The organism is Polyangium spumosum, assembly GCF_009649845.1.
Classification (GTDB): domain Bacteria; phylum Myxococcota_A; class Polyangia; order Polyangiales; family Polyangiaceae; genus Polyangium; species Polyangium spumosum.
In genome coordinates this window covers 399,596-629,046 of sequence record NZ_WJIE01000001.1, presented here as the reverse complement: position 1 = coordinate 629,046, position 229,451 = coordinate 399,596, and the positions used below count along the sequence as shown (strand labels likewise).

Below are 229,451 nucleotides of genomic sequence, written 5' to 3'. Positions count from 1 at the left end.
GAGCAGTACCCGTACAAGTTCAAGCTCTCCGATCCCGCGCCCGAAGGCGTCTCGTATCCGAAGCCCGTGCTCAAGCGCGAGGACGGGAAGTTCGACGAGAAGAAGGGATCGTTCAAGGTGCCGTTCGTAGCGTCCCGGGCGGGCAAAGCGAAGATCGCCGGTACGCTCTCGATGAGCGTGTGCAGCGAGGCGAACTGCGTGATGGAGAAGCTCCCGCTCGAGGTCGACGTCGACGTGAAGTGAGCTCGCGGCTAAACTCCCGGGGTGAAAGAGTCCGACGCCCGGGCAAGCCGAAGGTCCGAGCTCGCGCTGGCCGAGCTCTCCAACCTGGTCACCTCGATGCAGCGCCGCTTTCAGCAAGGGCGGCGCCTGCTCTCCTTCCAGGAGTACCTGGAGCTCTTCGCGTCTGATCCCGCGCGCCACGGGCGTGATGCCGCCCGCTACGTGCGCGACATGTTCGACCACTTCGGGACGTACGCGGTCAAGCGCCCCTGGGGCGAGTGCACGCGCTACCGCCTCTTCGATCTGCCCTGGGAGCCCGAGCCGCCCCGCGCAGAACGCGGCGAGCGGCGAGCCCCGTACCACGGGCGCGACGCGGCGCTGATCGGACACGAGGAGCTGCAGGGCGAGATCTACCGGGCGCTTTCGAACTTCGTGCAGGAGGGGCGGGCGAATCGGCTCATCCTGATGCACGGCCCGAACGGATCGGCCAAGAGCACGATCGCCGGCTGCGTCCTGCGCGCGCTCGAGCATTACTCGACGCTCGACGAGGGCGCGATCTACCGCTTCCACTGGGTGTTCCCGAGCCGCAAGACGACACGCGGGGCGATCGGCTTCGGCGGCGAAGGGGCCGCGGCGCCGATCGTCGGCAGCTTCGCGCACCTCGAGGACACGCAGATCGACGCGCGCCTCGTGAGCGAGCTGCGGGATCATCCGCTCTTCTTGATCCCCGTGCCCGAGCGGCGCGAGCTCCTGAAGAAGCTCTACGACGAGGCCGGGCTCGCCGATGCGCCGCCCGACTGGCTCATGAGCGGGAAACTCTCGCACAAGAACCAGCAGATCGTCGAGGCGCTGCTCGTCTCGTACGAGGGCTCGCTCGCCGACGTGCTGCGGCACGTCCAGGTCGAGCGCTGGTTCATCTCGCGGCGCTACCGCACGGGCGCCGTCACCATCGGGCCCGAGCTCAGCGTCGACGCGGGCGAGCGGCAGATCACGGCCGATCGTTCGCTCGCCGCGTTGCCCACGGCGCTCCAGGCGCGGACTCTGTTCGAGGCGCACGGCGATCTCGTCGAGGCCTCGGGCGGCGTGCTCGAGTTCAGCGATCTCCTGAAGAGGCCACTCGACGCGTTCCGGTACCTGCAGCTCACGCTCGAGACGGGCGAGGTGAGCCTGCCGCAGCAGACGATCCAGACGAACGTCGTCATGATCGGCAGCGCGAACGACATCCACCTGAACGCCTTCCGCGAGCACCCCGAGTTCCCGAGCTTCCGCGGTCGCTTCGAGCTGCTCCGCGCGCCTTACCTCCGGAGCTACCTCGACGAGCAGCGCATCTACGACGCGCAGATCGCGCCGTTCGTCACCCGGCACGTAGCGCCCCACGCGACGCGTGTCGCGGCGCAGTTCGCCGTGCTCACGCGCATGCGGCAGCCGGAGGCGAAGCGTTATCCCGAGGCGCTCGCGCCGATCGTCTCGTCGCTGACGGCGGCGGAGAAGATGGAAGCGTACGCGACGGGCACGCCGCCGGAGCGGCTCGACGGCGACTCGCAGAAGATGCTGCGCGCGAACATCCGCGCGCTCTACCAGGAGACGGACGCCACCGTCGACTTCGAGGGGCGCTCGGGGGTCTCGCCGCGCGAGATCCGCTCGCTCCTGCTCGACGCGGCGCAGAGCCGCGATCACGGCTGCCTCTCGCCGTTCGCCGTCCTCCAGGAGCTCGACGAGCTCTGCAAGCGGACCTCGGAGTACGACTGGCTCAAGGAGCGCCCGCTCGCGGGCGGCTACCACGACCACAAGCTCTTCCGCGACGTCGCGCGCGCGCGGCTCTACGACACGCTCGAGGAGGAGATGCGTTCGGCGAGCGGGCTCGTCGACGAGACGCGTTACGGCGAGCTCTTCGACAGGTACGTGCAACACGTCGGCGCCTGGGTGAAGGGCGAGAAGATCCGGAACCCGCACACCGGCGACTTCGAGGGCGCGGACGAGCGCATGATGCGCGAGATCGAGGGCCTGCTCGGCGTGCGCGGCAAGCACGACGATCATCGCCGCGGGCTCATCGCGATGATCGCGGCGTGGGCGATCGATCACCCCGGGGAGAAGGTCGTCAACGCCGTCGTCTTCCCGCAGCAGATCCGCAAGCTGCGCGAGGCCGTGTTCACGGAGCGTCGCAAGGCCGTGGCGCTGCTCTGCCGCGATCTGGTGGCCATCCTGCGGGATCGGGCGAACCACAAGGCCCAGGGCCTGCGCGACGAGCCCCTCGTCGGCAGCCTGCGTGACGAGCAACGCAAGAACGCGCTCGCCGCGCTCGATCGGCTCATCGCAATGGGGTATTGCGAGAGCTGCGCCCTCGACGCGGGCAGCGCGCTCCTCCGCGCGCGGTTCTCGGAGCTCGTCACCTGACGAGCGCGTCGTTGGTCTTCAAACGATGTTGATCGACACCCACTGCCACCTCGACCCCAGCTACTTCCCCGAAGGCGAAGACGCCGTCCTCGAGCGAGCGCGTGGGGCCGGCGTCGAGGCCTTCGTCGTGATCGGGGTCGGCGAGGACCTCGGCCCCGCCCGCTTCGCCGCGGGCCTCGCCGCGAGGCGGCCCGACGTGTGGGCCTCGGTCGGCCTGCACCCGCACGACGCGCGTGTCCTCGACGGCGCGATGGAGGACGAGCTCGAGCGCCTCGCCCGAGAGCCACGCGTCAAGGCCGTCGGCGAGATCGGCCTCGACTATCACTACATGCACTCGCCGCGTGAGGCGCAAAAGGAGGTCTTCCGGCGCATGATCGCGCTCGCGCGGCGCGTCCGGAAGCCCATCGTGGTGCACACCCGCGAGGCCGCCGAGGACACGCTCTTGGTGCTCGAAGAGGAAGGCGCGCGTGAGGTCGGCGGCATCATCCACTGCTTCTCCGAGGATCGCGCCTTCGCCGAGCGGGCGCTCGCGCTCGGCTTCGACCTCTCCTTCTCGGGGATCGTGACGTTCAAGAACGCGCGCGCGATCCACGACGTCGCCGCGTGGGCGCCGCCCGATCGGATCCTCGTCGAGACGGACAGCCCGTACCTCGCGCCCATCCCGATGCGAGGCAAGCGGTGCGAGCCCGCGTATGTCGTGCACACGGCGCGCCGCGTCGCGGAGCTGCGGGGCGTGAGCTTCGACGTCCTCGCGGCGCAGACGACGGAGAACGCGCGGCGGCGGTTCGGGCTCGCCTGAAACGAGGCATACTGGAGGCGTGCGGGGCGCAGGCAGTCACCGGCTCGTCTCCGCGAGCTTCTTCTCGCTCGCTGTGCACCTCGCCCTGCTCGCGACGGGAGGCGCGCTGCTCGCGCGCGGCTCGCGCGCCGAACCAGGCCTCGCGCTTCGAGGTTTGCCCGTACCGCTGCGCGACGAGGTCGTGGAGATCGATCTGCCGACGCTGAGCGAAGGCTCGGTCGCCGGCGAGCTCGTCGAGCTGCCGGCCGTCGCCGTCCCGCGCGGGGGAGGGGAGGCCGAGCCGCGGCCCGACACGGGCGCGCGCGGGCGCGGCGGGTCGGACACCGCTCCTGCGCGCGCGACGAACCTCGCGGATCGACAGGACGATCGGTCACTCGTCACCGACGTGCCCTCGCGGATCGATCGCACGCAGGTCCCGCGCATCGACGCGGGCGCAGAGCGCGCCTCTCGCGAGGATCGACGCGCGAGCCGTGAGCCGATGGAGCTCACCTTCCTCGCGAGTGGTCGCTCCGGCAGCCGGCCCGAGCGACGCACGTACGCCGTGCACGATCCGTCCTCGGGGTGGCGCCGCGCCGGGCGCGCCACGCGGCGAGGTGGGGCGCTCGGGGTCGCGGCGCTGCCGCTGGAGGGCCTCGAGGCAACGCGGCCCGTGGGCGGCGCAGCGCAGGGCGTGGCCGTGCCTTCCGAGGGGCTCGGGGCGCGGGACGCTGCGGCGGGCAAGGACGCGCGCGCGAGCGCCGAGGTGCCTCTCGCGCGCCCGTGGGTGACGGCGGGGACGCCGTCGGTGCCCGCGGATCACGAGGGCAAGCCCAGGGACACGGTCGACAGCGAGCAGGAGGTCGCGCTCGCGCTCCAGTCGATCGTGCACGCGAGCACCGCCGGGGGCGCGCCGGGGGAGGGGGTCGGTGGGCAAAAGGGGCCCACGGCGCCGGGCGCGGGTGGCGCGGCGGGCCGAGGCTCCGTCGCCGATCCGCTCGGGACCGGGCAGGGACCGGGCCTCGATACGAGCGCGGTCGACAAGCGCCGCATGGACTACGTGCGCCGCGTGCTCGCGCGGATTCATCCGCTCTGGAAGGACGCGTTCCCGCGCTGGGCGATCGCGGAAGGGCGGGGCGGTACGGTCGTCGTGTCGTTCGTGATCCGCGCCGATGGCAGCGTCGCGAGCGCGCGCGTGGCGCGGCCGAGTGGCATCCCCGAGTTCGACGAGAACTGCCGGCAGGCCGTCCTGCGGGGCGCTCCCTTCGAGCCGCTCCCGCGCGAGCTCGGGCCCACGTTCGCCTGGTCGATGCCGTTCGTCGCGAAGAACCCTGCCGTTCGTCCTCCCGACCCTGCGCGCCCGTGATGCGTGGTGGGACCGGCGGGCCGAAGGGGCTGACCTTCGGCCTCTTCCGCACCGGCCTCCGCGTGGGTTTGCCCACGCTCATCACGAGGAAGCACCCCCGGGACGGTTTGCCTGCTTGACAGGCCCGTCTGCACTCGACATAGTGCGCGCCGCTTCCGCCGAAGTAGCTCAGCCGGCTAGAGCAGGCGTTTCATACGCGCCGGGTCGGGGGTTCGAGTCCCTCCTTCGGCACCAGCTTCAACCACCCGACGTCGCGGGGGCCGCAGCGCTCCCGCGACGCGTTTGGCTCGCTCCCGAGCGAGCTCCCGATGCGCGGGTGCGGGTCGTGGTCGTGCGGGTCCCCGCAGCCGACTTGCGCGCCGTCGTGGAGCTCTTCCGGGCGCCTCGCGCCGGGGCCGCCTTGGACGCCGTCGTGCGCTTCCCGGCGGCGGGGCGCGTCGTCTTCTTCGCGGCCGTGCGCTTCGTGGCGGCGGCCTTGCGCGTCGTCGTGCGCGTGGCCGTTTCCGTTCGTGCTCCTGCCTTGGGCGCCGCGGCCCGCTTGCCCGCGCTCTTCGCCCGCTTCGCCGCGCCCTTCGCCGTATCGGAAGCTTTACGCGTCGTCGTCGCTGTGCGCTTGGCAGCGCTCTTCGCGCGCGTGGTCGTCGTCTTGGAAGCCATGGTTCGTCCCTCTGCCACCGCGGTCTCGAGGCGCGATCCCATCGTTGGACCACGCGTTCCCCCGCCCCTCTTTTGCTCGCGAAGGTCGCGGTGACGTGCGTGCTCGTCGGCAAGGGTCGTGCCGAGCGCCGCGAACCGCGCGTGTTCTCGCGCCGGCGTGGCCGTGACGCGCGTGTTTCGCGCGGAGGAATGCGCCTTTGTCGCGACGTGTTCCGGAGAATCGAGCCACGCGGGGAGCTTCGTCGGGAGCGTCGCGCTGCCGCGCCGGGCGCCGCGAGACGCGCTGCGGCGCGCGAGCCCGGGTGTCACGGCCGGGGGCAATCGCGATCCGATCGATCCACGTGCGAGCAGGGAACGCACAGCCTGCTCGGTGGCCTGTCACGGGGTGGGACAGTCTTGCTCGACGTGAGCGCGGGCTCGGCTCGTCCGCGCGGAGCCGCCGAGGTCACGGCCGAACGACGACCGTCGTCCCTTCGCCCATCGCGTCGGTCACGCCGTGCCAACCCTCTGGCAGCTCCGGCCCGGACCAGTGGAAGAGCCGGCGCGCGTCGACGGGCGAGAGCGCGACAGCATGGAAAGTCTGCGCCTCCCCCAGCCCGTCGCCCCAGTACGTGCCCGTGAGCGCGTAACCCGGCTCGAACTCCATCACCCACGGCGCATCGTTGACGTCGAAGTCGCCGTGCACCTCGCGGCTGTCGAGCGCTGCAGTTACCAGTTTCTTTCGAACCCGGAACGTCCCGCGCGCCGTCGACGCGCTCTCCGCCGCGTCCTTCAGCACGTCGCGTCCCGACGAGATCAACGTCACGTAGACTGGCTTCTGCCCCTCGTAGGCCGTGAGCGTCTGGTTCGCCAGGCTCACGTCCATCCACTTCTGGTCGCCTTTGGCGAAATCCGGGAACTTCGTCCGGCGGACGATCACCACGAGGTCCTGCGCGCGTACCCAGTAGCCCTCGCGCGACTGCTCGAAGCGCACGCCGTTCACCGTCCGGAACTTCCCCGTCAGCGGCACGGCCGTGCGGCGCTCGAGCTCCTCCTCCTCGAGCGGCTCCGCCTCGCCCCTCTTGAGGTTCCACGCCGTCACGCCGGCCTTGTGCACGAAGGCCACGGGCAGCCCCACCTTCTCCACGTCGAGCCCGTGCCACGTCGTCCCCAGCGCTGGCCGCAGCCTGTCGATCGCGACCACGTGCCCCGACGGCGTCACCCCGAAGCGGCGGCCCTCCTCGCTCGCCTCGGGCGCGAGCGACGACGTGAACGACCCCGCCAGCGCCACGCCGCTGTTCTTGCGAAGCACCCCGCCCTCGAGGTCCGCCACGCGTGGCGCGAGCGGCGCGAGCGGCGGCACGACAGGCGAGGGGAACGCGAAGAACGAGCCCACCGTGCGCCGACCCACGTCGTTCGCGCCGAGGACCCCGGGCATGAGCACGGGTGGCCCCGTGGGCACGCCGCGTGGATCGAGCGGCACGTCGTCCGCCGCCGCGCCGAGCACCTCGTCGTCGAGCGCGCCGCGCCGCGACAGGTAACGCTTCAGATCCGGCTCCGCGTGGGCTTGCTCGGCGGGCATCGGCAGGCGCGTGTAGAGCGGCACGCCTTCGGTCCGCGCGCGGCCGTAACGATAGGGCAGGGGGCGCGAGAGATCCGGGCCGGGCGGCAGCGCGGCGGCGAGTGACGGATCCGTCGTCGCGGCCTCGCCCGCGCAGACGAAGCCGCGGGGGCGGACGACGTACCAGCCGCCTGGGCACTCCCTTCGCGTGAACGGCTCCGAGGACCGTGCGATCTGCGCCCCTGCGCGCAGCTCGCCCAGCGGCTTGCCCTTCGTGGAGGGCCGGTCGTACACCACGGTGCCGCTCTGCAGGACGACGAGCTTCGGGCCATCCGCGGGCGGCGACGGCACCTCGGGCGGGGGCTCGTCCGTGGGCTCGCCCTTCGCGAGCGCGGGGGCGCCGCCCTTGCAGCCGAGGGGCGCGAGCGCGAGCGCGGCGAGGAGGGAGAGGCCGAGGCGCGGGGACCGGATGTGCATCGAAGCGACGCTTGCCAGAGGTCGCTTCGAGGGGCCAAGTATCGGGCCGGCGCCTCTCTCGTCAGCCCTGCTCCCTGGTGGCCTCGTCGCCGAGCCAACCTGCCAGCGTGGCGAGGCCGAGCGCCACGATCGACAGCGCCATGCTCGCCGGCGGCGTCGGCCCTCCGGGGTGCGCGGCGCGCAGGACGAGGCTCACCGCGAAGGGCAGGAGCGCGCAGGCCGAGAGCCAGAGGAACAGGAAGCCGAGCTCCCGCGCGCGCGAGCCGGGCCGGTAGCCGAGGTGCAGGCGGGCGAAGAGCACCATCGACGCCGCGCCGCAGACGAGCCCCGCCGCGAGGTTCACGGCGGCCGCGACGCCCCAGACGTGCGCGCCCGAGAGCATCGCGACGACGTCGAAGGCGAGGGAGATCGCGAAGAAGACGAGCGGGAGCACGATGAGCAGCGTGTGCACGTCCCCGCGGCCAGCCTGCGCGATCGTTCTCATGGGGTCTCCGGGCGGGGGCGCTCGCGCCTCCGGGAGACTCGAAGTGAAAGGGTCGTGCCAGAGGGCGGCGCTTCGATCGCTACGCCCGTGATCTCCGTGTTCCCTGGTCTACGCGTTCCTCGGTCTACCTGTTCTCCGCGCTCCCCCGGCCTCCACGCGCCCGCACGTACGCGTCGACGAACCGGCGCTGCGCCTCCCGCAACGAAACGCGCCGCCGCGCGCCGATCCACGCGATGGCCTCGTCCACGCTCATCCCCTTGTGCAGGGCCAGGTAACACACGACGAGCGCCACGCTCCGGCCCACGCCGCTCGCGCAATGCACGTAGACCCGCTGCCCCTTCGCGACGTGCTCGGCCAGGAAACGGACCGCTCGGTCCGCGTCCTCGGGGCACGGGGCGTTCATGTCCCAGCAGGGGATCTGCAGGTACTCCATGCCCGCGGCGCGTAACGTGCCGATCGGCTCCACGAGCTCCGTCGTCGCGTTCACCACCGCGCGCACGCCCAGCCGCTCGAGCTCGGCGACGTCGCTCGGCAAGAGGAAGCCGCCGAGCAGGATCTCCGGCGTGATCCAGGTCCGCCAGCCTCGATCCGGCGAGAGCTCCGCCAGCGTCCGGCGCGCCGCGAGGAAGACGTAAAACGCGGCGCGGTAGGGGTGCAGCAGCGCGGGGTGCAGCGTCTTTGGAGGCGTCACACCTCGTTCTTGCAGCGCCGCGCGCCGCTCCGCCATGTCCCTTCAGCGTCGAGCTCGCCGGAGCAACGAGCGAACGTCGAAGAGCCCGAGCGCCGGGCAGAGCACCAGGAACGCCGCGCCGAACGTCCCGAGCGTCAACATCGCGCCGATCGCCGTGCCCGCGAGCGACGCGGGCAGCAGCGCGCGCACGGCCACGCCCGAGCCCACGGAGAGCGCGCCGAGCAACACGATCCGCCCCGCGCGCACCGCCTCGAGCCCGAGCCCGCCGAGCGCCCGCGAGAGCCGCATCCCCATCACGCACGTCTCCACCCAGCCCGCGATCACCGCGCCGAGCACCACGCCGAGCACGCCGAACGGCCGCATGAGCACGAGCGCGAGCGCCGTGCTCACCACCATCCGCAGCACCGCGAACCGCGCCGGCGTCTTCGTGTCGCCGAGCGCGTACGCCGTCGTCTGGAGCACGCGCCCCGCCGCGTTGCCGAGCAACGCGAAGCCGTACGCGGCGAGCAGCTCCTCGACCCGCGCCGTCGCCTCCCGGTCGAAGTGACCCGACTGGAGCAGCAGCGCCACGAGGTCGCCGCCGAGGAACACGAACACGAGCGTCGCCGGCACGGTCAAGACGGCGATCCGCGCGAGCGACGCGCCGAGCCGCGCGCGTACGGCCGCGTTCCTCTTCGCCACGTCCGCCTCGGCCGTGTGCCCGGACAGCTCGGGCAGCGCCGCCGCCGCCTCGCCCGTCCCGAGCACGCTCATCGGCAGGAGGTAAATCGTCTGCGCGTAGCCGAACGTCGCGGTCGCGCCCGTGCCCAGGAAGCTCACGAGCAACGTGTCGACGAGGCCCGAGATCTGGATGATCCCTCGACCCACGAGCGCGCCGGGCAACCTCGCCGCGGCCTCGCGCACGTGCGGATCCTTCGTGTCGAGCCGCGGCGTGATCCTCCCCCCGAGCAGCCTCCGCGCCGCTGGCAAGAGCACGACGAGCTGCAAGAACGCCCCCGCGAACGCGCCCCACGCGAGCGCCGTGGCGAGCGCGCCGCCGCGCTTGCCGAGCACCGCCCCTGCGACGACGAGCGCCACGATCTGCGCGACGCTCCACGCCACGGGCGCCGCGTACGGCAAGAAGAAGCGCCGGTGCGCGTTCAGCACCCCGAGCCCCCACGCCGACAGCACGAGCAGGCCCGTCATCGGGAAGACGATCCGCACGATCGTCACCGTGCCCGCGAGCTTCTCCTCCTCGAACCCGGCTGCGACGAGATACGAAAGCCACGGCGCGAACAACACGCCGAGCGCCGACGCCGCCACCACCACGACCAGCAAGAGCCCCAGCGCCGACCGCGCGAACCTCGCCGCCTCCTCGCCCTTGCCCTCGCCGCGGAGCCTCGCGTAGAGCGGGATGAACGTCGCGGACAACGTCCCTTCGCCCATCAGGTTCTGCGTGATGTTGCCGACGCGGAACGCGGCCGCGAGCATGTCCGCCCAGGCCGACGTGCCGAAGTAGTGCGCCATGACCCGCTGCCGCACGAGGCCCACGAGCCGCGACAGCACGATCCCCGCCGTCACGAGCGCCGCCGAGCGCGCGCCTCCCGTCGCCTTGGGGGCTGCTCCCTCGCCGCTTTTTGTCCCCGCCGCCAGCGACTGCTCGACGCTCTGCACGCGCCGCTTCTACCGCAAGGAGGCGCACGCTAGAATCGGCAGATGCGTGCCTCTTTCGCTTCCCGTGGGCTCCTTGCTTGCCTTCGAGCCTCCTCTGCCGGCCTTGCCCGGTCCTCCTTGGTCGGCGTGTTCGCCCTCGCCGTCACGGCTGCTTGTGGTCCGACCACGCGCACCGAGAACCCGGGCGCCGGCGGTGAAGGCGGCGAAACGTGGGGCCAGGGGCCCGGCGTGGGCGGCGCGGGCGCGGGCGGCTCGGGGCAGGGCGCCGCGGGCGGCGGCGGCGCGGGCCAGGGTGGCGCGGGCGCCGGGCCGATCGACGACTTCCAGGCCCTCACCCACATCGATCTCGGCGACGTCGAGCTGAACACCCTCGCGCCTTTCGAGGTCCCCGACCGCGCGATCGGCCTCACCGTCGTGGTCGGCGTGCCGGACTTGAACGACATCATCGGCATCAACCGGCTCCGCCCTCCCTCGGGCGAGTCGGTGATCTTCAACTACGCGCTGCCCGGCAAGACGAACCCTGTCTTCGCGAATTACGGCTGGGTCGGCGGGGCGAACCCGCAGTCCGACGCCGCGAACGCCTGGCCCATGCAGCAAGGCCAGTGGCGCATCGCGCTCGGCGACGACGACGGCTCGGTAACGAAGGCGCACGTCGACCTGTGGATTCGCCGCACGAAGGACGGCCTCTTCCATGGCGGCGTCGTCGACGTGAACGTCTTCCTCGCGCCGAACGCGAGCACGCAGAGCTACGTGAACCAGGTCCTCGCCGAGATGTTCATCGACTACGCGGGCCTCGACCTCGGCAAGGTGAACTTCTTCAGCCTCCCGTCGAGCGCGACCACCATCGGCACCTTCGAGGAGTATCGCCAGCTCCTCGCCTCCTCGGCGGGTATCGGCGACGCCCCGGCCTTGAACCTCTTCGTCACGGGCAGCTTCGGCGCCGACTTCGGCGACGCGATCGGCATCGCGGGTGGTATCCCCGGCAGCCCTGCGCGCCATGGCACCACCATGAGCGGCGTCGCGTACATGCCCTCGGGCAACCCCGAGTACGACGCCTCGGTCCTGCGCCACGAGGTCGGCCACCTCGCGGGCCTCTTCCACACGACCGAGTACTCCGTCGAGGAGACCGATCCGCTCAGCGACACGGTCGAGTGCCCCACGTCCGTCATGCAGGCGAACCCCAACAACTGCCCGGACGTCACGAACTCGATGTTCCCCATCGCCTTTGGCGCCCTCGAGCTCACCGAGGCGCAGAAGCGTGTCCTGCATGGAAGCGCGCTCTACCGCGGCATCCTCGAAGAGGGTGGTGCGCCCGCGCCCCCGCTCCCGCCGTCCGGCGGCGCGAAGGTCGCCTCGCCGCCTTCGCCGCTCGCCCCCGAGCCCCCGTTTGCCGTCGTCGCGACGCGCCGCTCGAACAAGCCTCTGCCTGCGTCGCCCACGCCGCTCGAGCGTGTGCTCGGCGCGGTCTGGTGCGCGCATGGCAAGACCGACTACGAGGGCCTCGCCATCCGCGTCGCCGGCGCCTCTGCGCCTGGCACGCTCCGCGCGCTCGTCGTCGACGACACCACCTCCGACATCCTCCGCGCCCGCGCGCTCGGCGCGTACGTGCGCGTGGCCGAGGGGGCCGAGCGCGCCCGTGCGATCACGCTCGCGGAGACCGTGGCGAAGAGGGACGACGCGAGCACCGATCTGCGCGTCGCGGCGCTCCGCTCGCTCGCTCGGTTCGCTCCTGTCGAGGCGCGCCGATCCGCTGCAACTGCAGCACAATCCGGAGATCCGGTCGTGCGAGCCGTGGCGGGGAGTCTGCGGGCAAAGTGACAGAAATGCTGTCTTTTCTGCGGTATGTCTTCGTGCTACGACAGTCGCGTTGCAGGGGGTACACGCAGAGGTCACGCGAGTGATGAGTCGTTTTGCAATCGCTGCTCTGGCAGACCTCCCCTGCCATCGCCGTCGCGCTCGAGACCGAGGAGGGCCGTGCTCGTGAGCGGAGAGCCTCGACTTCTCCCGTTGCGCATCTGCCTGGTCGACATGAACAACGGTCATGTCAACCAGGCGATGCGCTGCTTGCGTGGCATCGTGCAGACCTTCTTCGAGCGCGTGCGCCGGCACAACCCGGGCCTCGAGTGCGTGCTCGGCGAGGTCTCGCCGCGCGACACGCAGAACCCTGTCCCGCGCGACTACGACATGTACATCTCGACCGGCGGACCGGGCTCGCCCTACGACGGCGACGGCATGCCGTGGGTCACGGATTATTCGGGCTTCCTGGACCACGTGGTCGACTCGGCGATCCGCGGCGGCGAGGACCAGAGCGCGCTCTTCGCCATCTGTTACTCGTTCGAGATGGTCGTGCGCCATTTCCGCATCGCCGCGGTCGTCCCGCGGACCGAGCGCAAGTTCGGCGTCATGCCCATCTACACGACGCCGGAGGGCCAGGCGCATCCGCTGCTGCGCCCCTTCGGCGATCGCCTCTTCGCGTTCGAGCATCGGAGCTGGGAGGCTGTCGACCTCGACGAGCGCTTGCTCGAGTCCCTCGGCGGCTCGTTACTCGCGCGTGAGAGCCGCGACGGCATGTCGAAGGGCCGTGCCATCCTCGGCGTCGACGTCACGGCGGGCGTCGAGGCGGTCCAGTTCCACCCCGAGGCCGATCGTCCTGGTGTCATGAACTGGGTCTCTCGCCCCGAGCAAGCGGCCGCGTTCAAGGCGGCGTACGGCGAGGTCACCTACCAGGCGATGCTGCGCACGCTCGACGACCCGCGCCGCCTCGCCCGCACGTATGCCCTCGTGATCCCAGGCTGGATGTCCCGGCGCTTCAACATGCTCGCGCCGTGCCGCGGCTACGAGGAGCTACCTCCGCCGAGCGAAGGCCAGGCCGACATCTTCGCGTCGCCGCCGATCCAGGACAGGCCCGCTCAGGCTGCTTCTGCCTAGCTGAATCGCCTCACCCCCACCTGCCTAGCTGAATCGCCTCACCCCCAACCCCTCTCCCTCCGGGAGAGGGGAGAAGAATTCCGTTCTTACCCCCCTCTCCACGGAGTGGAGAGGGGATGGGGGTGAGGCCCGCTTTCCTTCAGGCCCGATCTCGCCTAGAGACGCGCGCGGAGGATGTGATGCACATCGACGAGTCGACAGTGAAGAGGGCCGTCCACACGATCCAGATGCTCGCGGTCGACGCCGTCGAGAAGGCGAACTCCGGCCACCCGGGCGCGCCGATGGGCCTCGCCTCGATCACGTTCGAGATCTTCACGCGGCACCTGCGTTACGACCCGAAGGACCCGAGCTGGCCGGATCGCGACCGCTTCGTCCTCTCCGCGGGCCACGCCTCGATGCTGCTCTACAGCCTGCTCCACCTCGCGGGGTACGACCTCTCCCTCGACGAGCTCAAGCGCTTCCGCCAGCTCGGCTCGCGCACGCCGGGCCACCCCGAGGTGCACCTGACGCCCGGGGTCGAGGTCACGACGGGCCCGCTCGGCCAGGGCATCTCCACCGCCGTCGGCATGGCCGCCGCGCTGAAGATGATGGAGGCGCGTTTCGCCGGGAAGGGTGACGTCGCCACGGCGCGTGTCTTCGGCATCGCCTCCGACGGCGACCTCATGGAGGGCGTCTCGGCCGAGGCCTCGAGCCTCGCGGGCCACCTCGGCCTCTCGAACCTCGTCTTTTTCTACGACGACAACCGCATCACCATCGACGGCAAGACCGACCTCGCCTTCAGCGAGGACGTGGGCAAGCGGTACGAGTCCTACGGCTGGTTCGTGCAGAGCATCGACGGCCACGACCACGCGCAGATCCGCGCCGCGCTCGACGCGGCCGTCGCCGAGCCTCGGCGACCCTCGCTCATCGTCGCGCGTACGACCATCGGCTACGGCTCGCCTGGCAAGGCGAACAGCGCCAAGGCGCACGGCGAGCCGCTCGGCGCCAAGGAGGTCGAGGCGACCAAGAAGGCCATCGGCTGGCCCACCGAGCCCACCTTCCTCGTCCCGGACGACGTCCGCGCGATCTTCACGACGCGCCAAGCCGAGGGCCAGAAGGCGCACGAGACCTGGAAGCAGGCCATGCGCGACCTCGAGCAGAAGGACGCCGAGGCCGCCGCGCTCTACCGCCGCCTCGTCGCGCGTGACGTCCCCGAGAACCTCTTCGACGAGCTCGTCAAGGCTGCGCCTCGCAAGGACGCCGCCACGCGCCAGCATGCCGGCGTCATCGAGCAACGCGCCGCGGCCCTCGTGCCCTCGCTCGTCGGCGGATCGGCCGACCTCAACCCGTCCACGAAGACCTACATCGAGGGCTCCCCGGCCATCCAGAAGGGCGCCTTCGACGGCCGCAACATCCACTTCGGCGTCCGCGAGCATGCGATGGGCGCCTTCGTCAACGGCCTCGCGCTCGCGGGTGGCTTCATCCCGTTTGGCTCGACCTTCCTCGTCTTCGCGGACTACATGCGCCCGGCGATCCGCATGGCGGCCCTCTCGGAGCTGCACAGCGTCTTCGTCTTCACGCATGATAGCGTCTTCCTCGGCGAGGACGGCCCCACGCACCAGCCCATCGAGCACCTCTGGTCGCTCCGCCTCATCCCGAACGTCGACGTCGTCCGCCCTGCGGACAGCCTCGAATGCGCGGCGGCCTGGGCGCACGCGCTCCTCCGCCGCTCGGGCCCGACCGCGCTCGCGCTCACGCGCCAGAAGGTGCCCGAGCTCCCGCGCCCCGAGGGCTTCGACCCGAAGGTGATGCTGCGGGGTGGTTACGTCCTCGCGGATTCGACGACGAACCCGCCCGCGGTGGTGATCATCGCGACGGGCTCGGAGGTGGGGCTGGCGATGGAGGCGAAGAAGATCCTGGAGGCGGAGGGCGACCGCGTGCGCGTCGTCTCGATGCCCTGCCTGGAGCAGTTCCAGCGGCAGGATCAGGCCTACCGCGAGGAGGTCCTGCCTCCGGGCACGCCACGCGTGGTGATCGAGGCGGGCGTGACGGCGCCGTGGCGCGCGCTGGTCGGCGAGCGCGGGCTGGTGATCGGCCGCGACGACTTCGGCGCTTCGGCTCCGGACAAGGACCTGGCCAAGGCGTTCGGGTTCACGGCGGACGTGGTGGCGGGGAAGATCCGGGTGATGCGGCGTGCGTGAAGGGGTCCGGACGCGCCGATACGTCTTCGCACCCGCTGCATGTCCCCTCCCGGACGTCCGGATCTCGGCTCGCACCCGCTGCATGACCCCTCCCGGACGTCCGGATCTCGGCTCGCACCCGCTGCATGTCCCCTCCCGGACGTCCGGATCCCCGTCCGCACCCGCTGCATGACCCCTCCCGGACGTCCGGATCTCCGCTTGCACCGCGTGTGAGGGGCTCCCGGGACATCCGGAAGCCCGTGCGCACCGCCTGCAAAGGGCCCTCGGCATGCGCCGAGCCCTCGGCGCACCGCCTGCAAAGGCCTCCCGGGACGCGGCGACCTCTCTTCGCACCCCCTGCAAGGGACCTCCGGGCCGTTCGGACCTCTCGTCGCACCCTTTCCAGCCTTTTTTGGTAGGATGCCTCTCCACCCGGTCCGCGTCCGGGCCAAGGAGAGCACCATGGCGGGCACCGTCCATTTCCGCACCTGCAACCTCTGCGAAGCCATGTGCGGCCTGCGCGTCACCGTGGAGGACAACCGCGTCGTCGACATTCGTGGCGATCGGGACGACGTCTTCTCGCGTGGCCATATCTGCCCCAAGGGCCCGGCCATGCGCGAGCTCCAGGAGGATCCGGATCGCCTCCGCTTCCCCATGCGCCGCACCCATTCCGGATTTGCGCGCATGAGCTGGGACGAGGCCCTCTCCGAGGCCGCCGAGCGCCTCGCCGCCCTCCAGCGCGAGCACGGCCCCGATTCCGTCGGTATGTACCTCGGCAACCCCGCCGCGCACGGGCACGGCGCCATCCTCGGCGCGAACCTCCTCGGAATGGCGCTCGGCACGAAGAGCCGATTCGACAGTAACTCCCAGGACGCCAACCCGCGCATTTATGCCGCCCTCGAGATGTACGGCGACGCCACGAGCCTGACCATCCCCGACATCGACCACACCGAGTATTTCCTCGTCTTCGGCGCGAACCCCGCGGCCTCGAACGGCAGCATCATGAGCCTCGGCGACGTGCGCGGCAGGCTCGCCGGCGTCCGCGAGCGTGGCGGGAAGTTCATCCTCTTCGACCCCCGCAAGACCGAGACCGTCGCGTACGCCGACGAGCACCATTTCATTCGCCCCGGCGCCGACGCGGCCCTGATCCTCGGGATGCTCCACGTCATCTTCGAGGAGAACCTCCACGACCCACGCGCCATTGCGGACATCGCCGACGGCCTCTCCGAGCTCCGCGCCGTGGCCGCGCGTTTCTCCCCGGAGCGGATCGCCGGCCCCACGGGCGTGCCCGCCGACGTCGTGCGCCGCATCGCCCGCGAGTTCGCCCGCGCCCCGCGCGCCGTCGCGTATGGCCGCATGGGCGTCTCCACGAGCGCCTTCGGCCCGCTCGGCAGCTTCCTCGTCGACGCCCTCAATGTCGTCACGGGCCATTTCGATCGCCCCGGCGGCGCCATGTTCACGACCCCCGCCGTGGACGTCGTGCGTGTCGCGCGGATCCTCGGCATGGGCGGCCACGGCCGCTTCCGCTCGCGGGTCCGGGGATTGCCCGAGGTCGGCGGCAACCTGCCCGCCACGACCATGGCCGAGGAAATGGAGACGCCCGGCCCGGGGCAGCTCCGCGGGCTCGTCACCGTCGCGGGCAACCCCGTCCTCTCCGTCCCGAATGGGGAGCGCATCGCAAAGGCCCTGTCCAAGCTCGATTTCATGGTCTCGGTCGACATCTACCTGAACGAGACGACCCGGAACGCCCACCTCGTCCTGCCGCCGCGGTATGCGCTCGAGCGTAGCCATTACGATCTGCTCTTCCACTCCCTCGCGGTCCGTAACACCACGAAATGGTCGGCGCCCGTGATCGAGCCCCCGCCCGACACGAAAGAGGACGCGGAGATCCTCGTTGGCCTCGCGGCGCGCCTGCTCGGCAAGCGCCTCACGCCGGGGCCACTCGGCGCCGTCGCCGAGAAGCTCGTCGGGCTCCTGAACCAGCTCGGGACCGACGGCCTGCTCGACGTTTTGCTCCGCGTCGGCCCCCATGGCGACAAATTCCTCCCGTTCTCGAAGGGGCTCAACCTCGAGAAATTGAAAAAAGCCGAACACGGCGTCGACCTCGGGCCGCTCCAGCCCATGCACCGAGCGCGCGTGCGCACGAGGACCGGAAAGGTGCGCCTCGCGCCGCCCGCGATCCTCGCCGATGTCCCGCGGCTCGAGCGATTCCTTGACGAGGCGAGCGCGGCGGGCCTCGTGCTCATCGGGCGGCGGCATTTGCGGAGCAACAACTCCTGGATGCACAACGTGCCTTCGCTCGTGAAGGGCCCGGATCGCTCGACGTTGCTCGTGCATCCGACGGACGCCGAGAGGCTCGGGCTCTCCTCGGGGGCGCGCGTGCGCGTGCGGAGCCGCGTGGGGGAGGTCGTCGTGGGCTTGACCGTGACCGAGGACGTGATGCCGGGCGTCGTGAGCCTGCCGCACGGGCACGGGCACGCGGCGGCGGCCGATACGCTGCGCGTCGCGGGCAACGTGCCGGGCGTGAACGCGAATGCGATCACGGACGATCTGCACGTCGAGCCGCTCACGGGGACGGCGATTCTGAATGGGGTGCCGGTGACGGTGGAGGCGCTCTGATCAGGGCGTCGCGCCCTTGCATTGCTCGCCCTTGAAGAGCGGATCGATCGGCCCGCAGGCCATCATGTCGCATTTCAACGACTGGCATTCGAGGGGGCTCTGGCAGGCCGAGCCCTCGACCTTCGCCTCGGTGCAGACCATCGTGGTCGCGTCGCAATAGGCGCCGAGGCCACACGAGAGATCGAGCGGGCTCGGGGTGCACGCCTCGCCGAGCTCGAGCGCCGGCTTGCACAGGCCCTTCATCGCCAGGAAATCGAAATCGCAGTAGAGCCCCTGATCGCAGAGCTCCTTCGCGTCGGCGCTGACCGCGCAGGTCGAGTCGAGCGGCAAGAACCGCGTCGCCGAGCATTTCTTCGTCGCGTCGTCACACGCGACGATCTCGCGCTTCTCGACCGACGAGGCGCATTGCGCGTCGCGCTCGCAGGTCGAGCCCTCCGGCAGCTTGCCCGCGAAGACCTTCGCGCACGGGGCGAGGTCCTCGGGCGCGGCGTAGAAGTCGGGGATCGTCAGGAAACACTTCTCGGCGTAAGGCACGAGCGCGGCGGCGCAGGCGTCGATGCTATCGCCGTCGAAGGTCATGAGGCCCATCTCGACGTCGGCCACGTTCTGCTCGCAGACGTCGATCTCGTACGCGATACACGTGGCCTCGTCGTAGCCGTCGCCCTTCTCGCAGCACGACTTGCGCACCTCGCAGAGCTGCGGCGCGATTTGCGCGCAGACGTTGTCGAGCGTGTACTTCGGCGGCGGCGGCGGCGTGCCGCCGGTATCGTCGCCACACGCGGCGAGCCCGAGGGCGAACGTCGCGGCGAGCAGGGGGAGCGTCGAGAGAAGTCGAGGAAGAGGCCGTTGAAAGATCATGGAAGCGAGGATCGCATGGCCCCTCGGCGCGGCACAAGAGCCGAGCTGGACGAAGACGCTTGGCGCGGGGCGTCGTACATGGAAGGATACGCGCCGATGATCGCGATTGTTCGCACGTTTCGCGGGTCCCGGGCCCGATGAGCACGCCGAGCCCCGGTGATGTCCTCTCGGGAAAGTTCCGCATCGAGCGGGTGCTCGGGGAGGGCGGTATGGGCGTCGTGCTCGCCGCGCACCACCTGCACCTCGGCCGCACCGTGGCCATCAAGCTCCTGCATCCGGAGGCCCTGAGGCACAAGGAGATCGTCGCTCGGTTCGCCAACGAGGCGCGGAGCGCGAGCCGCATCCAGAGCGAGCACGTGGCGCGCGTGCTCGACGTCGGCACGCTCGAATCGGGCGAGCCGTACATGGTGATGGAGTATCTCGAGGGGTCGGACCTCTCGAAGCTCGTCAAGCGAAGCGGCCCGCTCGCGATCGAGGACGCGGTCGAGTATCTGCTGCAGGCGTGCGAGGCGCTCGCGGAGGCGCACGTCGCGGGGATCGTGCACCGCGATCTCAAGCCAGCGAACCTGTATTTGACGCGGCGGGCGGACGGCTCGGCCTGCGTGAAGGTGCTCGATTTCGGCATCTCGAAGGCGGCGCTCGTCGGCTCGTCGCCCGAGGCGCAGCAGATGACGCAGACCCAGAGCGTGCTCGGCACGCCCGGGTACATGGCGCCGGAGCAGCTCCGCTCGGCGAAACACGTGGACGCGCGCACGGACATCTGGGCGCTCGGGGTCATCCTGCAGGAGCTCTTGACCGGGAAGCTCGCATTCCAGGGCTCGACGGCGCCGGAGGTGTACGCCGCGATCCTCGGCAGCCCCCCGGACCCGTTGCGAGCGCTGCGCCCGGACGCGCCGCCCGGGATCGAAGCGGTGATCCTGCGTTGCCTCGAGAAGGATCCGGCGCGTCGATTCGCGAGCGTCGGCGAGCTCGCGGCGGCGCTCGTCGCGTTCGCGCCGCAGCGGGCGCACCTGTCGGCGGAGCGGATTGGCCGGATCACGGGCGTCTCGCTTCCATCGGCGGGGGGCGCGCAGGCGCCGCGCCCGGCCATGCAGAGCGGCAGCGTCATTCCGACGGTCGCGGGGATGGGGAGCGCGACGGGCCCGACGGTGGGGCCGTCCCATGCGGGATATGGCGCGCAAGGGCCGACGCCGCCGGGGTATGGCGCGCAGGGTGCGACGCCGCAGGGATACAGTTACCCGCAGCAGCAAGGATATGGCCCGCAGGGGGCGACGCCGCCGGGGTATGGCCTGCAGGCGACGCAGCACCAGCAACCGTATGGCACGGCGTACGGCGCGCAATCGATGCAGATGTCGCAGGGGATGGCGCCGACGGATCCGAACAAGGGCAAGATGCACCCTTCGACGATCGCGCTCATCGCCATTCTGGGGTTCGTCGTCGTGACGTTCGGGGGGTGCTTGACCTGTGTCTGCGCCGCCGGTGCGAGCGAGGCGGACGGGCAAACGAATCAGAAGACGGGGAAGGCGCGCTGAGCCCTCACCCCCGACCCCTCTCCCGTCGCGGGAGAGGGGCGCGGGAGAGAATCAGGCGGTCATCGCGGCTTCGGAGAGCTTGATGACGGAGAAGGCCGCGCCGTAGGGATCCGCGACGACGGCGATGCGGCCATAAGGTGAATCGAACGGCCCGTGCATCACCTGCCCGCCGAGCGACTTGATCTTCTCGCAGGCGGCCTCGGCGTCGTCGACGGCGAAATAAGGCATCCAGTGCGGCGGGATCGAGTCCGGCCACTGGTGGTTCATCTGCAGCACGCCGGCGACCGCCTTTTCGCCCTTGTGGAGCGTGTAATAGATCGGGCTCTCCATCGGCATCTTGCGCGGCTCGACGTCGAGGACCTTCGCGTAGAACTCGGCGTCCTTCAGGCCGTCGCGCGTGTTCACCTCGCACCAGGTCATGGCCCCGTGCTCGTCGATGATCTGCGCGCCCTTGTGCGCGCGGCCCTGCCAGAAGCCAAAGACGGCGCCCGTCGGGTCCGCGCAGACGATCATGCGGCCCTGATCCCCCACGTCCATCGGCTCCATCATCATCTTGCCGCCGAACTCGCGCACGCGCGCCGCGGTGGCGTCGACGTCCCTGCTGTCGAAATAGACGGTCCACGAGGACGGGTAGGGCGCGTCCTCGGGGCGCTTGCCCATGCCAGCGGCGTTGCGGCCGTTCTTCTGGCACATCGAGTAGCCCATCATGCCCTGGAGGAAGGTCCATCCAAAGAGCTCCCCGTAAAACTTCTGCGCACCCGCGGGGTCCGACGTCATCAGATCGAACCACGTGGGTGTCCCGGCGTCGTGCTGGTCGACGTTGCTCATGTGCCTTGCTCCTCCCTATCGCGTTTTCGAATTCGAGGACGGAAGAACCCTCCTCGCGCGCATCGGAAAATGCCTTACACGAGTTCCTCGCGGGGCGTCAACGGAAAAGGGCGCGGAGAGTTTGCCCGCGGTTTGTCGGAGTCATTGCGTTGGCACAGTGCCAGTGGGCCGGCCCGCAGGACCCTCGACCCGTCCGACCCGGCTGCTAAGCTTGCGCCATGAGCTCCTCCCGCCTCGTCACGATCGACTGCGATTACCTCGGGCCCGGCGTCGCCGCCGCCTACCTGCGCGTGGAAGGGGACGAGGCCGCATTCGTCGAGACGAACACGACGCACGCGGTCCCCCGGCTGCTCGCGGCGCTCGCGCGGGAGGGGCTCGCGCCCGAGGCCGTGCGGTGGGTGATCGTCACGCACGTCCACCTCGATCACGCCGGCGGCGCCTCCGCGTTGCTCGCGGCGCTGCCGAACGCCACCGTGCTCGCCCACCCACGCGCCGCCCGCCACCTCGTCGATCCGTCGAAGCTCGTCAAGAGCGCCGAGGCCGTCTACGGCGCGGCGCGTTTCGCCGAGCTCTACGGGACGATCCAGCCGATCGACGCCTCACGCGTGCGGTCGCTCGAGGATCACGCGGTGGTCTCGCTCGGCTCGGCCACGCTCTCGTTCGTGCACACGCGCGGGCACGCGAACCACCATTTCATCGTGCTCGATCCCGCGCGGGAGGCCGTGTTCACCGGCGATACCTTCGGCCTCGTGTATCCGCGGCTCCAGCGCGGCCGGCGGCTCGCCTTCCCCTCGACGAGCCCGACCGATTTCGACGCCGAGGCGGCGCACGCGAGTATCGACGTGGTGCTGCGCTCGGGGGCGCGGCGAGCGGCGCTCACGCATTTTGGCGAAATCGAGGACCTCGACGTCGTGGCCTCCGCGCTGCATCGGTGGATCGACCTGTCCGCCGCGCTCGTCGACGCGGCCGTCGCGCTCGCGCCGGCCGAGGCCGAGCCCATGATCCGCGCGGCGCTCGAAAAGGAGATGGAGCGCGCGGCCGGGGACGCAGGGATCTCGCTCGACGCCGAGGATCTCGCGCTGCTGGAGCTCGATCTCGCGCTCAATGCGCAGGGGCTCGCCTACGTGGCCTCGAAGCGGCGGGCTTGACGTCAATCCGAGGCGGCGGGCCACGTGGCCCGCGCGTCGAGCCAGGCCTTGCAGCGGGCCTCCGGATCGGGGTGCGAGAGGACGTCCGAGATCACCGCGATCGAATCCGCGCCGGCCCTCGCCACGCCGGGGGCGCGCTCCAGCGTGATGCCCCCGATCGCGACGAGTGGCCTCTTCGTGATTCGTTTCCATTCGCCGATACGATCGAGCCCCTGCGGCGCCCACGGCATCACCTTGAGGGTCGTCGGGTAGACCGGGCCGAGGGCCACGTAATCGGGATCGGCCGCGAGCGCCGCGTCGAGCTCCTCGTGGCTGTGGGTCGAGATCCCGAGCTTCACGCCGGCCCGCCGGATCGCCACGAGGTCGGCCCCCGCGAGGTCCTCCTGGCCGAGGTGCACCCACGCCGCGCCGAGATCGATCGCGTCGCGCCAGAAATCGTTGACCACGAGCGTCGCCCCGCTCGCCCGGCACTTCTGGATCGACGCCGCGATCTCGGCCCTCCGCGCGGCCTCGTCGAGCCCCTTCACGCGGAGCTGCACGAGGCCGAGGCCCAGCGGCAAGAGGCGATCGAGCCACCGGGCGCCGTCGACGATGAGATAAAATCGATCCAGCATCGGACGCTCCTCGAATCAGCCTGCGAAGGGGGAGAACGGCGCGCCGAAGGTCGGCGTCGACGCCGTCGCGAGGTCGGTCGGCTCCATGAGCCCCGCCTCGTGGGCCCGTCGGCCCGCGCGGATCGCCTCGGCGAAGGCCTCGGCCATCGCAGGCGGATCACCCGCGGTCGCCACGGCGGTGTTGATCAGAAGGGCGTCGTAGCCCATTTCCATGGCCTGCGCCGCGTGGCTCGGCGCGCCGATGCCGGCGTCGACGACGAGCGTGATCCCCGGGAAATGCCTCCGCAAGAGCCGCAACGCATAAGGATTGTTGAGCCCCCGGCCCGTCCCGATCGGCGCGCCCCAGGGCATGAGCACGCGGCAGCCGGACTCGACGAGCTTTTCGGCGAGGCAGAGGTCGTCGGTCATGTACGGGAACACCTCGAACCCTTCGGCCACGAGCGCGCGTGTCGCCTCGACGAGCGCGAAGGGGTCGGGCTGCAGGGTGACGTCGTCGCCGATGACCTCGAGCTTGATCCACGGCGTCCCGAAGACCTCACGCGCCATCCTCGCGGTGGTCACGGCCTCTTTCACGGAATGGCAGCCGGCCGTGTTCGGCAGGACCGCGACGCCGAGTGATTTCACGATCTCCCAGAAGGCCTGGCCCCCCTTCACGCCCGCCGCGGATTCGCGCCGCAACGACACCGTGACGATCTGCGCGCCCGATCGCCGCACCGACGCGCCGATCGCCTCGGGCGAGGGATATCGCGCCGTCCCGAGGAGGAGCCGGCTCTCGAACGTTCGCCCATAAAAATCGACCATGCTCATCCTCCCTGCATGGGCCGCAGCACCTCGACGGCGTCGGCCTCGGCGATCCGCGTCTCGGCCCGGAGGGCGCGCGGCACGAACTCGCCGTTCAGCGCGGTGGCGACGACCGCGACGTCGAAGCCCCGCTCCTCGACCAGCGCGGCGAGGTCGTTCGCCATCGTCTCGATCAGTTCACCGTTGAGCCATATCCGCATGCAAAGCCTCGTTCGGGGAGGTGTCCCCGCGGAGAACGTCGACGATCCGCGCGGCGAGCGCAGGCGCGAGCAGCCAGCCGTGCCGGTACAATCCATTCACGGCGATCGTGCGCCCCGAGACCTCGATCCGCGGCGCGTTGTCGGGGAAGGCGGGCCGGAGGCCGGCCTCGAGCTCGAGTATCTCGGCCTCGGCGAACGCGGGGTGGAGCGCATACGCCTGGGTGAGGAGCTCGCCGGCCGAGCGCAACGTCACGCGCGGGGCCTCGTTCGTGTCGGTCGAATCCGATTCGATCGTGGTCGCGCCGATCATGAAGACCCCGCCCTCGCGGGGCACGACGTAAAGCGGGTGGCGATGGTGGAGCAGGCGCACGGGCCGCGTGATACCCACGTCCCGGCTGCGGACGAGGGCCATCTCGCCCTTGACCCCGCGCAGCGTGGGGAAATGGTCGCGGGCCCCGAGCCCGCGCGCGTCGACGATTCGATCGGCGAGGAGCGACCCGGGATCCCCGGAGAACCCGAATTCGATGGGCACGCCGGCCTCGCCGAGCCACGTGGTGAGCGCGAGCAACGTGCGCCGCGGGTCGAGGTGCCCCTCGCTCGGGAAAAAGAGGCCACGCCGGTACCGGCCGGCGAGGGCGGGCTCGAGCCCGGCGATGGCCTGCTCATCGAGGCTCTCGTGATTCCGGGTCAGCCGTTCGAATCGGGTGAGCACGCCCGGCTCGCGGGGCGGGGCGAGGACGAGGGTCCCGTTCGTCGCGACGCCCGGGACGAGGGAGGGCCAGAGCGCGAGCGACCGCCGGCCGAGGGCGACCACGATCGGATCGGCGATCTCGGCCTCGCAGTCGGGCGCGAGCATGCCGCCCGAGCGCCACGCCGCGCTCGCCGTGATATCGGCGGCGCGCTCGAAGACCGCGACCCTTTGCCCTGCACGCACGAGCGTGGCGGCGGCGACGAGCCCCATCACGCCGGCGCCGAGCACGGCGACGTCGATTCTTGCGCCCGTCGTCACGGCCCTCTCTTAGCCGCGAGTGTCCCCTGGTGTCAACGCCGACGGGTGCTGTAGACTCGCGCTCCCTCGCCCCCTGCGTCGGGGAAACCTCTACGGCTGGAAGGGCCCCCTCGTCCGGGGCGTTCGAGCGTCATGACCGACCTTTCGTGTTCTCTCGTCGCGCCGCTGCTCCTCCTCGCCGCAGGCTGCACGCCCGCCACGGTGGTGGCGCCGGATCCCGGCGTGCCTCGGGCGCCGCGCGGGGCCGAGACCCATTTCGCCGGCCTCGCCGGCTGCTTCACGATGGTCGAGCTCGGCACGGGCGAGACGGTCGAATACGGCGGCGACGAGTGCGACGTGCGCACGACGCCGGCCTCGACGTTCAAGATCCCGAATGCGCTCATCGCGATCGACGCGGGCGTGGTGCAGGACGAGAACACGGTCTTTCGCTGGGACGGCGAGGAGCGCTGGCGCGCGTCGTGGAACCGCGATCATTCGCTCGCCACCGCGATGTGGCATTCGACCGTGTGGTACTTCCAGCGCATCGCCGAGCAGGTCGGCGAGCCTCGGTATCGCACGTACCTGTCGGCGTTTCGTTATGGAAACGCCGACCCTTCGGGCGACGTGACGATGTTCTGGCTCAACAGCAAGCTCACGATCTCGCCCCGCGAGGAGCGGCGATTCCTCGCCGCCATGTACGAAGGCAAATTGCCCGTCTCCCCGCGCGCCACGTCCATCGTGCGGCGGATCCTCGAGCTGCGGGGCGACGCGAAGGAGCACGTGCGCGACCGCCATCCCTTCATCGACGCGATCCCCGAGGGCGTGGTCCTGAGCGGCAAGACGGGAAGCGCCTTGGCCGAGGATGGAACGCCCGCGCCGCTCGGCGCGGTGGGCTGGTTCGTCGGCGCGCTGGAGAAGGAGGGCCGCACGTGGGTCTTCGCGTGCCGCATTCGATCGAAGGACGAGAACAAGATCGGCCCCGAGGCCGCGCGGATCACCTACGAGATCCTGCGAGGCGAGGGGATGCTCTGATTCACCTGGAGAATCACCGGGCCGGGTCCCAGGCGAGCTCGAGCGATTCGAGGCGCCGGGCGGTGGCGCTCGGGAAATAGGAGAGCTTCTGGTCGGGGACGAGGCGCAGGTGCGGCAGGCGCTCGGTGAGCACCTCCAGCGCGACGCGGCCCTCGAGGCGGGCGAGCGGGGCGCCGATGCAATAGTGAATGCCGTGCCCGAACGCGAGGTGCGGGGTCGTGCGGCGAACGTCGAAGCGGAGCGGCTCCTCGAAGCGGCGCTCGTCGTGGTTTGCCGAGATGTAGGCGATCTGCAGGCGCTCGCCTTTTTTGATGTGCACGCCGCCGAGCTCCACGTCCTCCAGCGCGGTGCGATACATCGCGTGAATGGGCGAGGCCACCCGGAGCGTCTCCTCGACGATGGAGGGGAGGATGGAGGGATCCCTCTTCGCGGCGGCGAAGAGCTCGGGATCCCGCGCGAGCTCGAACGCCGCGGCCGCGATGAGGCCGGCCGTGGTCTCGTACCCCGCGAAGAGGATCTGCAGCAGCATGTTGACGAGCTCGGCCACGCCGAAGGGCGGATCGAGCGCCGCCGCGCCGGTGACGATATCGGAGAGGGCGTCGTCGCGCGGGCTCGCGCGGCGGTCCTCGATGGCCGCGGCGAGGTAATGCTGAAATGCGACGAAGCCCCTGGCGTGCTCGATGAGCTCCGGGAGCGGCTTTTGCCCGGAGAAGACCTCGGTGCTGTTCGTGGTCCAGCGATCGACCTGGTCGAGGTGCCCCCGCGGCAGGCCGAGCAGGTCGACGATGAAGTTCCCTGGCAATGCGATGGCGAATGCGTGCACGAGCTCGACCCGGCCCTTCGCGACGAAGCCGTCCACGAGCCGCGTGGCGATCTCGCGGAGGATCGGCTCGAACTCCGCGAGCCGGCGGAGCGAGAGGGCCTTGGTGACGAGGGCCCGGCCACGCGTGTGCACCGGTGGATCGCTGTCCACGAGGCTCGGCAGGAGCGGGTAGCCCTTGACGAGCTCGGCGAAGAGCTCCGGCGGGGGAGGCACGGCGCCGGGCGTGATCGAATCGAGCGACGAGAAACGCGCCGCGTCTTTGGCGACGGCGCAGACGTCCTCGTGGCGGGTCACCACCCAGAGGTTGAGGGAGTCGCTCCAGAACACGGGCTCGTCGCGGCGAGCGCGCGCATAAAAGGGGCGAGGATCGTCGAGCATGGGCGAGGCGAGCGGGAAGTGCTCCCTGCCGCAGGGGGATGCGCCCCGGCGCGTCACGCTGGATTCGGACATGAATACCTCCGTGGCGCGCGACGCGCGGCCGCGCGCGAGTCGTCGTGTGCAAAAGCACTGAACCACGAGGGGGCGACGCCCGTCCAGAAAATAGGTATGCTTCCGTAGCGTAATGCGGAAAGGCAGGGTGTAATGATGCAACGATGGATCGTGGTGGCGCTGCTCGGTGTCGGGCTCCTCGCATGTTCGTCGAATGGGACGGGCGGGAGCGGCGGCGGCGGCGGGAGCGGCGGGAGCGGCGGCGGCGGCGGGAGCGGCGGCGGCGGCGGGAGCGGCGGCGGCGGCGGGAGCGGCGGGAGCGGCGGCGGCGGCGGGAGCGGCGGGAGCGGCGGCGGGAGCGCGTGTGACCCCGCGGCGGGCACGTATTTCGTGTCGAATGCGGGCAGCGACGACGACCCCGGTACTTCGGACAAACCTTTCGCGACGCTCGCGCACGCCGTGGATCTCGCCCAGCCCGGTGATACCGTGGTCGTCCGCCAGGGTACGTACAACGAGCTCGTCGTTTTCCCGCGCTCCGGGGCGCCCGGCGCGCCGATCACGTTACGCGCGGCCTGCGGCGAGCGGCCGATCCTCGATGGAACGGGCCTCGGCGGCGGGGGCGAGCCGGCGCTCGTGTCGATCGTCGATCGGGGGCACATCGTGGTCGAGGGGTTCGAGCTCCGGAACCTCACGGGCAAAGGCGGGTTTCCCGCGGGCGTCTGGGTGCGCGGCGCCTCGCACGACGTGCTGATTCGCGACAACGTGGTTCACGACATCGTCGCCGAGGACGGCGGCGACGGCGCCGGCGCGCACGGCATCGCGGTGTACGGGACCGAGACCACGCCGAGCGAGCGCATCTCGATCGTCGGCAACGAGCTGCGCGATCTCGTCCTCGGCTGGAGCGAGGCGCTCGTGATCAACGGGAACGTGCGTGATTTCGAGGTGCGGGACAACCACGTCCATCACGTGAACAACATCGCCTTCGATTTCATCGGCTTCGAGAGCGACGTCTGCGGCGCCTGCTCCCAGGACGACGAGATCGACGCGCCCGACGTGAACCGCGTGCGAAAAGGCCTCGTGGTCGGCAACCTCGCGCACGACGTCTCGAGCTCCGGCAATCCCGCTTATGGCAACGAGAAGGCCGCCGGTTGCTTCTACGTGGACGGCGGGGCGGATCTCGTGATCGAGCGGAACACCGCGCACGACTGCGATCTCGGCGTGGAGCTCGCGAGCGAGTGGTTCGGCAAATCCACGCGGAACATCGTGGTGCGAAACAATTTCCTCCACGCGAACGACGTCACGTGTATCGCGACCGGCGGCTACAGCGCAGGCAATGGCGGCGGGGGCGGGGCCGCGAAGAACAACGTGATCCTGAACAACACGCTCTTCGATTGCTCGCGGGACGGCTGGGCGGACGCGGCGATCCTCCTGCAAAACCGCAACGAGGGCAACGTGTACCAGAATAACGTCGTGGTCGCGACGCCGGGCACGAGCGCCGTCCTCGTGGCGGGCAGCAGCAACACGGGGAACACGTTCGATCACAACGTCTATTTCGGCGGGGGCGTCGAGGGGATCCAGGGCGGCTCGAATTCGCTCGGCGAGGATCCGCTGCTCGTGAACCCCGCGGGCGGCGATCTGCACCTCTCGGCGGGGTCCCCGGCGAAAGACAAGGGCAATGGCGCGCTCGACCCGGGCGCGACGGACATCGACGGGGACGCCCGGAAAAACGGCCCCGTCGACATCGGCGCGGACGAGCTCTGATCAGCCCCAGCGCACCTCGTAATGGGCGCGCTTCTCGCCGGGTGTTTCGCCCGGCCACGTGCAAGAGGCCTCCCACGCGCCGCCTTCCTTGCGCAAAGCGCGCGTGTCCACGCGCATCCGCCCGTGATCCCGCGGGATCGTGATCAGATTGTAGAGCCGCGGCACGGACGGAGGGCGGTGATCCGCGGGCGCGCCGAAGCTGCCGGCGCCGATGACGTGGACTTTCCGCACCGGGTCGAGGTGATAGAGGAGCGCGGCGCGATCCTCGTGGACGTGGCCGTGCAGGACGGCCCGGACGTCGGCGCGGCGTAGCTGGTCGAGGAAGGCGTCCTCCACGATCTTTTCATTGCCCGTCACCGGGTGGTGGAAGACGACGAGCCGTAACACGGAGGCGTCTTCCTCGAGATCACCGCGCCTGCGCGCGTCGCCGATCTGCCGATCGGCCTCGGCGAGCGCGCGGGAGAGGGCGCCCGGGTGGATGCCCGAGCGGCCGCGGTGGTATTCGTCGACCTCGAAGGCCGAGTTCAAGCAGAGGAACTGGATCCGCTCGGCCGAAAAGAGCAGGGCGGTCCCTTGCTCCTCGGCGCTCATCGGGTATTCGCGCAGGCAGAGCGGGTGGTAGAGGTGCCGCGAAAAATTGCGGAATCGCTCGGGGTAACGCGCGTCGTCGCGAACGAGGTAGCCGCTCTCTTGCTCGACGAAGCTGCCCGAAAGGAGGCGCTTCGGATCCAGGCCGCGTTTTTTCTTGAAATCGTAGACCTCGGTGTCCCAGTCGAGGTCGTGGTTGCCGGGCACGACGATGCAGCGGTCGGCCGTGAGGCCCATCGCCTCGGCGAGGCGCGAGAGGAAATGGCGCGCGGCCTCGAGCTCGCCGGGGCTCGCGCGGCTCGAGAGGTCGCCGGAGACGACCACGAAGTCGAGCTTCTCCAGGGCGAGCCCCTCCACGCGGTCGCGCAGATCCGTGAGCAAGGGCTGGAGCAAAACCTCGGGATCGTCGCCCTCGTGGAGGTGCAGGTCGCTGAGGTGCAGGATTCGAATGGGCGCGGGGGGATTGCCTGCGGTGATTCGCGCCACGGCCATGGCCATTCGCGCGGCCTCGACGCTCTCCTCGCGCCGGCGCTCGGCCTCGCGGCGCAGGGCGAAGATGGGCGCGGCGAGCGCGTCCTCGCCCTCGGTCCGCGGCACGAGCGGGGTGCGCGTGTCGCATTCGGGACAGCCGATGTCGGAGTGGCCGCCGACGAGGCGGCTCTTGACGGTGTCCTCGGGCAGGACGTATCCGCAGACGCAGCGCACGGAGGCGCGCTCGACGAACTGGACGCCGCGCTGCTTCAGGTGATCCTCCAGAAACCCCGCGAAGAGCCGCCGGACCTCGTCGGGCGTGTCCGGCGAGAACGCGAGCTCGAGCCCCCCGCGCGCCTTGCCGGCCGGAGATCGAGAAATGGATACCCGCGACAAACCTTCGCCCGGGACACCGAAATCGGCGCGTCCGGGGCCGAGGCGCGCAGGGCCGAAGCGTCGCCCGAGGGCGAGCGCGGAGGCGACGGAGGCGTAGACCTCGGAGGCGGGGCGGCTCATTTCATAACGAATCGCTGCCGGGAGGGAAGGCGCAGCGGCGGGATCGGCCGCGTCGGGGGCCGGAAACAGGGCGGGGAAGACGAGGAGCCCCTCGTGGAGGAAACACGTCCCTTGCTCGATCAAGAGCGCGATGACGGCGTCGAGGACGCCGAGCTCCTGATCCTTGCGGAGGCGCTCGCCCGGTGGAATTCGCGGGAATCGCGCGGCGGGGCCGAAGAGCGTGGCAATGGCGAGCGCAGGGACGCCGTGGGGGTTGTCGCGGGCGAGGAGGATCAAGGATCCGGCATACCGGGCGATCTGCTCGACCTCGAGGACGAGGGCGCGGGTTCCATCGGACAAACGAATGTCGGCGACGAGGCCCTGGCGGGCGAGCTGGGAGGCGACGGCGGGGATGGCGGCTGCGAGCTCGGCGTCGGTCTCGTCTCCGGCCACGCTGGCCTCGAGCTCGAGCAGGGTGAGCACGGCGCGGCCGGCCTTGCGGGCGCGCTCGACGTGCGCGCGAATGCGCTCGAAGAGGGCGGGGCGGCTGGTGCGGCCGAGGGAGGACCAATCGATGGCGCCGAGGAGGGCGCTCTTCAGATCGACAATGCCCCGGCCCGTGCGGGCGCTCGTGGGCAGGTAGGCGAGGGCGCCGGTGCGGGCGCGGAGGCGATCGGCCGAGGCGCGATCCTCGGGGGCGCGATCGATCTCGTCGAGCTTGGTGCCGACGAGCAATCGCCGCGGTGCCCCGCCCTGCTCGTCGCGCTCGCCGAGGTGGTCGTTCCAGGCGACGATTTCATTCTCGGCGGCCTTGCCGCGGCCGGGCTCGAAGACGAGCAGGGCGAGGGAGGCGTCGCGCAAGAAGAGCGGGTGGACGAGGCGATATTCGTCCTGGCCGCCGAGATCCCAGACGACGAGCTCACGGCGATGGTTTTTCGGGACAGGCGCCTCGCGGGGCAGGCGCGCGTCCGCGATCGACCAGAATCGCATGCCGTGGGTGGAGGGTTGCTCCTCGTAACGATCCTCGGCGAGGCGGAGGGCGAGGCAGCTCTTGCCGGCGCGGCCCTCGCCGAGGAGGACGACCTTGGCGGTGGTGGTGTGGAGGGTGGTGGAGGCGGGGGAGTGGTCGTAGAGGGCGTCGATATCGACGGTGAAGAGGGCGAGGCTGCCGGTGGGCGAGGGAACGGCGAGCCAGGGCGCGTCGGGGGCGAAGACGGCGCCGGCGAGGTAATTCGTGGCGGATCGCAATCGGGCGGCCGGCTCCCAGGTATCCGTGCGCCAGAGGAGGACGAGGCCGTCGCGGGAGCGGGACGCGAGGACGCGGCCATCATGCGAGAAGGAGAGGCTCGTGACGGCGGTCGTATGGCCCTCGAGTTTGGCGAGGAACGCGCCGTCGACGAGGCTCCAGACGGCGATGGTGCCGTCGTCGGCGGCGGAGGCGACGTGGGGCGCGCGGGGCCGGAAGGAGAAATCGAGGACGGAGCCGCGGTGGAAGGGCGCGGCGCGGGTGAAGCCATTCTGCGGCAAGGTGCCGGCAGGGATCGTCGAAATGGCGACGAGCCCGTCGCCTTTGCCGCCGGAGAGGAGGAACTCGCCGTCGGAGGAGAATGTGAGGGCGAAGATGCCTTCGGGGCAGAAGCCATGATCGAGGTGGCCGAGGGGCGCGAGCCCGTCGGCGTCGAGGAAGAGGATCTTCCCGTCGGGCTGGCCGACGGCGAGGATGTTCTCGGGGGACCAGGCGAGGCTCGTGCCGGCGATTTCGTGCAGGGTGCGGAGGGGTTCGCCGTTCGAGGCATCCCAGACGGTGAGGTTTGTCCCGGCGCGCGTGGCGAGGCGGCGGCCGTCGGGGGAGAAGCAGAGGTCCATCGCGTCGGAGCCCGCGCGCGCGACCCAGCGCATCGATTGCGTGGAGGCGTCCCAGCAGTGGATCTTGCCCCAGAATGTAATGGCGGCGAGTGCGTCGCCGGCGGAGGAGAAGCGGACGCGGGCGAGGGGGCCGCGGTCGATGGGCAAGGAGCGGAGGAGGGTGAGGTGGGTCTGGCGGTTTTCGGGAGCGGAGGCGGGAGCGGGAGCGCGCGCGGGGGCGGCCGAGGGGGCGAATGCGGCGATGGGGGCGGCGCGGGATTGCGGGGGGGCCGGAGCTGGAGGCGCAGCCTCGTTTTTCGATTTGATCGGCTTGGGTGCGGGCGGCGCCATCGGTATTGCTTCGAGCGCTGGGGCAGAGTCTGCGATACTCGTCAATGCGGAGGCTTCGTCCGCCTTGGAATCGTCGGCCTCCGCCGGCCGGAGAGGGACAAAGGTGCGCTCGATGGCGCCATCCTTTAACCGCGGCCACATTGGCTCGGATCTAAACTCGTCGCGATGCGCAGTACGAACGAGTACGCGCGGCCATACTGTGATGATTCCACCTTTGCATCCCTCGTCGAGAGCAATGCGTCCGGCAGCATATCCGTGCAGGGAACGAAAATTCCCTGGACCTGCGAAAGAATGAGTCGTTAAAAATGGGGTTGCACCTCCGCCGATCAGGGGCGCGTGGGCGCTTGCGCTTCCGGTGAGATGGAAGGCAAACCGGGCCTGGGAGGCGATTGATTGGTAAAATCGCTCGCGAGCCGCAGGGGAAAACGCGTCCGGTGGATGGTGCGAAAGCAAGATGCATGCATCATGGCTCATTGCCCAGGGGTCGAGATCTCCCGCAACGACTTCGAGTTGGCGCGGATCCACGTCGTGGTCGCTGTACCCATCCACGGAAAGGTTGAGAAAGGCCGTGTTCAAGCCCGCCACGCCGTAGCGGCGCCCTTATTTTGTTATGGTGGCAACAAAATCACCAGGTAGAAGGCCCTTCCGGAGAGCGACCTCAACGTTCCCCGGTCGTTCACGGTGCCACCTCTCGATCCATTGGAGGAACGGGGTGAACGCGGCGGTTACGGCTCGCCGGAAGGGATGCTTATGGTCCTCGAAGAACACCTCGCGCTTCGTCTCCCAGGTGGCCGGTTTCGGTGCCACGCCTGCCGCGGCGCGGACGAGGTCGTGGTTGCCGGGGACCGCGAGTAGCGCCGGGCGGGGGCCCAGCCGAGCGAGGAAATCCTGGAGAGACGCGAGCACTTCCGTGACGACGCCGTACTCGGTCTCAGTTCCAGTCGCGGCGAGGTCGCCGGCAACGAGAATCACGTCAAAGGCTCCTACGCGGTCGCGGAGCCAGACGAGGTCCCGCTCGATCTCCTCCCGGTACTGAGGCCGTTGCCACAGGGTGCCGGTGGTCCCGACGTGTAGATCGCTGAGGTGCAGCCAGCCGAGTCCGGCCATCGTGGTGGGCTCCCGGGGGTGTCGACCGGCGCCCATCGTATCCCCCGGCCCTCGCGTCCGGCAACGGCGGCGGGGGTGAGGGTGGCGGTTTGTCTCGATGAACTGATGTGGGAACTACGTCAGCCGTAAATGGGATTCGTTCGCACTCATGTGTGCGCGTGTTTTAGAAGCAACATCGTGGTACCAGTCCTTTCGAGGTGGTTCGTCCCGATAAACTGATAGCAAAACTACGATCTTCGCGACAACAATTTCAGTGAGGACGGCATCGAACCGGTGTTGTCTTCAATACGTCCTGCTACCAGTACTTTTGTGCCGTTTTTTCCTTATCGGCGAGGGGCGCTTGGAGGTCCTCCGGGGCCGTTTCCGGTCTTCTGGGGGTTTTGGCGCCGTTTTTGGGCTGTCACCGCGTCATGACCGACCGGTCAGTTTTGACGCATCGTGTCTTGGTGCAATCATTATAAATATATTGTCATGTAAAACGTGTTTCATGTAAAACCTTTGAGATGTTCGGGGTCGAGTTGTTGGTTTGTCATGGAATATTTGGTTTGGTGTCGCAATGGTGCGCGCGAGCGTCGAGCGATATTCGACGCTCGAGGGCGGCGACACCGAAATGGGAATGGAATTGGCGGGGGAATCGAACGCACGAGGAGCATTGCGCTCCTCGGTTTTCGTGATCAGGCCGCGCTGGCCGCGCTGCGGCTCACGAGCACGAGCGGATCGGGGCCGGGCGCCGCTTCGAAGCCGCCGAGGCCGTCGAGCAGCTCCCACGTCGCGCAGAGGTTCGGCGTCTCCTCGGACGACGCCCAGTCCCCCGTGCGCGCGAGCGGGCCGCCGACGATCTCCGGATCGGCGTCGATTCGCTCCCGCACCACGACCTCACCCGCGTGCGCCGACACGTTCACGTGCACACGCGGATCCGAGCCGCTCCGCGACGCGAGCGCCCCGTGAAGGTCGAGCGCGAAATCGAGCGCCGCCTGGCGTTCGTCCTGCCAGCGCGCAGGATCCCGCGGCAAGAGCCGGAGGCCGAGCACCTCGGCGCTCGTGCTCGTGCAGAGCGTGTAACCCGCCGCGCGCAGCCGATCCTCCGCGGTCGCGAGGATCCGCTCGATCTCGCTGGCAAAGAGCTCGGGCGCGTCCTCGGCGTCCGCGCGCAGCCGGATCTCGATGAATACCCCCACCGCGAAGCGCGGGAGCTGGTGCGACGACGCGCGGAACGTGCCCGCCGAGGTCGCGTGGCGCAGCGCCCGCACGAGCGCGTGCACCGACTCGTAACGACGCTCGGGCCGCTTTTCGAGGCACTTCAAGACGACCGCGTCGATCTCGCGCGAGACGGGGACTCGCTCGCTCGGGCGCGGCGCAGGCTCCTCGAGGTGCTTGCGCACGAGCTCGCCAGGGAACGAGGACTCGAACGGCAAGCGCCCCGTGAGCAGCCGATAAAGGAGCGCGCCGAGCGCGTAGACGTCGGTGCGCGCGTCGACCGGCGCGCAGAGGAGCTGCTCGGGCGCCATGATCGTCAGCGTGCCGATCTGACGATTCACCGAGGTCAAACCCGCGCTCGACGTGCCCGGATCGACGAGCTTCGCGATGCCAAAATCCAGGAGCTTCACACCTCCGAGGCCGCCCGTCGCCATCACGTTGCTCGCCTTGACGTCGCGGTGGACGATGCCCGCGGCGTGCGCGGCGCCGAGCGCGGCGCAAACGGGCTCGAGGATCTCCAGCGCCTCTTCAGGGCCGAGGCGACCGCGCATCGAGAGCAAGACGTCGAGCGTGACGCCGGGGAGATACTCCATCACGAAGAAGGGAGTGCCGCAGGGGAGCGCGCCGACCTCTTTGATCTCGACGATGTTCGGGTGACGGATACGCCGGAGGAGCTCGACCTCCCGGACGAAGCGTTCGATCATCTTCGGCAGCGGCGCGAGCGTCGGGTGCAGGACCTTGATGGCCACGGGTTCGGCGCGACCCGCCGCATGCGCGCGGTACACCGAGCCGCAACCGCCACGCGCCACGAGCCTGTCGACCACGTATCCGCCCACGGACGTCCCCACGGCAAGGGGGACGTCGTGATCTTCGTTGCCGTTCATCATGCTTCCGCCGAGAAGCCCTGATCGACCCATCATGCCCTCCCCCGGTGCGATCGCGATCCCACGCCACGGGTATGACCCGAAATGCGCTGCCTCGGCAACCGATTTCCGCGCTATCCGCGCTCGTCCGAAGGCCGAATGAACGCCGCAACGCGTGATCGATTCGGGGTAAGCACGGGCCTGATGGGGGCCGCCCCGAGCCCCGGACCCTAGAGCGACATCAGGGCAATTCCCGACGGCGTTGTCGAGGGTTCCCCGTTCGCAGGACGCCCGTACTCCAAGTTCGTCGTGTCCTGTGCCGGCTCCGTGTTTCGCGCTATCGTGAGGGGAATCTCTGAGACGGGGGGGTACATGTCTCGGAAATCAATGGTCGCGTTTTTTCCGTTCGTGGTCGTGACGGTCATGCCGCTGGTCGGTTGCGTGGTGCAGCCGGGAGGAGAGAAGGTCGACGCCGAGGCCGTGGGCCAGGCGCAGTTCGAAATCAACATCCTGAACGGGCTCCGGCCCGAGGCGCTGCTCGCGGGAGGGGACCTCGCGAAGGGGCCGCTTTCGCTCGACGCGATGTCGTCGAGCGCGCGGGCAGCCATCGAGGCGCCGACGGCGGAGGGCAACCGCGCGCGGTTGTTCCTGAAGTACGCCGTCGGCTGCGCGCTCGGGCCGGGGCAAGGGCTCTCGTTCACCTGGACGGACGGCCTCGGTCGCGTCCACCAGGAGGACTACGAGGGCGAGGTGGGGCTCGCCCCGGCGTGGCAAGAGGCGCCGCTCGACGAGGCCGGTCAGCAGTGGGTGTCGGCGTGCCTCGGCGCTCGCACGAATCGGTACGGCAGGGTGGTGGACATCTCCATGCGGGGATCCGCCGAGGGGCTTGGGGCGGTGGATGACGCCGAACGCAAGGAATTCCCGTACGAGGAGGGGGCCTTCTGGGGCAATCTCTTCGCCCCGGAGCCGTATCTGCGCTCGTGTCACGACCCGGCGAACGTGGACCGGGCCCGCGACGTGGCGCGTGATTGCGCGGCCGGGCTCGCCGGCGAGGGCGACCAGGACTGCGGAATCATGGAGATCATGGGGCCCTGCGCGACGCAATGCGAAGAGCTCGGCGCGGACCTGTACCATCCAGGCTGCGCCGCACCCCAATCCGGGGTTCCTTCCGGAGGGAAAACAGAGTATGTGATCACGGTTTTTCTACCGTAGAGATGACCACACCACCGCCGCCGCCGGAGCACGACGCAAACCACCGTCACGGACGGAAGGGCTCGCGTTGTGCCTCGTGCGGGCGGCGCGTGGGGGCCTCCGGGTGTCCGGAGCATGGTCGTCCGCTCGAAGGGGACACGGCGCCCGAGCTCTCGTCCGAGCCCGAGGCGCCGCTGCCCGAGTTCCGAGGTTACCGCACCGAACGTATGCTCGGCCGCGGCGGGTTTGGCATGGTGTACGCGGCCATATCGGCGTCCGCGTCGCCCACGAGCCCGCCGCGCCGGGTGGCGATCAAGCTGGCCCGCGACGATCGGGCAGGCGCCGCCCAGAGGCTCGCCCACGAGCTCGTGGCGCTGCGCCTCGTGGGCCCGCCCCACGTGCCCGAGGTGATCGACGCGGGCGAGCTCCACCCAGGTTCGCCGTACATCGTGATGGAGCTCGTCGAGGCGAGGACACTCGCGGAGATCCTCGCCACGCGTGGCCGGTCGTTGCCTCCAGCCGAGGCCTGCGCGATCACGCGCGCCCTGCTCGGCTCGTTGCGCGCCGTGCACGAGGAGGGCCTCGTCCACCGCGACATCAAGCCCGAGAACGTCCTCGTCACGGAGCCGCCGGGCCGCGCGACGGTGCTCGATCTGGGGCTCGCCAGGCGAGGCGGCGCGATGCCGGCGCGGACGATCGCGCCGCACGAGGAAGGCGCGATGGTCGGCACCATCGAGTACATGGCGCCCGAGCAATGCGAGGGCCGCGCGGAGCTCGACGCGCGCGCCGACGTGTACGCGGTGGGCGTGATCCTGTACGAGATGCTCGCGGGCAGCCCGCCGTTCTGGGGCCCGCCGGCGGCGGTGCGAGAAGGGCACCTCTCGCGCAGGCCCGCGCGGCTCGAGGGGCGCGCAGGCACGCCGATCCCGGCGGAGCTCGAGGACATCGTGTTGCGCTGCCTGGAGAAGGATCCGGCCGCGCGATACTCGAACGCGACCGAGCTCGACCAGGCGCTCGCCGCGATCCGCCTGGGGACGGAGCCCGAGCTGCGGAAGTCCCCGGAGAGCGCCGGGGATCCGACGACGAACGGGATCGGAAAAACCCAGGCCCCGGATCGAGGCTCGTCGGAGGGCGGGCGAGCGAGGCCGTCCGACGCCTCCGCGACGGAGCGGCGAACGGTGGCCTTGCTGCACTTCACGTCGCAGCTCGATCCGATCGCGCTGCAAGGACGCATCGAGCCGATCGGCGGGCACGTGATGCGCGCCTCGGGCGGTCGGTACGTGGTGGCCTTCGGGCACGAGGCGGACGAGAACCCGGTGCGGCTGGCGATCCGCGCCGCGCAGGATCTCGTCGCGCGTGGGATCTGCGAGCGGGTGTGGATCGATCTCGCCACCGTCTCCGTGACGGCGCGGCCCGACGGATCGAAGCGGCTGCTCGCGCCGCACCTCGCGCGGATCGGGCAGGCGCCGTTGCCCGCGGGGGCCGCGCCGATCCTGCTCTCGCCGGCCGCGCGTGCGGTGCTGACGGAGGCCGATCTCTCCGAGACGCTCTCGCTCTTCGGCGCGAAGGCCGTCGAGGAGGGCGAGCTCTCCGGCGCGGAGGATCCGACGACGCGGCTCGGGCACGTGGGGCCGCCGCTCGTGGGCCGGGACGATCTCCTGGAGACGCTCACGCTCGCGGCGCTCCGTTCGGTGCGGGAGGCCGTGCCGTCGGTCTCGGTGATCGTCGGGGAGCCGGGGCACGGCAAGAGCCACCTGCGCAGGCTGCTCGTCGAGCGCCTGCGGACCCTCGTGCCGCTCGGGGCGGTGGTGGATCTGCGCGCGCCCGAGCCGATCGTCGGCGGTGGTGACAGCGTCCGGGACCTGCTCTCGGCGGCGCTTGGTCTGCCCGCGTCGATGCCGATCGAAGGGCGCAAGGCCGCGCTGCGCGAGCGGCTCGGTCCGGCGAGTAGCCCCGAGGCGGAGGCGGCGCTCGCGCTCGCCCTCGGCTGGGTGGGGCCGCCGCGTGGCGACGAGACCACGGACTTCCCGGGCCTGCGTGCCCTCGAGGCGGCGCCGTTCGCCCTCGGCGCGACCTTGCGCGTGGCCGGCGGCGAGGCGCTGCGCAGGCGCGCGGAACGGACGCCGCTCTGCGTCGTGCTCGACGACGCGCAGTTCGCGGACGAGGCGACGCTCGGCATCCTGGAGCACGCGACGCTCGCGGAGGCGCGCGCGCCGATCTTCGTGTGCGCCCTCGGCCGCCCGGTGTTCCGCGAGAACCACCCGTCCTGGGCCGAGCGCGCCGCGCATAGGGACGTATGTGATCTCGGCCCGCTCGACGAGCAGAGCGCGGCCTCGCTGGTGCGCGTGCTGCTCGCGCCGGCGGAGAACGTCCCGGAGCTCGCGGTGCGCAGGCTCGTGGAGCGGACGCAGGGGATCCCGCTCTTGCTCGTCGAGCTCGTGCGTGGGCTCAAGGGCGCCGGGATCGTGCGGCGGCACGAGGGTGGGCGTGGGTTTTACGTCGCGACGGACGAGCTCGATCGCGTGCCGGATCTCCCGCTCATCGAGTGGCTCGCGCACCGCGAGATCGACGCGCTCTCGCCGGCGGAGCGGGCGCACGCGCGCCTCGTGGCGACGGTGGGCGCCGAGGTCACGCCGGAGGAGATCTCGGGCATCCTGCGCGGCATCCTGCGGCGGCTCGATCAGAGCGGCGAGTCGAGCGAGTTCCCGCTCGACGCGCGGATCGGCATCGAGCGGCTGCTCAACACGGGCGTCCTCCGACGACAGCGCCACGGTCGCGTCAGCTTCCGGCACGCGCTCGTCCGCGAGACCATCGCCCGCGGCGTGCCCGAGGCGCTGCGCCGCAAGATTCACCTCACGTGCGCCGAGTATTACCGCGACGCGCCGGGGTTTCCGGAGGGGCCGCCCGAGGAGCAACGGCTGCCGCAGCTCGCCTACCACGCGGCGGCCGCGGGGTTACGTGACGTCGCGGAGTCGGCGTACATGGCGCTCGCCGAGGCGGCGCGGGCGAGGCACGCGTACGTCGACGCCGAACGCTTCTACACGCTGGCGCTCGAGCAGCAGGCGAGCACGGGGCAACGTCGCGGCGGGGCGTATCGAGGCCGCGGGCTCATGCGTTATCGCGTGGGCCGTTACCACGACGCGCTCGCGGATTTCGCCGAGGCGCGCGCGGCGGCGAGCGCGGCGGGGGACGAGATGGAGATCGTCGAGATCCTGCTCGACGAGGCGACGGCGCTCGACTGGATGGGCGAGCACGTGGACTCGCGCGAGAAGGTGCACGCCGCGCAGGCGCTCGTCGCGGGCCGCGCGACGCCGCTGCTCTCGGCGCGTATGCTGCTCGGCATCGGCCGCTCGCATTACCGGTTCTCGCTGAAGGAAGAGGCGCTCGACGCGCTCGCGCGCGCGGCGTCCGAGGCGGCGCGGCTCGGCGAGGGGGGCTACGAGACGCAGGTGATCGCGCTGCTCATGCTGGGCTACCTCGAGCAGGGGATCGGCCGGCACGCCTCTGCCGAGCGCGCCCTCGATCGCGCCGTCACCTTGTGTGACGCGCACGGCGACGCGCTCCACCTCGCGGCGTCGATCAACACGCGTGGCGTCTTGCGTGGCTTCCAGGGGGATCGGCAGCGGATGGTCTCGGACCTCGCGCGGGTCATCTCGCTCGGGCGTGAGCTCGGGCAGGACTACATCGAGTGGACCGGCCACTTCAACCTGGGCGAATGCCTCTACCTGATGGCCGAGCTCGACGCGGCCGAGCCCCACGTGGCCCAGGCGCGCGCCCTCTCCGAGCGCCCTCTCGGCGTCGCGCCGCGCCCGGCGAGCATCATCCTCCAGGCGCGGATGATGCTCTACCGGGGCGACATCGAGAACGCGCGCGCGCTCGCCTCGCGGGCCCGCGGCGAGACGTCCGAGCCGCTCACGGTCCCGTCCGACGACGTCCTTTGCTCGATGATCGAGCTCGCCGCGGAGGACGCGGGCGAGGAGGCGTGGGAGGCCCTCGAGGCTCGGTCGGAGCGATACTCGATCGGGCAGGAGCGTATCGAGGTGGTCGAGACGCGTGGCCTCTCGGCTTTGCGGCGGGGCAGGCGCCGGGAAGCGGCGCGTCACCTCGAGCGTGCGCTCGCCCTGTCGCGGCAGATCCCCAACGTGATCGGCAAGCGGTTGGCGCGGCACCTCGCCGAGGCGACGCGCGATTGACGGAGCTGTTTTTCCACACGGGCGCCGGGCGGTCGTAGTAGAAAAACCAAGGGGGGCGTCCTGTACGTCGCGCGCCGCCCGGGGATCTCCGCCCATGCAGCTTTGGACCGCGATCGCACTCGCCCTCGGTGTCGTCCTCGTCGGAGCCGCCGGTTTTCAGCTCGCGCGGCCGAAGGCCCTGCCCGCGGGGGGCAAAGGGGGAGGCAAAAGGGACGACGCGCCCGAACCCAGGCGCGAATCCCGCACGAGCAAGCCCGCGCCGGAGCGCGCGAGCAAGCCTGCGTCGGAGCGCACGAGCAAGCCCGCGCCGGAGCGAACGTCCTCGGACAAACTGCTCCCGAAGATCGCCGAGCCGAACGAGGACGAGGACGACAGCGAGCTCACGGTCATCACGTTGAGCCCGAAGATGCCGAGCCTCGCGAAGATCTCCGGCGACGACGATCGCGACGACGAGGAGCACCCGGACGCGCCGGCGAAGGCCATCGTCGTGGACGACGACGCGGCCGCGGACGAGCCGACGCGCGCCTCGCCCTTCATCCTCGTGAGCGCCGCGGGGCAGACGGACAAGGGGCAGAAGCGCAAGAACAACGAGGACAGCTACGTCGTCGTCGACGAGCACGGCCTCTTCGTGGTGGCCGACGGCATGGGCGGATATGCGGGCGGCGAGATCGCCAGCGCGCTCACGGTCGAGGTGATCGAGAAGGCGTTCAAGACGCAGACCTTCGAGGGGCCGGCCTACGACAACGTGCCGCGGCGCGGCAGCGAGCTCGCGCGTAGCATCCAGATGGCGAACAAGGCGGTCTTCGAGAAGGCCGGCGCGGATCCCATGCTGAAGGGCATGGGCACGACGGTGGTGGCGGCGCGCTTCTCACTGAACAAACAGCGCCTCTACCTCGGGCACGTGGGTGACAGCCGCTGCTACCGCCTGCGCGAAGGCAAGCTCGAGCAGATCACGACCGATCACACGATGGCCGCGCTTGGATTCACCGGCCCTGCTTTTGCACATCGGCTCAACCGCGCCGTGGGCACGCAGCCATCCGTGGAGATCGATCTCATCATCGGCCGACCGCGCCCGGACGACGCCTACCTGCTCTGCTCCGACGGGCTTTCGAAGATGGTGCCCGACGAGGAGCTGCGGCAAATCCTGGTCGAGACCAAGCACCCGCAGCAGGCGATCGACAAGCTCATCGCCCGCGCCAACGAGAAGGGCGGGCATGACAACATCACGGCGATCCTCGTCTGCGTGAAGTCCCCGGCCGAGTACATTCGATCGCTGCGTGAAGCCTCGACGTCCACCGAGCCGAGCTGAGACCCTCGCCCCGCGACTCGCGATCGCCGCGCTCGGCGCGCTCGTGATCGGCGTGATGTCGCTCGTGGCCTTTGGGGATCTCGCGTCACCCGCGATCAAGGGCGCGGCCCATCTGCCGCCGATGCCCTCGATCAAACCCCCCGAGCCCGCCGCCGCGCCGGAGGCGCCTCCGCCGCAGGGCGAGCGCGCCGACACGAAGCTCGACCGCGCGGGCTACACGCTCGTCTCCGCGGGCGCGCTCTTCGTGCCGCCTTCGTTCTCGTCGGCCGATGGCACGTTCGATCTGCTCATTCATTTCCACGGCAACGCCGAGCTCGTCGCGAAGAGCGTGGCCGAGGCGAAGCTCTCCGCGCTCGTGCTCGTGGTGAACATCGGCCTCGGCTCGGGCGTGTACGACACGCGGTATACACCCGCGGGAATGCTCGATTACGAGATCGGGCGGGTCGTGGACGCGGCCGCCGCGCGGGGCCTCCGTGGTCCGCGCCTCGGGCGGCTCGCGCTCGGCGCGTGGAGCGCGGGCTACGGCGCGGTCGTGCGCCTGCTCGCGCACGAGGAGCAGATGGCGCGTGTCTCGGCGGTGCTGCTCTGCGACGCGCCGCATTCGAACCTCCTCAGCATGCAGAGCCGCGAGGTCGACATGGATCGTATCGCGCCGTTCCTGCACTTCGCGAAGAAGGCCGCGGCCGGGGAAAAACTCTTCGTGCTCACGCACTCGGAGATCGGCGCGTACAGCTACGCGACCACGACGGAGACCTCGGACGCGCTCCTCCGCGCGATCGGGCTCGAGCGGTCCCGCGCGATCGGCTGGCCCGGCCGTCCGAGCTTCCCCCTCGCGCGATCCGTCATGACGACCGAGGCCTGGCTCGAGCAACGCAGCGAGGCGCGGCAGGGCGACCTCCACATCGCGGGGTATCGCGGGTTCAAGGAGGACGATCACATCGCGCACCTCGCGCAGATGTCGCAGACCGTCCTGCCGGCGCTCGTCGAATACTGGAAGCGCCGCTGATCAACCCTCGTCGCGTAGCGCCGCCTCGGCCGCGTTCCTGCCGCAGGCGCCGTGTACACCCGCGCCGGGGTGCGTGTACGACGAGCCGAGGTAGAGCGCGCGGATCGGCGTGCGATAGCGGTAGTACGGGAACATCGGCCGGAAGAAGAGCTGGTGCTGGATCTGCGCCGAGCCGCCGCCGAGGTCTCCGCCGATGAGGTTCTCGTTCATCGCCTCGAGATCCTTCGGCGTGACGATCACGCGCGCGAGGATGCGCTCCTTGAAGCCCGGCGCGAGGCTCTCGATACGCGCCTCGATACGATCGGCGAACGACTGCTTCACCTTCTCCCAGCCGCCGGGCGCGACCGAAGGCACACGCGAGTAGGCCCAGAGCGTGTGTTTCCCCGCGGGCGCGCGTGTCGGATCCGCGAGCGTCTGCTGTCCGATGACGAGGTACGGATCCCGGGGCAACGCGCCGCGCCGCACCTCGGCCGTGAAGCGCGCGAGATCGTCGAGATCGTCGCCCGTGTGTACGACGGCCGCGCGCGTGGCGTCCTCGCACGACCACGGCACGGGGCCCGAGAGCGCCCAGTCCATCTTGAACGTGCCGAAGCCGTGCTTGAAGTTGCGCATCGACTCCGCGACGGGCGTGGGCACGACGCCCGGGTCGAGCAGGCGCAGGTAAAGCGCGGGCGCGGAGGTGTCCGCGATGATCGCGCGATCGGCCGCGATCTCCTCGCCCTGTTCGGTCACGACGGCCGCGGCGCGGCCCTCGCGCACCACGATTCGCGCCACGCGCGTGCCCGTCCGCACGACGCCGCCGAGGTCGCCGAGCCGCTTCAACAACGCCCGCGTGATCGACGCCGCGCCGCCCTCCGGGATGGCGAAGCCGCCGCTCGACGCGAGCATCGCCAGCATGAAGCCCACGATCGCGCCGAAGGGATCGTCCGGGCCGACGTCCGTGTGCAACGCGAGCGCGGGCACGATGCGGCGCGCTGCCTCGGTGCGGAACGTCCGCTCCGCGAAGCCGCGCCCGCTCGACGCGGCCACGGCCGCGAGCCGCAGCAGGTTCGCCGGCCCGAACCGCGCCATCGGGCCCAGGGCGGGCAGGGTCGACAGGAGCGCGTCGAGCAGTTGATCCCGCGTCCCTGCGTGCCATCGCGCGAGCTTCTCCCAGGCGGGCCCGTCTTCGCCGAGGTTCTGCTTGCTCGCCTCGAGGTCGCGCCCGATCGCCGCGCACGTGCCGTCCTTGGCGGGGTGTGCGCTGTCGAGCGGCGCGTGTCGCCACACGAGCCCGGCGCCTTCCAGGTCGAGCGGGCGCAGGGCGGGGCTCGTCGGTCCGAACGGGAAAAACGCCGCGCCGACGTCGTGGTGGAAGCCGGGCAGGCTGCTCTCTTCGGTCCAGACGGCGCCGCCGGGCCGGGCTTGCGCTTCGAGCACGAGCACCGACCAGCCGGCCTGGGCGAGGTAATTGGCCGCCACGAGGCCGTTCGGACCAGCGCCGATCACGATGGCGTCGGGGGTCATCATGGAGACGGGTGTAGCACGGTGAGCACCCGCGCGATCGTACCGTCGTTGGCCCTTTCGGCGGGGGCACGGGCGCGACTACCCTCGACGAACGATGAGCCAAGGCCCGCTCGACCCTTACGCGCCGTCCGTCGCGCCCGCCCGCGTCTCGCCGCCCGCCGAGGACGCTGTGATACGTCGCGGGCAGTGGACCGCGTGGGTGATCACGTGGCTCTCGTACGCGACGTATTACCTCGGCCGCATGGGCATCAGCGTCGCGAAGGCGCCGATCATGGAGAGCCTCGGCAAGGACGTCCTGCGCCACGTCGAGACGGCGTACCTCGCGGCGTACATGGTCGGCCAGTACGTGAACGGCTTCCTCGGTGATCGCGTGGGCGCGCGGTGGCTCGTGGGCGCGGGGATGCTGGTCTCGGCGGGCGCGTGTTTCGTGTTCGGCGCGTCGAGTATCGGCGGCGCGTTCCTCGTCGCATTCGTGGTGAACGGCCTCGCGCAATCGTCGGGCTGGCCGGGCAACGTGAAGGCGATGGCCGAATGGACGACGCCGCAGAACCGCGGCCGCGTCATGGGCGTGTGGGCGACGTGTTATCAGGTCGGCGGCATCGTCGCGACCTGGTTCGCCACGTTCATGCTGAGCGTCTACGGCTGGCGCGCGAGCTTCTGGGGGCCGGCGATCGTGGTCGCGCTCGTCGGCGTGCTCGTGCTTCTCTTTCTGAAGCCGGGGCCGGGCGCGGAGGCACAAGCGGCAGAGCTCGCGGCGGCGGGCGCGGATGCGTCGGCGATCGAGGCCGAGCGGCGAGAGGAGCGGCGCCGCGTGCTCCGGAGCCCGACGGTATGGTTTTACGGAGCCTCTTATTTCGGGATGAAGCTCATCCGCTACAGCCTGCTCTTCTGGCTCGCATTTTATCTGAAGACGGTGCTCCATTATTCACCGGAGACCGCGGGATACATGTCGAGCTCGTTCGCGGTCGGCGGCGTCGTCGGCACGATGGGGATGGGCGCACTCTCGGATCGATATCGCGACGTCTCCCGATCGATCTTCGCGGCGGCGTGGCTCGTGCTGCTCGCCGGCGCGATCTTCCTTTATGCGCGTATCGGCGCGAGCGGGATGGTGACGAACTTCCTCGTCATGGCCCTCGTCGGCGCCCTGCTCTTCGGCCCAGACGCGCTCATCAGCGGCGCCGCCGCGCAGGACGCAGGCGGCAAATACGCAGCCGCGACCGCGGCAGGCGTCGTGAATGGAATCGGCTCGATAGGCGCAATCCTGCAGGAGTACGTCACGCGCGGCGTGAGCGAGCGTTACGGATGGGACAAGCTCTTTTACGTCTTCGTCGCGCTCGCGGTGTTCTCGGCGGTCTGCCTGGTCCCGACCTTCCGCCCGCGGAAGGCGTGACGCGAGAGGCGCGCGGACGACTGGAAAAGGGCGAGCCCCCTCGGGTATCCTCGGGCCCTGGAGGTTCCCATGAAATCCTTCTCTTCGCTTCTCGGCCCTGCTTTGGGCGCGCTCGGCGCGGCTGCCGTCCTCCTCTCGCCCGGCGAGGCGCGCGCGGACGGCGAGCATTGGGTCTCGCCCGGGCTCATGCTCTCGGTGAGCTTCGGCGACAAGACGAACTTCGGCCTCGGGCTCGACGCCCGTTATGCCTACGTGCTCCGTTATCAGAGCGTCGGCGTCGGCGCGTTCGCGCAGGCCTCCTGGCTCAACTTCTCCTCCGCGGGCCGCTTCGCTGCGGGCCTGCACGGCGGCGGCGACCTCTCGCGCGCCTTGTTCGGCCTGCAAGGCGAGGTCGGCTGGACCTATCGCACGGCCCTCGGCGAAGAGCACCCGGGTGGCCACGGGGTGCACCTCGGCCTCGGCGGTATCGGCATGAGTATCATCGACCTGGTCTTTCGCGGCACGATCCCTCTCCCCGGCGAGCCCTCGAAGCCCGAATTCACGATCGCCGCGGGCGCCCATTTCCCGCCCATGTACGGCATGGGGAGCCTCATCATCGAAGGGCGCCCCCTGCGCGTCGGCGGCCGATACATCCTGCCCGGCGTCGCGCGCAAACCCCGCCGCGGGGGCGCGCGCCCGGTGAGGCTCGACGACACGACCCGCCTGGCCCTCGCCTCCGCATGGCGAGACGACGCGCGCGGCGAATGCGCCTCGATCCCGTCCTTCCTCGCGCTTTCCCGGGACCTCGCGGCCGCAGGCGCGCCACGTGACCTCGTGCAAAGGGCCCTCGCAGCGGCGGCCGACGAGGCGCGGCACACGCGGGCTTGTGCCGCCATTGCGGGGGATCTCGCCTCGATGTCCCTCGTGCCCGAGCTCCTGCCCGCGCCGCCCCCCTCCGGTCTCGATCGAACGCGGGAGCTCTCACGTCTCTGCGTGGAGTCGTGGGAAGACGGCTGCCTCGGCGAAGGCGCCGCCGCCGAGCGCGCGCAACGTCGCGCGACGGGGGCGAAGGAAGAGGGCATGGGCGCAGCGCTCTCGATGATCGCAAAGGACGAGGCGCAGCACGCGGAGCTCGGATGGCGAATCGTGCAATGGTGCCTGTCCGAGGGAGGCCAGCCCGTGCGCGAGGCCCTGGGCGAGGCCGTGGCGGCGTCACCAGAGGGGCCCGCGCGAGAGGACCTGCCAGAGGCGGAGCCTCGCGCGTGGCGAGCACACGGGCGGCTCGGGCGGGTCGATATCGAGGCGTCGTGGGAGAAGAACCTGCAAATGGCGCGGACGACGGCGGATCGGATGCTCTCGGCCCGCGGCTGACGCGGGGCGCGGGAGATCAGGCGCGGCGCGCGGAGACAGCCTGGAGGAAGGCCCGCGCGTCGGCCTCGGTCTCGACGAAGACGAATCGAGGATGACTCGGGCGAAGCACACGCATGGCGTGGCTGAGCATCATGAGGATCGCGCGAACCTGAAAAGAAGCCCCATACGTGACGACAGCGGCGACACGCTCGACGGGCAGGTTTTTCACGAGCGCCTCGCGAGCCTCGCGTGTAGGCACCCCGGTCTGCCGAGCATCCCGCAGGATGTAAACGCGGACGCGAGGCGGGAAGCCGTCAATCACGTCGAGCAGGGCCATCACGTGCTCGACCGTGATGTCACCACGAATCTGCGTGCGAAGCACGTCAGGCGGCTCGATCCAGACGCGATGCGGGCCAATGTCCCGCGCGTCGTCGTCGGCCATGGATCCCATGACGGAGGACTGTATCCGGAGCGTGAAGGCGCGGCTACAGGGATGGGCGTCGATACGCTGCGCGTGCGCGGCGCACCCGGCAAAACGGACGACGCGGCGCGCGCGCGGCGGCGAGGCGTCCGTCAGGGCTGACGGGTGGGTCGGCGGGGCGGAGCGAGGCGTCCGTCAGGGCTGACGGGTGGATCGTGTGGTGTCGTGGATCACGTGTTCAGATCTGACGGGTGGATCATCGGGGGTGCACGATGCGTCCGTCAGGTCTGACGGGTGGATCGTGTGGTGTCGTGGATCACGTGTTCAGGTCTGACGGGTGGATCGTCGGGGGTGTGCGGGGCGTCCGTCAGGTCTGACGGGTGGATGTTTGTGGGTGTGTGGGGTGGGCTTCAGGCGTTGGGGGGCGCCGAGCCGTCGTCGTCTTCGTCGTCTTCATCGGCGACGGCCGTGCCGGCTCGGTTGAGCTCGGGATACAGGCTGTCGATGAAGGCCTGGGAGAAATGGGTACGCAGCCGGCCGTCGATCTGATCGAGCGTCTCGCGCAGGTCGAAGATTGCCTTGTTCACGGCCGACTTGAGGGGATGGCGTTGCTCTTCGAGCTGGTCGGCGGCCTTGTTGAAGGTGCGCAGGAGGTTCGCGGCTTGATCGAGGGCATCGGCGAGCGGGCCCGTGCCGGGGATCTTGGCGGGGAGGGATCGAAGCGCGCTCGCGGCGCGTTCGGCGTGCTCGACGGTCTTTTCGTGCCCGGCGCGGAGGACACGCGAGAGGGGCGTCTTGGCGAGAATGGCGCCGAACCCGCCGGGGAGAATGGCGTCAATCTCCTTGCGATGCGGGCGCATGGCGCCGTCGGCGGTTCGCTGGGCGTCGTCGCAGAGGAAATTGGCGACGCGCTGGCGCGCGCGAATGTCGAGGTGGGCGCGCTCGACGAACGCGCGATACGGAAAGACGGCTGCTTCGAGCGCCTCGACCCGCGGCTTCAGGATGGTGGCCTCGTCCGCGAGGGCATTCTTCTGGTCGCCGGTGAGGCCCGTATTGACCTCGAGATGCGCGACCATCGTCCGGTGAATCTCGCTGCTCCAGCGGTGATGGCGGCTACCGGAGGCGGCGCGGCTGAGTTTTCGCATGGGGTGGGAGGGTACGGAAGAAGGGGCGGGGAGGGCAAGGGGAAATACGGGCGATCGATGAGCGTCAGACGTCGAGGCGGCGCGAGAGCTCGTCCCGCGCGTCGGCCAGGGAGGGGACGTGGGTGGCTTCGTCGGGGTCGGGGGGCGTCCAGGCGGCGAGGGCGAGCTTGGGGGTGTACACGCCGTCCTTGATCTTGCGGGCGACGTCCCGGCCGAGGGGTTCGTCGCTCTTGTAGCGCTGGAGCTCGCTCACGGGGCGATGGCCGCAGAGCCAGGCGATCCAGGTCTCGATGCTATACGTCGGCACGAGGATGGCGACCGGATCGGACGCCGCCACCGGCGGACGGTTCGCGCTCTTCAACCGACGCGTGAGCTCGCTTCGCCGCCGCAGAACGCCCTCCTTGTCGCCATCGATCACGACGAGCAGCCCAACATTTTCGTCGTGTCGCGCGCTCCGCCATCGGTCGACGATGTTCACGTATTCTTTCAATACGTATTCCTTTGCGTCATCGATGCCTTTCGGCGGAGCATCGATGAAGAGATATTTCTCTCCGATTCTGTATCGATCTGCCAGACGCAGCACGAAGTTCATGTGCAGCTCGTCCTCACAAAGGACGTGTAGCCTAAAGCGCTGGCTCTTCTTCATACTCGTCCTCGTAGACCCAGGGTAGTGACACCCATTCGGAGACCTTCAGACCTCCCGTAGTTTTCAGCGTCACCTCCTCGGCGACGGTAGGACCGCCGTTCGGCCTTCGGAATCGAATGGTGCTGGCTGGAGCGATGTAGTCGATGACCAGGGGATGGTGTGAAATCATGATGGCCTGTCCACCGTGATCGTCGAGCGTCTTTCGCACGCGGGCGAGCCATGGCTGCATTTCGTGGGGCGAAAGACCCATCTCGGGCTCGTCGAACACCGTGAGCGCCGCCTGATCGAGCGCGCCGAGCAGGAAGCCGTAAAGCAAGACCAGGGTTCGTTGACCATCGGAGAGCTCCCTGATGGAGAGCTTGTACTCGGCACCTTGCGCACGGAATCTCAGCATGACCTCCCGGACCTCGCTGCTCATGCGCTCGAACGTGATGTCCTGGAGTCCGGGCATCGACGAATTCAAAGCGGAGAAGAGATCGTCGAGAAGCCCCCTGCGCTCGAGATTCATCCCTCGAAACCACGAGGTGAAGTTCGTCCCGTCTCTCTCCAGCCAATATGCCTCGTTCACCGTCGTCGGTTCGAGCCGTTGCGGAGCCGGGACGAGGAGCCACATGCGGGCGATGGCTTCACGGAAGGCGATCGTACGTCGGTTGTCGTGACGTCGCTCCATGTCCGGCAGGAATGAACGCTTGCGGTTGAACGGGAAGCTCGTCCGCGGCTCGTCCGATGCATCGTCACCGTGAAGGTGAACCTCACCATCGAGGTTCTCGTAGAGGACCTTCCCTCCGCTCTCGAGGCGCTCGCGGCGAATCGAGGCCAGGCGTCGCTCGGTGTTGTGGACGATTTCGAGCTCGTACCGGTAGCTTTCATTGTCGACCTCGACGTCGAGGCCGAACCGCTGGACCGGATCGTCCTTCCGCCACCGCGTGAGCGTCCTCGTGGGAAAGGCGGTCGTGACGTCCCTGCTTCGGATGATTACATCCTGAAGCCCTGCCAGGACCTCCCACAGGCTCGTCTTTCCCGAGCCGTTGCTCCCGACGAGTACACCCAGCCGCGGCAACTCCAGCTCGAAAGCGACGAAGCAGTTGTAGTTGTGGACGCTGATCCGCTTCAACATGATCGCCCGGCCCCCCTCGCTTCGCTCTACCCCACGAGCAACGCGCTCGCCATGTTCCGATTCGACGCAATCGCCTGCCCGTCCCGCGACGCCACCAGCAGCCCCACGTCCACGATCTCCGGGAACTTCGCGATCCCCCGCTGCGCCGCCCGCGCCGCCGGGATCCCCTCTTCCAGCCAGTCGTAGACCGTCTTCGCCAGAAACCGCCGCACGATCTCCTCGCCCACGCCCGTCGCGGCCACCGCGCCCGCCGGGCCCGCGTAGACGCCGCAGCCCATCAGCGGCGAGTCGCCCACGCGGCCCTTCAGCATGTACACCGTCCCGCCCGTCGACGCCGTCGCCGCGAACCTCCCCTGGCTGTCCCGCACGACCGCGCCCACCGTGTCCTGGTAGGGCGACGGATCGCCGAAGTTCCAGAGCTTCTTCCAGTTGATCGATTGCCACGGCGCCGCGTCCGCCGCGTAATCACCGTCGCCCTCGCCGCGGAGCTCCGCCATCGCGCGCGCGTATTTCTCCCGCGCCTTGTCCGTGATCGGGTCGTATTCGGGGAACGCGTGCGCGCGCGCGAACAACGTGGCGCCGTCCCCCACGAGCAGCAAATGCGGCGTCTCCGCCACCTTCGCCGCCACGAGGATGGGGTTCTTCACGTGCTGGATGCAGGCGACCGCGCCGAACCTCGCGTCGCTCGTCATCACCGACGCGTCCATTTCGATGGTCTTGCCATCGAAGCGCAGGTTCGAGCCCGTCCCCGCATTGAAACGCACGTCGTCCTCGAGCATCACCGTCGCGGCGAGCGCCGCCGCGAGCGCGTCGCCTCCGCGCTCGAGCACGCCGCGCGCCGACTCCGCGGCCTTCACGCAGCCGTCCGAATGGGCGTGCGGCGAGGCCGCGCCCCCGTGCGTCAAGATGGCGTATTTCACTTCAATCCTCGTGCGGAAGGGGAGGCAGGTGCGACGTGCGCTCCTTGCCCCAGTAGATGACCTGCTTCCAGCAGGCCGTGACGTCGTCCGCGAACACGACGACGAGATCCCCCGGCCGCGCCATCGCGAGCGCCGCGTCCACGGCCTCCTTCTCGTCGAGCTTCTTCAGGATCTGCTCCTCGGTCCTGCCCGCCTCGCGCGCGCCCTCCGCGAGCAGCGACGCGATCTCGCCCGGCTTGCGCCCACGGCGCGACGCGTCCTCCTTCGCGATGATCACGTCGAACGCCTTCGCCGCCTCGCGGCCGATCGCGCGGATGTCGTCGTCGCGCCGATCGCCCGCGGCCATGAGCACGCCGATCGAGCGCTCGCGTCGCAGGCCGAGGACGAGCTCGGCCATCTTCGACATCGCCGCCGCGTTGTGCCCGTAGTCGACGATCACGCGGAACGGGTGCTCGTCGAAGACGTTGCAGCGGCCCGGCGCCTGGAAGAACGAGGTCGTGAAGGTGCGCAGGCCCTGGCGGATGTGCTCGAGCGAGACGCCCATCGAGAAGGCGATCGCCGCGGCCGCGAGCGCGTTCTCGACGTTGAACTTCGCCTTGCCCTCGAACGTCGCCGGGACGAGGTGCGTCCACGTCACCGGGACGTGCCGGTCGCCGTCGTAGATCGTGATCATGTCGCCGTTGACGCCCTGCTCGAGCACGGCCGCGCGTCCACCCGCGCGCACGTGCTCGCGGACGGTCTCGTTCGAGGGCGAACGCGAGAACCACATGACGCGGCCACCCGCCTTGTCCGCCATCTCGCGCACGAGCGGGTCGTCGGCGTTGAGCACGCTCGTGCCGCCGTCGCGGACGACCTCGACGATGAGGCGCTTCACGAAGGCGAGGTCCTCGACCGTGTCGACGCCCGCGAGGCCGAGGTGATCGGCCGAGACGTTGAGCACGGCGCCGACGTCACAACGATCCCAGCCGAGGCCTTCCCGGAGGATGCCGCCACGCGCGGTCTCGAGCACCGCGGCCTCGACGGTCGGATCCGTGAGCACGACACGCGCGCTCCACGGGCCCGTCATGTCGCCCTTCAGGATGCGCTCGCCGTCGATGTAGATGCCGTCCGTCGTCGTGAGGCCCGTGCGCTTGCCGCTCATCTTGAGGATGTGCGCGACCATGCGGCTCGTCGTGGTCTTGCCGTTCGTGCCGGTGATCGCCGCGAGCGGGATACGCGCAGGCGCGTTGTTCGGGAAGAGCATGTCGAGCACGGGCGACGCGACGTTGCGCGGCGTGCCCACGGTCGGCGAGACGTGCATGCGGAAGCCAGGCGCGGCGTTGACCTCGACGATGACGCCGCCGTGCTCGCGGCAGCTCTTCGAGATGTCGGAGCAGATCAGATCGATGCCCGCGACGTCGAGGCCAACGACCTTCGCGGCGCGCACGGCGATGTCGATGTTGTCCGGGTGGATCACGTCGGTGCGATCGATCGCGGTGCCACCCGTGGAGAGGTTGCCCGTCGAGCGGAGCGCGAAGACCTGGTCCGCAGGCAGCACCGTCTCCAGCGTGACGCCGGCGAGGTTCATGAGGCGCTTGGCCTGATCGTCGATCTCGATCCGCGTGAGGACCTTTTCGTGACCGACGCCGCGGCGCGGGTCGCTGTTCACCTGATCGACGAGCTCTTTGATCGTGCTCTTGCCGTCGCCGACGACGTGGCCAGGGACGCGCTCGGAGACGGCGACGACCTCGCCGTTCACCACGAGCACGCGATGATCCTGGCCGGTCTGGAAGGTCTCGACGAGGACGTAACTCGAGAGGTCGTACGCCTTGGTCCACGCCTCGCGCACGGCCTCGGGCGTCATGAGGTTCAGCGCGACGCCGCGGCCATGCGAGAGGTCCATCGGCTTGACGACGACGGGGTAGCCGATGCGCTCGGCGAGCTCGACGGCCTCGTCGGCCGAGTAGGCGCGCTCCTGCCGCGGCACGGGCAAACCCGCGCGCTCGAGCAGCGAGTTGGTGAGCGCCTTGTCCTGCGCGATCTCGACGGCGATGTGCCGCGTCTCGCTGGTGACCGTGGCCTGGATGCGCTTCTGGTGCGTGCCCCAGCCGAACTGCACGAGGCTGTGCTTGTTGAGGCGCATCGTCGGGATGCCGCGGCGCTTGGCCTCGTCGACGAGGCTACGCGTGGACGGGCCGAGGGCCATACGCTCCGCGAGGCGCGCGAGGTCCTCGATCTCGGCCTTCAGATCGGCGATCGGCGGCAGGTGATCGGGGAAGGTCTCGGGCAGGAGGCCCTGCAAGTACCGCAACGCGAGCTCTCCCGCGCGCCTGCCGACCGACTCCTCTTCAAAACTGTAGACGACGTGGTAGACGCCCTCGCGGTAGGCCGTGCGCGTCTTGCCGTACGTGACGGGTGTGCCCGCGAGGCACTGGAACTCGAGCGCCATGTGCTCGGTGATGTGGCCGAACCAGGTGCCGTCCTGCAGCCTGCGGATGAAGCCGCCGGGCTCGCCGTAGGAGCAGCCGTGCTCGTGCAACGTGGGGACGTCGGCGAGCAGTTTGTCGACGAAGCCGGGGATCTTGTCGCTCGGGTACTGCTCGAGCTCCTCGAGGTCGAGGGTCAGGCGAATGACGGGGCGGTAGCCGTAGAGGTTGGGGCCGCGGTAGACGCGTGTTTCGAGGAGCTTCACGTTGCCTCTTTGCTGCGGGATGGCCACGAGGGCAGGCGGCCGTCGATGTCGTAGCCGCAGCCCTGCGTGAGGACGTGGACGGACAAACCGAGGAGCGCGGCCGATGCGTTGCGCGGGACCTCGTGGATGTCGGTGTGCTGGATCTTCGAGCCGTCGATGACGGTGACGGTGCCGCGGCCGATGACGTCCATCTTCTTGTCGGAGCGCAGGACGATCGCGGTGTCCTCGTCGATGCCGACGCCGATGAGGAAGGGGTTCATCGCGACGGCGGAGAAGAGGCGGCCGATGCGGTGGCGCTGCGCGAAGTGCTGGTCGATGACGAGCTTGCGCGTGAGGCCGAGGCCGGGGGCGAGCATGACGAGCTCGCGGCGCGGCGCGTAGCCCTTCCTGCCCTGCGCGATCATGTGATCACAGAGGACACTCGCGCCCGCGGAGGTGCCGGCGACGACGCAGCCGCTCCGGTGCGCGCGGCGGATGGTGCGCGCGAGCTCGGTGCCGCCGAGCATGGTCACGATGCGGCCTTGATCGCCGCCCGTGAAGAAGACGCCGGTCATCTCGCGGATGAGCGCGAGGGTGCGTGGATCGTCGCCGTCGGCGCGGCTCTCGATACGCACGACGTGTACGTCGGCGCCGAGCTCGCGGAAGATCGCCTCGTACGTCCCCGCGAGCTCGGTGGGGATGCTGGAGGCCGTGGGGAAGACGGCGATCCGGGCGTGCTTGGGGCCGCCGGCGTGACGGACGACTTCACGCAGGACGCTACGCGTGCCGACCTTGTCCTCCGCCCCGCCGATGGCGATGAGCGGGCCGCGGTGGAGATGGCGGTCTTTCCCGTGCGCGCCGTGCGCGCTCCCTTCGTGCTCGTCGTGGGCCAAAGCGCGCCACGGTTATCACGGTTCCGGTTTTTCGCAGAGGGGGATTCACGGACGATCACGCCCGCTTGTTCGCCCTCCCGCCGGAAAAGTGATAGAGGCGGCCGCGGAGGAAAGACCGTGGCCAAGAACGACGCCCCCAAGACCGCCATCAGCCCGACCCGCGCCGAGGACTACGCCGAGTGGTACCAGCAGGTCGTGCGCGCCGCCGATCTCGCGGAGAGCTCGCCCGTGCGCGGCTGCATGGTGATCAAGCCGTGGGGCTACGCGCTCTGGGAGAACATCCAGCGAGAGCTCGACCGGATGTTCAAGGCGACGGGCCACAAGAACGCGTACTTCCCGCTGTTCATCCCGAAGTCGTTCCTCGAGAAGGAGGCCGAGCACGTCGAGGGGTTCGCGAAGGAGTGCGCGATCGTGACGCACCACCGCCTCGTCGCCGGGCCCGAGGGCGGGCTCGTGCCGGATCCCGAGGCGAAGCTCGAGGAGCCGCTCATCGTGCGGCCGACGTCGGAGACGATCATCGGCGCGGCGTTCGCGAGCTGGGTGCAGAGCTACCGGGACCTGCCGCTGCTCATCAACCAGTGGGCGAACGTGGTGCGCTGGGAGCTTCGTACGAGGCTCTTCCTGCGGACGGCGGAGTTCCTCTGGCAGGAGGGGCACACGGCGCACGCGACCGAGGAGGAGGCGCGCGCCGAGACGATGCAGATGCTCGACGTGTACGCGACGTTCGCCGAGGACTTCATGGCGATGCCCGTGATCAAGGGGCCGAAGACGGCGAGCGAGCGGTTCCCCGGCGCGGTCGACACGTACGCGATCGAGGCGATGATGCAGGATCGCAAGGCGCTGCAGGCAGGGACGTCGCACTTCCTCGGGCAGAATTTCGCCAAGGCGAGCGGGATCAAGTTCCAGACGGCGAAGGAGACGGAGGAGTACGCGTGGACGACGTCGTGGGGCGTGTCGACGCGGCTCATCGGTGGTCTCTTGATGACGCACGCGGATGACGACGGGCTCGTCCTGCCGCCGCGGCTCGCGCCCGCGCACGTGATCATCCTGCCCGTGCTGCGCGGGGACGACACGAAGGCGAAGGTGATGGAGTACGTCGACGCGGTCGCGGCGGAGCTCCGGAGCGCGAGTTACGGAGGCCGGCCGATCGAGGTCGAGGTCGACAAGCGCGACATCCGCGGCGGCGACAAGCAGTGGGAGTGGATCAAGAAGGGCGCGCCGATCCGCGTCGAGATCGGCCCGCGTGACGTCGACGGGAACGTGATGATGGTGGCGCGGCGAGATCGCTCGCCGAAGGACAAGGTGAGCGTCACGCGGGGCGAGATCGTCTCGCACATCGTCGGCACGCTCTCCGACATCCAGAGCGGCCTGCTCGCGAAGGCGAAGCAGCACCGCGCCGCGAACACGAAGCGCATCGACGACATGAAGGACTTCGAGAAGTTCTTCACGGCGAAGAACGAGGACAAACCGGAGATCCACGGCGGCTTCGCGCTCGCGCACTGGTCGGGCGAGCCGGAGGTCGAGGCGCACCTGAAGGACAAGTTCAAGGTGACGATCCGCAACATCCCGCTCTCGGGGATCGACGGGGTCGCCGACGCGAAGGAGCTCCAGGAAGAGGGGCGCTGCATCGTGTCGGGCAAGCCGAGCCGGCAGCGCGTGGTGTTCGCGAAGTCGTACTGAGGTCGGGCAGGCCCTGATAGACTGGGGCGGCCATGTCTCAACTCGATGACGTCGTGGAGCGTGTCCGGGTCGACGCGGACGCGATCTATGCGTTCGTTCTCTCGCGTCGGGGCGAGCTCGTCACGAAGGGGGGGCCGCGGGAGATCCCCGAGGGGGCGCGGAAGACGCTCGCGTCGGCGGCGGACGTCGTCGCGGGCACCGATCGTGTCGTCCTGGTCCGGCTCGCGCACGGCGAGCTCGTGTCGCGAGCTGGATCGTTGCCGCTCGACTGTCACGTCGGGGTCGCGGCGAACCGGGCGGTGCTTTGCCTGGTCGTGCGGGGCGGCGTGGAGGCGCGGCGGGTGACGAACGCGCTGCGGATCGGGCTGCGGGCGATCGAGCCGATGATCAACCGGGCGGCGGAGAAGGCCGCGCAGGCAGGTGGGATCACGGCGCCCACGTCGAGCAAGCGGTCGCGGCGGGGTCGGGACACGTCGCCGGAGATCAGCGTGGAGCCTGCGCGCAGGCTCGGGTCGGAGACGATGGACGCGGTCGAGAAGGAGATCCAGTCCGGGCCGCACGTGCCCGTGCCGCACATCCCGCGCGACGTCCTGCGCACGACGTTGCCGTACAAGAGCAGCAAGCCGAAGCGCTGAGTCGCGCGTTACGCTGCCTTCGCCACGCGCTTCGGCCGGCTCCAGATGCCCATCGCGACGATCGCCGCGGTGGTGAGGTACCAGGGGATGTCGCCGATCGCGCTGTAGAGTGTCCACGCGCGCATGAAGCGGCCGTCGCCGATGATGGTCTCTTCCTTGAAGGTGCCGCCGTGGACGACGACGCGGCCGGTGGCATCGACGATCGCGCTGACGCCGCTGTTCGTGGCGCGCACGAGGAAGCGGCGGTGCTCGACGGCGCGTAGCTTCGCGAGGGCGAGGTGGATCCAGGGCTCGGTGGAGTCGCCGAACCAGGCGTCGTTCGTGAGGTTCACGAGCAGGTCGGGGTCGCCGTGTTTCACGAGCTTCTGCACGAACGAGGGCAGGATGTCCTCGTAGCAGATGAGCGCGCCGATCTTGTGTTCGCCCCAGGGGAGCGAGTCGAGCGACGTGCCCGGCGTGAAGCGGCCCGAGTTCGGCGACCACTTGTAGAGGACGGGGAAGACGTCGCCGAAGGGCAGGTACTCGCCGAAGGCGAGCAGGTACTGCTTGTCGTAGCGGCCGAGGATCTTGCCGTCCTCGTCGGCCATGAGCGCCGTGTTGAAGTACGTCATGCGGCCGCCCCGCTCGGCCGGCGGCGTGCGCAGGACCGAGCCCACGATCGTGGGGATGCCGAGCTGCTTCGTGAGGCCCCGCTGGATCTCTTCCTTGTAGGTCGCCTCGGTGACGGCGCGCGGGGAGGGGACGGCGCCCTCGCTCCACACGACGAGGTCGACCTCCTTGGACTTCGCGAGCTCCTTCGTGCGGCCGACGTAGACGTGATACGCGTTCTTCCGAACGAAGAGGTCCATGTTCCCCTGCACGATGCCGATCCGCACCTTCTTCGCCTCGGCCATCACCTGGCCGATCGTACGGACCCGCAGGAACCCGTAGCCGGCCGCGAGCAGCGGCACGGCGATGCCGATCGCGACGATGCGGTTGTCGGCCTTCTCGCGCCTGCGCCAGGCGAGGAGGATCTCGGCGAGGGCGAGGTTCGCGCAGACGAGCACGAGGCCGACGAGGATCGGGCCGCCGAGATCGGCGACCTGCATCAGCACGGGCGCGTTGTGCACCGAGGCGCCGTAGTACCAGGGGAAGAGCAGCGGGAAGACGAGCTCGCTCGCGGCGAAGGCGAGGGCGAAGACGAGCGGCGCGGGCCAGCCGCGCGCCTCGGCGCGGCCGTAGAGCCAGCCGGCGAGCGCGATGCGGCCGCCCTGGTAGGCGCAGAGGATCGCCATGAAGAGGATACACAGCGGCGTCGGGAAGCCGCTGAAGACCTTCAACATGTCGAGCAGCCAGTAGAAGCCGGTCATCGTCATGGTGAAGCCGGCCATCCACCCGAGGCCCGCGGCGCGGCGCACGGGCTGGCCACGCAGCGCCACGATGAGCGGCACGAGCGCGACGAGCGAGAGCGGCCAGATGTCCATGCCCGGGAAGCCGAGGAAGTAGAGCAGGCCGCTCAACGTCGCGAGCCCGTAGGCCTGCCGCGCCGGGAGCGCACCCACGGGGCTCCACGCCTTCTCCTTGGCCTCGACCTTGGGCTTCGCCTTCGCCTTGGTCTGCGCGGGCGCGGCTTCACCCGCGGCCTCGCTTTCGGGCGCCTTCGCCTCGTCGGCCGCGGCGCTCGCTGCGACCTCTTCCACGCTCGGATCCTGCGTCGCCTCCCCGTCAGACATGGTCACCTGGTCCGCTTGATGATGTGGAAGCCTTGCGGCGTCTCGACGATGTCCGAGGTCTTGCCGACCTCCATCGCGAAGGTCGCGTCCGCGAACGCCGGCGGCATCGCGTTGCGTTCGAAGTTGCCGAGCGCGCCGTTCGCGGCCTTCGAGATCTCGTCGTCGGTGTACTTCGCGACGAGCTCCTCGAAGGTTGCCTTGCCGTCCTTCACCTGCTTGAGCACCTCCTCGGCGCGCTTCTTCGCGTCTTCCTTGGAGCGCGTCACCGTCTTCGGCGCGCGCTCGGCGCCCTTCCAGGTGATGAGGATGTGCGCGGCGCCCGCGATCTGACGCTCGGCCGTGGGCGCGGGCGCGGGCGTCTCGGCCGCGGAGGGCGCCGCCGAAGCCGCGGGGGGCGCCGCCGAGGTGCTGGGCTGCGCGCTCTGGCTCGGATCGGAGCCTGCGTTGCAGCAGCCGGTTGCCACGAGGGGGACGATGATGTTCGCGAGGAGACGCAGGCGCATGGCGGGCACGTATTGCCGACGTCCGGCCGGCCGTCAACCTGCGCGTTTGCTGCGAAAGCTCGTCCGGCTCGGGGTACGATGGCCCCGAGAATGCCCCGAATCCTGCACATCGAGGACGATCCCGCGAACCGCCTGCTCGTGCGCAAGCTGCTCCAGAAGGCAGGCCACGAGGTGATCGACGCTGCCGACGGGCTCGAGGGCGTCCGGCTGGCGGTCAGCGGCCTGCCGCCCGACCTCATCCTCGTCGACCTCAACATCCCCGGGCTCGACGGCTTCGAGGTGACCTTGCGCCTGCGCGCCGAGCCGCGGCTCGGGGGCGTGCCGATCGTGGCGATCACGGCCGAGGGCGACCGCGAGACGAGCCTCGCGGTCGGCTGCGATGGCTTCTTGCAGAAGCCCATCGACGCTCGCTCGTTCCCGACCGTGATCGAGCGATACATCCAGCAGGGAACGCGCGAGAACATGCCCGTCTCGGCCGGCGCCGCGCGCCTGCGCCAGCAGAGCCAGCGCATCGTGCAGCACCTCGAGGAGAAGGTGGCCGAGCTCAGCCGCGCGAACACGCGCCTGCGTGAGCTCGATGCCGCGCGGACCGAGTTCTACCGGAACATCTCGCACGAGCTCGCCACGCCGATGACGCCGATCGTCGGGTACGTAAAGCTCCTGCTCGACGAGGAGCTCGGGCCGCTCACGCGCGCGCAAGGCAAGGCGCTGCGGGCGATGGACGACTGCGTGCGGCGGCTGCGCTCGCTCATGGACAACCTGCTCGACGTGACGGGGCTCGAGACGGGGCGCATGCGCTTCATCCACGTCGACTACGACTTCCTCGACACGACGCGGCGGGCGGTCGCGCAGGTCGCGGACAACCTCGCCGAGGCGCGGATCAACTTCGTCGAGGATCTCCCGCGGGGCCCGCTGCCCGGCTGGGGCGACGCGGGGCGGCTGCAACGCGCGATGGTGCACTTGCTCGAGAACGCCGCGAAGTTCACCCCGTCCGGCGGCACCGTGGGCGTACGCGTGGCGCGCCTCGCCTCGGGGCACTACGAGCTCTGCGTGGCCGACACGGGGCCGGGCATCCCGCCCGATCAGCAGCAACGTATCTTCGACCCGTTCTACCAGGTCGACGGATCGGTCACGCGCGAGCACGGCGGCGTGGGCGTGGGGCTCGCGATCGCGCGGCGCACGGCGCGTGGGCTCGGCGGCGAGCTGCGGCTCGTCTCGCCGTGCAACGAGATCATCGAGAGCGTGCGGCTCGGCGGCGCGGCGTTTTTCCTGACCGTCGCGCAACGCGCGCCGGGCGAGCTGCTGTCGCCGGACGCGGAGAAGGAGCGGTGAGGGTCGTCTACCTCGACTGGAACGCGACGACGCCGCCGCACCCGGACGTCGTCGCCGCGATGGTCGAGGCGGCGACGAGCGCGTGGGGCAACCCGGCGAGCGTGCACGGGCCGGGGCGGCGAGCGCGGTCGCGGGTCGAGGACGCGCGCGAGGCGGTCGCCGCGCTCGTGGGGTTCGATCCACGCGACGTCGTGCTCACCTCGGGCGGGACCGAGGCGAACAACCTCGCGCTCCACCATGCCTTCGCCGCGGCGCCGGCGACGCCCGCGCAGCCTGCGCTCGTCGTGAGCCGCATCGAGCACCCGAGCGTGCTGCGGTACGCCGAGCACCTCGCCACGCGGGGCGTGCTCGTTTCGTGGGTGGATCCCGAGCCCTCGGGGCGGATCACGCCCGAGGCGGTGGCGGCGGCGATGGACGGGGCCGCTTCGGCCGGCGCCTCGGTGCGGCTCGTGGCGCTGCAGGCGGTGAACCACGAGACGGGCGTGATCCAGCCCGTAGCGGCCGTCGCGGCGCTTTGCCGTTCGCGGGGGGCGCTGCTCCACGTCGACGTGGTGCAGGCCGTGGGCAAGCTGCCGCGTGAGGCCTTCGAAGGCGCGGATCTCGTCAGCGTGGCCGCGCACAAGATCCGGGGGCCGAAGGGCATCGGCGCGTTGCTCACGGCGCCGTCGGTGCGCCTCGCGCGGCTCCTGTACGGCGGTTCGCAGGAGCGCGGGCTCAGGCCGGGGACGCAGGATCCGGTGGCGGCGGCGGGCTTCGCCGTCGCGGCCGAGCGGGCGCGACGAACACCTGCACGGTACGCCGAGCTCGCGCCGCTGCGGGACCGGCTGGAGGCCGAGCTCGTCCGGCTGGGTCGTGAGCTCGGGCGCGAGGTCGTGCGCAACGGCGAGGCCGATCGCGCGCCACACGTGACGAACCTCTCGTTCCCTGGCTGGCGGGGCGAGGAGCTCTGCGCGGCGCTCGACCTCGAGCGTGTGGCCGTCTCCAGCGGGTCGGCTTGTAGCGCGGGCACGGCCGAGCCTTCGCCGGTGCTCGCGGCGATGGTGGGCGAGGCGCGTGCGCTCGCGGCGGTGCGGATCTCGCTGGGCGAGGAGACGACCGCCGACGACGTCGACGAGGCCCTCGCGCGGTTCGCCCGTGTCCTCGGACGCACCCGCCCCAAGCCCTGAACGTTCGTCCTGCCGACCGGCTCACGCTCGGGTGCGCCGCGCGCGTTCGTCCATCCAAACCCGATGTTGGCGACCTCTCTTCGAGCCGGTTCCCGGGAGAACCGGATCGATATCGCGCGCTTGGCGGCCGGCCGGTCTTCCTTCGTGTATCGCCTGAACTATCTCGACGAAATGCGAGGAGTTTCTCCGGGCGGCATGTCCAAGTATGCGAATTTGATCAACAATTCGGCGATCTTCCGGCGCGCGAGGGTCATTCGCTTGAAACGAACGCGCGAGGCCTTTTCCTGGCCGCTCGTTCAGTTGAATCCGGTGGTGAAGTGGCGCCTTGAAGGTTACTCGTTAAGTACTCGGAAGTAGGCTTCTATTTCTGAGCACGTGTCCTGGTACACGCATCGCTCCGCGGCGGCACCATAAGGGCCCACGCCCGGCGCGTGGACAGGCCCGTCCCCGTGCCGCCAGCCATGGAGGCGGGCGGTGGGGTCGGCTCGGAGCGGCAGCGGGAGAAACGGGTGAAGCGTGTGCGCGGCCGCGATCGCCGTGGGCACCAGGATGGCGAGCAGCATGGCAAGTCGCGCGCGCGGGGCCAAATCCTGGGCGGATCGGGCGCACGCAACGACGAGGATCAAAGCCGAAGGCGCATACCAGTTCGGCTCGGGGGGCACGGCGCGGGCGAGGGCCGAGGCGGCGACGAGGGCCGTCATCGAGAACACGACCGCCCGATCGGCAAGCGGCGAGGCGCGGAGGGCGCGGGCGCCGTGGAAGAGCGTCCACGGGGTCCAGAGCAGCGCCTGGGCGACGGCCGCCGCGACGAGGGCCCCGAGGGCGCCGAGGAGCGTGAACGCGGGCGCCTGCTGGGCATAGGCATGCCGGAGCTGGAAGGCGAGGCTCGGGGCGAGCAGCGGCGCAGCGAGGGCGAGGGGAGCAAGCGCGAGGAGGCGCTCGGGGAGGCGACGCCCGCGGGCGAGCAGCACGACGAGCGGAAAGAGCGGCAGGAGCACCACCTTGGCGAGGGCGCCCGCGGCCCCTGCGAGCCCCAAGGCGAGCGCAACGGCGAGCCTGCGTGGGGAGGACGCGGCGGCCGCATCGGGCGCCGGGTCGGCCCAGAGGAGCGCCAGCACGAGGGCGAGCAGGGCCGGCCCGTCCGGGGTCGCGACGAAGCCACCCGCGACCGGGAGCAGGGCGAAGCTCGACAGGAAGGCCACGAGGTTCCTCCCCGCGGCGCCGGCCCCACGGCGTCGCGCGAGGGCCACGGTGGCGACGGAGAGGCCGAAGGAAAAGGCGAGCGGGACGAGCCGGACGTGTAACTCGAGCGGCAAGGCCGCGAGCCGGTCGACGAGCCGAAGCAGGAGCGGGATCAGCGGCGGATGGTCGACGAGCGGCGGGAGCAGGCCCGGCGCGCGCGCCGCCGCGAGGTAGTAGGCCTCGTCGGGGGAGAGATCCGTCCCGAGCGCGAGCGCGAGCCGCAGCGGCACGGCGGCGAGGACGATGAGCATCCACGCCGGAGGGGACGCTCTCAGGCGGGCACCTGCCGCTGGCGGAGGACCTCGTAGAGCGCGAGCGCGCCCGCGACCGAGGCGTTGAGCGAGCCGATCGGCCCTGCCATCGGCAGACGCGCGATGTGCTGGCAGGCGCGGAGCACGGCCTTGCGGGCGCCCTTGTCCTCGGCGCCGATCACGATCGCCACGGGCCCGCGTAGATCGATCCCGCCGAGCGTCGTCGGCCCCTGCGCGTCGAGCGCGATCACCGCGACGCCACGATCCGCGAGGGATCGCAGGGCCTCCGGCAAGGACGAGACGCGGCAGAGCGTGGCGTGCTCGATCGCGCCCGCCGACGCGCGGAACGTCGCCGGCGAGAGCGGCGCGGAGCTGTGCTCGGGCCAGACGATCCCCGTGGCCCCGAGCGCGACGGCGCTGCGCACGATCGCCCCGAAGTTCTGCGGATCCATGATGCCGTCGAGCACGACGACGATGGAGGTGGGCTCGATCGGGAGGGCGTCCACGCGGAGGATCCGCAGATCCGGCGCGACGGCGAGCACGCCCTGGTGCCTGCCGCCGCCGGTGCGACGATCGAGCTCGGCGCGCGGCGCCGTCTCGACGCGGACGCCGCGACCCTCGGCGAAGCGCCCGACGGCCTGGATCTTGGGGTTACTGCCTTGCTCGACGACCACGCGTTCGAGGGCGTCGCCGTGCACGCGCACGGCTTCGCGGACGGGCTGGAGTCCGTAAACGAGTCGACTCATGTGTGTCGCGCGGCGAGCGCGCCCTCGATCTCGGCGACGATGGCTCGCGCGGCGGCGAGCGGATCCTTCGCGTCGCGGATCGGCCGCCCGACCACGAGCAGATCCGCTCCCGCTGCGATCGCCTGCGCCGGCGTCGTGATTCTTTTCTGATCCCCCGCGTCGCTGCCTGCCGGTCGGATCCCCGGCGTGACGAGCAGCGCCTCGGGGCCGAGCGCGCTCCTGAGGTTCGCCGCCTCCGACGCGGACGCGACGAACCCTCGCACACCCGCGTCCCACGCGAGCCGCGCGACCCGCTCGGCTTGCTCTGCGGGCGACGTCGACAAACCCAGCGAGGCGAGATCCGCGCCGTCGAGCGAGGTCAACACGGTCACCGCGAGGATCGTGAGCGGCGAGCTCGCGCGTGCGGCCTCGCTGGCTGCGCGCTCGAGCATCACGCGGCCGCCGTGCGCGTGCACGGTCAAGTACCGGACGCCGAGCGAAGCGGCGCTCTGCACGGCGCGGCCCACGGTCTCCGGGATGTCGTGCAGCTTCAGGTCGAGGAAGACCTCGCGGCCGAGATCGTGGCACGCCGCGATCGCGGCCGGCCCTTCGCGCACGAAGAGCTCGAGCCCCACCTTGAGGACGCCGACCGACGGCGCGACGACACGCGCGCCGGCGCGCGCCTCTTCGAGCGAGCCGTAGTCGAGCGGGAAGACGAGCCGCCTCGTCGCTTCGTTCATCGGGGGTGTGTCGAGGTCATCGAGGGGGGGAAGGGGGCCATCGGACGGGAGGTCCGGGGCCGTCTCGGGGGCCTTGGGCTTCATGCGTCTGCATCGAAGGGATGCAAACGGCGGCCCGCGTAGGGTGCGTGTCGTCGCGGGCCGCTCGGCTGGATCAGAGGCAGGAGCAGAGCGGATCGCCGGGGGCGCAGTTGCAGGGCTTGGCCGCGCCGCCGCCGCCCGCGGGGCGAGGACCACCGCCGCCGCCGGCCTTCTTCGCTGCGTCCTGCTTCGCCTTCTCTTCGTCGAGCTGCTTCTGCAGGGCGAGGCGCGTCGCCTCGTCCTTCGCGCTCGTGAGCTGGCTGAGCAGGCTGTCGATTTTCGCCTGCGACTCCTTGGCCTGCTGCTCGATCTTCTTCTTCTCTTCTTCCAGTTGCCGGGTCTGCTCGGCAGCCGCAAGGCGCTCTTGCTCGGCCTTCTGGCTCTGGTCGACGATGAAGTACGTCGCTGCGCCGCCGATCACGACGACCGCCGCGACCACGCCGTACAGCGTCTTGCGCAGCTTCTTCTTCGACTCGTCGTGCTGCAGCTCGGCGAGCTTGCGCTCGTGCTGCTGCTGGGCGTTCATCGCCTCGAGGCGCGCCCTCTGCTCGGCCTCGACGCGGGCCTTCTCGACCTCGGCTTGACGGATCGCCTCGAGGCGCGCGGCTTCCTCGCGAGCCTTGCGCTCCTCCATGGCCCTGCGCTCTTCCTCGGCCCGGATGCGCGCTTCTTCTTCCTCGCGCTTCCGGCGCTCCTCGTCGAGCCGGGCTCGTTCTGCGGCGGCCGCTGCGGCGGCCTTCGCATCCTCCTCCTGCTTGATACGGTCCTCCTCGAGGTTCATGAGCTCCTTGAGGGAGAACAGGACCGAGCTTTCCTTCTGTTCGGACATGCGTCGTGGCTCCTTCGAAAGCAGCGCGCTCGCCGTTCGCCCCGGGGGAGGACCGCCGTGCTTCTGCAGCACGATCGAACCTTTCCGAGGACACCCGCCAATGTGAGAGTACCGCGGCGCCTGTCGGTATCAACTCCCGAAGATGCCTGTCAATTGGGTGGAGTCGATTCTTCTCCCGCACCCCGCCCCGCCCACGAATTTCGTCCCGGAAGACGGGTGAACACCGTGCCGGAGGCCCCCAATCGGCGTTTTCTCGCTTGACTGTCGCGCCGTTTCCGGGATCAGCCGCGGCCCCGGGAGGTGGTACCCACGCAGGGCGCCGTTCGTCCTCGCTTCCCATCCAGACGGACCTCCGCTAGCGTCGCCGCCCCATGGCAAAGGTCATCAAGGCGCATATCACGGGCAACGTCTGGAAGATCGAGGTCAAGGTCGGCGACAAGGTCGAGGAAGGGACCACCGTCGCGATCCTCGAGTCGATGAAGATGGAGATGCCCGTCGAGGCCGAGGACGAGGGCACCATCACGAAGATCCTCACGGAGGAGGGCAAGGCCGTGAAGGAAGGCGAGCCGCTCTTCGAGTTCGAATGAGCCGCGGGCTGCGCCCCCGAACCCCCTACTCGCGCCAGAAGAACTTCCAGGGGTTGTGCTTGAGGTCGCGCACGAGCTCCTGGAGGTCGTCGTAGAGCTGCTCGTCCATCACGAGCGCGCCCACCGTCCCCTTGCCGCGACGCACGCTCGACGCGATCGCCTGCGCGTCCTGGGTGATGCCCTTCGTGTTCCGCGCGATCTCGGCGAGGTCGCCGATCGCCTGCCGGATCTTCGCCTGCTCGCCCTCGCCCCCGACGGTCTCGCTCACGCGCTTGACGTTGGCGAGCGTGGCCCTCGCGTCCGTGAGCAAGGGCGGCGCGTCTTGCGCGAGCGCGCCCGTCGTCTTGTCCACGTTCGCGAGGATGCGATCGATCTGCGGGTTCTCGACGTACTTCTTCTTCGCCTCTTGCACGGTGTCCTGCGTGTCCACCGTGATCTGCTCGACGTTCGCCGCGATGCGATCGAGCCGCTCGCCGTTCTTGTCGAAGAAATCGCCGGTGCCCTTCAGCGTGCGCGACAGGCCGTTCAGCGCCGTGCCGATCTCGTCCTTGTTGCCGGAGAGCGCCGTGACCGTGGTGTCGAGCAGGTCGTAGGCCTTGGCGATCAGCATGTCGAGCCGCGGCGGATCGAGGCCCCGCACGATCGCGTTCTCCGCGAGCACCGGCCGATCCCCCGAGCCCGGATCGAGCGCGAGGAACTGCTCGCCGAGCACGCTCGACGAGGTCACGTAAAAGACCGCGTTGTCCCGGATGCTCGGCTGGTAGCGCTTCTCGATCTCGGCCTTCACCCGCACGAGTGGCTCCCGTTTGCCCGTCGCCCCGGGCGCCTCGCCGCCTCGGAACTGGATCTCCGTGATCTTCCCGACCTTGACGCTGGCGATCTTCACGGGCGCGCCGCTCTGCAGGCCGCCGGGGTTGTCGAAGTCGATGAAGAGGGCATACGTGGGCTGGAAGTTGATGCCGCCCATGACGAGGATGAACCCAGCGAGGAGAACGGTGGCCGTGAGGATCAGGATGCCGACCTTGACCTCGATCGAACGCGGGCTCGCCATGCGCCCACTATGCACGATGTTCGTCAGCGAAGGCAGAGCCTCGTAACATCGGGCTTCCGGCTCAGCGCGTCATGATTTCCTTCCGCCACCTCGCCAAGTCCTTCGGGTCGAAGAAGGTCATCGAGGACGTCAGCTTCGACGTTCGAGACGGGGAGGTTTTTTTCATCATCGGCCAATCGGGCGTCGGCAAGAGCGTGATGATCAAGCACCTCGTGGGCCTGCTCTACCCGGACGCGGGGGAGATCTGGCTCGACGGCGAGGAGATCAGCCGGTTCGACGAGGAGCAGATGTACCCGGTGCGCATGAAGTGCGCGATGGTCTTCCAGCATTCGACGCTCTTCGACTCGATGACCTGCGCGGAGAACGTGGCGCTGCCCTTGCGCAAACACAAGGGGCTCAAGCCGAAGGAGGCGCTCGCGGAGGCGCGAAAGCGGCTCGATCAGGTGCACATGCGCGAGTTCGCCGATCGCTTCCCGCCCGAGCTCGGCGACGGCATGCGCAAGCGCGTGGCCATCGCGCGCGCCCTCACGCTCGACCCGCGCTACGTGCTCTTCGACGAGCCGACGACGAGCCTCGACCCGGTGAGCGCGCGGCGCGTGGACAAACTCATCCGCGAGCTCAGCGACACGCTCGGCGTGACCAGCATCGTGGTGAGCCACGACCTCGTGAGCATCTTCTCGATCGCCGATCGGATCGTGATGCTCTACAAAGGTTTCGTTCGGCTGCTGGGGACGCCCGAGGACTTCAAGGCCTCGAGCGACGAGATCATCCAGCAGTTCATCCACGGCCGCGCCGAAGGTCCGATCGAGTGAGGCGCTGGCAGCGCGGGCAGTGGGGGCTCGTGCGGCCGGCGATCGTGATCGTGGTGATGGGCTTGCCGCAGCGCGGACAGGCTTCTCCGACGCGGCCGTAGACGAGGAACGGGTTCGGCGCGTCGGTTCGATCGGAGAGGTAAACAATCTCCTCGTCACGCTCGTGCACGGCGAGCGTGTGCAGGATCGTCGCGAGGATCCCCTCGGCGAGCGCCGCGATCTCGGCGGGCGTGAGCGTGTTCGCCGGGCGCTCCGGGTGCACGCGCGCGTGGAAAAGGGCCTCCGTCACCTGGATGTTGCCGAGCCCCGCGAGCACGGTCTGATCGAGCAGCACCGTCTTGATGGGCCGACCCGAGCCGCCGATCCGCGCGGCGAGGCGCTCCGCGTCGAGGCCGTCACGCAAGGGATCGGGGCCGAGCGACGCGACGATCGCGGCAAACGAAGCACGCGGCACGATCTCGAGCCGGCCGAGCATCCGCACGTCGACGTAGTCGAGCACGCGGCCGTCCCGCAAAAAGAGCCGCGCACGTCCATGCCGCGGGCCCTCGTCCCCGGCGCGAACGCGCCACCGGCCCGTCATGCCGAGGTGCGACGCGAGCCCCGCGCCTCCGTCGAACGCGAGCAAGAGCTGCTTGCCCACGCGCTCGATCCCCTCGAACGATCGCCCCGCGAGCGCCGCCGCGAAGCTCGCCGGTGTGGTTGTTCCTTTCAGGACGGGCGTCCGGTCGGCCTCGGCGCGATCGATCGTCGCGCCTTCGAGGATCCGGCGGAGCGCGCGCGCCTGGTGTTCGACCTCGGGCAGCTCGGGCATCGGTGCGGAGCGTCGAAACGAAACCTAGGGCCCGAAGAACACGTAACCAAGCGCGGAGAGGATCAGGTCGAGCACGATCACCGCGAGCGAGGCGTTCACGACGGCCCGCGTGGTCGCCCAGCCGACGCCCTCGCTGCCGCCGTGCGTGTGGAGCCCCGAGTGCCCCGCGACGACGGGGACGGCGGCGCCGTAGGCGAGGCACTTCGCCAGGCCGACGATGAGGTCGCCCGTGTCGACGAGGTTCAGGTTGAAAAACGTCCGCGGGTTGACGTCGAACATGACGTACGCGGTGAGCATGCCCGTCAACATCGCCACGCCCGCCGCCCAGATGACGAGCACGAGCGTCATGACGAGGCTCGCGAGGAAGCGCGGCTTGATGAGGTAGTCGATCGGATCGGCCGCGCACATGCGCAACGCGTCGACCTGCTCGGTGACGACCATCGAGCCGATCTCGGCGGCGATGCCCGCGCCCACGCGCGTGGCGAGCATGAGCGCGCTGATGGTGGCCGCGAGATCCCGGATGAGCAGCTCCAGGTACGAGGCGCCGACCATGCTGAACTCGGGCAGGATGCGCTTGACCTGCAGGCCACCCTGGAGGACCAGGATCATGCCGATGAAGCCCATCACCACGGTCAAGAAGACGACCGAGCGGTTGCCGATCTCGAACATCTGCCGGACGACGGCGCCGAGGTCCGGCCGGCCGCGAACGCAGTAGTAGAGCGTCCGGATGAAGACCGCGGCGATCTCGAGCCCCATCACCACGAGCTCGATCGCCTTCGCGCCGATCACCGCGGGGATCGACGCGTCGGGCGCCTCTCGGGCCGTGTCGAGGCCGCTCTCGGGCGCGCCTTCGTCGTGGGTCTTCGCCGCGGCCACGTGCGCTCAGTCCAGCGTGAAGGAGACGAAGTAGTCGAGGACGAAGATGCCCGCGGCCGAGGCCACCACGGTCGCGTTCACGGCCCGCCCGACCCCCGGCGCGCCGCCCTTCACCCCGAGCCCGTACTGGCAGCTCGACAGGGCGATCACGACGCCGAAGACGATGCTCTTCACGAGGCCACTCGTCACGTCGGACAGGCCGAGCAGGCCACTCGTGAGGCCGTTGTAAAACGTCTTCGGCTCGACGCCGAGCAGGCCGAGGCCGCCGTACGCGGCGCCGAGCAGCGCGAGCGTGTCGGCGAAGATCGTCGACAGGAAGAGCGTCGTCACCATGGCCACGAAGCGCGGCGCGATGAGGAAGGCGATGGGATCGATCGCGAGCACGCGCAGCGCGTCGATCTGCTCGGTGACGACCATCGTGCCGAGCTCGGCGGTGTTGTTCGCGCCGACGCGGCCGTTGATCATGAGCGCCGTCAAGAGCGGGGCGATCTCGCGCAGGATGCCGAAGCCCGCGCCCCAGCCGAGCAGGCCTTGCGCGCCGAGGCGCACGACGAGCGGCGCGGCCTGGATGACCATGATCGCGCCCGTGAAGAGCGCGGTGACGATCACGATGGGGATCGACTTCACGCCCATCCGGTAGAGGTTCCGGAGCGTCTCCTGTCGATCGAAACGCAGCGTGACGAGCCGCCGGACGATCTGGTAGCCGAGCAGGCCCATGCCGCCGACGGTGGCCGCGGCGCTCATGAAACCGCCGCCGATCTCCTCCAGGAGACCCACGTCGGGCGGCGGCGTCGAGGCGGCAGACGGGGGCTTTTTCGCGGCCATGCGCGAGGTCGAGCTTAGCCCAGTCCGAAGGGCCGCGGATCACGAAGCGCGGCGCCATGCCCGCAGAAAGAGCCAGCCGGCGAGGGCCGCGGCGAGGACCACGAGCGTACCGAAGGCCACGACGAGGCGTGTTTTGCCACGAAACAGCGGGGACCGCGTGGGTTGACGCGCTGCGCGACCCGCGTCGAGCAGGGCCTCGGTTTGGCGGGGATCGAGGCGCCCGCCTTCGGGGACGAGGGCGCGCAGGGCCGCGCGTGCTGCGGAGAAGGCCGCGGCGTCCGTGGGCAGCGGCGTGTCTTCGTCGAGGTCGACCTCGTCGAGCGCGCGAGGCAAGAGGCGCGTGGTGATCACGTCGGCCTCCTCCGGATGGGCGCTGCGCGCGAGCGCGAGGTACCCCGCGTCCTGGATGCCGCGGCGCAGGAGCTTCAGGCGGATCGAGGGGAAGACGCCGTCGAAGCCGGCCGAGTGGTGCGCGAAGGGCGCGGTCTGTTTGCCCGGGTAGACGAGCACGCCGTCGCCGAGCGCGCTGTCGCCGTCGTCGTTGTGGAACGTCTCGGCGACGACGAAGGGATCGATCGGGCCGCGGCCGCCGCGGTTGCCGTCGTTCCAGAACGTGGTCTCCCAGAGGAACCAGCGGCCCGTGGGCCGCGTGGCCGCGATCCAGGCATCGGCGAGCAAGCTCGTGGCCGGCGCGTCGAGCATGAGCGGGCCCGAGTGCGGCAAGCGGCCGTTGTAGACCCAGACGTCGCGGCCCTTCTGTCGTGCGCCGAGCGCTTCGTCCTGCTGGAAGCTCTGCGAGGGCATGAGCACGAGATCCACCTTCTGCTCGCGTGGATCCTCGTGGCAGGAGTGCGCGACCCGCACGCGCGTCCGCGCCGGAGACTGCGCGATCATCGAGCGCCACGTGGGGCCACGCGGGCTCTCGCATTGCTCGTCGATCGCGTAGAGGAAGACGTCCTCCACGGCCTCCGGGATCCGCGGGACGAGCGCCTCGATCACGCGCAGCGTCTCCGGATGGGGATCACCGAGCGTGCCGTACGCGCCGAGCGCGACCGCGCTCGTCGGCGCACCTTCGCCCGGCCCCTCGTAGCCGTGTTCCTTCGTGTACCAGCCGCCCGTGAGCCCGGGGCGGAGGCGCTCGAGGTCGGCCTCGCTCCGGATCGATCCGAGCGCGTCGACGTGGTGCCGGTGCAGGAGCTGGAAGAGCTGCTTCTCCGCCGGCTCGAGCGCGCCGATACGCTGGACGAGGTTCTTCGGCTCGTAATACGCGAGGAAACTCGCGGCGCGGTAGGGCAACTCGGCGCTGCCGACGTGGAGGATCACGGGCAAACGAGAGAGCACCACGTCCGCGTGTCGCACGACGATCTCGGCCGGGTGACGTCCGCTCTCCGTGCGCGTGGGGACCTCGACGTCGATCCAGATCGCGCCGCGGGATCGCGCCTCGATCCGCATCGGGTAGGGCAGCCACGAGGGCGCGTGCTCCACGGGGACGAGCGGATCGGGCAAGGCGCCGAGCACGTCCTCGTCCGGCGGCCTCGACGTCGGCGTCCACCCGAGCGACTCGCCGGCTTCTCGATCGTTGCGCGAGCGCGCCGTGATCTCGAGGTACGACTCGACGAAACGATCGACGCGGATCGGCGCAGGCATCACCACGTCCACCCCGACACCACCAAGCGGCGCGTCGCCGGCCTCGACGATCACCTGCAGCGCCACCACCTCGCCCCGCAACGCGTGGAGCTCGATCGGCCGATCCACGCCGCCGAGTGTTTGCCCGGATCGAATCGCTCGATCGAGATCCGGCCCCTCGCGCCGCACACGCACGCCGTCGTCCACCACGACGACACGCGGCCCCTCCGCCGACGCCGCCGTCGCGAGCAGCACGAGCGCGAGACCTGACGTGAAACTCGCCGCCTTCACGCGTGCACCAACCTCGCGCGTTGCAGCGCCGCGTGCAGGGCCTCCGCGCTTCGATCCCAGCCGGGCGGCGCCGCGCGCGTGAGCTCGTCCTCCGACCATTCGCGGCTCGTCACCTGCTCGATCGCCGCGACCAGCAGGCGCGCGTCGCGCGGCGGAACGAGCAGGCCCGTGCGCTCGTGCTCGACGACATCGGGGATGCCACCCACGCGTGTCGCGACGACCGGCCTGCCCGCGGCGAGCGCCTCCAGCACCACGTTCGGCGTGCCCTCGGCCCAGCTCGGCAGGACGAGCGCGTCCGACGCCGCGAGGTAACGCGCCACGTCCTCGGCCGGACGCGCGCCCGCGACGACGAGCGGCAACCCCGCGTCACGACGCGCCTCCAGCGCCTCACGTAACGAGCCGTCTCCGACGAGCACGACCTTGAACCGACCGGGCGACCGCGCCTCGATCGACACGAGCGCGTCGCAGAGCTCGAGCAGGCCCTTCTCCTTCTCGAGCCGACCGACGTAGACGAGCACCTTCGCGCGTGTATCGAGCCCGAGCGACACGCGCGCGAGGGCGCGGTCTCGCGGCTGGAAGAGCGCGCGATCGACGCCGTTTGGCACGAGCGTGACGCGATCCCGCGGCGCGCCGAGCTCCTCGAGCGCGCCGAGCATCGGGCGGCTCACGCCGATCACCACGCCCGCGCCGCGCAGCGTGCCTCGCACGAGCGCGCGCACCGACGGCCAGCGCGCGATCACGTTCACGTCGGTGCCGTGCGCCTTCACCGCGTACGGCAAGCCGAGGGCGCGCGCGAGCTTCTGCGCCGCCCACGCGTCGGGGAAGAGCCACGCGCCGAGCACGACGTCGAAGCGGCGCCGCAGCGCGGCGAGGTGCGGCGCGAGCCCCGCGAGGTAAAGCGGCCCGTTCACCGCCGCGAGCCACGGGCCCGCGAGCGGCAGGTACGGCGCGCGCGGGTGCGAGACGGCGAGCCCGTCGATCGTGTCCTCCGCGGGCAGCCGGCTGAGCTTTCCGACCCGGGCGCGATCCCCGAGCAGCGACGCGCCCGGCACCCACGGCACGACGCCGAGGACGTTCACGTCGGCGAGGCGCGCGAGCGCGGCGAGCTGCCTGCGCTGGAAGGGGCAGGCGAGTGGCTCCACGCGGTTCGGGAAGATCCGCGTCACGGCGAGGACACGCAGGCGCTCGCCTCCACGTGAAGGAGAATGGGTCGTCCCGGGGAGCTCGCGCCGCATCACATGGATTCGAGGGCGCGACCGGGCGGCGCGTTGTCGTCCGTCCGGCCCGGCGCGCCCTGCAATCGGTCTCGGGTTTGGCCCGATTGAAAAGGTTTCACGATGTGGGAGAATGGGATCTCCGGGGGGCGCGGATGGACGATTGGGGACCCGAGTCGGGGCGCGGGGGCGTGATCTTGCGGACGCTCGCCGAACGTCCCTTCTGTTCGATCGTGATTCCTTGTTACAACGAGGAGGAGCACATCGAGCGGGTCGTGCGGGCGGCGTCCGCGCAGCGGTATCCGTCCGATCGAATGGAGATCTTCGTCGTCGACGGCCGATCCCTCGATGGGACACGCGACATCGTGCGCGCGCTCGCGGCCGAGGATCCGCGCATCGTCCTGCTCGACAACCCCCAGAGGCTCCAGGCCGCGGCCATGAACATGGCGATCAAGCGCTCGCGCGGGGACGTGATCGTGCGCATGGACGCGCACGCCGATTACGACCCCGATTACGTGGCCGCGTCCGTCGCGGCGTTACGGCGGACGGGGGCGCTCAACGTGGGCGGGGCCATGCGCCCCCGGGGGATAACGACATTTCAGCGGGCGCTCTGCGCGGCGCTCTCGAGCCCGATCGGGGTGGGCGGCGCCGCGTCGCGGGATCCCGATCGTGAGGGATACGTGGAGAGCGTGTGGTGCGGGGCGTTCCGCCGCGAGGCCTTCGAGCTCGTGGGGCTCTTCGACCCGGACGCGCGGACGAACGAAGACGCGGAGCTGAACCAGCGGATCCTGGCGCGCGGCGGGCGCATTTACCAGTCGCGCTCCATCGTGGGTCATTATTATCCACGGGACTCGTTCGGCGGCCTCTTCCGGCAATATTACAACTACGGGGCGGGGCGCGCGCGGACGATCCTCCGGCGCGGCTTGCCGCCCTCCTACCGCCCTTTGATACCGTTCGCCACGCTCGTCACCTTCACGGCGCTCGTCCTGCTCGCGGCCGTGTATACGCCGGCGAGGCCCGTCCTCGGGGCGGCCGTCAGCGTGTATGCCTTCGCCGTGCTCGCGGGGGCCACGCGCGCGGCGTGCCGCGCCGAGAAGCGCCTCGTTTTCCTGATTGCGGCGATCTTCCCGGTGATGCATTTCGCCCATGGACTCGGCTTCGCGGTCGGGCTCGCGCGGCACTGGGAGGGCGCGGCGCGGGACGCGGAGCCGGAGCGGCTGACGGCGCGATAGAAATCGTCGAGCGGGCGAGCCGCGCCGGAGCATCTGATGGGTGAATGCTGGGCTTTTTCCCCGCGGTAGGGCTCGCCGTCACGGACGCGACGGCGGCGGTCACGGTCGAACAAAGCGCGGTCACGGGTATCACGCCCGGCGGCGGATATGGCCTCGCGCTGACGAGCGTGGACGGGTCCTTGCGGCTCGTCTCGCGCGCGGCGCGCGCGGGGTTCTTGTTCGACATGACGGGGCGTTATGGACGCGCGCTCTGGGCGTCGCGTGGCGCGATGTTCCCGCAGGACATCGCGGGCACGGCGGTGACGCGCCTCGATATCGTGACCTCGCCCCGCACGCTCTTCACGTTCGGCGCCGACGGCCTGCTCGCGTCGCGGCTCGGGCTCCGGGCCACGAACGAGCTCATGGCGCGTGATCCGTTCCTCCAGGGCAGGATCATTTATTCGTTCGGCAGCCGCCTCGGCTTCACCGCGACCACGTCCCCGCGGTCCTTCGCGCGATTCGACGCGGGATACACGCAGGCCGGGGCCGTCGCCGCGGATCACCCGGAGGCCGTGGGCCTCGACAGTCACGCGGTGACCGGCAGCGCCTCGTATTCATGGCTCGCGGGCCGTCGCCTCCGCTTCGGGCCCATCGCGCGGGCGAGCTTCACCCATTTCGAGAATGCCCTGCTCGACGTGGATCTGACGCGCGGGCACGCCGACGTCGCCACCGTCACGGGCCTGGCCTCCGCGACGTACGAGGTCACCCGGCGTATTCGCGGGACCGCGGCGCTCGGGTTCACGGCTGCGAGCCCGCCGACGTTCCTCCAGAACAAATCCTCCGCCCCGGTGATCGCCCCCGACGCGCGCATCGACGCGCGTTATGCGGGACGAAATTACGGCTTCCTCGGCATGTACAGCTTCTCGTATTCCTCGCTCGGCCCGCGTATCGGGTTCGGGGCGCAACACGCGGCGGGGCTCGAGATGTGGAGCCGGCCGCGGCCGGGGCGCGATTTCCGGAGCGTGATCGCCCGCGGGATCCTGCGCTTCCGCCACGGCGAGACGCCCCTCGCGATGCAGCCGAGGCTCGGCATGCCGGCGGGCACGCCGATACCCACGGGGAAATTCGTGACGACGGCGGTGGCGGCGGGTGGCTCGCTCGGAATGCCACTCGCGACGGGCATTTTGTTCACCGGCGGGATCGATATCGAGCTCATCAGCACGCGCCTGGACCCGGACCCGACGGGCGCATCGGCGCCGATGTTCCGGACGATGGTGACGGTGGCGGTCTCGGCGATCGGGTCGACGGACCCGCTACGAAGGGTGCCGCGGGACCCGGACCTGCAGGACCAGGACGCGCAGCCGGCCGTCCTCGGCGAGGAGAAGGCGCGGGCGGCGGGGGCGCGGGCAGGAGGCGAGGTTACAGAAGGGGCCGGCGAGGACGAGGACGCGTTCTACGAGGAGTGAAGTTTGTGAGGTGGACCGCGCGACGAGGTCGATCGAGGTCGGGATCGACATCGGTGCGTGAGGCGCGCGGTGCGATCGAGACCTCGAGTGACCCGGTTGCGTGAGGCGCGAGGTGCGATCCAGGTCGGGATCGACACAGTTGCGCGAGGCGCGAGGTGCGATCCAGGTAGGGATTGACACAGTTGCGTGAGGCGCGGGGTGCGATCGAGACGTCGAGTGACCCGGTTGCGTGAGGCGCCGGGTGCGATCCAGGTGGGGATCGCACCCGGTGCGCCTGTGGAGGGCGGAGACCTCACCGCGATCCAATCCGCAGCAACACGACCTTGACCGTATCCAGCAAGATCGACAGGTCGAACCAGACCGAAAGCGTCTTGATGTAGAACAGATCGTGCTGGAGCTTCTCGAGCTGGTCCTCGGTCGTCGCGCCGTAATGGTACCGGACCTGCGCATACCCCGTCAGCCCCGGCTTGACGAAGAGCCGCTGCCGGAAAAACGGAATCTCCCGCTCGAGCTCCTCCGTGAAGCTCGGACGCTCAGGCCGCGGCCCAACGAGGCTCATGTCCCCACAAAGCACATTCCAGAGCTGCGGGAGCTCGTCGAGCCGCGCCCTGCGAATGAACCGACCCACCCGCGTCACCCGAGGATCATCCTCCGACGCCCACCGCGCCTTCCCATCCGCCTCCGCGTCCGTACGCATCGAACGAAACTTGTAAATGGTGAAAGGCCGCCCAAACACGCCCGCCCGCACCTGCGAATAAAGCACCGGCCCCGGCGAGTCGAGCTTCACCGCGATCGCCGTGAGCAACATCAAAGGCGCCCCGAGCACGAGCCCAATGGACGCACACACGACGTCGAGCAGGCGCTTGCCCAAGAGCGTCCGCTTCGCCACCCGAAAGCCATTCGCAAACACGAGCTGGCTCGGGCGCAACTCCCGGACGAAAATCTTGCCCGTGATCCGCTCGTAAAACTCCACGCCCTCCTCGATCTCGACACCCCGGAACTTGAGCTCCAGAAGCGCGTCGATGGGCAACTTGCCCCGCCGATCCGCAGCGCACACGATGATGTGCCGGACGCCATACTCCCCGGCGATCCGCGGCAACTCATCATAAACGCCGAGCACGTCGGGCGCCGCGCGCCCCGGGTCCCCCTCCTGCACGAGGCGCCCGACGAACCGCATGCCCCCCGTATCGTGCGTCCGAGCCCCGGTAATCACAGCATCCGCGAGGGGCCCCGAGCCGAGGACCAAGGTCCGCTTGCAAAAGCGATCACTCGCCACAGCCCGCGCGAGCCCCGTACGAAAGAGCGGCAAGACGAGCGCGCCCGCCACGAGCCCGAGCGCGACCGCACCAAAACGCTCGGTCGCAGCATCAGAGAAGCCCTGGAAGACCAGCCATAAGAGGAGCACCGAGACGCCCAGGGCACGCGCGACTTTCCAGGCAAGGGTGCGGAGATCACGAACGGGTGAAGGTCCGTAAAGTCCGTGGTAATAGAGCGAGGCCTGCGCCACGAGCGTGATCGCCGCAGCGTCGAAGACACGGGATACCGTGGCGACGTCACGAAAGCCCTCGATCACCGCCGCACCCGCGCAGACGAGTGATACGAGCAGGCCAGCCTCGACGAACCATACAATGGCACGGCGACGCGACCGGAACAGCTCGAGCATGTCCGTCCCCCCCCCAGCGTAACGCGAGAGACCCCAGACCAGGGGCTGTCCGCCCCTGGACCCCGACCAGGGGTTGTCCACCCCTGGACCCGGACCAGGCACGGCCTGGACCGGGGGTTTGGGGCGTAGCTCGGCTCGGCCGAGCGCAGCCCCATCGTCGAGCGCGCATCGACCGCGATGCGGTCGATGCACAGGAGAAGGTCAGCGTTACTGTGTGGCAGTGGTTACGTTAGCTCCCGGTCACGCGAGGTGCCAGGGGGGCAGGGGTGTCACTCGGCGACGCCGTTCGTCCCCTCGTGACCCGCGCCATTCGTGTCGGTCGGATCGAGGGGAGGAGGCGGGACCGTGCCCTCTTCGGCCTCGGCGAACGCCTCGATCGCGACGATTCGCTCGTCCCCGTCGACGTTCATGAGCCGCACGCCCTGGGCATTGCGGCCCGTCTCCCGAATCTCGCTGGCCTTGGTGCGCAAGGTCTGGCCACGATCCGTCACGAGCATGATCTGATCCGCCGGCGACACCATGGCGACGCCGACGACCGGGCCATTCCGCTCGCTCGCGTCGATGAGGATGACCCCCTTGCCACCACGACTCTGGAGGCGGAACTCGTCGAGCGGCGTGCGCTTGCCATAACCACGCTCGCAGACAGCGAGGACCCGATCACGACCGCCGTCCGTGACGCAGAGGCCCACGACGAAATCACCCTCGTTGAGCTCGACCCCCTTCACGCCCATGGTGGCCCGCCCCGTGGCCCGGACCTCACCCTCGGGGAAACGGATCGACATGCCCTCGCGCGTGGCAATGAGGAACTCACGCGAGCCATCGGTGATCGCCGCAGAGAGGAGCTGATCGTCCTCCTCGATACGCACGCCGATGATGCCCTTGTCGCGGAAATTCTCGTACTCCTCGAGCGCCGTCTTCTTGATCTGGCCACGCCGCGTGAGCGTGACGACGAACCAGCCCGTCTCGATACGCGGGACCGGCGTGATGGCGGCGATCTTCTCGCCCTGCTCCATCCCGACGAAGTTCACGATCGCCCGGCCCTTCGCATTCCGCGCCGCGCTCGGGATCTCGTAGACCTTCTTGACGTAAACCTTGCCCTTGTCGCTGAAGAAGAAGACGTAGCTATGCGTGGAGGCGACGAAGAGCTGGCTCACCCAGTCCTCGTCCCGCGCCTCCATGCCCACCATGCCCTTGCCACCACGACGCTGCGCCCGATACGTGGTGACCGGCGTGCGCTTGACGTAACCCAGGTGGGAGATGGTGACGACCATGTCCTCCTCCTGGATGAGGTCCTCGACCTGGATCTCAGCCTCGGTCGGGACAATCTCGGTGCGGCGAGCGTCATTGTAGCGGCTCTTGATGTCCTCGAGCTCGCCCACGATGACGTCCATGAGCTTACCCTCGTCCGCGAGGATGCCCGTGAGGCGCGTGATCTCCTCGACGAGCGCCCCATACTCGCGCGCGAGCTTCTCCCGCTCGAGGCCCGTGAGCCGAGAGAGGCGCATCTCGAGGATCGCCTTGGCCTGGCGCTCGGAGAGGAAATAATCGCCGCGGCCATCCGCCTCGACGCACTCGGGCTCGGGGCGGCCCGCGCGGCGCAAGAAGTCGCCGAGGCCGCGGAGCGCGAGCCTCTGCAGGCGATCACGCGCCTCCTCGGGATCCTGCGAGGAGCGGATCGTGGAGACGATGACGTCGACGTCAGTCGTCGCCATGCCGAGGCCCTCGACGAGCTCACGTTGCGCCTCGGCCTGGCGAAGCTCGTACCGGGTGCGCCGCGTGACGACCTCACGGCGATGCTCGACGAAGTGCGCGAGCGTCTCCTTGAGGCCCAGGACAGCCGGCCGGCCGTTGGCGATCGAGAGGTTGATGATGCCAAACGTCGATTGCAGGTCCGTCAGCCGGTAAAGCTGGTTTTGAACGACCTGCGGGAAGACGTCCTTCTTGAGCTCGACGACGACACGCATGCCCTCGCGGTCGCTCTCGTCGCGAACCTCGGAGATGCCCTCGATGCGCTTCTCCTTGATGCACTCGGCGATCTTGGCGACGAGCTTGGCCTTGTTGACCTGGTAGGGGATCTCGGTGATGACGATCTGCTCGCGATCCCCCTTCAAGGTCTTCTCGACGATGCAGCGGCCACGCATGCAGATGGTGCCGCGGCCCGTGCGGTAGGCCTGGTCGATGCCGCTCTTGCCATAGATGAGCCCACCCGTGGGGAAGTCAGGCCCCTTGACGTGCTGCATCAGTTCGTCGACGGCCGCGTCGGGGTTGCGGATGAGGAGGACCGTCGCGTCGATGATCTCGCCGAGGTTGTGCGGCGGGATGTTCGTCGCCATGCCGACGGCGATGCCGCCCGAGCCATTGACGAGGAGCTGAGGGAACTTGGCCGGAAGGACCGCAGGCTCGAGCTCGAAGCCGTCGTAGTTCGGGATGAAATCGACGGTCTCTTTTTCGATGTCGGTGAGCAGATCGGTCGCGATGCGCGCGAGGCGGCTCTCGGTGTACCGCATGGCCGCAGGCGAGTCGCCGTCGACGGAGCCGAAGTTACCCTGGCCGTCGATGAGCGGGTAACGGAGGCTGAACGGCTGCGCCATGCGGACGAGCGCGTCGTACACGGCCGTGTCGCCGTGCGGGTGGTACTTGCCGAGCACGTCACCGACGACACGCGCGCATTTCTTGTGCGCACCCGAGGGCCCGATCTTCTGCTCGTGCATCGAGTAGAGGATCCGCCGGTGCACCGGCTTGAGCCCGTCGCGCACGTCGGGGATGGCGCGACCGATGATCACGCTCATCGCGTAATCGAGGTAGCTGTTCCTGAGCTCGTCCTGGATGCTGACGGGGGTCTTCTGCTGGATGTTCGAGGTATCTTCCATACCGCCGCTCGGGCCTCGGCCCGGCGCGCGAGAGGCCGAAAATAAGGCCTCGTCCGCGCCAACCGGAGGACGCTCTCAGGTAGTACACGACCCGTGAACCTGCAATCAGGTTCGAGGGTTTTGCGCGCCCGGTCGGGGCCGTCGTTGCCCCGGCCCGGCCCGTCCGTCTCGGCCGGGAAGGACGAGGCTCAAGGCACGAGCGCGCAGGTGGCCACGCTGACCACGCCAGGGGCGATCTCCGCCGAGCAGGTGGCCGCGACGACCTCCACGCCCGCGGCGTCCCGCCCGACGAGCTTGATGGCCGCGTAGCTGCCCGGGGCGACCGGCGCGAAGCGGAGAGGTTGCGCGCAGCCGACGCCCTCGGCGAGCAAAGCCCCCGGCGCGCCGAGCTCGGCGTCGTACGTCGCGACGTTCTCCTTCGCGCACGACGTGCCCGCCGCCGCGAGCACGTCCGCGAGGGAGAGGTCGAGCGCGCCGTCCGCGCTGAGCGGGTCGCAGAGCGCGCTCACGACGAGCCCCTTGACGGCGAGGGCCGTACACGAGGCGCCCCAGGTGACCGGTCCGCCAGCCTCGGCGCGGGCCTCGACGCGGAAGGAGTAAGCCTTCCCCGGCGTGATGTTCTGCGTGTACGGCGCGGGCGCAGGGCTGCCACACGCGAGGTTCACGAACGGAGGCAAGGCCGGATCGTCCGGGCGCACGTCGAAGCTCGCGACGTCGCCCGTGATCACGGGGTTGCCCTGGGGATCGATCGAGATCTGCGTGCAGGTGAGCTCGAGGCCGGGGATCGAGCTCGTGCCGGCGAGCGTCGCGCGTGGATCGACGCGCACGCCCGTCTCGGTCTGGAGCGGGGCGAGCTCTTCACACTCGGTCGGGGTGGAGCGGACATTCTCCTGGGCCGTGAGGTCCTCGCAGAAGGTGGACCAGGCCGGCACGACGGTGCCGGCGGCCGGCGCGTCGCGGCGGACCATGCTGCGGCTGCCGGAGGAGGTGCCGCCGACGGGCGTGAGGTCCGCGGCGGGGAGGTCGTAGCCGTCGATCTGGACGCGGTAGACGTGGTCGACGAGGATCTGGCGAAAGGTGACGCTCGCCGTGCAGGTGACGGGCGGCGACGAGGGGAGCGGGAAGGGCGCGGCCGGGTCGGTGACGTCGAGGACGGTGGCCACGTAGCTCTGCATGGCGCCGGTCGCGGCGGTGCAGGGGACGTCGCCGAGGAACTGGCTCGGGTCGACGAGGATGCTGGTCGGCAAGGCCGTCACGGCGTCGAGGTCGATGTCGGTGTCGGACGTCTCGTCACACGCCGCGCTCGCGAGGGCGAGGGCGACGAGGGGCACGAGCACGAGGGTCCGGCGGCGCATGGGGCCGGCGTAGCCGATGGCGCGGCTCGATGCCAGGCAAAACACGTCCGGCGCGGCGACGGCGCCTCGGGCGGTCCGGGGTGCGGGTGGACGGCCCGCAGCAATCATGATCTGCTCGATCGCGGCAGGAGGAGCGATGGCGGTTCGGAGGAGCGCGACGAGGGGGCTCTTCGTCGTACTTGCGTGGGTGGCCGGTTGTCAGCTCGTGTCCGGGCTCCCGGACGAGCTCTCGCTGGGGACGGGCGGCGGCGGAGGTGGCGTCGAGCCGGCCGTGTGCGTGCGTGACGAGGTGCCCGCGGCGCCCGCGGTGCAAGGCGCGGGCGGCGAGGAGGAGTTCGTCGTGGCGTTACGCACGATCAGCCTCGAGGACAACCCCGACGGCGCGCTGCCGGGGATGAACCTGGACGGGCTCTGCTCGTGCGCCGAGGACGGCCCCGCGTGCAGGTCGCTCGATTCGGACAGCGGCGGAGGGACCTGCGACGACGGCGCCGGGCGCGACGCGGGGAGCAACATCGTCTTCGGCGCGCTCGGGTACCTGCTGCAGGTGGCGGACACGTCGAGCTCGTTCAGCGCGCTGGCCGAGTCCGGCGGGTGGACGTTGCTCCTGCGCGTGCGCGGCTACAGCGGGACGGCGGAGGACGACGAGGTGGAGGTGAGCTGGTACGAGAGCCCGGGCCGCGCGGCGCCGGCGTGGCAGGGCTCCGACGCGTGGCCCGTGGCGTCGGACGCCGTCACGCCGGGCCAGAGTGATCCGTACGCGGCCAAGTACAGGGATCCCGTGGCCTACGTGACCGGGGGCAAGCTCGTCGCGTTGCTCCCCGCGGCGTCGCTCCGGTTCGCCGGGGGCGACATGTCGATGCGGTTGCAGCTCGTGGACGCGCGGCTCGTGGCGAGGATCGAGGCGATCCCGGGAGGTCGCTACCGCCTGCGGGAGGGGAAAATCGGCGCGAGGATCCCGGTGCCGGAGGTCTTCGCCGCCCTGTCGAGCTTGCGCACCATGTCGGGCGCGCCGCTCTGCACGGACGCGCCGCTGTACCCGGCCACGAAGAACCTGACCTGCCGCGCCGTGGATCTGCTGCTCGGGGAGCCCGACGAGGACACGCCCTGCGAGGCGCTCTCGTTCGGCGCGAACTTCCACACGGAGCCAGCCGCGCTCGGGCCGGTCCTGCCTCTCCCCGAGGCGCCGGCGGGCTGCGCGTCGGAGGTCGATCCGATCTCCGACACGTGCGCAGAGCTCTGAGCTTCGGGGGTCCTCCTCGCTCAGCGCCCCGGCGCGGCGAGCGTGGCGGCCGCGATCGCGGGCCAGTCGATCCCCGCGGGCAAGCGGCCCTCCGCGCGCTCGGGCCGGCCGCCGCCGCGCCCGCCCGCCGCGAGGGCGGCGCGCTTCAGGAAGGCGCCGCAGTCGAAGCTGCTGCCCGGTCCACGCGCGGCGAGCACGATCGTGCCGCCGTCGGCCTCGCCCGCGAGCAGCGCGACGAGATCTCCCTCGGCCGTGATCCGCCCGGCGACCGCGCGCACGAGATCGAGCGACGCATCCTCGATGACGCCGACGACCGCGCGTTCGCCCCGCGCGAGCGTGGCCTTCACGAGCGCCTCGGCGATCGCCGAGGCCACGCGCCCTCGCACGCGCCCGAGCGCCTGGCGGGCCTCCTCGAGCTCGCGGCGCAGCTTTTCGATGCCCCCGGGCACATCCTCGAGGCCGCACGTGAACTCACGCGCGAGCGCGCGCACGACGTCGGCTTCGCGCGCGAGCTTCGTCCGCGCGCGAACGCCCGCGGAGAACGTGACGCGTATCTTGCCCTTGTACCGCTCGAGCCCGTCGATGCGGACGAAGCCGACCTGCGCGGTGTTCGTGCAGTGCGTGCCGCCACAAGGGGAGACGTCGAAGTCGCCGATCGCGACGACGCGGATGTTGTCGTGCACCTTGGGTTGCCTGCGCAGAGGTAGCGCGCGGAGCTCGTCCTCCGAAGGGAAGAAGGCGCGGATCGGGGCGTCGTCGTCGACGACGGCGTTCACGAGGGCCTCGGCCTCGGCGGCGGCGCGCTCGTCGAGGGTCGCGACGTCGAGATCGATCGTGCACGCGCTCTCGCCGAGGCGCGAGGAGACGGTCTCGGCGCGGGCGACGTCGGCGAGCGCGCGCGAGAGCATGTGCTGGCCCGTGTGCTGGGCCATGTGCACGAGGCGGCGCGGCTTGTCGATCGTGCCCTCGAGCTCGGCGCCGATCGCGGGGCGCGCGCCCTCGATCACGTGGTGGATCCGTCCCTCGTCGTCGAGCTGGACGTCGACGACGAGGGCCTCGCCGAGCCTGCCCCGATCGGCCATCTGACCGCCGGACTCGGGGTAAAACGCGGTGTGATCGAGCAGCACGCTCGGGCGCCCGGCGTGGTCTGCGTGCGCGACGACGCGGCCGCGGAACGAGAAGAGCTTGGGATCGTCGTGGTAGAGCGGCGAAGTGCGAGGGGTGGCCAATGGGCTCCTACGGGCGAGAGGAGGGCAGGACGTGATCCCGCAGGATGTCGGGCAAGAGCCGGAGCTGGCCGCAGTGCGCGTCGCCGTCCGAGCCCGCGTATCCGCGGAGGAAGAAGTGGTTCTGTTCGTGGGCGCGTGACAGGCCGAAGGGATCCTGCGGCGGCGGCACGGCGGGCACGTCGGCGCCGATCTCGCGCAGCAGGTGCGTGCCGGTCTCGAGCGTGGAGGCGTAGTCGGGCGTGGGGACGGCGGTGTGCGTGACGAAGAACAGCGGGCCGCCGTTCGCGGCCGCGCGCGCGAAGGACGAGAAGGGCGCGAGCTCCGTGGGATCGGGGATCTTCGCGCTCGGCGCGTAACTCGCGTAGAGCGAGTCGAGCAGGATGACGGCATCGACGTCGTCGCGGCCGCCCGCGAGGATACGCGAGATCGCGCCGTAACCCGCGCTCCACGAGGAGAGGACGATGCTGCGCGGGCGGGCGGCGGGGTTCTTCGTGGCGAGGGCGACCTCGCGGCTGATGGCCGAGAGCATCGCGTCGAAGGTGCCTTCGGATTCGAACGTGCTCTTGTAGCCGCTCGAGAGCGTGCCGGTGTCGAGGCCCGCGATCACGAGGCCGAGGCCGAGGGGCGCGAGCTGCTTGCGCACGGGCTCGGTGCCGTGGAAGTGCACAAGCAGGTCGAAGCCGCCGTCGGGCGGGACGGTGAGGCTCGAAGGGACGAGGATGCGGCCGAGCGGGAGAGGTCGCCAGCCGAGGTAGTCCCCGAAGCCGCTGTCGGGGAAGTCGCAGCCGCTGCGAGGCGCGGCCTCGGCGACGGCGGGCTTGCTCTGCGCTCCGCTCGGCAGCGGCGACAGGGCGAGCGTGCTTTCGGCGGCGTCCTCGGTCTGCGCGCCGCTCGCCGGCTCGTCCTCGCTGCGCGCGGCGGACGCGATCACGACGATGGACGCGCAGAGGCCGACCACCGCGAGATCGCGGAGCCAAGCGGGCAGCTTGCCCTCGCTCAGAAGCCTGGATCCGTGACCTTGGGTACCCACGTCGTGCTCGTTGGTGCGGGCTTCGTGGTCGCGGGCTTCGTGGCCGGGGGTTTCGTCGCCGCCGTGCCTTTCGACGTGCTCGCGGGTTTGTCGTCGCGCTTGATCGGGGTGTCGGGCTTCGCGTCGGCGGACGGCAGATCGTTGATGTCGAGCACCGTGCCGCCGGTCGCGCTCGTGGTGGCCGTGGGCTCCGGGATCGCGGCGGTCTGCGCGGCCACGGGCTGCGCGGTCGGCGTGGCGGTGGGCGGCGCGGGAGCCACGGCTCCTGCGGCGTTTCCGCTCGGCGCGCCGGGCGCCATCGTGGTGCGCAGGAACATGAACGTGCCGGCGAGCGAGAGCGCGGTCACGGCGCCGACGGCCACGAAGAGCCCCGCGCGGTTGCTCTTCTGGGGCGGCGTCGACGGCAGGAACGAGCCCGCCATCGCGCCGCCCGCGTACGACTCGGGTGAAGGCGGGATGATCGACGTCGTCGCGTGCTGCGGCATGCTCGTCGGGAAGCTCGTGAGCGCCGAGTTCATGCGCGTGATGGCGATGTCGGAGACGGCCTCGTGGATGTGCGGCTGCGCGGCCCCCGGGGACATCGCGATGCCCGCGGCGCGCTCGTCGGCGGCGCGCACGGCGTCCCGCAGCGCGGCGCGGCGCTTCTGGCCACGATCGCCCATCACCGAGCGCGTGAAGGCGCCGATGTCATCGTCGACGACCGACGCGCCGGACAAGGCGAGGACACGCTCGAGGGCCGCGTCGAGCTCCAGCATCGTCTGGTAGCGCTCGTTCGGATCCTTCTTCAGGCAGGTGAGTAGCACGCGCTCGAGCTCGGCGGGGAAGCTCGGGTTCTTCATGCGCGGCGGCAGGAGCGGGCGCGAGATGATGTTCTTCATCGTGGCGAGATCGTTCTCGCCGAGGAACGGGTGCAGGCCCGTCGTGAGCCGGTAGAGCACGATGCCCATCGCGAAGACGTCGGTGCGCCGATCGACCTTCTGCCCGAGGGCCTGCTCGGGCGACATGTACGGGACTTTGCCCTTGAGCTGCCCGGCCGTCGTCTCGCCGCCCGCGCGGCCGAGGGCCTTGGCCACGCCGAAATCGACGAGCTTCACGATGCCGTCGTACGAGACGAGGACGTTCTGCGGCGAGACGTCGCGGTGGACCAGGTTGAGGAGCTGATCGCTATCGTCGCGCAGCTCGTGCGCGGCGTGCAGGCCCGCGCAGGCCTGGCGCACGATGCGGAGCGCGATGCGCTGCGGGACGGGGACGTTGCTGCGCTTGGCGGTCTTCGTGAGGACGCTGAGCGCCTCGCCGTCGACCCACTCCATGACGATGTAGATCGTGTCGTCCTGCTCGCCGACGTCGAGGATCTCCGCGACGTTCGGGTGATGGATGCGCGCGGCGAGCGAGGCCTCGTCGAGGAACATCTGCTCGAACTGCGGGTCGTCCGAGAGCGACGGGAGCATCGTCTTGATGGCGACCGTCTTCTGGAACCCGCGTGATCCCTTCTGCCGCGCGGCCCAGACGGTCGCCATGCCTCCCTGTGCGATCGGCAGGAGCAGCTCGTAGCGGCCGAGCACCATCCCTGGGGAGAGCTTTTCGTGTTGGGTCATCGGAAGGCCCGGCAGGCGCCGCAGGAACGGCGCCGATGGGCCATCCTAGCATCCAGGCCGCTTTCTCCGCCACGAACGCGTGAAAAGGCCACACGCGGGCTCCGGAGAAACCAGGCTCGGCGAGGGGCAGCATCGCAACGGGCCTCGCGACGGCGAGACCCGGAGACACGAGGGGGGAGGCGAGAGCCGCTACGAAGGGGAAATCAGGAGCCGGGCGGGACGGGCATGCCGAAGAGAGCCTGGTAGATCGTGCTCAGCTTCTGGTGCGACTCGCCCGTGAGCATGTCCTTGCCGTACGGCAACGAGAAGGGCGCGACGCCGGCCGCCTTGGAGCAGGTGAACCACACGACGAGGTCGACGTTCGGCTGGCCCGGGCGAACCATCGAGACGCCCATTCCGGGGGCCGTCTGGCAATTGTTCGCGCCGGCCTGGAAGCTGTCCTCGTCGCCGAAGAGGTCGAGGAGGTCGTTCTTCATGTCCTCGTTCGTCACGGGCGTCTGGGCCACGATCGCGAGCCCGTTCCACATGGGCGGAGGCGGCTGCACGGGCGCCGGCTGCCCGGTCTGGCCGGGGAGGAGGCCCGGCGGGATGAGGCCCGGCGCCGCCTGGTTGAGGCCCTGGAGGAGCTGCTGCCCCGCCGCCTGCATCTCGGGCGGGATCGGAAGGCCCGGGATGCCCGGGAGCGCGCCCGGCGCCGCCGTCGGGGCCGCCGCAGGCGGAGGCGGCGCCGTCAGGCGCAGCACGGTGATTTGCGCCTGGTCCATCTGATCGAAGGGCGCTGTGCGAGAAGCACAACCCGCCGAGAGGGGGGCGACGAGGAGGGCAAGACCGAGAAAGGTGCGGAGACTCGAGTTCATCGTTTCTACCTCGCTTAGTAACACGGTTTGACGGACGAGAGGCAAGCCCAGTCGTCGGCAACGTGCTGAATCTCCGCGCGGCGCTCTCGACCTCGGACCCCAGCCGGCGTATGGTCTGCCGAGCGCCCACGGGCGCCCGATGATGGAACCGGAAATCGAGCTCGAACGATTCGCCGCGTTGTGCGCGGAGGTCGAGGCTGGGACGCCCCTCGAGGAGGTCTTGCGCGTGGAGGCGCTCTCCGCCGAGGTGTGGGGGGAGAGCCGCAACGTCTGGATGGAGCGCATGTCGCGCGAGCCGGAGGCGACACGTAACGCGCTGGAAGCGCGGTACAAGGCCGCCTTCGAGGCGCGCTCGCGGGCCATCGAGGCCCGAAAAGCGCGCGCCGCCGACGCAGCAGGAGGCGAGGACGAGCCGACGCCGCCGCGCGCCCACTCGGTGCCGCTCGGGCTCATGGACACCGTGCCCATGCTCCCGACGGCCGATCCGGAGCAGCTCCTCGCGAGGCTCCGCGCGCGCAGGGCCGCCGCAGCCGCCGCGCAGGCCGCCGGTGAGGGCCCGACGCCGCTCGCGCCCGCCGCGACGAGCGCAGCGCCCATCGTGAAGCCACCTCCGCCGCCCCGCGAGAGCGCGCCCGCGAGGCCGCCGTCCGACGAGCACGCGCCGCCGATGCGCGCGCGTATGGGGACGATCCCGGATCCGCTGCCGGCGCGGCAGTCGTCACCCGCGACGGCGACCCCCGCGCGGCCCGCGCTGCCGTTCCAGGCCGCGCCGCCGCCCGCGCCGTTGCCGCCGCCGAAGCCGTCGTCGCCATCCAACAAGGCCGCGGTGCTCCCGCCGCCTGCGCCGCCTCCCAAGCCGCTCGCCGCGGCGCCGCAGCCGCAGCAACCCCCCGCGGCGGGGTACCCGGCATATCCTCTCCCGCTCCCGCCCGCATCGCCGCCCGCGTCGCCGCCGGCGGCCGCGCCCGCGAGCGTCGCGGGGCCGGCGTCGAGCGTGGCGTCCGTGCCCATGCCGCCGACGGTGCCCCAACCGATGACGCTCGCCGGCTTCCCGGCGGTCGCCTCGGGCCCGCTGCTCAGCCTCGAGCGTTACGCGGCCTTCGCCGCGGAGATCGCAGTGAACCCGGCCGCGCTCGCCGAGATCCGCACGAAATACGGGCTCACGGACGCGGCGCACACCGCCGAGACCGACGCCTGGCAGCGCCGGTTCGCGGCAGATCGCGAGACGTACGTGCGGTACGCGACGCTCTACCAGCACTACCGCGACTGGTTCGCCGCGCGCGGCGGATCACGCTGACGTCACGCCGAGGGTGCTCCACAGCAGCCTGTGGGACACCCTCTCAGCGCGCCGCCACGAGCTGGCGCAGCAGCGCGCGGAGCTTCGGCAGGTCGAACGGCTTCTCGAGCTGAGGGTTCCGCACCTCTTCGAGGAACGCGCGCATCCGCGGCGTGAACGCGCCGCCCGTCACGAAGACGAGGCGCGCGGCCACGTCGGGCGCTCGCTCGCGGAGCGCCTCGTGCACGTCCACGCCCGTCACGTCGGGCATCATCAGGTCGCAGAGGATCGCGTCGAACGACGGATCCTTCTCGAGGAGCGCGAGCGCGTCGCGGCCGCTCGTCGACACCACGACGTCGTGCTCGTCGGCGAGGAACATCTTGAGGGCGTTCGCGAGCGGCGCCTCGTCGTCGATCACGAGCACGCGGCCGCGGCGCGGCTTGGTCTCGGGGGGCTTCGGCTTCATGGGCGTCTTTCCGGCGATGTTCGGCTCGTCCGCGCGGAGGGCGCGGCCGCCGTCGAGAGGTTTTCCGGCGGGGTCGCCGGGTGGGAGCGCGACGCGGAAGATCGTCTCGCCCGGCCGCGAGGAGAACTCGATCGTGCCGCCGAGGCGCGTGACGATCCCCTGGCAGATCCAGAGCCCGAGGCCCGTGCCGACGCCCGCTGGTTTCGTCGTGAAGAACGGGTCGAAGATCTTCGCCTTGACGTCGTCGGGGATGCCGGGGCCGGAGTCCATCACCTCCACGACCACGCGGCCGTCGTCGACCGCGTAGGTGCGCAGCCGGATCTGGTTCGCGGCCGCGTTCCCCTCGGGCAGCGCCTGCGCCGCGTTGACGAGCAGGTTCACGAAGACCTGACCGAGCCGCGCCTCGTTGGCGTCGACGAGCGGCACGTCGTCGTACTGCTTCACGAGGCGCGCGCGGTGGCGGATCTCGCCGAAGACCATGTTGAGCGACGTGTCGAGCACGCGGCGCACGTCGGTCGGGGCGCTCTCGCCGTCGTCCGCGCGCGAGAACGTGCGGAGGTCACGCACGATGCTGCGCATGCGCTCGGCCGCCTCGCGCGCGCTGTCGATCGCCGCTTCGAGCTCCAGGGCGCGTCGCATGGCCTCGCCGCCCGAGGCGCCCGCCGCGCGCTCGAGGGCCTCGATGTGTCGCGCGAGCGCGGGCAGCGCCTCGCCGGTCGCCACCGCGAGCTGCGTGAGCACGTAGGCGAGCGGGCTGTTGATCTCGTGCGCCACGCCCGCCGCGAGCGTGCCGACGGCGGCCATCCGCTCGGCTTGCACGAGGCGCGCTTGCATCTGCTTGCGCTCGGTCAGATCTCGCGCGATGCCGAGGATCGCCGGCGCGCCGTCGTAGTCGACGAGCAGGCTCACGCTCTCGGCGTGCACCGCCGAACCGTCGCGCCGGAGCAGCCGGTACTCCTGCGGGGACACCGGCGCGCCGCGCTCGAGCTCGGCTGCGCGTTGCTCCTGCGCGGCGCGATCGTCGGGGTGGACCGAGTCGCGCACGAGGCGACCGATCAGCTCGCCCGCCCGCTCGTAGCCGAGGTACGCGACGAGCGCCGGGTTCGCGTAGATCCATCGGCCTTGCCGTGACACGCCCACGGCGTCGGGCGCGCGCTCGATCAGCGCGCGGAACCGCGCCTCCGAGCGCTTCAGCGCCTCCTCGGCGGCCTGCTTCTCGGTCACGTCCTCGACGAGGGCTGCCACGCCGATCACCACGCCTTGCGCGTCGACGAGCGCCGCGGCGGACCACTCGCAGCAGATGATCGTCCCGTCCTTGCGACGGTTCTCGTTGCGGCTCCGCTCGACGCCCGTCTGCTGGAGCAGCCCGCCCCAGAGCTCGCGCACGAAGGGCCACGCGCACTCGGGCACGATGAAGCCCGGCTCTTGTTTGCCGAGGGCCTCCTCCTCGGTGTAGCCGAAGATCCGCGTCGCCGACGGGTTCCACTCGAGCACCTCGAAGTGCGTGTTCCACACGATCACGCCGAGCGGGCTTCGCTTGACGTAGAGCGCGTGGCGCTGCTCGCTCTCGCGCAGCGTGGCGAGCGCGCGGTTCCGCTCGGTGAGATCCTCGACCACGGCCATGCCGCCGATGACGGCGCCGCGCGCGTCCCGGAGCGGCGACAGGCGCATCGAGACCCACACGACGGCGTCGCTCGTCGTGGCCTGGTAACGGCCCTCGTACGAGGCGGGCTCGCCCGCGAGCGCGCGCTCGATCGCCGGCACCACGGAGCGGTCGCGTAACTCGCGCAGATCGAGCGCGCGTAACCTCTCGTTTGTCGTCTGCAGGATCTCGACGAAGCGCGCGTTCCAGGTGGTGAGCCGGAAGCCGCGGTCGTACAGGAACACCCCCACCGGTGCCTGTTCGAAGAGCGCGCGGTAACGCTCCTCGGATTCCCGCAGCGCCTCGCTGGTATCGCTCATCCTCGCCCCGGCCGCGCCGATGTCACGGCTCCGAGCCTTCGTGCTCGCATCGTGGTCGGGCAGCATGCCAAAGGACGGGGCTCTTTGGACGGAAAAAGGCGTCGACCCCTGCGTTGTGTGTCAGGGGGCGACGCCTTTTACCGCGTCGGGTCGAGCCGGCGAGCGCCGGAACGTCCGGTCAGGACGCCTGTTCGGCCTTCGGCGACTTCTCGGCCTTGGCCTTCTTCCGCGCCTCCGCGTCCAGCAGGCCAATACGCGCCTTCTGGCCGCGCTTGATCCGCTTCTTCTTCAGCGGCGTGGAGAGCCACTCGTGCCGCAACCGGATGTTCCACTTCGGGGTGTTCGCCATGTCTGTCCTCGGGGAGCGCGGGACGGTAGCGAATCATCCCGCAGAGTCAAGTCCTTCTTGCCGAACGAGCCCGTTCAATCCGGGATCTTCACGAGCTCCACCTCGAGGCGGATGGGCGGATCCCCCTCGCGCGCCTCGACGAGCCTGTCCCACGGGAAATATCCCGACTTCTCCACGGTGATCCGGTGCTTGCCCGGCGGCAGCGCGACGCCGCGCTTCGCCACGAAGGCGAGCGCCCCGATCTGCATGTCGTCGATCGTGACGAACGCGTCCGGGGCGTTGCCCTTCATCCGCAACGAGACCGTGGCCGGCGCGCTCGGCGCGCACGCCGCGGCGAGCAGGCATAACCCGGCGAGGGCCACAAAGCTCTTCTTCATCACTCCCACTCGATCGTGGCCGGAGGCTTCGACGACACATCGTACACGACGCGGTTCACGCCGCGGACCTCGTTGATGATCCGCGCGCTCGCCCGCGCGAGCACCTCGTGCGGGATGCGCGACCAGTCGGCCGTCATGCCGTCCTTCGAGTCCACCGCCCGCAGCGCGATCACCTCGTCGTACGTGCGCTCGTCGCCCATCACGCCGACGGTGCGCACCGGCAAGAGCACGCAGAAGCTCTGCCAGATCTTGTCGTAGAGCCCCGCCTCGCGGATCTCCTCCTCGAAGATCGCGTCGGCCTCGCGCAGCACGTTCAGCCGCTCCTCCGTGAGCGGGCCGAGGCAACGCACGGCGAGCCCCGGGCCGGGGAAGGGGTGTCGCCAGAGCAGGTGGTGCGGGATGCCCATCGTCGCGCCGACCGCGCGCACCTCGTCCTTGAAGAGCTCACGCAACGGCTCGACGAGGCCGAGCTTCATCCGCTCCGGCAGGCCGCCGACGTTGTGGTGGCTCTTGATCACCGCGCTCGGCCCCTTCGCCGAGACGCTCTCGATCACGTCCGGATACAGCGTGCCTTGCACGAGGAAGCGGCAGTCCTCGATCTTCTTCGCCTCCTCCTCGAAGACCTCGATGAAGACGCGGCCGATCGTCTTGCGCTTCTGCTCGGGATCCGTGACCCCGGAGAGCGCGTCGAGGAAACGCTTCTGCGCCTGCACGTGCACGAGCCTGAGGTGGTAGTGGTCGCCGAACATCTTCACCACCTGCTCGGCCTCGCCTTTTCGCAAGAGGCCGTTGTCGACGAAGATGCAGACGAGCCGGTCGCCGAGGGCGCGGTGGCAGAGGATCGCGGCGACCGAGGAGTCGACGCCGCCCGAGAGGCCACAGACGGCGCTCGCGTCGGGGCCGACCTTCTTGCGGATCGCCTCGACGGACGCCTCGACGAACGAGGCCGGGGTCCAGGTGGGCTCGAGGCCGCAGACGTCGAACAAGAAGGCCTCGAGCAGCTCCTTGCCGCGGCGCGTGTGCGCGACCTCGGGGTGGAACTGCAGGCCGTAGATGTGCCGCTCGTCGTCGGCGATCGCGGCGAACGGCGTCGTGTCGGTGGTGCCGAGCGTGGAGAAGCCGGGCGGCAGCCCCGTGACCTTGTCGCCGTGGCTCATCCACACGTCGAGCACGTCGCCGTCCTTGAAGCGGCCGAAGACGCCGGCCGCGCGCGTGGCGCGTACCAGCGCGGGCCCGTATTCGCCCTCGGCGCCACGCTCGACCTTGCCGCCGAGCAGGTGCGAGAGGAGCTGCATGCCGTAACAGATGCCGAGGATCGGGACGCCGATGGAGAAGAGCTCGGCCGAGATGTGCGGCGCGCCCTCGCCGTACACGCTCGACGGCCCGCCCGAGAGGATCACGCCACGCGGCGCGATCTCGCGGATGCGCTCGATCGGCAGGTCGTAGCGGTAGACCTCGCAATACACGGAGGCCTCGCGGATGCGGCGGGCGATGAGCTGCGTGTACTGCGAACCGAAATCCAGGATCAGGACGAGGTCCCGTCGGCCAGTGAGCATGGTCGCCGCGCTAGCACTTTTCGCGAGGAGGGGCGAGCCTCGCCCGCGCCTCGATGGCTAGATGGGAATGGGCGTCGGGACGAACGAGGTCATCCCGGGCGGAGCGGGGACGTCGGGGTGTTTCTCCAGGAGGGCCGCGAGGGCCTTGGCGAGCCGCTCGGCCTCGGCCGGATCACCCCTGCGCGCCGAGTAAAAGATCGCGTATTTGCCGGCGACGGCCGGCGGCGTGGGCCCGTCGTCCGCGGCGAGCGCGATCGAGAGCCGGACGACGGACCGATCTTTCTCGCAAACGAGCGTGAGCACGCCGTCCCGCACCGCGAGGATCTCGCGGACCGTGAATCCGTCGAGGCTGCTGCCGGGCGCGAGCGGCGCGACGAGGGCGAGCTCGGCCGGGCCGGCCGGGCGAGGCGGGGGCGCGGGCCGGGCGGAGAGAGCGGCGGTCGGGGAGGCGTCCGTCGAGGTCTTTTCGCCGCGGTCACAGGCGGGCAGGGCGAGGAGCAAGGCCGGGAGGACGAGCGGGGCGAGGCGGGTCACGGGGGGCGAGGGTATCATTGATCTCGGGAATCGCCCCGACTGGTAAAAACGGGGGAGAGCCGTTAGCGTGCCTTTCCCATGGGAAAGCTCACGGACAAGGTGGCGATCATCACGGGTGCTTCGGGGGGTATCGGCGGGGCGACGGCGGCGCTATTTTCCCGCGAGGGGGCCAAGCTCGTGCTGGTGGGCCGCGACGAGGCGCGGCTCCGGCAGGCCGCGGAGGGGTGTGATCCGGCGCGGACGCGCACGGTGCTCGCGGATGTGAGGAAGGCCGAGGACACGGCGCGTTTCGTGGACGCGGCCGTCGAGGCGTTCGGCGGGGTGGACGTGCTCTTCTCGAATGCGGGGCACGAGGGCACGATCGCGCCGATGGCGGAGCTCGACGTCGCGGTGCTCGACGATATGCACGCCATTCACGTGCGAGGGACGTTCCTGGCGATCCAGAAGGTCATCCCGAGCATGAAGGCGCGGGGCGGCGGGAGCATCGTGGTGACGTCGTCGCTCTCGGCGCTGGTGTCGTTTCCGGGGATCGCCGCGTATGCCGCGAGCAAGGCCGCGCTGCTCGCGCTGGCGCGGACGGCGATGATCGAGCTCGCGCCCTTGAACATCCGGGTCAATGCGCTGGTGCCGGGCGGCGTCGACAACCGCTTGATGCACGCGGTGAGCGAGCAGATGGCCCCGGGCCAGGCGGCCGCGCTGCATGCTCACTACGCGCAGATGATCCCGGCCCGGCGCATCGGCACGAACGAGGAAATGGCGAAGCTCGCGCTTTTCCTGGCGTCGGACGACTCGAGTTATTGCTACGGGGTGAACCTGGTCGCGGACGGCGGGATGTCGTGTGTGTGAGGGGGCGCGTCGGCTTGGAGGCGTGGAGCCTCGGCCCTGTGCACAGGTGTTGACCGGGGCTCCGTGCTGCATTAGCGTCGCCGCCGTTTGGCGGAGCACCACATGCAGCAAGCAGCGACGTTTCTGAAGGGGCGCCTCGCGCGACGGCAGAAGAGCCAAGACGCGTTCGTACAGTTCCTCACGGCGCTCCGTGACCTCCTCACCCGGCCTTGGATCCGGCACGCGGGTCGGGCGGTCGCGCTCCATGAATACCTCGCGAGTCGCGAGGCCGAGGGCGCGACCGACGGGGACGAGGCGCCGGTCGTCGACCAGCTCGTGCGAGATCTGCTCGGCGCGCTCGGGTACACGCAGGCCGACTATGCGTACAACCGCCCGCTCGGGACGACCAAGCGCCGGAACGTCCCTGATTTCAGCGTGTATGCGCGAGACTTCGTGGACGCGCCCGTCTTCGTCATCGAGGACAAGTCGACGAGCGTGCGTGACCTCCATGCAAGAACGGGGGGGGCGCCCGGCGACGAGTCACCCTTCGATCAGCTTCGGCGTTACGTGCGTTCGGGGGCCGTGCATGGGCGAACGGGAATGCTCTGCAATGGCTGGGTCCTGGAGGCGTGGCAGCTCGGGGCGGATGGGGACTCCCGGCTCCTTCATCTCGATTTGCGGGGCCTGTCCTTGCATTACGCGAAGAGCTCCGACCCGCACCCGCCCGAGCCCTGGAAGGGCGCGCTTTATGCCTTGTGGTCGCGCTTCTCCCGGGCCGCCTTCTCGGACGCGGACGTCGATTCGCGCGAGATGCTCCGGATGCCCCCGATGTCTCCGGCCTGGGTCGCGAAGCTCAATGAACGGTTGGCCGCGACGTGCGATCCGGCCGTGCTGCAAGACGACATCGACGCCTATCTCGAAGAGGCATGGCGTGCCGTGGCGATCGACGTGGCTGGGGCTGCCGACACCCTCGTCGACGTGATCCGCGTGCTCATCGACGACTTCGCGGAGGACGTGCGCCACCAGCTCGACGACGCGCTCGCGCGGCATGCGACGTACGTCGAAGCGTCGCGGAAGGAGTTCGCGGAGGCGAAGGTCGAGGCGCTCTGGGCGGGGATCGCCCTGAAGCGATCGAAGTTCGACATCGCAGAGGACGCCTTCGCGCGTGAAGTCCTGGAGCCGCTCTCGCTGTGGCGGGGCGCGTCTCGGTGGGGGGAGGTGCGTAAGCTAGCGGCGCAATGCCGCAAGAAGCTCTCGGCGTGCGTGCGGCCTCCCGAGGCGGGGAAGGGCTCGCAGCGGCAGATGTTCGACGAAGGCGAGCGCGCGGTCGGCGGCGTGTCGAAAGGGGCGATCGAGGCGCACCGCAAGACGGTCCTCGAGGACTTCGAGCAGGGCATTCATGCCTTCTGCAACGAGGTCATCGCCGTCGAGCGCCAGCGCGCCGACCTTGAAGAGCAGCACCGCGGGAGCATCCAGGCCGCGAACGCCTTCGGCGCCTGGCGGGAGCGTGTCTCCTCCAGCGTCATGGTGGGTGCCACGGAAGACCTCTTGCGGGCCGAGTTCTCCCGCCAGACAGCTTACGTGTACATCATCCGGCTCCTTCTCGTCCGCATCTGCGAGGACAAGGGCCTCTTCAAGCGCAAGCTCTCGGACGGCGCGCTCCTCTCCTGGCACAAGGAGTCCGCGCGGTACCTCGATTATGCCTCCGGCCGCTCGTACGATTACCTCACGCGTATGGCCTACGAGTGCGCGCAGAACGTGTACACACACTTCTACGGTGCGTCGCGCGTCTTCGATTGGTACCGGATGGATGACAAGATCCTCCTGCGGGCGCTCTGCATGCTCAACGCGTTCAACCTGGAGCGCATCGACACCGACATCATCGGCACCGTGTACGGCCGGTACCTCGTCGAGGGGAAACACGAGCAGGGCAGGTATTACACGCGGCGCTCGCTCGTGAACCTGATGCTCGACATGGTGGGCTACGAGGGGGGGAAGATCATCGGTCGTCGCATCGCCGATCTCGCCTGCGGCTCTGGCAGCTTCCTCGTCGAGGCGGCGCGACGGCTCCTCGGGCGCTACCGCGGGACGGACGGGAAGATCCCCACGGCGCACGTGGAGACGGCGCTGCGCGAGGTGCAGACGTCCATCCTGGGCATCGACGTCAATCCCTTCGCTTGTTACCTCGCCGAAACCAACCTCCTGATTCAGGTCCTCGACCTCATCCGCCAGGCGCAGGAGGAGGGGCTCTCGTTCGTCGTCGAGCGGTTCTCGATTTACTCGGCGGACGCGCTGCTCGTGAACGAGGATCTGGCGCTCGTCCCCGGCGCCGCGTTCGCGCTCGCCGATCGCGAGGAGGCCGCGGTGGAGCTCGCCAAGGCGCGGAGCGGGCCTTTTGCCCAGGGCTTCGATTTTCTGGTCGGCAACCCGCCCTACGTGCGCGCGGACGAGGAGGCGCCGATGTACCTCGCTTATCGCGCGAAGGTGCAGGAGCAGGCCTGGTTCTCGACGCGGCACCTGAAATGGGACCTCTACGTGCCTTTCGTCGAGCAATACCACCGGCTGCTCGCCGATGGCGACGACGCGCGGGCCTGCCTCGTCACGATCGAGTCGCTCGCCACGGCGCCTTATGCCTCGAAGCTCCGCGAGCTGCTCGCGCGCGAGGCGACCGTGCACGAGGTGCTCTTCGCCGAGGACCTGAAGCTCTTCGATGACGCCGCATGGCAGAACAACATCGTCTTCTCCTTCTCGCGAGGCACCCCCGAAGAGGGACACGAGGTGGCCCGCTCGACGGCGCACGCGGTGCGTAGCGGTGGCGAGATCCGCGAGATCCAGAAGGAGCCGCTCGATCGTCTGGTCCAGGCCGACGCGGATCCCGACCGTCTCTTCAACAAGCGCGCGGAGGCTCGGCTCGATCTCACGGATACCGTGCGGTGGGACGAGATTTGTTACGTGACCAAGGGCATGGTCCTTCATTCGTCCGAGAGGCTGTCCGATGGCCAGGTGATCCAGGTCCCCGCCACGTACGACCCGGCGTGCTTTCGTGAGGAGGTGGTGGAGGATCTCGGGGCGAGGGGAAAGCGCATCCGCCACCGAGCTTTCGGCCGCGACGAGCTGGTGTCCGATGTGCAAGATGTCGTCCATGCACGACGATATGTCGGCTCGCGCGAGGTGCTCCGCGGGGGTATCGGGAAGACGCGCTGGCTCGAGTACGGCGAACATACGCGTTGCCCTTCACGCGTGAGTCGACCGACGTTCCCGGAGCTCTACAACCGCACGAAGATCATGTTCGGCACGTTCACGGGCGTCGCGGTGGACGAGGGCATGGCGGACGAATATCTCGTCGTTTCCGATTCTGTACGGACAGCGGTTCGATGGTCCGAGCTAGAAGGCGTGACCAACCGGGCCCTCACCGATGCCCGCAAGGAGTTGAAAGAGGCCGGACGTTACGCCCCCGACCTCTCGCGCGACTTCTCCGCGTGGTACTTGTGCGCGCTCGCCCTCAGCGAGCCCATTCAAGCCTGGCTCAGCGCGAACAAGCGCTCCATGAAGGAGCACGTCTACCCCGAGGACATCAAGGCCATCCCCGTCAAGCACATCCCCCCCGCGGAGCAGGCGCCTTTCGTGGAGCTCGCGCGGGAACGGCATCGGCTCTGGGACGAGCTCGTGGCCCTCGAGGCGGAGGGGTATCGGCTCGGATCACGTATCGAGATCCCGGTCCATTCCTTGCTCGAACGATATCGGCGCGAGCACCCGCGGACCCGGCACCTCACGCTCCTCCGCGCCATGGCCGCGGGCCTCTTCCGGATCGACGAGGCATTCCAGCGCGAGGACCTCGTCCGCGTGAAGGCCGACGGGGACAAGCTGCGTATCGGCCGCGCCGTCGTCGGGGAGATCGGAGAGGGCGTGAAGGAAAAGGCGGCGGTGGCGGAGGTGCTCGCGCGTGTCCTCGCCTCGCTGCCGGGCCCTCTCCAGGATCGGCAAGACATCGACGCCATCCCGGCCACGGAAAAGGGCCTCCTCGACCTCGCCGCCTGGCTCGAAGCCCGCGAGAGCGATGTACGGGCGCGGCAGGATCGGATCGGCGCCATCAACGCCGAGATCGATCGGCTCGCGCGCGCCCTCTATCAGCCCGGGGGCTGAGCGCGGTGGCGCTCGCCTGGCCCCGCTTTCCTCATTTTTCTTGATCCGGCCCTTACGTTTCTTCTAGGCTCCGCCGCCATGATTGCCCCGCCCGACGCGACGGCCGAGACGATGCTGGCCGCCCTCTCCACCACGATCGGCGCGCTCGACGCCGCCGTCGAGCTCGACGTCGACCGCAGCGCGGAGGACCGTGAGTTCTTCGCGATCGAGCGGGACAACCTGAAGCCGCTCTTCGCGCTCCTCTTCGAGGCCGATCGCGAGGCGACCTCACATCTGCTCCTCGTCGTGCAGGCCCGGCAGGCGCGGGTTCAGCTCGGCGACGCCATTCTCGACCGGGGCGTCAGCCGGGCCAAGGCGCGCATGAAGGTCGAGCTCAAGGGATCGGCGATGGAGGACGGCGCCGATCATGTCTTCGGGTCCGACGTCAGTGACATCACGCAGGCCGAGCGGGCGAAGGAGCCGGGCCTGGTGCTCAAGGCCGTCGGCAAGTTCGGGCAGGTCCCGAACTTCCCGGGCAAGGCCGAGATGGAGGTCGACCTGACGGGGCGCGCGACGCGGCAGCAGCAGAACTTCACGGACCGGGACACGGCCGGCGTCGACGCGGCGACACGCGCGAGCGCGGTCAAGGTCGCGATCGCCGCTGGCTCGGACGCGCTCTACAAGCTGGAGAAGCGGCTGCTCGATCGGTTCCCCCGCCAGACGTCGTACGTGCGGGCCTTCTTCTACGACGTCGCGCCCAACCGGAAGAAGAGCGAGCCCTCGAAGAACGGCTGAGCTCCAGGATCGTCCAGAGGCCAGCCTACGGACGATCCTGCGCGGCGGAAGTCTGCCATCGGCCAGCCTACGGACGATCCTGCGCGGCAGGGAGCGGCCATCGGCCAGCGTACGGAGGATCCTGCGCGGCGGAAGTCTGCCATCGGCCAGCCTACGGACGATCCTGCGCGGCGGGGAGCGGCCATCGGCCAGCGTACGGACGATCCTGCGCGGCAGGGAGCGGCCATCGGCCAGCGTGCAGACGATCCTGCGGGCACGGCCGCGCGTCTCAGTCGACGGCGCAGGAGATATAAGCGCCCGAGCAACCCGATGGCTCGGCGGTATTGACGATGCAGGTGCTGCAGCTCGCCGATGGGTCCGCTCCCACGCAGAGGCTGCTCGTGCACGCGGACAGGCACGCGCCCCCTGCCAAGCAGCTACAAGCCCAGAGTGCATCGTAGCGAGCCTGTGCATCCATACCAGCAGACGTCGCACAGCTCGGGATCGATGACCCCTGCGTCAGCTCGGCGCAGGACTCGGTGCACCCCGAGGTGACGCACGGATCCGGCGGTGGAGGCGCCGGGATGCTGATGCCGCCGAGGAGCGCGAGCGTCATCCGGAAGGCCATGCCGATCGAAATCGCGTCACACTCGACCGCGGGGTCGTGGACCCCGCTGATCGGCATATCCGAAGCTTGACGGACCATGTTCAGGATGGCCTGCAACGTGGGGGAGAGAGGATCGCAGAACGATTCGTCGAGATACGGCGCCATCTTCGACATTTCATAGCTGTATTCTTCGCGCTCCATGACCCCGCCGAGCATGCAGGTGGCGCTCTGATAGTTCGGGGCAAAATCGATCTCGAGGCGCGCCTGACGGAGGGGAAACACCATCGACGACATATCCGTCCATGGGATCCTGAGATCGAAGCTCCCGCCCGTCACGCTCCGCAACTTCGTGCCCACGATCTCGACTTCCGGATACACGTTCATGGCGGAGACCAGGAACTCGGGGTCGAGAGGCCAGACGTCGGACCCATTGAAGTTCGGCGGAGCGCCGCGCTCGCTCGCCAGGTAGAGCTTCGCCGATGTCCTGCAGCTCTTCCCCGGCGAGAAATGGTCGATCGCGACGAGCACCGTGAACTTCCCATTCATGATGGACGCGTTGATTTGCGTCGATGCGTCCGAGGAGAGGCCGAAAAGAACCGGCAGCACGTTTTTTCCGAACGAGTTGTCGATGCCGTCGTCGCCGTCGGGATATACCCAGGCTGGCGAGCCGCCCGCCGTGGGCTTGCAGAGGTCCGTCGATACCTTCGTGGATTGCCGGCCATCGAGGTCGAACCCATATTGTTTCCACCCGGAGGTCGGGTCCGGCGTCCCGTCGAGCGTCATGTCCCCGAGGTAGAGCTCCCCGGCCGCCATCACCCAGGTCGAGCCCCCGGTACAGTAAGGTAATGCCGGGGCACCACCGCCCGCGCCGCCCGCGCCGCCCGCGCCGCCCGCGCCGCCCGCGCCGCCCGCGCCCCCAGCGCCCCCCACGCCGCCGGTGCCGCCGACGCCCTCGGGCGGTGGGTTCACCTCGAACGTGACACATCCGGCGAGCAGACACGCCGCTACGAAGGCCATGGGCCCCGCATTCCGATTCAGAAAAGCCCGCGCCATACGACTCCTCCCATCTTGGGCCCCGCGATCGGCATGATCATCGACGCGTCCTTCTGCCGCTTGTTCGACACGAGCGCGACGGAGGCCGCGACGACGCAGCCGAACCCGAGCGCCCCGAGACCCACGCCCACGCCGAGGCTGCGGTTCCAGCGATCACCCATGCTCGTCAGGCTCGCGAGGGAATCCTCTCCGAGCTCGCACGTGCGCCCCGGGCAACGCGCTTCCAGCTCACCTTGCGCGTCCGCCCAATCCACGACGAACCCGATACCCACGCCGAGCGCCGCGATCCCCACGCCTCCCACGGCCCAGGCCCACGCCGGCGCGCCCCGCCCCTCGGCTCCGCTGTTCTGCTCGCTGTTCACCGCGGCAGGCACCGGACCCGAGGGTTTCTGGGGATTCACGGGCGGGGGCTCCGCCGGGGGCGAAGGTGTGAACGCACGCGAGAGGTGCACGCCTTTCACCCGCGTTTCTTCGCCGTCCTTCATCATCACGGTGCGCCGCTCCCCCTCGAACCCTGGGGCCGTGAATTCGAGAACATGGCTCCCTGCGTCGAGCGGGAGGCTCACAGTCCCCTCCTTCGGGGTCACGAGGGCGCCATCGATACGAACCTCGAAGCCCGGCGTGGCGACCATGGACGCAGGGAGCACCACGCGCAATCGCGCGAGCCTCGGCCCCAGCGCGGCCGCGCTTCGAAGCGCCTTCCGCTCGCGTTCGCCCTGCTTCGTCGCCGCCGCGAGATCGGCGGCTCGGTTGTATTCGGCCCACGCGCTCGCGAGCCGCCCCCAGCCCTCGTAACAACTCGCGAGCGTCAGCTTGGCGCCGAGGGCCTCCGGCACGAGGCGCGTCACCGTCTCGAGCTTGGGACAGGCGCTCTCGTATCGCCCCCCGTCGAACTCCTCGAGCGCCGTATCGTAGAGCGCCTTCGCTTCACGCACCTTGTCCGAAGGCCTGGGCTGGCCGGCGGCAGGCCCCGCGACGAGGAGGGGGATCAAGAGCGATACGAAGCCGATGATTCGTTCACGCATTCGCGCCTCGACGAGGGCCCCGGGCGGGAGGGCGCTCAAAACAGGGATTCATGCCGGCTCTGCTTCGATGGGCCGCGATTCGGCGCGCTGGTCGCCGGAGGCCGCGGAGCCACGGGGCCCTTCGCGGGGGCCGCGGGGGCGGAGACGGTCGGAGGAAGGCTCGGCGGCGGCGATTCCGGCGAGACGGTCGGCTCGGGCGCGGCCGGCGCCACGGCGGAGGTCGTGGCCGGGGGCAACGGCGCCGGGTCGACGATGACCGGGGCGCTCGCCGTCGCCGCGCCGATGGACGTTGCGGCGGCGGGCGTCTCTTCGATGCTGGAAGAGCCGCGGAGGCCGAACCACGCGAGGCCGAGGAGCAACGCAATCGCCAGGGTCGCCGCCCCGGCCCACACGGGCCACCTCGCGCCTCCGGGTGTGCCTTTCGTCCCCGTCTTTTCCCACGCAGAGGTCGTCGCGTCGCTCGGCGCGCCGTGCACTACGGGAGCCGATATCGCGGGGATTCCGCTCGTGGACACCCCGCCCGGGCTCGACGGCATGACCGGACGCGCGGGCAGCGGCATGGCCCCGCCGAACCCCGCTTCGCCGGCCATGCCCAGGATGCCACGCAGCGCGACGGCGAGCTCCTCGACGCTCGTATATCGGTCCGCCGGCTGCTTGCGCAGGCAACGCCAGATCACCGCATCGACGGCCGGCGGCAGGTCCGGGCGAAGCTGCGTCGGAGGGACCGGCTCCTCCTGCAGGACACGCGTGACCACCTCCATCACGTTCGCCGCGAAGAATGGCGAACGCGCGGTCAGGAGCTCGTACAGGATGCCGCCGATGGCCCAGATGTCGGCCCGTGCATCGGCCGACTTCGCCCGGGCCATCTGCTCGGGCGACATGTACAGGGGCGACCCGAACATCTGCCCGGTCCCCGTCAGATCCACCTCTTCGGGCCCCGTCTGCTTGGAGATGCCGAAATCGAGGACCTTGACACAGGGGCTGCCATTCGCGCGCCGTGTGAGAAAGAGGTTGGCCGGCTTGAGGTCGCGGTGGACGATACCGGCGGCGTGCGCCTCCGCCATGGCGTCGCATACATGCACCATGTACGTGACGGCCTGGTCGACCGGCAAGGGCCCTCCCTCCCGCAGGACCGCCTTGAGATCGCGCCCTTCGAGGTGCTCCATCACCATGTAGGGCACGTCGCCCTCCATCCGGCCGACGTCGTGCACCCGGGCGACGTGCTCGCTGCGGAGCCGCGCGGCGGCGCGAGCCTCGCGCAAGAAGCGCTCGCGCAACACGGGATCCCCGGCCCAGTTCGGGAGGAGGAACTTGATCGCGTAGAGCTCCCCCAGCTCGACGTGTCGAGCGGCGACCACCACGCCCATCCCGCCTCGACCGAGGACACGTTCGACCCTGTACTTGCCGAGCAGGATGTCCCCCGGAGCAACCGGGACGGCCATGTCGAGACTCTCCACCGTGAACGAGGTTCGGTTGACGGAGGCGCGAGCTTCGCGCACCGGATCGGGGCCAGGTTGCCAAGGATTCCAGCCCGGGCCAAGAAAAGTATCCACGGGCAGCGCTCGCCCGCCCCTGGGGCTCCTCTCGGGGGAACGGCAGCCCGTCGAGCAGGCGTGGACGTCGAGCCTCGGACCTCGTAGCCTCCCGCCCGTCATGCTCCCGTAACGTGATCGTCACGGAGGAGCGTGGTCGAGGTGAAGGCCATGAAGATCCATCCGATGTTCCCCGACCTCACGTTCGAGCCACCCGGCCCGGGTCCCTGGGAGCTCGAGAAAGCCCATTTCACCCGCCCGAGCACGCGCTTCGCCGCCGAGGTCATGACGCGCGGCATGCCGCGCGGCTTCGCCAAGGGAATGGAGCGATATGGGCTGCTCATGGAGCGGATGAACGTCGTCTCGGTGAACGGCTTCGGGTACGCGCAGATGGTGCCGTACGGCGTGCCCGAAGGAGGAGGCAACGGAGGGCCGCCGCCGAAGGCCGCGCTCTGGTTGCTCTTCCGGCTTCACCCCGGGATCCGGGCGCGGATCCGGAAGTGCCAGGCCGCCTTCGAGGCGAAATTGTGGCGCGCGGATCTCGAGCGCTGGGACCGGAAGGACAAGCCATGGGCCATCGCGGAGAACCAGGCCTTGCAGGCGATCGATCCGGCCTCGCTCGACACAGGCGAGCTCCAGAGTCACGTGCGGCGCGCGCGCTGGCACATGATGGACATGGCGACCCTGCACCACGAATACAACCTCGCGGCCGTCCTGCCGACGGGTGATTACGTCGCCCATACGTGCGAATGGACGGGCGCGAGCTCGGGGGAGGCGCTCGCGCTCTTGCAGGGGACGTCGCCGCTCGCCCGCGGCATCGCCATCGACGAGCTCGAGGCGCTGGGCAAGGCATTACGCGCGAGCGAAGAGGGGCGCGTGGTGCTCGCCGGGAAGGGGAATCCGCAGGGCGTGCTCGATACCCTCATGGCCATGCCGGGGGAGGTCGGGGCGGCGGCGCGGGGGTACCTCGATCTCGTGCGATATCGGTCGATCGGATACGACATCGCGGACAAGACCGCGGGGGAGCTGCCGGACATGCTGGTCCGGGCGCTCCGGGCGGTGATCGAGCGAGGGCACGCGGAGAAAGAGGCGCTCGCCGCGCGGGATACGAAGGAGCGGGAGTTACGCGCGCGGGTGCCGGCCGAGCACCGGGCGCAATTCGACGAGCTGCTCGGCGAGGCGCGGCTCGTCAACCGGCTGCGCGACGAGCGAGGCATTTACGCGGATAGCTGGGGGACGGGGCTCGCGCGCAGGGCCGTGCTCGAGGTGGGGCGGCGGCTCGTGGCGGCGGGGAAGATCGCGGATCGGGAGCACGCCGTGGATCTGACGATGGAGGAGATGGTCGAGCTGCTGGCGGATCGCGAGGGGCCGTCGGCGGAGGAGCTCGCGAGGCGCGCGCTGTATCGCGCGACGATGACGCTCGAGCACGCGCCGGCGTGGCTGAACGCGCCGCCGGGCGAGCCGCCGCCGCTCGATGTCTTCCCGGCCGCGGCGCGCCGCGCGATGAAGGCGATGAACGTGCTCATGGCCGAGATGTCGCAGGAGCACGCGGGGCCGAAGCACGAGGAGGATACGGGCGTGCGCGTGGCGGGCCTGTCCATCAATGCGGGCGTGTATGAAGGGACGGCGCGTGTTGTCCTCGATCCCTCGGATTTCGAGCGTATCCAGAGGGGCGACGTGCTCGTGACCCGAACGACGTCGGCGTATTTCAACGTCGTGCTGCCGCTGCTCGGCGCGATCGTGACGGATCGGGGAGGGCAGCTCTCGCACGCGGCGATCGTCGCGCGCGAATATGGTATCCCCGGGATCGTCGGCACGAAGGAGGCGACGACGGTGATCCCCGACGGCGCGCTCGTGCGGGTGGACGGCGAAAGAGGCGAAGTGACGGTGCTCGCCGCGGCGCCCGCGCTCTCGCTGGAGGTGGCGACGTGATCGCGACGCTCGATCGAGATTTGCCGGAGGCCGAGTTCGGCGGGAAGGCGGCGCAGCTCTCGCAGGCGCATCGGATGGGGCTGCCCGTTCCGCCGGCGTTTGCGCTGTCGTCGGCGTTCGTGGAGCGCGTGGTGCTCGGGGAGGAGGCGCTGCACGGGGCGATCTTCGACGCATTCGCGACGCTCGCGGGGCCCGTGGCGGTGCGGTCGTCGGGCATCGGGGAGGACTCGAGCGCGGCGAGCTTCGCCGGGCAACACGCGACGATCTTGAACGTGCGCAGCCGGCCCGCGTTGCTCGACGCGCTGAAGGCGGTGCACGCGTCGGCGCGGGGGCCGACGGCGCTCGCGTACCGGCGCACGCTGGGCCTTTTGTCGGAGCCGCGGATGGGGATCGTCGTGCAGCGGCTGGTCCACGCCGATTGCGCGGGCGTGCTCTTCACGCGCCACCCGATGACGAACGCCGACGAGCGCGTGATCGAGGCGACGTGGGGGCTCGGAGAGGCGGTCGTCTCGGGGCTCGTCACGCCGGACCATTACCGCGTGGCGCGCGGCGGGCGGGTGCTCCAGAAGAGAGCGGGCGAGAAGGACTGCGCGATCCGGTGGAGCGAGGGAGGGGGCACGGTCGAGGTCGCCGTGCCGGCGCACGAGGTCGGCGCGTTTTGCCTCTCCGACGCGCAGCTCGTGGAGCTCGACGCGCTGGCGTCGGCGTGTGAAGCGGCGTTCGCCGGCACGCAGGATGTGGAGTGGGCCTTCGCCGCGGGGCGGCTGTATCTGCTCCAGCGAAGGGCGATCACCCGTGGCTGAAGGAGGGCCCCGGGTGCCGACGCGCCTGCTCGCCGCGATCGCGCTCTCGGCGGCGCTGGCGCCGCTCAACTCGACGATGGTGGCGGTCGCGTTGCCCGAGATGTCGCGCACGCTCGGGGCCGATTCGGGTGTCTTGCGGCAGGCGCTCGTGTCGAGTTATCTGCTCACGAACGTCGTCTTGCAGAGCCCGGGGGGCAAGCTCGGCGACAGGCTCGGATATCGGCGGGCGCTCGCGCTGGGGCAGATATTGTTCGCGCTCGGGGCGGCGCTCGCCTCGGTCTGGCCGGTGCTGCCGGGGCTGACGGCGGCGCGTATTGCCATGGCCGCGGGCGGGGCGATCCTCGCGCCGAGCGCGTTTGCGTTGCTGCGGACGGAGCTGCCGCCGGAGGTGCGAGGGCGCGCGTTTGGCGCGCTGGGGGCCATGATGGGGCTGTCGGCGGGGCTCGGGCCGAAGGTCGGGGCGCTGCTCGTGACACATTTCGGCTGGACGTCCATTTTCCTCGCGAACGTGCCGGTGCTCGTCCTCTCGGCGGCGCTCGTGCACCTCGGCGCACCCGCGCCCGCGCCGTCGAAGGAGATGGCCGCGGCGGCGCGACCGCGCTTCGACGTACTGGGCTCCGTGTTGCTCGGGGCGTCGCTGCTCGGGGTGGTGGTGGGGCTCGAGAACGAGGCGTATCGATGGGCCGCGGCGGTCGGCGTCCTGGGGTTCGTGCCGTTTGCGTGGTGGGAGCGGCGCGCGGCGGATCCGATCATCGATTTTTCGTTGTTCCGGCGCCGCACGTTCGTGGCGGGGAGCTTGCTCATCGCGATCCAGAACTTCGCGATGTATTCGATCCTGTTCGAGCTGCCGCAGGTGGCGGGGCGTCTCTTCGGCGCGGGGCCGCGCGAGGTGGGCAATACGCTGGTGGCGATGATGGCGATGATGATCGTCGCTTCCCCGTTCGCGGGGCGCGCGTCCGAGCGCTTCGGGGCGCGGGCGGTGGCGCTCGTCGGTTGTGCGGTCGCGGTCGCGGGCGTGGCGCTGCTCGGGCTCTTGCCCTGGGACTCCACGACGGGGGCGGTGCCCGCGCTCGGCTTGCTCGGCCTGGGCCTCGGGCTGACGGGCGCGCCCTCGCAAGCGTCGTCGATCAGCGATGTGCCGCGGGACAAGAGCGGAATGGCGGCGGGCCTGACGTCGACGATGCGTTACATCGGCGGCATCGCCGGGCTGACCGTGCTCGGGCTGGTGCTCACGGAGGAGCCGGCGGCCGAGGTTGCCCGACGGGAGCATGGGACGAGCCTTCTCATCTTCGGGGTGGCGCTGGTGGTGACGATCGGGTGCGCGGCTTTGCTGCCCGGGCGTATTGCGGCGGCGGAGGGGGCGGCGGCGGGGGGGCGTTGAGGGAAAAGCCGGACGGACGACGTGACGCGGGCCGCGCGCGCCCGTCCGTAACCGTTATTCCCGTGCAAGCTGGCCCGTCCTCGTACCCTCGGCTATAACGTGCGCCAATGTGTCGCCTCTTCGGCGTTGTTTCCAGGCACGTCGAATCTCCCACCGAGCCTCTGGCCACGGCCCCGAAAAGCCTGGCGGCGCTCTCGCCGGAGCACCCGCACGGCTGGGGGATTGCCGCCCATGACGGGAAAGGCTGGGCGCTCCACAAGAGCCCCACGTGTGCCCAGGCCGATCCCGCGTTTCGCGCGATTGCGGCGAGCGTCCGCGGGCGTGTCGTCGTCGCGCATGTCCGTAAAGCCACGGTCGGGAGGACCGAGCTCGTCAATACCCATCCGTTTCGGCGGGACGCGTGGGTCTTCGCGCATAATGGCACGATCTCGGACGTCGGCTGGCTCGAGCGGCGCACGTCGCGGTCGCGGAGGCGGGAGATCACGGGGGATACGGACAGCGAGCGGTTCTTCGCTTCTCTGATGACGGCGCTCGACGAGGTCGGCGCCACGTTTGGCAGCCGCCGGGCGCCTCGGGGCGTGGTGGATCGGGCGCTCGCTCGTTTCCTCGAGGCTGCGACGGGCCGGCCGCGTTTCGGCGCCGCGAACTTTTTATTGAGCGACGGCGAGCTGCTTTATGCCCATCGTTTTGGCCGGAGCTTGTTCGTCTCGTCCGAGGCGGGCGTCGTCCGCATTGCGTCGGAGGCGCCACACGGGGGCGACTGGCGCGAGGTCGCCGAGCGCTCGCTCCTCTGCATTGACATGGCCGCGCTGCCGCCTCGAGAAACGACACGCCACCGGCCCGCTGGAAGAACTGCGCATTGCGCAGTTCTTCCACCTTCGGTCCAGGCCGTGGCTGCCAGGGGGGTGGACATCTTTTGAAAATTCCCCGCATCGACTGCGCTTCGCGCAGTCGATGCACCCTCGGTCCAGGCCGTGCCTGGTCGGGGTCCAGGGGTGGACAACCCCTGGTCGGGCCCGGGGTGAAACCCCGGCGCTACGCTCCGGTCACGGCGCTTCGGCGGGCGGGGCCTGGGGACCGGGGAGGTTGAAGCTGCGCGGGGGCTCGTATTCGGGGGGCGGGCCTCCTGGCAGTGGCTTGGGCTTGGGCGCGCTGCTGCAGGCGGCTGCGACGAGCATGAGGGCTGCGAGGGGCGGGACGAACCGGGGTTTCATATCTTGGTCCCCTTCCTCTTGATGCTCGGCGGTGGGGGCGTGACGGGGGCTTCGTGGTGGTTCTCCGGTGGCAAGCCGAAGGGGCTCGGGGGCGTGGGCGCGAGGGGATCTTGCGAGCCGTCGACCTTCTGGCGGACGTCGGCGGGCCTCGGCGGCGGCGTCGCGGGGGCGAGGTCGAACTTTGCGCCTTCGGCGCCGGGGGCGCCCATCGGGATCATCGTCGCTGCGGGGGCGGCGGTCGCGGGGCCCTCGTCGTCTTGGGAGCCGCATCCGAGGCCCGTGGGCAGGGCCAGGGTCAGGAGGAGGAACCAGGCGGGGAGAGCGCGCGGGCGAGCCGACACGAGCCGAGGCTAGCACGGCCTTGGCCTTGCGAGGGCAGCCGCGTTAGGTTTCGACGCCGTGGAGAGCAGCGTCATCCGGACCGAGGAGCTCGTCGAGCTCGCAAGGCGCGCCCGAAAGGCTGCGCGTACGCTTTCGACTGCGTCGCGGGAGGTGAAGGATCGCGCGCTCGTCGCGATCGCGGAGGCCCTGCGCGCCGAGGCGGCCGAGGGGTCGCCGTTGCGCGTCGCGAACGCCGAGGACGTCGAGGCCGCGCGGAGGGCAGGGCTCGCGCCTTCGCTCGTCGATCGGCTGGTCCTCGACGAGGCGCGGATCCTCGGGATCGCCGCGGCGGTCGCGCAGATCGCCTCGTTCGAGGATCCCGTGGGCGAGGTGCTCGGCATGAAGCAACGGCCGAACGGGCTCAGCGTGGGTCAGGTGCGGATCCCGCTCGGCGTGATCGCGATGATCTACGAGGCGCGGCCGAACGTGACGGTGGACTCGGCGGCGCTCTGCCTGAAGAGCGGCAACGCTGTGCTCTTGCGTGGGGGCAAGGAGGCGGCTCGATCCAACGCGGCGCTCGGGGAGCTCGTGCGGAGCGCGGTCGCGTCCGCGGGCCTGCCGGCGGACGCGGTGTTGATCGTGCCGCCGACCGATCGCGAGGGGATCCGGCTGCTCGTGGGGCTCGCGGGGATGATCGATCTCGTGATCCCGCGGGGCGGCGAGGGGCTCATCCGCTTCGTCACCGAGCACGCGCGCGTGCCGGTCATCCAGCACTACAAGGGGGTTTGTCACCTGTACGTGGACGAGGGCGCCGATCTCAACATGGCGCTGCGGCTCGTGGAGAACGGGAAGCTGAGCCGGCCCGGCGTGTGCAACGCGCTCGAGTGCTTGCTCGTGCACGAGAGCGTGGCGCTCGCGTTCTTGCCGCGCGTCGGCAAGCTCGCGGCGCAGGGGCTCGAGATCCGCGGCGACCAGGCGACGCGCGCGGTGATCCCGTCGGTGAAGGCCGCGGCGCCCGAGGATTTCGGGCAGGAGTTCCTCGCGCCGATCCTGGCGGTGCGGATCGTCGGCTCGATCGACGAGGCGCTCGATCACATCGCGCAGTACGGGTCGAACCACACGGAGGTGATCTGCACGCGGAGCTACGAGCGAGCGCAGCGGTTCTCGCGGTCGGTCGACGCGAGCTGCGTGATCGTGAACGCGTCCACGCGCTTCAACGACGGCGGCGAGCTCGGCCTCGGCGCGGAGATCGGCATCTCGACGACGAAGCTCCATGCGTATGGACCGATGGGGCTCGAGAGCCTGACCGCGAAGAAGTGGATCGTCTTCGGCGAGGGGCAAATTCGGTAAACGGCCCCGAGGAAGAGGGCCGCGTGAGGTAGAACTTGGCAACCAAGAAGCGATCGGACGGCGAGGGCGCGTCGCCCAAGCCCGCGCGTAGTAGCAGCAGCAGCAGCAAGACGACGGCGACGAAGAAGGCCAGCAAGACGGCAGCGCGCCCGTCGCGCGAGGTCGACGTGGACGAGGGAGCAGGCGAGCGGCCTTCGCGCGTGAGCCCGTCGGCCGTGAAGGCGGCGGTGAAGGCAGGGAAGAAGTCGGCCCGGCCGAAGCTGCGCGCCTCGCACGCGAGCGGGCAAGCGACGACGCGTGGCGCGGGGGCGAGCAAGGCGACGGCGAAGCGGCCGGGTCTGCCGCGGCGCAAGGCCGAGGGCGAGGTCCGCAGCAAGGCCGCGCCGGGCGTGAAGAAGGCGCCGCTCGCCGCGCCGAAGCGAGCCGCGGCCGGGAAGAAGGCGCCGGTGCCGGAGACGGCCTCGCCGGCGCGGGAGCTCGCGGTCCAGGTCGCGACGGCCGGCCTCGACAAGAAGGCGCTCGGCGTGGAGATCCTCGACGTGCGCGGGCGCGTCGACTACGCGGATTTCCTGGTGCTCATGACGGGCCGCAGCGATCGGCACGTCGGCTCGATCGCGCAGGGGATCGAGGAGGAGCTCGGCAAGAAGAAGATCGCGCCGATCTCGGTCGAGGGCATGTCGGCGGCGACGTGGGTGCTGCTCGATTACGGCGACGTCGTCGTGCACGTGTTCCAGGAGGACGCGCGGCAGCTCTACGACATCGAGGGGCTCTGGATGGACGCGAGCCGCGTCGCCGTGCCCGAAGGCGAGGCGGGCGCGAGGCCCGCAACGCAGGTGAACCGCGCGCAGGCGGACGCGGGCGAGGGGTTCGGTGACGATGAGCCCAGCGCGGACGACGACGAGGACCGGAGCGAGGAAGAGTAGAGCCGGATCGCATGCGTATCGTCGTCGTCGCCGTCGGCCGGGTGAAGGACAAACCGCTGCGCGCGGCGCTCGACGACTACCTCGGCCGCGTGCGGAGGTATGTGCCTTGTGACGAGATCGAGCTCGAGGACGCGCCGCCTGCGCGGCTCGTCCCGCTCTTCGCGAAGAAGACCGAGGGCTCGACGACGATCGCGCTCGAGGTCATGGGCCGCGCGCTCGACAGCCCCTCGTTCGCGCAGGCGGTGGAGCGCGCGGGATCTCGCGGCAAGGGCGTGGTCTCGTTCCTCATCGGCGGCGCGGACGGTATCCCCCCGGAGACGTCACGCGCCGCGCACGATCGGCTCAGTTTGTCGACGCTCACGTTCCCGCACAGGCTCGCGCGGCTCGTGCTCGTGGAGCAGATCTACCGCGCGATGACGATCCTGCGCGGCGAGCCGTACGCGCACTAGGCGGGCTTCGTCTTCTCTTTGCTCTTCCGGTACGCCTCGCGCTGGGCCTCCGTCGGCTTCTTGCCGAAGAGGAAGGCGAGGCCGATCGAGAGCACGTAGAGGATCAGCATCGGCACGGCCATGACGATCTGGCTCGTGATGTCGGGCGGCGTGACGATCGCGGCGACCACGAAGGAGACGAGGACGAACCAGCGGCCGAACCTTATGAGCTGCAAGTAATTGACGATGCCTGCGAGCGACAGGAACAGGATGAGCAGCGGGATCTCGAAGACGATGCCAAAGGCGAGCAGCATCCGCGTCACGAAGTCGATGTACTCGCCCATCATGACGGTGGGCGTGATCGTCACGCCCTCGCCGCCGCCGACGGTGCCGGCGAGGCCGAGGAAGTAGTTGAACGTGATGGGGAAGGCGACGCGCCAGCCGAAGTAGCAGCCGCCCGCGAAGAGCGACGACGCCGAGAGCACGAAGGGGATCACGAAGCGCTTCTCGCGCGCGTAGAGCCCGGGCGCGATGAAGGCCCAGAGCTGGTAGAAGAGGATCGGCGCGCTGAGCACGATCGAGCCGAGCAGCGAGAGCTGGAAGTACGCGATGAACGCGGCCTGCGGCGACTCGAAGTGCAAGGTCGCCTGGTTCGGCAGGCCTTGCGAGGCCCACGCGAGCTTGAAGGGCCGGGAGATGACGTCGAGCAGGGGATCGCGGTACTCCCAGGTGAGCACGGCGCAGATCAGGAACGCGACGAAGCAGTAGACCAGGCGCTTGCGGAGCTCGTCGAGGTGCTCCCAGAACGTCATGGGAGCCCCGCCCTCGTCTTCGTCGATCGGGGCCGGCTCCGCGTCCTTGACCGCCTTCGCCTTTGCGTTGCTCATGACGCCGCGCTCGGCTCCTTCGTGACGACCCGGCTCGTCGGATCGTCGGTCGCCACGATGCCCAGCGGATGGTGGGCCATGGGATCGGTCGCGCCGAGCTCCGCGCCGCCGTAGGGGGACGCGTCGTCGGGCAAGGCGTCGTAGGCGTCACAGCCGACGAGCGGGTACTCGCGTTCGCGGAGGATCTCGACGGGCTCTTCGCCATGTGGGGGCGGCATGTTCACCGCGGCGGTCACGGCGGCAGCGGCGGCGGTCGCGGGCGAGGGGACGCCCGCCTTGGCGGCTGCGGCCGGGACGGCGAGCTTCTCCAGGCCGTCGAGCACGTTCACGTTCGAGAGCGCGCGGATCTCCTGGAGGCTCCGGTCGATGCCCTCGTCGCGGAGGAGCGTGTCGATGCCGCTCTGCGCCCGGAGGTCCGTGCTCATGCGGCGGATCTTCGCCACCCATTGCCCGGCCGTCCGCATCATGCTCGGCAAGTGCCGCGGGCCCACCACCACGATGGCCACGAGCACGACCACGACCATCTCGCCGAAGCTCAATCCGAACACGCGAGCAAGCTAGCGCGCCGTGGGTTCGGAATCCACCGGGAGACGCTTCCCCGGTTTCCGCAGCAGCGGCCGCGCGAGCTGACCACACGCCGCCCCCACGTCGCCGCCGCCCGAGTACCGCACGATCGTGCCCACGCCACGCCCGAGCAGGACGGCGCGGAAGGCCTCGAGCCGGGTGGAGGGCTGGAAGGGATCCGGCGCGGCGCCGTCCGCGATCGCGTTGTAAGGGATCAGGCTCAGCCGAGGCCTCTGTCCATGCGCCTCGGCGAACGAGCGGCAGAGATCCGCGAGCGCCACGGCGTCCTCGTCCGCGTCGTTCTCGCCGGCGAGCAGCGTGTACGCGAACATCGGCGAGCGCCCCGTGGCCCGCGCGTGCTCACCCGCAGCCGCGAGCACCTCGTCCAGCGGATGCGCGCCTTCGATGGGCATGAGCGCGCGCCGCCGCCCCGGCCGCGCCGACCCGAGCGAGACGCCGAGCCGCACCTGCGGGACCTCCCGGAGCAGCGTGCGGATCCCGGTCGGCAAGCCCGACGTGCACACCGTGATGTTGCGCATGTCGATGGCGAGCGCGCTCGGCTCGCTCATCACGCGGATGGCGTGGATGACGCGCTCGATGTTGGCCATGGGCTCGCCCATGCCCTGGAAGAGCACGCCGTGCACGCGCGGGCGGACGCCGGCGGCGACGAGGCTCTCCGGAGGGGACGCCACGAGCTCCTCGCGTACGCGCCGGACCTGCTCGACGATCTCCCACGGCTCGAGGTTGCGGCCGAGGCCCATGCGCCCGGTCGCGCAGAACGCGCAGGCGAGGGCGCAGCCGACCTGCGAGGACACGCAGACCGAGAAGCGACCCGGGTGCTCGAGCGGGATCCGTACGGTCTCGATGACGGCCCCGTCGGGCAGGCGGAAGGCGTACTTGACGAACGGGTCGATCGCGCTCGCGGCGCGGCTCTCCAGGCGGATCGAGGGGACGTGGCCGGCTGCGCGGGCGGCGTCGAGCGCGGCGCGCCGGATCGTCGCGGGCGAGCGCTCGGGCACGTTGCCCGTGCGGTGCACGAGGGAGACGATACGCCGCGCGTCCGTCACGTCGATGTTGCAAGCGCGGGCGAGCTCGTCAGGGAGAGTGGCCTGGAGGGCGAGGGGCACGGCGGCTCCGTTCTAGTCGAGCGGGGCTCCGGACGCACTCGTCTCGTTCTTCTCGGCCTAGGAGGAACCTGCTACGCTCCGTGGTGATGATGGACCCTCCGAACCGCGGCGGCCCCACGATGATGCTGGCCCCGTCCGCCCGGGGTGGCGCTGCGCTCTCGTTTCCTCCCGCCGGCTCGCCCGGCAGGTTCCCTCCGGTCGACCAGCATATCGTCGCCCCGGAGATGACGCGTGACGAGATGGTGCGCGGCCGGAAGATCATCGCCCAGCCCGCGCTCGAGCCGCACGGCGACGCGCACGCCAACCTCGGCGCCGTGATCCGCTTGCACGTCCGTGAAGGGTATCGCGCCTCGATCGACCTGCTCACGCGGGTCTCGGAGGGCTCGAACTTCGCGACGGACCTGTCGGTCCGGCGCGACGGCACGGATCCCGCGACGGGGCGGCGGCACCTCGAGGAGGTCTCGTTCGAGATCGTGAACGAGCAGGCGCCAGGCCTCGTGCGCGAGAAGGCCGAGGACCTCGTGGAGCGCGGCGTCCGGCGCGTGTTCGCGATCCTCGTGAAGCGCGGCGAGGTCTGCGAGTGGTCGCACGAGAACGGCGCTTTCATGGTGCTCGACCCGAACGGCACGATCGAGGACCCCTGCTTTGTGCGGCCGATCCAGGTGCGCGCGCTCGTCGACGGCGCGGTCGCGGAGCGCGAGGCCGTACGCGCGCTCGAGCGCAAGGGCAACCCGGAGCTCCTGGCGATCAAGCAAAACGCGGAGGAGAAGGGGCGGGACGAGGGGCGCGAAGAGGGGCGCGAGGAGGGGCGCGAGGAGGGGCGCCGCGAGATGCTCCTCGAGGTCCTGCGCGAGCGCTTCGGGGAGCTCTCCGAGGCCACGCAGGCGCGCGTCACGACCGCCAGCGGCGCGACCTTGTCCCGGTGGGCGAAGCGCTCGTACACCGCGAGCACGCTCGACGATGTGTTCGCCGAGGTCCAGGGAGACAGCGGGTCCGTTCGTCGCTGAGCTCGATCCAGCGCCGCGCCTCTTCCTTCCGGCCTTGCATGCGTCTACCGTCGCGCCTGCCATGGCTCGTCGTCGCGCCCTCTTGCTCGCCGTCGCCTCGGCTGCCCTCACGGCGCTGCCCGCGGGTGATGCCTGGAGCTCGCCCGAGGACGTCTACGGCTTCGGCCCGCGCTCCATGGCGATGGGCGGTACGGGCGCCGCGCTCGGCCGTGGCTTCGAGGCCGTCTGGGGTAACCCCGCGCTGCTCAGCCTGGAGCATCGGCGCGAGCTCACGATCGGCCTGCTCGGCTCCGTCTTCGACCTGCGCGCCCCCACGCGCCTGAACTACGACAGACTCGCGGGCGGCTTCATCGGCGCGGTCTTGCCCGTGCCTTTCGCCGGTGCGCTGAAGGATCGCATCACCATCGGCCTCGGCTTCTTCACGCCCTTCGACCTCATCGTCCGCGGCCGCATCCTCTACCCCGAGACCAAGCAGTTCCCCCTCGCGGATCGTACGGCCTCCGTCGCGGTCCAGGTCGGCCTCGGCGTCGACGTCGGCTACGGCGTGCGCATCGGCGGCGGCTTCGCGGCGCTCGCGGCGCTCACCGGATCCGTCCTCGTCGCCACCGACGCATCGGGCCGCATCGGCACCGTCGTCGAGGACACGCTCGTCGCCAGCTACGGCCCCATCCTCGGCGCGAGCTACGAGCGCGGCGCCTACCGCGTCGGGCTCACCTACCGCGGCGAGCTCGTCGGCCGCTTCAACGTCGTCATCGAGGTGAAGGATCTCGGCCAGATCGTCGTGCCTCCGCTCAACATCTCCGGCCTCGCGCAGTACGACCCCGCGCAGATCGCGCTCGAGGTCGCGCGCGTCCGCGGCCCGTGGCGCGTCACCGCGGGCGCGACGTACAAGCGCTGGTCGGCCTACCCCGGGCCCGCCGAGGCCACCGTGCGTTGCCCGGAGATCGACCCGTCCACCGGCGCGCCGCCCGAGGAGCCTTGCGGCGCCCTCGTCCCCGCGCCGCTCGGGTACACCGACACGGTCGTCCCCCGCCTCGGCGTCGAGCGCGTGCTCTCGCCGAAGAAGGGCGTCTCGATGATGCTCCGCGCCGGCTACTTCCTCGAGGTCTCGCCCTCGCCGCTGCAGACCGCCGCCGCGAACATCTTCGACAACACCCGCAGCGTCTTCGGCCTCGGCTACGGGCTCGAGCTCGCCGCGCCCTTGCCGAACCTGCGCTTCGACCTCGCCGGGCAGGTGCAGGTCCTCCATCCGCGCACGCACGACAAGGCCGCGGACGTGCCCGCCGAAAATCCAGGCGCGCCCTCCGTGCGCACGAGCGGCGTCGTCGTCGCCGGCGCGGCCACCGTGGGGGTCGGGTTCTGATGAGGAAACGCGCGCGTCTGATCCTTCCTGCGCTCGTCGCCGCGGGGCTGCTCGCCGCGCCCGACGCGTCCGCCAGCGCTCCCGGGACGTACGGCATGGGCTCCCGCGCCGCCGCGCTCTCGGGCGCCGTCACCGCCGACGCGACCGACTTCTCCGGCTGCTTCTACAACCCCGCCGGCCTCGTCTCCGCGCCCGGCCTCGAGCTCTCGCTCGGCTACCTCTACGCGGACAACCGCCTCCGCATCAACGGCAAGGACAACGACGTCGCCGACGTCCACGGCCTCATGGCGGGCATCGTCGCGCCGGGGCGCATCGCCAAGCTGCCGTTCGCCTTCGGCATCGCCACGTACATCCCCGACAATGGCCTCTCCCGCATCCGCGCCCTCCGCCAGGAGACCGCGCGCTGGGAGCTCTACAACGACCGTCCCACCATCCTGTTCCTCTCCGTCCACCTCGCCGTCCGCCCGTTCCCTTGGCTCGAGCTCGGCGGCGGCCTCGCCTTCCTCGCCGCCACCCGCGGCCGCTTCGGCATCCGCGGCGAGGCCGACGTGCTCCGCCCTTACGACTCGCAGCTCTCCCACGAGGTCGACGCCGACCTCACCTCCATCCGCTACCCGGTCGCAGGGGCGCGCGTAAAACTCGGCCGCTTCGGCTACCTCGGCCTCGCCTACCGCGGACAAACCAAGCTCGACCTCGCGCTCCAGGCGAACCTCGAGGGCATCGTCGACTTCGCCGGCGTCGACGTCCCGCTCCGCTACACCCTCGAGACGCGCACGCTCGACGCCTTCCAGCCGCAGCAGGTCGTCCTCGGGTTGTCCTTCCAGGCCGTGCCCCGCCTCCGCGCGAACCTCGATCTCGGCTGGGTGAACTTTTCGGCCTACGAGAGCCCGACCCCCCGGACCTCCGCCCACCTCGAGGCCGAGCCGCCGCCCGGCGTGGGCGTCGAGCTGCCCGAGGACCCCAAGCCCGTCGTGATCGTCCCGCCCGCCTTCGAGGACCGCTTCGTGCCGCGCCTCGGCGTCGAGTACGTCCTCGCCTTCGGCGCCGAGCGGCGCGCCTCGGGGCGCAAAGAGCCGGCGAAGGCCGTCGAGATCCCCCTGCGCGCTGGCTACGCCTACGAGCGCTCGCCCGTCCCGCCGCAGTCGGGCCTGACGAACTTCGTCGACGCCGATCGCCACACGATCTCCCTCGGCGCGGGCCTCGTCCTCAACGCGCCCTTCTCCGTGCTCCGCGGCGCGCTCCGGCTCGACACCCACGTGGCCCTCTCGGTGCTGCCCGAGCGCGTCACGCAGAAGGCGAGCCCCGCCGATTTCGTGGGCGACTACCGGGCCGACGGCACCATGATCGCAGGCGGCGCCACGCTCACCGCCCAGTTCTGAGGGGAAGACGATGCGCACGGGACACGCTCTCTCGTTCCTCCTCGCGCTCCTCTCGGGTTGCGCCACCCTCGCCGACACCGAGACCGGCGGGGAGAACCTGCCGAGCGCCGCGGCCGGCCCGTTCCGCCCCCTTCGCGCGGGCGAGCTCGGCAACCTGCGCTCCGCTCCGAACGCCCTCGAAGACGACGACACCTTCCCCCGCGACCCGGCCGTCCTCGACGCCGACGGGGATCCCGCCACGCCCGCGGTCTTCGGCTACTTCGCGATGACCCCCGAGGTGGCCGGACAGGACCCCGATCCCACGGCCCCGCCGGGCGCCATCGTGCGGCATGGCGCCGAGGACGGCCGCTCCTTCGACCGCGCGCCCCTCTCCGTGCTCACGCCCGCCGAGCCCTGGGAAGGTGGCACCGTCGGCGCGCCTTCGGCCGTCCGTGTGGGGGGCGAGGTCTTCCTGTATTACGCCGCGGCCGGCGGCATCGGGCTCGCGCGGAGCTCCGACGGCGCCGCCTTCACGCGCGTGGCCGGCCCCGTGCTCGGCCCCGACGCGGCTGGCTGGGAGGCCTCGGCCGTGCCGCGCAGCCCGGGCGTCGTCGTGCTCGACGACGGCTCGTTCCGGCTCTTTTACGAGGTCCCGGGCCCTGGCGGCGCCGCGCGGATCGGCGAGGCGCGCTCTGACGACGGCGTCACCTGGACCCGCGTGGGCGACGGCCCCGCGCTCGCGCCCGCGCCGGCCGGGGAGGGGACCGAGCCTCCCTACGACGGCGCGTCGGTCGGCGCGCCCGCGCCCGTGCTCGTTCGATCCGCCGAGGGTCGCCCCATCCTGCGCGTGTATTACGCCGCCCGGGACAGCCTCGGCCGCTCCGTCGTTGGCCTCGCGGCCCGCTTCGATCCCGCGAGCGCCTCGCCCCTCGAGCGCGCCGTGAGCCCTGTCTTCGGCAGCGGCAGCTCGCTTGGCCCGGGCGAGCCCTGCGTCGTCGTTGGCCCCTCCTTCACCTTGCTTTTTGCCACGCAGCGCGCCGGTCGCACGAAGAGCGCCAATTATCCGGCGGTCGCCGTGGGTGTGGCGCCGGCGGACGTGTCCTTGCCTGCCCCTTGAAACCGAGCGCGGCGGGGCGCGCTTCTTTACTTTGCGCGCGCTGCGTGGTGTAACTTCGAGGCGACCGAGTGAGCCCTCCCTGCGCCGGCAGGGCTCACGTCCCCGGGGAACCGCGCCACGGAAGCGAGATGTTGGAAGGAGACCAGATCACTCCCAAGATGCGGCTCTCGAGGCACCTCGGGACGGAGGGCAAATCCCAGGTCTGGGTCGCCGAGCACGTGGGCCTCGGCAAGGAAGTCGCCGTCAAGCTGATGGGGCGCGCTTTGTCGCGGAACTCCTCGCCCCTCCACCGGTTCCAGCGCGAGGCGGACGTCGCCGCGCGGCAGATCAAGAGCCCGCACGTCGCGCAGGTCCTCGAGCACGGCCTCACCCGCAACGGGATGCCGTACCTCGTGATGGAGCTCTACGACGGGGAAGACCTCGGCGCGCGCCTCCAGAAGAGCGGCCCGATGTCCCCCAAGGAGGCGGCGCGCCTCGTCTCGCAGCTCGCCAAGGGCCTCGGCAAGGCGCACCTGCTCGGCCTCGTCCACCGCAACCTCAAGCCGAGCAACGTCTTCCTCACCGAAAACGAGAACGGCGAGTTCGACGCCAAGGTCCTCGACCTCGGCCTCTCCGTGCGCGCCGGGATCTCCTCGATGGGCCGGACCACGAGCGACGCGACGACCATGATCTCGCCCGAGTTCATGAGCCCGGAGCAGATCTTCGGCCAGAAGGACGTCGATTTCCGCTCCGACCTCTGGGCCCTCGCGGTCCTCGCCTATTACGCGCTCAGCGGCCGCGCGCCCTTCAGCGGGCAGAACCTCGAGGCCTTCGGCAACGCCATCGAGGAGGGGCGCTTCGAGCCCATCACCACCCTCGTCCCCGGCCTGCCCAGCACGGTCGACGCCTTCTTCACCAAGGCCCTCCAGCGGGATCCCACCGCGCGGTTCACCGGGGCCAAGGAGCTCGCCGACGAGTTCGAGCGCGCGCTCGGGGTGGAGGGCGAGGAGCGCACGAGCCGCACCTCGTTCCCGCTCGTCGCCCAGCGTGGCTCTTCGCCCGGATCGCGGCCGCTCGGCGCGAGCTCGGGCACGGGCTCGACGCGCCGGCCGAAGCTCGGCTCGTTGAAGGAGATCTCCGACCGCATCCCGCCCGAGATCCGGGAGGCGGCCATGGCCCCGCCCGAGGTCCTGCCCGTGACGGTCCGGCCCGCGGAGCCCCGCCAGGGCTCGGCGCTCGTGATCGTCCTGCTCGCGCTCCTCGGCATCGGGACCATCGTGGCCGGGCTGTCGCTGCTCTCCGGCGACAGCTCGCCCCCCCCGAGCACCGCGCCGACCACGCCGCGTTAACGAACCTCGTACCGGGACGAACCGCGTCGCCCCACGGGCAGCGCGTTCACGAGTCGGATCATCGTCCAGACCGTGCCGGCGATTTTCCGGAGCTTCGATTGTCCCACGCGCTCCTGGTAGTCGATCGGCATCTCGACCACGCGGTAGCCGCATTTCGCCGGGAAGAGCAGCGTATCGATGGGCAACGCGTCGCCCTCGCCGTCGAAATCGAAGGCGCGGACCATACTCGACCGGTACGCCCGCATGCCGCTGTGTACGTCGCACGTCGGGATGCCGTGCATCAGGTGCGCGAGCGCCGCGAAGGACCGGTTCGCCAGGTAGTTCGGCAGCGGCATCGCCGCGGGCCGCGTCCGCGTGCGGGCGCAGTTCACCATGTCCACGCCTTCTTCCTCGACGAGCTTGCGCAAGACCGGGATGTAATCGGCCGGGTAGGTGAAATCGCAGTCGAGGTAGATGAGCAGCTCGCTCTCGGCGGCGGCGCTGTACATGAGCAGCTCCATCGCCGGCCCGTGTCCACGCGGCGGGATTTGCCGCAAGACACGCGCGCCGAGCCGCGCCGCGATCTCCGGCGTCCGGTCCGTCGAGCTGTCGACGCAGAGGATCTTGGCGTCGGGCGCGACCCTCCGGATCTCGCCCATCATCGCCTCGATGCTGTCCTCCTCGTTCATCGTCAACATGCCCACCGTCAGGCTGAGCTTGCGCGCCTTCGGGGGCTTTCGGGCGACGTACACGTTCTGGAAGGACAAAAGCTCCGGCGCGCGCGCCGCCACCACGTCCTCCACCGGCCGCACGAGCCCCTGGTAGAGCTTGTACGGCAGCGACTTGCGCAGGCCCTCGGGGTCCGGGTTTCCCCCGGGAGCGACCGCCTTTTGCGCCGAGAGCACGAGGTCCTTCGCCGCGCGCACGAGCATCGGGTTCTGCTCCATCCGCAGCACCTCGAGCCCGGCGCGCGTGAGCGTCTCCCGGCCCGTCTCGCGCGTGAAGAAGCGCAGGTGCGAGTCGTCGAGGATGCCGCTCTGCGTGTACTCGAACTTGCCCGCGAGCAGCCCCAGCCGCACGGTCCACGCCGCCACGTTCGGCAGCGACACCACCACGTGCCCGCCGTCCTCCAGGTACGGGAGCAGCCGCCGGATCACGGCGACGGGATCGGCCACGTGCTCGAGCACGTCCGCGAACAAAAGAAGGTCAAAACTCCGGCCGGCGAGGCCCTTCGTCACGGCTTCGTCGCTCGTCACGTCGATGGCGAGCACCTCGTCGAGCCGCTCCTTCGCGCGGGCGATCGAGCCCTCCGCGATCTCGATGCCGGTCACGTGGGCCCCGCGCTTCTTCGCGGCCTCGCCGTTCAGGCCCACGCCGCAGCCGACGTCGAGCACGCGCCGCGGCCGCCCGATGGCCCGGACGAGCGCGAGGTTCTGCTCCTCGACGACATACTTGGTGGAGGGCGCGCCCTCGGCCGGGGAAGTGCCGCTTGCCGTCACGGCGGGGCTACTTAGCACGGCTCGCCCAGGCCGCGTTGAACTCGCGGATCGTCTCGTCGGTCTTCGGGTTGTGCAGCATCTTCCGCAGGATGGCCGGCGGCACCGTCACCACGTGCGCCCCGTGGGCGAGCGCCTCGTTCACGTCGAGGATGTGCCGGATCGACCCCACGATGATCTTCGCCGCGAGCTTCTCCCGCTCGAGCTGCGCCCGCGTCTCGGCGATGACCGGCCGCACGTCGTAGCCCATGTCCCGCACCCGGCCGCTGAAGATCGACACGTACGTCCCGCCCGCGAGCGCCGCCAGGTAGGCCTGGTTGAAGCTCATGATACACGTCACGTTCGTCTCGATGCCCTGCGACGCGAGCGCGTGCGTCACGCGTAGCCCCGCCTCGCCGAACGGCACCTTGATCACGATCCGCGTCGGCGCCCACGCGTGGTAGAGCCGCGCCTCCTCCATCATCGCGCCCTCGGACTCGCTCACGAGCTCCACGGAGACCGGGCCCTTCGAGGCGGCGACGACGGCGCGGATGCGCTCTTCGAGGTCCACCGCGCCCGCCTCGCGCGCGAGGATGAGCGGGTTCGTCGTGACCCCCGCGATCACCCCCCAGGCGAAGATGTCCTTGATCTCCTTGGGATCCGAGCTGTCGAGAAAGAGCATGTCGACTCCGAGCAACGCCGCCGGCAAGGCCGGGGGGCGGCGGAGCATAGATCAGGCCGGCGCCATGGCTAGAGAATCTCGGATCCGCCGGGCGAGCTCGTCGAAGCGGCTCGCCGACGCGTCCGGTCGGATCATCGGGATCTCGTCGAAGCCCCCTCGAACCGGGCACATCTCGCAGCGCCCCCACTCGAAGACGAGCCCCGCGCGGAGGCCCGCCGCGCGCGCGGCCAGCACATCCACGGCCGCGTCGCCGACCATCCACGAGCGTGAAGGATCGAGCCCGAGCTCCTCCACGATCGACAGCAGCATCCCCGGCTTTGGCTTGCGGCACGTGCAGTCCGTGGCGAGCGCCGGATCACCGCCCGGCCCGCCCTCCGGGTGGTGCAGGCAGGCGCGGACGGCTTCGATGCGGATGCCCTCGGCCGCGAGCGCGTCGACGAGCGCCTGGTTCGTCCGGGTGATGGCGCTCTCCGGGATCTGGCCCTTCGCCGCGCCTGGCTGGTTCGTCGCGATCGCGAGGGCGAAGCCGGCGTCTTGCAGGAGGGCGAGCCCCCTGGCGACGCCGGGCAAGAGGCGCACGTGATCCGGGTGGAAGGCGCTCACCACGGCGCCGAGCTCGGGGTCGCGGACGAAATCGATGAGCGTCCCGTCGCGGTCGAGGATCACGCCGGCCCGCGCCCGTCCGTTCATGCCTCGGCCACCATCTGCCGCAGCCGCTCGCAGATCAGGTGATGGTAGACTTCATGAAAACCCTCCACGTGCGGCGTCGACGTGTGCCCGCCCGAGGTCCGGGGGACGAGGATGGAGGCGTCGGCCATCTGCCGCAGCGCGCCGCCGTCGTAACCCACGAGCGCGACCACCTTGCCGCCGTGTTTCTTCACGAAGTCGGCCGCGGCGACCAGGTTTTGCGACCAGGGCCCGGCCTTGTCCGCGCCCGAGCCGCCGTGGACGCTCAGGCAGACGAGCACGTCGCCGGGCGCCATCGAGCCGTCGAGCTGCTCGAGGAAGATCCTGTTGAAGCCCACGTCGTTCGTGAGCGCGCTGATCAGCGCTGCGTTGTCGCAGAGCGAGCGGCACTTGAAGCGCTTCTTGCCTTCCGCCCAGGTGAACTTCGAGATGTCGCAGGCCAGGTGGCTCGCGTTCGCCGCGCTGCCGCCGTTGCCGCAGGTGTAGATGGTGTGGTCGTTTCTCCAGGCCTCGAAGAGGACCTCGATGACGGCCGTGAGGTCTTCGCGGCTCGTGCCGAGGGCGATCTCGGCGGTCTCGCGCAGGTAGGTGTCGACGAAATCGTGCGTGGACGGCATGGGCCCGTCGTTCTAGCGCAGAGCGCGGAGCCTGGGGAGGGGGGCGCGCCGCGGCGCTTCACAGGTTGATCTGCATCCCGAACTCCACGACGCGCCCTGGCGGCAGCCCGAAGTACGCGGTCGCCGGGCGCGCGTTCCGGGAAATGAAGGCGAAGAGGCCTTTCCGCCACCGCATCATCTTCGACCGCCCCGTGGGCAGGAGCGTCTCGCGGCCGAGGTAATAACTCGTGCGCTTCAGGTCGATCACGAGCCCGTGCGCCTTGCAGGCGAGCAGCACGCTCGGCACGTGGGGCGATTGCATGAACCCGTAACGCGCCCGCACCCGATAAAAGCCGTTCCCTTTGTCGATGATGCTGACGCGCTCCTCGGGGGGGATCTCGGGGACGCGCTCGCTCGTGATCGACAGGAGCACCACCTGCTCGTGCAGGACCTGGTTGTGCTTGAAATGGTGCAAGAGGACGGGCGGCGTCCCGTGCGGGTTCGAGGCCATGAAGACCGCGGTCCCCTTCACGCGGAAGGGTTTTTGGTTCGCCACGTCCTCCAGAAATTGATCGAGCGGCGAGAGGTCCGCCTTGAAGGCCTCGCCGAGGAAACGACGCCCGGTCTTCCAGGTCGTCATCACCGTGAAGATGCCGACGGCCAGGACGACGGGGAACCAGCCGCCGTGGAAGAACTTGGCCGCGTTTGCCGTGAAAAACGACAGATCGATCACCAGGAACGTCAACACCGGCGGCAAGGCCTTCCAGAGCGGCCAGCCCCAGCGCTGCGTGACGACCACGAAATACACGACCGTGGTGATGGTCATCGTGGCCGTGACCGCGATGCCGTAGGCCGCCGCGAGCGCGCTCGACGTCCGGAAGAGCAGGACGAGCAGCACGCAGGCCACGAGGAGCGCGCGGTTGATCTCGGGGATGTAGATCTGCCCTTCGGTGTGCTTCGACGTATGCACGATGGTCACGCGCGGGAAATACCCGAGCTGGACCGCCTGCTGGGTGAGCGAGAATGCCCCCGAGATCAAGGCCTGCGAGGCGACGATCGTGGCCGCGGTGGCGATGGCGATCGTCGGATAGAGGGCCCAGGAGGGGGCGAGCGCGTAAAACGGGTTCGTCGCGCCCTCGGGGTGCTGGAGCAAGAATGCGCCCTGCCCGAAATAATTGAGGAGCAGCGCCGGCCATACGACGACGAACCAGACCCTCCGGATCGGAGCGCGTCCGAAATGCCCCATGTCCGCATACAGCGCCTCGCAGCCCGTGATGCAGAGGACCACGGCGCCGAGCAGCAAGAACCCGTGGCCCCGGTGCTCCAGGAAGAAATGGAGGCCATACCGCGGATCCACCGCGGCGAGCACGCTTCGATTGACGAGGATCCAGCGGGCCCCGAGCGTCGCGATGGTCAGAAACCAGAGGAGCGTGACGATCCCGAAGACGTTGCCGATGTTCCCCGTTCCGCGCTTCTGCACGAGGAAGAGCCCGATCAAGATCACCACCGTGAGCGGCACGATGAGCGGCTTCAAGGGGTGGTAGGCGACCTCGAGCCCCTCCATGGCCGAGAGCACCGAAATGGCCGGCGTGATCACGCCCTCGCCATAAAGAAGCGACGCGCCGAGCAGCACGAGCAAGACGAGCGGCCCCGTCCCTGGCCCTCTTCGGGGCGGCACGAGCGCGAGCAGCGCCATCGTCCCGCCCGATCCCTGGTTGTCGGCCTTCAGGATGAACCCGAGGTATTTGACCGACACCACCATCAGCAGCGTCCAGAAGACCAGCGACAGGATGCCCAGGATGTTCTCCGGCGTCGGCGCGACCCGGTGCGAGGCGGCCGGGCTGAAGCATTCTTTGATGGCGTAGAGCGGGCTCGTGCCGATATCCCCGAAGACGACGCCGAGCGCGCCGAGGAGCAGGGCCGCGCGGGGGCCGTGGGCCGCGGGCGCGCCGGGCTGGGCAGCCCTTCCGGTTTCGTCCGTCATCGCGGCGAACCTAAGGCCATCCGGCCAGGAGGCGAGCGAGCGGTGGCCCGCCATCGCCTTCGCCCCCGCTTCCGCCTCCGCTCGTGCTGCATCAAAGAACAAGGAAGTGATGGCGGATGAAGCGGGGCCCGATCGGCCCTCGGGGCTGCGGCTCGGGGCGTTTCTCCGGTCGAGCGGCGAGCGGATCGTACAGGAATGGTCCTCGCGTGTCCGCGCCTTGCCGATCGCCCGGGCGCTGCCGGAGCTCGCCCTGCGTGATCACATCCCCGACATCCTCGACGGGCTCGCCCGGACCCTGGAAGGCGAGGGCTCCGCTGTGCATTTGCGCGCCCCGGATCTCCACGCCCTCGCGCGCCTCGAAGTGGGCTTCGATCTCCAGGAGGTGGTGACGGAGTATGGCGTCCTCCGCCGGTGCGTCCTCGATATCTGGTCGCGGGAGAGCGGGGAGCTCACGCCCGTCCGCGACGTCCTCGCCTTCGACCAGGCCATCGACGCGGCGATCGGCGCGGCCGTCGCGACTTACACGGCCACGCGCGAGCGGACCTTGCGCGCGCTCGACGCCGTCTCGAATGCCGCCCTGAACAGCGAAGGCCTCCACAATTTCTTGCAGAGCTTCCTCGTCGGCCTGCGAGAGACCTCGCCCATCGTGGATTCGGCGTCCATGTACGTGGTCGAGGAGGAGGAGCTCGTCGTCCGCGCGGCCGTCGGGCCTGCGCAGGAAGAGTCGCTCGGCGCGCGTATTCGCCTCGGCGAGTGCCTGGCCGGCCGCGCGGCGCTCGCGGCGGCGCCGCTCGAGAGCGTCGACACGCGGGAGGATCCACGCATCACGAGCGCGGGCATCAACAAGGAGCGGCTCCGCTCGGCGTATGCGGTCCCGCTCTTGATCGAGAGCCGCGTCGCCGCCGTGATCGTCGTGGGGTCGGAGAAGGTGCGGGCCCTGTCCGACGAGGACCGGCTGCTCGTGCGCACGCTCGCGGCGCGCGCGGCCGCGATCCTGGCGCTCGAGCGGAGCCGCGACGAGACCCACAAGGCCCTCGCCATGCTGTCGAGCTTCACGGAGTCCTCGCCCCTCGGCCTCGCCTTCGTCGACACCGAGCTTCGTTACGTGCTGGTGAACACGGCGCTGGCGGAGCTGCACGGCCGTCGGCGCGGCGAGTTCCCGGGCAAGCCGATCCGCGCATTCGTCGATCCGGCGCAGCTCGAGGAGGTCGAGCGTGTGCTTCGGCGGGTGCTCGAGACCGGCGAGCCCGTCGTGGGGCGCGAGTTCACGATGGAGCTGCCGCCCGGGAGCGGCCGGATGCTTCATCGGCTCGTCAGGTATTTCCCCGTGCGCGGCGCGGACGGCGCGATCTGGGGGGTCGGCGTCGTCGGGGAGGACATCACCGAGCGCAGGAGCGCCGAGGAGGCGCTGCGCCGCAGCCGTGCCGCGCTCTCGGAGAGCGAGCAGAGGCTCCGGCTCGTCGTCGACAGCCTGCCGGACCTCATCAACATCGTCGGCGCCGACGAGCGCTATCGGCTGACGAACAAGGCCTACGAGGCCTGGTTCGGGGTCCCGCCGGAGTCACTCGCGGGGAAACGTATCGTCGAGGTCATCGGCGAGGAGAACTACCGCACGGCGAAGCCGCTCTTCGAACGCGTGATGCGTGGAGAGACGGTCCGGCACGAGCACCCGTTCGTCTTTCGGGGCGGGCGCCGGGGCTTCGTGGAGGTGACGTTCGTCCCGCAGGTGACGGCGGCGGGGCGGGTGATCGGCTTCGTCTCGCTCGTCTCCGACATCACCGAGCGCAAGCGCCGCGAGGCCGAGGATCTGCGCCGCCTCGAGTTCGAGCAGCAGCTCATCGGCATCGTCTCGCACGATCTGCGCAACCCGCTCAGCGCCATCACCCTCGCGGCCACGGTGCTCTTGCGGCGCGAGGATCTCGACGAGCGGGCGACGAAGACGGCGGCGCGGATCCTCGCCTCGGCCGAGCGCGCCAGCCGCTTGATCCGCGACCTGCTCGATTTCACGTCGGCGCGCCTCGGCCGCGGGATCCCGATCTCGCCGCGGGAGGTGGAGCTCCATTCCTTCGTGGCCGGCGTGCTCGAAGAGGTGCGGCTGGTCTATCCGGATCGGGAGTTCCCCTCGCAGCAAGCGGGCGACGGTCGCGGCGCCTTCGACACCGACCGGATCGCGCAGGTGATCACGAACATCACGAGCAACGCGGTCCAGTACAGCCCGCCCGGGACCCCGATCACGGTGAAGACCGAGGGCAGGGCCGAGGAGCTCGCCGTGTCGGTGCACAACGAAGGCCCGGCGATCCCGGACGAGATCCGGCCGCACCTCTTCGCGCCCATGCATCGGGGCGTATTGCCGGGGGATTCGCGGGCCCGGAGCGTGGGGCTCGGGCTTTACATCGTGAAATCGATCGTGGAGGCCCACGGCGGCCGGATCGAGGTGCGCTCGACGAACGAGGAGGGGACGACGTTCACCGTCTTGCTCCCGCGGCAAGCGCGGAAGCGCGGGGGGTAGGGACAAAGAGCCGCAGGCGCGATCTCCGCCCCTGCGGCCCTGCAAAACGCCTTTCTTTGGTTCGAGGTCAATCCCGGGGCGGCGGCATCGCGAACGTCGCCTCGCGCGCGATGTCGTCGCCGGCCTCGACCTTGAACGTCCCGAGGTCGATCCTGTTGCCGACGGCCTCGCCGTCCTCCTTCACGAGGACGATCGTCGCGTGGTAATTGTCCACGGGCAGCTCGATGCTCGCCTCGAACTGGGTGCACGGCACCCGGATATCCGCGACGAACTCCTCCTGGTCGTTGCGGATCTGGATCAGCGCACCCGTCGCGTCGTACGCGGTGCAATAATTCGCGGCGCGCTGGTTGCTGATCGTCCAGTTCACGGTGAAATGGCCCGTGTCGCGATCGATCGCGTCCGCCGTGGAGCCCTCCCCGCAGCCGAAGAGCAGGGCGGAGGCAGCGCACGCCGCGAAGTGAACCAGGTAGCGTCGGATCATGAATGGGACTCCTTTCGCTCGCCAATCATTCGTCAGCAACGGTGGTGCCAGCGGGACAGAGATCGCGCTGCACGCTTCTCGTTCATCCCTGCCCGACTAGACCCGCGTCTCCGGCCCGCGGTCGCGGCGCCCGACGCCTCGCTTGAGGACCATCTGCACGACGAAGGCGACGATCACGGCGCCGACGAACGCGGGGATGATGGGGATTCGTGCGATTTCGGGGCCGACGCGGCCGAGGAGCATGGAGCCGATGAAGCTCCCGAGCAGGCCTGCCACCATGGCGCCCGCCCAGCCGTAGGGCAGGCGGCCGGGCACGATTCGATCGGCCAGCCAGCCGACGAGCGCGGCGATGGCGAGGGTGACGAGCACGCCGAGCACGCTGAACGTCGCCCAGATTCCCAGGACGAGGGCAGCGACGATCAGCAACATGACGAGGAGAATTCCGAGCGGCATGGTGTTCTCCGCAGCAAAGGGCGGGCCGCGCGCTCGGCGAGCAGGCGCGGCCCTCGTGAGGGGGTCAAGCGCGCGCGGCCTTGCCGAAGAAGTACTGGAAGGGCACGTGGCTCCGCGCCGCCCAGGAGTGCTCGTTGTGCAGGTCGCCGGGGAAGGCGAAGTAGAGCAGATCCTTGCCGAACTGGAAGCCCTTGGCGAGGAGCTGGTCGCGCATGGCCGTGGTCCGCTCGTAGTTGTCCCGCGGCCATCCGCTGTCGATGTAGAACCGCACGTCTCGCTTGGGTTCGCTCGCCACGCGCTCGATCAGGTCGTCACGATAGCCGAAGGTGCTCGAGAGGCAGGCGGCCTTGCCGAAGACGTGCGGGTAATGCCACCCGAGGAAAAACGAGACCACGCCGCCGAGCGAGGAGCCCATGACGGCGGTGTTCTGCGGGTCGGAGAGCGTGCGCAGGCGGCTGTCGATGAACGGCTTGAGCTGGTTCACCATGAAATCGCCGTACCGCTCGTATCCGGGCTTCGTGTACTCGTACATGCGGTCCTTGGCGTAGACGCCGACGACGATGACCTTGTCGATGAGGTTCATCGAATGGAGCAGCTCGACGTTCTCGTCGACGCGCCACTCGTTGCCGCCGAAGGCCTCGTCGCCGAAGAAGAGGTTCGTCCCGTCGTGCATGTAGAGCACGGGATACCGCTTGAGGGTGTTCTCGTCGTATCCGGGCGGGAAGTAGACCCGCACGTGGTGGTTCGCCTCCGCGTTCCCCTCGGGGACCGTGACGACGGGGGAGAACGTGCCGCGCGGCGGGCAGAAGAAGTGCGGATAACACCGGCGGATGGTGGTGTCGCTGGTGGTGGCGAGGTAGTTGTCGCCCTGGGACCAGGTGAAGCCGCGCTCGTCGTCGAGGCAGGGCTTGAAGTAAAAATACTTCTGGTCGGCGTCGATGACGAACTCGGTGATGGTGCGATCGTCGCTGACGTAATTCGGCTCGACGGAGCGATTCCAGTCGGATTCCGTCCGGAGGACGACGCGCCCGCGGGGGACGGGGTAGAAGACCTGAATTTTGGCTTGGCCCATTGGTCGATTATCGGCGAGAGGGGGAGGGGTGTAAACAGGTTTCTGGGGGGCTGCTGCTGCTGCCCGGCGTCACGATCGACCCCTCATCGAGAGGATCGCTGGGAGAGATCCGAACTTGGCGGACAGTTCGAGCGCGGGACGAGGGTTGCACTTTGAGCGTAAGCACACGCAGCGTCGTCTACGCGTGTCAATCCGCCGAGAGGATTCTCGACAGCTCGCGCGCGCGGCGATTTTCTCCACCATGATTGCGATACCGCTCGCGCAACACCGGATCCGGTATCTTCTCCGCGCGCAGCTCGATCTGCGCGAGCGTATCCCGTAACGCTTCGCGGGCCCCGCCGATGTCGCCGGTCTCTCGCCTCGCCACCGCCACGGCGAGGCGCATGGGAACTTCGAGTCCGCCGGCGCTCCCGACGGTCTCGATGATCTGGAGCCCCTCCTCGGCGCAGGCGCGCGCCTCTGTCGTGCGCCCCTGCGCAATGAGCACGTGAACGAGGGCCGTCAGGGTGTCCACGCGCGAGAGCGCCAGGCCGCGGAGCCCTTCCGCGGCCCTCCGCGCCTCCTGCTCGGCCTCGTCGTACCTCTCGAGCCCGGTGAGGCACTTTGCGAGCACCAGCCTCGCGTGTGACTCGTAAAACGGCGCTTCGTGGCCGTGTTTCAGGGCGGCCTGCGCGTGCTCGAGCGCGACTTCCATCGGCATCGGCTCGCTCGAGAAGAGCATCGCCCGCGCCTGCGCCCACTCGCTCACGCAGAGTGGAATTGCCTCCTTGACCTTCGCGGCGGCATCGACGACCCGGCGGAGGGTCGCCAAGCTGTCTGCTGTCGCCCCGAGCCGCGCCTCAGCCATCGCCTGCTGTGCGCCGACGATCACGAACTCCCGCAAGGCTCCGCTCTTTTCGAAGAACGACGCGGCCTCCGCCGACGTGACCATGTGCATCCACGGATCGGGCGCGATGTGCTCGGCATAGATGGCCAACCCGATGCTGAAATTCGCGTGCGCTTCGGGGTATTGCGCTCGGATCTCCGCGTCGATCGGCATCACGCGCTGAAGCAGCCGCTCGACGGGGGCGCGCGCTCCCCCGAGGGCGAACATGCAGACCACCCCGGAGGCGGCCTCCAGGAGCCCTCCCCGGCCCTCGGGCTCGGGCTCCACCTGGTCGAACAACGTCAAGAGCTCTCCGCAGAGCTTCGTGTCTCCCACCTGGCTCGTCAGCGAGAAGAGGGCGTGCAGCGTCTTGTACCACGTGTTGCTCCCCGCCGGCAGCAGGTCGAGCGCATCCATGCCTGGACGTATCCCCTCGTCGTGTCGCGCGCTCATGTAGCAGACATAGCATTGCAGCGCGCGCAGCGATCCCAGCGCCTCGCCGGACGCCCCTGCGAGAACGGCTCGATCGATAGCGCGATTCATCGCCGAGAGCTCGAAACGCTCGCAACATTGCTTCGCCGCTCGGAGGTAGTGCGGGACTGCGCTCGTGAGGTCTCCGCCGAGCTGGAAATGGTCAGCGATGACCGATGGATCCGCGTCGCCGAGCGCCTCAAGGTAACACGCCACGGCCCGGTGGCCGAGCACTCGGTCCTCCGGCGTCAAGAGCTCGTATGCCGCGTCGCGCACGAGCGCGTGGCGGAAAGTATACTCGGTCGACTGCGGCGAAGGGTCGTCGTACCGCGCTACGAGTAGCTCCTTTTCGACGAGAAACGATAACGCGAGCTCGATTTCCTGGTTCGAGCGGTGGGGCCCGAGCACGCGCGCCACGCCCTCGCAGACGAACCTCCGTCCGAGCACGCTGGCCGCGAGCACGACATGGCGCTCCCGCACATCGAGTCGCGAGAGGCGTGCTTGGAGCATCGCCATGACGGTCTCCGGAGCGGAGTCCGACTTCCCATCCGCCGCCGCTCGTATCATCTCCTCGAGGAAGAGCGCGTTACCGTCCGCCTGCTCGATCATGCGCGCCACCTGCTCGTCCGATAGCGCTGCCCCGAGCACCTGACGAATGAGCCGCTCGCAGGCCTTCTTGCCGAGACCTCGCATGCGCAGGAGCTGCGGGCGGTGCTCCTCCCACAGCTTCGGGAAAATTTCGTGCACCTCGGGGCGCGCCAGCGCAAGTACCATGAACGGCCGATCCGCGAGCTCGCCGAGGGCCCGATGGACGAGCTTCTCCGTCAGCGCGTCGCCCCAATGCAGATCTTCTAGGATGAACAACAAGGGCTGATGAGCGCTCTCGGCGCGTACGAAATCGATGAACGCCCAGTTGATTTGATCGTGCATGAGCTTGGGATCACTGCGCGCTGCCCGGAGCCGCATGCTGTCTTCCGACGAAAACGGCACGTTGCAGAGCTCGCCGAGGAACTCGGAGACACGCAGCGCCTCGCTCGCGGGTACGTGTCGACTCACCCGCTCTCGGAGCTTCGCCCGCTGGACCTCGAGCGGCTCGCCACCCGCGAGGCCGCAGAAGCCCCGCAGCGACTGGCTCAAGATGCCATAGGGGGAGCCGTGGCTGAACAGATCTCCCCGCCCGAGGATGATCGTGATCGGAGTGCCGCGCGCCTCCATGCGGCGGAGGAATTCGTGCCGTAGGCGTGATTTACCTGCTCCCGGCGCCGCAGTGACGATCACGACGCGCGCCTCCGATTCTTCGACGCAGCCGGACCATAACAGGTCGAGCATGGATAGCTCCTGCTCGCGGCCTACGCACGGGGTCGGTCGGCCGAGAAGAGGGCGCGACTCATCGGTCGTGCTCGTGCGCTCGCCGCTCAGCACGGGCTTGCCCTCCGTGGTGGTGATCTCGAAACGCGGTTCGAGCAGCTTGGCGGACAGATCGTCGAGCGAGACACCGGATTCCATTACTATTTGCCCGCTCTCCGGCTCCGCGCGGCCCTGCATGCGCAGCAGCGAGACGGCGCGCTCGATGGCATCCCCGATCGGGAGCCTCTCTTTGACGACGCCGCGCCCCGTCGTCAGGCCGACGCGAGCCCTGGGCCATTCCTCCTTTACGGCGAGGGCGCAGCGCGCCGCCTGGGACGCCTGATCGATGGCGCTCTGTGCGGGGGGCACGATGACCGCCAGCGAGCCGTCAGCCAACCATTCGACGCGTCCCCCCAGGCGAATCAGGCGGTCACGCAGGGCATCACGAAACGCCCGTCCCGTCGATCCATCCGCGTTGCTCGTCAGCGGCATGGCGAACTCCGGCTCGTCGACCGGGATCGCAAACACGATGCAGAGCAACTGCATGACATCTCCACTGAGCGCCGCGGAGACTGGGGGTGGCGTGTTCACGGGCACCAAGACCGTATCGTCTCCCAAGGGCATTTCCAGCGCGGCGAGCTCGTCGCGGAGCGCCGCCCCGTCGATCGGACGACGCGATGGGTCCTTGTCCAGCATGCGCGCGAGCAGCGCGGTGAAGGCTGGCGGCGTGGCGGGACGGAGTGCCTCGATGCTGGGGACCTCCTCGAAAAGAATCTTCGCGAGAATCGCGATGATCTCACGGGCAAAAAACGGAGGTTTTCCAGTCAAGCATTCGAATGCGACACACCCGAGTGAGAACACGTCCGTGCTGGGCCAGAGCTCGCCCTCGCCGCGCGCCTGCTCTGGGGCCATGTAGGCAGGCGTGCCGATGATGTGGCCAGTATGTGTGAGGAAGCTCTGGGGGAGAGCCAGGCGTGCAATGCCAAAGTCGAGCAGCGTGACACGATCGACGCGGCCGTCGCGGAGGAACAGATTGCTTGGCTTGATATCGCGGTGCACGACGCCGCGGCGGTGGACATTGGCGAGCGCGTCCGCGGTCCTCGCCAGAAGTGTCACGCAATCGCGCACGCTGAGCGGTCCCTCGGCGAGACGCTGGCTAAGGTCTCGCCCGGGTAACCACTCGATTGCGAGGAAGGGCCTGCCGTCACGGGCTTTCCCATGCGCGACATAGGAGACGATCGCGGGATGCCGGAGCTCGGAGAGCAGCCTTGCCTCCCGCTCGAAGCGCTCGTTTTCCTCGAAGCCGTCCACGTGGGCGTGGAGGAGCTTCAGAGCGACCCTCGCACCGGTACGCGTGTCGCGAGCCCGGAATACTTCGCCCATCCCCCCCTTCCCAGCAAAACGTTCGATCAGGAACCGCCCGGCGACAACCGACCCCTCCATAAGCGACACGATATATCCCTCCCGCTCTCCAGCGGTGAAGCTGCGCAGTACACTGGCATCTGGTCCCGTGAAGTCTATGAGATTACCAGATGGCTCGAGCCGGGGGAAGACATCGTGTCGAGGCGGTTGTGAGTCGGTATACGCTGAACCGCATGCGCCTAGAGCGTCCAGCACATGGAAGCAGGATGAGGTGGCGGAAGCCGCCAGCGGCAGCGGCAGAGGGTCGCTCCGATCGCTCTTCTCGCCTCGCTAGGACGGAGCCCAGAACCTTCCCTCCACCTCCTGCTCGAGCGAGAACACACCTCACGGCGTTCCTATTGACCTTCTTGCCGGACGACGAAGCCACGCGAAGCGCTCCCCCCGTCCTTCTCACTTCGCTATGACGCAGCTCGAATGTTTCCCCGCTCCCTCCTAGCTTCGCCATGACGCACCGCGGCCCGCGCCTTGAAGCCTCCTCGGCTCGCCATGACGCAGCCGGGGACGTTCCCCGCTCCCTCCTCGCGCGACGATGACGCACCGCGGAACGTCTCTGCCCTCCTCCTCGCTCGACGATGACGCAGCCAGGGACGTTCCGACCTTCGTTTCCGCCGAATTCATGCGCTTCCTTCCTCGCGAAAGGGCAGGATGCTGTGTTTGCTGGCGTATGTAGTGGACCTGCGAGGACCCATGGGCGTCAGCTTGAATCAGATCCCGCGCTTCGAGAAGCGCGACATCGCCAGGAAGATCAAGGACAACCTCACGACAAGAGTGACATGCTGCTCGCCCGAGGTGGAGAAGGCGCTCACGGACAAGCGCACGCACGTCGGCGGAGGCCGCGACGCGGAGACGGATTGGGTGGAGCTGATGGTGCGGCTCCGGGCGGTATGTGTCGAGCCGGGCGGAGCGGTCGGAGACGGCGAAGATCCAGGAGGGGAAGGCGCTGCTCGCGCCGCTCTTGGATGCAATGGCGAAGCTGCGGGCCGAGGCGGCGGCGCGGGCGACGCGGAAGGGGAATGGGAAGTAGGAGGCGCCGGCGGAGGGGACGACGGGCTGATCGGGAGCGGAAGCGGGCTCGGCGGTGCCCTGCCTTCTTGCCACGGGCACGCTGGAAGAACTGCGCGACGGGCAGTGCTTCCACCTTCGGTCCAGGCCGTGCCTGGTCTGGGAGCAGGGGCGGATAGCCCTTGCCGGGGAGCGGGGCAGCGCCCCGCTCCCGCCCATTGACGCTACCCCCTGCGAATGCTCTCCTCCCGCCGCCATGCACATTCCCTCGCCGCGCCCTTCTCACCTCCTCCTCGCCGCCTCCCTCGCTGCTTGCGCTGGCCAAACGCCCCCGCCCCACACCGAGGCTGCCGCCATCCCCGCCGTCGCGCCCGCAACGGTCTATGACGCGCGCGGCCAGTCCACGTCCTGCGAACCTCCGCCTGCTGATTGCCCCACCGTCTCGCCCGACCGCGACCTCGCGGATCGATGCTCCCTCGGCGGCTTTCGCATGATCCAGTGTGGGTGCGAGATGCTCTGCACCGGCGATCCCGGCGGCGGCGCCAAGCAATACTTCGACGCCGAGGGGCACGGCAAGGCCTGCACTCCTGCCAAGGACGATTGTACCCCGGACCCCGCGAGCGCGGCCTTCCAGGACGCTTGCGCCGAGAAGGGGTACAAGCTCGAGGTCTGCGGCTGTGAATGGCTCTGCTCGGGAGACCCCGCCCGATGAACCCGCCCATCCTCTCGTTCTCCCCTTACGAAAAGATCGCCGAATCCCTCGCCGCCGCCCTCGGCGACGACGAGGCCGCGCATCGCGCCGCGAGCCGCGTCGAGTGGATCGTCACCGAGAAGATCCACGGCGCCAATTTTTGCCTCGTCACCGACGGCGCCGACGTCCGCTGCGCCAAACGGAAAGGCCTGCTCGACGAGGACGAAGACTTCTTTGGCCATCGCGGCATCCAGACCCGCTTCGCGCCCGGCGTCCGTGACCTCTTCGCCCGCGTGAATGCCCGCGAACCGAAGGCCACGCTCGTCTTCGTGTATGGCGAGCTCTTCGGCGGCGGGTATCCCCACCCCGACGTCCCGCCCGTCCCTGGCGTCTCGCCCGTGCAGACCGGGTGCTGGTATGCCCCGGGGATCGAGTTCTGCGCGTTCGACGTGGGGCTCGTCCTCGCCGGCGCGTCCGAGCGCGCCTACCTCGACCAGGACGACGCCCGCATGGATTGCGAAGGCGCCGGCATTCCCTTCGCAAAACCTCTCTTTCGTGGTCGTTACGAGGACGCGCTCGCCTTCCCGATCGGCTTCGAGACCACGATCCCCGCGCGCCTCGGCTTGCCTTCGCTCGGCCCCTCGAACAAGGCCGAGGGCGTCGTCCTCAAGCCCGCCCGCGCGCTCGTCATCCCTCGACGCTCGGGCGCCGTGCGGCCCGTCGTGAAGCGCAAGATCCCCGAGTTCGCCGAGGACGAGCGCTTTCACGAGGCCGAAAAATGGTCCTCGGCCGCCCGCGCCCCTTCCGCCTCGGCCCTCGATTGGCTCCTGCACGAGGCCTCGTCCCTCGTGAACGAAAACCGCCTGAACGCGGCCGTCTCCAAGGTCGGCCGCGCGCGCCCTGGGGATACGGCGCGGCTCCGTGAAGTGCTCACGCTCGTCCGCGAGGACCTCGAATTCGAGTTACGCGCCCGCCACGGCGAGGCCCTGCGCGCCCTCTCGCCCGCCGAATCCCGCGCCCTCGCCGCCCACCTCGACGGCGAGGCCCGCGCCCTCGTGGAGCTTTACCTCGGCTGATCGACCGGGATCCCGAGCCGCTCCGCGACCTTCCGCCGCCACGCTTCGAGCGGCGAATCGGCCGCGGGGACCGGCTTCTCCGCGAGCTTCCGCACCGACAAACCGACCTGATCCTTCGCGTCCGGATCCGCGCCGCGCTCGAGGAGCTTGTCCACTCCCTCGTATTGATTGAGATACGCGAGCCGGAGCGCCGGCGTCTGCTCCATCTTGTTCTTCACGTCCACCGGGACGCCACGATCGAACAGGATCCCCAGGTTTTGCCATTGCCCGAAATTGAGGGCCTGGTGGGCGAGGGGAACCTCTTTCTCGTTCTTCAGGTTCGGATCCCCGCCGTTATCGAGCAGGAGCACGAGGAAACGCGGGTCGGGGCTCGTCGCGCCCACGAGCATCGGCGACGTGCCGATCTTCGTCAGCACGTTCGGGTTCGCGCCCGCCGCGAGCAGCGCCCGCACGGCGGTCTCGTTTCGCGCGACGATCTCGTACATGAGCAGGTTCACGCCCGAAGGCGCGACCTCGTCGAGATCGGCGCCGCGCTCCACGAGCGCGCGTAACGTCGCCACGTCGCCGCGCTCGGCGGCCGCCGCGGCCTCGCGCAGCCGCTCGCTCGGGAACACCTCGTTCGCGGGAGGAACCGGCGGCCTCGGGGCGAAGATCCCCTCGAGGCCTGCGGCGAATCGCTCGACGTCCTTCACAACATCCCCTGAATGGTCGCGAGGTCCTGGCTCTTTTGTTGCTCGATGCCCGCCACGTGCGTGCTGTGCCGCTCGATCATCTCGGCGAACCGCTGCTTCTCCTGATCGAGCTCGGCCGCCGCCCAGTCCTTCGTGCGCCGGGCCATGCCGAACGGGTTCAGGTAGCCCCAGCCGCTCTCAGGGTGCTCGAACGTCGGCTCCGCCGGCCACGTGCGCGCCGTGAAGCTGCCGTCCGGGTTCTGGTTGACCGCGTTCAAGCCGTGCGTCGTGCCCACCGCGTCGGGCATGAGCCCGGCGACCGGCGAGTCCTGCTGCGCCCACGTCAGGATGTCTCCGTCGACCTGATACGCGTCGACGAGCCCGTTCGCCTGCGAGGGATCGAGCCCGTAGCGCTCGAACGTGTTCTCGTGCAGGCCGGCGGCGTTGAACGTGTTCGCCGGCAGGCCCGAGGCGAGGGCGCCGGCCGACGCGAGCCCGCCGCCGAGCGAGTGCCCCGCGAGGCTCACGTTGTTCCCGTACACCGCGCCGACCTGCCGGGAGAGCTCGACGGCCTGCGTGTACTGCTGCCCCTCGAAGCCCGCGCCTTGCGAGACGTTGCCCCAGAGCCAGTCGTTGCCGTCCCACTGCTTCCAGGTCTCGAACTCCGTGCCCCGCATGATCAGCCGGTAGCTGCCGTCGATGTCGGAGCGGTAGAGGTCGGAGTAGAAGCCCGTGCTCGGGTCCTGGAACGTCGCGTTCCGGAGCTCCGGCGGCAGATCGTTTGGCCCGAGCCGCGTCCAGCCCTCGGGCGCGCCGCTCGTGTTGTAGACGTCGCTCACGAGGCGCCCGTCCTCGACCGCGCGGTTGTTCTGCGCGAGGCGCTCGGCCGCGTTCGAGAGCGCGTCGCGCTGCGGGCCGGGCGGCATGTCCGCCGCGCGTTGCCGCGCCTGATCGATCAGCCGCAGCCGCTCCATCAGGCGCATGCGTTTGTCCGGCGCGGTCATCTTGCCGATGATCACGGTCGGACAACCCTCGTCGATGAGCCCGCCGTGCAGGGTCCCGTCGCCGAAACGCGCGGCCATCTTGCCTTCGAGCAGCACCGTCGGCTCGCCGATGCCGATCACGTCGGGCGGCGCGCCCGTGCACTCGAGCAGGTCGGTCACGCGGGCCGCCGGCTCGCCGCCGACGAGGATGGTCGTCGCGCACGCGGGCAGGATGTCCTCGCCGACGTGCTGCAAACAGAGGTGATGATCGCCTTTGCGTGCTGCGATGGGGTCGCTCATCCGGCTCCTCGGGTCTTTCAGCGCGGCCATGATCACCCGGGAGGCGAGGGGATGGGAAGCGCGAAATGCAGGGAGCGAGCGACACGTCGCGGCATACCTCGCCTCCCTGCCGCTTCCGCGCTAGCTTCGCGGGGAGATGTCCTCCGGGCTCGATCGACCCCTGCTCCTGCGGACGGCGGCGCTGCTCGTCGGCGGCGCCGCGCTTGGCCTCGGCGTCAACGCCGCGCGGCCCTCGGGCGTCGCCCTGGCTGGCTTCGAGCCTCCGACCGCGTGCACCTCGGCGGCGGTCGAGGCGTCGCCCGTGATCGAGATGACGCCCCTCGAAGCGGCGGGCCTGTGTGGCCAGCCGGGCATCGTCTTCGCCGACACCCGCTCGTCCGAGCACTTCGCGGCGGGCCACGTCGCCGACGCGCTGCACTTGCCCTGTGACACGACCGCGAGCGGCGCGGAGGTGGCGCTGAAGGAGCTCGGGCACGCGAAGACGGTCGTGGTCTACGGCGCGTCGACCGAGGAGGCCTACGAGGTGGCCGAGACGCTTCGTCGGCGCGGCCTGACGATGGACCTGCGCGTGCTCCGCGGAGGCTTTGTGGCCTGGGAGCAAGAGGGCCTGGCGTGCGCCTCGGGTCCGTGCCCTGGTTGCTCGATCCACCCCAGGCAGGAGCCGAGCCCTTGAAGACCACGCTCCTCTGGCTCCTGCGCCTCGCGCTCGGCGGCATGTTCCTCGCGGCGGGCGCGCTGAAGTTCTCCGATCCGACCTCGTTTGCGCTGGAGATCCACAACTACCAGCTCCTGCCGGATCTCGCCCCGCTGCTCGCGGCCACGTTGCCTGCCGTGGAGATCGTCCTCGGCCTCGCGCTCGTCGTGGCGCCGCGCCCGTGGGCGCGGGCGAGCGCGCTCGGCGCCGCGCTCGTGCTCGGCGTCTTCACGGTGGCCGTCGCGTCCGCGGTGGCGCGTGGCGTGAACATCGATTGCGGCTGCTTCGGGGAGGGATCGGGCCCGGTCACGATGTGGACCGTGCTGCGCGACGTCGCGCTCGTCGCGGCGGCGGTGTTGCTGTTTCGTCTTCTCGCGGGTGAGCCGCCGCCTGCGAAACCTTCGAGCGCTTGAACGCGGGCGCCGGCGGCGCGCTTGTCAAGCGGCATCGGGGCTCGTCACTCGGCGGGCAAAAATCCGATGGTGTTCCGGCCTGCTTCGTCCTCCCCGATGGCCTCCACGTATCGTTTCCAGTCCGCCTCTCCGGGCCGGATGATCTGGCTGCCGTCGTCGCGGGGATAGGGATCGAAGACGAAGAGGCCACGCGCGTCCCGGCCGACGAGGATCCAGTGGTCGCCCTGGTCGCCGAATATCGAGATCTTGGCCGGCCAGCATTCGCCCCTCTGGGCGAGCGTGCGCGCGACGTCGTCGTCGGAGGCCCGGCGCGGCGGTGAGAACCCGGCGCGTTGCATCAGGTGCAGGAATTTTCGATACTCCATCCCGCCATCCATGCCGCGGTAGCGCCGGTAGATGAGGAGCGCATAATCGGCGAGCGCGCCGTACGTGGCGTCCGGGCCGCCGCCGGCGATCGCCCGCGCGAGCCGCTCGAGCTCCTCGCGCCTCTCGTCCGCGAGCTCGTCCCCGATGCGCTCGGCGAGATCGACGAGCCCCGCGTAACCGGCCGTGGCGAGCATCGCCCCGACGAGCGAGACCGCGCCGCACGCGTGCGCGCTCGCCGAGGGGCTCGAGCCGTTGAGCTGGGTGAGCTTGTCGAGCGCCGCCATCGGATCACGAGGGAGCCGCTCCTCGTCCCCGACGATGGGGGCGTCGACGTGGTGGATGCCGGAGGGAAACTCGTTCGATCCGGAGGCTGGGCACATGGCCCGCCAGGATACTACGAGCCGCGCGTGAAATGATCGGCGATGACGCTCGCCACGCAGGCCGTGAGTTTCTTTCCGCAGCGGATGTGCAGGAACTCGTTCGGGCCGTGGGCGTTCGACTGCGGGCCGAGGACGCCGGTGATGAGGAACTGCGCCTCGGGGAACTTCTCGCCGAGCATGCCCATGAACGGGATGGTCCCGCCCTCGCCGAAGGCCATCGCGGGCCGACCGAAGAAGGCCTGGCTGGCGCGTTGCATCGCCGCGTCGAGCCAGGGCGCGAGCGGAGGCGCGTCCCAGCCGTCGGAGGGCTCCGAGACGGTGAACGTGACGTCGGCCCCGTACGGCGGATCGGCCTCGAGGGCGCGCTTGAGCGCGTCGCCGGCGCGGCGCGGGTCCACGCGGGGCGGGATACGCATGGAGAGCTTCGCCTTGGTGAACGGGCGAAGGACGTTGCCTGCGCTGCTCGTCGCGGGCACGCCGTCGATGCCGGTGATGCTGAGCATCGGGCGCCAGGTGCGGTTGAGGAGGCGATCTTTGTTGTCGTGGCCCATCGGCCCGGCGCCTGCGGCCCAGGGCATCTCGGCGTAGATGGCGTCGCCGAGCACGGCCGCGGCGGCCTCGGCCTGGGCGATACGTTGCTCGGGGATGACGGCGTAGAGCTCGTCGAGGAGGATGCGGCCGGTGCGCTCGTCCTCGATGCGGGAGAGGAGCTGGCGCAGGATGCGGAAGCTCGACGCGGCGACGCCGCTGCCGGATCCGGAGTGGACGCCCTCGCGCAGGATGCGGACCTCGAGCGAGCCCTGGACGAGGCCGCGGAGGGAGGTGGTGGTCCAGAGCTGCTCGTAGTTGCCGCAGCCGGAGTCGAGGCAAACGACGAGGCTCGGCTTGCCGATGCGCGGCCCGAGGGCGTCGATGTACGCGGGCAGGTCGAAGCTGCCGCTCTCCTCGGCGGCCTCGATGAGGACGACGCAGCGGGCGTGGGGCAACTTCTGCTCGGCGAGGAGGCGGAGGGCGGCGACGGAGGCGAAGGCGGAGTAGCCGTCATCGGCGCCGCCGCGCCCGTAGAGCTTGTCCCCCTCGCGGACGGGCTCCCAGGGGCCGAGCCCGTCGCGCCATCCGGTCATCTCGGGCTGCTTGTCGAGGTGGCCGTAGAGCAGGATCGTGTCGTCGGATTTGCCTGGGATCTCCATGAGGATGACGGGGGTGCGGCCTTCGAGGCGCACGACCTCGACGGTGAGCCCGGGGACGGGCTGGGCACGGCACCACTGCTCGATGAGCGCGACGGCGCGGTCCATGTGGCCGTTCTCGCGCCAGGCGCGGTCGAAGGAGGGCGACTTGTTGGGGATGCGGATGTAGTCGGTGAGGGCAGGGAGGATCTCCTGCTCCCAGACGCGCTCGCAGAACGCTTCGGCTTGGGGCTGGTCGAGCTTGGTGGTCATGCGGGGTGGTTCCTTCGGGTGGGACCTTAGCGCCGATGGGGGGCAGAGGAGAAGGGGCGAGGACGGGGAGCGAGCGGGGCGGGGCCGAAAAACGCCGAATCGGTCGTCCGGGCGCGCGGGTTTGTCGTGGCAGTTGCGGCGGGCAGCCGTCCCGCTTCGACCGGAGGTGACGCGTTTGGCGTTTCGTGTAAGCTGCGGGCACTTCGTTCCTCGGAAAGGACCTGGATGGGCGATGGACTCCAAGGACATGCTCGACAAACGGCTCGTGCGGGCCGCGAAGACGGACACCATGCTGGGGATGGTGCTCGAGGGCACGCTGAACCACCTCGTCACGGCCTACGGCGACGCGATCGTGACCCCCATCCGCAAGCAGGTGATGGGAGGGGACAAGATGATCCGGTCCTTCTTCTGGTATCCGGTCACCTCGTTCCTGCGGGTCGCGCGGACCCTGCTCGACGACCGCCGGCTCGGGCTGAGCTGTGACGAGCTCATGAGCGGCTGCGGCGAGCACGCCTTCAGCGCCCTGCTCGAGTCGCCCGTGGGCAAGATGCTGGGGATGTTCGGCAAGGGCAACCCGCAGGCCCTCGTCTCGAACGGCCCCTACGCCTATACGCTGGCCGTCAGCTTCGGCGAACGGGTGTACACGAGGAAAAGCAACACCTCGGCCGACGTCGTCTTCACGGGCGACCTGCTCGGCCCTTCCTTCACGATCGCGGTCTACAAGGTGGCCTTCAAGCTCGTGAGCAGCGTGGACGCGACCGTCACGGCCACCGTCACGAACGACGACGGCTCGGACTTCATCATCCACTCACGCTGGTGAATCGGGCCTCGGCGGGACGCTGAGGCCCGGGCGCACCCCCCGCTTGCGCACGACGAGGAGGTGGAGGCAGCCGGTCGGGTCGGTCCAGACCTCGGCTCCCTTCACGTCGTGCAACCCCGCGCAGAGCCCCAGCAACTCCGGCGGATCCCTGTACACGAGATACCAGTCCATCGCCGCCTCGATGAAGCGGCGCATGGGATTGTGCCCGTTGAAGTTGCCGATCACGAGCAAGCCCCCCGGCGCGACGTGCAGCCACAACCTCGCCGTGAGCGCCGTCGCGAATCTTTGCGACAGGTAGTCGTACAGGCCAATCGAATAAACGAAGTCCTGGTCGCCGGGGACCAGGCTGGTCCTGGCACGCACGAGCGACAAGACCGTCCCGGACCAGGTGCGCACGCAGCCCGGATCGACCCATGGTCCGAGGGCGGAGACCGCGGCGAACAGGGCGCCCTGATCCTGATCGAGCAGCGTGATCCCCCGGAAGGGCCGTGTCTCGACGACGCTCGCGAGCTCGCAGGCCGAGCCCGAGGCGACGTTCATGACGTGCCGCGCGCCGCCGGCCCACTCGTCCCGGAGGAGTGTTGCGAGCTTGTCGCGGCGGTTGCGGACGGCCACGAAGCCGGGCTGGTCGAGCACCCATTGGTCCATCCAGCGCCCGAGGGAGGTCTCGCCCTTGGGGCGGTTCCGATACACGTCCTCCATCATCAGGAAGTCGCCCGCGTACCCACGAGGTTTCGTGAAGCAGCGATGGATGATCGGGCTCTGCCAGAAGAAGGGCCCGACGACCTCCTGGAAGCGCCGCTGCGCCGGAGAGTTGCGCCGCAGGCCGGCGGTGTCGAGGGCGCCACTCGCCTCCCAGACGCCGAGCAACATCTGCCCGAGCCTCGCGTCATCCTCGGGCGAAGGCGGAAGCGCACACCGAGGGGAGGCATCGAGCTCGGCGCACCAGGCCGCGAGCTCGGCGAGCCGCGACTCGCATTCCGGAGAGACAGGAGGCCCCTGGACCTCCTCCTCTTCATCCCAGGGCTCGGAGGCAGGCGGCTCCCCCACCGCCCTCCCGTCGGTCCCGATCGCGGCGCTCCCCCCGGCAATCTGTTGGGCCATCAACGCTCCCTGTGTTCATCCGGCTGAACCGAAGGGAAGCATCGCCGAAAAACGCGCTCGCTGGCAACCCTCCGGCACGTTCGTCGCATGGAACAGGGCGGGGGGTGTGGGCGGGGGTGCTGGGGGCGGCGGGGGGGTGTGGGCGGCGGCTGCCGCTGCTGCCGCTGCTGCTGCTGCTGCTGCTGCCGCTCTCGTTCTTGACCATCCTCGTCGAGCAGGCGACCATGAGCGCATGAGACGCGGCCGCATCGCGTTCCGGATTGCCTTCGTGATGTTCGGCGCGCTCGTCGCCTGCACGACGGACCCCGAGCGGGGTGATGCTGGAGCGCCACAAAGCGAAGCATGCACCTGGAAGGTGAGCGCTTGCATCAACCGCTGTTACGACGCCGACCTGGGACTGGGTTGTCGCCTCTGCTGTCAGACCAATGGCATTTCATGCGATGAGGACGGTGGCTACGCTTTTTATAAGTGCATCGAGCGGGAGGACTGACCGACGAACAGCGGAATGCGAGCGATGAACCCCGTCCCCCTTCTCCTCATCGCGAGCCTCATCCTCGGCCTCGGCGCAGGGTGCCGTACACGCCCGACGAAGAAGAACCGGTACGAAGGGCTGGACGGCGGATACGTCATGCGGCCGGAGTGCGATCTGCCATCGGACGCCTGCTTCGAGAAGTGTTACAAGCGAAAAGCGAGCGTCACCTGCTTCGGTTGCTGCCGCGACCGGCGGTTTCTCTGCGACACGCAGCAACCGCACTCGTTCGAATCCTGCGACAACACGCAGTGACCATGCGTCTCCCGCGGCAGTAGCAGCGGCAGCGGCAGCAGCAGCAGCAGCAGCAGCATTCTCCTACCGCCTGCCCCGGCGCGGAACCGGAGATCATCGCCGGAGGGCGGACGGCTGCCTGCGATGCGGCTCAGCTGAACTGGAGGACCCAGAAATTACGACCGTCGAATGCATCGTTATGAGCTTCGACGATGTTGTCGCCCCCGTCCGTGTCGGCGCTGCCGAACAGGTACGATGCAGAGACGGAGTTGTACAATTTCACTTGACCCTTGTCCTCGAACGCTACCCAGAACACTCCTCTCGGGTCCTCACCAATGTCGGGCCTCACCTCGACGATATGGTCATTCTGTTTCTTGTTGCTGGAGACGAACATCCAGTTCCTGACGGAGTCATAATAAGTAGTATATATCATGAAACCCTCCCCGCACCGGCCCGTACGGGGTGGCACGAAACGTCGTACGGTCGTCCGAGTTGCCATGAAGCTCCACATAGCGAGTGCCGTCTTTGGCGGCGTGTGAACGCGGGAAGGCGTACTTTCCATGATAAGGCGAATACATGCGGAAGGGGTCTCCGCTGCGCAGTCGATCGAAAATCTCTTGAGGATCCATGGTTGCACTCCTTATTTGTCGAAGGTTGACTCTTGCCCCGTCATGCCCTCCGCCCCCCGCCTGGGCCAACAAACCCACTCCGCCGCACCTCCGTTCGCCCAGGATCACCGCGCCCATGACGACGCCCCTCGAGCCATTCCCTACGGATCGTGGGTTCTCCCGAGACGAACCAATCCCGCACTTTCCCGTTGAGTCCGCCCCCAACCCATGCCACAAAGCAAGCGACGCCAGCCGGCGCAATCACCACCGACCGGCGTCTGACCCAAAACCCCGCAGTACCGGAGCCCTGAGCTATGACCACGATACCCGTCCATCCGCCGCCGGCAAACTTCACGGCAGCACACGCCCTTCTCGGCCGCCTCTACCTCGAACACCGCGCTTTCCTTCGCCGCCTCCTGCTTGGCCAGGCCATCCCGCCTCGGGACGTGGACGACCTCGTGCAGGACGTCTTCGTCACGGCCTGGCGGCGGCTCGAATGCCTGGTCACGCCGGAGCATGCCCGTCCGTGGCTCGTGGTGATCGGGCTCAACCGTGCGCGTAATCATCGCAATCTCGCGCGTTGCGAGCGGGAGGTCTTCACCGGGCTCGCGGACGATTTCCCCGAGCGGGCGGACGCCACGTCGACGGAGACGCTCCTCTCCGCGATGTACAGCCTGTTCCGGCTGAAGCGTTTCCTGCGCAAGGTCGGGCCGCGCATCCGGGCCGTGGTGGTGTCGTATCTGGAGGGGCGGTCGGTCCGGGAGATCGCCGATGCATTCGGGCTCAAGCTGAAGACCGTCTACAGCCGCCTGCACCTCGCCCGGCAGCATTTGAAGATGCTCGAGCTCGGTTGAGCCCCGACCCCACCCTCTGACTTCAAGACGAGGACCCCCCGATGACCTGCCCCCTCTGCAAACACGGCGAAACCGCCCCCGGCACCGTCACCGTCACCCTCCAGCGCGGCGAATCCACGGTGATCCTCAAAGGCGTCCCCGCCTCCGTCTGCGAAAACTGCGGCGAATACTACCTCGACGAAGCCACCACCTCCCACGTGTACGCCATCGCCGAGCGCGCAGTTCGCGACGGCGCCGAGGTGCAGATCCGCCGCTACGCCGCCTGAGCCCCGCTCGCCCCCACGTTACCCCCGCCCCTACCCACACCCCCGCCCCGCCGCCCCTCCACCTATCCCCCCACCTACCGCCCCCGCCGCCCGCGCCCCCTCCTCCTACACCGCCCCCTCGACCGCCCCCCGGGCCCGCGCCCGCGCCTTATCCCCGCCGATACCCGCTCCCGCCCGCCGCCCCCGGCCTGCCCATCACCCGCTCTCGCCCGCCTCCCGCCCGCGCCCGCGCCTTCTACCTCGCCACCTACCTCCGCTCCTGCCCGCCCTCCCTCTGCCAATCCCTTGACCTCGTCCGTCCGTACGTGCCACGCTCGCGCGCCCATGAGCCGGTTGACCATTTCCGACCTCGATCTCGGCCTCGCCAATCTCTTCGACCAGCGCAAGCCTGACCTCGACCTCTCTGCCGCGGGCAAGCTTTTTGGTCCCATGATCGCCAAGAAATATGCCGCCATTCAATCCTTGCCCGAGGCCATGCGCGGCAGGAAGCCCCTCGTCGAGGAGCTCGGCGAGGCCGACGCGGAGTATGACGACCTCGGGACGGCCATCACGAGTTACCTCGACGCCGTCGACGTGGCCCCCGGCCTCTCGGACGATACGCGCGCCGCAGCCAAGCGTATTCGCCTGGCCTTCATTCCCTCGAAGACCATGCTCACGGACTCCTATGCCGAGGAGGCCGCCGCTGCCAAGAAGAACCGCGCCAAGCTCGTCGAGCGCGCCGACGATTTGACCCTCTTCCCGACCCCCGAAAGCCAGACCCTTTACCAGTGGGTCGAGCGTTTCCTCGACGCCGGCGACAGGCTCGCCGCGCTCCTCGACCTGCGCTCCCTCGTGCCCGTGAGCGCCGCCGGCAGCGCCGGCAAGCTCCGCGGCGAGACGATCGGCCTCCTTCATCAATTCCGCACCACGCTGCGCACCGAGCTCGCCGATAACCCGGACCTCCCGCGCGACCTGGAGGCGAGGGTGTTCAGCTATCTCGACGAGCTCCACGACCGCCGAAGGCCGAGCCCCAAGCCCAAGGGCGAGGAGAAGCCGTGAACGAGGCGTTCCTCACCCCCCAACCCCGCGTGGCGGAGAGGGGGCGAAAGGCGCAGGATCAAGCCGAAAACTCCCTCCCTCTCCACCGTGTGGAGAGGGAGGGTTGGGGTGGGTGAGGCGGGCGCCAACGAGGGCGAGCGGATCGCTCAGCCCCCACTCCCATAAGGCCGCGTGATGATCTCCAGATGGTGCCCGGCGGGGTCGGGAAAATACACCCCCCGCCCGCCATCATTGTGGTTGATCTCCCCCGGCCGTGTCGACCGCGGATCCGCCCAGTACGGCAGCCCGCGCGCGCGGATGCGGCCGAAGATCTCGTCGAACTCGGCCTCGCTCACGAGGAACGCGTAGTGCTGGGAGTGAATCTCCCCAGGCACATCCATGAAGTCGAGCGTGACGTCGTTGTCGACGCGCACGGCGAGGAAATGCATGAACGGGACCGGGGCGGGCAGGCCCAGGATCTCGGCGAGGAAGGTGGCGGACTCCTTCTTGTCTCGCGCCGCGATGATCGTGTGGTTCAGCTTGACGGTCATGTCTCGTCCCCTCGGTCCGTGAGCGTGCCATCGGGGGCTCGCGGGGGCAACGGTGCAGGCGCGAGGCGACACGCTCCAGGCTTTGCGGTATCCTGCTGCCTGCGAGGAGCCACCATGAACTTGCTTCGATCCGTCCCGGTGCTCTTGGTCCCCCTGCTCGGCGGCTGCTTCGTCCGCGGGCCGCTCCCACCGATCGAATATAGCGCGGGGTTCTTCGCGGCGTTCGATCGGATGGTCGATGCCACGCTCTCCCGCGGCACGCTCGAGCATCAGGCGCAGACGTTCGACGTCGAGTTCGCGCGTCGCGTGGACGAGGGGCCCGGGCCGGGCGAGGTCGTGGCCGTGGGGCCGACGTGGGAGAAGGTCGAGACGTTCCTGTCGATCGGGCGGCTCTCGGCCGAGATCATGGCGCCCATCGAGGGCTCCGCGCAGAACCGGGTCGACATGTTCACGGACGCCGCGGACAGGGTGCTGCGCAGCGACGTCGAGGCGCTCGACCTGTGGAACCAGAAGATCGGCGGCATGGGATACCCCGATACGGAGAGGGTCGAGCCCACCGGCGAGCTCGTCTGGGAGTCGCTTTACCTCGTGCTCACCGAATCCGAGCACGCGACCCAGGACATCTGGGTCGAGAGCGGGACCTGGGTCGAAGGGGCCTGGATCCGCACCGAAGGGTATTACGAAGAGCTCTGGGTGGAGGGTTATTACGAGCCCGTCTGGCAGGACGGCGGCTGCTGGGACGAATACGTCAGCACGGCGTGCGAGACGGTCTGGGTCGAGGAGAGCTGTTACGACGTCTGGATCGAGGATGGATACTGGGAGTCCGTCTGCACCGCGATCGACGAAGAGGGGTATTGCCTGGAGTGGACCGACGTGTGGGTGGATGCGGGGTACTACGAGACCCAGTGTGATCCGGGGTATCAAGCCGAGCAGTGCACGGATTTTTACGAGACGGTCTGCGACCCGGGGCAATGGGTGGACGTGTGGGTCGAGGGGCACTGGATCGAGGGGGCGTGGATCCCCGGCGAGCTCGTCTGGATGGATGGGTATTGGGCCGATACGTCGAGCTGGCAAACGGTGGCGCTGCCCGCGGAGGAGGCTGCGATCCTGGACGCAGGCATCAGCTACGTGGCGGCGTTTGGCCCGGAGCGCGTGGGCGCCGATTGTTATTCGAGGCTCGACGCGGCCCTCGTGAGCGCGGCGGAGAGCCCGCCGGAGAGCGCCGTCATGCTGTCGAGGGAGGCGATCCTGGCTTGTTTGTCACGTTGAGGCGAGGTCAGTACGCCTTCTCCGAGAGCTCCGACTCCGGATACCCCACGCCAGCCCGGTGATAAAGCGCCGGCCCCGTGTTCTCGAGCAGGCACTCCCGCGTCCAGCCGATCTCGATGAGGAACTGGCCCCAGAGCTTGCGCGTCTTGTCCGCCCCGACGAGCAGATCCGACCGCTGGAAATGCCACCACTCCATTCCGATCGGCTGCCCCGGCGCCGGCACCGTGACCGCGTCGCCCGGCATGATCAGCACGCTCGCCGCCACGCCCGCCGCATTCGCCACGCCTGCCGGTGCTGCGTAACCGATCTCGAAGATCGGGTTCAGCGTCACCGTCCAGCTACTCGTCTTTGGCTTCGCCGACGGCACCGTCGCGCCCGTGTTTTGCGAGACGTTCTGGTTCGCCGGGGCCTGCTGCTCCAGGGCCTGGGGGCGCTCCTCGATGTACTTCGCCCACGCCTCGCCCGATTGCACGGGAGGTTGCGACTCGTCCGACACGACCCCGTAAAATGGCTTGTCGGCGTATTCGCGTACCTTCGCCGCCACCTTCTTCGCGTCCTCGATCTTCGCGGCCGACCAGGACAAGGTCACCGTGAGCTGCGGCGTGTTCGTCTTGACGCTCTTCGGGATCTCCTTCTTTGCGGCCTTCAGCGTGCCCGCCCAGCGGCGCATGAAATCGGCGTCCAGCGCGGGCACCGTCGACTTCAGCTTCGTCGATTTCCCGCGCGAGACCGTCACGACGTCGTCGTCCGTCTGGCTCGTCTTCGCCTTGTCGAGCGCGTCCGCGAGCGTCACGAGCTCCGTCGCCTTCACCGTCTTCGTCGCTTGCCCCCAGCCCGAGCGGAACGAGCTGATGCGCCCCAGGTTCACGAGCTCGCCGACCCCCGTGATGTCGAGGTACGCCTCGTATTCGGCCGCCTTCGCGGCGTGCGCCGGCTCGTGCTCGGCGAAGAACTCGGACGCGTTCATCGTGGCGCCCTTGATCCCGCCCTCGGGGTGCCAGGCGTCGTACATCCAGCGCTCGATCGAGGCCCGGTAATACTTCGTGAAGAAGGCCGACGGGCCCGCCTGGATCTCGGCGACGAGTTTTTCGATCGCCGGCAAGAGCATCGCCGCCGCGATGGGCGTCTTCGATTGCTCGTCCCGCAGCGCCCCGAGCCGCTCCAGGATCGGCGCCGCGAGCGTCGCCGCGTCCGCCGCGCCGGGCAGGGATTGTTTTGCCGCGCCATGGAGGCGCCATTTCACGCGGCCGTCCACGACCTCCCGCGTGTAGGCCACGGGCCAGCCCGAGACCGTGTCCACGAAGCCCGACGCGATGCCGAGATCCATCGCGAGGCCCGTCTTGTGGATGGACCGCGCGCTGCGGCCATAACCGGCCTTGCCGATGTCGACCTGCGCGCTGCGGAACGTGTGGTTCACGCAGATCCCGTGCTCGAACCCGAGCGCCTTCACGAGCTCGCTCCAAGCGTGCAGCGATTGCGCCGCCTCCGGCCGCATCCAGTTCAGCCAGCCGCGTGGATCGATCATCGCGACCAGGATCGCCCCCGGCTTGCGTAGCCCTTGCGTGAGCCACGTTTGAATGGCCTTGCCCGTCGCCGCCGTGACGACGCCGTCCGCCGCGTCGGGCTTGTCGGCCGGCGCCGCGATCTCGGCGCCGTCGAGGTACGCCCACGCATTCGCGATGTTCGTCGCGGTCTTGACGTCGCCCTGCTCGGCCTTGATCTTCCCGTCGAGCGTGATCTTCTGCGCCTTCTGGTCCTCGGTCAGCGATTTGACCTTCTTCAGCGCCTTGAGCTCGGCCTGCATGGCCGCGAGCGCGCCCCGATCCACCTTCGCGGCGAAGTTCGCCCCGTAATCGACGTAGGCCGCGTGAGGGCCGGAGGCGCCGCCGCCGTTCACCTGGAACGCGCGCGATTTCGCGTCCTCTTGGTATCGATACACCGCGTTCATGGTGCGGACGTCGAAGATCCCGTCGTTCACGCCGCCGGATTTGTCGGCGTCCGTGCCCGCGTCGGGCAGGTAGGGGAAGTTCGACGTGCCCACCATGTAGCGGAGCGCGCCGAGGTGCGCTTGCAATCGCTGCACCTGCTTCTTGACCGGCTCACACGCCCCGAAGGGCATGTCGCGGTAGAGGACCCAGCCGTCATAAAGATCCGCGCCGGCCGGCAGGAGGCCCCTGGATTGCTCGGGGATCTCCAGCGTCGGCGCGTCCGCGCGTACGGTGAGCGCCTTCGGCTGGCCGAACGCCGTCCCGCCCGCGTTGACCTCGGCCTCGATCCGCTGCGCGAGGTCGAGGCTCGGGTGCTGGATCAGATACACGTCGTACGATTGCCCCTGCTGGAGCTTGTACGCGTCGGGGACCTGATCAAAACACGTGGGCGACGCGAGATCGATGGGCGGGCCGAGGTATCCCGTCGCGTCCGTCATGCCGAGCACGTACGGCGGCACGGGGCCCGCGGGGGGCTCCTCGCTCGCGAACATCGCCGCGATCCTGGCGCTGAGCGTGGGCTCCGACGGCCTGGGCGGGGTTTTTCGGAAGAGGACGAAGAGGTTCGGGAGCGGGTGACCCGCGGTGCACGCGACCTTCGTGATCTTCAGGGTGGGGACGCAATACGTGGTCGCGGCGCTCGAGGCGCCGTCGCTCGGGGTTCCGCCGTCGCCGCTCATCGCTCACCCTCCTCGAAAAAGCCGTCGTTCACGTCCACGAACTCGCCGAGCTCTTCTTCTTCCGGCGCCTCGTCGGGCGGATCGTCCGCGGGCTCCTCGGCCGTCTCCTCGGCCACGCGCTCGGGCTCGGTCCCGAGCTTCTTGTCCCCGAGGAACGCGCCCTGCTTCGTGACGACGAGATCCGTCACCACGTCGAGCCATTTCTCGGCCCCGATCCGCACGGCGATACGATACGCGCCCGGCGGCACCAGGCGGAACGTGTAGAGGACGAGGCGTTTGTCGGGGTCGGGCCTCGCGTCCGCGTCGCTCGCGAGGAGGATCTTTTCGTAATGGCCGTCCTCGCTCCGCAGGCGGACCTCGTCGTCCTGCAGCGGATCGTCGTCGAGGTCCATCTCGAGGGGGACCGTGAGATCCACGCCGGAGAGGACGATCGTATTAAAATCCTTGCCCCGCGGGTTGCCGAGCGCGACGTCGTGAGACCGTTCCATCGTGCGTGCCTCCGGGTCCCGTCAGGAGCCGTGTTTCTCCTCGAGCTTCTTTTTCGTGGCGTCGTCGAGCTCGCCCGTGACCTCGAGCTCCTCGTCGTGCTGAAACAAAGCGAGCGCCGTCCGCGTGCGTTTGCCGAGGAGGCCGTCCGCGGGCCCCGGGGCGTATCCGAGGTTCAAGAGCCGCCCCTGCGCCCCGGAGATGCCGCCGTCCTTCGCGTCGAGCGGGTTCAGGTGCCCGAGCCGGAGGTGGAGCACGCGCCCGGCGATCGTGAGTTTGGCCGTGGTCTCGGAGACGGGGACCTGCTGCTCGAGCTTGCCGTCGCCGTCGGTCGTGCCCTCGTGCTTCTCGCCGCCGACCTCGAGCACGTACGCCGCGCCCGCGAGCGCCTTGCCGTCGTGCCCTTCGAGCCGGAGGCGCAGCTCCTTCTTCGGCCGGCGCAGCCGGAAGCGGTGGACCTTGCCCGTCGCGAGGCCCTCCTCGAGCTTGAGCTGCTTGTCGGGGATCACGATGCGATCGCCGGGCTCGAGCACGTTCGGGTTCGCGCGTTTTTTCTTGAGCTCGGCGTTGTCGGGGTGGTCGTAGAGCGCGCGATAATCACCGAAGCCATACCGCTCGGCAATCTTCGAAAAGCACTCGCCTTGCTGGACGACGTGGATCGGCATGGGTTTCCGCTCGCAAGCCGGGGAAGGAGGCCCGCGAGGGTATCACGGGCCCGCGTCCGTCGTAAACGGGGCCCGTCGTCGTCTGCCGTGTCAGGAGGCTCGCAGCAGGAAGGTCAACGCGCCGCGAAGGTCATGTTGAAGACGGGCAATTGCTTGTCGCCGCCTTCCAGCTTGACCGTGCGCTTCGTCGCGTACAGCGCGTCGAGCACCGCGACGATCTCCTTGAACGGCGTGCGGTTGTCCGTGTGCAGGATCGCCTGATCGAGCTTCTTGTCGCTCGGATCGCGGTGATTGGCGTTCGCCTGCCACTCCGCCTCGAGCTTCTTCGCGAGGTCGGGGTATTTCACGAGCTCACCGATCGCCTGCTCGGTCTTCGGGATGCGGATCTCGCTCACCACGGTCGCGCCCTGCTTCCACACGAGCGCGAAGTCGGTCTCGCCGATGTGCACGTTGAGCACCTTCTCCGGCGGGGTGGGGGTGAGCGGCGTGTCGCTCGGAGGCCCGGGGACCTGCGCGTCCGCATTGATACGAGAGTTCGTCACCCAGACGGCCGTGATGAGCAAAAACGCGATCGTGCACATCAACAGGTCGATGAACGGGACCATGTTGATGTCCGCATTCGTCGCCTTCTTCTTGCCGCCCTCGCTGCCAACGTCGACGCCGCCCATGGTGATATCCTCCTCCTCCGTCGTGCGCGAAGTCGGTCGCGCTCGGGGAATGGCCAGGAGACACCAACCTCGGAGCAAGGTTCCGCTTTTTTTCGACAACGAGAGGGCGCTCGAAGTTTCCGGCTCGCTCGGGATTTTCCGCTGGCTCAGGATCGGTGCATGTTGGCCATGATGCGGGCGCCATCCATGTCGAAGCGGAACCGGAGCGGACGGAGGCCCCGGGCGATCATGGCCTCGAGCATGCGGCGCCGATCCTGGGGGCGGACGTAGAACATGAAGAAGCCGCCACCACCCGCGCCCATGAGCTTGCCGCCGATCGCGCCGTGCTTGCGCGCCGCCTCGTAATGCTCGTCGATGACGGAGTCCGTCATCTTCGAGGCGAGCTTGCGCTTGTGCGACCAGTGCACGTGCAGGAGCTCGCCGTACCGGTCGATCTCGCCGCTCGTCAGGATCCGGTAGGTCTCGTGGCCCATCTCCTTGATCCGGTGCATCGACTCGATCACGGGCGGCTCGAGCTCGCGTAGCCGCTGGCCCTGCTCGCTGAGGACGATACGCGCCGGGCGCTCGATGCCCGACCAGAGGATGACGAGGTTCGACTCGAGCTCGTCGAGCACCTCGTCCCGGACAGGCACGGGCTCGACGTGGACGGCGCCGTCCTTGTCGAAGGTGAAGGCCGTGACGTTGCCGAAGGCCGAGATGTACTGGTCCTGCTTGCCGATGGGCTCGCCGAGGCGATCGATCTCCAGGGTGCACGCCTCCTCGGCGAGCTTCTCCGAGGAGACGAACTCGCGCTTGTAGGTGTGGAGCGCGTTCAGGAGCGCGACCGTGAAGGCGCTCGAGGAGCCGAGGCCCGAGTTCGCCGGGAGGTCGGCGACGCTCGTGAGCTCGATCGAATGGTCGATGCCCGTCATGCGCAGCGCTTCGCGGAAGATCGGGTGCTCGACCTGGTCGACGCTGGAGACGATCTCGGTCTTCGAATACGCGAGGCGGATGTCGCGGAAGAACCGCTTGTTCGCCGTCACGTAGATGTATTTGTCGATGGCCGCGGAGACGAGGTATCCCCCGAAGCGCGTCGAATACGCCGGGAGATCCGTGCCCCCGCCGCCGAGCGAGAAGCGCACGGGCGCGCGAGATATGATCACGGGTTGTCCTCCGCTCGGGCGCCCCCACGCGCGTGGAAGAGCGCCTCGAGCTCGCGATAACCGGCCTCGGAGCCGATTTCGTAAAACCTCTCCGTCACGACGAGCGCCCGGAGCGCGCCCTCCGCGGCGAGCCGCGAGAGCACGGGCGCGAGGTCACCCGGGCCCTCGGGCAGCGCCGCGATGACCTCACGGCGGAGCGCGATCGCGCCGTAGTCGATGTGATCGAGCGCGGGATCGCGCGGCTCGCCGGGCCTGCGTTTCTGGTAGCGGGCCACGCGGCCCGCGGCGATCTCGCAGTTCGAGTCGTCCCAGCGGTCCTCGTTGCGGTAGACGGACATCGTGCCGCGCGCCTCGCCGTGCGCTTCGAGGTCGGCGAGCGGCGCGGCGTAGTCGAAGGGCAGGTAGGAGTCGCCGTACGTCACGAGGAACGCCTCGCCGAGCAGCGGCAGCGCCCGCCGGATCGCACCCGCCGTGCCGAGCCGGGTCTCGCCCTCGTCGGCGTGGACGACGTGTAGCCCGAAGGCCGCGCCGTCCCCGAGCGCCGCGCGGATCTCGTCGCCGAGGTGGCCGATGCAGAGCACGACCTCCTCGTAGCCCGCCTCGGCGAGCCGCGCGAGCAGGTGATGGCCAAACGGCCTGCCCGCGATCGGCAGGAGGAACTTCGGCACGGCGAGCGTGCGCGGGTACATCCGCGTGGCGAGCCCTCCGCAGAGGACGACGGCTTGCTGGCGGGACGAAGACGGGATGTTCGGCACGGCGCGCGCGGGAGCTTAGCCCGGGTTTCGCCCGCGAAGAAAAACTCGTGCGTGTTCGGAGCGGCGAGGGCCGTCCGGGCCACGTTTCCAGAACTTTTTCGAGCGAGACCCCGCGGCGCGGCGCGGCAAACCGGGAGGTTCGGGCATCCAACGAGAGAGCGCAGAGAGATGACGCAAGGAGCTCCGGGGGACGGGGAGCGCGGTTCGGCTTTCCGAGCAAAGCCCCCGAGGGCCGAGAGGGGGGACGTGTCCGATGAACGAGCCGTCGTTCGCGCGGGTTTCGGTGGGAGACGTGCTCTTTGGGAAGTACCGGGTCGAGCGCGTCCTCGGCGTCGGCGGCATGGGGATCGTGGTCGCGGCGAGGCACACGCAGCTCGACGCGCTCTACGCCGTCAAGCTCATGCACCCGGCCGAGATCGGCAACCAGCAGGCCCTCGCGCGGTTCTTCCGGGAAGCACGGGCGGCCGCGAAGTTACGTAGCGAGCACGTGGCGCGTGTCTTCGACGCAGGCCGGACGCCGCGGGGGATCCCGTACATCCTGCTCGAGCACCTCGAAGGTTGTGATCTGCAGCAGCTCGGCAAGAAGCGCGAGACGTTGCCCGTGGACGAGGCCGTGCTCTACGTGATGCACGCCTGCGACGCGCTGATCGAGGCCCACGCGGCCGGCATCATCCACCGCGATCTGAAGCCCGCGAACCTCTTCCTCACGCACAGGCCCGACGGATCGCCCTGCGTCAAGGTGCTCGATTTCGGCATCTCGAAGCGCCTCGGCAAGGAGAGGGTGCCGTCGTGGAACACCCGGACGACCGACATCCTCGGCTCGCCGCTCTACATGTCGCCCGAGCAGATGCGATCGACCCGGGACGTCGACGCGCGGACGGACCTCTGGGCGCTCGGCGCCATCCTGTACAGGCTGCTCGCCGGCGAGGCGCCCTTCGCGGCGCGGAGCCTGTCGGACGTGTACGAGGGGATCCTCGAGCGAGAGCCACGCCCGCTCTCGGTGCGCCGGCCCGACGTGCCCCCGGCGCTCGACGCGGTGGTGCGAAGATGCCTGCGGAAGAACCCCGATGATCGCTTCGACGCGGCGCTCTCGCTCGCCGCCGCGCTCGCGCCGTTCGTGCCCGAGGAAGACGCCCCGCGGAGCCTGCGTAGCAAGCAAATGCGGCCCGCCTTCGCCTCGTCGCCGGCCGTGACGGTGCTGCCGGCGCTGCCTCCAGCCGAGCCCACGCCGGACGATGTGCCGACGTCGCGGGTTTGTCGGCCGGCGATGAAGAGCACGCCGACGCTCCGTTCCATGCAGGATCCGTTGCCGACGCCGCCCTCGACGAGCGAGTCCACGTCGCCCGCGTGGGGCGGGACGTTTTCGGTCGCCGAGCGGGCCCGGGAGCAAGGCTCACGCGTGGTGGTCGCGGCGCTGCTGGTCGCGGCGCTGATCGGGGCGGGGACGGGCGCGTGGCTCTCCCGGGAGGATCACATCGTCGCGGCCCGCGCCACGCCCGAGAGCGCCCCTGTCGAACCGGAGGAGGCCTCGCCGAACCTCGCGTCCGTCGCCGGGGCGCTCGCCGCGCCCGCGGTCCCGGCCGAGCCCACGAAGGTGCCCGCGCCGCGCGCCCTCGCGGCGCTGCCCGGCTGCGCGGGCGAGGCGGCCGAGCCCCCGAGCGACACGAAGACGCGCCCGAAAGCGCCGCCGCCGAAGAGGGCGGCCGATCCGTTTGGTCGTTCACGCAAATGAAACGGTATTTCTCGACGAACGTCCTCCTCGTTGCTTCGCTCGTGTCGTCCGTCGCGGCGGGCGAGGCTGCGCGGGAGCCGCTCGCCGAGGAGCGGGCGGAGGTGCTGTTTCGCCGCGGGCTCGAGCTCATGGACGCAGGCAGATTCGCGCGGGCCTGTCCGATGCTGGAGGAGAGCCGGAGGCTCGATCCGGCGATGGGCACGACGTTCCGGCTGGCCGAGTGTTACGAGCACACGGAGCGGCTCGGCGAGGCGTTCATGTTGTACCAGGAGGTCACCTCGGAGGCGCGGCGGCGGCACGCCGAGGAGCGCGCCGCGTTCGCGCGGGCCCGCCTCGTCGCGCTGGGTCCACGCGTCGCGGTGGTGAACCTGATCGTCCCGGACGAGACCACGTGGGCGCCCGGGCTCACCCTCACCTGGGATACACGCGAGCTCGATCGAGGCCTCTGGAACGCGGGCCTCGTCGTGACGAAGGGCAAACACGTGCTCGCGGCGACCGCGCCGGGCAAACGGCCGTTCCGGCGGGAGGTCACCGTGACGGCGGCAGGGACGCTGGTCGACGTGGAGGTGCCGCCGCTCGCGGACGAGGTCACGCGGCGCCGCGTCGTGCTCCAGCTCGAGCCGCTGCCGCGGCCGATGTCGATCGAGGATCGGCGCTGGCTCTCGCTCGGGGCGCTGATGGTGGGCCTCGGCGGCTTGACGATGGCGTCCGTCGCAGGGCTCTCGACGTGGCTCGCGACGAGCGGCACGGCGGGCGAGCCTGCGTCCGAGGCGTCGTCCACGACGAGCGTGGCGGCGGCCGCCGGGATCGGCCTCGCGGGGGTGGGGCTTTTTGCGGCGGGGTCGCTCTGGCGCGCGGCGCCGGCCGGGCAGGTGCAGATCGCGATCACGCCCAGGCCGGGCGGCGGGGCAGGGGTGCTCCGTTTGTCCTTCTGAGGGCTACGGCGCGAACCTCGCGAGGTAGATGTCGCATTCGCCCGCGCTCTCGAGGGGCCCCTGACCGAAGTCCACGGTCCCGTAAAACGAGCCCGTGATCACCGCGGCGCCCGTCCGATCCACCACGAGGCCGCCCGCGAGCTGGTAGCTCGGATCCCCGAACGAGCGGCTGTCGAGATGTTTGCCCGCGGCGTTGTACCGCGCGACGTAGATGTCGGTTTGTCCAAAACCCTCGAGCGGCACGCCGCCGAGGTTCAGCGCGTCGGTGAACATCCCCGTGACGACGAGCCCGCCGTCGGGATCGGCCGCGATGCGGGGGGCCGAGTCGTCCCACTCGGCCGAGGTGAGGCGGAAGGTCCGCGACCAGAGCTCGGCGCCGCTCGGATCGAGCTTGGCCACGAAGAGGTCGCGGCCCTGGCTGGCGAGCTCGCCGCTGCCGAAATCGAGGCGACCTTCGAAGAGGCCGGCGACGAAGACGTTGCCCTGCGCGTCGGTGGAGACGGCCTGGATCACCTGGTCTGCGGCGTCGCCGAAGGTCTTCGTGAAGACGTGGTCGCCGTTCGCGTCGAGCTTGACGAGCACGGCGTCGACGCCTCCGGCGTGGGAGGTCGCTCCGCCGCCGAAATCGACCGGCGCGAGCAGGCCGCCGCCGAGCAGCACGTTGCCGCTCCCGTCCACGGCGACGGCCATGCCGGACTCGAGGCTCGCGCTGCCGAACGCGCGTGACCACGTCGGCGCGCCCTTGCCGTCGAGCTTCGTGACGAACACGTCCGTCGCGCCCGCGCTCGTGAGGGTCTCGCCGCCGAGGACGAGGGAGCCGCTGAAGCTGCCCGTCGCGACGACGGCGTCGCTCCCGCCGGCGGCCATCCCGGACACGGTCGCGCCGAGCATGGTGCTGTAGACGTGCTTGCCTTGCGCGTCGAGCTTGCCGATCGCGGCGCCCGCCGCGCCGGGAGGCGTGAGCGGACCGCCGCCGAGGTCCAGCTCGGTCTGGGTGTTCACCGCGATCACCCACGATCCGCCGTCGACGGCGACGACGCGCGGGATCCCGTCCTGCGCGGGGCCGCCGAAGCGCGCGGCTGGGCCGGGTTTGCCCTCGGCGTCGAAGGTGGCGAAGACGATGTCGGAGCTGCCGGCCGAATCGAGCGGGCCGCCTCCGAAATCGATCGTGCCGGCGAAGGTGCCGACGACGGCCACGTGGCCGTCCGCGCCCGTGGCCACCTCCGCGCCGAGGTCGCAGCTCGATCCGCCGGCGCGGACGCTGAAGGCGCTGCCTGCGGGCGGGGGCGGGGGTTCGGCGGGTCCGCAGCCGAGGGCGAGCGCAGCGCCGGCGAAGAGCAAGGTCCGTTTCTTCATGCGGTGGTTCCTCCGGGGCGGAAGGATACGCGTTTCTCGACGCCCCCTCGGCGCCCGGCTGTCCTCGGCGCCCGTTGACTTCTCGCCCGGATCTCTGTTAACCACGTTCGCAACGAACGATCGTTCAGTAGCTCGAAGCACGCTCGTTGGATCAGGAGGCGCGATGCCGTATTTGCACGTCGATGGGTGTGAGATCCACTACGAGGTGAAGGGGCGTGGGGAGGTCGTGTTGCTCTTGCACGGGCTCGGATCGAGCGTGCTTGATTGGGAGCTGCAGGTCCCCGCGCTCGCGGAGCGGTACAAGGTGGTCGCCGTCGATCTGCGTGGCCACGGCCGCTCGGAGAAGCCTCCGGGCCCCTATCGAATCACCACGTTCGCCGCCGACGTGGCGCAGGTGCTCGGGGAGCTCGCGCTTGGCCCGGCGCACGTCGTCGGCATTTCGATGGGCGGCATGGTGGGCTTCCAGCTCGCCGTCGACGCGCCTTCGCTCGTGCGGTCGCTCGTGGTGGTGAACAGCGCCCCGGCCTTCGTGCCGCGTACGCTCGGCGAGCGGCTCGTGGTCTTGCAGCGGCTCGTCGCGCTGCGCGTGCTCGGCCTCCGGGGGCTCGCGCCGAAGATCGCCAAGAAGAACCTGCCGCGCCCCGACCAGGAGGCGCTGCGCCAGACGCTCGCCGCGCGCCTCGCGCAGAACGACGAGGCGGCCTATTGCGCCGCGACCCGCGCGATCCTCGGCTGGAGCGTGGCCGAGCGTATCGGCACGATCGCGTGCCCCGTCCTCGTGGTCACGGGCGATCAGGACTACACGCCCGTCGCGTCGAAGCGGGCCTACGCCGCCCGGATCCCGCGCGCCCGCGTGGCCGTCGTCGCCGACTCGCGGCATTGCACGCCGCTCGATCAGCCGGAGGCCTTCAACCGGCTCTTGCTCGATTTCCTGCACGAGCATTCGATGGCCCCCGCGGGGGCCGAGGAAGTTTGTCATGGTGCGTGAGCTGGGGCGGCTCGTCATGGCCGCCTGGATGCCGCTCGTCCTCGTCACGGGTGGATGCAACGTCGATATCGAGCCGCCCGGCGAAGGCCCCCAAGCGACCAGCGCGAGCAGCGGCGGTGTCGGGGGCGTCGGCGGTTCGGGCGGCGGCGGTGTCGGGGGCGTCGGCGGTTCGGGCGGCGGCGGTGTCGGGGGCGGCGGAGATGCGTCTCGTTGTATTGCCTCGTCGCAGCTCGTCTCGTGCCCGTACGAGCAGGAGAGCATCCCGGCGCAACTGGGGATCCCGCGGGACGTCCTGTACCAGGTGCCGCTCGGGACGCCGCCCGCGAAGGGCTGGCCGGTGGTGCTCCTGTTTCAAGGTTCGCTTTATGGACCTCCGCTCATGTTCGAAGGGGCCGCGGACGGCCCTCACGGCGTCTATCACCTCGCGCTGACCGTGAAGGAACTCCTCGACGCGGGTTACGCCGTGCTCGCTCCGGCGGCGCACGCGGAGGGCACGACGTTCTGGGATACGAACGTGCCGCCCTTTTCGATCGCCTGGTCGACGGCGCCGGATCACGCGTTCATGCTCTCGATCTTCGAATCGATCTCCGCGGGCCTGTTCGGCCCCCTCGACGCGTCGCGGATGTACGCGACGGGCATTTCGAGCGGGGGCTACATGACGAGCCGGATGGCCGTGAGCTACGAGGGAAAGTTCCGCGCGCTCGCGATCCACTCCGCGTCGTACGCGACGTGCAGCGGCCCGCTCTGCACGATCCCCGACAGCTTGCCGAGTGATCACCCGCCGACGCTCTTCCTGCACGGCGAGGCCGACCTCGTCGTCCCCATCGACACGATGAAGGCGTACAACACGCGCCTGGTCACCGAGGGCAAGGAGACACGTGTCGTCACGGCGCCGGGCGTGGGGCACGATTGGCTCGCGGCAGGCCCCGAGGAGGTCGTCGCCTGGTTCGACGCGCACCCCTGAGCCGGAGGGACGCTACACGAGGCCCTCACCGCGGGCGCGTGATGCCATGACGTTCGAGGCGGCGATAAAAGGTCGCCCGCGGAATGGCGAGTGATCGCGCGGCGCGCGCGGCGTTCCAGCCGCTCTCGGCGAGCGCGCGGAGGATGGCCTCGCGCTCGGCGTCGCCGGAAGGCCGCGGGGCGCGCCGCGAGGGCAAAACGCGCGCTTCCCGGAGGCCGAGATCGCCGGGGCGGATGACGTCGCCCTCGGCGAGCACGATCGCCTTCATGAGCACGTTCTCGAGCTCGCGCACGTTGCCCGGCCACGTATGGGCGAGCAGCATACGCATCGCCGAGGGCGTGATACGCGCCGCGGGCCTGCCGAGCTCGCGGGCCGCGCGCGCGACGAGGTGGCCCGCGAGCTCGGGCAGGTCCTCGAGCCGCTCGCGCAGCGGCGGCAGCGTGACCTCCACGACGCCGACGCGGTAATACAGATCCTCGCGGAACCGGCCGAAGCGGACCTCGGCGCGAAGAGGCCGGTTCGTGGCGCAGACGAGGCGGAAATCGACGGGGACCGTGGTGTCGCTCCCGAGGGGGCGCACCACGCGCTCCTGCAGGACGCGCAGCAGCTTCGCCTGCACCGGGAGCGGCATCTCGCCGAGCTCGTCGAGGAAAAGCGTGCCGCCCGACGCCGCCACCATGAGCCCCGCGCGATCACGCTCCGCGCCGGTGAAGGCGCCTCGCTTGTGGCCGAAGAGCTCCGCCTCGAGCAGGTTCGGCGGAAGCGCCGCGCAGTTGATCCCCACGAAAGGGCCGGCCCGTCGCGCGCTGCCGTCGTGCACGGCGCGCGCGACGAGCTCCTTGCCCGTGCCGCTCTCGCCGAGCACGAGCACGGGCAGCGGGGACGCGACGACACGCTCGAGCGTCGCGAGCACGCGGCGGAGGGCCGGGCTCCGGCCGACGATCCCCCACTCGTGGCGCTGCTCGAGCGCCTCCTGCTTCGCGCGCACCTCGTCGCCGAGGCGCATGATCTCCGCCGCCTGGAGCCGCGCGAGCTCCTCCACGCGGCTGCGCTCGGCCTCGAGCTCCTCGGTGCGGCGGCGCAGGTCCTCGATGAGGCGGGCGCGCCGGAGGACCAGCGCGACATGGTCGGCGAAGGCGAGCAGCAGGTCGATGTCGGCCTCGCGGAAGCGCGCCTCGGTGAACCGATTGTCCAGGTAGAGCGCGCCGAGCACGCCGTCGGGCGAGCGGATCGGGACGGCGATGACGGACCGGAGGCGCATGGCGTGCACGGAGGCGTTCTCGCGGAACCGCTCGTCCTCGCGGGCGTCGGCCGTGCACACGGGCTCGGCGGTCCGCATGGCCTGTTCGGCGATCGAGCGGCTGAACTTGAGGTGGCTCTTGCCGATCTGCTCGCGATCGACGTTACGCGCGGCCGGCACGTGCAGGGCTCCCGAGCGCGGGTCCTCGAGCACGAGGAAGCCCCGCTCCGCGCCCGTGAGCTCGATCGCGGCGTCGAGCGCCATCACGAGGACGGCGTTCGCCTCGTCGGTGCTGTTGAGCTTCCGGTACAGGTCGAGCAAACGCGCGAGGTTCTCCGCGCGCCCGGACCTCGCGGCAGGCGCGGCCGCGTTCTCGACGGGGGGCGCGACGAGCGCGCGCACGCGCCTCCGTGGATGGGCGAAAAACGCGCTCCGGAGCTCGGGGGCGAGGCCGGATGCCGCCTCCTCCCAGAGCGCGAGCGCGCGGGCGCGCAGCGTGCCTGCGCGGGCTCGTTCGCCGGCATGTTCGAGCGCGACGGCGAGGCGGCTCGCGCACACGGCGACGAGGTCGGGCTGCGCCGCGCGCTCCGCGAGGCCGAGTGCTGCTTCGAGCCGGCCGATCTCCGCGGCGGGCGCGCCCCGCAGGCGGTCGAGCTCGGCCCGCCCGAGCGCTTCCCGCGCCGCGACGTCGGGCGCCTCGCGCGCCTCGTGGCAGGCCGCGTCGAGCGCGCGCGCGCCGGCCGAGAGGTCGCCGGCCGCGAGCTCGATCTCCGCGGCTTCGATCGCGACCTCCGCGGCCTCACGCGCCATCCCGAGCCGGACGAACGCCGCCCGCGCCCGTCCGGCGGCCTCGCGGGCCGACACGAAGTCCCCGAGGCCGAGCGCGTTTTCCCCTGCCGCGGACGCCGCCGCCGCGGCGATCGCCTCCATCCCGGCGGCGAGGGCGTCCGCCGCGGCGCGCGTCGCGGTGCGCAGGCCTCGTTCGAATGCGCCGACGTCCGCCCACAACTTCGCGAGGTTCGAGGCGAACAGGAGGCCGACGTCCCGCTGGCCGAGCGCGCGGCTCACGCGGGCGCCGCGCTCGTACGCCGCGAGGGCCTCCGCGAACCGGCCGAGCTGGTGGCAGGCCGTGCCGAGGTTCAGGCACGTCCGCGCGATGGCGTCGCTCAGGCCGTGCTCCTCCGCGACCTTCTGCGCCTCGTGGTGGCCGGCGAGCGCCGCCCGGACGTCGCCGGCGCGGTAGTCGTGGATGGCGCGGTAGCTCAGCGCCCGGAGCCTCCGCCGCGGCGAACCCTCGGTCACCGAGGCCTCCTGCGCGAGCAGCCGGCGCGCCGCGGCGCGATCGCCGAGGTGGGTCGCGGCGACCACCAGGTCTTCCACGAGGTCGGCGCGCACGTCGTCGTCGGCCGACGCCGGCAGGGCTTCGAGCGCCGCCTCGGCGACCACGCGCGCCTCGGCGTGACGCCCGAGCCGCGTGAGCGCGCGCGCCTCGAGATCCGCGCGCCTCGCCTGGCTCGGCGCGTCGAGGGGCTCGCGGCTGGCCTCGGCGAGGATCGAGAGCGCCTGCTGCGCCTCGCCCTGCTGCCCGAGGCAACTCGCCAGCGTGAGCAGCGCGGCCCCGCGTCGCGCTCCGCTCGGGAGGCGCGTGATACGCCGCTCGATCGCCTCCCGCGCGCGCGCCGGATTGCCTGCGAGCTCGACGACCCGCGCAGCGAGCAGCCAAGCCTCGTCGCCCGCGTGCTCGGCGCCGAGCGCGGCCTCGGCGGCGCCTCGGAACACGCGGGGTCGTCGTACGGCGTCGGCCGCGTGTTCGGCGAGCAGGCGGCTGGCCTCGGCGGCCCGCGCCTCGTGCGCCTCTCGCAGCGCCTCCTCGCGCCTCAGGACGGCGCGATCGAGCTCCCCCTCGGCGGCCCTGCCGGCTTGCACCTCGGCGACCACGTCGGCGATCGCCGCGGCGAGCCCGCCCGTCGCGGCGTGTATCTCGGCTTCGAGCCCGGGGAGGCCGACGTCGTGCATCCACCGCTTCACCGCGCTTGCCGCGAGTGGCCCGAGCTCGATCACCTCCGCGCCCGCGCGCTCGCCGCCGAGGAACGCGCCTTCGGCCGCGTCGATCTCCGTCACCACGACGAGCACCGGATCGGCTGGATCGAGCGACCGCGCGAGGGCCGCGAGGGCCTCCTGATCCTCGTCGGGCCAGAGGTGCACGTCGTCCACGAGCAGCGCCACCGGCGTGCCTCGGCGCGAGAGCCGATCCCGCGCCGAGAGCGCCGCGCCCACGCTCCCTTCCGCGAGAGGCTCGCCGACGGCGCGCTCCACCAGCGACGCGAACGGGCGCGGCGTCGTGGCGAGCGCGAAGGCCGTGGGAACCCGCGTCTGCGTGATCCACTTGAGCTCGCGGAGCAGGCGGCTCCTCCCTGCGCCTTCGGGCCCGCGGACGATCCCCACGCGTCGGCCTTCGCGACCGGCCGCGAGGTGGTCGAGCAGCGCCACGAGCCGGCCGAGCTCGGCCTCGCGGCCCACGAGCCGCGGCGCGTCCCGCGGCGGGACACGGATCCAGGAAGCCTGCCCGCCGAGCGCCTCGATCACCTCCTCCGCCGAGGCGGGGCGGGCTGTCGGGTCTGGATCGACGAGCCTCTCCGCGAGCCGCTCCACCGGAGGCGGCAGCCCGCGCCCCGAGGCGAGCTCGCGCAGGGTGACGCCGACCGCGTAGAGATCGCTCCGCGCGTCTGCGGCCTCTCCGCGCAGGATCTCGGGGGCGATGAAGCGCGGCGTCCCGCTCGGCGCGGCGGCGGCCCCGAGCCTTCCGGCGCACGACAGATCGAGCAATACGCCGCGACCGCGCTCGTCGACGAGCACGTTGGCGGGCTTGAAATCTCCGTGCCGCAGCCCCAGCCGATGCAGGAACGCGAGCGCGGAGAGGGCATCGACGAGCGGCGCGCGGATCGCCTCGAAATCCGGGCCCACCCGGTCGATCTCTCTGCCGGCGACGGCCTCGGTCGCGAGCCAATGCAGCGGCGGATCCTCTCCGTCTCGCGGGAGCGACCCGAAATCGAGCACGCGGACGAGGTGCGGGTGGCAGAGGCCCGCCAGGTATCCGAGCTCCGCGCGTAGCGCCCACTCGTCCTCTGCGCGCCGCAGCACCTTCAGCGCGACGTCGACCCCGAGGACCAGGTCCGTCGCGAGGTACGTGCGCGCGAGGCCTCCCTCGCCGAGCGTCGTGACGATTCGATAACGGTGGGCGAGGATCTCTCCGGGGGCGGCCAAGCGGGCCGAATGTCTCACACGTGTCTCAGTGTCGCAACGAGACACTCGGGCGGCGACACTGCCGCGAGGATCCTCGTGATTTTTCGGCCGATCCGCCCCTGGTACGCCCCCTGCTAAGGGCGGGCGCATGCTTCCTGGTCGCGTGTTTCTTCGTTCGCTCGTCGCGTCCTTCGCGCTCGGGGCGTGTCTCGTGAGCCCTCAGCCGACGCCCCCCGAAGAACCCACGCTCCTCGCGGATCTCGTCACGCCCGGTGGTCCGCAGGACCAGTCGTCCTTCGTGCGTTTCCTCGGCGAGCCCGGCGCGGTTCATCCGCCGGTCGGCGAGGTCCGGGTCACGAACCTCGAGACGACGGACCTGCCGGGCGTGGCCGTCGTCGCCGAGGATGGAAGTTTCGACCTCCTGGTCCCCGGCGCGACGGGCGACGAGTTCCGCGTCGAGGTCGTGGCGCCCGGTGGCCTCCGCTCGGAGCCCCTCGACGTCGTCAAGGGCGCCTCGGACACGAGCTTCGAGCCCGGCCCGCGGCCCCTCGCCGATTGCCTGCTCGTCGAGCCCGCGTTTTCCCTCGCATTCGAGGGGGCAGGGGAGACACGAGACTTCCTCGTCCGGAACGATTGCCCCGACGAGCTCTCGTTCCTCGCGCCTCGCCTCCGTCGCGCGGCGGCCTCCTTTGCGATCGAGCCGACGACGTCCTTCGTGCTCGCGCCGGGGGCCGTCGAGACGATCGCCGTCTTCCTCGGCGTCCAGGGGGCCGAGCGCGACGACGTGCTCTTCGTCGAGACGACCGGCGCCGTCCGGGATCGCCGCCCCCTCACGCTTCATGTTTTGCCCTGACAACCAGCCACGTACCACGAAAGGAAACACCAAAATGCTTCGTTCGAACCTCCTCTCGCTGCTCGCGCTCTCGCTGCTCGCCCTGCCTGCCTGCGTGGCCCAGGTCGAATCCGGCGGGGGAGAAGACCCCCCGGTGAGCGCGCCCCAGAACGACGCCGGCGCGCTCTGCAGCTACGAGCCCGGCATGGAGTGCGGGGAGGGCTTCTTCTGCGAGGTCCCGATCGACACGATGTGCGGCGCGATCATCGATGAGGCCGGCACCTGCGTGGTCAAACCCGAGGCCTGCGACCAGAACTACGACCCGGTCTGCGGCTGCGACGGCAAGACACACAGCAATGCCTGCACGGCCAACATGGAAGGGACCGCCGTCGCGACCGCCGGCGCCTGCCCCTGAGCGATCCCCCGCACCTCAGCCCGCGTCGTCCCCCTTCGCGAACCGCTCGATCGCCCGCACCTCGTCCTCCGGCAGGAACGGCAGCACCTCGTCCACCGCCCCCGGGCGCATGGGTGGCGCCCCGAGCCGGAGCGCCGCTGCCTTGCCCACCGCTGCCACGAATGGGCTCGGGCTCATGCAAAGCAAAAGTATCTCCGGGATGAGCTCCCGCGTCCCGAGTTTGGCCGCGAGGATCGCGGCGAGCGGCCCCTCGTCCACCTCGCGCCGATGCCCCACGAGCGCGCCGCGCAGGATCTTCGCCGTCTCGTGCCCCGGCGCCCGCGACGCCACCCCTCGATACCCTGCCGCCGGCATCCCGAGCTGCGCCGTCCCGTCGGGTGACTCCAGCATTCGTTTCGCCCGCCCGAGGAGCTCCCCGAACGTCGCCTTGTCGCCTTCCATCGACATCGCCCCCTCGAGGTCGAGCGCGATCGGCATCGTCGCCGCGGTGACGTACCACGGGAACGCGGAGGGCAAGCGCGCGAGCCGCGGCGACACCGGGCACGCCGACCGGCAGACGCGGCCGCCCACCGTCACGAAGACCATGCTCACGGCGCGCTCGTCGGAGATCGGCACGACCTGGTGCTTCACGTCCTGCATCTGTGGCCAGCGCAAGACCTCGGGGGATCCCTCGGGATCCAGCACGAACCCCCACGGCGCCATTCGCATGGCCACGCGGCGCCCGAACGGGCTCTGCTCCTTCGCGCGCTTGAATTGCGCGTAGCTCGTGAGGATCGGGACAAAAAGCGCGTACCAGAACCTGCCTTCGCTGGCCAGGACGATCCCCCCGCACACGCCCGTGGCGACCGTCGCATGCGCCGACGCGCGGATCCACGGCCCCGCGCCGGGCCCGCGGTCGAGCTCCACGTGCCGGAATTCGTCGTGGACCACCTCGCGGGCCTTCGGGTACCCCGGTGTGCTCACTGGCAATCGTATTTCTTGTAGCTCACGCCCTCTTCGGTCCGCACCGAATACACGACGCCGCCCTCGTCGAGCACCGCCATGTCGCGGAACGTCTCCTCCGGCATCGTATTCACGGGCAGGACGGCCGTGCCCACGAGGATCCCCTTGAGCGGCTCGTGGCACGAGAGGATCACGGTCTCCTCGTCGGCCTCCGAGACGAGCAAGGTGGCGAGGTAAATGGTCCCGCTCTTGTCCGTGTCGAGCAACAAGATCCCCCGCACCGCGCTCCCTTGCCGGTACTCGCGGGTGAACCGGTGCTCCATCGTGGTCCGGTCGACCGACGAGATGTACATCCGCCCGAGCTCCGGCTCGATGATCCCGGCCTTGATGTAGCTCAGCCCGTCACGCGTCGGCCGCCCCGGCACCTCGCTTCGCTCCGGCGACGCCTGCCCGCTCGTGGTCCCGATCCGCAAGAGCGGGCCGTGCTCCTTCTCGACGAACACGCCCTCCCCGTCGACGAACACCCCCGTCACGTGCCCGAGCTCGTCGAGCCCCTCGCCCTCGAGCGGCACCTCGCCGAGCACGCTGCCATTCTCGTCGTACATCACGATCGATTTGCTGTTGAATCGATCCAGGACCGCGACCTTCCCGTCCTCGGTGACGGCCATGTCCTGCGCCGCGTCCTGCTGCTTCAGCGGGATCTCCGTTTCGGGTTTGCCGTCCGCCCCGACGCGCACGACCCGGCCATTGACCTGATCGAGCACGTACATGCGCCCCTTGCCGTCCAGGCCCACGCTCATCGGCGCCTCGGGGTTCGCCTCCATCGGCCGCGTGCGCCCGAGCTCGTCGAGCCCCGAGCCGCCCCACTTCGCCGAGAACAGGACGTCCGCCGCCTTCTCCGGCGCGGCCGCCCCCGCGTCCACCACGATGGCCACGGCCGAGCTCGCGGGCGGCGGGGCGTCGTCCGGCGCCCCCGGCGCCGCCGTCTCCACGGCCGGCGTCTTCGGCTTGGCTTCCTTCGCCTTCTCGTCGACCAGGCACCCGCGCGCGGCGATCACCCCTGCGAGGGCCGCGGCGAGAGCGGCAGCGAGCGCCACCTCCTTCTTGCGCATGGCCTCCGTTCTACCAGAGCCGCTCCCGCGAGGAAAAGCCCGCGCCAAACACGAACGATCCTGGATCATGGAAGGTCCACCCTGTGGGGAATGAACGATCCATGCGCGGGCCAAGCCTCGCGCCATACGGAACCCCAAGTCGGCTCACGAGGCCGCGGAGGGTTTCACCGTCGCCGCAGTTTTCCGACGGGATGGTGGAATTTTATGCATCGGGCCCCTGCGTGTGGCCGTGGACGCGTCTGGCACGGAGCTTGTACTATCGAAATCCCACCCAGGAGCCAAAGCCCAATGAAGACAAACGCTCGCCGCATGTCGTTATCCATGGCCGCCGCCGCGGCCGTTGCTCTGGGAATGAGCATTCTGCCCGCCTGTTCGGGAGACGACTCCTCCGAGGACCTCATCGGCGCCAACGAGGACATCGGCTCGACGAGTGAAGGCGTGGCCGGCACGATCGCCGTCGGCACGACCCTCAAGTCGACGACGAACGTCAACCTCCGCACCGGCCCCGGCACGAGCTACAAGATCCTGCACGTCGTGCCCTCCGGCGCGAAGGTCACGGTCGAGGCCAAGGACCCGAAGAACGGGTTTTACAAGATCAAGCACGACGGCACGGTCGGCTGGAGCTCCGGCAAGTATTACACGACCGTCTCCTCGGGCGGCGGCGGCGGCGGCGGGAGCCTCTCCGCGGCGCGGCAGGAGGCCATCAATCGCGGCAAGTCGATGAAGGGCTTCTCGTACTGGTGGGGCCACGGCCGCTGGCGGCCGGAGGGGCCGACGGCCTCGACGAAGGGCTCCTGCTCCGGGAGCTGCCCGAGCTGCTCGCACAGCGGCTCGTACGGCGCGGACTGCTCGGGCTTCGTCGCGAAGGCCTGGTCGATCCCCTCGTCGAACGCCGACATCACGAAGGACGGCCACCCCTACGGCACGATCCACTTCGTCGGCAGCTCGTCGAACTGGTCGACGGTCTCGCGCGGGAGCGTGAAGCCCGCCGACGCGCTCGTCTACAACACGAACGGCGCGGGCCACATCATCCTGTACTCCGGCGGCGACGGCTGGGGCTCGATGTACGCCTACGAGTGCAAGGGCTGCTCGGCCGGCTGCGTCTACGGCCTGCGCACGGCGTCCTCGTCGTACAAGGCGATCCGCCGCGCCGGCTGGTGAACGACCCCCTCACCCCCGACTCTTTTTCCCCTCTCCACGCCGTGGAGAGGGGCCGCGAGTGAGGCTCCGCGCTCGCATCGCGTGCGCGATTCCGGCCTTCAGCGTCCCCTTCGTCACGATCGACCCGAGCTCGGCCCCGAGCTCGACCAGCGTCCGGGCCACCTCCGGCCGGATCCCCGTCAGCACCACCTCTGCTCCGAGCAGCGACACCGCCTTCGCGGCTCGCACGAGCAGCTCCCCCGTCTGCGCCTCGACCTCCGGCACGCCTGTCACGTCGAGGATCACCGTCCGCGCCGCCGTCCGCGTCACGCCCTCGAGCAACGTCGACAGCACCCGATCCGCCCGCCGCTCGTCGAGGCCCCCCACCAGCGTCATGGCCAGGATCTCGTCGTCGATCGGCACGAGCGGCGTCGAGAGCGCGAGCAGGCTCTCCTGCTGCGCCGCGAGCAGCTTCTCCCGCAGCTCGGCGTCCGCCCGCTCCGCCTCCGCGCGCTTCAGGTCCGTGATGTCCATGGTCACGCCGCGCGCGCCGATCGGCTGCCCCGCCTCGTCCCGGATCAACGTCATCCGGTTGCTCACCCAGACCGTCCGCCCGTCCTTGGTGATCCAACGATACGAGGCCGAAGCGGCGCCCTCGGCCATGAGCCTTTGCGAGTCCCTCTCGGCCTGCGCGCGGTCCTCCGGGTGCACGAGCTCGAGCCAGAAGTTCGGCCTTCGCCACTCCTCGGGCGTGTACCCCGAGAGCGCCTCGATCTTCTCGCTCACGAACCCCACCCGCTGCCGGCTCGGATCCTCGACGAAAAAACTCTCCCACGCGATGCCGGGGACGTTCGCGACGAACCCGTCGAGCCGCTGCCGCAGCGCGCGCTCCTTGAGCAGGGCCTCCTGCGCGTTGTGCTCGGCGCGCATGCGCCGGCTCACGTCGAAGACCACGCCGTGCAGCTTGGCCGGGCGCGCGTCCTCGCCCGGCACGTACAGGAAATGCGTATCGACCCAGGTATAACCGCCGTCCTTGCGCTGCATCCGGTGCGGCGAGAGGTGGGATTCGCCGTTCTCCAGGAATTGCATCGCCTCGGCGTGCGCCTTCGCCTGGTCGTCCGGGTGGATCTTCGTCGTGAAGAAGTGGGGCTGGCTCAAGCCCTCCTCGGTCGAATACCCGAGCAGCTCATGCAGGCCCACGCCGCCGATGAACGTCGGCCGGAATCCCCCCGAGGGCTCCTGCTCGTACTCGACGACGACGCCGGGCACGAGCGCGATGAGGTCTTCGAGGACCGCCGCGCGCTCCTCCGCCAGCCGAGCCCGCTCCTCTGCCGCCGCGAGCTCGGCGCGCAAGGACTCGATCGTATCGCCACTCTGCCCCATGGTCTCGGTGCTCCTACGGAAGAATACGACCCTACCAGAAAGGAAGCGCGGCCGGGCATGCATCCGGCGTCGCGGCGCTCGTCTGCTCGCTGCACAGGTCGCGAGCGGCACCGTCCGTGCATTGACGGCAAGCCGAGCAGAAGGTCCTCCGGACCCGCGCCCGAGGGGGCGTCCCCGCGCGCCGGATCTCGCGTCGCAAGCCGCGTCCTCCGAGGGGGGCGTCCCCCTTTTTCGTGCACGAGGTTCAGCCGGCGCGGCCCGGGAAGACCTCGCCCGCGAGCGCCTCGATCGCCATTCGCACGGCGTCGTCGCTCGCGTGGCGCACCCGGAAGCCGAGCGCGGCGAGCTTGTCCGGGCTCATCGACGAGCGCGGCACGTCCCCGGGCCAGCCGCGATCGCCGCCGGTGAAGCGGATCGTGGCGCCCGGGTAGGGCGAGGCCTTCACGCAGAGCTCGGCGATACGCGCGACGGAGGTCTGGTCGGGCGGGGCGAGGTTGTACAGGCCGAGCCGCTCCTTCGCGTGATCCAGCCCGAAGAGCAAGCCGTCCGCGCAATCCGACACGTGCAGGTAGGGCTTCGATTGCCGGCCGTCGCCGAGCACCTCGAGCTCGGTCTTCCGGTCGCGTAGTTTTTTCAGGAAATCGAGCGCGGCGCCGTGCGTGCCGCGCGGGCCGACGACGTTGCCGAAGCGGAAGATGGTCGCGTGCAGGCCGAAGCACTCGACGAACGCGCTGATCAGCGCCTCGCCCGCGAGCTTGCTCGCCCCGTAGAGCGAGATCGGCAGGTGGCCGATGTGGCCCTCTTTGCACGTCTCCGGCGTGTCGCCGTACACCGTGCCCGACGACGAAAAGACGAGCCGGGCCACGCCGGCGCGGCGCATGGCTTCGAGCACGTTGTAGGTGACGATCGTGCCCTGCTCGAGGTCGAGCCTCGTCCGCTCGAGCCCCCAGCGCGCCTCGGGGTTCGCCGAGAGGTGGAAGACGACGTCGTGGCCGGCGGCCGCGGCCGTGAGCCTCTCGAGATCGAGCGCGTCCGCCTCGACGAGTGTCACGCGCCCCGCGTCGAGCTGCTCCTGCAGGAACGCCCGTTTCCCGACGGAGAGGTTGTCGTACACGGTCACGGGCCCGCGCGTGACGAGCCGGTCCACGAGGTGGCTGCCGATGAACCCGGCGCCGCCGACGACGAGCGTCTTCATGGTTTCTCCTGCGCAGGCTCGATCCGCGCCACGAACTGGAGCTCGTCGCGCGTGACGAACCGCATCGGCGCGTCGTGGATCTGCATCGGCCAGCGCAGGGCCGTGATCCGGCCGCCGGCCGCGCGCACCAGCTCGATCCACTCGGCCGGCGAGAAGTACGTCCCCCGCACGAGCACGCCCGCCTCGGCGTTGCCCACCACGTCCATCGCGAGCAAGAGCGCCCGCGAGATCGATCCGAAGCGGAAGTGATCCTTCACCAGCACGGCGCGGGAGGCCACGCGCAGGCACTCGGCGAGCACCTCGCCCGGCGCCTCGCAATGGTGCAGGACGTCGGAGATCGTGACGATCTCGAACGCGCCGTCGGGGAACGGCAGGCGCTGGCCGTCGTAGGGGACGACCTCGATCACCACGCGAGGGCGAACGAGCACGTCCACGCCCGCGACGCGGCGCGCCCCGATCCGCTCGGCGACGGCCGCGGCGATCGCTCCATCCCCTGCGCCCACGTCGAGCAGCGACGCGGCGGGCCCGGCGAGCTCGGCGAGCGCGTCCGTGATGCGCCGCGCGCGTGGCAACGTGACGGCGCGCCGGTGCAGCGCGAAGAGGGCCTTGTGGATCCCCAGCACGGACGGCGGCTTAGCCGAGGCGGCCGGGCGTGGCAACGTGCTAACGTCCGCGCCGCCCGTGGACCAGGCCGAACCTTCCCTTCCGCGTCGCTTGCTCGCTCTCGCGAGGCGTGATCCGCCGCGCGCCGTGGCTGCGCTCATCGCGACCGTTTCGATGCTCGCGACCGCGCTCGTGGTGCTCCTGCCGTGGCTCGCCGAGACCCGCACCTTCGGCTTCCACGACTGGGACGTGCAGACCTCGCACCGCTACCTCGTCGTGAAGAGCCTGCTCGATCATCACGAGTTGCCCTTCTGGAATCCTTACGCATGCGGAGGATTCCCCGCGTGGGGCTACGTCGAGGCGGGCACGATCCTCGTCTCGCCGTGGTTGCCTGCGTACCTCGCCTTGCCGATGAACCTCGCGATCCGGGTCGAGGTCCTCGGCATGGCGCTGCTCGGCGCTGCGGGCGCGTATGCGGCCGGGTCGCGTTTCACGAAGAGCCACGGGGCGCGGGCGCTCGTGGCCGCGCTTTTTGCGGTCAACGGCCGCTGGGCGCTGCAGACCGCCTCGGGCCACACCTGGCACCTCGCGTACGCCTTCCTCCCGTGGGCGCTCTTTTTCTTCGAGCGCGCGCGGCAGAGGCCGCATCGCCCGAGGGACCTCGTCCTGCTCGGCGCGACGTTCGCCGCGCTCGTGTACGCGGGGGGCATCTATCCCTTGCCGCACACGGTGCTCGCGCTGGGGTTTTACGCGATCGCGCTCGGCGTGCTCGAAAGAAGCGCGCGGCCGCTCGCCATCCTCGGCATCTCGGGCCTGCTCGGCGTCTCGCTCTCGGCGCCGAAGCTCCTGCCGATGCTCGACGTCTTCGGCAAGGCGCCGCGGCTCGTCCCGTCGACCGAGGCGATCGACATGGGCGCGCTCTTCACGATGCTCACCGCGCCCGATCAAGGCTTTCATTCGCGGCCCGTGCGCGTGCCGGCGTATGGCTGGCACGAGTGGGGCATGTACATCGGCCTGCCCGGCGTGCTCCTTCTCTTGTTCGGGCTGCTCCTCGTGCAGGGCAAGCGCGAGGCGGCGCTCAAGGTGGTGGGCGCGATCTTTGGCCTGCTCGGGCTCGGGGCGTTCCACCCGCACGCGCCGTGGACGCTGCTGCACGCGCATGTGCCGGTGTTCAAATCGCAGCACGTGCCGTCGCGGTTCCTGTATCCGGCGGTGCTCCTGCTCGCGATCGTGGCGGCGAGCGGGATCGGGCGGATCGTGGAGCGCGCGGGGCGGCGGCGGCCCTGGCTCGACGCGGCGCTCGCGGTCCTCGTGCTCTTGCTCGGGCTCGACGTGGCGAAGGGCGCGCAGCGGCCGATGGCGCAGTCGATGTGGATGGTCCCGCCCGACCACATCCCCGCGGACCGGCCCTTCCATTTCGAGAAAAACCCGCCGTTCCATTACAAGCGACGCGACTGGGCGGGGCCGATGTACCTCGCGATGCTGGGCAACACGGGCGTGCTCGACTGCTACGGGGCGCCGCCGTTCGAGCGGAAAGGCGCGCTCGCGGCGAATGATCCGCGCCACCGGGGCGAGGTCTTCGTCGCGGAGGGGAAGGGGACGGCGAGGCTCGTGGAATGGAGCCCGAACAAGGCGACGATCACCATCGAGGGCGCGGAGGCGGGAGCGGTCGTCGTGTACAACATGAATTACGACGAGGGCTGGCGCGCGTCGGCGGGCGAGGTCGAGAACCTCGAGAACCGCGTGGCCGTACGATTGCCGGCGGGCGTGACGACGCTCTCGCTCTGGTATCGGCCGCCGGGGTTCTTGCCGGGGCTCTTCGTGGGGCTCGCGGCGCTGGCGGGCGCGATCGCGCTCGTGCGCGCCGAGAAGCGCGAGGAAGAGGGCGAGGTGCGGGGATGAAAGGGCCGCGTATTGCGCTCGCGGCGTTCGTGGCCCTCGGCGTCGCCGAGCTCGTGGGGTATTTCGTGACCTCGCGGCGGGGGCCCGCCTTCGAGGACTGGGCGGCGCTCGCGGGGCCCGTCGCGGAGGAGCGGAAGGCGGGCGAGCTCGTCGTGGTCGCGCCTCCCTGGGCCGAGCCGCTCGCGCGGCAGGCGCTCGGGGACGGGGTTTTCCCATTACGAGACGTGGCGCGGCCGGACGTGACGCGATATCGCGCGGCGCTTCTGATCTCGGCGCTCGGGGAGGCCTCGCCGGAGCTCTCGGGTTTTCGTGAGATCGGCCGGCGCGAGGTCGGGCCCTTCGTGATCCGGCGGCTCGAGAACCCGAGCCCTGCCGAGGTCGTCTTCGATTTCGTCGACGGCCTCGGCCCGGCGCGGGCGGACGTGCGCACGACGAGCCCCGAGGCCCGCTGCCTGTGGAACCCGAAGGCGCGTGTCCTCGCCGGCGGCCTCGGCGGCCACCCGACCTTCCCTGCGGCGCGCTTCGAATGCCCCGGCGGCCCCTTCTTCAGCGTCGGGCCGACCGTCATCGCCGCGGGCGAAGAGTTCCGCCCGCGCCGCTGCCTCTTCTCGCACCCGCCCGCCCGCGGCGAGGTCGTGACACGGTATTCGGGTGTGCCTCTGGGCGGGGTGATCCGCGGGCACGGCGGCATGTACTGGATCATCGAGCGGGAGCGCCAAGGCGCGCCGGTCGCGCTCGCCGTGCGTGTCGACGGCGAGGAGATCGGGCGCTTCGAGCACCGGGACGGCGACGGGTGGGCGGCGTTCGAGATGCCGCTCGGCGCGCACGCGGGCAAAAAGAGCGCGACGGTCGAGTTCTTCGTGTCGAGCAAGAACCACGCGCACCGGCATTTCTGCTTCGAGGCGGATACACGATGAGCAGCGGGGCGAAGCTCACCTGGAAGGACGATCTCATTGCGGCGCTGCTCGCGGCCCTCGCCATGGCCGTACTCGTGGCGACCGTGGGCGACCTCGGTTATGCGCGCGACGAGGGGTTTTACTTCCATGCCGCCGACAGTTATCGCCGGTGGTTCGAGCTCCTCTTCTCGAATCCGGCGGCTGCGCTCGAGCCGACGGCGATCGACTCGGCCTGGCGGGTGAACAACGAGCATCCGGGGCTCATCAAGTCCCTCTTCGCCCTGTCGAACCTCTTCTTGCAGAAGAAGTGGCACCTCTTCGCCATGGAGGGGACGAGTTATCGATTCCCCGGCATCTTCCTCGCGGGCGCGGGCGTCGCGCTCGTCTATCGCTGGGGCGCCGAGGCGCGCGGCCGGCTCGCGGGCCTCTTCGCGGCGATCGCGCTCTTCTGCATGCCGCGGTTCTTTTATCACGCGCACCTCGCCTGCTTCGACGCGCCCGTCGTGACCATGTTCCTGCTCGCGACCTATTGCTTCTGGAAGGCGATACGAGAGGGCGGGATGGCCTGGCCGATCGCGGCGGGGCTCTCGTTCGGGCTCGCGCTCGACACCAAGCACAACGCGTGGTTCTTGCCGATCCTCGCCGTGACCCACGTGGGGCTGCTCCTCGCGCGGGACAGGCTCACGGGCGGCGACACGAAAGAGACTTTGCGGCGGGCGCTCTCCGCGCTGCTCGCGATGGCCTTGCTCGGCCCGCTCGTGATGTACGCGCTCTGGCCGTGGATCTGGCGGGACACGTTCGCGCAGCTCGCCGCGTATGCGTCGTTCCACCTGAACCACGAGTATTACAACATGGAGTTCTTCGGGCGGACGTACTTCACGCCGCCCATGCCCCGCCTGTATGCGCCCGTGATGACGGCGGCGACGGTGCCGACGGTGACGCTCGCGCTCTTCGTGCTGGGGATTTCCGTGCGGGCGCGGGCGCGTATGAAGGCCTTCGTGCGCGCGCGGGCCGGGAAACTCGCGCCGCGCGAGGGGGGCGAGACGGATCTGTTCTGGCTGCTCGCGATTGGCATCTCGTACGGCGCGTGGGTCTTCCCGAAGACGCCCATCTTCGGCGGGACGAAGCACTGGATGCAGGCGTATCCCTTCGTCGCCCTCTTCGCCGGGGCGGGGTTCGCCTGGCTCGTCTCGGTGTTACGCGTGGAGCTCCGGCGGCGGAAATGGGCGTCCTTCGGGCGCGCGGCGGCGGCGGGGCTCTTCGTGATCCTGATCGCGGCGCCGATCGTCGAGACGGCCGGGTCGCATCCGTGGGGATTGTCGAGTTACGCGCCGCTCGTGGGGGGCGCGAAGGGCGCGGCGACGCTCGGGCTCAATCGGACGTTCTGGGGTTACACGACCGGCGCGGTGGTGGAGTACCTCAACCGCGAGGTGCCGAAGAGCGGCGCCGTGTACATCCACGACACGGCCTGGCCGGCGTGGGAGATGCTGCAAAAGGACGGCCGGCTGCGGAGGGACATCCGCGGCGTGGGCGCGGTGCACGACGCCGATTTCGCGATCTACCACCACGAGCAGCACATGCTGGGGCAGGAATACCAGGCATGGGTGGCGTACGGGACGGCGGCGCCGGCGCACGTGGCGGGGCTCGAGGGGACGCCGGTGATCTGGGTGTATCGGCGGGAAGGGCGGTAGTCACAGCCCCCTGTCGATGAGCTCGCTGCGCGCCCGCTCAACCCTCCCGCACCGAAAAAAACCGCTCCTCTGGCGCTCCCCGTCCTCGGGCTTTAGGGGGCCCCGGGGTGGACCGTGCTCGCCGCGCGAGGAGCCATGGCATGCCAGCGACCTGTGGAGGACGGGGGCAAGGCGTTGCTCCTCATCGTCGAGCGAGACCCGGCCGTCCGACGATTGGAGCGGTTCTTCCTGGAGGACGCGGGGTTTTGCGTGGAGCTCGCGGAGGACGGCCTGGACGGGCTCAACCGCGCTCGCGCGCTCCGCCCCGCGATCGTGATCACGGAGATCCTGCTCCCGCGGGTGGACGGGCTCAGCGTATGTCGGGCGCTCAAGGCGGAGCCTTCCACGAGGAAGATGGCGATCCTCGTCTTCAGCGTCCTCGCCGCGGAGGAACGGGCGATCGAAGCTGGGGCGGACGCGTTTCTGCGCAAGCCCATCGACGACGGGCTGCTCATCGGCACGGTTCGACGCCTGCTCGCGCGCGGCGGCTCGGAGGAAGGGCCGACATGAAGCGCATCACCACAGGAATCGAGGCGTTGGACCGGATCCTCGGGGGCGGCTTCCCGGCGAACTCGATCCATATCATCATGGGTAACCCGGGCAGCGGCAAGACGATCCTCGCCGAGCAGATCGCCTTCACCAATGCGACCGCTGACCGCCCCGCGCTCTACATCGTCACGGTCTCCGAGCCGCTCGCGAAATTCGTGACCTACCTGCAGCAGTTCACCTTCGCCGATCCCGCGTGCGTCGGGACCCGCATCCTCTACGAGGACATCGGCGACCTCCTCGTCGCGCATCCCGAGCAGATCACGTCGCGTATTCAGGACCTCATCCAGCGCCACCGTCCAGGCATCATCATCTTTGATTCATTCAAGGCGATCGGCGACATGATGACCCATCTGCCCGCCTGGCGCAGGGTGCTCTTCGAGCTCGCGGGCCTGCTCACGGCGTACGCCGCGACGACCTTCTGGGTCGGCGAATACACGGGCGACGCGCTCACGCGCAAGCCCGAGTTCTCGGTGGCGGACGGCGTCCTCGAGCTGCTCCGCGATTGCGGGTCGGGCCGTGATTTCCGCTTTCTCCGCGTGCGCAAGCTCCGCGGCAGCGATTTCGCCGATGGGTCTCACGCCCTGCGTATCTGCCCGTCGGGGCTCGAGGTCTTCCCCAGGCTCGTCACCCCGGACGTCACGCCCTCGTATACCCCCATCGCCGAGCGGCTCCCGAGCGGGATCGCCGACCTCGACGAGATGGTCGACACCGGCTGGCTGCGGGGCTCGACGACGCTGATCGCGGGGCCCTCCGGCGCGGGCAAGACGGTGCTCGCCCTCCATTTCCTCCGCGAGGGCGTCGCGCGCGGCGAGCCGGGGCTGCTCGTGAGCCTCGAGGAGAACCCGGTCCAGCTCGCGCGCTCGATGCGGAGCTTCGGCTGGGATCCCGAGCAGATGATCGGCCCCGACAAGCTCGATCACCTCTACATTTCGCCCGTCGAGCTCCAGATCGACACCATCGTCGCCGAGGTCTTCAGGCGCATCGAGGCGAACCACGTGCAGCGCCTGGTGATCGACGCCGTCGGTGATCTCGAGATGACGGTGAACGATCCCACGCGCCTGCGCGATTACCTCTATTCGCTGGTCCAGCGGCTCGCGGCGCGGCAGGTCACGTCGATGCTCGTCGTGGAGACGCCGAACCTCGTGGTGTCGGAGTCGGTGACGCGGCGGGATATCTCGTTTCTGTGCGACAACGTCATCGTCCTGCAGATGCTGCTCGGCGAGGAGCTGCTCCGGACGCTGCGTATCCTCAAGACCCGCGGCAGCAAGCACGACGGCAAGGCGCGGACGCTTTTGATCACCCCCACGGGCATCGTCGTGAGGTGAGCGCGCGCCATGGTCGACGAGAGAGCCCTCCGTGAGCTCATCGCCGCCGGCAACGCCGTCTCGGCCGCGCAGGGTCACCACGAGATCGTCACCCTGGCGGCCGAGAAAGCCGCCTCGCTCGTCGACGCGGACGCCGCGCTCGTGCTGGTCCCGAGCGACGCGGGAGAGGCGACCATCGCTGCGTCGGTGGGCGTCGACCCGGAGTGGGCGCGGCTCTTTCGCGCCCCCCTGGACGAGCACATCATGGACGCGCTGCGGGAGGTGGGCGGCTTCCGGCCGGGGGATTGGCTGCTCGCCGTCCCCATTCTCGACCGGCAAGTGATTCGTGGTGTCCTCGCCGTCGCTCGTCGCGCCGAGCGGCAGCCTGCCCACGCGTGCTCCGAGGACGACGCGACATACCTGCTCTCGGCGCTGGCGGATCGGACGGCCGTCGCCGTCGCCCATGCCGACCGGATCGAAGAGCTCGCGAGCGCGCTCGAGGCTGCCGAGGCCGCGCGGCGAGAGCTCGCCGCCGTGCTCGACACGACGCCGGCGGGTATCGTCATCATCGAGGGCGAGGACGGGCGCATCACCTACACGAACACCCGGGCCCTGGAGTTTTACGGTCGACCCATCCTCGGCTCGTGTTTCAGCGACCGCGCTCCGTGGCTCCACCGGCCCGACGGCTCTCTCTGTCCGCCGGCCGAGCTGCCGGCGGCGCGCGCGCTCCGGCGCGGCGCGCGCGTGCGGGGCGAGGAGATCCTGATCCAGCAGCCCGACGGGACGTTCCGGGTCGTCGAGATGCACGCGGTGCCGCTGCGCGACCCCTCTGCGAAGATCACGAGGGCCCTCCTGGCGATGCAGGACGTGACGCGACGCAAGCACGCCGAGGAGCACGTCATCCGGAGGCTCTCGGAGCTCTCGGCGATCTTCAAGGCCCTGCCCGACCTGTACTTCCGGCTCGACGCCGGGGGCACGATCCTCGACGCGAGGTCGGGTCGGAGACGGGACGTGGCCATCGATCGTCTCATCGGCAGGCGGCTCGAGGACGCGTTCGGGCCGCAGACCCGGAGCCATTTGCAGGCCAGCATCGACGAGGTGAAGAAGCTCCGATCCCTCGTCACAATCGAATACCGCGAGTCCGGGGGCGGCGAAGCCCGGTGGTACGAGGCGAGGGTCGTGCCGCTGCAGCCAAATGAGCTCGCCCTCCTGATTCGAGACATCACCGAGCGCAAGCGCGCGGAGGAGTACCGGGAGGACATGTTGCGGGTCATCACGCACGATCTCCGGGCGCCGCTCAGCGTGATCGTGTTACGCGCCCAGCGTCTCCTGCGCATCTCCGCGGGCGAGCCCGGGCACGAGGAGGCGCGGCGTTGCGCCGAGGCGATCGTCTCGAGCGGCCGGGGGATGGCGACGATGCTCGACGAATTGCTCGAGTCGGTGAGGCTCGAAGCGGGGGAGGTCCGGCTCGACAAGCGCGAGCTGTCCATGGCCGCGTTCGTGACCGAGCTCGTCGACCGCATCGCAGGTGAAGACGCGCCTCGCGTGGCCGTGCACGTCCCCGAAGGCCTACCTGCCATCTCCGCGGATCCGGCGCGGCTCGAGCGGATCCTGTCGAACCTGATCTCGAATGCGCTCAAATACGCGCCCGCCGGTTCGCCAATCACCGTGGGCGCGGAGCTCTGCGGGGACGTGATCATCGTGAGCGTGGCCGACCGCGGGACAGGCATCTCGCGGGTGGATTTGCCACACGTCTTCGAGCGCTTCTGGCGGGCGGCGGGCGCGCGCTCTCATGAGGGGCTCGGGCTCGGGCTGTTCATCACGAAGCAGCTCGTCGAGGCGCACGGCGGCCGTATCTGGGTGGAGAGCGAGCTCGGCGTCGGCAGCGTCTTCCGATTCTCGTTGCCGGTTTGAGGAGGCGGGCGAGGGGGGGCGTGGGAGATGCTGCCGCGCTGGCTGCCCACGTTGACACCCGATTGCGCCTCGTGTAGGTGTAATGCACGTGAGACGCTTTCCCCTTGGCAAGGTGGGCGCGCTGTTCTTGGGAGGGCTCTGTTCCGGTGTGCTCGTAGGTGGGCTCGCCGCTTGCGAAGGCTATAACCCCTTCGCTAGCTGACTGTCAGACGAAGAATATGGTTCACGAATTGGCCCACGCCTGCGGTTGGCATCATCTCGATGGGTTTGGCGTACCCGGAAACAACGGAGTGGTTTCATGCAACAACTAGTCGAACGAACGGCGTTTCTGGGGTTCTTGTTCTTGGCCACGGCGTGCGCCTCGTCCACCCAGGCGGTGCAACCCCAAGCGCCTCCCCGCGGGGGCGTCCTCGAATTTCGTCCGGAGTCGTATGATGGGCGCATCATCAAAGGTCGCCTGCTGCTGAGCGCGACGCAGAGCATGTTCCGCATCGATTCACGACGAGCGGGATGGTACGCGCTGGACTACGATGGGCTGCACACCTGCGGAAAGACGGAGCCCCAGCGGTATTTTCACTTCGATTATATATTTTCGCCCATCCCCCCCGATCAAATCATCCCCATCTACCAGGGTAAGTGGTACGGCGAAAACGTGGAGTTCTGGATCATGGACCATCGGGAAGATCACGGGGAAGGTCCGGATTGTATCGAGACCACTTTGTCGGCTCGAACCGCTGACCGGCAGACCATCGCCACCATTCCCATTCGCGTCGAAAGGACCGACAAGAAAGCCGCGCCCAAGGCCGAGGGCGCGAAGGAGCCGAACGAGCCGAATGCCCCCAAGGAGAGCACGCCGGACGCCCCCAGCCCGAAAGCGCCATAAGCTTCGCGAAAGCGGTCAACCTTCAGAGGCGCGCTCGAAGGACGGGACGATGAACCCGTATTTCCGGTGCGTAACAAGACCGGCAGCGGCGTTGCCCACCAAGACAGCCGCGCTGCTGGTTCTGCTGGCAACCCGGCCTGTTCGCCGGCCTGGTTGAAAAACTGCGCGGAGCGCAGTTTTTCAACCCCCGGTCCAGGGCTTGCCCTGGCGCGGGTCGAGGGGCGCGTAGCCCCCGCGGGGTCCGGGGCGGCGCCCCGGCTCTGCGCCTGCCAGAGGGGTGGGTGAGGCCTGTGCCTGTGGAATACCCTCTCAGTACATCGTCACATAAAGCACGCCCATACACATCTCGTCGTTCGTCCCCTCGCCGTACACGGTCGGCTGCACCCGCCCGCGTGTATCGTAACTGCAGCGCATCTGGATCGTGCTCTCCACGCCGATATCGATGGGCGTCTCGTTCCACCACACGTCCTGCCAGTGGAAATCCCACCGATCCACGTCCATCAGGCATTGCTCCTCCCCGCCCGGCGCCGTCGCCACCGATCGCAACGTCCGCCCTGCCAGGTGCATGTGCGGGAGCATCCCCCACAACCTGAATCCCTCGAATGGAGGCAGGTTGAGCTTCTCTGCCAGCGCCGACAGCGACACCGCCGCCGTGGCCTCCGCGTGCGTGTCCCCCGGCGGCAGTGAGAGCTCGGTCGTCAGGATCGGCTGGAAGCGCGCCGGCGTGAGCCCGGGATCCTCGCTGATCTGGAGCTTCATCGTCGACCGATCCGTGAACGGCCCGCCCGTGACCGGCACGTTGTAATGCATCTGCACGATGAGTTTCCTCCCGCCGCCATAACGGATCCCCGTCCCTGCCGGGAACAGCGTCGCGCCGGTCCCGGGGGCCCACGCCCCGAGCACCGAAGCCGGGACCCCTGGGGCGCCAAAACACGTGTAGCCCGGCCCCTCTTCCGCCGCGTCCAGCGCCGCTGCGGCCGCCTCGACGTCCGCGTTCGGCAGCGAGAAGAGCGCCACGTGGTGCACCACCCGCGCGTTGCCCGGCTGGATGTCATATCCCGTGATGAACACGTCCTTGGCGAGCCCCGGATCCACGATGAAGCAACGGTAATCGTCCGGCTGGTCGTCCTTCGGATGAGGCGTGTAGTCCACGCCGAGGTCGAACGCCGCCACCTCTCCCGTCATCTTGGGCGCGTCGTCCACGGGCGGCGGCGGCGCGTCCGCCGCGTCGCCGAGCGGCGCCCCCGCGGCTGCCCAGCGCTCGAAGAGGGAGATCTCCTCATCGCTCAGCCATCGCGCGTTTTTGTATGTATTGCACGAGCCATCGTTGTTCACGGGCATCGGCGGCATGGTGCGGGCCTTGGTGGCCGCCGCCATCGCTTGCGCCATCTTCGCCGCGGTCGACGCGTCGAGCAGCGAGAATTGCCCGATTTGGCCCTCCTGATGGCAGCCGGCGCATTGCTCGTTCACGAGCGGAGCGATGTCCTTGTAATACGTCGGTGCGGTCGTGATCGGCGTCCCTCGTGGATCCTCGGCGCTGTCGCCGCAGCCGGCGATGCAGGCGAGCGTGAGGAGCGAGGGGATTGCGAATCGGTGACGTTTCATCATGTCCTCCACGTGGCGATCATCCGCGGCGATGTGCCATGATCCAAGGACCCCATGCGACAACCTGCGGACAGATCGCGACAGGACGCCCCCTGGGTCCAAGGGCCCGCCGCGGTGACCTGCCCGGCCACCTTGTTATCGCCGTTCCTCCGGCACGCGGCGCGGACCGGCTGGTCCGAGCAGGAGCTCACGGCGCTGTGCGCGCGCCACGGCGTGCGTCGGCCCGCGATCGACGATCTCACGGCCAGGGTCCCGAAGGAGGGGGCGCACAGGATCGTGGAGGAGATCTGCGCGCGGAGCGAAGACGATAACCTCGGCCTGCATCTGGCCCGCGAGGCCGAGCCGAGCTGGATGGCCCTCCCCGGCTTGCTGGGGATGAGCGTGACCCATGTTCGCGAGGCCCTGGCGGTCGGGACCGATTATAATCGCCGCCTGCTCGCCGGGCCGGCGAGCCTCTGGCAATTCATCGACGAGCAGGGCCAGCTCCACCTGACGCGCACCCACTCCCCGCGTGATCCGCCCGCGTCTCGCCATTTCGTCGAGGCGGGCGTGGGCGCCTGTATCGTGCTGCTCCGGCGCTTCACGGGCCTGGCGATCAAGGCCGTCCAGGTGAGCTTCCCGCACGACGCGCCTGCGGACACGAGCGCGCATGTGGAGCTCCTGGGGACGCGTGATCTGCGCTTCGGGGTGCCGCTCGTGGAGATTGTTTTTCCCGCGTCCGTGCTCGATCTCCGGAACCAGGGTGCTGACGCGGGCCTCCTGGCGTTCCTGCGGCGGCAGGCCGAGGCGGTGATCGAGGCGCGGGGCGGGCCGGATCTCACGGCCGTGGTGTGGCAGGGCCTGCAAGAGGCGCTCTGGCGTGGCGAGGAGGCGTCGCTCGACCGCGTGGCGCAGAGCCTCGGTATGACGGGCCGCACCTTGCAGCGGCGCCTGGCCGAGGATGGGGTGCGTTTCTCCGCGCTCCTCTCGCATGTCCGGTGCGAGTGGGCGCTGGAGCTCCTGCAACGGCCTGGGGTCGATATCGACGACATCGCCGAGCGTATCGGTTTGTCGGACGCGCGCTCGTTGCGTCGCGCGCTGAAGCGCCACACGGGCCGGACGCCGTCGGAGCTGCGGCGCTCCTGAATACACGCCATCGAAATGGCGACCCTCGTCGATCAGGGCACGCAGAACCGTGGCGCGGCATCGGGGCCATCCGTCGCCCGCGAGGCTTCGATCCTTGCCTTCGACGCCGGAGAGCATGCCTTCGACGCCGGAGAGCATGCCTTCGACGCCGGAGAGCATGCCTTCGACGCCGGAGAGCATGCCTTCGACGCCGGGGACCTTGCCTTCGACGCCGTGGACCTTGCCTTCGAGGCCGTGGACCTTGCCTTCGAGGCGGACGCGCTTGCCTTCGAGGCGGATGCGCTTGCCTTCGAGGCGGATGCGCTTGCCTTCGAGGCGGATGCGCTTGCCTTCGAGGCGGATGCGCTTGCCTTCGAGGCGGATGCGCTTGCCTTCGAGGCGGACGTGCTTGCCTTCGAGGCGGACGTGCTTGCCTTCGCTCCGGGGGCGGGTGCGGCCATGCCGGCTCGGCTGGCATCAACGCGGCCTGGTCTTGCCAACGGGCCTGCTGGAGGAACTGCGCATCGCGCAGTTCCTCCACTTTCGGTCCAGGCCGTGCCTGGTCCGGGGTCGAGGGGGCGGACAGCCCCCCGCGGGGTCCGGGGCGGCGCCCCGGCTCCACGCTGCCTTCTACCTCTTCTTCGTCGCGCGTGGCTTCGTCGTCCGCGCCTTCTTCGTGGTCGCGGGCAGCGCTCGTTTCTTTGTTGTTGCCTTCGTGGCCTTCTTGCGCGTGGCTTCTTCGGCCGCGCCGGCCTTCGTCGCGCGCTTCGCGGGGGCGCGCTTCTTTGTCGTCGTGCGTGTTGCGGCGGCGCGTGTGCCTGTGGGCGTGCGCTTTGTCGAGCGGGGGGATCGCTTCGTGGTCGCGCGGGCGCGGGTGGGCTTCGGGGCGGGCTCCGAGAGGGCGGCTTCTTCCGCGGCGGGCTCGGCTTCCTGGACGGCGCCGTTGCCGTCTGCGTGTTTGGGCGGCTCGGCTGCGGCGGGGGGCGCGGGTTGGCTCGTGATGGGGGGCGCGCCTGCGTCGGCGAGCAGCGTGTTCAGCTCGGCGACGAAGGCGGCGACGTGGATGTCGACGTCGCGCGCGTCTAGCTCCGAGAGGGGCGTGTAGACGATACGAACGCTGCGGCCGTCCGGGATCGCCCAGGTGGCTGTGTTGCCTGTGCGGCGCAGTGTGCGTGTCGCGGCGCGATCGATGAGGCGCGTCAGGCGTGCGCGCTCCGAGGGGCTGACCTCGTGGGTGAGCGGCGCGGTGCGTTCGAGCGTCGGCAGCTCCACGGCGCCTTGCTCGACCAGCGCGCAGAGCTCGTCGGCGACGGCTTCTTCGAGCTCGAGGTGCAGGTCCGGGTTGGCCGGCGGCTCGGGGTGGAAGACGGCTTCGCGCTGGGCGGGGTCGTAGGTCTGCAGGCGCGCGCCTGCGACGTGACCGGCGCGCTCGAGGGCTCGTACGAGTGACTCGGGGCGCGCGCGTTTGCCTGCGGTCGCGGCGACGTAGCCGAGCAGATCGAGCTCCACGCGGACGACGGCTTCGCCTTGCGTGGCGCTTGCTTCGTGCAGGGCCAGGCGTGCGGCGTCGAGCACCTCGCGCTCGACCACGCTGCGATCGGCGAAGACGTCTTCGAGGTGCTCGGAGGCGAGCAGCGCTTGCGTGACGTGGCCTGTGAGCCTCGAGAGCGCTTCGCGCGTGGCCGGGTCTTCGCCGAGGGCTTGGGCGTGGAGGGCGCGCTCGGCGAGCGGCTCGACGTAACCCGACATGGCATCGTCGACGGCGCGCACGAGGGCGGCGGTCCCGCCCTTGACGACGAGGATGCGGCCTCGACCCTTGAGGCCCTCGACGATGCGGGATGCGAGCCTCCGGGAGAGGTTCAGCGCGTTCACGATGCGTGAATTTACACGGTTCGGCGCGCGTGGGTCCCCGATTCGGGTCACGGCGTGCGCGCAAAAGAAACGGAGGGGGAAGGAGAGGGGAGACGAACGTCCGCGCGCGGCGGTGTTCGTCCGAAACGTCAGTCGTTTTCGACGAGCTTGACGACGACGTCGCCGACACGCGCGGGCACGCGGGCCTTTGCTTCGGCGAGTGTTCCGGGGCGAACGCTGACGCGCACGACGAACCCGATGCCGTCTTCGCGCTCGACGCCGACGCCGGCGCAGAAGGGCTCGGCGCCGATGTCGTTCTTGAGCTGCTCTTTCGCGCGGCGCGCGGATCCGACGTCGCTCATGGTCACTCGCTGTAGCCGACGGCGAGGACGCGGAAGGTGTCGGGCGGGGCGGCGACGTTGTAGATCTTCGCCGTGAAGATGCCGCCCGCGCCGGCGTCGAGGTCGTTGCCCGCGACGAGCGCCTGATCGGCGCCGCAGATCTTGCCTTCCTTGTCGTAGAGCGAGACGAGGGCCCAGACGCTCTTCGCCTTGTACGCGCTCTCGTTCGTGATCTTGCCTTCGACCTGGTGGGGGTTGAAGCCCTTCTTGGCCGTGAACTTGGTGTCCGAGATCTTGAGCTTCGCGGCCTTGTTCGTGAAGAGCGGGCGCAGCGGCTTGACCTCGGTCTTGTACGAGGCCCACTTCGTGGTCTTGTAGAGCGAGAACGTGCAGGGGACCTTCTCGCCCGGCGCGAGCTCGCGGATGAGGCTCGAGCAGGTGCCGCTGTCGATCGCGGTGTTGCCCTCGTCGAAGAACGTCACCTTGACGTTGGGGAAGCCGAGCGGGTCCTTGCCGACGTTGTGGATCTCGCCGACGAAGTGGATCGTCTTGCCGTACTGGGCCTTGTAGTGGCGCAGATCCTTGAGCTCGGCCTTGAGGTCGCCATCCTTGGGGGGCTTGGCGATGTCGTTGAGGTCGCCGAGCGTCGGGCCGTTCGGGTTCGCCGAGTCGAGCGGGATCGCCGCGATCGCCTCGGTGGTCTTCTTCGCCGCGTACCAGAAGAAGAACACCGCGCCGATGATGCCGAGGAGGAACAGACCGCCGCAGCCGAGGCCGATGATCAGGCCGACGTTCGGGCCCTTCTTCTGCTGGGGCATCATGGGCCCGCCCATGGGAGGACCACCCATCGGAGGACCACCGAACTGGCCGCCGGGGGGAGGACCGTACCCGCCGCCGGGAGGAGGACCGTAGCCGCCGGGGCCGGGAGGCCCGCCGGGGCCGGGAGGGCCGCCGAAGCCGCCGCCGCCGGGAGGTCCGCCGCCGGGAGGTCCGCCGAAGCCGCCGGGGGGCCCGCCGGGAGGCCCGCCGTAACCGCCGCCGCCGGGAGGCCCGCCGAAGCCGCCGGGCGGAGGTCCACCGAAATTGTCACCACCTCCGCCCGGAGGCGGGGCCGGAGGGGGCATACCGCCGCCTCCAGGTCCGAATCCATTTGCCATGTGCGGCTCTCCCGTCGTGTGCTCGGTCATGGCGCGGGAGTATGCCGCAAAATGGGGAAGGACGGGCAAACGGATCCAAGCGAGACGAACAGGATCGGCCGGGCCGGGGCCGCGTGGCTGCTACGATGGGCCCTCATGACAACCAAGACGCGGAAGGTGACCCGCAACATCCTCGCGATTTCCTTGGTCTTCGCGTTCGCCGGAGGCGGCGCGCTCGGCTGCGGAGGGGCCGCCGAGGGCGGGGCCGGCCCCGAGACGGCGGCCGTGAAGCCCGCGCCTCCGGACGAGGATCCGGGGCAAGGCGAGGAGGTCGTGGAGGACTCGGGGACGCTCGACATCCTCTCGGATCCCCCGCAAGAGGTGCTGCTCGACGGCGAGCCGATCGGAAAGACGCCGCTCACGAACTACCGCGTGAAGATGGGCAGCCACGACGTGACGTTCCTCGATCCGGCCGAGGGCAACCGGACGATGACCGTGAACGTCTCGCCGGGGGATCACCAGACGGTGAAGCTCGATCACGCGCCGAAGATCCGCGAGCAGTAGCGCTTCTTTTACAGGTGACGGCGGGCGATCTCGGCCCACGTGCCCGTGGGTTCGATCTCGAGGTACTTGCGCCAGCACGGCCTCGCCTTCGCGCTCTCGCCGACCTGCTCGTAGGCCATCGCGAGGTTGAAGTACGCGTCGGCGAAGCGCGGATCGTTCTCGATGGCGCCGCGGAAGAACTCGACGGCCTGCGCGGCGTACCCACGCTCGAGCATCACGTAGCCGAGGTTGTACTGCGCCTCGGGTTGCTTGCGATCGATCTCGAGCGCGCGGCGGTAGAGCGTCTCGGCCTGCGCCTCGTCACCACGACGGAAGCAGATGTTGCCGAGGTTCGTGTAGGCGATGGCGAGCCACGGATCGATCTCGAGCGCGCGACGGTAGAGCTCCTCGGCCTCGCTCATCGTCTGCGGGTTCTCGTCGAGCTGGCTGGCGCGGACGTAGATCTCGTACGCGGTCTTGGCGCGATCACGACCGACCATCGGGCGCAGGACACGCACGACGTCGTCACGGAGCGACTTCACGTCGAAGTCGAGCACCATCTGCCCGGTGAGCGGCTCGAACGTGCCCGCCGCGCTCTTCACGACGACGCGCTGGCCATCGGAGACGATACGCAGCTCGGCGAGCGGGCGCGTGACCTTGGGGAGCGCGCCGCGGATGTTCTCGACGGCGCGCGCGACGTCACGAAGGCGCACCTTGCGCGCGAGCAGATCACGCGCGGCGCGTAACGCGATGACGTCCGAGAACGTGTAGGCGCGGCGGCCCTTGCGACGACCACTCGGCGAGACGATGCCCGCGCGGTCGAGGGAGCGCAGGCGGCCCGGGGAGATGCCGAGGAGGCGAATCACCTCGGTGCCGGTGAACATGTCGCTCACGGGTTCACACGCGCCGGGCAGCGCCGCGGTCAGGCGCGGCTCGGGAGGCTCGGGTAGGCGCTTCGGCGGCTCGGCCACGCGCCCACCGCCGGGACCGAAGATCACGTGGATGACCTTGCTCTCGTCAGGGTCGCGGCGTTCTTTGTTGTTCATGGTGCTTCGAGGTCGCGAGGAGCGAGGTGCGAGCTTAGCGCGACGCGCCGCTCGCGGCGGAGGCATGTACGACGGCGACGACGTCGACCAGCACGACGACGCCGGCCGTGGAGGCGCGGACGTCGATCTCGGCGCGCAAAGGGCCGAGCTCCCCCTGCACGCGTGTACACGCCTCCCGCCGCGCGATGCGGAGCGCGCGGAGGCGGAGGTGCGGATCACACGCGAGCAGCGCGGCCATCTGCGCGAGGTCGGGATCGGGCAGCGTGCCACCGCGGGACCGCGCGAGCAAAAGCACGCTCGTCGAGCCGTAGTAGACGACGCCGTCCCCCTCGGCGAGGGGCATGCCCTCGCTCACGATGTCCGCGGCCTCGACCATGGCGCGGACCGGGCCGTCCTCGGCGGCGACGAGCTCGAGGTTGCGGCGCCGGACGAGGGGCCCCGGGCCCGCCTTGACGAGGCCGGGGCGCGGAAGGGGTGGGCGAGTCATCGTCCGCGATCGTAGAGATCAAGCGGTTCGGGATCGAAAAACCTGGAGCGATCGCGAGGTTACTTGCGCGCCCGGGGTGATCCGTGCCTCGGCAGGATCGTGCGCGAACCCCCACGAATTTGGCCGTCCGGCGCGAGGGATGCGAGGTTGCCGGGACGAGGAGGGAGCCGAGATGGAATACCCGGGCGTCGATCGTCGCAAGCACCGCGTCTACGTCACGCGCAACACGGAGTACCACCTGTGCGACGGAGTCTGCGTGGCGGTGCGGGACCGGCGGACGGGGAGGTTCGTCCCGGCGCACGTGGCGGTCTCGCTGAAGATGGAGGGTGGGGTGCGGCTGTTCGCGAACGGCGGGGTGATCCCGCGGATCGACAGGCCCGCGGTGGGAGACGCGATCTGGTTCGCGACGAGCGCCGACGCGAGCCGGCAGATCGTGACGAGCCGGATCGAGGCGATCGAGCGTCCGCCGAGGGACGTCGTCGCCTCGTACGGGTCGTCGTGACTAGCCCAGGTTGCAGAAACCTTCGTAGTCGATGTAGCTCGTGATCGTCGGCTCGGGGCCGCAGACGGGGCAGGTCTTGTCCTTGCGGAGCTTGAGCTCGCCGAACTTCATGCGCAGCGAGTCGTAGGTGAGCAGGCGACCCACGAGGGGGCTGCCCTGGCCGAGCAGGATCTTGATCGCCTCGGTCGCCTGGATCGTACCCACGAGGCCCGGCAGCACGCCGAGGACGCCGGCCTCCTGGCAGCTCGGCGCGAGGTGCGGCGGAGGCGGCTCGGGGTAGAGGCAACGATAACAAGGGCCGCCGGCCGCGGGGTGGAAGGTCGTGACCTGACCCTCGAAGCGGAAGATCGAGCCGTGCACGACGGGCTTCTTCATCCACACGGAGGCGTCGTTCACGAGGTAACGCGTGGGGAAGTTGTCGCAGCCGTCCACGATGACGTCGAAGTCGCGGAAGATACGCTCGACGTTGTGGCTCGTGAGCCGCTCCTCGAACTTCACGACACGCACGTCGGGGTTGAGATCGCGGATCGTCTGCTCGCCGCTGTCGACCTTCGGCATGCCGACGCGCGAGGTGGCGTGCATGATCTGCCGCTGCAGGTTCGAGGCGTCGACGACGTCGGCGTCGACGAGGCCGATCGTGCCGACACCCGCGGCGGCGAGGTAGAGCGCGGCGGGGCTGCCGAGGCCGCCGGCGCCGAGGAGGAGGATCTTCGAGCCGAGCAGCTTGGCTTGCCCCGCCTCGCCGACCTCGGGGAGCAGCAGGTGGCGCGAGTACCGATCCCGCTGCGCCTCCGTGAGCTGGGGCGGGGTCTCCATCGGATAACCGAGATCCTTCCAGCGCACGAAGCCGGGGTTCGCGCTCTCGACGCGCGTGTAGCCGAGCTCGAGCAGGGTCTTCGCGGCGAGCGCCGAGCGCGTGCCGCCGGCGCAGTAGAGGACGACGGTCGCGCTCTTGTCGGGGACCTTCTGCTCGATCTGCATCTCGAGGAAGCCACGCGGGACGCTGAGCGCGCCCGGGATGTAGCCGGCGCGGTGCTCTTCCTTCTCGCGCACGTCGACGAGCACCATCGGCTCGCGCGCCTCGATGCGGCGCTTGATCTCCTCGAGAGACACGATCGTGACGGTCTTGCGGATCTCGGCGATCAGGTCGGTGTAGGTCGTCGGCATGCGGCTCCTCGCTGGCGACGTGTTCGTCGTTCGGACGCGTCGCGTCGTCAAGGATAACGCATGCCGACCGGGAGGCCTCTCACTTGGGAGCGGGCAGGTCCTCGGGGCGCGCGCGCAGGCCAGGCAGGACCTCGTCCTTGCGCAGGCCGCCCTCGCAGACGAGCTTCACCGTGCGCTGATCGGGCAGGACCTCCTCCAGCGTGACGATCTGCGTCTTGGCCTGGCAGAACGCCACGAGCTTCGCGCCGGGCACGAGGCGGCCGAGCCGCAAGGTCGGGCGCTTGACGACGATCTCCTTGTCGTCGGCGAGGCGCTTGACCGTGACGTCCTGCCCCTTCACGGCCGAGACCGTGCCGAGCTCGAGGTTCTTCTCGCCCGGGCGGAGCGGGGCCCAGACGCGCGTGCCGACGAGCTGATCGTCCGGCGGGATCCACTCGGTCGTGTTCTTCGGGGCGAGCCGCGCGAGAGGCGCCCAGCCCACGGTACGCTCGAGCTGCACGTCGAGCGAGGCCCCGGCCGGATCGACGTCCGTGACGAGCGCGAGGTCCTTGGTTTGTCCGAGGACCCATACCTCGGTCGCGGGCGCGAGATCCCGCTTCGACGGGGCGTCGGCCTTCGCCGGGGGCAGGACCGCGACCTTGCCGTGCGCCCAGCGCTTCTCGGCCTTCTTGCCGGGCTTCATCTTCACGCGCTGGGCCTCGACCCAGACCGCGAGGGCCTGGCGCTTCTTCGCCACGACCTCCGGCGCCGCCTTGTCCTTGGCGACGGGCGCCCCGTCCGGGCCCATGATCTCCCAGCGCACGAGCTTGATGAGCCGATCGACCTCCTCGAGCGCCTTCGGCGCCTCGCGGCCCTGACCCACGGCCCGCGCCGCCATGCCCGCGATCTCGGGCGTGATCGCCGCGCGCACCACGCCGAGCAGGCCCCTCGCGCCCTCCGCGCCGATCTCGCCCGCCTTCTCGGCCTCGTCGATCTTCGCGAGGGCGTCGGCCCAGCGCTCGGCCTTGAGCGGCTCGTCGAGCTGGGCCTTCTTCGCCTCGAAGATCGTCGTGTCGACCTCGGTCAGGAGCTTCTTCTGCTGCGCCGGGCCGAGCACCGTCTGCGTGTCCTCGGCGCCGACGAGCGCGCGCGCCTTGGCGAACTGGCCCGACGTCGTGGCCTCGTCGACCCGCATCTGCACGCACGCGAGGGCCTCTGCGCCGACGAGGCGCCGGAGCTCGCGGACGAAGACCTCGCTGTCGAGGTCCCGCATCGGCGTCGCCATCTCGCTGAACGCGCCCTTGCAGTCGCCGTCCTTCAGCGAGGGCTCGACCTCGTTCGCCCAGAGCTTGGCGTGGCGCTTGTCGACCTTCTCGCGCTGCTCGGAGATCTGGTAGCTCAGCGACTCGACCTGGAGGTCGTTGGCCTGGCCGAGGAGCTTGCGCGCCTCGTCGAAGTCCTTCGCGTTGTAGGCCTCGTCGGCCTTCTCCATGAGCTGCTTGGCGCTGGCGATCTTGGCCTTCTCCGCGCGCTCCTCGGCGCTCTCGGGCGGCTTCGCGGGCGCGGGCGGAGGCCCGCACGCGACGAAGGTCGTGGCCATGGCGGCCACGGCCGCGAAACGCGCGAGGATCGTCGCGACGCGGCGCGAGGGGCTCGTGAAATGGCGGAGGCTCGTTCGCATGGGCGGACTCTCCCATTGCGCCTCGTCGATCGTCAACTCGCGCGAGCCGGTTTTCCCTCTCGGCTTGACCGATCTCGGCCGGCGTCCTAGGACGCCCGGACCATGGCGGACGAGTCGAAGCAGGGGGAGCCGGGTCCGGCGGAGGGCACCCGCACGTTCAACAAGCCGCGGATCACCATCAACCGCGTCTACACGAAGAAGGGGGACTCCGGCGACACGGGCCTCGTGGGCGGGCAGCGCGTCCCCAAGGACGACGCGCGGATCGAGGCATACGGCACGGTCGACGAGCTGAACGCCTTCATGGGCTCGGCCCGGCAGTCGATCCTCGAAGGGCTCGCCGCAGGCAGCGCCCGCGCCGAGAGCCGGGCGCCCTTGAACGAGCTCGCCGACTCGCTCTGCCGCGTGCAGCACGAGCTGTTCAACCTGGGCTCGATCCTGGCCACGCTGCCCGAGGACGTGCACCCGAAGCAGCCCCGGGTCACGGCCGCGGACGTCGAGCGGCTCGAGGAGGAGATGGATCGGTGCCAGGAGGTGCTGCCCGCGCTGCGCTCGTTCGTGCTCCCGGGCGGCTCACGCGCGAACACGGATCTCCACGTGTGCCGGACGGTGTGTCGGCGCGCCGAGCGGCTGTGCGTGTCGCTGGCGCGCGAGGTCGAGGTCGATCCGATGGCCGTGACCTACCTGAACCGCCTGAGCGACGCGCTCTTCGTCTGGAGCCGCTTCGTCGCGCTCCACCTCGGCACGGGCGAGGTGCTCTGGGAGCCGGACAAGTCGGCGACGGGCCAGTCGAAGGCCCGCTGACGAGGGGGCGCGTCTCCCACCACGAGGACGAGGCCGTACACGATCCCCACGTACGCGAGCCCGAGGACCACGTCGATCACGTAGTGGTGCCCGAGGTAGATCGCGGCGAACGGCATCACGATCGTGTAGGCGATCTGCAGCACGCGCGAGGGTAGGCTCGCCGTGCGCCACGTGGCGATCAATCCGTACAGCGGGTAGGTCACGTGGAGCGAGGGGAGCGCGCCGAAGACGACGGCGCCGTGCCCGTAGATCGACGCGAAGTAGCCGTACCCGATCAGCGCATCGACACGCGTGAGCGCGGCCGGCGAGCCTTGCGCCGCGAGGTCGATCGCGCAGCCGTGCGTCGCGACGTACCAGGGCGGCGCCGCGGGCAGGAGCAGGTACGTGGCGAAGCCGAGGACGTGCGTGCCGATCGCGAGCCTCGTGAACGTGCGCGCCTCGTCGGGCTTCTTCACGCAGAGGTAGCCGTAGTGCAGCGCCATGACGTAGAGGTAGGCGCCGTAGGGCAGGGCGCAGAGCAGATCGAGCGCGGGGTGGGCGAGGCGAGCGAGCCACTCGTTCGGCGTGACGATCGCGCCGTGCATGCCGATACCGAAGAAGGCGAGCTCCACGTCGCGTAACTCGCAGCCGAGCACACGCGAGGCCGAGACGCTGGCGGGCCACAGGTACCGGAGCGCGTCGTAGAGCACGAAGAGCGTGAGCGGAGGGATCGCGCCGAGGTAGAAGCGGCGCGCGCGCTCGCCCCCGAGGGCCGTCGTCGTGGCGAGGGCCGCGACGAAGAAGAGGTCCCAGCGCGGCCGGTCGACGGCCGTGACGAGCGCCGCGTACAGCGCCGGCAGGAAAAACAGCGCGCGCGCTCGCGCCACCATACGTCGCCTCAATGCTCGACGGGGAGCGGCCCGCGCGGCTCGGCGCTCTTCGGCGCGAACTCGGGGCGGGGGCTCTTCGCCGTCACGAGCCGAGGATCTCGCAGCGCCGCGCGTGTCCTCGCGACGAGCACGAACGACGCGACCGTACCCACGACCGCCACGAGGCCGACGCCGAGCAGCGTGAGCGGGCGCGGGATGCCGCCGAGCGCCTGCGTGTAGGGGATGACCGGCCCGAGGAAGAGCGACGCCGAGAGGTACACGACGCGCTCGTGGCGACGCATGAGGCCGTTCGGGAGCACGAGGCCGTGCTGATCCGCCTTGGCCCGCGCGTAACTCACGAGGGACGAGGCCACCATCGCCGCGAGCGGGATGACGAGCGAGACGACGTTGTGCCGGTAGTAGATCGCGAGGCCGATGAAGGGCGCCGCGTCGGCGATGCGGTCGACGAACGAGTCGAGCACCGCGCCCGAAGGCGACGCGATGCCACGCGCGCGCGCCACCATGCCGTCCAGGGCGTCGAGGATCGCGCCCACGATGATGACCGCCGCGGCCTCGGCGAAGCGCCCGGTCGCCGCGAGCGGCAGGCTCGCGCAGCAGAACACGAGCGAGGCGTACGTACACGCGTCCGGCGAGACGTGCAGCGCGACGAGCGCCCGGCCTGGCGCGTGAAACGCCCAGTAGAAGGCCTCGACGAGCCAGCCGGGCAAGAGCGCGCTGCCGGGCGAGGGACCGAGGCGCGGATGCGCCGCCCGTCCAGAGCGGGCCACACGGGTCGCGTAGGACGCGACCACCACCGTGCACAGGAGAAGCGCCGCGAGCGTGATGACCATGGTCACGACGGCGGCTGGTGCATGCGGCGCGCCCGCCGAAGATGCGCCCTTTTCGGGCGGGCGCGCTGCATGGTTTGCTCGCTCGTTCGCTCGCTCCGGGGGCTCAGTCGCAGGCGACCCGACGCATCCGGACGCCTGCGTCTTTCTCCGACCAGGCGACGCCGAGCTCGCTGCCCGTGAAGGCGACGGCCGGGAACCTCGCGTTTTTGCCCGAGACGCGGAGGATGCCGCGATCACGCGTGAGGCCCGGCCCGAAGACGGCCATGTAGATCGACGAGGGCCCCCCCTGGAACTGGTAGTAGGTGACCGCCGTACGCTCGCCCATGACGGTCACGACGGGCCAGTTCGCGCTGCCGTCCGTGTCCTCCACGCGCACCTCGCCTTCCTTCGTGCCGCCGGCGTTCACGCGCGAGAGGTAGATACGCTCCTCCGCCGCGCGCGTGTCTTCCCAGGCGACGAGCGTCGCGCCGCTCCCGTCGATCGCCACGCTCGGCAGGCGCGCCTCGCCGGCGCCCGTCCGCACGATCGCCCCCGCGATCGATCCGCCGGGCATCCCCGTCGTCCGCGCGACGGAGAGCTCGGCGCCCGTGCTCCAGGCGACGGCGAGCTCGCTGCCGCGGCTCGCGAGCGCCGGGAAACGCGCGCCGGGCAGCGACGTCATCGAGCCCATCCCCCCGCCGCTGACGAGCCCGAGACGCGCGCCGGGGGTCTCCATCCATGTGACTGCGAGCCCGCTCGACAAGGGCGCGGCCTTGGGGCGCGCCTCGGTCGCGTCGCTCGTCCCGAGCTGGATCGTGGCGCCCGTCGGCGTGCCGTCGGCGCTGAGCGTGCGCGCCTGGATCACGAGCCCCGACAGCCCTGTGTCCTGCCACGTCACCATCGGCCCGCTGCTCGTCGCGTGTAACGAGGGGAGCGCCTGCGTGCCTGCGAGCGTCGCCACCACGTGCGCGGGCGACACACTGCCGTCCGTGCCGATGCGCGCCACGCGCACCTCTTCCGTCCCGCCCGTGCGCGTCTGCCACGCGATCAGGTAGCTCCCGTTTGCCCACAGGATTGCAGGTGTCAGCCCGTCTTCCTGGCTCACCACGATCGTCCCGCTGACCGGGGCGCACGCGGCCTCCTCGCCCCCCGGACCCGCGTCTGCGTCGGGGCCTGCGTCCGTCGTGGCCGGGACCTCGGGCTCCGTCGTCCCGGAGGCCTGCGGCGGCGCCTCCTCGCCCCCGCAGCCCATCACCCCGAGCGCCGCCCCGAGCCCCCACGAGAACATCCAAGACATACGATTCATCGGTTTTCCCCCTCAGAATCAGTATGCCGTGTTACTCAACCTCGGCCACGACACACGCTGGCAACGGATTGCTCCGCCCTCACACCACAGAAGTGCGCGAATGTGTTTATTGGACCACAATCGATCGCATGCAGCATCAAACGCGGGGTGGGGGGCGCGCGAGGTGGCTCGGGGCGCTTGGGCTCGTGGCCGTCCTCGGGGCCGGGGAGGCGCGCGCGGAGCCTCTGGCGAGGCCACAGCTTCGCGCGGATCCGACGCCGGTGGCGGTGCCGATCCCGGGATCGAGCCTCGTGCGAGGGCGCGCGAAGGTGATCGTGTCCGCGCCGATCGACGCGGTGCGCGCGCGGGTGCTCGCGTTCGGCGAGTACGCGCGGTTCATGCCGCACTACAGCCGATCGAAGGTCCTCGGGCGCACGAAGAGCGGCGAGCGCGAGGTCTACATGGAGGTCACCGCGCTGCACGGCGCGGCGCGCTTCTGGGCGCGGATGGCCGTGAAGAAGGCGCGAGACGCGGCGGGCGTGGAGACCTACGACGTCGCGATGCTCGAGGGCAACGTGAAGGACTTCCGCGCCGTGTGGCGCCTGCGGTCGATCGACGCGGGCCACACGGAGCTCGAGCTCGAGGTCTTCCTGCTGCCGCGCCTGCCGCTGCCAGCGAGCCTGCTCAACGCCGAGAACCTGAAAGGCGCGAGCAAGGGCGTGGTCGCGATGCGATCGTTCGTGGAGGGGAAGAGATGACGCCTCACGGACAGCCGGCCGGCGTCGATCCCTCGTAGGCGGTGATCACGCACGCGCCGAGCGCGTCATTGAGCTCCTGGCACGTCGTCTTCGAGGCGTAGAACGCGAGGCAGCCGTCGACGCTGCCCTTGTCGTACTCGAGGCACTCCGCGCCGAACTCCGCGCGCAAGAAGCCTGGACACGTGCGTGACGTGCCGGCGCAGCCGAGCTTCAGCATGCGGTCGGCGTGGGCGTCGACGAGCGTATCGCACGCGATCGCCTCGGTCGTGCGTTCCCCGCTCGCCGGCGGGCGGTACCGCCCGTCGTCGGGCAGGGGCGTGGGCTCCGGATCACCCCCGCCGCACGCGCCGAGCAGCATCGCGAGGAGGATCGCGGCGCGGAGCTCTCGCATGCCCGTCACTCTTTCTCGTTGAGGAGCGACACGGCCAGCGAGCTGAGCACGTCGCGCGCCGAGGCCACCTTTCGCGGCGGCATCCTCGCGAGCGAGCGCCGCACGATGGCCTCGACCGTGCCGATCTTCAGGCCGTCGACGTCCCGCCCCTTCGCCGTCAACTCGAAGAGCGCGCGCCGCGCGTCGTCCGGATCCGGCTTGCGGCCGATGATGTTGCGTGCCTCGAGCCGCTTCAGGATCCCCGTCAGCGTGCTCGGGTGGATGTGCAGCACGCTCGCGAGCTCGCCCGCCGAGATCCCCGGGAAGCGTCCGACGATCCGGATCACCAGGCGTTGCGGGCCGGTGACGCCGAGCGACGCTTCCATGCGCTTCGACATCGACTGTAGCGCATGGTCCACGGCCCAGAGCAGCCGCATGAAATCCAGGACCTCGCCGAGCTTCTCGGCCTTGTCCGCCTTCTGTTTCTTCTTTTCGCTCTTATCGCTGGGTGCAGCGCCCATAAACCGAGCCGATTCCCTTTCCGCCGAGCGAGCCACGCTAGCCCACCTCGCCCCGACGATCGAGACCGTCGAAGGGTCGACCGCACATTCCAAACGCGGCGGCGACGGTGGACGTGTCGGAACGACCCATCGGGAGGTTCCCGAGAGGGATATTTTTGCCTCCGACGGTTTTCCTTTTGAGGGAAAACGACGAACGGGCCATCCTCTCGGGCGTGCGACTCGAAGATCTGGGCGTCATCGGAAACTGCCAGTATTCCGCGCTGATAGACCGAAATGGGTCGATCGTGTGGTGTTGCCTGCCGCGCTTCGACGCCGAGCCGGTCTTCTCCACGCTGCTCGACGAGAAGGGCGGGGGGGTCTTCACGGTGGGGCCGGCGGGTGGTGAGCCGGGTGTCCAGCGATACCTCCCGAACACCAACATCCTGGAGACGACGTTCCGCTCGTCCTCGGGCTCCTTCCGGGTGATCGACTTCGCGCCCCGGTACTTCCAGAACGATCGGTTCTTCCGGCCGACCATGATCGTGCGCATCATCGAGCCGCTCGAGGGCACGCCCCGCGTGCGCGTCCGCTGCGAGCCGCGCCTCGGCTGGAGCAAGGGCACGCCTGGCAGGCTCGTCGGATCGAACCACATCCGCTACGACGGCTTCGCCGCGCCGCTCCGCTTGACGACCGACATTCCGCTCTCGTACGTCACCGACGTCCCCTTCGCGCTCACGGGCAAGAAGCACCTCGTGCTCGCCTGGGGCCCGCCCCTCGAGGACTCGCTGCCCGCGGTCTGCGAGCAGTTCCTCGGGCAAACGAAGCGGTACTGGGAGCGCTGGGTCATGCACTGCGACATCCCGCCGCTCTTCCAGCAGGAGGTCATCCGCTCGGCGCTCGCCTTGAAGCTGCATTGCTTCGAGGACACGGGCGCGATCGTCGCGGCCATGACGACGAGCCTGCCCGAGGCGCCCGGCAGCGGGCGCAACTGGGACTACCGCTACTGCTGGCTGCGCGACGCCTACTACGCGCTCGCGGCCTTCCGGCTGCTCGGCCATTTCGAGGAGCGCGAGCAGTTCATCCAGTACCTCTTCAACATCGCCGCCTCCGCGGCGCCCTCGCTCTCGCTCGGCCCGCTTTACCGCGTCGACGGCGCGCCCGACCTCGAGGAGTTCATCCTCGACGACTGGCCTGGTTACGAGGGCAACCGCCCGGTGCGCGTGGGCAATGCCGCGGCGACGCAGCTCCAGCACGACGTCTTCGGCGAGATGGTCCTCGCGCTCGCGCCGGTCTTCCTCGACGATCGTTTCGTCGCCGAACGATCGCAGCACGGGCTCGATCTGCTGGAGCGGCTCGCGCAGAAGGCGATCGAGGTGGCGGGCACGCCCGACGCGGGGATCTGGGAGTTCCGCTCGGACGCGGGCCCGCAGACGTTCTCGAGCCTCATGTGCTGGTGCGCCGCCGACCGCATGGCGAGCGTCGCCGCGCGCCACAGGCCCGAGCGCGCGAGCCATTACCGCGCCGCGGCCGATCGGATCCGCGCCGAGATCCTCGAGAAGGCCTGGCGCCCGGACCTGAACTCGTTCGTGTCGAGTTATGGTGGCGAGGAGCTCGACGCGGCGCTCCTGCAGATGGCGCCCTTGCGCTTCTTGCCCCCGAACGATCCGCGCCTGCACGGCACCATCGACGCGATCCGCGAGCGCCTCTCCCACGGAGGCTGGCTCATGCGTTACCGCGGGGACGAGTTCGGCGAGACGAGCGTGGCGTTCATCATCTGTACGTTCTGGTTGTGCGAGGCGCTCGCGACCGTGGGACGGAAGTCCGAGGCGCGCGAGGTGCTCGAGCGCGCCCGATCCGCGCTCTCGCCGCTCGGCTTGCTCTCGGAGGATTACGAGACCCGGAACCTGCGGATGTGGGGTAATTTCCCGCAGGCCTACTCGCACGTGGGCCTCATCCACGCAGCCTTCGCGTCTTCTCCCCCGTGGTCCGACATCCTCTGAAAACAGTCACGCTCCTCGCGCTGCTCGTCGCCGCGCTCGCGCCTTCGATCGCCTTCGGCTCCGAGGGTGGCGCGCACGCCGATCCCGTCGGCGCGGTCGTCCTCTACCTCGCGGTGATCCTCGCCGCGGCCAAGCTCGGCGGCGACCTCGCCGTGCGCGTCGGTCAACCTGCGGTGCTCGGCGAGCTCGTCGCGGGTGTCGTGCTCGGCAACCTCGGGGCGTTCGGCGTCTCGGCGCTCGAGCCGATCAAGACCGACGCGAGCATCGACATGCTCTCGCGGCTCGGCGTGCTCGTGCTCCTCTTCGAGGTCGGGCTCGAGTCGACCGTCGCGCAGATGATCAAGGTGGGCGTCACGAGCTTCATCGTCGCGACGCTCGGCGTGGTCGCGCCTTTTGGTCTCGGCTGGCTCTTCGGCGCGTGGCTCTTGCCCGAGGCGGGGCCGTACGTGCACGCCTTCCTCGGCGCCACGCTCACCGCGACGAGCGTGGGCATCACCGCGCGTGTCTTGCAGGACCTGAAGGAATCGCAGAGCCCGGAGGCGCGCGTCATCCTCGGCGCCGCCGTCATCGACGACGTGCTCGGCCTCGTGATCCTCGCGGTCGTCACGGGCATCATCGGCGCGGCGGATCGTGGCGGAGCGATGAGCTACGGCGCGATCGCGATCATCCTCGGCAAGGCGCTCGTCTTCCTCGTCGGGTCGCTCGTGATCGGCGCGAAGGTCTCGCGGCGCCTCTTCCCCATCGCCTCGCGCCTCCGCGCCCGCGGCGTCTTGCTCGCGCTCGGCCTCGCGTTTTGCTTCCTCCTCTCGTGGCTCGCGGGCGTCATCGGGCTCGCGCCGATCGTGGGCGCGTTCGCGGCCGGCCTCGTGCTCGAGGACCTGCATTTCCGCGACTTCGTCACGCGCGGCGAGTCGACGCTCGAGCACCTCATCCAGCCGATCTCGGCCTTCCTCGTGCCGGTCTTCTTCGTGCTCATGGGCATGCGCACCGACCTCCGCGCCTTCGCGCAGCCGGGCGTGCCGCTGCTCGCGCTGGGCCTCACGTTCGCGGCCATCGTCGGCAAGCAGGTCTGCTCGTTCGGCGTCGGCAAGGGGGTCGATCGGCTGACGGTCGGCATCGGCATGGTCCCGCGTGGCGAGGTCGGGCTCATCTTCGCCAACATCGGCCAGTCGCTCACGGTGGGCGGCAAGCCCGTGATCTCGGGCTCGGTCTTCTCGGCCGTCGTGGCGATGGTCATCGTCACCACGATGGTCACGCCGCCCGCGCTCAAGTGGAGCCTCGCCCGGCGCGCGTCGAAGCTGCCGAAGGCGCCGAGCCCCGACGCACATTGACCCCACGAGGCGGTGCTCGTAACACCGATCTCGTGGACGCGCTTCGCACCGACCTCTACCAGCTCACGATGGCCGCGGGGTACTTCCACCGCGGCATGAAAGACAGGCGCGCGACGTGCGAGATGTTCGTGCGCCGCCTGCCGCGCCGCCGGCGTTACCTCGTCGCGATGGGGATCGAGCGGCTGCTCGGTTACCTCGAGAACCTGAGCTTCACGGAGGACGAGATCCGCTACCTCCGCGAGGTCCCGGCGCTACGCGACGCGATGACCGAGCCGTTCGTCGAGTACCTGCGGCGCTTCCGGTTCCGGGGCGACGTCTCGGCCGTCCGCGAGGGCACGGTGGTCTTCGCGAACGAGCCGCTCGTGCGGATCTCGGCGCCGATCATCGAGGCGCAGATCGTCGAGACGTTCCTGCTCTCGGCCTTGAACCACGCGACGATGATCGCCTCGAAGGCGGCGCGCGTGGTGCGGGCGGCGGGCAGCGCGGGCGTGATCGAGTTCGGCGCGCGCCGCACGCACCCGGACGCGGCCGTCGACGCGGCGCGCAGCGCGTACGCGTCGGGCTTCGTGGGCACCTCGAACGTGGAGGCGGGCAAGCGCTTCGGCATCCCGGTGATGGGCACGGCCGCGCACATGTGGACCATGGCGCACGACACGGAGGAGGCGGCGTTCGAGGGCTACGTCTCGACGTTCCCGAGCGCGACGATCCTGCTCATCGACACGTACGACACGCTCCGCGGCGCCGAGCGCGCCGCGCGGATCGCGAAGGACAAGCTCAAGGGCGTGCGTCTCGACTCGGGTGATCTGCTCGCGCTCTCGCGCGCGGTGCGCCCGATCCTCGACGCGGCCGGTTGCACGTCGGCCAAGATCGTCGCGTCGGGAGATCTCAACGAGTACAAGATCGAGGCGCTTCGCCGCGCCGGCGCGCCGATCGATCTCTACGGCGTGGGCACGGACCTCGTGGCGAGCATCGACTCGCCCGCGCTCGGCGGCGTCTACAAGCTGGTCGAGATCGAGCAGGACGGCAGGGTCGTCCCCATCTGCAAGTTCTCCGAGGGCAAGGCCACGTTCCCCGGGCCGCATCAGGTCTACCGCTTCACGGGCGAGGCGGGCGTGCTCGCGCGGGACGTGATCGCCCTGGAGGACGAAGACCCGCGCGCGCTCGGGGAAGGGGAGGCCGAGGCGCTCCTCGTGCCGCGCATGAAAAATGGCGCGCGCACGGCGCCGGCCGAAAGCCTCGACGCCGTGCGAGCGCGAGTCGCGCGGGAGCTAGCGCGTTTGCCGGAGGCGCTCCACGTGTTCGACGAGGCGCCGTCGCCCACGGAGCGCACGGACGAGCCGTTCCGCGCCGTGCCCTCCACGCGGCTGCTCGAGCTCGTGGAGGACGTCCGCGCGCGCGTCGTCGGAGCTGCGACGTAGGAAAGGGGGGAGGAGCATGCGAACGATCTTCGTCGACGTGGACGTGCAGCGAGACTTCTGCGAGCCGACGGGCGCCCTGTACGTGCCAGGATCGCCGAACGACGTGATGCGCAAGCTCGTGGCGCACGCGGTCGAGCACCGGATCCCGATCCTCGGCTCGGTCGACTCGCACGCGTGGGACGCGTGGGAGTTCGCCTCCAGCGGTCGCGCCGGTCCGAGCGGAGAGAAGCCCGACTTCCCGGACCATTGCGTGAAGGGCACGCCGGGCTGGCTGAAGGTCGAGGGCACGCTCCCGCCGCGCTTCCGCTTCGTGCCGAACGTGCCGGATGCGCCCATCAGCCCGATCGTCGAGGAGGTCGTCCGCGGCGACACGCAGGGCCTGTACTTCGAGAAGGAGGTCTACAGCCTCTTCGCGAACCCGCTCGCCGAGCCCTTCCTGAAGGCCCTCGAAGCCCGCATCGGCGAGCCGTTGTCATTCGTCGTCTTCGGCGTGGCCACGGACTACTGCGTGCGCGCCGCGGCCCTCGGCCTCGCGGAGCGCGGCTACACGACGACGCTCGTCACGGACGCGATCGCGGGCATCACCGAGGAAGGCGTCACGCGCGCATTCGACGAGATGAAGCGCGCAGGCGTGAAGCTCTCGACCTCGGCGGAGGTGATCTCATGAGCGACAAGGACTACCCGAAGCCGAGCCTGACCGCGGACGTCGTGACGTTCTCCCTCGACGACGCGGGCCACATCTCCGTGCTCTTGATCCAGCGCGGCAAGGACCCCTTCGCAGGGCGATGGGCCATCCCGGGCGGGTTCTGCGAGCCCTCCGAGACGGTGCTCGAGAGCGCAGCCCGCGAGCTCGTCGAGGAGACAGGCGTGCGGGGGCTACCCATCGAAGAGGTCGGCGTCTTCTCACGCCCCGGCCGTGATCCCCGCGGCTGGGTAGTGAGCGTCGCCCACGTCGCGATCCTCCCGGCACATCGTCGCCACGAAGCCGTGGGCGGCGACGACGCGAGCGCAGCGAAGTTCTTCTCGATACGCATCGACCCGAACGGGCACCCCTTCCTGAGAGCCGACGGCGAACAGGCAGGCTCACTCGCCTTCGATCACGACGAGATCCTCCGCCGCGCCCTCGGCCACCTCCAGACGCACGCAGACCGCCTGGCCCCGCTCCTCTTCGGTCGCACGATGGAGAAGGACGAAGCATGCAAGGCGATCGCGGCGGCCCTCGCGCGAGGATGAAATGCCCTTCGTCTTCTTCGGCCTGACCGGCGGAATCGCCTGCGGCAAGAGCACAGTCGCCGCGCGCTTCCGCGAGCAAGGCGTGCAAGTGATCGACGCAGACCAGGTCGCCCGGCAAGCCGTCGCGCCCGGGACGAGTGGCCTCACCGAGATCGTAAAGCTCTTCGGCGAAGCCGTGCTCCGGCCCGACGGCACCCTCGATCGAGCCAAGCTCGGCGCGATCGTGTTCGGCGACGAGGACAAGCGCCGCGCCCTGAACCGCATCCTGCTCCCGCGCATCGCGACGAGGACGATGGTCCTCGCGCAGGAGCTCGCGCAACGCGGCGAGCCCCTCGCATGTTACGAGGCCGCGCTGCTCGTGGAGAACGGAATGCAGGACGCCTTCCGCCCCCTCGTCGTGGTGAGCGCCCCCGAGGAGCTCCAGATGAAGCGCACGATGGAGCGCGACGGCATCGACGAGAAAGCAGCCCTCGCGAGGATCCACGCGCAGATGCCCGTCGCCGAGAAGGTGAAGGTGGCCGACCACGTGATCGACACGAGCGGCACGATGGAGGAGACGATCCAGCGCGCCGACGAGGTGCTCGCAGCGATCCGCGCGAAGGCGGCGGAGGGATAGGGGAGAGCCGGACTGGGGCGCCGCCCCAGACCCCGCGGGGGGCTGTCCGCCCCCTCGACCCCGGACCAGGCACGGCCTGGACCGAGGGGGGAAGAACTGCGCGATGCGCAGTTCTTCCCACGGGCCCGTGGGAAGAGCGGTGAGGGGGCTGCTAGGCGCGTTTGGCGCGGAGCGTGGCCTCGTCGCGGGCCCAGGTGACGCGGATGAAGGAGGCCGCGTCGCCGCCGTGATCAGGGTGGGTTTCGAGCGCGAGGCGGCGGAACGCACGGCGGATGTCGTCCGGAGAGGCAGTTCGCGGGAGCCCGAGGACCACGAAGGGGCAAGTGTCAGGCTCGGCGACCGAGGGGACGAAGCGGCGACGTTTTTGTCGTTTGTCGTCGGGGGGTGGTTCTTCGCGGCGGGAGCGTTCTTTCTTGTCGACGAAGGGCGGCTGCCCCGCCTGCACGCGGATGAAGGCGCGCGCCCAGATCGCCTCGACCTCGCGGAGCGGCTGGCCCGCGGCACGCTCGGCTTGTTTGCGCGCCTCTTCGAGGGTCCTGGCGCCGCCGGAGAAGGCATCGGGCTTGCGGAAGGGCGCGCGCGTGGGCTCGCCCGTCCACCACGCACACCAGAGGTAGCGGCGACGCTTGGTGGTGGTGATGGAGACGACGCCGGGCATGGGTTCGGGGAGAAGGATGGCCGGGAGGCGGGCCAGGAGCGAGGCCGATCCGCCCTTGACAGGGCGCGAGGAGCGGCCCGGCAGCTTTCTCGCGGCCTCCGTGGGGGGCTGCTAGCCTCTCGGCCGATCCCTCATGTCGAACCTCGTCGCCCCCACGAAGCCGACCGTCGAGCTCGCGCGGACGCTCGGCGCGGTCATGCGCGCGTGCAACACGGAGTCCCCCCTGCAAGGCGACGACCCGCGCTTCCTGGACCTGGCCGAGGGGCGAGGTGATCACGCGACGGAGAGGCTGATCAGGCGGCTCCGCAAGACGGAGCGAGGCGAGCTCCTCCATGCCGCCTTCGTGGGCCACCGCGGCGCGGGGAAGACGACGGAGATCCAGCGGGTCCTCCGCGACGTCGCGGACCTCTATCTGCCCGTCTACATCGAGGCCACGCTGGAGATGGACTCGATCCGTATCGAGGTCGAGGATCTCCTGCTCAACATCGCCATCGCGGTCGAGGCCGAGATGCGCCGGATCGGCAAGGAACTGCCGCAAGAACTGCTGGAGCGTGTCGAGGGGTGGTTCGCCGAGAAGGTCCGGACGACCAGGTGGGCGCATGGCCTCGGCGCGGACGTCGTCACGGGCGCCGAGGGCAAGCTCGCGGCGCCGTTCGTGGCGAGCCTCTTCGCGCAGGCGAGGACGCTCCTGAAGTACGAGAGTGAATACCGGACCGAGGTGAAGCAGGTCCTCAAGCAGTACCCCGGGACCTTGCTCCAGAGCGTCAACGACATCCTGGACGCCGCGCACGAGCGCCTCGATGGGCGTTCTCTCCTGGTGGTCATCGACAACCTCGATCGGTACGAGCCCACGGTCATCGACGAGCTGCTCGTGGCGACCTCCGATCGGATCCGGCGCTTGCGTTGCTGTCTCCTCCTCACACCGCCGGTGAGCCTCTTGCTCCAGCCGAAGTCGGCGCGGCTCGATGATCGGTACGCGTGCTTCGACCTCTTCACGGTGCGCTTGCGGAAGCCCGAGCAGCGGTACGACGAGTTCGACGCGGGCGCGCCGGGCCGCGATTTGCTGGAGCAGGCGCTCGGGAAGCGGATCGACGTGGGGGTGATGATCCCCGAGAAGGAGGCGCGTGATCGGCTGATCGCGGCGAGCGGTGGCGCGATCCGGGAGCTGCTCGAATTGACGTCGCTCTCGGCAGAGTTCGCGCGTGGAGACGTGATCCTGGAGGCGGACGTCGAGAAGGCGCTCGCCTACAAGAAGCAGCGGATGCGGGACCAGATCAACGTCAACGACTGGTGGCCGGCGCTGCGTGACATCGCGGAGACGAAGCAGGTGACGGCGGATCCGCGGTCCTTGAACCTCCTCTTTTACCGGTTCGTCTTCAAGTACAACGGCGAGGGCTGGTACGACATCCACCCGCTGATCGCGGAGCTGAAGGAGCTCCGGCGGTGACGGACGACGCGGCGGCGATCCCTCCGCGGACGTGGGAGCCGGAGGCGCTGCTCGGCGAGGACATGGGGCGCGCGTATCGCCGCTTCGTCGAGTGGATGTACGACGCGCGCTTTTGCCTGGCGGTCGTGGAGGTCTCGACGCCGTGGAAGCGCGACGCGCTCATCGCGTGGACGTCGGCGAAGTACGCGGGGGTGCGGACGCTGCGGCTCGATGAGGTGGGGCCTCGGAAGAAGAGCCTGTGGCGCACGCTGGAGGAGACGTGCGCGCCCGAGGCGGGGACGAAGGTGCTGATCCTGGAGCGGCTCGAAGAGGCCGAGGAGCGGCAGTATCTGATGGGGGAGCTCAACATCAAGCGGGACGAGCTCGTACGCGACTTCCCGGTGATGTGGATCGTGCTCGTGCATCGCGCGGCGGCGATGGAGATGCGCATGAAAGCGCCGGACTTCTGCGACATCGCGCGGACGTGGCTCTGGGAGGAGCATCCGCCGGAGCTGAAGGAGATGCTGTCGGCGATCGAGGCGCGGTCGATCGCGGTGGGGCCGGCGCCGATGGGGGAGGGGGCGCCGGGGAGGGAGTTGCTCGACGCAGCCGCGCATGCGATCGAGCTCGGGTACCCCGACGAAGCGGCGGATCTGCTCGCGCAGTTCGACATGAAGAACGCACACGCACGCGAGGTGCCGGAGCGTGTGCTGCTCGAAGCCAAGCTCCTCCTCGCTCAGGGGCGGTATGCTGAAGCGCAGGCGCGGGCGGAGAGCGCGAGGGCCGCATCTGCAGCGCGCAACGATCAACGCAACTTGGCAAGGGCGCTGTACGCGCTCGCCGGCGTCGAGTTACACCAGGGGCACTACTCGTCCGCAGAGGCCTTGTTCCAGGAGTGCCTCGTCGCGTTCGAGCACCCGTCGGATTCGTACGGTCGGGCCAATTGCCTCAACGCGCTCGGTCTCATTTCTTCGCTCCGAGGGCAGCACGCCGAGGCCAGGACTTACCTCCAGGAGGCGACGGCCCTCTACACGGAGAGCGGAGACGGCGTGAGTAGAGCTGCATCCCTGCAGGTGCTTGCTGGGGTCGAGGCTGCGCAGGAGCGGTACGTAGAGGCCAGGGCGCTCCTGCTGGAGGCGATTGCCATCCTTTCCGAGCTCGGTGACCGGAGCGGCATGGCTGCGACCCTCTACGCGCTTGCGAAGGTGGAGATATTGCAGGAGCAGTATGAGGAGGCTCGTGGGCTGCTCGAACGTTCCCTTGCGCTCAACGAGCGCACCGGCTTTCGTCAAGGCGTCGCCGCGTCCTTGGGGCAGCTTGCGAACGTGCATGCGTTGCAGGGCCGGCTCATCGAGGCGCAGGCCGCGATCCGGGAGGCCATCACCATTCAGCAGGAGATCGGCGATGCCGCCGGCCGCGCCTCTTCGCAACTCTTGCTTGGTCAGCTCGAAGTCGGCGTGGGCCGATACGAAGACGGCCGCCGGCTCGTTCAGCAAGCCGTCGAGACCCTTACCGCCCTTGGCTCAGGCCAAGCCGAGGCCGCCCGCGCCATCCTTCGGAAGATCGACGCCCTCGCCATCCCGCCCACGTGACCTCGCGGGAAGCGACCCCGCCCATGTTGCGAGCGACTCCGCCCTTGTTGCGAGCGACCCCGCCCTTGTCGCGAGCGACCCCGCCCTTGTCGCGAGCGACTCCGCCCTTGTTGCGAGCGACCCCGCCCTTGTTGCGAGCGACCCCGCCCTTGCGGGGAACGACTCCGCCCTTGCGGGGAACGACCCCGCCCTTGCGGGGAACGACTCCGCCCTTGCGGGGAACGACTCCGCCCTTGCGGGAAGCGACCCGGCCCTTGTGGAACACGACCCGGCCCTTGTGGAACACGCCCCGGCCCTCGCGGAACACGCCCCGGCCCTCGCGAAACACGACCCGGCCCTCGCGGAACGCCACCCGGCCCTCGCGGAACACGACCCGGCCCTCGCGGAACGCCACCCGGCCCTCGTGGAACACGACCCGGCCCTCGCGGAACGCCACCCGGCCCTCGCGGAACGCCACCCGGCCCTCGTGATCCCTGTCTTGATGTTCAGTGTTCGTCGTGGCAGCCTGAGCTCGGCAGCGCATGGCCTCGTTTGCATCCAAGCTCGCCCGCTTGCCGCCCATGCCCGGGGGCGCGCCCGCACCCGCGCCCGCGCCCGCCGCTGCTCCCGCGCCCGCGCCCGTCCCCGAGAACGCCGCGGCCGCGCTCGCGTCGAAGCCCACGCTCGACGATCTCCGTGATCGTATCGCCCGGATCCTCGGCAAGGCCGCGCCTTCCGCGCCGCGCCCCGATCCCACGCGGACCGAGCTTCCTTTTTTCGTCGAGCACACCTCGCGCGGCCCGCTGTACGTGCGCCGGCATCGCGCGCCGCCGGCGGCGCGGGTCGGCCGGGCGCCGCTCGTCGCTGCGCGGGACGCGGAGCCCGCCCTGCTCTCGCTCCTCGCGCTCGATCCCAGGCTCGCGACCTGCGACGCGCGGCGCGCGCTCTTCATCGACACCGAGACCACGGGCCTGCAAGGCGGCACGGGCACGGTCGCGTTTCTGCTCGGCATGTCGTTCTACGACGAGGCAGAAGGCGCGTTCGTCCTGGAGCAGGCCCTCCTCCGACGGCTCGGCGAGGAGGCGCCGATCCTCGAGCTGCTCGCGCGAAGGCTCGACGAGGCCTCGATGATCGTCACGTACAACGGCAAGGCCTTCGACATGCCCTTGCTCCGCGCGCGTTGCGTCATGAACCGCATGCCGGCGCCACGCGAGTTGCCGCACCTCGACCTCGTCCACGTCGCGCGTCGCATCCACGGCCATCGCTTGAAGAGCCGCACCCTCGCCGCGATCGAGAGCGAGGTCCTCGGGCGTGAGCGCGTGGGCGACGTCGGCGGCGCGGACGTCGTCGCTTGTTACATGCACTATCTGCGCACCGCGGACGAAGGCGCGCTCTCCGGCGTCGTCACCCACAACGAGCACGACGTGCTCTCGATGGTCGCGCTCGTCGGTCTCTACGGCGAGCCGATGCATGGCGGGTTGCCCGGCGCGGACCTCGCGGGCGTGGCGAAGACGCTCCGGCGCGCGGGCGAGCTCGATCGCGCGGCGGAGACGGCGGAGGCGGCCGTCGTGCGGGGCGGCGGCGCGCTCGCCAAGCGGACGCGGGGCGACATCGCCAAGGCGCGCGGGGACAAGGCGCGCGCGTTGCTCGATTACGAGGCGCTCGCCGAGGAAATCGACGACCCCTCCGTGCGGCTCGAGCTCGCGAAGCTCTACGAGCACCACGTGAAATCGTTCGCTGCGGCGCTCGCGCTCGTCGAGCGCGGGACCGGGGAAGCGGAGCCGGCCGCCGAGAAGAGGCGCGCGCGGCTGCGGCGCAAGCTCGAGAAGCGGCCGTGAGGTGGTTCGTCGTCGGGCTCGTGGGGCTCTTCGTGGCGCCCGGGTGCGGGTATCGGATCGTGGGCCCCGCGGCGGGCGAGCCGCTCGCCGTCGTGCCGGCGGGCGTGGTCGCCTCCGCGCTCGCCGAGGAGGCGGTCGTCGAGGGGGCGCGCGCCGAGCTCGCCGCCGCGGGGCGCCTCGCGTCGTGTGATCCTCGCGGCGAAGGGCGATGTCCGGCGCTCGTCGTCGAGCTCGTCCGTGTCGAGGAGGGGGGCGCGGCGCCGGGGGTCGCGACGCGGGAGGGCGCGCCGCTCGCGCAGGCCGTGACGTGGACGCTGCGCGGGCGAGCGTTCGTGCGTCGGGCCGAGGGGGCGCCTCCCGAGCGGGTGGGGTCCGACGTCACCGTGCGTGAGTTCGCCGCGCGCGAGGACGATCCCACCTCGTTTCATGCGACCCGGGAGGAGTCCCTGCGCCGCGCGGCGAAGCGCCTGGGCGCGCTGCTCGTGCGACGGGCCCTGGAGTGAGAGAGCGAGTTTGCCCACTGGGCTGGCCCCGTGGGCCTGCTCGTTGGCGCAGGGCCTTCTCCAGCAATGACAAACAGCGACACGTAGGCTACCGTGGGACTCGATGATTACCGTTGGCTGCGCCGGCTTTCCCGTCCCAGCGACGCGGTATTTCCGCGAATTCATGTTCGTGGAGGTGCAGGAAACCCACATGTCCATGCCTGGCCCCGGCACGATCCGGCGGTGGCGGCGTGAGGCGCCCGAGGGGTTCCGGTTCGCGCTGCTCGGCCCGCGTGAGGTGGGTCAGGAGGGGTTCCGGGATGGAAAGGTCATCGAGACCGCGCTGAAGGGTCTCGAGAGTGTGGCGGAGGAGCTCGAGGCGAAGACCGCGGTCTTCGTCGCTCCGCCCGAGTTTGCGCCCAGCAAGACGAACAAGGGCATGCTCCGTGACTTCCTCCAGGCCGTGCGTACGCGCTTCGATCGCGTCGTGTACGAACCTGCGCCCGGCTGGGATCCCGACGAGTGTGACGAGCTCACGCAGGAGGTCGGCGCGCTCGCCGCGCGTGATCCGCTCGTCTCGGGCCTGTCGAGGTTGCCGACGGGTTACTACCGGCTGCATGGGCCCGCGGGGCACAAGTCGCGTTACGAGGATCCGGCGATCGAGAAGCTCGCCGACATCGCGCGTGGCGGCAAGCACCACAAGGATGCGACCTACGTGTTCACCAACGTGGACATGTTCGCGGACGCCAAGCGCTTCAAAAAAGCTTTGAAGTTGTAAGGTTCGAGCGTCGCCGACCCGCGCGCTTCTCGCGGGCGAGGGCTTGCGTTACGCTGCCTTCGTGCGCGCTTGGTTGGCTTGTTTGTTCGTGCTCGCGCCAACCGTGGGGCTGGCGTCGAGTTGTGCCCTCGACAGCTTCGAGAAGGTCGAGCCGACGCCCGACGCGGGGGAGGCGTGTGGCCATGCCTCGGTCCCGGAGCCGCCGTCGCCGACGCCGGAGAACGACGCCGATCCGGGCGAGGAGTTCGTCGTGGCGCTGCGCGTCTTGCGGTTGAAGACGGACTCGCAGGGCGTGGATCTCGGGCTCGATCTCGACCGGTTCTGTAGCTGCCAGGGGGAGGGGCGCTCGTGTGTCCCGCCCGAGGGGCAGCCGGAGGAGATCTCCTGCGACAAGTCCCAAGGCCGGGACAACCAGATCCCCGCGCTCTTCAACTACGTCGAGCTCGCTTTGCAGAAGGGCGACCTCTCGAAGTACTACACGGGGTTCGCCGAGGTCGGGAACTGGAGCGTCCTCTTCCACGTGAGCGGCTACAACGGCCAGCCGAACGACGCGAAGGTGCGCGTCGCCTGGTACGGCAGCCCCGGGACGGCCTTCGTCCCGGCGTGGCAGGGCTCCGACGCGTGGCCCATCGCCACGAGCGCGCTCCTCGATCCCACGAACGTGAGCACGCCGAGGTACGTGGACGACTTCGCCTACGTGGCGAACGGCACGCTCGTCCTCTCGGCGCCGGCGGGCGGGATCGAGATCGCGGGCGGCAAGACGCGGCTCCGGATCGCCCTCGAGACGGGCACGATCTCCGCGCGTATCGAGAAGGACGATCAGGGGCGGTACGTGCTGCGTGACGGCCTCATCGCGGGGCGTATCCCGCAGCCCGAGCTCTTCGCGATGATCGCGAGTTACCGCGACGACGACGGCAATTCTTTCTGCACCAACAATCCCTTCTGGGGCGTGACGCAGGACCTGTTCTGCCGCGGCCTCGACATCCAGACCGGACCACCCGAGCAGAACAAGCCGTGCAACGCCGTCTCGTTCGCCGCAGGCTTCGACGCCGATCCCGCGATGCTCGGCGCGCCCACGCCGCCCGCCGCGGACTCGCCGGGGTGCGCGCCCGAGTTCGATCCGGTCGCGGCGTTCATGACGATGGGCTGCACGAAGCCGATGCCGATGCCCTGAAGACGGGCGCGCGCCGCTCAGTCCGTCGCGTCGCCCGCGTCGCCCGCGTCGCTCGTGTCGGGCGGCGTCGTGCCTGCGTCTTCGGGCGGCGCGACGAACGCGCAGTCGGCGAGGCGCTCGGGCGAACGCGTGATGATCGCGCAGGGGGTGATCCCCACGGGATCGGCGCCTGTGATGAGCGGCTCCGCGGGGCAGTCGGCCATGCTCGCGGCGCCGGCGCGCGCGCAGGCGGCGACGGCGCCGACGGCCTCGACGCAGCGGGCCGTCGCGTCGGAGCCGGGCTCCTGGCCGCTGCGGATGCCGTGCAGGCATTGATCGCGGTAGAGGTCGATGCAGTACGCCGCCTCGGCCTCGGTGGCGCCACACGCCGGGAGCGCCTCGCACCGCGCGGTCTCGATCTCCCGGCATGCCTCGATCCCCACGGCGTCGGTGCTGCAGGCGCCGGTGGCGTTGCCGAGGAGCAGGCCGAGGGTCGCGGCGAGGAGGTGGCGGGGGTCGGGGCGCACGCGCACGGCGGTCCGGTAGCACGGCTCTTGGCCATGCGTCGAGCTTTCGACGAAGCTACACGCGAGGCGAAGGCGCCCCGGCCGTCCGGGGCGCGTGCTCGATCCGTTCGATCATGAAGACTGCGATGATCCTCTGCGCCGGCCTCGGCACGCGCTTGCGTCCGATCACCGACGAGGTGCCCAAGCCGCTCGTGTGGTTCGGCAACAAGCCGCTGCTGTTTCACATCGTCGATCGCCTCGTCCCCGTGGGGGTCGAGCGGGTCGTGCTGAACACGCACCACCTCGCCGAGCGCTTCGAGCGGCGCCTGCTCCGGGAGCTCCCGGTCGCGGTGACCCTCGTGCACGAGCCTAAGATCCTCGGCACGGCGGGTGGCGTGGCGGCCGCTCGGGACACGCTCGGGCCAGGGGACGTGCTCGTGTGGAACGGCGACATCCTGGCGACGTTCTCCGTCACCGCGCTCGAGGGGGCCCACGCGCGCGCGAAGGCGAAGGGCGCGATCGCGACGCTGGCCGTCGCGTTCGTGGATCCGACGGAGGTGCGGGTCGGGGAGGGGACCGTGGGCCTCGGGGAGGATGGTTCGGTCGTGCGGCTACGCGGCGAGACGTTTGGTCGTGAGGTGCGGGGCGCGGACTTCGCGGGCGTGCAGATCCTCGGCGAAGCGGCGCGCGCGCGGCTGCCCGCGGAGGGTTGCCTCGTCGGCGACGTGTACCTGCCGGCGCTCCGCGCGGGCGAGCGGGTCGCGGCGAGCGCGGTCGTGTCGAGCTTCTGCGACCTCGGCACGCCCAAGGCTTATTTCGAGGAGAGCATGCACTGGCTCGCCGAGTTCGGAGCGTGGCGCGGCGAGGACGTGCGTGTCGATCCCGAGGTCTCCCTCGAGAGCTGCATCCTCGCTGACGGCGTGACCGTGCGAGGTCGCGGCGAGGTTCGTGAGGTCGTCGCCTGTCCCGGCGCGACCTTCGAGGCGCCGCTCGAACAAGCGATCGTCCTCGGGAGCGGCGAGATCGTACGGATCTGAAAGAGTCGATCAGTCCGGGAAAAACGTCTCCACGCGTCGCGCCGGCGAGCCGTCCTCGAGCGCGCCGCCCAGGAGCACGAGCGTCCCGTTCGGCGCGGCCACCACCGTCGCGCCCGAGCGAGGCTCCCGCAGCGGGCGCTCTTCCACCACGGGCCCGCTGAGATCGATCACGAACGCCCGCACGAGCTTCTGCGCCGTCGCCTCGTGGCCGACCACGAACACCCGGGATCCGCCGAGCGAAAACGCCTGCGTTCGCGTGAGCCCCACCGGCAGCGTCGCGCCCGCGACCTCCTCCATCGTGCACCCCGACGTGCAGCTCGCGCTCCACCGGCGCGTCGCCGCGGGCGCTCCACCCGCGTCGATCCCGCCGACGAGCGCCATCTTCCCGTCCCCCGCGACCACCGCCGCCGCGCCTTCGGTCACATCCGCGGGCATGTCCCGCGCCACGAAGGCTGTCCCGTTCTCCGGCAGCACCTCGAACCCCGCCGCCGTCGCGCTCCCCCCGGCCACCACGAGCCCCACGCCCGGCGCCCACGCGGCGGCCGCGCCTGTGCGCGCCGCCGAGAGCTTCCGCACCGAGAGCGCGCCGCTCGTGTCCACGGCGAGCACCTCCTCCGTCGCCGCGCCTGCGCGCGTCGCCCCCACGACGAAGCTCGTCCCCGACGGCGACTCCACCACGAGGCCTCCCGCCACCTCGGCGAACGATCCCGCGCTCTCCGGCCACGCCACCTCGTACGACGCCCCGCTCGTGTCGACCGCGCTCGCCCCCGCGTCCCCCACGAGGAGCATCCCGCCGATCCGCCCCACGATCGACCTCGCTTCCCGCGGCATCGCCGACGTCACGGCCGGGCCCCAGCCGAGCAGATCGTAAAAATCGCCGAGCCGCACGTCCGCCGCGCCGTCCGCGCCTGCCGCTGCGCTCCCGCCCGTCGTCACCAGGAACCGCTCGCCGAGCACCGCGCCCGGCGCGTCCACGTGCGCTCGCGCGAGCTCGCCGGGCGGACGCGCCCATGTCCCCACCCGCTGCACGAAGACCGGGATGTCCACGGTCGCGAACGCGCCGGGCACGATCCCCGTGAGCGACCGGCCTCGCACGACCGTCGCCCCCTCCGCCGTGGTCCCCGTCACCTCGACCCCGAGTGGCTCGTCCTCTGGCACCTCGCCGAGGTCGAACGCCCCGCCGGGCGTCGTCTCGGCGGCGAACGTCGTCCCGGTGGCCGTCCTGGCTTCGATGCGGATCTTCGTCACGGCCGGGGAGGCCGAGAACGTGTCCGTCTCATGGCCCGTCACGATCTGCAGCGTCCGCTCGATCGGCTCCTCGCTGCATCCGCTCCCGAGGAGCGCCGCCATCACGAGCCAGCCGGAGCGCCTGTCCCTTCGAGAGCTCACGCGGCGCGAGCGTACCCCGAGCCCGGCCGCTTTTCATCTCGCCGCCTGCCGCCGGGGCACCGTGCTAGCAGGAACGTCGTCGTGCTCGTCGGTCGACAGCTCCCCCTCGCGCCCGATCCGATCACCCTCGCCGAGCGCCTCCGCGCGGATGCCGCGGACCGGCTCGCCTTGCTCCACGCGGCCGACCGCACCCCCGGCCCTTACGCGCGTTTCTCCTACGTCGCGTGTGATCCCGACCGCCAATCGCACGAGCTCGATCCGCTCGCCGACGACCCCGACTTTCCCTTGGGCGGCGCCGTCGGCGCGTTTCGTTCGGTCCCCCGCTGGATCGGCGTGTTGCCGTACGAAGGACAGCGCAACCTCGAACGTCCCGGCTGGTCGCCTCGCGAGGGGGATCGGCGACCGCGGGTGAGACTCGAACGGCCGCTCTGGCTGCGGTACCCGGCTGTCGTCGTCGTGGATCATGCGGAGGGGCGCGTGTTCGTCGTCGGCGTCACGCGGGACCATGTCGACGCCCTCTCGCGCCGCCTGCTCCGGGCGCCCGCGCCTGCGGGGCGGGGGGCGTTTGCCGTCGAGGTCGCGGATGCCGAGCCGACGCGGCTCCACCTCGAGCGGATCCTCGTGGCCAAGGAGCTCATCGCCCGGGGGGAGCTTTATCAGGTCAACCTGGCGCGGCGGCTCGTCGTGTCGCTCGTCCGGGGCGAGCCGCTCGATCTGCACCGCCGCCTGAGCGCCGCCGCGCCGTCCCCCTTCGCCGCGTGTCTGCACCTCGATCGTGAGCTGGCCGTCGTGTCGACCTCGCCGGAGTTGCTCCTCGATGCCCGAACGAGAGATTTGCCGGAAGGGTCGCTTTTTCCAGGAGATGACATACGAGCCTTCACGTGGAACGTGAGAGACGGCCGGAATCGGCCCGATCCGGGGGGGGATCCATCGAGAAAATCCGTCCTGAATTCGGTGCCTTGGGGCCGACTGTTGACATGTCCGATCAAGGGCACGCGGCCGCGCGGAGAGGACGCCCGGGAGGACGCCGCGCTCGTCCGGGAGCTCGACCAAGATCCCAAGGAAAACGCCGAGCTCACGATGATCGTGGATGTGGAACGTAACGACCTCGGCAAGGTCGCGGCCGTGGGATCGGTCCGGGTGTTGCACGGACCCGGTGTGGTGACGCACAGAACCGTCCACCACCGCGAGGCCTTGCTCGGCGCCTTTGCGCGGCCCGGCGCGACCCGGCACGACGTCCTCTCTGCCATGGTCCCGAGCGGCAGCGTCACCGGCGCGCCGAAAGTTCGCGCCATGGAGGTCATCGCCCGCCTCGAGAGCGCCCGCCGCGGCCTCTACACCGGCGGTCTTGGCCACGTGGCCCACGACGGCAGCGTCACCCTCGCCATGGCCATCCGCACCGTCGTCCTCCAGGGCCGTGAGGGTGAATACTTCACCGGCGGCGGCATCGTCGCCGACTCCGACCCCGCCCGCGAGCTCGAAGAGACACGCTGGAAGGCCCTGCAACTCGAAAAAGCCGCAAACCGGGCCTTCGTGGGATCGTGATGTACGTGGCTCACGATGTAGGCGTATGTGTTGACAGAAAGTTGGTGGTCCGAGCGGCCTCGGGGTACTAATCCGCCCGTACGATGGGCGTCGAAGAGCAAGTTCGGAATCTCGTGGTGGGTGCACTCACCGATCTGGCGGGCAGTGGGGTCCTGCCGGCGGAAGTGACGTCGATGGCGTTCTCGGTGGAGCGCCCGAAGCGCCCCGAGCACGGAGACCTGGCGACGAACGCGGCCCTCGCGATCCAGAAGGCAGCGAAGAAGCCACCTCGGGAGATCGCCACGTTGCTCGCCGAGCGCCTCGGCAAAGAGCCGGACGTCCGCGCGGTGGAGATCGCCGGGCCGGGCTTCCTGAACCTCCGGCTCTCGCCCGCGATCTACCAGCGCGTGCTCGGCGACGTGTCGGCCGCGGGCCGGGCGTTCGGGCGCGGTCCGGCGGGGCTCGGCGAGCGGGTGCTCGTGGAGTTCGTCAGCGCGAACCCGACGGGCCCGCTGCTCATCTCGCACGGGCGCGGCGCGATCCTCGGCGACGCGGTGGCGACGCTCCTGGAGGCGGCGGGGCACCGGGTCACGCGCGAGTACTACATCAACGACTTCGGCAACCAGATCCGGCTGCTCGCGGCGAGCGTGCTCGCCGTGGCGCTCGGCCGCGAGCCGCCCGAGGGGGGCTACGGGAAAAACGATTACCTCGTGGATCTCGTCACCTGGCTGCAGAAGGTGCACCCCGAGCTGCTCGTGGACGACAAGGTCGACGAGCTCGCGCGCGTGTGCGTGACGCGTATGCTCGACGGCGTGCCGGGTTCGAAGGCGCTGCCGGGCATCAAGAAGACGCTCGCGTCGCTCAGGATCCAGTTCGACGGCTGGTACTCGGAGGAGAGCCTGCACCGCTGGGGCCGGGTGAGCGCGGCGCTCGCGGAGCTCGGCGCGAAGGGCTACCTCGAGGAGCGCGAAGGCGCGCTCTTCTTCAAGAGCACCGACGAGGGCGACGACAAGGACCGCGTCGTCAAGAAGAGCGACGGCTACTTCACGTACTTCGCGAGCGACATCGCGTACCACGCGGACAAGATCGCGCGCGGCTACGACCGGCTGATCAACGTGCTCGGCGCCGATCACCACGGCTACACGGCGCGGGTGCGCGGCGCGCTCGCGGCGCTCGGCTTGCCGAAGGAGCGCTTCGAGGTGCTGCTCTACCAGCTCGTGAACCTCATGCGCGACGGCAAGCCCTACCGGATGGGCAAGCGGCTCGGCAACCTCGTGACGATCGAGGAGATCGTCGACGAGATCGACGAGGCCGCGCGGCGCAAGGGCGCCGGCGCCGACGCGTTGCGCTACTTCTACCTGGCGCGGCGCAGCGACACGACGATCGACCTCGACATCGAGCTCGCCAAGAAGGCCTCGATGGACAACCCCGTCTTCTACCTGCAGTACGGCTACGCGCGCCTCTGCTCGATCCTGCGCCGCGCCCAGGAGAAGTTTGGGCTCCAAGTACCTCGGCACTCGCCCGCGCTCGCCGCGCGCCTCGAGCACCCCGACGAGCTCGCGATGCTCGGCCGCCTCGGGCGCTTCCCGGCCGTCGTGGCGGAGGCCGCGGCGCTGCGCGAGCCGCACCGGATCCTGTTTTACCTGCAGGAGCTCTCGCAGGACTTCCAGAGCTACTTCACGCGGCTCAAGAAGGACGGCGACACCATCCTGCCGCTCGACGCGCAGATGGCGGAGGCGGGCTGGCAGGAGAGGTGGGATCGGCAGAAGAGCGAGGCGCGGCTGCTCTGGATCGAGGCGATCCGCACGGTGTACGCCGCGGGGCTCGAGCTCGCGGGGATCACCGCGCTCGAGCGCATGCACAAGCTCGAAGGCGAGAGCGCCGCAACGGAGCAAGAAGAGGAAGCGTCATGACCGTACGTTCGGACATCGGGGACGGCGGGGCCATCAAGGACCTGGAGGACATCCAGGAGGCCGATCCGGCCTCGCGCCCGTCGCGCGCCTCGGCGCTGGTGCTCGCCTCGCTCGGCGGCGCGTGCATCATGTTCGCGGCCGTGGCGCTGCTGCGCGCGCCCGTGAAGGAGAAGCCGACGAACGTGGATCCGCTCGGCGATCTCGTGGCGAAGGCGCATCCAGCAGGCGTGAAGGTGGACAAGAAGCCGGACCTCTCCGGCCACGAGATCACCTTCCCGGGCATGCTCTCCGACACGAAGAACACGACGGCGCTCGAGGCCGTGCGTTCCCCGCAGAAGCAACCGCCGCCGGAGAACGCCGCCGCGATGCTCGCGCCGCTGCCGCCGCCGGAGACGGTCGCCGACAGGCTGCCGCCTTCGCCGCTGCCGGCGCAGCACATCCTGCAGGCGCCGCCGGAGACGGCCGCGGGTCGCGACACGCTCACGCAGATGGCGAAGCACGTCGCGCGGGAAGATGGAGCCGAGGCGGCGGAGGCCGGCGGGCCGGGGCAGTACCAGCTCCAGGTGAGCTCGTTCAAGACGCAGCAGGAGGCCGACAAGTTCGCCGCCGCGCTCCGCCGGAGGGGCCACCGCGCCTACGTCGAGCCCGCGATGGTGAAGGGCCGCGGCCTCTGGTACCGCGTGCGCATCGGGCCCTTCAAGTACAAGCACTCGGCCACGATCTACCGGCAGGACTTCGAGGCGAAGGAGCGCCTCGTGACCTTCATCGTCGAGCCGCCGAAGAAGGACGCGGCGCAGAAGCTCCAGGACGAGAGCGCCACGCCGTAATCACCGACCGACGCCCCAGATCTCGCCCGTCGCCCACGTCGCGTCGAGCAGCGCGAGCGCCGCGTGCACGACCTCCGCGGGCGTGCCGAATCGGCCGAGGGGCGAGCGGGCGGCGAGGCGATGCAGGCGCGTCGGATCGGCGTCGGCCTCGGGATCGGCGACGATGCCGAGGGCGAGCAGGTTGACGCGCACCTGCGGGGCGAGCTCGACGGCGAGCGCGCGCAGGCCCGTCTGCAGCGCGCCCTTCGCGGTCAGGTAGGCGACGTGGTTCGGGTACGGGCGCGTGACGCCGGCGTCGACGAGCGCGACGACCGCGCCCTCGGCGCGCGTGAGCTCCTCGGAGAGCGCGTTCACGAGCAAGAGCGGCGCGACCGCGTGCACGGTGAGCGTGTTCTCGAGGTCCTCGCGCGAGAGCTTTTCGAGCGGCGTGTGCGGGAAGGGGCCGCAGGCGAGGATGACGCCGTCGAGGCGGCCTCCTTCGAGCACGCCCCTCGCGATCCGCTCGGGCGCGTCGCGGTCGCGCAGGTCGGCGCAGACGATGGTGGGTCGACTCCCGGGCTCGCGCGTGAGCTCGTCGGCGAGGGCGTCGAGGCGCGGCTGGCTGCGGGCCGTGATGGCGACGCGGTCGCCGCGCTGGACGAGGGCCTTGGCGATGGCGACGCCGAGCCTGCCGGTGGCGCCGACGACGAGGATACGCTTCGGATCGTGGGGGATCGTCATCCCTGCTCCTGGTCTCGATCTCTGTCTCGTGAGGGGGAAACGCGGGCCTCGTTCGTGTCGTCCGCCACGGAGGCGGTGACGTTGAGCTCGCAGGCGAGCACGCCTTTCGTGCCGGCGATCTTGCCGGCGAGGCTCGCGAGGCTCTCGGCGTGGCCGCGCAGGATCATCGTGTCGAGGCACCGATCGTGGTCGATCCGCACGTGCTGGCTCGCGACGAGCAGCTCGGCTTCGCCGGGCTCGGGCTCGGCGAGGCGCAGGACCTCGGCGCGGACGTGGGGTTTGTAGACGACGGAGAGCGTGGCGACGACGGCGGCGCCGCGGTCCCAGGCGGCGCGGGTGAGGTCGGCGCGGACGAGGTCGCGGATGGCCTCGGAGCGGTTCTCGTAGCCGAGCGCCGCGATGCGCCGATCGAACTCGGTGAGCAGCGCGCGGTCCATGGCCACGCCGAAGCGGACGAGGTCGCTCATCGTTCGCACACCGTATCAGCTCAATGCTTCTTCCGGTCGAGGTGCCTTCGCGCGGCCTCCTGGATGGCCGCGGTGACGTTCTTGCTCTTGGCGAGCTGGCGGACGTCGGCGTCGCGCAGGAGCGGGATCAGGCGCGTCGACACGGAGAGCGGCGTCTTCGGGTTCTCCACGAGGTTGCGCTTGATCGTGTAGCTCTTCAGCCACTCGGCGTTCGCGCCGAGGATACGCAGCACCTCCTCGGAGACGTTCCTGTTCTTCGTGATGAGGTTGACGTCGTCCTCCTGCAGCATCGGGCTCCTCGCGACCGCGCTCGCCACGAGCCGGCTCCGATCCCGCACGAGCAGGAGCCGCTCCTCCTTCGAACCGAGCTGCGCGCGCCGCACCTTCTGGCTGATGCTCATGTCGGCGATGAGCTTGTAGAGCGGCTTGAACTTGGGCTTTACGGTCTCGGCGCCCTCGTCGCTCGCCTCGTGCGTGTCCTCGGGCGTGGGCGCGGCGAGGGTGTCGGCGAGGGCGGCGGTCTCGGCGAAGAGGATGTCGTCGGGCGTGGGCTCGTCGGAGGGCTCGGGGATGAGCTCGCCCTCGAGCGCCGCGGCGGCCTCGCGGAAGGCGGGGATCCCGCTGAGCTCGAGGCCGTTTCGCCGCGCGAGGTCCACGATGCGATCGGCCGTGGACATGCGCGTCGCCCGGTTCATGTAGAGCTGCTCGATCAGCCGCGGGTGGGCGAGCAGGCGCGCCTCGTTGGTGGCCACGAGCTCGGTGACGAGCTCGCTGCCTGCGCGCGCGAGGTGCTCGATCGTCTCCAGATCGACGCGCGGCATCGTGACGAGCTTCTCGAGCACGTCGACCCGAGCGACGTAGGCCCTCGCGAGGGCGTCGATCACGGCGGGGTGGAGCTCACTGCCGAGCGCGCCGGCGAGCAGGGGCGGGGGCAGGGCGGCGAGCGTGGCGCGGGCGGTCGTGGCGACCTCGGGGCGCTCGCTCTTCGCGAGCAGCACCACGACGGCGAGGGCGTCGGCGGGTCTCAGGCCCGGGGCGACGCCGCGCGCGGCGAGCTCTTGCAGCTTCGGCGGCGCGCTCGGGTCGACGAGCTTTTGCGCCGGGCCCGGGAGGGAGCTTGTGTCGATCGGGGCAACCATGAGGGACCTCGGGCACTTCCGGCCGGCTTGTCATTGCTGCAGACCGTGCTCGGCATTATTCTCTGAGGCGCCGCGGTCCGTCGCGGCGAAAAGTTCGAGCCATGGGAAGCGGGCCTGCCACGAGCGGGTTCTCGCGCGACATGGCAAGGCGTCCGTCCCGCTCTCGCGGGCGGAGAGCAGGGAGCTCGACATGGGGATCATGGATTTCGTGAAGGGTGGCGTGCGCGAGATGATGATCGCGCGCCCCGATAGGTTCAAAAACCTCATCGTCTACAAGCACCCGGATCAGAACGTCCCGTTCTGGTCGCAGCTCACCGTCGACAGCGACGAGTGCGCGTTGTTCTTCAAGGACGGCAAGTACGTGGGTTACCTGCCGCCTGGGCGTCACACGCTGCAGACGCAGAACATCCCGTTCCTGAACAACCTCATCAACAGCTTCACGGGCGGCGACGTCTTCATCGCGGAGATCTACTTCGTGAAGATGCAGCCGATCCGGAGCGTCCCGTTCGGCGGCCCGCTCGAGTCGATGGAGGATCCGATCCTCTACGAGTTCGTCACGCCGCGCATCTTCGGCGAGTTCTCGCTCGTCGTGACGGACCCGGTGAGGTTCGTCATCGGCTACCACGGCCAGGCGGCCGGCGCGCAGGACAACGACCTGATCCTGAACTGGATCAAGGGCCTGTTCTTCATGAGCGTGAAGACGGTCATCGGCCAGATGTGCGCGCAGACGGGCAAGAGCCTGCTCAACCTCGGCGGCATGAGCATGGAGATCTCGGGGCGCATCCAGCAGTCCGCGCCGAACCTCGACGAGATCGGCGTCAAGATCCTGCAGATCGGCAACTTCAACATCAACTTCGCGGCCGACGACCAGAAGCGCCTGACGGAGGCGAACAAGGCGCGGGCCGAGGCGCGTCGCGGCGTGGGCATCGCGGCGGACACGGCGCGGGCGCAGCAGTTCCAGCTCGATCAGAAGTTCCAGCAGGACGCGCGGTACGTGCAGAACCTCGCGGGCTCGCCGGCGTGGAACAACTACGCGGCGGGGCAGGCGATGATGGGCGCTGGCGAGGGCATGGCGAAGGGCGGCGGGAGCACGGGCGTCGCGCAGCTCGGCGCGCAGGCCGCGATCGGCATGGGCATGGCGCACAACATGATGCAGCCGCAGTTCCAGCAGCCGTACGCCCAGCCACAGCAACCGCAGCAGCCGCAGCAGCCGCAGCAGGCGGCCGGCGCGCAGAGCGTGGAGGCGCGGCTGCAGAAGCTCGCGTCGCTCAAGCAGCAGGGCCTCATCAGCGACGAGGATTTCAACGCCCGCAAGGCGAAGATCCTCGAAGAGATCTGAGCGGCCTGCCGGCCTCGACGGAGATACGAGCGCCCGTGGATCCGCGGGCGCTCGTGTTTCATTTTTCGAAAGGGTCGAGGCGCTTCGAGAAGGTTGCCCGACACGGCTGCGGGTTGATACCGTGGATCTCGGGGCCGGGCGGCGGGGGGGCAGGTGTCGAGCCGCTCCACTCCACTCCACGGTTTGTCCCCGGGGTATTCGACCATTTTGAGGACGCGGCCTGCCGGTTCCTCGGTTAGAGTTGTTCAGTGGCGCGAACCATCCGTATAGGGAACGAAGCTCAGGCGCCTTCGCCTTTGCCCCCCCGCGACTCGAACGGAGCCGCCGTGGACGCATCGCTCGTGACGGACAGCAAGCAAAAGCGGGCGCGCGCCCGGCGCTGTCCGGCGTGCGACAAGTGCTTCTCCGGCGAGGTGCGCTTCTGCCCGTACGACGGCGACGCGCTCATCGACGCGCCGGACTGGAACCCGAACGCCGACCCGCTGATCGGCCAGATCATCGACGCGCGTTACGAGGTGGTGTCGGTGCTCGGCGAGGGCGGCACGGGCTCGGTGTACGAGGTCCGGCACACCACGCTCGGTCGAAGGTTTGCGCTCAAAGTATTACGCGCCGATATCGCGCGTGACGCGCAGATCGTCACGCGGTTCATCCAGGAAGCGAAGGCGGCCGCGGCGATCGGCCATCCGAACATCGTGGCGGTGAGCGACTTCGGCGAGGTCGTGCCGGACAAGAGCGCGCCGCTCAGCTCGAAGGTGCCGTATTTCGTGATGGAGCTGCTCACGGGCAGCTCGCTCGCGAGCGTGCTGCGCAGCGAGCGGATCCTGCCGGCGGATCGCACGGCGGCGATCGGGCTCCAGTGCGCGCTCGGGCTCGCGTCCGCGCACGAGGCGGGCGTCATTCATCGCGACCTCAAGCCGGACAACGTCTTCCTGGTCCGCAGCGGTGATCGCGAGTTCGTGAAGCTGCTCGATTTCGGCCTCGCGAAGATCGCGGGGACGAGCCGCGTCACGCGCCAGGGCATCATCTTCGGCACGCCGCACTACATGAGCCCCGAGCAAGCGATGGGGCAACCCGTCGATCACCGCACCGACATCTACGCGCTCGGCGTGATCATGTACGAGTGCTTGACCGGGCGCGTGCCCTTCGAGGCCGACAGCTTCAAGGGCGTGCTCGATCAGCACATCCACGGCGCCGCCGTGCCTGTCGAGCAACGTGTCCCCGATCCCACGCAGATCGGGCCGCTCGGCGACATCATCAACCGTTGCCTCGCGAAGAACCCGGCCGAGCGGTTCGCCACGATGGCGGAGCTCGCGGCGGCGCTCGAAGAGGCGATGGGGCTCATCCCGCAGTCCGGCGACCTCACGTTCGGCGAGGAAGGCCAGGCGATCGGACCGCCGCGCGTGGCGAAACAAGAGGCGCCCGCCGCGGCCGGGGCGCGTGGGCCGCTCGTCGTGGTGCTCGCCGCGGCGACGGTGATCGCGCTCGGCGTCGTCGCGTATCTCGCGATCCAGCCGCCGCCCGCGCCAAACGCGGCAGGGACGACGGCGACGAACGCCTCCCCCAACGCGCCCACGACGCCCACGGTCACGGCGCCCGCGACGCCGACCACGCCGGCCGTCGTCGCGACGCCCGCGCCGACGCCGAC

At 70.0% G+C, this 229,451-nt stretch carries 197 protein-coding genes, 1 tRNA gene and 1 pseudogene (2 of these 199 running past the window's edge); 95 read left to right on the top strand and 104 right to left on the bottom strand.

Annotated features, from left to right (window positions below; translation table 11 throughout):
- From GF068_RS02670 to GF068_RS02650, 5 genes are all read left to right on the top strand, one after another.
- Positions 1–243: the final stretch of a hypothetical protein gene (locus GF068_RS02670; RefSeq protein ID WP_240806580.1), read on the top strand. It extends 270 nt beyond the left edge of the window; only the last 243 of its 513 coding nucleotides appear in the window; its start codon lies off the left edge, out of view; it ends in the stop codon at positions 241–243.
- Between the two features lie 21 nt (positions 244–264).
- Complete coding sequence (locus GF068_RS02665; protein WP_338046178.1) at positions 265–2,616, top strand: PrkA family serine protein kinase; 2,352 nt, start codon at positions 265–267, stop codon at positions 2,614–2,616.
- Positions 2,617–2,641: 25 nt separating this feature from the next.
- Positions 2,642–3,415 (top strand): TatD family hydrolase, encoded by a 774-nt coding sequence (locus GF068_RS02660; RefSeq protein ID WP_153817698.1) that lies wholly within the window; start codon positions 2,642–2,644, stop codon positions 3,413–3,415.
- Positions 3,416–3,434: 19 nt separating this feature from the next.
- The gene (locus GF068_RS46830) at positions 3,435–4,757 is read left to right on the top strand and encodes a TonB family protein (RefSeq protein WP_153817697.1); all 1,323 of its coding nucleotides are present in this window, start codon (positions 3,435–3,437) and stop codon (positions 4,755–4,757) included.
- Positions 4,758–4,914: 157 nt separating this feature from the next.
- Positions 4,915–4,991: transfer RNA gene (locus tag GF068_RS02650), tRNA-Met, on the top strand.
- A 3-nt stretch (positions 4,992–4,994) separates the two neighbouring features.
- Here the strand turns inward: GF068_RS02650 and GF068_RS02645 are convergent.
- The 5 genes from GF068_RS02645 to murJ all read right to left on the bottom strand — a co-directional run bounded on the left by GF068_RS02645 (position 4,995) and on the right by murJ (position 10,259).
- Positions 4,995–5,414, bottom strand: a complete 420-nt coding sequence (locus tag GF068_RS02645) for a hypothetical protein (protein ID WP_153817696.1) — start codon at positions 5,412–5,414, stop codon at positions 4,995–4,997.
- A gap of 445 nt (positions 5,415–5,859) precedes the next feature.
- A complete protein-coding gene (locus GF068_RS02640) occupies positions 5,860–7,431 on the bottom strand; it encodes a L,D-transpeptidase (protein WP_153817695.1) in 1,572 nt (523 codons plus the stop codon).
- A gap of 61 nt (positions 7,432–7,492) precedes the next feature.
- Positions 7,493–7,915: a DUF2231 domain-containing protein gene (locus GF068_RS02635; RefSeq protein WP_153817694.1), complete on the bottom strand. Its 423-nt coding sequence runs from the start codon at positions 7,913–7,915 to the stop codon at positions 7,493–7,495.
- A 124-nt stretch (positions 7,916–8,039) separates the two neighbouring features.
- A complete protein-coding gene (locus GF068_RS02630; protein WP_153817693.1) occupies positions 8,040–8,642 on the bottom strand; it encodes a protein-tyrosine phosphatase family protein in 603 nt (200 codons plus the stop codon).
- A 6-nt stretch (positions 8,643–8,648) separates the two neighbouring features.
- On the bottom strand, positions 8,649–10,259 hold the full coding sequence (murJ, locus tag GF068_RS02625; protein WP_338046177.1) for a murein biosynthesis integral membrane protein MurJ: 1,611 nt from the start codon (positions 10,257–10,259) through the stop codon (positions 8,649–8,651).
- A gap of 117 nt (positions 10,260–10,376) precedes the next feature.
- On the opposite strand from murJ, the gene GF068_RS02620 reads away from it, so the two are divergent.
- From GF068_RS02620 to GF068_RS02605, 4 genes are all read left to right on the top strand, one after another.
- The gene (locus GF068_RS02620) at positions 10,377–12,077 is read left to right on the top strand and encodes a zinc metalloprotease (protein ID WP_153817692.1); all 1,701 of its coding nucleotides are present in this window, start codon (positions 10,377–10,379) and stop codon (positions 12,075–12,077) included.
- Between the two features lie 210 nt (positions 12,078–12,287).
- Complete coding sequence (locus GF068_RS02615; RefSeq protein ID WP_240806579.1) at positions 12,288–13,187, top strand: type 1 glutamine amidotransferase family protein; 900 nt, start codon at positions 12,288–12,290, stop codon at positions 13,185–13,187.
- A gap of 179 nt (positions 13,188–13,366) precedes the next feature.
- Entirely contained in the window at positions 13,367–15,367 is a 2,001-nt protein-coding gene (tkt, locus tag GF068_RS02610) for a transketolase (protein ID WP_153817691.1), read from the top strand.
- 441 nt (positions 15,368–15,808) lie between these two features.
- The gene (locus GF068_RS02605; protein ID WP_153817690.1) at positions 15,809–17,965 is read left to right on the top strand and encodes a molybdopterin-dependent oxidoreductase; all 2,157 of its coding nucleotides are present in this window, start codon (positions 15,809–15,811) and stop codon (positions 17,963–17,965) included.
- Here GF068_RS02605 and GF068_RS02600 read toward each other — a convergent pair whose 3' ends face one another.
- Positions 17,966–18,823 (bottom strand): hypothetical protein, encoded by an 858-nt coding sequence (locus GF068_RS02600; RefSeq protein WP_153817689.1) that lies wholly within the window; start codon positions 18,821–18,823, stop codon positions 17,966–17,968.
- 137 nt (positions 18,824–18,960) lie between these two features.
- On the opposite strand from GF068_RS02600, the gene GF068_RS02595 reads away from it, so the two are divergent.
- A complete protein-coding gene (locus tag GF068_RS02595; RefSeq protein WP_153817688.1) occupies positions 18,961–20,355 on the top strand; it encodes a serine/threonine protein kinase in 1,395 nt (464 codons plus the stop codon).
- A 51-nt stretch (positions 20,356–20,406) separates the two neighbouring features.
- Here the strand turns inward: GF068_RS02595 and GF068_RS02590 are convergent, their stop codons facing one another.
- A complete protein-coding gene (locus GF068_RS02590; RefSeq protein ID WP_240806578.1) occupies positions 20,407–21,183 on the bottom strand; it encodes a VOC family protein in 777 nt (258 codons plus the stop codon).
- Positions 21,184–21,401: 218 nt separating this feature from the next.
- Here GF068_RS02590 and GF068_RS02585 point away from each other — a divergent pair, with 218 nt between their 5' ends.
- Positions 21,402–22,331, top strand: coding sequence for an MBL fold metallo-hydrolase (locus GF068_RS02585; RefSeq protein WP_153817687.1), 930 nt, complete (start codon positions 21,402–21,404; stop codon positions 22,329–22,331).
- 2 nt (positions 22,332–22,333) lie between these two features.
- On the opposite strand, the gene GF068_RS02580 is transcribed toward GF068_RS02585, so the two are convergent.
- Genes GF068_RS02580 through GF068_RS02565 form a run of 4 tightly spaced genes read right to left on the bottom strand, consistent with a single transcriptional unit; the run spans position 22,334 to position 24,955 of the window.
- Positions 22,334–22,945 carry a thiamine phosphate synthase gene (locus GF068_RS02580; protein WP_153817686.1) on the bottom strand — a complete coding sequence of 204 codons (612 nt, stop codon included), beginning with the start codon at positions 22,943–22,945 and terminating at the stop codon, positions 22,334–22,336.
- Positions 22,946–22,960: 15 nt separating this feature from the next.
- The gene (locus GF068_RS02575) at positions 22,961–23,746 is read right to left on the bottom strand and encodes a thiazole synthase (RefSeq protein ID WP_153818332.1); all 786 of its coding nucleotides are present in this window, start codon (positions 23,744–23,746) and stop codon (positions 22,961–22,963) included.
- Positions 23,747–23,748: 2 nt separating this feature from the next.
- A complete protein-coding gene (gene thiS / locus GF068_RS02570; protein ID WP_153817685.1) occupies positions 23,749–23,946 on the bottom strand; it encodes a sulfur carrier protein ThiS in 198 nt (65 codons plus the stop codon).
- Positions 23,924–24,955 (bottom strand): FAD-dependent oxidoreductase, encoded by a 1,032-nt coding sequence (locus GF068_RS02565; protein ID WP_338046176.1) that lies wholly within the window; start codon positions 24,953–24,955, stop codon positions 23,924–23,926. The genes thiS and GF068_RS02565 overlap by 23 nt, the downstream gene beginning before the upstream one ends.
- A 132-nt stretch (positions 24,956–25,087) precedes the next feature.
- Here GF068_RS02565 and GF068_RS02560 point away from each other — a divergent pair, with 132 nt between their 5' ends.
- On the top strand, positions 25,088–25,966 hold the full coding sequence (locus GF068_RS02560; protein WP_153817684.1) for a penicillin-binding transpeptidase domain-containing protein: 879 nt from the start codon (positions 25,088–25,090) through the stop codon (positions 25,964–25,966).
- A gap of 13 nt (positions 25,967–25,979) precedes the next feature.
- On the opposite strand, the gene GF068_RS02555 is transcribed toward GF068_RS02560, so the two are convergent.
- The gene (locus GF068_RS02555; RefSeq protein WP_153817683.1) at positions 25,980–27,239 is read right to left on the bottom strand and encodes a cytochrome P450; all 1,260 of its coding nucleotides are present in this window, start codon (positions 27,237–27,239) and stop codon (positions 25,980–25,982) included.
- Positions 27,240–27,371: 132 nt separating this feature from the next.
- Here GF068_RS02555 and GF068_RS02545 point away from each other — a divergent pair, with 132 nt between their 5' ends.
- Positions 27,372–28,979, top strand: coding sequence for a right-handed parallel beta-helix repeat-containing protein (locus GF068_RS02545; protein ID WP_206079382.1), 1,608 nt, complete (start codon positions 27,372–27,374; stop codon positions 28,977–28,979).
- On the opposite strand, the gene GF068_RS02540 is transcribed toward GF068_RS02545, so the two are convergent.
- The 3 genes from GF068_RS02540 to GF068_RS02530 all read right to left on the bottom strand — a co-directional run bounded on the left by GF068_RS02540 (position 28,980) and on the right by GF068_RS02530 (position 35,920).
- Positions 28,980–32,546, bottom strand: coding sequence for a metallophosphoesterase (locus GF068_RS02540; RefSeq protein WP_153817681.1), 3,567 nt, complete (start codon positions 32,544–32,546; stop codon positions 28,980–28,982).
- A gap of 783 nt (positions 32,547–33,329) precedes the next feature.
- Positions 33,330–33,836, bottom strand: a complete 507-nt coding sequence (locus tag GF068_RS02535) for a metallophosphoesterase (protein WP_170319270.1) — start codon at positions 33,834–33,836, stop codon at positions 33,330–33,332.
- Positions 33,837–34,510: 674 nt separating this feature from the next.
- A complete protein-coding gene (locus tag GF068_RS02530; protein ID WP_240806576.1) occupies positions 34,511–35,920 on the bottom strand; it encodes a serine/threonine-protein kinase in 1,410 nt (469 codons plus the stop codon).
- 348 nt (positions 35,921–36,268) lie between these two features.
- Here GF068_RS02530 and GF068_RS02525 point away from each other — a divergent pair, with 348 nt between their 5' ends.
- The 4 genes from GF068_RS02525 to GF068_RS02510 all read left to right on the top strand — a co-directional run bounded on the left by GF068_RS02525 (position 36,269) and on the right by GF068_RS02510 (position 43,595).
- A complete protein-coding gene (locus GF068_RS02525; RefSeq protein WP_153817679.1) occupies positions 36,269–37,108 on the top strand; it encodes a hypothetical protein in 840 nt (279 codons plus the stop codon).
- 89 nt (positions 37,109–37,197) lie between these two features.
- Complete coding sequence (locus GF068_RS02520; RefSeq protein WP_170319269.1) at positions 37,198–41,280, top strand: protein kinase domain-containing protein; 4,083 nt, start codon at positions 37,198–37,200, stop codon at positions 41,278–41,280.
- Between the two features lie 94 nt (positions 41,281–41,374).
- Entirely contained in the window at positions 41,375–42,589 is a 1,215-nt protein-coding gene (locus tag GF068_RS02515) for a PP2C family protein-serine/threonine phosphatase (RefSeq protein WP_240806575.1), read from the top strand.
- A complete protein-coding gene (locus GF068_RS02510; RefSeq protein WP_153817677.1) occupies positions 42,558–43,595 on the top strand; it encodes a hypothetical protein in 1,038 nt (345 codons plus the stop codon). Before GF068_RS02515 ends, GF068_RS02510 begins: the two co-directional genes overlap by 32 nt.
- On the opposite strand, the gene GF068_RS02505 is transcribed toward GF068_RS02510, so the two are convergent.
- The gene (locus GF068_RS02505) at positions 43,596–45,104 is read right to left on the bottom strand and encodes a phytoene desaturase family protein (RefSeq protein WP_153817676.1); all 1,509 of its coding nucleotides are present in this window, start codon (positions 45,102–45,104) and stop codon (positions 43,596–43,598) included.
- A 91-nt stretch (positions 45,105–45,195) separates the two neighbouring features.
- On the opposite strand from GF068_RS02505, the gene GF068_RS02500 reads away from it, so the two are divergent.
- Positions 45,196–46,491 (top strand): MFS transporter, encoded by a 1,296-nt coding sequence (locus tag GF068_RS02500; RefSeq protein WP_153817675.1) that lies wholly within the window; start codon positions 45,196–45,198, stop codon positions 46,489–46,491.
- A 69-nt stretch (positions 46,492–46,560) separates the two neighbouring features.
- Positions 46,561–47,841 (top strand): hypothetical protein, encoded by a 1,281-nt coding sequence (locus tag GF068_RS02495; RefSeq protein ID WP_153817674.1) that lies wholly within the window; start codon positions 46,561–46,563, stop codon positions 47,839–47,841.
- A 16-nt stretch (positions 47,842–47,857) separates the two neighbouring features.
- Here GF068_RS02495 and GF068_RS02490 read toward each other — a convergent pair whose 3' ends face one another.
- From GF068_RS02490 to GF068_RS02460, 7 genes are all read right to left on the bottom strand, one after another.
- Positions 47,858–48,271 (bottom strand): hypothetical protein, encoded by a 414-nt coding sequence (locus GF068_RS02490; protein ID WP_153817673.1) that lies wholly within the window; start codon positions 48,269–48,271, stop codon positions 47,858–47,860.
- Between the two features lie 380 nt (positions 48,272–48,651).
- Positions 48,652–49,386: a hypothetical protein gene (locus tag GF068_RS02485; protein WP_153817672.1), complete on the bottom strand. Its 735-nt coding sequence runs from the start codon at positions 49,384–49,386 to the stop codon at positions 48,652–48,654.
- Between the two features lie 64 nt (positions 49,387–49,450).
- On the bottom strand, positions 49,451–50,032 hold the full coding sequence (locus GF068_RS02480) for a hypothetical protein (RefSeq protein WP_153817671.1): 582 nt from the start codon (positions 50,030–50,032) through the stop codon (positions 49,451–49,453).
- Positions 50,010–51,149 (bottom strand): AAA family ATPase, encoded by a 1,140-nt coding sequence (locus tag GF068_RS02475; RefSeq protein WP_153817670.1) that lies wholly within the window; start codon positions 51,147–51,149, stop codon positions 50,010–50,012. Before GF068_RS02475 ends, GF068_RS02480 begins: the two co-directional genes overlap by 23 nt.
- Positions 51,150–51,175: 26 nt before the next feature.
- Positions 51,176–52,069 (bottom strand): isoaspartyl peptidase/L-asparaginase, encoded by an 894-nt coding sequence (locus GF068_RS02470; RefSeq protein WP_338046175.1) that lies wholly within the window; start codon positions 52,067–52,069, stop codon positions 51,176–51,178.
- A 1-nt stretch (position 52,070) separates the two neighbouring features.
- Complete coding sequence (gene cphA / locus GF068_RS02465; RefSeq protein ID WP_338046174.1) at positions 52,071–54,740, bottom strand: cyanophycin synthetase; 2,670 nt, start codon at positions 54,738–54,740, stop codon at positions 52,071–52,073.
- A complete protein-coding gene (locus GF068_RS02460) occupies positions 54,737–55,612 on the bottom strand; it encodes a cyanophycinase (protein WP_153817668.1) in 876 nt (291 codons plus the stop codon). Before GF068_RS02460 ends, cphA begins: the two co-directional genes overlap by 4 nt.
- 117 nt (positions 55,613–55,729) lie before the next feature.
- On the opposite strand from GF068_RS02460, the gene proS reads away from it, so the two are divergent.
- Positions 55,730–57,292 carry a proline--tRNA ligase gene (proS, locus tag GF068_RS02455; RefSeq protein WP_338046173.1) on the top strand — a complete coding sequence of 521 codons (1,563 nt, stop codon included), beginning with the start codon at positions 55,730–55,732 and terminating at the stop codon, positions 57,290–57,292.
- A gap of 32 nt (positions 57,293–57,324) precedes the next feature.
- Positions 57,325–57,927, top strand: coding sequence for a hypothetical protein (locus GF068_RS02450; RefSeq protein WP_153817666.1), 603 nt, complete (start codon positions 57,325–57,327; stop codon positions 57,925–57,927).
- 8 nt (positions 57,928–57,935) lie between these two features.
- On the opposite strand, the gene lnt is transcribed toward GF068_RS02450, so the two are convergent.
- A complete protein-coding gene (gene lnt / locus GF068_RS02445; protein WP_206079381.1) occupies positions 57,936–59,639 on the bottom strand; it encodes an apolipoprotein N-acyltransferase in 1,704 nt (567 codons plus the stop codon).
- Between the two features lie 2 nt (positions 59,640–59,641).
- Positions 59,642–60,142, bottom strand: coding sequence for a peptidylprolyl isomerase (locus tag GF068_RS02440; protein WP_153817665.1), 501 nt, complete (start codon positions 60,140–60,142; stop codon positions 59,642–59,644).
- 90 nt (positions 60,143–60,232) lie between these two features.
- Between GF068_RS02440 and GF068_RS02435 the strand changes: the two genes are divergently transcribed.
- Both GF068_RS02435 and GF068_RS02430 read left to right on the top strand, forming a co-directional pair.
- A complete protein-coding gene (locus GF068_RS02435; protein ID WP_153817664.1) occupies positions 60,233–61,474 on the top strand; it encodes a hybrid sensor histidine kinase/response regulator in 1,242 nt (413 codons plus the stop codon).
- A complete protein-coding gene (locus GF068_RS02430) occupies positions 61,471–62,640 on the top strand; it encodes a cysteine desulfurase family protein (protein WP_338046172.1) in 1,170 nt (389 codons plus the stop codon). The genes GF068_RS02435 and GF068_RS02430 overlap by 4 nt, the downstream gene beginning before the upstream one ends.
- A gap of 332 nt (positions 62,641–62,972) precedes the next feature.
- Here the strand turns inward: GF068_RS02430 and GF068_RS02425 are convergent, their stop codons facing one another.
- The 4 genes from GF068_RS02425 to GF068_RS02410 form a co-directional block, all read right to left on the bottom strand.
- Positions 62,973–64,133, bottom strand: coding sequence for a hypothetical protein (locus GF068_RS02425; RefSeq protein ID WP_153817663.1), 1,161 nt, complete (start codon positions 64,131–64,133; stop codon positions 62,973–62,975).
- Positions 64,134–64,153: 20 nt separating this feature from the next.
- Positions 64,154–64,879, bottom strand: coding sequence for a 23S rRNA (guanosine(2251)-2'-O)-methyltransferase RlmB (rlmB, locus tag GF068_RS02420; RefSeq protein WP_153817662.1), 726 nt, complete (start codon positions 64,877–64,879; stop codon positions 64,154–64,156).
- Positions 64,876–65,598 (bottom strand): orotidine-5'-phosphate decarboxylase, encoded by a 723-nt coding sequence (pyrF, locus tag GF068_RS02415; RefSeq protein ID WP_153817661.1) that lies wholly within the window; start codon positions 65,596–65,598, stop codon positions 64,876–64,878. Before pyrF ends, rlmB begins: the two co-directional genes overlap by 4 nt.
- Before the next feature lie 154 nt (positions 65,599–65,752).
- Positions 65,753–66,508, bottom strand: a complete 756-nt coding sequence (locus tag GF068_RS02410; RefSeq protein WP_153817660.1) for a hypothetical protein — start codon at positions 66,506–66,508, stop codon at positions 65,753–65,755.
- Positions 66,509–66,879: 371 nt separating this feature from the next.
- Between GF068_RS02410 and GF068_RS02405 the strand changes: the two genes are divergently transcribed.
- Positions 66,880–67,095: a biotin/lipoyl-binding carrier protein gene (locus GF068_RS02405; RefSeq protein ID WP_153817659.1), complete on the top strand. Its 216-nt coding sequence runs from the start codon at positions 66,880–66,882 to the stop codon at positions 67,093–67,095.
- 25 nt (positions 67,096–67,120) lie between these two features.
- Here the strand turns inward: GF068_RS02405 and GF068_RS02400 are convergent, their stop codons facing one another.
- Complete coding sequence (locus GF068_RS02400) at positions 67,121–68,146, bottom strand: MlaD family protein (protein ID WP_153817658.1); 1,026 nt, start codon at positions 68,144–68,146, stop codon at positions 67,121–67,123.
- Between the two features lie 71 nt (positions 68,147–68,217).
- On the opposite strand from GF068_RS02400, the gene GF068_RS02395 reads away from it, so the two are divergent.
- On the top strand, positions 68,218–68,958 hold the full coding sequence (locus GF068_RS02395; protein WP_153817657.1) for an ABC transporter ATP-binding protein: 741 nt from the start codon (positions 68,218–68,220) through the stop codon (positions 68,956–68,958).
- On the opposite strand, the gene mutM is transcribed toward GF068_RS02395, so the two are convergent.
- The 5 genes from mutM to GF068_RS02370 are packed head-to-tail and all read right to left on the bottom strand — an operon-like array spanning position 68,924 to position 74,622.
- The gene (gene mutM / locus GF068_RS02390; RefSeq protein ID WP_153817656.1) at positions 68,924–69,769 is read right to left on the bottom strand and encodes a DNA-formamidopyrimidine glycosylase; all 846 of its coding nucleotides are present in this window, start codon (positions 69,767–69,769) and stop codon (positions 68,924–68,926) included. The genes GF068_RS02395 and mutM overlap by 35 nt on opposite strands.
- A 24-nt stretch (positions 69,770–69,793) precedes the next feature.
- Positions 69,794–70,645, bottom strand: coding sequence for an MlaE family ABC transporter permease (locus GF068_RS02385; protein ID WP_338046171.1), 852 nt, complete (start codon positions 70,643–70,645; stop codon positions 69,794–69,796).
- A 6-nt stretch (positions 70,646–70,651) separates the two neighbouring features.
- The gene (locus tag GF068_RS02380; RefSeq protein ID WP_240806574.1) at positions 70,652–71,470 is read right to left on the bottom strand and encodes an MlaE family ABC transporter permease; all 819 of its coding nucleotides are present in this window, start codon (positions 71,468–71,470) and stop codon (positions 70,652–70,654) included.
- A 39-nt stretch (positions 71,471–71,509) separates the two neighbouring features.
- Positions 71,510–73,387, bottom strand: coding sequence for a DUF4091 domain-containing protein (locus tag GF068_RS46825; RefSeq protein WP_153817655.1), 1,878 nt, complete (start codon positions 73,385–73,387; stop codon positions 71,510–71,512).
- A complete protein-coding gene (locus tag GF068_RS02370; RefSeq protein ID WP_153817654.1) occupies positions 73,384–74,622 on the bottom strand; it encodes a glycosyltransferase family 4 protein in 1,239 nt (412 codons plus the stop codon). Before GF068_RS02370 ends, GF068_RS46825 begins: the two co-directional genes overlap by 4 nt.
- A 134-nt stretch (positions 74,623–74,756) precedes the next feature.
- Between GF068_RS02370 and GF068_RS02365 the strand changes: the two genes are divergently transcribed.
- Both GF068_RS02365 and GF068_RS02360 read left to right on the top strand, forming a co-directional pair.
- Positions 74,757–75,833 (top strand): glycosyltransferase family 2 protein, encoded by a 1,077-nt coding sequence (locus tag GF068_RS02365; RefSeq protein ID WP_153817653.1) that lies wholly within the window; start codon positions 74,757–74,759, stop codon positions 75,831–75,833.
- Positions 75,834–75,877: 44 nt separating this feature from the next.
- Complete coding sequence (locus GF068_RS02360; protein WP_153817652.1) at positions 75,878–77,278, top strand: hypothetical protein; 1,401 nt, start codon at positions 75,878–75,880, stop codon at positions 77,276–77,278.
- A 292-nt stretch (positions 77,279–77,570) separates the two neighbouring features.
- On the opposite strand, the gene GF068_RS02355 is transcribed toward GF068_RS02360, so the two are convergent.
- From GF068_RS02355 to GF068_RS02345, 3 genes are all read right to left on the bottom strand, one after another.
- The gene (locus GF068_RS02355; protein ID WP_153817651.1) at positions 77,571–78,941 is read right to left on the bottom strand and encodes a TIGR03013 family XrtA/PEP-CTERM system glycosyltransferase; all 1,371 of its coding nucleotides are present in this window, start codon (positions 78,939–78,941) and stop codon (positions 77,571–77,573) included.
- 269 nt (positions 78,942–79,210) lie between these two features.
- Positions 79,211–81,811 carry a DNA gyrase subunit A gene (gene gyrA, locus GF068_RS02350; RefSeq protein WP_153817650.1) on the bottom strand — a complete coding sequence of 867 codons (2,601 nt, stop codon included), beginning with the start codon at positions 81,809–81,811 and terminating at the stop codon, positions 79,211–79,213.
- Between the two features lie 188 nt (positions 81,812–81,999).
- A complete protein-coding gene (locus tag GF068_RS02345) occupies positions 82,000–83,166 on the bottom strand; it encodes a hypothetical protein (protein ID WP_153817649.1) in 1,167 nt (388 codons plus the stop codon).
- Positions 83,167–83,302: 136 nt separating this feature from the next.
- Here GF068_RS02345 and GF068_RS02340 point away from each other — a divergent pair, with 136 nt between their 5' ends.
- Complete coding sequence (locus tag GF068_RS02340) at positions 83,303–84,406, top strand: hypothetical protein (RefSeq protein WP_153817648.1); 1,104 nt, start codon at positions 83,303–83,305, stop codon at positions 84,404–84,406.
- Positions 84,407–84,426: 20 nt separating this feature from the next.
- Here the strand turns inward: GF068_RS02340 and GF068_RS02335 are convergent, their stop codons facing one another.
- The 4 genes from GF068_RS02335 to GF068_RS02325 form a co-directional block, all read right to left on the bottom strand.
- Entirely contained in the window at positions 84,427–85,635 is a 1,209-nt protein-coding gene (locus tag GF068_RS02335) for an alanyl-tRNA editing protein (protein ID WP_240806573.1), read from the bottom strand.
- 7 nt (positions 85,636–85,642) lie between these two features.
- On the bottom strand, positions 85,643–86,665 hold the full coding sequence (locus GF068_RS44730; protein ID WP_240806572.1) for a hypothetical protein: 1,023 nt from the start codon (positions 86,663–86,665) through the stop codon (positions 85,643–85,645).
- Positions 86,632–88,260, bottom strand: coding sequence for a serine/threonine-protein kinase (locus tag GF068_RS02330; RefSeq protein WP_153817646.1), 1,629 nt, complete (start codon positions 88,258–88,260; stop codon positions 86,632–86,634). Before GF068_RS02330 ends, GF068_RS44730 begins: the two co-directional genes overlap by 34 nt.
- Before the next feature lie 203 nt (positions 88,261–88,463).
- Positions 88,464–89,117, bottom strand: a complete 654-nt coding sequence (locus GF068_RS02325; RefSeq protein WP_153817645.1) for a hypothetical protein — start codon at positions 89,115–89,117, stop codon at positions 88,464–88,466.
- A 139-nt stretch (positions 89,118–89,256) separates the two neighbouring features.
- On the opposite strand from GF068_RS02325, the gene GF068_RS02320 reads away from it, so the two are divergent.
- Complete coding sequence (locus GF068_RS02320) at positions 89,257–90,414, top strand: hypothetical protein (protein ID WP_153817644.1); 1,158 nt, start codon at positions 89,257–89,259, stop codon at positions 90,412–90,414.
- Positions 90,415–90,457: 43 nt separating this feature from the next.
- Here the strand turns inward: GF068_RS02320 and GF068_RS02315 are convergent, their stop codons facing one another.
- From GF068_RS02315 to GF068_RS02295, 5 genes are all read right to left on the bottom strand, one after another.
- Positions 90,458–92,821: a hybrid sensor histidine kinase/response regulator gene (locus tag GF068_RS02315; RefSeq protein ID WP_170319268.1), complete on the bottom strand. Its 2,364-nt coding sequence runs from the start codon at positions 92,819–92,821 to the stop codon at positions 90,458–90,460.
- A 178-nt stretch (positions 92,822–92,999) separates the two neighbouring features.
- The gene (locus GF068_RS02310) at positions 93,000–93,170 is read right to left on the bottom strand and encodes a hypothetical protein (protein WP_153817642.1); all 171 of its coding nucleotides are present in this window, start codon (positions 93,168–93,170) and stop codon (positions 93,000–93,002) included.
- Between the two features lie 74 nt (positions 93,171–93,244).
- Positions 93,245–93,547, bottom strand: a complete 303-nt coding sequence (locus GF068_RS02305; RefSeq protein ID WP_153817641.1) for a PEGA domain-containing protein — start codon at positions 93,545–93,547, stop codon at positions 93,245–93,247.
- Positions 93,547–95,103, bottom strand: a complete 1,557-nt coding sequence (gene guaA, locus GF068_RS02300; protein WP_153817640.1) for a glutamine-hydrolyzing GMP synthase — start codon at positions 95,101–95,103, stop codon at positions 93,547–93,549. The genes GF068_RS02305 and guaA overlap by 1 nt, the downstream gene beginning before the upstream one ends.
- A 57-nt stretch (positions 95,104–95,160) precedes the next feature.
- The gene (locus tag GF068_RS02295; RefSeq protein ID WP_153817639.1) at positions 95,161–95,637 is read right to left on the bottom strand and encodes a hypothetical protein; all 477 of its coding nucleotides are present in this window, start codon (positions 95,635–95,637) and stop codon (positions 95,161–95,163) included.
- Between the two features lie 78 nt (positions 95,638–95,715).
- On the opposite strand from GF068_RS02295, the gene GF068_RS02290 reads away from it, so the two are divergent.
- The 3 genes from GF068_RS02290 to GF068_RS02280 all read left to right on the top strand — a co-directional run bounded on the left by GF068_RS02290 (position 95,716) and on the right by GF068_RS02280 (position 101,379).
- Positions 95,716–96,483 carry an SDR family NAD(P)-dependent oxidoreductase gene (locus GF068_RS02290; RefSeq protein WP_153817638.1) on the top strand — a complete coding sequence of 256 codons (768 nt, stop codon included), beginning with the start codon at positions 95,716–95,718 and terminating at the stop codon, positions 96,481–96,483.
- A 102-nt stretch (positions 96,484–96,585) separates the two neighbouring features.
- Complete coding sequence (locus tag GF068_RS02285) at positions 96,586–100,605, top strand: HsdM family class I SAM-dependent methyltransferase (RefSeq protein ID WP_153817637.1); 4,020 nt, start codon at positions 96,586–96,588, stop codon at positions 100,603–100,605.
- Between the two features lie 78 nt (positions 100,606–100,683).
- Complete coding sequence (locus GF068_RS02280; protein ID WP_153817636.1) at positions 100,684–101,379, top strand: hypothetical protein; 696 nt, start codon at positions 100,684–100,686, stop codon at positions 101,377–101,379.
- Between the two features lie 268 nt (positions 101,380–101,647).
- On the opposite strand, the gene GF068_RS44105 is transcribed toward GF068_RS02280, so the two are convergent.
- The 3 genes from GF068_RS44105 to GF068_RS02265 are packed head-to-tail and all read right to left on the bottom strand — an operon-like array spanning position 101,648 to position 105,485.
- On the bottom strand, positions 101,648–102,982 hold the full coding sequence (locus tag GF068_RS44105; protein WP_206079380.1) for a hypothetical protein: 1,335 nt from the start codon (positions 102,980–102,982) through the stop codon (positions 101,648–101,650).
- Between the two features lie 17 nt (positions 102,983–102,999).
- Positions 103,000–104,043, bottom strand: a complete 1,044-nt coding sequence (locus tag GF068_RS02270) for an outer membrane protein assembly factor BamD (protein ID WP_153817635.1) — start codon at positions 104,041–104,043, stop codon at positions 103,000–103,002.
- A gap of 35 nt (positions 104,044–104,078) precedes the next feature.
- Positions 104,079–105,485 carry a serine/threonine-protein kinase gene (locus GF068_RS02265; protein ID WP_170319267.1) on the bottom strand — a complete coding sequence of 469 codons (1,407 nt, stop codon included), beginning with the start codon at positions 105,483–105,485 and terminating at the stop codon, positions 104,079–104,081.
- A gap of 261 nt (positions 105,486–105,746) precedes the next feature.
- Between GF068_RS02265 and GF068_RS02260 the strand changes: the two genes are divergently transcribed.
- The 4 genes from GF068_RS02260 to GF068_RS02245 all read left to right on the top strand — a co-directional run bounded on the left by GF068_RS02260 (position 105,747) and on the right by GF068_RS02245 (position 110,611).
- Positions 105,747–107,507 carry a PEP-utilizing enzyme gene (locus tag GF068_RS02260; protein WP_153817633.1) on the top strand — a complete coding sequence of 587 codons (1,761 nt, stop codon included), beginning with the start codon at positions 105,747–105,749 and terminating at the stop codon, positions 107,505–107,507.
- A complete protein-coding gene (locus GF068_RS02255; protein WP_153817632.1) occupies positions 107,504–108,310 on the top strand; it encodes a PEP/pyruvate-binding domain-containing protein in 807 nt (268 codons plus the stop codon). The genes GF068_RS02260 and GF068_RS02255 overlap by 4 nt, the downstream gene beginning before the upstream one ends.
- Before the next feature lie 13 nt (positions 108,311–108,323).
- Positions 108,324–109,691 (top strand): MFS transporter, encoded by a 1,368-nt coding sequence (locus GF068_RS02250; RefSeq protein ID WP_338046170.1) that lies wholly within the window; start codon positions 108,324–108,326, stop codon positions 109,689–109,691.
- 107 nt (positions 109,692–109,798) lie between these two features.
- A complete protein-coding gene (locus GF068_RS02245) occupies positions 109,799–110,611 on the top strand; it encodes a class II glutamine amidotransferase (RefSeq protein ID WP_153817630.1) in 813 nt (270 codons plus the stop codon).
- Positions 110,612–110,901: 290 nt separating this feature from the next.
- Here the strand turns inward: GF068_RS02245 and GF068_RS02235 are convergent, their stop codons facing one another.
- Positions 110,902–111,246, bottom strand: a complete 345-nt coding sequence (locus GF068_RS02235) for a hypothetical protein (RefSeq protein ID WP_153817628.1) — start codon at positions 111,244–111,246, stop codon at positions 110,902–110,904.
- A 58-nt stretch (positions 111,247–111,304) separates the two neighbouring features.
- Here GF068_RS02235 and GF068_RS02230 point away from each other — a divergent pair, with 58 nt between their 5' ends.
- From GF068_RS02230 to GF068_RS02220, 3 genes are read left to right on the top strand one after another with little or no spacing between them, the layout of a single operon-like run.
- The gene (locus GF068_RS02230; RefSeq protein ID WP_338046169.1) at positions 111,305–112,576 is read left to right on the top strand and encodes a glutamate-5-semialdehyde dehydrogenase; all 1,272 of its coding nucleotides are present in this window, start codon (positions 111,305–111,307) and stop codon (positions 112,574–112,576) included.
- A 35-nt stretch (positions 112,577–112,611) separates the two neighbouring features.
- On the top strand, positions 112,612–113,499 hold the full coding sequence (gene rsfS, locus GF068_RS02225) for a ribosome silencing factor (RefSeq protein ID WP_240806571.1): 888 nt from the start codon (positions 112,612–112,614) through the stop codon (positions 113,497–113,499).
- An 11-nt stretch (positions 113,500–113,510) separates the two neighbouring features.
- Positions 113,511–113,948: a 23S rRNA (pseudouridine(1915)-N(3))-methyltransferase RlmH gene (locus GF068_RS02220; protein ID WP_153817627.1), complete on the top strand. Its 438-nt coding sequence runs from the start codon at positions 113,511–113,513 to the stop codon at positions 113,946–113,948.
- Here the strand turns inward: GF068_RS02220 and tatC are convergent.
- From tatC to rlmN, 3 genes are read right to left on the bottom strand one after another with little or no spacing between them, the layout of a single operon-like run.
- Positions 113,945–114,814 carry a twin-arginine translocase subunit TatC gene (gene tatC / locus GF068_RS02215; RefSeq protein WP_153817626.1) on the bottom strand — a complete coding sequence of 290 codons (870 nt, stop codon included), beginning with the start codon at positions 114,812–114,814 and terminating at the stop codon, positions 113,945–113,947. The genes GF068_RS02220 and tatC overlap by 4 nt on opposite strands.
- On the bottom strand, positions 114,811–115,362 hold the full coding sequence (gene tatB, locus GF068_RS02210) for a Sec-independent protein translocase protein TatB (RefSeq protein ID WP_153817625.1): 552 nt from the start codon (positions 115,360–115,362) through the stop codon (positions 114,811–114,813). Before tatB ends, tatC begins: the two co-directional genes overlap by 4 nt.
- A 9-nt stretch (positions 115,363–115,371) precedes the next feature.
- Entirely contained in the window at positions 115,372–116,505 is a 1,134-nt protein-coding gene (gene rlmN / locus GF068_RS02205) for a 23S rRNA (adenine(2503)-C(2))-methyltransferase RlmN (protein ID WP_338046168.1), read from the bottom strand.
- 86 nt (positions 116,506–116,591) lie between these two features.
- Here rlmN and GF068_RS02200 point away from each other — a divergent pair, with 86 nt between their 5' ends.
- The 5 genes from GF068_RS02200 (at position 116,592) to GF068_RS02180 (ending at position 122,678) form a co-directional block, all read left to right on the top strand.
- Positions 116,592–117,512, top strand: coding sequence for a PDDEXK family nuclease (locus GF068_RS02200; protein ID WP_153817624.1), 921 nt, complete (start codon positions 116,592–116,594; stop codon positions 117,510–117,512).
- A gap of 61 nt (positions 117,513–117,573) precedes the next feature.
- On the top strand, positions 117,574–118,875 hold the full coding sequence (locus GF068_RS02195) for an OmpP1/FadL family transporter (protein WP_170319266.1): 1,302 nt from the start codon (positions 117,574–117,576) through the stop codon (positions 118,873–118,875).
- Positions 118,875–120,254 (top strand): OmpP1/FadL family transporter, encoded by a 1,380-nt coding sequence (locus GF068_RS02190; RefSeq protein ID WP_153817622.1) that lies wholly within the window; start codon positions 118,875–118,877, stop codon positions 120,252–120,254. The genes GF068_RS02195 and GF068_RS02190 overlap by 1 nt, the downstream gene beginning before the upstream one ends.
- 10 nt (positions 120,255–120,264) lie before the next feature.
- On the top strand, positions 120,265–121,350 hold the full coding sequence (locus tag GF068_RS02185) for a glycoside hydrolase family protein (RefSeq protein WP_153817621.1): 1,086 nt from the start codon (positions 120,265–120,267) through the stop codon (positions 121,348–121,350).
- A 128-nt stretch (positions 121,351–121,478) separates the two neighbouring features.
- A complete protein-coding gene (locus tag GF068_RS02180; protein ID WP_153817620.1) occupies positions 121,479–122,678 on the top strand; it encodes a serine/threonine-protein kinase in 1,200 nt (399 codons plus the stop codon).
- Here the strand turns inward: GF068_RS02180 and GF068_RS46820 are convergent.
- From GF068_RS46820 to GF068_RS02155, 5 genes are read right to left on the bottom strand one after another with little or no spacing between them, the layout of a single operon-like run.
- On the bottom strand, positions 122,675–124,156 hold the full coding sequence (locus GF068_RS46820; RefSeq protein ID WP_338046167.1) for a methyltransferase domain-containing protein: 1,482 nt from the start codon (positions 124,154–124,156) through the stop codon (positions 122,675–122,677). The two genes, GF068_RS02180 and GF068_RS46820, sit on opposite strands and share 4 nt — an antisense overlap.
- Before the next feature lie 7 nt (positions 124,157–124,163).
- Positions 124,164–124,814, bottom strand: coding sequence for a transaldolase family protein (locus GF068_RS02170; RefSeq protein ID WP_153817619.1), 651 nt, complete (start codon positions 124,812–124,814; stop codon positions 124,164–124,166).
- 51 nt (positions 124,815–124,865) lie between these two features.
- Positions 124,866–125,504 carry a D-glycero-alpha-D-manno-heptose-1,7-bisphosphate 7-phosphatase gene (locus GF068_RS02165; RefSeq protein WP_153817618.1) on the bottom strand — a complete coding sequence of 213 codons (639 nt, stop codon included), beginning with the start codon at positions 125,502–125,504 and terminating at the stop codon, positions 124,866–124,868.
- Positions 125,501–126,118: a D-sedoheptulose-7-phosphate isomerase gene (locus GF068_RS02160; protein ID WP_153817617.1), complete on the bottom strand. Its 618-nt coding sequence runs from the start codon at positions 126,116–126,118 to the stop codon at positions 125,501–125,503. Before GF068_RS02160 ends, GF068_RS02165 begins: the two co-directional genes overlap by 4 nt.
- Positions 126,119–126,176: 58 nt before the next feature.
- Positions 126,177–128,081, bottom strand: coding sequence for a potassium transporter Kup (locus GF068_RS02155; protein ID WP_153817616.1), 1,905 nt, complete (start codon positions 128,079–128,081; stop codon positions 126,177–126,179).
- A gap of 109 nt (positions 128,082–128,190) precedes the next feature.
- Here GF068_RS02155 and GF068_RS02150 point away from each other — a divergent pair, with 109 nt between their 5' ends.
- The gene (locus GF068_RS02150; protein WP_153817615.1) at positions 128,191–130,590 is read left to right on the top strand and encodes a PAS domain-containing protein; all 2,400 of its coding nucleotides are present in this window, start codon (positions 128,191–128,193) and stop codon (positions 130,588–130,590) included.
- A 67-nt stretch (positions 130,591–130,657) separates the two neighbouring features.
- On the opposite strand, the gene GF068_RS02145 is transcribed toward GF068_RS02150, so the two are convergent.
- From GF068_RS02145 to GF068_RS02130, 4 genes are all read right to left on the bottom strand, one after another.
- Positions 130,658–131,071 carry a hypothetical protein gene (locus GF068_RS02145; RefSeq protein WP_153817614.1) on the bottom strand — a complete coding sequence of 138 codons (414 nt, stop codon included), beginning with the start codon at positions 131,069–131,071 and terminating at the stop codon, positions 130,658–130,660.
- A gap of 96 nt (positions 131,072–131,167) precedes the next feature.
- On the bottom strand, positions 131,168–131,524 hold the full coding sequence (locus GF068_RS02140) for a GlsB/YeaQ/YmgE family stress response membrane protein (RefSeq protein WP_153817613.1): 357 nt from the start codon (positions 131,522–131,524) through the stop codon (positions 131,168–131,170).
- A 64-nt stretch (positions 131,525–131,588) separates the two neighbouring features.
- Entirely contained in the window at positions 131,589–132,596 is a 1,008-nt protein-coding gene (locus tag GF068_RS02135; protein ID WP_153817612.1) for an alpha/beta hydrolase, read from the bottom strand.
- 187 nt (positions 132,597–132,783) lie between these two features.
- Positions 132,784–136,722: a serine/threonine-protein kinase gene (locus tag GF068_RS02130; RefSeq protein ID WP_275939093.1), complete on the bottom strand. Its 3,939-nt coding sequence runs from the start codon at positions 136,720–136,722 to the stop codon at positions 132,784–132,786.
- An 865-nt stretch (positions 136,723–137,587) separates the two neighbouring features.
- Between GF068_RS02130 and GF068_RS02125 the strand changes: the two genes are divergently transcribed.
- The 3 genes from GF068_RS02125 to GF068_RS02115 all read left to right on the top strand — a co-directional run bounded on the left by GF068_RS02125 (position 137,588) and on the right by GF068_RS02115 (position 139,470).
- Positions 137,588–137,725: a hypothetical protein gene (locus GF068_RS02125; protein ID WP_153817610.1), complete on the top strand. Its 138-nt coding sequence runs from the start codon at positions 137,588–137,590 to the stop codon at positions 137,723–137,725.
- 468 nt (positions 137,726–138,193) lie between these two features.
- On the top strand, positions 138,194–138,415 hold the full coding sequence (locus tag GF068_RS43310; protein ID WP_170319264.1) for a hypothetical protein: 222 nt from the start codon (positions 138,194–138,196) through the stop codon (positions 138,413–138,415).
- Positions 138,412–139,470, top strand: coding sequence for an RNA ligase family protein (locus GF068_RS02115; RefSeq protein ID WP_170319263.1), 1,059 nt, complete (start codon positions 138,412–138,414; stop codon positions 139,468–139,470). Before GF068_RS43310 ends, GF068_RS02115 begins: the two co-directional genes overlap by 4 nt.
- Here GF068_RS02115 and GF068_RS02110 read toward each other — a convergent pair.
- Positions 139,458–140,162, bottom strand: a complete 705-nt coding sequence (locus GF068_RS02110; RefSeq protein WP_153817607.1) for an ankyrin repeat domain-containing protein — start codon at positions 140,160–140,162, stop codon at positions 139,458–139,460. The two genes, GF068_RS02115 and GF068_RS02110, sit on opposite strands and share 13 nt — an antisense overlap.
- Positions 140,159–141,424 carry a Tle-like phospholipase domain-containing protein gene (locus tag GF068_RS02105; protein ID WP_153817606.1) on the bottom strand — a complete coding sequence of 422 codons (1,266 nt, stop codon included), beginning with the start codon at positions 141,422–141,424 and terminating at the stop codon, positions 140,159–140,161. Before GF068_RS02105 ends, GF068_RS02110 begins: the two co-directional genes overlap by 4 nt.
- Before the next feature lie 136 nt (positions 141,425–141,560).
- Here GF068_RS02105 and GF068_RS02100 point away from each other — a divergent pair, with 136 nt between their 5' ends.
- Both GF068_RS02100 and GF068_RS02095 read left to right on the top strand, forming a co-directional pair.
- Positions 141,561–142,097 carry a rhodanese-like domain-containing protein gene (locus tag GF068_RS02100; protein WP_153817605.1) on the top strand — a complete coding sequence of 179 codons (537 nt, stop codon included), beginning with the start codon at positions 141,561–141,563 and terminating at the stop codon, positions 142,095–142,097.
- Positions 142,094–142,531, top strand: a complete 438-nt coding sequence (locus GF068_RS02095) for a MauE/DoxX family redox-associated membrane protein (protein WP_153817604.1) — start codon at positions 142,094–142,096, stop codon at positions 142,529–142,531. The genes GF068_RS02100 and GF068_RS02095 overlap by 4 nt, the downstream gene beginning before the upstream one ends.
- Before the next feature lie 44 nt (positions 142,532–142,575).
- Here GF068_RS02095 and GF068_RS02090 read toward each other — a convergent pair whose 3' ends face one another.
- The gene (locus GF068_RS02090; protein ID WP_153817603.1) at positions 142,576–143,277 is read right to left on the bottom strand and encodes a hypothetical protein; all 702 of its coding nucleotides are present in this window, start codon (positions 143,275–143,277) and stop codon (positions 142,576–142,578) included.
- A gap of 14 nt (positions 143,278–143,291) precedes the next feature.
- Positions 143,292–144,716, bottom strand: coding sequence for a M20 family metallopeptidase (locus GF068_RS02085; RefSeq protein WP_153817602.1), 1,425 nt, complete (start codon positions 144,714–144,716; stop codon positions 143,292–143,294).
- A gap of 232 nt (positions 144,717–144,948) precedes the next feature.
- On the opposite strand from GF068_RS02085, the gene GF068_RS02080 reads away from it, so the two are divergent.
- Positions 144,949–145,536 (top strand): TIGR02265 family protein, encoded by a 588-nt coding sequence (locus GF068_RS02080; protein WP_170319262.1) that lies wholly within the window; start codon positions 144,949–144,951, stop codon positions 145,534–145,536.
- Here GF068_RS02080 and GF068_RS02075 read toward each other — a convergent pair.
- Positions 145,525–146,640, bottom strand: a complete 1,116-nt coding sequence (locus tag GF068_RS02075) for a class I SAM-dependent methyltransferase family protein (RefSeq protein WP_240806570.1) — start codon at positions 146,638–146,640, stop codon at positions 145,525–145,527. The genes GF068_RS02080 and GF068_RS02075 overlap by 12 nt on opposite strands.
- A gap of 11 nt (positions 146,641–146,651) precedes the next feature.
- Between GF068_RS02075 and GF068_RS02070 the strand changes: the two genes are divergently transcribed.
- The 3 genes from GF068_RS02070 to GF068_RS02060 are packed head-to-tail and all read left to right on the top strand — an operon-like array spanning position 146,652 to position 147,424.
- Positions 146,652–146,876: a hypothetical protein gene (locus tag GF068_RS02070; protein WP_153817600.1), complete on the top strand. Its 225-nt coding sequence runs from the start codon at positions 146,652–146,654 to the stop codon at positions 146,874–146,876.
- Positions 146,873–147,130 carry a hypothetical protein gene (locus GF068_RS02065; protein ID WP_153817599.1) on the top strand — a complete coding sequence of 86 codons (258 nt, stop codon included), beginning with the start codon at positions 146,873–146,875 and terminating at the stop codon, positions 147,128–147,130. Before GF068_RS02070 ends, GF068_RS02065 begins: the two co-directional genes overlap by 4 nt.
- A gap of 24 nt (positions 147,131–147,154) precedes the next feature.
- Complete coding sequence (locus GF068_RS02060) at positions 147,155–147,424, top strand: hypothetical protein (protein ID WP_153817598.1); 270 nt, start codon at positions 147,155–147,157, stop codon at positions 147,422–147,424.
- Positions 147,425–147,554: 130 nt separating this feature from the next.
- On the opposite strand, the gene GF068_RS46025 is transcribed toward GF068_RS02060, so the two are convergent.
- Complete coding sequence (locus GF068_RS46025; protein ID WP_275939051.1) at positions 147,555–147,686, bottom strand: hypothetical protein; 132 nt, start codon at positions 147,684–147,686, stop codon at positions 147,555–147,557.
- A gap of 127 nt (positions 147,687–147,813) precedes the next feature.
- Positions 147,814–148,032, bottom strand: coding sequence for a hypothetical protein (locus GF068_RS02055; protein ID WP_153817597.1), 219 nt, complete (start codon positions 148,030–148,032; stop codon positions 147,814–147,816).
- Between the two features lie 293 nt (positions 148,033–148,325).
- On the opposite strand from GF068_RS02055, the gene GF068_RS02050 reads away from it, so the two are divergent.
- The 3 genes from GF068_RS02050 to GF068_RS02040 all read left to right on the top strand — a co-directional run bounded on the left by GF068_RS02050 (position 148,326) and on the right by GF068_RS02040 (position 150,169).
- Positions 148,326–148,865, top strand: coding sequence for an RNA polymerase sigma factor (locus tag GF068_RS02050; protein WP_153817596.1), 540 nt, complete (start codon positions 148,326–148,328; stop codon positions 148,863–148,865).
- Positions 148,866–148,906: 41 nt separating this feature from the next.
- Complete coding sequence (locus tag GF068_RS02045; RefSeq protein WP_153817595.1) at positions 148,907–149,131, top strand: type II toxin-antitoxin system MqsA family antitoxin; 225 nt, start codon at positions 148,907–148,909, stop codon at positions 149,129–149,131.
- Between the two features lie 324 nt (positions 149,132–149,455).
- Positions 149,456–150,169, top strand: coding sequence for a P-loop NTPase family protein (locus GF068_RS02040; protein WP_153817594.1), 714 nt, complete (start codon positions 149,456–149,458; stop codon positions 150,167–150,169).
- A gap of 146 nt (positions 150,170–150,315) precedes the next feature.
- On the opposite strand, the gene GF068_RS02035 is transcribed toward GF068_RS02040, so the two are convergent.
- A complete protein-coding gene (locus tag GF068_RS02035) occupies positions 150,316–150,699 on the bottom strand; it encodes a VOC family protein (protein ID WP_153817593.1) in 384 nt (127 codons plus the stop codon).
- 114 nt (positions 150,700–150,813) lie between these two features.
- Here GF068_RS02035 and GF068_RS02030 point away from each other — a divergent pair, with 114 nt between their 5' ends.
- Positions 150,814–151,968: a hypothetical protein gene (locus tag GF068_RS02030; protein WP_153817592.1), complete on the top strand. Its 1,155-nt coding sequence runs from the start codon at positions 150,814–150,816 to the stop codon at positions 151,966–151,968.
- 7 nt (positions 151,969–151,975) lie between these two features.
- Here GF068_RS02030 and GF068_RS02025 read toward each other — a convergent pair whose 3' ends face one another.
- The 6 genes from GF068_RS02025 to GF068_RS02000 all read right to left on the bottom strand — a co-directional run bounded on the left by GF068_RS02025 (position 151,976) and on the right by GF068_RS02000 (position 158,349).
- The gene (locus GF068_RS02025) at positions 151,976–154,633 is read right to left on the bottom strand and encodes a hypothetical protein (RefSeq protein ID WP_153817591.1); all 2,658 of its coding nucleotides are present in this window, start codon (positions 154,631–154,633) and stop codon (positions 151,976–151,978) included.
- Complete coding sequence (locus GF068_RS02020) at positions 154,630–155,121, bottom strand: hypothetical protein (protein WP_153817590.1); 492 nt, start codon at positions 155,119–155,121, stop codon at positions 154,630–154,632. Before GF068_RS02020 ends, GF068_RS02025 begins: the two co-directional genes overlap by 4 nt.
- Positions 155,122–155,142: 21 nt before the next feature.
- Positions 155,143–155,784 (bottom strand): PGRP and LysM peptidoglycan-binding domain-containing protein, encoded by a 642-nt coding sequence (locus tag GF068_RS02015; protein ID WP_153817589.1) that lies wholly within the window; start codon positions 155,782–155,784, stop codon positions 155,143–155,145.
- Positions 155,785–155,897: 113 nt separating this feature from the next.
- Positions 155,898–156,452 (bottom strand): ExbD/TolR family protein, encoded by a 555-nt coding sequence (locus tag GF068_RS02010; protein WP_153817588.1) that lies wholly within the window; start codon positions 156,450–156,452, stop codon positions 155,898–155,900.
- Positions 156,453–156,598: 146 nt separating this feature from the next.
- Positions 156,599–157,594 carry a GHMP family kinase ATP-binding protein gene (locus tag GF068_RS02005; protein WP_338046166.1) on the bottom strand — a complete coding sequence of 332 codons (996 nt, stop codon included), beginning with the start codon at positions 157,592–157,594 and terminating at the stop codon, positions 156,599–156,601.
- Positions 157,591–158,349 carry a sugar phosphate nucleotidyltransferase gene (locus tag GF068_RS02000; protein WP_338046165.1) on the bottom strand — a complete coding sequence of 253 codons (759 nt, stop codon included), beginning with the start codon at positions 158,347–158,349 and terminating at the stop codon, positions 157,591–157,593. The genes GF068_RS02005 and GF068_RS02000 overlap by 4 nt, the downstream gene beginning before the upstream one ends.
- 253 nt (positions 158,350–158,602) lie before the next feature.
- Between GF068_RS02000 and GF068_RS01995 the strand changes: the two genes are divergently transcribed.
- The gene (locus tag GF068_RS01995) at positions 158,603–160,081 is read left to right on the top strand and encodes a serine/threonine-protein kinase (RefSeq protein WP_153817587.1); all 1,479 of its coding nucleotides are present in this window, start codon (positions 158,603–158,605) and stop codon (positions 160,079–160,081) included.
- On the top strand, positions 160,078–161,016 hold the full coding sequence (locus GF068_RS01990) for a tetratricopeptide repeat protein (protein ID WP_153817586.1): 939 nt from the start codon (positions 160,078–160,080) through the stop codon (positions 161,014–161,016). Before GF068_RS01995 ends, GF068_RS01990 begins: the two co-directional genes overlap by 4 nt.
- 3 nt (positions 161,017–161,019) lie before the next feature.
- Here the strand turns inward: GF068_RS01990 and GF068_RS01985 are convergent, their stop codons facing one another.
- A complete protein-coding gene (locus GF068_RS01985; RefSeq protein ID WP_153817585.1) occupies positions 161,020–162,372 on the bottom strand; it encodes a hypothetical protein in 1,353 nt (450 codons plus the stop codon).
- 163 nt (positions 162,373–162,535) lie between these two features.
- On the opposite strand from GF068_RS01985, the gene GF068_RS01980 reads away from it, so the two are divergent.
- Positions 162,536–163,360 carry an alpha/beta fold hydrolase gene (locus GF068_RS01980; RefSeq protein ID WP_153817584.1) on the top strand — a complete coding sequence of 275 codons (825 nt, stop codon included), beginning with the start codon at positions 162,536–162,538 and terminating at the stop codon, positions 163,358–163,360.
- Positions 163,350–164,324: an extracellular medium-chain-length polyhydroxyalkanoate depolymerase gene (locus GF068_RS44100; protein ID WP_153817583.1), complete on the top strand. Its 975-nt coding sequence runs from the start codon at positions 163,350–163,352 to the stop codon at positions 164,322–164,324. The genes GF068_RS01980 and GF068_RS44100 overlap by 11 nt, the downstream gene beginning before the upstream one ends.
- Before the next feature lie 25 nt (positions 164,325–164,349).
- Here GF068_RS44100 and GF068_RS01970 read toward each other — a convergent pair whose 3' ends face one another.
- Positions 164,350–168,828, bottom strand: coding sequence for a sigma 54-interacting transcriptional regulator (locus tag GF068_RS01970; RefSeq protein ID WP_170319261.1), 4,479 nt, complete (start codon positions 168,826–168,828; stop codon positions 164,350–164,352).
- 127 nt (positions 168,829–168,955) lie between these two features.
- Here GF068_RS01970 and GF068_RS01965 point away from each other — a divergent pair, with 127 nt between their 5' ends.
- Both GF068_RS01965 and GF068_RS01960 read left to right on the top strand, forming a co-directional pair.
- Positions 168,956–169,660, top strand: coding sequence for a hypothetical protein (locus tag GF068_RS01965; protein ID WP_153817581.1), 705 nt, complete (start codon positions 168,956–168,958; stop codon positions 169,658–169,660).
- 34 nt (positions 169,661–169,694) lie between these two features.
- Positions 169,695–170,054, top strand: a complete 360-nt coding sequence (locus GF068_RS01960; RefSeq protein WP_170319260.1) for a Kazal-type serine protease inhibitor domain-containing protein — start codon at positions 169,695–169,697, stop codon at positions 170,052–170,054.
- 15 nt (positions 170,055–170,069) lie between these two features.
- On the opposite strand, the gene GF068_RS01955 is transcribed toward GF068_RS01960, so the two are convergent.
- Both GF068_RS01955 and GF068_RS01950 read right to left on the bottom strand, forming a co-directional pair.
- Positions 170,070–171,017 carry a hypothetical protein gene (locus GF068_RS01955; RefSeq protein ID WP_153817579.1) on the bottom strand — a complete coding sequence of 316 codons (948 nt, stop codon included), beginning with the start codon at positions 171,015–171,017 and terminating at the stop codon, positions 170,070–170,072.
- Positions 171,014–172,108: an NHL repeat-containing protein gene (locus tag GF068_RS01950; RefSeq protein WP_153817578.1), complete on the bottom strand. Its 1,095-nt coding sequence runs from the start codon at positions 172,106–172,108 to the stop codon at positions 171,014–171,016. The genes GF068_RS01955 and GF068_RS01950 overlap by 4 nt, the downstream gene beginning before the upstream one ends.
- Positions 172,109–172,396: 288 nt before the next feature.
- Here GF068_RS01950 and GF068_RS01945 point away from each other — a divergent pair, with 288 nt between their 5' ends.
- On the top strand, positions 172,397–173,269 hold the full coding sequence (locus tag GF068_RS01945; RefSeq protein WP_170319259.1) for an SH3 domain-containing protein: 873 nt from the start codon (positions 172,397–172,399) through the stop codon (positions 173,267–173,269).
- Positions 173,270–173,278: 9 nt separating this feature from the next.
- Here the strand turns inward: GF068_RS01945 and GF068_RS01940 are convergent, their stop codons facing one another.
- The 3 genes from GF068_RS01940 to GF068_RS01930 all read right to left on the bottom strand — a co-directional run bounded on the left by GF068_RS01940 (position 173,279) and on the right by GF068_RS01930 (position 176,449).
- Positions 173,279–174,631 (bottom strand): PAS domain-containing protein, encoded by a 1,353-nt coding sequence (locus tag GF068_RS01940; protein WP_170319258.1) that lies wholly within the window; start codon positions 174,629–174,631, stop codon positions 173,279–173,281.
- A gap of 244 nt (positions 174,632–174,875) precedes the next feature.
- Positions 174,876–175,826 (bottom strand): NAD-dependent epimerase/dehydratase family protein, encoded by a 951-nt coding sequence (locus tag GF068_RS01935; RefSeq protein ID WP_153817575.1) that lies wholly within the window; start codon positions 175,824–175,826, stop codon positions 174,876–174,878.
- On the bottom strand, positions 175,823–176,449 hold the full coding sequence (locus GF068_RS01930) for a methyltransferase domain-containing protein (protein ID WP_338046164.1): 627 nt from the start codon (positions 176,447–176,449) through the stop codon (positions 175,823–175,825). Before GF068_RS01930 ends, GF068_RS01935 begins: the two co-directional genes overlap by 4 nt.
- 127 nt (positions 176,450–176,576) lie before the next feature.
- Here GF068_RS01930 and GF068_RS01925 point away from each other — a divergent pair, with 127 nt between their 5' ends.
- From GF068_RS01925 to GF068_RS01895, 7 genes are all read left to right on the top strand, one after another.
- Complete coding sequence (locus GF068_RS01925; RefSeq protein WP_153817573.1) at positions 176,577–178,331, top strand: glycosyltransferase family protein; 1,755 nt, start codon at positions 176,577–176,579, stop codon at positions 178,329–178,331.
- Positions 178,328–179,248: a hypothetical protein gene (locus GF068_RS01920; RefSeq protein ID WP_153817572.1), complete on the top strand. Its 921-nt coding sequence runs from the start codon at positions 178,328–178,330 to the stop codon at positions 179,246–179,248. The genes GF068_RS01925 and GF068_RS01920 overlap by 4 nt, the downstream gene beginning before the upstream one ends.
- A complete protein-coding gene (locus GF068_RS01915; RefSeq protein WP_153817571.1) occupies positions 179,245–180,918 on the top strand; it encodes an ArnT family glycosyltransferase in 1,674 nt (557 codons plus the stop codon). The genes GF068_RS01920 and GF068_RS01915 overlap by 4 nt, the downstream gene beginning before the upstream one ends.
- A gap of 135 nt (positions 180,919–181,053) precedes the next feature.
- The gene (locus tag GF068_RS01910) at positions 181,054–181,467 is read left to right on the top strand and encodes a response regulator (protein ID WP_153817570.1); all 414 of its coding nucleotides are present in this window, start codon (positions 181,054–181,056) and stop codon (positions 181,465–181,467) included.
- Complete coding sequence (locus GF068_RS01905) at positions 181,464–182,831, top strand: DUF7125 family protein (RefSeq protein ID WP_153817569.1); 1,368 nt, start codon at positions 181,464–181,466, stop codon at positions 182,829–182,831. Before GF068_RS01910 ends, GF068_RS01905 begins: the two co-directional genes overlap by 4 nt.
- Before the next feature lie 9 nt (positions 182,832–182,840).
- Positions 182,841–184,724: a sensor histidine kinase gene (locus GF068_RS01900; RefSeq protein WP_153817568.1), complete on the top strand. Its 1,884-nt coding sequence runs from the start codon at positions 182,841–182,843 to the stop codon at positions 184,722–184,724.
- A gap of 481 nt (positions 184,725–185,205) precedes the next feature.
- Positions 185,206–185,607 carry a hypothetical protein gene (locus GF068_RS01895; protein ID WP_153817567.1) on the top strand — a complete coding sequence of 134 codons (402 nt, stop codon included), beginning with the start codon at positions 185,206–185,208 and terminating at the stop codon, positions 185,605–185,607.
- Between the two features lie 309 nt (positions 185,608–185,916).
- On the opposite strand, the gene GF068_RS01890 is transcribed toward GF068_RS01895, so the two are convergent.
- Complete coding sequence (locus tag GF068_RS01890; protein ID WP_153817566.1) at positions 185,917–187,215, bottom strand: monooxygenase; 1,299 nt, start codon at positions 187,213–187,215, stop codon at positions 185,917–185,919.
- 51 nt (positions 187,216–187,266) lie between these two features.
- On the opposite strand from GF068_RS01890, the gene GF068_RS01885 reads away from it, so the two are divergent.
- Positions 187,267–188,337: an AraC family transcriptional regulator gene (locus GF068_RS01885; RefSeq protein ID WP_153817565.1), complete on the top strand. Its 1,071-nt coding sequence runs from the start codon at positions 187,267–187,269 to the stop codon at positions 188,335–188,337.
- A gap of 609 nt (positions 188,338–188,946) precedes the next feature.
- Here the strand turns inward: GF068_RS01885 and GF068_RS01880 are convergent.
- From GF068_RS01880 to GF068_RS43300, 3 genes are all read right to left on the bottom strand, one after another.
- Entirely contained in the window at positions 188,947–190,188 is a 1,242-nt protein-coding gene (locus GF068_RS01880; protein WP_153817564.1) for a hypothetical protein, read from the bottom strand.
- A 128-nt stretch (positions 190,189–190,316) separates the two neighbouring features.
- A complete protein-coding gene (locus tag GF068_RS01875; RefSeq protein ID WP_153817563.1) occupies positions 190,317–190,529 on the bottom strand; it encodes a hypothetical protein in 213 nt (70 codons plus the stop codon).
- A 2-nt stretch (positions 190,530–190,531) separates the two neighbouring features.
- On the bottom strand, positions 190,532–191,632 hold the full coding sequence (locus tag GF068_RS43300; RefSeq protein ID WP_170319257.1) for an FxLYD domain-containing protein: 1,101 nt from the start codon (positions 191,630–191,632) through the stop codon (positions 190,532–190,534).
- A gap of 168 nt (positions 191,633–191,800) precedes the next feature.
- Between GF068_RS43300 and GF068_RS01865 the strand changes: the two genes are divergently transcribed.
- Positions 191,801–192,208 (top strand): PEGA domain-containing protein, encoded by a 408-nt coding sequence (locus GF068_RS01865; protein WP_153817562.1) that lies wholly within the window; start codon positions 191,801–191,803, stop codon positions 192,206–192,208.
- Between the two features lie 8 nt (positions 192,209–192,216).
- Here GF068_RS01865 and GF068_RS01860 read toward each other — a convergent pair whose 3' ends face one another.
- A complete protein-coding gene (locus GF068_RS01860; protein WP_153817561.1) occupies positions 192,217–193,233 on the bottom strand; it encodes a tetratricopeptide repeat protein in 1,017 nt (338 codons plus the stop codon).
- 34 nt (positions 193,234–193,267) lie between these two features.
- Positions 193,268–193,720, bottom strand: coding sequence for a hypothetical protein (locus GF068_RS01855; RefSeq protein WP_153817560.1), 453 nt, complete (start codon positions 193,718–193,720; stop codon positions 193,268–193,270).
- A gap of 172 nt (positions 193,721–193,892) precedes the next feature.
- Here GF068_RS01855 and GF068_RS01850 point away from each other — a divergent pair, with 172 nt between their 5' ends.
- A complete protein-coding gene (locus GF068_RS01850; RefSeq protein ID WP_153817559.1) occupies positions 193,893–194,222 on the top strand; it encodes a hypothetical protein in 330 nt (109 codons plus the stop codon).
- On the opposite strand, the gene moeB is transcribed toward GF068_RS01850, so the two are convergent.
- Positions 194,223–195,389: a molybdopterin-synthase adenylyltransferase MoeB gene (moeB, locus tag GF068_RS01845; RefSeq protein ID WP_153817558.1), complete on the bottom strand. Its 1,167-nt coding sequence runs from the start codon at positions 195,387–195,389 to the stop codon at positions 194,223–194,225.
- Between the two features lie 79 nt (positions 195,390–195,468).
- Positions 195,469–197,049 (bottom strand): hypothetical protein, encoded by a 1,581-nt coding sequence (locus GF068_RS01840; RefSeq protein WP_153817557.1) that lies wholly within the window; start codon positions 197,047–197,049, stop codon positions 195,469–195,471.
- A 102-nt stretch (positions 197,050–197,151) separates the two neighbouring features.
- Here GF068_RS01840 and GF068_RS01835 point away from each other — a divergent pair, with 102 nt between their 5' ends.
- Positions 197,152–197,850: a cob(I)yrinic acid a,c-diamide adenosyltransferase gene (locus tag GF068_RS01835; RefSeq protein WP_153817556.1), complete on the top strand. Its 699-nt coding sequence runs from the start codon at positions 197,152–197,154 to the stop codon at positions 197,848–197,850.
- A 44-nt stretch (positions 197,851–197,894) separates the two neighbouring features.
- Here the strand turns inward: GF068_RS01835 and GF068_RS44725 are convergent.
- The 3 genes and pseudogenes from GF068_RS44725 to GF068_RS01820 form a co-directional block, all read right to left on the bottom strand.
- Positions 197,895–198,434, bottom strand: a pseudogene (locus GF068_RS44725) (phosphatase PAP2 family protein); the annotation flags it as partial.
- Between the two features lie 293 nt (positions 198,435–198,727).
- Positions 198,728–199,549, bottom strand: a complete 822-nt coding sequence (locus tag GF068_RS01825) for a CDP-alcohol phosphatidyltransferase family protein (RefSeq protein WP_153818321.1) — start codon at positions 199,547–199,549, stop codon at positions 198,728–198,730.
- 103 nt (positions 199,550–199,652) lie between these two features.
- Entirely contained in the window at positions 199,653–200,834 is a 1,182-nt protein-coding gene (locus tag GF068_RS01820; protein ID WP_153817554.1) for a hypothetical protein, read from the bottom strand.
- 128 nt (positions 200,835–200,962) lie between these two features.
- Between GF068_RS01820 and GF068_RS01815 the strand changes: the two genes are divergently transcribed.
- Positions 200,963–201,571: a type II toxin-antitoxin system RatA family toxin gene (locus GF068_RS01815; RefSeq protein WP_153817553.1), complete on the top strand. Its 609-nt coding sequence runs from the start codon at positions 200,963–200,965 to the stop codon at positions 201,569–201,571.
- Positions 201,572–201,575: 4 nt separating this feature from the next.
- Here the strand turns inward: GF068_RS01815 and GF068_RS01810 are convergent, their stop codons facing one another.
- Entirely contained in the window at positions 201,576–201,962 is a 387-nt protein-coding gene (locus GF068_RS01810; RefSeq protein ID WP_153817552.1) for a hypothetical protein, read from the bottom strand.
- A gap of 5 nt (positions 201,963–201,967) precedes the next feature.
- A complete protein-coding gene (locus GF068_RS01805) occupies positions 201,968–202,462 on the bottom strand; it encodes a MarR family winged helix-turn-helix transcriptional regulator (protein ID WP_153817551.1) in 495 nt (164 codons plus the stop codon).
- A 212-nt stretch (positions 202,463–202,674) separates the two neighbouring features.
- On the opposite strand from GF068_RS01805, the gene GF068_RS01800 reads away from it, so the two are divergent.
- From GF068_RS01800 to coaE, 6 genes are read left to right on the top strand one after another with little or no spacing between them, the layout of a single operon-like run.
- Complete coding sequence (locus GF068_RS01800) at positions 202,675–204,441, top strand: glycoside hydrolase family 15 protein (protein ID WP_153817550.1); 1,767 nt, start codon at positions 202,675–202,677, stop codon at positions 204,439–204,441.
- Complete coding sequence (locus GF068_RS01795) at positions 204,423–205,772, top strand: cation:proton antiporter (RefSeq protein ID WP_338046163.1); 1,350 nt, start codon at positions 204,423–204,425, stop codon at positions 205,770–205,772. Before GF068_RS01800 ends, GF068_RS01795 begins: the two co-directional genes overlap by 19 nt.
- Positions 205,773–205,804: 32 nt before the next feature.
- A complete protein-coding gene (locus tag GF068_RS01790) occupies positions 205,805–207,190 on the top strand; it encodes a nicotinate phosphoribosyltransferase (protein WP_338046162.1) in 1,386 nt (461 codons plus the stop codon).
- A gap of 16 nt (positions 207,191–207,206) precedes the next feature.
- The gene (locus GF068_RS01785; RefSeq protein ID WP_153817549.1) at positions 207,207–207,857 is read left to right on the top strand and encodes a cysteine hydrolase family protein; all 651 of its coding nucleotides are present in this window, start codon (positions 207,207–207,209) and stop codon (positions 207,855–207,857) included.
- On the top strand, positions 207,854–208,423 hold the full coding sequence (locus GF068_RS44095; RefSeq protein WP_153817548.1) for an NUDIX domain-containing protein: 570 nt from the start codon (positions 207,854–207,856) through the stop codon (positions 208,421–208,423). Before GF068_RS01785 ends, GF068_RS44095 begins: the two co-directional genes overlap by 4 nt.
- Before the next feature lies 1 nt (position 208,424).
- Entirely contained in the window at positions 208,425–209,039 is a 615-nt protein-coding gene (gene coaE, locus GF068_RS01775; protein ID WP_153817547.1) for a dephospho-CoA kinase, read from the top strand.
- Between the two features lie 151 nt (positions 209,040–209,190).
- Here coaE and GF068_RS01770 read toward each other — a convergent pair whose 3' ends face one another.
- The gene (locus GF068_RS01770; RefSeq protein ID WP_153817546.1) at positions 209,191–209,697 is read right to left on the bottom strand and encodes a J domain-containing protein; all 507 of its coding nucleotides are present in this window, start codon (positions 209,695–209,697) and stop codon (positions 209,191–209,193) included.
- A gap of 133 nt (positions 209,698–209,830) precedes the next feature.
- Between GF068_RS01770 and GF068_RS01765 the strand changes: the two genes are divergently transcribed.
- From GF068_RS01765 to GF068_RS01740, 6 genes are all read left to right on the top strand, one after another.
- Entirely contained in the window at positions 209,831–211,144 is a 1,314-nt protein-coding gene (locus GF068_RS01765; protein ID WP_153817545.1) for a hypothetical protein, read from the top strand.
- A complete protein-coding gene (locus tag GF068_RS46815; RefSeq protein WP_153817544.1) occupies positions 211,141–212,715 on the top strand; it encodes a tetratricopeptide repeat protein in 1,575 nt (524 codons plus the stop codon). Before GF068_RS01765 ends, GF068_RS46815 begins: the two co-directional genes overlap by 4 nt.
- 521 nt (positions 212,716–213,236) lie before the next feature.
- Positions 213,237–214,532: a ribonuclease H-like domain-containing protein gene (locus GF068_RS01755; protein ID WP_153817543.1), complete on the top strand. Its 1,296-nt coding sequence runs from the start codon at positions 213,237–213,239 to the stop codon at positions 214,530–214,532.
- Positions 214,529–215,035: a hypothetical protein gene (locus GF068_RS01750; protein ID WP_153817542.1), complete on the top strand. Its 507-nt coding sequence runs from the start codon at positions 214,529–214,531 to the stop codon at positions 215,033–215,035. Before GF068_RS01755 ends, GF068_RS01750 begins: the two co-directional genes overlap by 4 nt.
- Positions 215,036–215,138: 103 nt before the next feature.
- Positions 215,139–215,792, top strand: a complete 654-nt coding sequence (locus GF068_RS01745) for a DUF72 domain-containing protein (RefSeq protein WP_153817541.1) — start codon at positions 215,139–215,141, stop codon at positions 215,790–215,792.
- Positions 215,793–215,853: 61 nt separating this feature from the next.
- On the top strand, positions 215,854–216,966 hold the full coding sequence (locus tag GF068_RS01740; protein WP_153817540.1) for a hypothetical protein: 1,113 nt from the start codon (positions 215,854–215,856) through the stop codon (positions 216,964–216,966).
- A gap of 17 nt (positions 216,967–216,983) precedes the next feature.
- On the opposite strand, the gene GF068_RS01735 is transcribed toward GF068_RS01740, so the two are convergent.
- A complete protein-coding gene (locus GF068_RS01735; protein WP_153817539.1) occupies positions 216,984–217,478 on the bottom strand; it encodes a hypothetical protein in 495 nt (164 codons plus the stop codon).
- A gap of 107 nt (positions 217,479–217,585) precedes the next feature.
- On the opposite strand from GF068_RS01735, the gene GF068_RS01730 reads away from it, so the two are divergent.
- Positions 217,586–218,488 (top strand): nucleotidyltransferase family protein, encoded by a 903-nt coding sequence (locus GF068_RS01730; protein ID WP_240806567.1) that lies wholly within the window; start codon positions 217,586–217,588, stop codon positions 218,486–218,488.
- 9 nt (positions 218,489–218,497) lie between these two features.
- On the opposite strand, the gene GF068_RS01725 is transcribed toward GF068_RS01730, so the two are convergent.
- Both GF068_RS01725 and GF068_RS43290 read right to left on the bottom strand, forming a co-directional pair.
- Positions 218,498–219,877 (bottom strand): Kelch repeat-containing protein, encoded by a 1,380-nt coding sequence (locus GF068_RS01725; protein WP_206079379.1) that lies wholly within the window; start codon positions 219,875–219,877, stop codon positions 218,498–218,500.
- Between the two features lie 33 nt (positions 219,878–219,910).
- Positions 219,911–220,384, bottom strand: a complete 474-nt coding sequence (locus tag GF068_RS43290) for a hypothetical protein (RefSeq protein ID WP_170319256.1) — start codon at positions 220,382–220,384, stop codon at positions 219,911–219,913.
- A gap of 114 nt (positions 220,385–220,498) precedes the next feature.
- Here GF068_RS43290 and GF068_RS43285 point away from each other — a divergent pair, with 114 nt between their 5' ends.
- The 3 genes from GF068_RS43285 (at position 220,499) to GF068_RS01710 (ending at position 224,141) form a co-directional block, all read left to right on the top strand.
- On the top strand, positions 220,499–221,422 hold the full coding sequence (locus GF068_RS43285) for a chorismate-binding protein (RefSeq protein ID WP_170319255.1): 924 nt from the start codon (positions 220,499–220,501) through the stop codon (positions 221,420–221,422).
- Between the two features lie 83 nt (positions 221,423–221,505).
- Positions 221,506–223,314: an arginine--tRNA ligase gene (argS, locus tag GF068_RS01715; protein ID WP_153817536.1), complete on the top strand. Its 1,809-nt coding sequence runs from the start codon at positions 221,506–221,508 to the stop codon at positions 223,312–223,314.
- Positions 223,311–224,141 (top strand): SPOR domain-containing protein, encoded by an 831-nt coding sequence (locus GF068_RS01710; RefSeq protein WP_153817535.1) that lies wholly within the window; start codon positions 223,311–223,313, stop codon positions 224,139–224,141. The genes argS and GF068_RS01710 overlap by 4 nt, the downstream gene beginning before the upstream one ends.
- Here GF068_RS01710 and GF068_RS01705 read toward each other — a convergent pair whose 3' ends face one another.
- Genes GF068_RS01705 through GF068_RS01695 form a run of 3 tightly spaced genes read right to left on the bottom strand, consistent with a single transcriptional unit; the run spans position 224,142 to position 226,467 of the window.
- The gene (locus GF068_RS01705) at positions 224,142–224,861 is read right to left on the bottom strand and encodes an SDR family NAD(P)-dependent oxidoreductase (protein WP_153817534.1); all 720 of its coding nucleotides are present in this window, start codon (positions 224,859–224,861) and stop codon (positions 224,142–224,144) included.
- A complete protein-coding gene (gene nikR, locus GF068_RS01700) occupies positions 224,858–225,328 on the bottom strand; it encodes a nickel-responsive transcriptional regulator NikR (protein WP_153817533.1) in 471 nt (156 codons plus the stop codon). The genes GF068_RS01705 and nikR overlap by 4 nt, the downstream gene beginning before the upstream one ends.
- A gap of 20 nt (positions 225,329–225,348) precedes the next feature.
- The gene (locus GF068_RS01695; RefSeq protein ID WP_153817532.1) at positions 225,349–226,467 is read right to left on the bottom strand and encodes a hypothetical protein; all 1,119 of its coding nucleotides are present in this window, start codon (positions 226,465–226,467) and stop codon (positions 225,349–225,351) included.
- Positions 226,468–226,657: 190 nt separating this feature from the next.
- Here GF068_RS01695 and GF068_RS01690 point away from each other — a divergent pair, with 190 nt between their 5' ends.
- Together GF068_RS01690 and GF068_RS01685 are read left to right on the top strand one after the other, a co-directional pair.
- Positions 226,658–227,806, top strand: a complete 1,149-nt coding sequence (locus GF068_RS01690; RefSeq protein WP_153817531.1) for an SPFH domain-containing protein — start codon at positions 226,658–226,660, stop codon at positions 227,804–227,806.
- A 326-nt stretch (positions 227,807–228,132) separates the two neighbouring features.
- A protein-coding gene (locus GF068_RS01685) for a protein kinase domain-containing protein (RefSeq protein ID WP_170319253.1) crosses the window boundary here: on the top strand, positions 228,133–229,451 show its 5' portion. It continues 241 nt past the right edge of the window; 1,319 of the gene's 1,560 nt are visible here — the first part of the coding sequence; the start codon lies at positions 228,133–228,135; its stop codon lies off the right edge, out of view.

Bases quoted from the DNA above. Each gene is read 5' to 3' on its own strand.
- GF068_RS02150 (WP_153817615.1), top strand. From the start codon at position 128,191: ATGGCGGATGAAGCGGGGCCCGATCGGCCCTCGGGGCTGCGGCTCGGG.
- GF068_RS02025 (WP_153817591.1), bottom strand. From the start codon at position 154,633: ATGAGCGGCGACGGCGGAACCCCGAGCGACGGCGCCTCGAGCGCCGCG.
- GF068_RS01900 (WP_153817568.1), top strand. From the start codon at position 182,841: ATGGTCGACGAGAGAGCCCTCCGTGAGCTCATCGCCGCCGGCAACGCC.
- GF068_RS02115 (WP_170319263.1), top strand. From the start codon at position 138,412: ATGAACCCGCCCATCCTCTCGTTCTCCCCTTACGAAAAGATCGCCGAA.
- GF068_RS02090 (WP_153817603.1), bottom strand. From the start codon at position 143,277: ATGTGCCCAGCCTCCGGATCGAACGAGTTTCCCTCCGGCATCCACCAC.
- GF068_RS02425 (WP_153817663.1), bottom strand. From the start codon at position 64,133: ATGCTCATCGTCCTCGCCGCCGTGCCGCTGCGGCTCGCGCTCGCGCTC.
- GF068_RS02535 (WP_170319270.1), bottom strand. From the start codon at position 33,836: ATGGCCGGACTCGGCTGGCTGCACCTCAGCGATCTACACGTCGGGACC.
- GF068_RS01710 (WP_153817535.1), top strand. From the start codon at position 223,311: ATGACCGTACGTTCGGACATCGGGGACGGCGGGGCCATCAAGGACCTG.
- GF068_RS43300 (WP_170319257.1), bottom strand. From the start codon at position 191,632: ATGCCCCCTCCGGCCCCGCCTCCGGGCGGAGGTGGTGACAATTTCGGT.
- GF068_RS02080 (WP_170319262.1), top strand. From the start codon at position 144,949: ATGGACTCCAAGGACATGCTCGACAAACGGCTCGTGCGGGCCGCGAAG.
- moeB (WP_153817558.1), bottom strand. From the start codon at position 195,389: ATGCCGACGACCTACACCGACCTGATCGCCGAGATCCGCAAGACCGTC.
- GF068_RS02580 (WP_153817686.1), bottom strand. From the start codon at position 22,945: ATGCTGGATCGATTTTATCTCATCGTCGACGGCGCCCGGTGGCTCGAT.
- gyrA (WP_153817650.1), bottom strand. From the start codon at position 81,811: ATGGAAGATACCTCGAACATCCAGCAGAAGACCCCCGTCAGCATCCAG.
- GF068_RS02365 (WP_153817653.1), top strand. From the start codon at position 74,757: ATGGACGATTGGGGACCCGAGTCGGGGCGCGGGGGCGTGATCTTGCGG.
- GF068_RS02615 (WP_240806579.1), top strand. From the start codon at position 12,288: ATGAACAACGGTCATGTCAACCAGGCGATGCGCTGCTTGCGTGGCATC.
- GF068_RS02165 (WP_153817618.1), bottom strand. From the start codon at position 125,504: ATGAACGGACGGGCGCGGGCCGGCGTGATCCTCGACCGCGACGGGACG.
- GF068_RS02440 (WP_153817665.1), bottom strand. From the start codon at position 60,142: ATGCGCCTGCGTCTCCTCGCGAACATCATCGTCCCCCTCGTGGCAACC.
- GF068_RS01820 (WP_153817554.1), bottom strand. From the start codon at position 200,834: ATGAATCGTATGTCTTGGATGTTCTCGTGGGGGCTCGGGGCGGCGCTC.
- GF068_RS02200 (WP_153817624.1), top strand. From the start codon at position 116,592: ATGATGGACCCTCCGAACCGCGGCGGCCCCACGATGATGCTGGCCCCG.
- GF068_RS02555 (WP_153817683.1), bottom strand. From the start codon at position 27,239: ATGTCCGAATCCAGCGTGACGCGCCGGGGCGCATCCCCCTGCGGCAGG.
- GF068_RS02405 (WP_153817659.1), top strand. From the start codon at position 66,880: ATGGCAAAGGTCATCAAGGCGCATATCACGGGCAACGTCTGGAAGATC.
- GF068_RS02410 (WP_153817660.1), bottom strand. From the start codon at position 66,508: ATGTCCGAACAGAAGGAAAGCTCGGTCCTGTTCTCCCTCAAGGAGCTC.
- GF068_RS01895 (WP_153817567.1), top strand. From the start codon at position 185,206: ATGTTCCGCATCGATTCACGACGAGCGGGATGGTACGCGCTGGACTAC.
- mutM (WP_153817656.1), bottom strand. From the start codon at position 69,769: ATGCCCGAGCTGCCCGAGGTCGAACACCAGGCGCGCGCGCTCCGCCGG.
- GF068_RS01810 (WP_153817552.1), bottom strand. From the start codon at position 201,962: ATGCGAGAGCTCCGCGCCGCGATCCTCCTCGCGATGCTGCTCGGCGCG.
- GF068_RS01690 (WP_153817531.1), top strand. From the start codon at position 226,658: ATGGGGATCATGGATTTCGTGAAGGGTGGCGTGCGCGAGATGATGATC.
- GF068_RS43290 (WP_170319256.1), bottom strand. From the start codon at position 220,384: ATGGTCCCGCGTGACGCCGACGACGAACACGCGCCCCTCCGCATGATC.
- GF068_RS01875 (WP_153817563.1), bottom strand. From the start codon at position 190,529: ATGAGCGACGTCGGATCCGCGCGCCGCGCGAAAGAGCAGCTCAAGAAC.
- GF068_RS02185 (WP_153817621.1), top strand. From the start codon at position 120,265: ATGCGCACGGGACACGCTCTCTCGTTCCTCCTCGCGCTCCTCTCGGGT.
- GF068_RS44105 (WP_206079380.1), bottom strand. From the start codon at position 102,982: ATGGCCTTCGTAGCGGCGTGTCTGCTCGCCGGATGTGTCACGTTCGAG.
- GF068_RS02065 (WP_153817599.1), top strand. From the start codon at position 146,873: ATGAGACGCGGCCGCATCGCGTTCCGGATTGCCTTCGTGATGTTCGGC.
- GF068_RS02075 (WP_240806570.1), bottom strand. From the start codon at position 146,640: ATGGCCCAACAGATTGCCGGGGGGAGCGCCGCGATCGGGACCGACGGG.
- GF068_RS01950 (WP_153817578.1), bottom strand. From the start codon at position 172,108: ATGCGCAAGAAGGAGGTGGCGCTCGCTGCCGCTCTCGCCGCGGCCCTC.
- GF068_RS02105 (WP_153817606.1), bottom strand. From the start codon at position 141,424: ATGAGCGACCCCATCGCAGCACGCAAAGGCGATCATCACCTCTGTTTG.
- GF068_RS02605 (WP_153817690.1), top strand. From the start codon at position 15,809: ATGGCGGGCACCGTCCATTTCCGCACCTGCAACCTCTGCGAAGCCATG.
- coaE (WP_153817547.1), top strand. From the start codon at position 208,425: ATGCCCTTCGTCTTCTTCGGCCTGACCGGCGGAATCGCCTGCGGCAAG.
- GF068_RS02050 (WP_153817596.1), top strand. From the start codon at position 148,326: ATGACCACGATACCCGTCCATCCGCCGCCGGCAAACTTCACGGCAGCA.
- GF068_RS01745 (WP_153817541.1), top strand. From the start codon at position 215,139: ATGATTACCGTTGGCTGCGCCGGCTTTCCCGTCCCAGCGACGCGGTAT.
- GF068_RS02560 (WP_153817684.1), top strand. From the start codon at position 25,088: ATGACCGACCTTTCGTGTTCTCTCGTCGCGCCGCTGCTCCTCCTCGCC.
- GF068_RS01840 (WP_153817557.1), bottom strand. From the start codon at position 197,049: ATGCGAACGAGCCTCCGCCATTTCACGAGCCCCTCGCGCCGCGTCGCG.
- GF068_RS01910 (WP_153817570.1), top strand. From the start codon at position 181,054: ATGGCATGCCAGCGACCTGTGGAGGACGGGGGCAAGGCGTTGCTCCTC.
- guaA (WP_153817640.1), bottom strand. From the start codon at position 95,103: ATGCTCACTGGCCGACGGGACCTCGTCCTGATCCTGGATTTCGGTTCG.
- GF068_RS02015 (WP_153817589.1), bottom strand. From the start codon at position 155,784: ATGCCGATCCACGTCGTCCAGCAAGGCGAGTGCTTTTCGAAGATTGCC.
- GF068_RS43310 (WP_170319264.1), top strand. From the start codon at position 138,194: ATGATCCAGTGTGGGTGCGAGATGCTCTGCACCGGCGATCCCGGCGGC.
- GF068_RS01765 (WP_153817545.1), top strand. From the start codon at position 209,831: ATGTCGAACCTCGTCGCCCCCACGAAGCCGACCGTCGAGCTCGCGCGG.
- GF068_RS02505 (WP_153817676.1), bottom strand. From the start codon at position 45,104: ATGATGACCCCCGACGCCATCGTGATCGGCGCTGGTCCGAACGGCCTC.
- GF068_RS02495 (WP_153817674.1), top strand. From the start codon at position 46,561: ATGAAATCCTTCTCTTCGCTTCTCGGCCCTGCTTTGGGCGCGCTCGGC.
- GF068_RS02590 (WP_240806578.1), bottom strand. From the start codon at position 21,183: ATGAGCAACGTCGACCAGCACGACGCCGGGACACCCACGTGGTTCGAT.
- GF068_RS02180 (WP_153817620.1), top strand. From the start codon at position 121,479: ATGTTGGAAGGAGACCAGATCACTCCCAAGATGCGGCTCTCGAGGCAC.
- GF068_RS02595 (WP_153817688.1), top strand. From the start codon at position 18,961: ATGAGCACGCCGAGCCCCGGTGATGTCCTCTCGGGAAAGTTCCGCATC.
- GF068_RS01960 (WP_170319260.1), top strand. From the start codon at position 169,695: ATGCTTCGTTCGAACCTCCTCTCGCTGCTCGCGCTCTCGCTGCTCGCC.
- GF068_RS44095 (WP_153817548.1), top strand. From the start codon at position 207,854: ATGAGCGACAAGGACTACCCGAAGCCGAGCCTGACCGCGGACGTCGTG.
- GF068_RS02640 (WP_153817695.1), bottom strand. From the start codon at position 7,431: ATGCACATCCGGTCCCCGCGCCTCGGCCTCTCCCTCCTCGCCGCGCTC.
- nikR (WP_153817533.1), bottom strand. From the start codon at position 225,328: ATGAGCGACCTCGTCCGCTTCGGCGTGGCCATGGACCGCGCGCTGCTC.
- GF068_RS02400 (WP_153817658.1), bottom strand. From the start codon at position 68,146: ATGGCGAGCCCGCGTTCGATCGAGGTCAAGGTCGGCATCCTGATCCTC.
- GF068_RS02315 (WP_170319268.1), bottom strand. From the start codon at position 92,821: ATGAGCGATACCAGCGAGGCGCTGCGGGAATCCGAGGAGCGTTACCGC.
- GF068_RS02630 (WP_153817693.1), bottom strand. From the start codon at position 8,642: ATGGCGGAGCGGCGCGCGGCGCTGCAAGAACGAGGTGTGACGCCTCCA.
- GF068_RS02490 (WP_153817673.1), bottom strand. From the start codon at position 48,271: ATGGGATCCATGGCCGACGACGACGCGCGGGACATTGGCCCGCATCGC.
- tatC (WP_153817626.1), bottom strand. From the start codon at position 114,814: ATGAGCAACGCAAAGGCGAAGGCGGTCAAGGACGCGGAGCCGGCCCCG.
- GF068_RS02380 (WP_240806574.1), bottom strand. From the start codon at position 71,470: ATGGCCGCGAAAAAGCCCCCGTCTGCCGCCTCGACGCCGCCGCCCGAC.
- GF068_RS02085 (WP_153817602.1), bottom strand. From the start codon at position 144,716: ATGACCACCAAGCTCGACCAGCCCCAAGCCGAAGCGTTCTGCGAGCGC.
- GF068_RS01905 (WP_153817569.1), top strand. From the start codon at position 181,464: ATGAAGCGCATCACCACAGGAATCGAGGCGTTGGACCGGATCCTCGGG.
- GF068_RS01825 (WP_153818321.1), bottom strand. From the start codon at position 199,549: ATGGTCATCACGCTCGCGGCGCTTCTCCTGTGCACGGTGGTGGTCGCG.
- GF068_RS01705 (WP_153817534.1), bottom strand. From the start codon at position 224,861: ATGACGATCCCCCACGATCCGAAGCGTATCCTCGTCGTCGGCGCCACC.
- GF068_RS02270 (WP_153817635.1), bottom strand. From the start codon at position 104,043: ATGCGTGAACGAATCATCGGCTTCGTATCGCTCTTGATCCCCCTCCTC.
- GF068_RS02140 (WP_153817613.1), bottom strand. From the start codon at position 131,524: ATGCCGCTCGGAATTCTCCTCGTCATGTTGCTGATCGTCGCTGCCCTC.
- lnt (WP_206079381.1), bottom strand. From the start codon at position 59,639: ATGTCTGACGGGGAGGCGACGCAGGATCCGAGCGTGGAAGAGGTCGCA.
- GF068_RS02325 (WP_153817645.1), bottom strand. From the start codon at position 89,117: ATGAACTCGAGTCTCCGCACCTTTCTCGGTCTTGCCCTCCTCGTCGCC.
- GF068_RS02245 (WP_153817630.1), top strand. From the start codon at position 109,799: ATGTGTCGCCTCTTCGGCGTTGTTTCCAGGCACGTCGAATCTCCCACC.
- GF068_RS02220 (WP_153817627.1), top strand. From the start codon at position 113,511: ATGCGTATCGTCGTCGTCGCCGTCGGCCGGGTGAAGGACAAACCGCTG.
- GF068_RS02525 (WP_153817679.1), top strand. From the start codon at position 36,269: ATGTCTCGGAAATCAATGGTCGCGTTTTTTCCGTTCGTGGTCGTGACG.
- GF068_RS02195 (WP_170319266.1), top strand. From the start codon at position 117,574: ATGGCTCGTCGTCGCGCCCTCTTGCTCGCCGTCGCCTCGGCTGCCCTC.
- GF068_RS01815 (WP_153817553.1), top strand. From the start codon at position 200,963: ATGCAGCATCAAACGCGGGGTGGGGGGCGCGCGAGGTGGCTCGGGGCG.
- GF068_RS02260 (WP_153817633.1), top strand. From the start codon at position 105,747: ATGAAGATCCATCCGATGTTCCCCGACCTCACGTTCGAGCCACCCGGC.
- GF068_RS01935 (WP_153817575.1), bottom strand. From the start codon at position 175,826: ATGAAGACGCTCGTCGTCGGCGGCGCCGGGTTCATCGGCAGCCACCTC.
- GF068_RS01890 (WP_153817566.1), bottom strand. From the start codon at position 187,215: ATGATGAAACGTCACCGATTCGCAATCCCCTCGCTCCTCACGCTCGCC.
- GF068_RS02310 (WP_153817642.1), bottom strand. From the start codon at position 93,170: ATGGCGAACACCCCGAAGTGGAACATCCGGTTGCGGCACGAGTGGCTC.
- GF068_RS02355 (WP_153817651.1), bottom strand. From the start codon at position 78,941: ATGCTCGAGCTGTTCCGGTCGCGTCGCCGTGCCATTGTATGGTTCGTC.
- GF068_RS01965 (WP_153817581.1), top strand. From the start codon at position 168,956: ATGCTTCCTGGTCGCGTGTTTCTTCGTTCGCTCGTCGCGTCCTTCGCG.
- GF068_RS02030 (WP_153817592.1), top strand. From the start codon at position 150,814: ATGAACTTGCTTCGATCCGTCCCGGTGCTCTTGGTCCCCCTGCTCGGC.
- GF068_RS02170 (WP_153817619.1), bottom strand. From the start codon at position 124,814: ATGCTCTTTCTCGACAGCTCGGATCCCAAGGAGATCAAGGACATCTTC.
- GF068_RS01980 (WP_153817584.1), top strand. From the start codon at position 162,536: ATGCCGTATTTGCACGTCGATGGGTGTGAGATCCACTACGAGGTGAAG.
- GF068_RS02160 (WP_153817617.1), bottom strand. From the start codon at position 126,118: ATGCCGTCCACGCACGATTTCGTCGACACCTACCTGCGCGAGACCGCC.
- GF068_RS02320 (WP_153817644.1), top strand. From the start codon at position 89,257: ATGATGGAACCGGAAATCGAGCTCGAACGATTCGCCGCGTTGTGCGCG.
- GF068_RS02585 (WP_153817687.1), top strand. From the start codon at position 21,402: ATGAGCTCCTCCCGCCTCGTCACGATCGACTGCGATTACCTCGGGCCC.
- GF068_RS02020 (WP_153817590.1), bottom strand. From the start codon at position 155,121: ATGGAACGGTCTCACGACGTCGCGCTCGGCAACCCGCGGGGCAAGGAT.
- argS (WP_153817536.1), top strand. From the start codon at position 221,506: ATGGGCGTCGAAGAGCAAGTTCGGAATCTCGTGGTGGGTGCACTCACC.
- GF068_RS02660 (WP_153817698.1), top strand. From the start codon at position 2,642: ATGTTGATCGACACCCACTGCCACCTCGACCCCAGCTACTTCCCCGAA.
- GF068_RS01915 (WP_153817571.1), top strand. From the start codon at position 179,245: ATGAGCAGCGGGGCGAAGCTCACCTGGAAGGACGATCTCATTGCGGCG.
- GF068_RS02285 (WP_153817637.1), top strand. From the start codon at position 96,586: ATGCAGCAAGCAGCGACGTTTCTGAAGGGGCGCCTCGCGCGACGGCAG.
- GF068_RS02600 (WP_153817689.1), bottom strand. From the start codon at position 18,823: ATGATCTTTCAACGGCCTCTTCCTCGACTTCTCTCGACGCTCCCCCTG.
- GF068_RS02190 (WP_153817622.1), top strand. From the start codon at position 118,875: ATGAGGAAACGCGCGCGTCTGATCCTTCCTGCGCTCGTCGCCGCGGGG.
- GF068_RS02435 (WP_153817664.1), top strand. From the start codon at position 60,233: ATGCCCCGAATCCTGCACATCGAGGACGATCCCGCGAACCGCCTGCTC.
- GF068_RS02035 (WP_153817593.1), bottom strand. From the start codon at position 150,699: ATGACCGTCAAGCTGAACCACACGATCATCGCGGCGCGAGACAAGAAG.
- tkt (WP_153817691.1), top strand. From the start codon at position 13,367: ATGCACATCGACGAGTCGACAGTGAAGAGGGCCGTCCACACGATCCAG.
- GF068_RS02290 (WP_153817638.1), top strand. From the start codon at position 95,716: ATGGGAAAGCTCACGGACAAGGTGGCGATCATCACGGGTGCTTCGGGG.
- GF068_RS01695 (WP_153817532.1), bottom strand. From the start codon at position 226,467: ATGGTTGCCCCGATCGACACAAGCTCCCTCCCGGGCCCGGCGCAAAAG.
- GF068_RS01785 (WP_153817549.1), top strand. From the start codon at position 207,207: ATGCGAACGATCTTCGTCGACGTGGACGTGCAGCGAGACTTCTGCGAG.
- GF068_RS02370 (WP_153817654.1), bottom strand. From the start codon at position 74,622: ATGCGGCGCGAGCTCCCCGGGACGACCCATTCTCCTTCACGTGGAGGC.
- GF068_RS02280 (WP_153817636.1), top strand. From the start codon at position 100,684: ATGATTGCCCCGCCCGACGCGACGGCCGAGACGATGCTGGCCGCCCTC.
- GF068_RS02360 (WP_153817652.1), top strand. From the start codon at position 75,878: ATGCTGGGCTTTTTCCCCGCGGTAGGGCTCGCCGTCACGGACGCGACG.
- GF068_RS02040 (WP_153817594.1), top strand. From the start codon at position 149,456: ATGAGCCGGTTGACCATTTCCGACCTCGATCTCGGCCTCGCCAATCTC.
- thiS (WP_153817685.1), bottom strand. From the start codon at position 23,946: ATGCGGATATGGCTCAACGGTGAACTGATCGAGACGATGGCGAACGAC.
- GF068_RS02645 (WP_153817696.1), bottom strand. From the start codon at position 5,414: ATGGCTTCCAAGACGACGACCACGCGCGCGAAGAGCGCTGCCAAGCGC.
- GF068_RS02475 (WP_153817670.1), bottom strand. From the start codon at position 51,149: ATGTTGAAGCGGATCAGCGTCCACAACTACAACTGCTTCGTCGCTTTC.
- rlmB (WP_153817662.1), bottom strand. From the start codon at position 64,879: ATGAGTCGACTCGTTTACGGACTCCAGCCCGTCCGCGAAGCCGTGCGC.
- GF068_RS02450 (WP_153817666.1), top strand. From the start codon at position 57,325: ATGTCTCAACTCGATGACGTCGTGGAGCGTGTCCGGGTCGACGCGGAC.
- GF068_RS01730 (WP_240806567.1), top strand. From the start codon at position 217,586: ATGAAGACTGCGATGATCCTCTGCGCCGGCCTCGGCACGCGCTTGCGT.
- GF068_RS01835 (WP_153817556.1), top strand. From the start codon at position 197,152: ATGGCGGACGAGTCGAAGCAGGGGGAGCCGGGTCCGGCGGAGGGCACC.
- GF068_RS01865 (WP_153817562.1), top strand. From the start codon at position 191,801: ATGACAACCAAGACGCGGAAGGTGACCCGCAACATCCTCGCGATTTCC.
- GF068_RS02480 (WP_153817671.1), bottom strand. From the start codon at position 50,032: ATGAAGAAGAGCCAGCGCTTTAGGCTACACGTCCTTTGTGAGGACGAG.
- GF068_RS01995 (WP_153817587.1), top strand. From the start codon at position 158,603: ATGAACGAGCCGTCGTTCGCGCGGGTTTCGGTGGGAGACGTGCTCTTT.
- GF068_RS02345 (WP_153817649.1), bottom strand. From the start codon at position 83,166: ATGCGCCGCCGGACCCTCGTGCTCGTGCCCCTCGTCGCCCTCGCCCTC.
- GF068_RS02330 (WP_153817646.1), bottom strand. From the start codon at position 88,260: ATGACCCAACACGAAAAGCTCTCCCCAGGGATGGTGCTCGGCCGCTAC.
- GF068_RS02635 (WP_153817694.1), bottom strand. From the start codon at position 7,915: ATGAGAACGATCGCGCAGGCTGGCCGCGGGGACGTGCACACGCTGCTC.
- GF068_RS02545 (WP_206079382.1), top strand. From the start codon at position 27,372: ATGATGCAACGATGGATCGTGGTGGCGCTGCTCGGTGTCGGGCTCCTC.
- GF068_RS02135 (WP_153817612.1), bottom strand. From the start codon at position 132,596: ATGGGCCAAGCCAAAATTCAGGTCTTCTACCCCGTCCCCCGCGGGCGC.
- GF068_RS02515 (WP_240806575.1), top strand. From the start codon at position 41,375: ATGCAGCTTTGGACCGCGATCGCACTCGCCCTCGGTGTCGTCCTCGTC.
- GF068_RS02575 (WP_153818332.1), bottom strand. From the start codon at position 23,746: ATGGTCGATTTTTATGGGCGAACGTTCGAGAGCCGGCTCCTCCTCGGG.
- GF068_RS01985 (WP_153817585.1), bottom strand. From the start codon at position 162,372: ATGAAGAAACGGACCTTGCTCTTCGCCGGCGCTGCGCTCGCCCTCGGC.
- GF068_RS01855 (WP_153817560.1), bottom strand. From the start codon at position 193,720: ATGACTCGCCCACCCCTTCCGCGCCCCGGCCTCGTCAAGGCGGGCCCG.
- GF068_RS02305 (WP_153817641.1), bottom strand. From the start codon at position 93,547: ATGAAGAAGAGCTTTGTGGCCCTCGCCGGGTTATGCCTGCTCGCCGCG.
- GF068_RS02145 (WP_153817614.1), bottom strand. From the start codon at position 131,071: ATGATCCGACGCTACCTGGTTCACTTCGCGGCGTGCGCTGCCTCCGCC.
- GF068_RS01805 (WP_153817551.1), bottom strand. From the start codon at position 202,462: ATGGGCGCTGCACCCAGCGATAAGAGCGAAAAGAAGAAACAGAAGGCG.
- GF068_RS01770 (WP_153817546.1), bottom strand. From the start codon at position 209,697: ATGCCCGGCGTCGTCTCCATCACCACCACCAAGCGTCGCCGCTACCTC.
- GF068_RS02060 (WP_153817598.1), top strand. From the start codon at position 147,155: ATGAACCCCGTCCCCCTTCTCCTCATCGCGAGCCTCATCCTCGGCCTC.
- GF068_RS01920 (WP_153817572.1), top strand. From the start codon at position 178,328: ATGAAAGGGCCGCGTATTGCGCTCGCGGCGTTCGTGGCCCTCGGCGTC.
- GF068_RS01860 (WP_153817561.1), bottom strand. From the start codon at position 193,233: ATGAACAACAAAGAACGCCGCGACCCTGACGAGAGCAAGGTCATCCAC.
- GF068_RS02100 (WP_153817605.1), top strand. From the start codon at position 141,561: ATGTCCTCCGGGCTCGATCGACCCCTGCTCCTGCGGACGGCGGCGCTG.
- pyrF (WP_153817661.1), bottom strand. From the start codon at position 65,598: ATGAACGAAGCGACGAGGCGGCTCGTCTTCCCGCTCGACTACGGCTCG.
- GF068_RS02010 (WP_153817588.1), bottom strand. From the start codon at position 156,452: ATGGGCGGCGTCGACGTTGGCAGCGAGGGCGGCAAGAAGAAGGCGACG.
- GF068_RS02155 (WP_153817616.1), bottom strand. From the start codon at position 128,081: ATGACGGACGAAACCGGAAGGGCTGCCCAGCCCGGCGCGCCCGCGGCC.
- GF068_RS02395 (WP_153817657.1), top strand. From the start codon at position 68,218: ATGATTTCCTTCCGCCACCTCGCCAAGTCCTTCGGGTCGAAGAAGGTC.
- GF068_RS02045 (WP_153817595.1), top strand. From the start codon at position 148,907: ATGACCTGCCCCCTCTGCAAACACGGCGAAACCGCCCCCGGCACCGTC.
- GF068_RS01990 (WP_153817586.1), top strand. From the start codon at position 160,078: ATGAAACGGTATTTCTCGACGAACGTCCTCCTCGTTGCTTCGCTCGTG.
- GF068_RS01850 (WP_153817559.1), top strand. From the start codon at position 193,893: ATGGAATACCCGGGCGTCGATCGTCGCAAGCACCGCGTCTACGTCACG.
- GF068_RS02530 (WP_240806576.1), bottom strand. From the start codon at position 35,920: ATGATGAACGGCAACGAAGATCACGACGTCCCCCTTGCCGTGGGGACG.
- GF068_RS01885 (WP_153817565.1), top strand. From the start codon at position 187,267: ATGCGACAACCTGCGGACAGATCGCGACAGGACGCCCCCTGGGTCCAA.
- GF068_RS01945 (WP_170319259.1), top strand. From the start codon at position 172,397: ATGAAGACAAACGCTCGCCGCATGTCGTTATCCATGGCCGCCGCCGCG.
- GF068_RS02130 (WP_275939093.1), bottom strand. From the start codon at position 136,722: ATGGAGGGGTCGGTTGTCGCCGGGCGGTTCCTGATCGAACGTTTTGCT.
- GF068_RS02485 (WP_153817672.1), bottom strand. From the start codon at position 49,386: ATGCGAAAACTCAGCCGCGCCGCCTCCGGTAGCCGCCATCACCGCTGG.
- GF068_RS01940 (WP_170319258.1), bottom strand. From the start codon at position 174,631: ATGGGGCAGAGTGGCGATACGATCGAGTCCTTGCGCGCCGAGCTCGCG.
- GF068_RS02340 (WP_153817648.1), top strand. From the start codon at position 83,303: ATGGCGGTTCGGAGGAGCGCGACGAGGGGGCTCTTCGTCGTACTTGCG.
- GF068_RS02265 (WP_170319267.1), bottom strand. From the start codon at position 105,485: ATGGCCGTCCCGGTTGCTCCGGGGGACATCCTGCTCGGCAAGTACAGG.
- GF068_RS01755 (WP_153817543.1), top strand. From the start codon at position 213,237: ATGGCCTCGTTTGCATCCAAGCTCGCCCGCTTGCCGCCCATGCCCGGG.
- GF068_RS02055 (WP_153817597.1), bottom strand. From the start codon at position 148,032: ATGGATCCTCAAGAGATTTTCGATCGACTGCGCAGCGGAGACCCCTTC.
- GF068_RS02500 (WP_153817675.1), top strand. From the start codon at position 45,196: ATGAGCCAAGGCCCGCTCGACCCTTACGCGCCGTCCGTCGCGCCCGCC.
- GF068_RS44100 (WP_153817583.1), top strand. From the start codon at position 163,350: ATGGTGCGTGAGCTGGGGCGGCTCGTCATGGCCGCCTGGATGCCGCTC.